Source organism: Pseudomaricurvus sp. ABR4_320, assembly GCF_056159445.1.
In genome coordinates, this window is record NZ_JBSWVF010000007.1 from 57,672 (window position 1) to 263,663 (window position 205,992).

Here is a 205,992-nt window from a genome sequence, read left to right on the forward strand (position 1 = left end):
GCGGTGAGATGGGCGAGGTGGTCCTCAATAATCTGTATGCTCAAACCCAACTGCAAAGTGTCTTCGGTATTAACATCGTTGCTTTGGTGGACGGTGAGCCGCGATTATTAAATCTCAAAGAGCTCTTGGTTTACTTTGTTCGCCACCGGCGTGAGGTGGTGACCCGCCGAACAGTCTACTTGCTGCGCAAGGCTCGTGAGCGCGGTCATATTTTGGAAGGGCAGGCAATCGCCATTGCCAATATCGACGAAGTGATCGAGCTGATTAAAGCCTCTCCAACCCCCGCAGATGCGAAGGATGCATTGATCGCACGCGGCTGGCCCGTTGGCGATGTGCGGGAATTCCTGGAGCGTGCCGGTGCCGAAGCCTGTCGGCCTGATGAGCTAGAAGCTCAATTTGGTCTGCATGGTGAGAGTTATTATTTGTCTCCGGTTCAAGCCCAGGCGATTCTCGATTTACGCCTACATCGCCTTACCGGTATGGAACACGACAAGCTGCTGGCGGAATACCAGGAGCGACTGGAGCAGATCGCAGAATATATGCAAATTCTGGCCAATCCTCAGCGGCTAATGCAGGTAATTCGCGAAGAATTGGAGTTGATTGACGCTACCTACGGCGATGAACGTCGCACAGACATTCAAAGCTCTCAGCAAGATCTGACCATCGAAGATTTGATCAATCCTGAAGATCGTGTGGTTACCATTTCCCATGGCGGCTACGCGAAGTCGCAGCCGGTCGACGCTTATCAGGCGCAGAAACGCGGCGGTATGGGCAAGGCTGCAACGCAGGTTAAAGACGAAGACTTCGTCGAGCATCTATTGGTCGCCAGTACCCACGATACTATTTTGTGTTTTACCAACGCCGGTAAAGTGTATTGGTTGAAGGTTTATCAGATCCCGGTGGCGGGTCGCCAGTCCAGAGGACGGCCGGTCATTAACTTGCTGCCGTTGGAAGAGGGGGAGAGAATTACCTCGATTCTACCGGTTAAAAGTTATGACGATGACCATTACATCTTTATGGCGACCTCGATGGGAACCGTGAAGAAAACCACCTTGTCGCAGTTCTCTCGTCCACGTACCGTGGGACTCAGGGCGATCGATCTTGACGAGGGCGACAGCCTGGTCGGCACCGCGATTACCGACGGGCAGTGCGACGTGATACTCTTTTCCGATACGGGTAAAGCGGCGCGTTTCCGCGAGGCTGATGTTCGCGCCATGGGCCGCACATCCCGTGGTGTTCGTGGTATCCGGTTACAGGAAGGCCAGCGTGTGATCTCCATGGTCATACCGGAAGAAAATGGCAGTGTGCTGACGGTCAGTGAATTCGGTTACGGCAAGCGTACCCGCGTCGATGATTTCCCGGCCAAAGGTCGCGGCAATCAGGGCGTCATCGGCATGCAGACCAATGAGCGTAATGGAGCCCTTGTCGGAGCGGTTCAGGTCTTCGAAGGCAATGAGATCATGATGATCAGCGATCAGGGCACGCTGGTTCGTACCCGTGTGGACGAGGTATCTATCCTAAGCCGTAACACTCAGGGTGTACGTTTAATTAAGTTACGCACCGATGAGCATCTGGTGGGTGTAGCCCGCGTTGAGGAAAGTAGTGAGGACGCGGAGGATGGTGAGGCACCATCTTCCGAAGAGGAATAAACATGGATCAAGATGACGAGCAGAAGGCGTTGTTGGCCCTGCGCGATGAAATTGACGCCATTGATCGCCAAATTGGTGATCTGATTAACGACCGCGCTCGGTGCGCGCAGCGTGTGGCTGAGGTCAAGCAAAAGCAGGGGGGGGAGGTTGTATATTATCGCCCCGAACGCGAAGCCCAAGTGCTGCGCAAAGCGATGGACCGCAACCAAGGCCCTCTTGGTGATGAGGTTATCGGTAAGCTGTTTCGGGAAATTATGTCGGCATGTTTGGCACTCGAAAAGCCCGTGCAGGTGAGTTATCTCGGGCCGGAAGGAACCTTTACCGAGCAAGCTGCGATTAAACATTTCGGCCACGGCGCTGAGACATCTCCCGCCGCAACCATTGACGAGGTGTTTCGGGATGTCGAGGCCGGTGCGGTTCAGTATGGTGTTGTACCGGTAGAAAACTCAACCGAGGGTGTTGTTAATCATACCCTCGACAGTTTTGTAGATTCGAATATCAAAATTTGTGGTGAGGTGGTGTTGCGTATCCATCACAATTTGTTGATTTCAGACGTGACTCGTCAGGACGCCATCTCGCGCATCTATTCCCACTCTCAGTCCCTGGCTCAATGTCGTAAATGGTTGGATGCCAACTACCCGAAAGCTGAGCGTATCGCGGTCAGCAGTAATGCTGAGGCTGCGAAACGACTTAAGGGCGAATGGAATGCTGCCGCGATTGCCGGCGAGATGGCTGCGGAGAAGTACGACCTCAATATTTTAGCGGAAAAGATCGAAGATCGTCCGGACAATTCGACTCGGTTTTTGATCATCGGCACTCAAGATGTCCCTCCCTGCGGAGAAGACAAGTCTTCTGTCGTCATCGCGATGCGCAACGAACCGGGCGCTTTGCACGATCTGCTGGAGCCCTTTCATCGTTATCGGATTGACTTGACTCGGGTTGAGACACGTCCATCCCGCAGCGGTAACTGGAATTACGTCTTCTTTATCGATTTCAATGGCCATGTTGATAACCCTGACGTCAAAGCCGCGTTACAGGAAGTTTCCAGTCGAGCCGCCGATCTCAAAATTTTGGGTTCATACCCGAAAGGTTTGCTGTAGACGTTCACTTAATAACTCGTACCGTTAAATAACGCTTTTTGCGACAGGGCGTGGCAAGCTGCTTTGACTCTTCGGTTCGCGGTATGAACTCTTTTCACAGTCAGTCATTAATCCGCATGTTCTGCGGTTACATACGAATATAAGAGGACCCGGGTGTCTATCCAGATAAACAAACTGGTCGTTATTGGGCTTGGGTTGATTGGTAGCAGTCTGGCCAAGGCGATGAAGAGTCAAAACCATTGCCGCAGTGTCATTGGGGTCGCGCGTCGCGAAGAGACCTGCCGGGCTGCTGAAAAGTTGAATGTGGTTGATCGCGCTGTCACTCAGCTGACCGATCTCGTCTCCGAATTGGGTGCGGGAGACGTGATACTGATTGCCGTGCCAACGTTATCCGTAGAAAACATTCTGCAGGATATTCATGCGGCGGGAATATCGCCGTCGGTGACCATCACTGATGGCGCCAGTGTTAAAGGCTCGGTTATCGATGCGGTCAGGCGTGTTTTTGGTCATTTGCCCGCTCAGTTTGTTGGTGGCCACCCCATTGCCGGTTCAGAGCAGAGTGGGGTAGAGGCGGCCAATGATAAACTGTATGTGGACCATCGCGTTATTCTGACTCCGACTGCAGAAACAGGACCAGAACATCTGGCAAAAGTTAAAAAGCTGTGGGAGCTTGCCGGTGCTGAGGTGTTGACCATGCCGGTCGAGGAGCACGATCAAGTATTGGCAGCCACGAGTCATCTGCCTCATGCGATTGCGTTTTCCCTCGTAGATACACTTGCCCATGATTCGGAGAACGAAAATATTTTTCGCTATGCGGCCGGTGGTTTTCGGGACTTTACCCGCATAGCGTCCAGTGATCCGGTGATGTGGCACGATATTATGCGAGCGAATCGCGCCTCTGTGTTGCAATCACTAGACCTCTTTACAGACAACCTGTCGCGGTTGCGTTCTGCGGTTGAGACAGATGACAGTACCTATCTGCTGGGCGTCTTTACCCGTGCGAAATCCGCCCGGGATCATTTTACCAAAATGCTGGCCAGACAGGCCTACAATTCGGAATCTCAAAAAGTCATGAGTAAGTTTCACGTTCTGCCGGGCGGCAGCATACAAGGCAGTTGTCGTGTGCCTGGTGACAAGTCTATTTCTCATCGTTCCATCATGTTGGGCTCAATTGCTGAAGGTGTTACGGACGTCGAAGGGTTTTTGGAAGGGGAAGATGCGTTGGCGACCTTGCAAGCCTTTCGAGACATGGGGGTCGTCATTGAAGGGCCGGATCAAGGCAAGGTCAAGGTGCACGGTGTCGGGCTAAATGGTTTGGAGCAACCTCCCGGTCAGTTGTATTTAGGCAATTCAGGAACGTCTATGCGGTTGTTGTCGGGCTTGTTGGCCGGGCAGACGTTTACCTCGACGCTGACGGGGGACGAATCCCTCAGCCGACGCCCTATGAAGCGAGTGGCCGATCCCTTGTCATTGATGGGGGCGGATATTGAAACCGGAGTAAACGGGGTGCCGCCATTGGTGATAAATGGCAACGCTCAGTTAACCGGTATCGACTATTCCATGCCGATGGCCAGCGCACAGGTTAAGTCCTGCCTGCTTTTGGCAGGGTTGTATGCCGAGGGCACGACCCGTGTCACAGAACCTGCGCCGACAAGGGATCATACTGAGCGGATGCTTTCTGCGTTTGGCGTAGAGGTCGTCCGAGAGGGGAATTCGGTATCTCTGTCTCCAGGGCAAAGCCTTAAGGCGACGTCTATTGAAGTGCCAGCCGATATCTCTTCAGCAACATTTTTTATGGTGGCTGCAGCCATTGCGCCAGGGTCTGATGTCACTCTGCAACACGTTGGCATCAATCCAACTCGTGATGGAGTGATAACGATATTGAAGCTGATGGGTGCTGATATCACATTGTCTAATGAACGTTTGGTTGGCGGTGAGCCGGTCGCAGATATTCGGGTGCGTTATACTCCATTACAGGGGATCGAAGTTCCTGAGGATCAGGTTCCTCTTGCCATCGACGAGTTTCCCGCATTATTCGTGGCTGCAGCCTGCTCGCAGGGCCGTTTTGTACTTTCTGGCGCAGAAGAACTGCGTGTGAAAGAGAGTGATCGAATTCAGGCGATGGCCGATGGTCTCGCTCTGTTAGGGGTAAAGGCAGAGCCGAAGCCTGATGGGATTATCATTGAGGGCGGTGAAATTGGGGGCGGTGTCGTCGATAGTCTGGGAGATCACCGCATCGCGATGGCTTTTGCCGTGGCAGGACTGCGTGCTACTGCGCCAATTACCATTGACGATTGCGCCAACGTGGCGACTTCTTTTCCAACATTTGTTGGTCTGGCCAAGGAACTCGGCTTGCAGATCGATGTTCTTTCATCCTGAGATATTTGATTAATAAGGACGTAGGATTGTGAAAATACTAGTCACCGGCGGTGCAGGCTTTATCGGCAGCGCGGTTATTCGACACCTGATTGCTGATACCGACCATCACGTGCTGAATGTGGATGCATTGACTTATGCTGGTAATTTAGAATCCATTCCCTGTGCTGACAGTGACCGTTACGAATTTCTGCACGCTGATATTTGCGATCAAGCTGCGATGACGGCAGCGTTTGCGCGCTTTCAGCCAGATGCGGTCATGCATTTGGCGGCGGAAAGTCACGTCGACCGTTCCATCGATGGGCCTTCGGATTTTATTCAAACCAACATCGTGGGCACCTATACCTTGTTGGAGGTCGCTCGGGGCTATTGGTCAGCGTTGGGTGACGCTGCCAAGGAAGCCTTTCGTTTTCATCACATTTCGACGGATGAAGTTTACGGGGATTTGGGCCCGGAAGGATTGTTCACGGAAACGACGGCCTATGAGCCCAGCTCACCGTATTCCGCCAGTAAGGCATCCAGTGATCACTTGGTGCGAGCTTGGAATCGTACCTTTGGGCTGCCGGTATTGGTGACCAATTGTTCGAATAATTATGGTCCCTATCATTTTCCGGAAAAATTGATTCCTCTGATGATCATTAACGCCCTAGCCGGCAAGCCATTGCCCGTCTACGGCGATGGCAAGCAGATTCGTGATTGGTTGTTCGTTGAGGATCATGCGCGGGCGTTGGTGAAGGTGGTTTCTGAAGGTGTTGTTGGTGAAACCTATAACATCGGTGGGCATAACGAGCGACAAAATATCGACGTCGTAAACACCATCTGCGCCGAATTGGATGCGCTGGTTGACGACAAACCAGAGGGTATCGCGAGTTTTTCAGAGCTGATCACCTATGTCACCGATCGACCGGGACATGATCTTCGTTATGCCATTGATGCCTCGAAAATCGGTCAAGAGCTGGGCTGGCATCCTGAAGAAACCTTCGAAACCGGCATTCGCAAAACCGTGGCTTGGTTTTTGGAAAATCGTGAGTGGTGGCAGCGAATCCTTGATGGTAAGTATCGGGGCGAGCGCCTGGGGCTTTCCTAGTAGAACGAAACAGACTTTTCCATTTCGACTTTTTACATTTCGATAGCGGAAGCCCTGACAGCAACCGGAGAGTGACATGAAAGGTATTATTTTGGCAGGCGGCACCGGTAGCCGCTTGCATCCAATTACCATGGGCGTCTGTAAGCAATTGCTGCCCGTGTACGACAAACCCATGATTTATTATCCCTTGTCGACGCTGATGTTGGCGGGGATTCGCGATATTTTGATAATTTCCACGCCCGAAGATACCCCGCGGTTTTCCCAAATGCTTGGGGACGGCAGTGCCTGGGGAATTTCTCTCAACTACGCCATTCAGCCGTCACCAGACGGATTAGCTCAGGCGTTTTTAATCGGTGAAGAATTTATAGATGGGCAAGGCTGTGCCTTGGTGTTGGGTGACAACTTGTTTTTCGGTCAGGGTATGACCAAGGCGCTGTCGCGAGCGGCCGAATCTGAAACGGGCGCAACGGTATTTGCCTACCCGGTGAAAGACCCTGAACGGTTTGGTGTGGTGTCTTTTGATGCGAATGGCAAAGCCCTGGATATTGAAGAAAAGCCATCTAAGCCAAAATCACGTTACGCGGTGACCGGCCTCTACTTTTACGATGATCGGGTGGTTGAATTTGCCAAACAGGTAAAGCCGTCACCCCGTGGCGAGTTGGAAATTACCGATCTGAATCGTATGTACTTAGACCGTGGTGAGCTGCAAGTGGAAATGATGAGCCGTGGTGCGGCTTGGCTTGACACTGGGACTCACGATTCTCTGCTGGATGCCGGTATGTTTGTGCAGACCATTGAGCGGCGCCAAAGTTTGCGGATCGCTTGCCCCGAAGAAATTGCCTGGAGTAAAGGCTGGATCAGTGAAGACGAATTGCGAGTCTTGGCCCAACCACTGATAAAGAGCGGTTACGGTCAGTATTTGCTGGATATTTTGGAGTATTGAGCCATGGATGTTACCAAAACCGTGTTGCCGGGCGTGGTCATCATTGACCCGAAAGTGTTTGGCGATGCCAGAGGCTTTTTCTTGGAGAGCTTTCAGGTTGACCGCTATCGAGAAGAGGCGGGGATAGAATTGCCCTTTGTTCAGGATAACCACTCTCGGTCCTCACAGGGGGTGTTGCGGGGGTTACACTTTCAAATCAATAAGCCCCAAGGCAAATTGGTGCGTGTGGTGTCTGGCGAAGTGTTGGATGTTGCGGTCGATATCAATCCTCAGTCAGCAACCTTCGGGCAGTATGCTTCCGTTCTGTTAAGTGGCGAAAACCATCGTCAGTTTTGGGTTCCACCGGGCTATGCCCACGGTTTTGTGGTCTTGTCGGAATCCGCAGATTTTGAATACAAATGCACCGATTATTACGACCCGGCCGATGAGGGCGGCATCATCTGGAATGACCCGGATGTTGGTATCGATTGGCAGATTGCGGACCCTAAGCTGTCAGAAAAGGACGCCAAGCTCCCCTCATTAAAAGAGTGGAGCGCCAATCAATCGTAATCTCAACAGGTGCTAAGGCTGCTTGAGCGATAACAGGGAATTTATGTCTCAAACAATTTTGTTATTTGGTGGCACAGGTCAGGTTGGCAACGCCTGTCGTGGACGTTTCGAAAAGCGAGCCGATGAATTTACCGTCGTTGCTCCGGGGCGGGCGGACGTGGATTTTACCGATCCGCAATCCGTTCGAGAGTGTGTTCTCACGTCTGGATGCGATTGGGTCATTAATGCCTGCGCTTATACAGCCGTTGATAAAGCGGAAAGCGAAGCCGATATCGCCTATAAAATTAATGCAGACAGTGTGGACGAAATGGCAAAAGCGGCGGCGCAATTGGGTGTCCCACTGGTGCACATTTCCACAGACTATGTGTTTGATGGTACCGCCAACATGCCCTACACGGAAGATCAGCCAACCGGCCCGAATGGTGTGTACGGGGCATCAAAGTTGGCCGGTGAACAGGCGGTACAGAAGGCTTGCCAACAGTATTATCTGCTACGCACCAGCTGGGTATTCAGTGCTGATGGCAACAACTTCGTTAAAACCATGTTGAGATTGGCGAAAGATCGGACGGAATTGGGTGTTGTTGCCGATCAGCTTGGTCGGCCAACGTTTGCTGGTGATATTGCCGATGCAATTTTGCGTTTGATCGATTTACCGAGGAACCAGCAAGCCCAATCCTGGGGTGTTTACCATTGCAGCAGTCAGGGCGAGGCAAGTTGGTTTGATTTTGCCAAGGCAATCTTTGCCCAGGGCGTTGCTGATGGTTTGATAGAAAAAATTCCTAACGCCAACCCTCTAACAACCGACCAATACCCCACACCAGCGAAACGACCGGCCTATTCTGTGTTGGCGACAGATAAATTAGAAGCGTTGATTGGGAAGTTGCCGCATTGGCAAAAAGGATTGGAAACGACCTGTGAAGCACTAAAGGCATCATCAGCAAGCTGACACGTTTCCGAGTGGTGTAGTAGGGAAGGCCGTAAATCCCCATAGATTTTGTGACAGTAATAATAAGTAAGAAACCCAGCTGATTCGCTTCCTTATGAATCAGCTGGATTAGTAACCGCGACTGCGTTCTGCGATTACTTGTTAAGCCTTCCCGAAACAGCTGGTTGGGCTTTTGGGGTAATTCCTTTTCCCCGAGGGGCTGTTCTGTACGAACTTGCCTTATTGTAGGGTGATCAAGTCGCTATTTTTTTCCAATGTTTTCTCTCCGACACCTTTAATTGCGGTGATTTCTTCCAGAGAGTTGAATTTTCCGTTCGTCTCGCGGTATTTGACGATCGCTGCAGCGCGTTTCATGCCAATGCCATTAAGAGCATCAGCAATTTCTTGAGCTGTTGCTTCGTTGATATTGACGATCTGCGGCGCGGTATCTGCTGTTTCAGCGGCAATGCTGATTGATGGAACAGCGGTCAGCAGAAGAGCTGCGGTGAAAAGGCTGGCCAGAGTTTTCTTACCTGAAAGTAATTTCATAACGACATCCTTGCGTGTCTGGTTAAATTGAGTGGTTAGATTAACAAAAGATGTTTTATGCGCCATCGGTAGAAGGCATGAAATGCTCACAGGCAAAATTATTGTCAATTCGTGACGGCGCAGCAGCCAAAAGGTACAATCCGTCGTTTTTACGAAGATCAGACAGGATTTGCTATGACGTTGGGCCCGAGAATTCTGGTGGCATTAGACTATTCGTCGCTGGATGACTGCCTGAAGATGGCAGAGCAACTGGACCCTCATCAGTGTCGTTTGAAGGTCGGCAAAGAGCTGTTTACTGCGGTCGGACCGGTGGTTATTGAGCGATTGCGGGGGCTGGGATTCGATGTGTTTCTCGATCTTAAGTTTCACGATATCCCAAATACTGTCGCTGGCGCAGTTCGAGCAGCCGCAGACGTCGGTGCCTGGATGGTGAATGTTCACGCCAGTGGTGGACGTCGTATGATGGAGGCCGCTCGAGGCGCATTAGAAAATCGCCAGGGAGATACCCCACTGTTGATTGCTGTCACTGTATTAACCAGCATGGATGGCAGTGATTTGCGCGAAGTGGGGATCGAGTCTGCGCCAGAGCAACAGGTTCAACACTTGGCTGTGTTGGCGAAAGACAGTGGTATGGACGGGGTGGTGTGCTCAGCGGTTGAGTCGACGCAACTTAAGGCATCTCTTGGAGACTCGTTTGCATTGGTTACGCCCGGTATTCGCCCGGCCAGCGCTGCCGCGGATGATCAGCGTCGTATCGTCACACCCAGAGAAGCGTTAGTGGGTGGAAGTGATTACTTGGTGATCGGACGACCTATCACTGGGGCTGCTGATCCTGCCAAGGCCTGTGAGAGTATCATTACGTCAGTCAGTGATCTTCTTGTCTGAAAGTTGAAAAAGGTTGTAGTACTTTCATGATTATCACGATCGATGGCCCAAGTGGGTCAGGTAAAGGGACCATTGCCCAGTTGCTGGCGAATCAGCTGGGTTTTCACCTGTTAGACAGTGGTGCGCTCTATCGTCTAACGGCGCTTGCGGCGGATAGCCAAGGTGTATCTTTAGAAGATGAGGTTGCTCTGGCTGAGCTCGCTACGAGTCTCGATATCGAATTTAATGCCTCCAGTGGTGAAATGCGCTACCTAATGGCGGGTTCAGACGTTTCTGAAGCCATTCGACAGGAACATATAGGTATGGGGGCGTCGAAGGTTGGTGCCTCGAAAGCTGTGCGCCAAGCGCTGTTAGAATTGCAGCGCAGTTTTGCCAAACCACCCGGGTTGGTTGCGGATGGTCGAGATATGGGAACGACGGTGTTTCCGCAAGCTGAGCTTAAAGTTTTTCTGACGGCTTCGGCAGAGGTTCGGGCTGAGCGTCGTTGTCGTCAATTAGAAAGTCTGGGGCAAGAAGCTCCTTATGACTGCATCCTTAGCGATATCAAGTTGCGCGACAAGCTCGATGTGGAGAGGCCGGTTTCGCCATTAAAGCCTGCCGATGATGCCGTTTTGTTAGATGCAACGGAATTGAGTATCGATGAGGTACAGGACGCTATCCTCGCTTTGTTCGCCAAATTCTGAAGCAGCAGTTTTCTTGCCCAATGTAATATAAACCTTATGGAGAGCTCTCTATGACCTGGTTGGTCAGAACCCTTGGAATCCTGGTAATTCTTGCAGGTGCCTTTCTCGGAATATGGTTTAGTACGGAAAACAGTGAGCCCATTCAGATTTCCTTGTTGATTTACACTCTGCCGCCCATTTCATCTGGGATTTTGCTGCTTGCTACCCTTTTGGTGGGAGCCGTTGTCGGTTGGTTGGTGAGTTTTGTTGCGGACGCCCGTACCCGGGGCAACAATCTGGCGTTAAAGCGTAAGCTGGGGCAGAGGGATCGCGAACTGGAGCGTTTACGCAAACCACCTGCTAAGGTTTAATGGATTCAATTTCCCAGTGGGCCGCAAGCTTTTTAGCGCTGGCCTTCATTTCAGGTTTTTTTCTCGGGCGTCTAATTCATCGATCTCCTCCCCGTGAAAATCCATCGCCCTGCGTCCAGCCCCACTATCTGACAGGTCTTAATTACCTGTTAAGTGAGCGGCAGGATGCTGCAATAGATGCCTTTATCGACTCGTTAGAAGTCAATAGTGAAACGCTCGAGACGCATTTGGCGCTGGGTAATTTTCTTCGCAAACGAGGTGAGTCAGACCGTGCGATAAAGATCCACCAAAACCTCCTGTCGCGATCAGAATTGGATGACTCCCAGCAGTTGCATGTTCAGCTGGAATTAGCGAGGGATTTTATAGCCGCTGGTTTGCTGGATCGCGCCGAGTTGCTTCTCAAAGAGCTTATCTCCTGTAAAGAGGCGGGAATTCGTTTTGAATGCCTGGAACACCTGGTGGAAATCTATCAGGACGAAAAGGAATGGGCCAATGCGATTGACGTTATTAAACAGGTTGCTGGTCGGCGCTTTATCCGCATGTCAGAGCGCTGGCGATTGTTGCAAAGCCACTTTTACTGCGAGCTGGCAGAAATAGCTCTCGCAGCATCGAACTTCACCGGAGCTCGTAATCAATTAAAGGCGGCGCTTGTGGCAGATCGTCATTCGGCCAGGGCCTTCTGTATTATGGGGCGGCTGGAATTAACCTTAAAGAATTACTCGTCCGCTATTCAGTGCTTTAAGCAGATGGTAGATATGGACGACTCTCTCCTGGGGGAGGTTCTACCGGACATTGAGCGGTGCTATCGAGAAATCGGCGAGCCTGCAGAGTATCGTAACTACCTTGTTGATTTGCTTGAAAAAGGACGTAAGACTCCCGTGGTTTTGGCGATGGCAAAGTTTCTTGCGCTGGAGGAGGGCAGTTCATCCGCTCAGGCCTTTTTACTTTCCCTTGGCGAAGAATCTCACAACGTCAACACGCTTCGAATATTGATGCTGTATCTGTTGGAGCGGCCGGAGGCGGATGATGTCGAATTGGCAGAAATCGCTGGAACCGTCCTTAAAAAGGTTGAAAGGGGTGCCAGTGGTTATCGTTGCGGCCACTGCGGATTTAGTGGCCAGCACATGCATTGGCTTTGCCCGAGTTGCAAGTCCTGGGATAGTGTACGCCCGGTCGTGGATTAGATACCACTTTTGGCTTGTTTGTGGTTTCTTAATTTGCTATCCTCCGCCGCCATTAATTTTAACTGAGAGAAACACCTTATACTCGGCTGGCCAGAGACGCTGAGGGGGTGTTATTTGTAATCTGACCCCATGCTTCTGGCAGTGTGGAAAGCTAATCGGACTGTTGGAATCCAGGCTAGTGCTTAACTGACCGGTCCGCCCTGGCTGTCGAACCTTAAAGGTTGTCTTAATGAGCGAATCCTTCGCAGAACTCTTTGAAGAAAGTTTAAAAACCGTCGATATGGTCCCCGGATCGATCGTGACGGGTGTTGTTATTGATGTTGATAAAGATTGGGTTACCGTTCACGCGGGCCTGAAATCAGAAGGTGTTATTCCCGCTGTTCAGTTTCTGGATGACAGTGGTGAGTTGACTCTCAATATCGGTGACGAAGTCCAGGTAGCCCTGGAAAGTGTTGAAGACGGTTTCGGTGAAACCCGTCTGTCCCGTGAGAAAGCCAAGCGTGCTGAATCCTGGACAATGCTGGAAGCGGCTCATGAAGCCGACGAAATTGTTAAAGGTATCATCAACGGTAAGGTCAAAGGTGGCTTTACTGTGGATATCGGTGGAATCCGTGCCTTCCTGCCTGGCTCTTTGGTCGACGTGCGTCCCGTTCGTGAGACGGCTCACCTTGAAGGTAAAGATCTGGAATTCAAAGTTATCAAGCTGGATCAGAAGCGCAACAACGTGGTTGTTTCACGTCGCGCAGTACTGGAGAAGGCCAATTCTGCAGAGCGCGAGCAATTGCTGGCTAACCTGCAAGAAGGTATGACTGTTAAAGGTATCGTTAAGAACCTTACCGATTACGGTGCCTTCGTTGACTTGGGTGGTGTTGACGGTCTGTTGCACATTACCGATATGGCCTGGAAGCGTATCAAGCATCCGAGTGAAATCGTTAATGTTGGTGACGAAATTGACGTTAAAGTCCTGAAATTCGATCGTGAGCGTAACCGTGTTTCCCTCGGCCTTAAGCAGCTTGGCGAAGATCCATGGGTCGAAATCACCAGCCGCTACCCAGAGGGTACTCGCACCACCGCTCGTGTCACCAATCTTACCGATTACGGCTGTTTTGCTGAAATTGAAGAAGGTGTTGAAGGTCTGGTTCACGTTTCTGAAATGGATTGGACCAACAAGAACATCCATCCTTCCAAGGTTGTTAACGTAGGTGATGAAGTCGAGGTTATGGTTCTCGACATCGATGAAGAGCGTCGTCGTATTTCTCTCGGCATCAAGCAGTGTCAAGAAAACCCATGGGATGCCTTTGGCCGCTTGAATGCGAAAGGCGACAAGGTCTCTGGTAAGATCAAGTCAATCACTGACTTCGGTATCTTTATTGGTCTTGATGGCGGTATTGACGGCCTGGTTCACTTGTCTGATATTTCCTGGCAGGAAGTGGGCGAAGAAGCCGTACGCAAGTACAAGAAAGGCGATGAGCTGGAAACTGTTATCCTGGCAATTGATCCAGAAAGAGAGCGTATTTCTCTGGGTATCAAGCAGTTGGATAGCGATCCATTCTCTGACTATGTCGCTGTCAATGATAAGGGTGCTGTTGTAAACGGTACCATCAAAGAAGTTGACGCCAAGTCTGCGGTTGTTACCTTGGCTGACGATGTTGAAGGTGTTCTGAAAGCCTCTGAAATTAGCCGTGACAAGGTTGAAGACGCCCGCAATGTGCTGAACGTTGGTGACAGCGTCGAAGCGGCGATCCTTAACGTTGACCGCAAGAACCGTACAATCAACCTGTCTGTTAAGTCTAAAGACGCAGCAGAAGAGCGTGCGGCGATTAAAGAGCACTCCAAGAAGTCCGAAGAGCAAGCCGCTCCAGCGACCATTGGTGATCTCATCAAGGCACAAATGGAGAGCCAGGAGCGCTAATAAGCTTACTGGTTATCTGAAAAAAGCGGCGTCACAGCCGCTTTTTTTATGCCTCAAATTTAAGGAAATATTTCCTTTTCATTTCGTTGCGAGATAAGTCGCTCACGTTTGTCAGAGATATCTCACAAAGACGGGTGCTTAAGTCGCCTGTTCCTTATCCGCGAAATACGTGAATATACGCGTCACAGGGATGTTTGAACGGACGCACTATAGGCTAGGACTGGCCCAGGGATGCTCGGAACAACGCCTTGATTGGCGCGGAAAGGAGTCCGCATCGCGATATATCGCGACTTTCTTCAAAAACGGGTTGCACTTCGTCTTGAAGGCAACCTGCTTTTTCGCCAATAACTCTCCTTAACGCGACACCTAGCGAATATAGTGCTTGCTCGCTATTTTCTCCCGTCCTATACTCCTTTTAAAACAATGGGTTATCAATCCTTTTGTTTTCAGGTCAAAGAGTGTGACTAACACAGGCTCTTGGGTATCAGGTGGCAGGAATGACCAAGTCAGAATTGATCGAACGTATCGCCGAGCAGCAGGATCAGCTGTCTATCAAAGATGTTGAGCTCGCTGTGAAACTTATCCTAGATCACATGTCAAAGGTGCTTGCTGACGGCGAGCGCATTGAAATTCGTGGCTTTGGCAGCTTTTCGCTTCACTATAGAGCTCCGAGAGTGGGGCGCAATCCGAAGACCGGTGATTCTGTGGAGTTATCTGGGAAGTATGTACCGCACTTTAAGCCAGGGAAAGAGCTTAGGGATCGGGTGAACGAAAGTTTGTAAGTCGCCTTTTTTTTTGGGGTATGTTCTAGCTTAGCCAAACTTACCTAGTGCCTTAGCAAAACGCTCTCGTGTAAACTTGTACTCAATTTTTTGCCTTCTGCCCTAGTCGCTTCTCTATGAGAAATATTATATTGCATATGCATCTTTTTAAGAATGCAGGCTCTTCGATTGATAAAATTTTACAAGATTCTTTTGGGACTGCTTGGGTCAACTGGGATAAACCTAAAGGGCAGCCAGGAAAAATTTTACCAAATGAAATGGAAAAATTTATAGATGATAATCCCCACCTGAAAGCTATTTCTTCTCATGATTTTAATCCGCCTCTTCCAATCGGAAATTTCAAAGTCTATCCCATTCTATTTTTGCGTCATCCAATACTCCGGGCAAAATCTTCTTATATGTTCGAATGGAAAAAACAGCTAGGCTTGAGTGAGCCTAAAGGATCGTTTGCTGACTACATTAGTGAAAAAATAAGACCCGGTAAGCCTAGCGTAATAGGTAATTTTCAAGCTAATAAATTAGCGCATAGATTTTATTCGCAACAAAAAAGCGCGAAGCTACTTCGCGAGGATGAAATCCTAAATCGGTCAAAGTCCTTTATACAAACATTGCCTTATTTTGGTATCGTAGAAGAATTCCAGCAATCGTTAGTGAGATTGCATTATTTTTTATCTGGAGCCTTTACTGGTGCGAAGATTACGAATCAGCTAGTTAATTCAACCCAGGATATTCACGATTCGATAGACGGGAGATTAGAGCAGATTAAAAATGAACTAGGACAAGATGTTTACAAATATCTTCTAAAAAACAATAAATTGGATTTAGATTTATATGAATTTTCATCCAGTCTTTTTTTCTCAATAGCTAATACAAGGTAAGTAAATGTTACCGGAGGAGTTTTCGTCGAGTAGCCCAGGTGACCTTGAGGCACTTGAAGAAAAAAATCAATATTTATCTGAGACAGTAAACGATACCTATATTAAGTTATATTTATTTGACCGCTCGATTTTAGGCAGGTTGTTTTTTCTTATTGAAATTCTTTATTCGTTGCTTACTTTCAGGCCGCGCGGAGTCAGTCGTTACCGCCAGCTTATAGATGAAGCACGTAATTACGTAAATAATGATGCATATATTTCATATACTGAAAACAAAACAAGAGGGCGACTCGCTCTAGTTGTATCAGTTTTCAAATATTTCTTCTCGCATCCTTACTCGAGCTTACGATTAATTAGTTGGTACCGAGTTAAAAAACTATTTCTCATGTTGTTTGCTAGAGACTCGACTTCGGCAAGTGCATGGGTTGCGGAGAGATTTCCTCTGTCGGGCACTATCACAGAGAAACCAATAATATTTTTAGAAGATCAAGATTTTGACAATCTCGTTATTGATTTTCCCTCATTTCGATCAGTTGAAATTTCTATTGTGGTTCCAGTTTTTAATAATTATCGAACTACAATTTCGTGTTTGCTGGCAATCAAAGAGCATACCCATGGAATACCTTACGAAATAATCATTGCTGACGATGCATCCAATGATAGTACGAAAAACATCGAAGAAAGAGTAAGCCCGATTGTAATTTCTAGGCAAGAGGAAAACGTTGGCTTTCTGAGGAATTGTAATGAAGCAGTCAAGAAAGCGAATGGTAAATATGTCGTTTTGTTAAATAACGACACTAACGTTCAACCTGGCTGGCTAGAACCGTTACTAAAAGTCATTAAATCGGATTTTAATGTAGGCTTAGTGGGGCCAAAGCTTGTTTACCCCGATGGTACCTTGCAAGAGGCTGGTGGTGTAATTTGGGGTGATGGTTCAGGTTGGAATTTCGGGAAAGGTGCGAATCCAACGGATTCTGAGTACAACTATATTAGAGACGTTCATTATATATCGGGAGCTTGTATACTTTTTCCGAAAGATCTTTGGACCATGATAGGGGGGTTCGACGAACGGTATGCACCTGCATATTATGAAGATACTGACTTTGCATTTGCTGTAAAACATACCGGGAGGAGAGTAGTTTATCAACCCGCATCTACCGTTGTTCATATTGAGGGGGTTAGCAATGGAACAAATATCAATGCGGGAATTAAAAAGTTTCAAGATCGTAATCGCAGAAAGTTTAGAGCCAAATGGAAGGCAACACTAAATACGCTTCATTCACACTCCCTTAATACGATTAATACGCGAGACAACGGAGTCTATAGAAGTACAGTTCTGATAATTGATCACTATGTGCCCTTTTATGATAAGGATGCTGGTTCACGTTCAACATACTTATATATTTGTCGAATGATTAAACTAGGTATCCGGGTAAAGTTCATTGGGGCGAATTTTTTCCCTCATCAGCCTTATACCGCAAACTTGCAGCAAATGGGTGTTGAGGTTATCTACGGTGAAAGCAAGGCCCGAAATTGGAAGAGATGGTTGGCAGAAAATGCTAGTGAGATAGATTTTATCTATTTGCATCGTCCCCACATCACCGAAATATTCATTGATCAGATTCTCAAAATAAAAAATCGTCCTAAGATTATTTATTTCGGTCACGACCTTCATTTTTTGAGAATAGAGAGAGAGGCACTGTTAGATAAGAGCTCAGAGAGCCTGAAAAGTGAATCCAAGAGTTGGTTAAAAAGAGAGCTTGCTATATTCGAGAAGGTCGATAGAGTATTTTATCCATCAGCTATCGAAGTTGCGAAAGTACGAGAGCTAAATTCGGAATGCGATGTAGATGTATTGCCCCTGTACTGTATTAATACTAGTCAAATTTCACAATATTCAAATAGTCATCGGTCAGGAATTTTATTTGTAGGGGGGTTCGGACATCCTCCAAATGTTGATGCAGTTCTCTGGTTTATAGAGAAGATTTTCCCAAGTATACTTCGAATTGATCCGGATATTTGTTTCCACGTGGTCGGGTCTGCGGTACCTGATGTACTTAAAAAATTGCAATCGGAAAACATTATTGTGCATGGATACATGTCAGATAATGATCTTGGCGACTTGTATAAAAAAGTAAGGCTCTGTGTAGTGCCATTAAGATACGGCGCGGGCGTCAAAGGAAAGATTCTCGAGGCATTGAAGAATGGAATACCGATCGTTACGACATCAATAGGTGCTGAAGGAATACCTCATGCAGGCGAAGTCATGGCAATCGAAAATGATGAGACCGCCTATGCTGATAGTGTAGTAAGTATTTATCATTCGGAATACCTATCGAAGAATTATGTAGATAAGTACGCTGATTATATTGAAGAGAATTTTAGTGAAAAAATTATCGATGGCATAATTGCTAAAAATTTCATTGTTGATAGATAAACCTAAGATTTTAGATGCGAAACGTTATTCTTCACGGCCATATTTTTAAAAATGCGGGTACGACTTTTGATTATGCATTGAAAAGTTTTTTTAAAAGTTCTTTCTATGATCATAGAGATGATAGTGCCTTAAGAAAAGGTAAAGGAAAATATCTATTGGAATTTTTAGCATCAAAACCGCATATTAAAGCCTTCTCAAGTCATCATCTGTGCAGCCCGCTTCCCATCTGCAATGACATAAACTTTGTTCCTGTATATTTTTTAAGACATCCTATAGAAAGAATTGTTTCTGTCTACGAGTTTGAAAGAAAGCAGCCGCCAATAACTCCAGGCTCGAAAATGGCGAAGAAACTAGATATCTTGGATTATGTAAGGTGGAGAAACAATCCTTCTGTAGGTAGAACAATTCGTAATTTCCAAACTGCGTATTTGTGTGGACAAGAGCGCCTAGATAAACACAAAGAGGTAACTAATATTCAGTTTGAAATAGCGTGTGAGCACTTGTTTTCTGATAGTACACTCTACGGTATTGTGGATTTGTTTGGAGAAAGTGTTGTTTATATCGAAAATAAACTTACTAAAATATATCCCGGTATACAGCTACCCTATAAAAGTAAAAACGTCCAAAATAATAGTTCATTTGATACAAAACTGACTGAAGCGGTTAAGCGGCTTGACCCTGTTTTAGATCAAATATTGGCAAACAACGAATACGACATGAAGTTATATACAGTTGCCAGAGAGCATTTTAAAAATATCTTAACTAATTAGATTTGAGCATATCCGCAGTTTACAAGATGTTTTCCTATTAGGAAGGATTTGGTCACGGTGTAAAACTTGAAAGGTTTGTGTCCCAGAGGAAGTACTTTCCCTAAAGGCTTCGCTACCCAAATGGTATTAATAACTTTTAACGGTTGATGTATCAGATATCTACATACACTTTAAATTTCAGTGATTGAATTGTTATGGTAAAAAAAATTGATAAAGAAGGATTTTTCTGTTCTGTAGAGGCATTTCTTGAGTTAGATATTAATTCAGAAAGATCAAAGATTATAAGTGATCACCTCTTAAACCAGGCAAGAATACAAGTTAAAGAAAAAGTATATGCCTCGAGTGTTAAGGAGCCTTCTATTGAGGCAATAGTAGACATACTATCTGAATTAAAAGTAGAGAATCACCTACTCAAAGCGGCGTGGCTGGAAAGATGCCGTTATGAGAGTCCCCAAAATTTTGAAGAAATCGAAGATATATCACAGAATATCCTATCTAGAAATAATCTACAGGATGGAATTTCGTTTGATATTCGCAGCGAAATTACCGGTAGAAATTGGTATTCTGCGGAACCGCATGGCAGGTGGGCTGGACCAGATAACGAAAGTAGCTTAATGGTTCCGGCATTAGGTTGTGGAAAATATGAAATAATATTCGAAGTCACAGGTCAGATAGAAAAGGACACAATCGATAAGACCTCTATTCATCTTAATAACAACCCCCTAAATTTTGTGAAAAAAGGTATGGGTTCGGCTATAAAGCTGCATGCTAACTGCGAAGTATCTAAGGAACATAAGTTACCTTTCTGGATTTTCGATTTCAAATTTACTAATGTTAAGTCTCCCTTCAGTTTGGGCGGGGCTGATAAGAGATTGCTTTCTATTTGTCTGAAGTCCATTAGTTTAAGAAAGCTATAGAATGTAGTAGATGATTCTACGAATCTATCTTGTTAGAGGCATTTTAAAACAGTTAGGTAAATACGACTATTTGCCTATAAATATGCTAAATATGACCGGACATAAAAGGGGCTTTCTTGAACTCATTATTTAAAAAAAGAAAAAGGCGGCTTTTATTAGTGACTGACGTCCGGTTTTGGAATCCAGGACTAGGGAGCCACACAAGAATATTATCTATTTGTAATAGTATGAATGAATATTTCGAGTTAGAGGTATTTTATTTAGGCGAGATTTCGTCAACTGATAATCAAGAAATAGCTGCGAATGTTTGTGGTATAAAAATATTTAGTTGTAATTCTTATTCTGTTGATAAAATAAAATATAGCCATTCGATTACAAAAATAAAGAAAAATGGGTTCTCCTGTCTGGAGTATTTATTCCAAGAAAAATGGGCTGCTCAGTATTATAACTTTCTTAAAAAGACAAATGAGTACGATATCATACTGTATGAGTACTTATGGACGTCCTATTTGAAGGCTTACACACCCTACGATCCTATTAGTATAATTGACACACACGATGTAATGTCGGTTAGAAATTATAAGTTTGTTAAAAGCGACGTCGATATCAAATTCAAAATCTCATTGAGAGAAGAATTGGCAGTGCTAAGTGAGTTTGACATTATTCTCGCTATTCAGTATCAAGAAGCGGAATATCTAAAGCAGCTACTTCCAAATAAAGTAATCGTATGCTGTCCTGTAGCAATACCTTTAAAACCATTTAGATTTAAAGAGAATAAAGAAGATTCCCACGGAGGTATCTCTGTAGGATTCGTGGGCGGCCAGAATGCAGTTAATGCAGAGTCTATCCAATGGTTTATTAAAAACGTTTTTCCGCTAGTTAATCGAAATATTACATTGGATATTTACGGAAATGTGGTACGGGACTTAATCGGTTTAAACATAGGTCAAAGGGTAAATTTAATTGGTTACTGTAGTTCACTAGATGAAGCATATTTAAATAGCGATATTATCGTGAACCCTATTCTCTTTGGCGGAGGCCTTAAGATAAAGACAGTAGAAGCCATGGCTTATGGAAAGCCTATAGTTTCAACTTTAGAGGGAGTAGAAGGTATTCCCAATCCCGATGAGTTGGGGATATTAGTTTCGAACTGTAGATTTGAGATGGCGCATTCGATTAACTCATTAGCGAGTGATGCTGATTCTCGAAGAACGTCTGCTAAAAAAGCCTACAACGCGTCTAGTACATTATTTTCTTCTAAAAACTGCTATTCGCCACTTATCGAAATGTCGGTGTAAACAGTTTATGAACGAAAATATCAAAAAGATTGTAATAACGGGTGATTTTTTACGGTTAAGGCAATCGGGAGATGGTGTATGCTCTCAAAATGCGAACATTAAATGGCTCTATCAGCTTATAAATCCTGCTTTAAGAATGGTCACCAAGTATCCTGTGCAGATGCTGTTGCACACCGGTAATCAGAATTGTATTGGAACGAGAATATTCAGAGCTTTTCAAAGAGATCCTTCTTTTGAGGCGTGGGTAGAGTTGTATAATAAAAATCCTTGCGACAGATCGCTAGCGGAAATTTATGAGACTTTTCGTAATACGTTGGTAATTTCTTTTGAAATGTCTGAACTGGTGAGGAAGGGATTAGAATATCTTAACATCCCCTATGTAGATTTTACTGTACACCCAGTGCGATTTGCAGACGATCTGATTTTTGGGGTGAGAAGTAATATCTCTGGAAGTTTTTCGAGTTTAGCATCAAATGTTATTACTGATGATGAAATTTCAATTTATGCCGCTTTAGCCCGTGCGAATTTGTCGAGGCTTCCTGCGATCACTACTTTGCGCGGTTCTCGCCAGGTTGCCGTTTTTGCCGGTCAGACTACTGATGATAAAGTTCTAATAAAAAATGGAAAGCTAGTTCAGTTTGAAGATGTATTCGAGAAATTTATACAAATGGCGCAGAGCCACGAGAGAATTTTGGTTAAGCCGCATCCTTATGCAAAAGAAAATAAGATAATAATTGGATTAACTCGATTGTTTCCTAATACAGAAATCACGAACGAAAATTTTTATCATCTCATAAATCAAGACTCGGTTAGTCATGTTTATAGCTTGACGTCCAGTACGTCGATAGAGGCGAGTTATTTCGGAAAAAGGGGGGTTCATTTATTACGATACCCATATATGTTCAGTGAAATGGATTGTGACAAAGGGGCGTACCTTACGATTAAACCGAACATTTACTTGCCTATGTTTTGGGAATCTCTTTTTGAGAATTTAAAACTAAAACGTAAAAAAATACCGAGGCTTAGTATATCTGAGAACCAACCCAATAGACTTAGAAATGCTTTCAGAAATTATTGGGGCGCTGATATTTTTTATAGCTTTTAATTGTTGGCTTAGCTAAAAATTTAAGCGTGAAAAGAATAAGGCTCTTAATCGTTGTTAGTAGGCCGTTAATATAGGTTGCGGTTAACCATTGTTCGAAAGCACTTTTATCGTATTCGATAAGGCTAAAAACATATTAAATGAGGAATTTGATTTGAAAGAGCAAAGCGAGAACAGTTCCAAAGAAAGCTCCTCAACGGAAGCTTGTTTTGATTTAGTCCTACAAAAAAAATATTCCGAATTACTCTCAATCATCAATAGAGAATATCATCCTGATGATGTAGATGAAAATAGAGTATTCAGTTCTGAATATTATCTTAGTATGCACGATACCCCTGCCTATCAGAAAAATAATTGGTTTTCGGATAAATATATTAAATTACTTCAAGCTAAAGGTTTTAAAAGCATATTTGAATTAGGTTCGGGTAATGGAAAGGCAACAAAAAAAATGGCTGATATTTTTGATGTTGTTTATTCGTGTGATTGGAATCCAAATCCGTATTCGTCTTTGCCAAACGTAGAATTTTTTAATGCATCGTTTTTTGACGTACCAAATAATACAGAGGCAGAAGTAACAGTTTCAGCAGATGTTATCGAACATTTTCCTCCGAGAGATGTACCTAGATTAATAAATAAGCTACATCAGATATCTCCTTATGGGCTTCATTTAATCGCGGGATATCCGGATGGCCATTCACATCTTTCAGTGTTTTCTCCTTGGCGCTGGTTAGAGCTCTTTAGAGTTGTTGATAAAGGGTACAATATAATTGAGATAGAATTTAGGAGAGGTCGTTCAGAGGCTCCTATATTTGTTATTTCTAACTTTTAGCCAATATAATTTTCTTTTCATCTTATTTTCGTGAAAATAAATAATATATATCTTGCAAGTCAGTATTCTCCCCTTTCACTGTCCATGATTTTTAGTGATTGTCCCTGTTATTTTATGGATTACGTATAATGTCCACTCACAAAATATTCCATATGGCTAGTTTCTCCAGATCCGGAGAAACTTTGTTGCAAAGGTGTTTAAGCGCACATCCTAAGATTGAAGTCGTTCATCAGATTCTATCAGCAGATGATCCAAACGATTTAGAGTTGTTTAAATATCTTATGAATTCTGAAGAATTAGAAATTTCTTCGAATCATAAGTTACTTCAGCACAGAGCATTAAAGCCAGGCTCGATACTCTTATTGAAGAACGCAGTATGGTGTCATAAATATCCTAGGAATGGATTTATCTTAATAAGAAATCCATTCTCGGTAGTTGCTAGCGCTTATCGAGTATCGCCGCCACCGGACCAGGCTGAACGTCAGAAACTACAGCAGGTTCGATGGGCTAAAACCATTGACCAACTTTTGGTTAAATCGATGAGAAATGACCCAACGAGAGTAGGGTTTTTATCTTTATATTCTAGAAAAATGTTGAATGATTACAACTCAGGATTAGGATTTGTCCGTTACGAAGACTTTGTGAAAGAGCCAGAACATTGGCTTCGAAAAATTATTTCCACGCTCGGGCTAGACTGGGATGAAGGGGTTCTAACGTCACACGAGAATTATCGTACAGGAGAGAAGGGACATGGAGGTATTGATTTGTCGAAGCCAATATCTTGTGAGTCAAACGAGAAATATAAATCCATAGACCCTGAGGTTCTGTCGGAGATTTATGGCTTGACACACGAGGTTTTGAGATTGTACGGATATTCGTGGGATGGAAACAATGTAGAGACAAGTCCTGTAAATAAACTGTTATAAAACGTCGCGTGTTTGAAACGATATCTAAATGTAATTAGCTAAGCTGTAAAGAAATATCGCCTGAAAACATATTATTTTTACCTAAAGGCTATTTTATATTAAATGACATTATTTATGAGGTATTTCATTCTCTCCGGATACGACATTTTCATCAAATTTAATTTTGTTTGTCTTGGATTCAATCGGTCACTGCAACACCCAATACTACAATGAGTAAAGAGGTGCTAAATGCAGGAGTTTGATAGGATGAATGACGTGAAGAAGGCTGCTATCTGGGATCAATGGCAGCAAGGCCAGCCTATGAGCGTGATTGCACGTTCAGTGTGTAAGCCTCCCGCGACGGTATTTTCTTATTTGCGCTATCACGGTGGGATTAGGCCTCGACCCAAAACACAACGATCTTCGGCCCTCAGGCTAGAAGAGCGAGAGGAAATATCCAGAGGCGTGGCCGCTGGTCTCAGCTTGAGAGCAATTGCAAAACAACTTTCTCGAAGCCCCTCGACGATAAGTCGCGAATTGAGTCGCAATGGTGGTGTCAATCGATATCGCGCGACAGAAGCTCAGTCAAATGCGAATAAACGCGCTAGGCGCCGCAAAGTATGCCTGCTAATCCAAAACCGGCGACCGTATCGCATAGTTCGAGGTAAGCTGTTGCTGGATTGGTCGCCTGAACAAATATCTGGGTGGCTAGAGCGTACTTATCCCGATGACAAGAGCTTGCGTGTCTCACACGAAACAATCTACAAGAGCCTCTTTATTCAGACGCGGGGCATATTTCGCAAGGAATTACGCTCGCATTTGCATACCAAACGAAAGTTCAGGCATGCGAAGCCGCATTCTCCAGGGACTCGAGGCCAAATCGTTGATGGAGTATCTATTAGTGAACGCCCTTCAGAAATTGAAGACCGCGCTGTTCCCGGACACTGGGAAGGTGACTTGATACTGGGTTCGAACAACAGTCAAATCGCGACACTAGTCGAGCGACAAACTCGGTACACAGTCTTGATTAAAATAAAGTCCAAAAAAACCGACGACGTAGTGTTGGCACTTTCTAGGCAAATGAAAAAACTGCCGGCTTTGTTACAGCAAAGCCTAACTTGGGATCGAGGAACCGAGATGGCATCTCACGCAAACTTTTCCATTGCTACCGACATCGACGTTTATTTCTGTGACCCGCAGAGCCCTTGGCAGCGCGGCACTAACGAAAACACGAATGGCCTGCTGCGGCAAGCGCAGCACCCTTACCGGTTTCTCTCAGAAGGACTTAAACAAGGTGGCGCACAAACTGAACACAAGGCCAAGGAAAACACTCGATTTTCAAACGCCAGCTGATATGCTGAATCAACTGTTGCAGTGACCGGTTGAATCCAAGGTCATTATTAATTCAGTATTCTTAAATTGATTGACTAAGTATAGTTTAGGAAAAATATGCTTATATTTACTGTATTAATTATGTATAGGTATCAGATTTCTTAAAATTAAAGTGCTTAATGGAGACGTAGATTGTAAATAGTTTCTGCAATTGATTTTGAAATCAAGAACGTACGCCAACGTATGTAAATCAAAGGATATTTAATGATGGTGCTACATGGAACTTTCTCTAAATTTAGCGCGCTAGGTATGGAGTTTTTATTTTTCATTAATAATGCAAATGATGTAATTCAGTCTCAAATTCTGGAGGGGAGATTATTTGAGCAAGATTTACTGAAACTAATCGGCGAAAAAGACATCAAGGGAGTATGTTTAGATATAGGTGCGAATATTGGTAATCATTCTATATATTTTTCGAAATCCGGAAAATTTAATAAGGTTATACCGATAGAGCCCAATCCGGCCGCCATAGAGCTCTTAAATATTAATCTACAAATGAATAATCTAGATAATATAGATAATAGCTACATAGGAATAGGTCTGGGAAATAGATCAGGAAATTATTCTGCTGAAACCCCTGAAAAGAATCTAGGGGCTACTAAATTGAAGCTTAGTGAATTCGGAGAGATTCTCGTAAAAAAAGGAGATGATCTATTTTCGAGCTTTAAGGACATCGGATTTATAAAAATAGACGTTGAAGGGATGGAAATTGAAGTTTTAAAAGGGCTCAAGGACACGATTCAATCTAACAAGCCAATTATTTGGATAGAGGTTTCAGTAAGATACAAAGGTGCGCTTGAAAAATGGCTGCCGGAGGCCGGGTATAAAATAGATGAAGTTCTGGTACAAAGAAAATTTAAATCAGATTATTTGTTGGTTCCTTTATAAATAAATTTCTAGCATGATATCAAAATTTACTCATCTTAATGTGAGCCATTAGCCCGTTGAAGGATTTACCGCGAAGACAGGACGTTGTCAAAGGTCCTTCAGCTCTATTTTAAACCATGAGGTTTTTAGCGCGATCTCCATAACTTTGAGCTCTGCAACTTGTGTATATTGGCAATTTTTAAAGTTGAAATATTGACTAATTAGAAACGATGCCTATCGGAAATTACCTGTTATTTGGTTTATTGCATGAGTATTAATAACTTTTACGATTTATTGCAGAGGACGGCCCATTAAATTCGCGGATTTGCTTTGAGCGATCGGTTAACTGATTTGCTTGTTCGGCGGATGGTTGATCAGAGAATATGTAGTGTTAAAGATTGCTATATCTAATAGAGAGCAGTTATTTGATTAGGTGGGCCTGAGTCTGTTAAATATCAATTAAAGATGTTCTTTGGTTAAGTCACGATAGCCTGTATGTTTATTTTTCTTGACTTTTTATAAAAGGTCGAAGAGCTATAGAAAGCGCTAAGAGATAATGTTTCGCTGGAATAGGTTCGAGGTAATAAATAGATTTTATTGTATTTAGACCTTTATGATTATAGTTTTAGTGCTCAAAAAATAAAATAAGAGCCTAATAGTAAAATATCGTTGACTATAAATCTAAAATAAGATCGGTCAACGAAAGCACAGTGAGTGTTTAAAACAGAATTACATTTTCGTGTTGGATATGAGTCATTTCCAAATATTAGTGATGAAGATGTTAGCGGCACAAATATTATTTTCTGAGAAGTGTAAATGAATTTCCAATATGTAAATTTTGCAAAAGCTTATAACCCATATATTGACTCGGTTCGGGCACTGGCAGTGGGATTGGTTTTTTTACATCACCTTTTTCCATCTTGGCTTCCCGGCGGCTATATAGGAGTGGATGTTTTTTTTGTAATAAGTGGATACGTAATCACACAAAGTTTACTTAATAAGTATTCAAAAAATAAATGTTTCATAGAAGTGTTAAAGCAATTTTATTCTCAAAGAATAAAAAGAATATTCCCTTTAGTCCTGTGTGTATTTGTTTTATCTACAATTATTCTTTCTTTCTTGAGAGATAATGTTTCATTTGATCTGGAGGTAGGTAAGTACGCATTACTGGGGTTAGGTAATATTCCACTGTATTTTAATGAATTGGATTATTGGGGAACGGATGTTTCTCAAAATATATTCATGCATACTTGGTCTTTAGGCATAGAAGAACAATTCTACTTAATATATCCATTTCTTTTACTGATTGCGTTAAAAAACCAGTTATCTGGTATAGCTATAATTCTAGCTGCTTTTATTGTTTCGCTGGCTCTATACCTATTTAACGACCTAAATGATGACCCCAGTGTGTATTTCAATACAGCTTATCGATTTTGGGAAATATCAGCAGGCTGCCTACTATATTTATTAAAAATTAATTTCTTAGCGAAAGCAAAAAATACAAACTATGTTATATCAATTCTTGTTCTAGCTATTTTATGTTTGTCCATTCAGTCTATTTTATCGGCGCAGCTTACAATATTTTTTTCTGTTGTTTTTACTTTTATTTTGTTGGGTGTATTAAGTATTGAAAGAAAAATAAATTACTTTTTTAAATCTGATATTTTGGGATGGATTGGAAAAAGATCGTTTTCCATTTACATGTGGCACTGGCCATTTATAGTTATAGCTCGCATTATTTTACCGGAATCTGTTTATCAGCAGCTTTTTGTTGTTATTATAACTCTCACAGTTGCGCATTTGTCATATAAATATCTGGAAGTTCCTGTGAGATATTCTCATTTTAATTCTCGCGGTGTTGTTTTTTACTTTTGCTCCTCGATTTTAGTGGCAATATTTTTAATATCATCTGTCAAGAATGATAATTATATGTACTCCGGCGACGCTGAAGTTAAAAATTTAAAAATTAGTAATATTCAAAAAGAACTTTCCTGCGATTTTGATTTACAAAATAATAATGTCGTAAGAATTCTAGGTAATTCTCATTCACTCATGTTCAGACCGGCGGTTGATGTCTTAGCCAAAAAGTGTGGATTTGTTGTCAAAACACATAAACAATACCCAAAAAATGTAAACTCTCTACTCCCTTATGGTTACATTCAGAATACTGAAAAGATAAAAAGAGATATTGACAAAATATTCGATGATAAAAATCTTAAAGTTATAGTATTAGCATCTAGGTATAAAGGAATTTATAAGCAACCTTTTTTAGATGGAAAAGGCGAGCGATGGCATACTAGTAATGGGGAAAAATATAACCTCAATAGATTCTTCTCTGAGCTTGATTATATGATAAAGCAAGCAACTAAAAACAATGTGCGTATAATATTCTTGATGCCCTTAATTGAAAGTAATTCTAAACTCGGAATATTTAGCTCTGATAGATGTGCTAAACAATGGTTTCAGTTATCAAAGCCACTAGAGAAGGATTGTTCGGCTATTTTAGATCAGAGATGGATGAGAGAACGTTTTGATGAGTCATTTTATAGCCGTTTAGAAAAATTTGCTCAAGAATACGTATACTTCGATATAATGGATGGGAATCAGACGTTATGTCCAGATCCATCGTCTTGTAGCCGCATACTCGAAGGCTATAATCTTTTGCTAGATACTAATCATATCTCGGAGAATGCTGCCTTATTGCTTTCACGAGATCTGAATACAATTCTCGAAAGAAAAATTATGAATTAATTTGGTTTTTAAAAGATTTAGCGGGCAGTGACGAAAATATAGATGTAATTTCTTTAAATTATTTAGTCAAAATTTTTGGTTTTGATCTGTTTTCAACTGATACAGCATTGCCAGATATTGTTGGCTATCGATATGTGAGTCTATATAGAAGTTTATCGTAAAGGCTACGATCAATTTAGTTTTTAAATCAATTAGTTTTCTGGATCGATTTATTCATTTTCGAAAGAACTTTTCTGAGCTTAAACATGGATCTTATACCTATACCCTTTGATGATTACCTTTCTAGATTTATTGATAAAATCTATTTTCAAAAATCGTTATCAACTTACGAATGGGGTATAAAGAAGAATGTTACAAGTAATTATTTTATAGCTTTAGTAGAAAACGGAGGGGTAAATAATCAGTTTCATTTAATAGATTTAAAAACTAATCATTACGTATATGACCAGCAAAATAAGTTTTTTTCTAAGCCAGACAAGAGGTTAGTCTCGAAAGACCATATTTACGAGATTGAAAATAAATGCATTAAGTACTACGATAAAACAGCGCTAGTTATTGGCGGTCAAAATAACCATTGGCATTTTACAATAAACTTTTTAGTTAGGCTTTTTATTGTTAAGCAATATTCGCCAACAGTCCTTGATAAAGTTGATCACGTTATAATTCATGGTGATCCTTTTCCCGCCCAGTTAGAAGTGTTAAAAAGGTGTTTTCCAGATTTAACATTTAAGTCTGCTCTAAAAGATAAATGGACTGTATATAGGGAGCTTTATTATCCTTCGATGCCAAAAAACACACATTTTTATATCGATACGCTGTGGTATATTCGTGAAACATTGCATTCCGTATTCAATTTGAGCGGTGAGGTTCCAACAAATAGCATATTTATAGATAGAAAGTTCCCACACCCCAGGAGGCGATTATCGAACAAAAAAAATGTAATACCAATATTGGAGGCAAATGATATTCAAGTAGTTGACTTCGACGGATGTTCAGCATTTGAGCAAGCGGAGCTTATGAGTTGTTCAAAATTGGTTCTAGGTTTACACGGAGCGGGATTAGCAAACCTAATTTATTGTAGAGAGGGAACTAAAGTAATAATATTTGATTATAAGTGGCCATCGGAAATGCAGGGCTTAGCTTTAACTATGGGGCTGGAGCCAATTACTCTACTAGTAGAACAGGCTGTTGATAAAGAATTTGAGCTGAAGAATCTTAGTTTCAACCCTCGGCTAAGAGATCTGAAAATTCCGCCTAAGCAATTAGACGCGCTGTTAAACTCAATGTCTTAGAATCAATAATCTGCCGACAGAGTTTATAGAATAGGGAATATGAGAGTGTAGTAAATGTCCAAGGATTTAACAGAGAGCAAAAACACTCTTGTAAATTCTAGATTAAAATTCAATGTGGCAACGTTTAGTGAGCCTGTTAAAAGTCGCCTGCTATTATTCGTGATCTGAACACATGCTATGCTTTAGATCTGTTTGGTTTACATAGCTATTGGTATTATTATTTTTGGCCGTAAGAAATATTGCTGACTTTAAATATTTTAATGGTGTATTTCTAAATCAGTACAAGTACTATCATTAAGTATTTTATTCGCAATAAAAAATACGTCACCTGATCTCACCTCTAAAACTGTTTTTAGTATTACAGTTGCTTTTTTTAAAGCATTAATCTCATGAAGTGTATTATTCATATCGGAACAGAAAAAACTGGCTCTACTACTATTCAAAGATTTTTACGATCCAATCGAAAGCTGTTATTAGACCAAGGGTGCCTATATCCTAAGTCAGTAGGGTTTGAAAATCATCAGTCGTTTGTTTTCTCGTTTTCAGGATATAAACCTGAACATCAATATTTTGCAGAGCGAAAAATATATGATAAAAATCAATACAAAATATGGGAAAAAACTAAAAAAGAGCATTTTTTAAAAGAGCTTAGATCTCAGGATTATAGACTAAAGTCAGTCATAATTTCTTCTGAACATTTTCAATCTCAGCTATGGGAAGAAGAAAACATATTTGCTCTAAAAAGTTTTCTGGAAAACTATTTTTCCGATATTCAAATCATTGTGTACTTACGTCGGCAAGATTTAGTTGCTACTAGTAGATTCAGTACGGCTTTGAAAGCGGGGAGGATCCCCGGCAAAGTTTTTGGAGAAAAAAATTCGGATATAAGCAACAATTTATACAATTATGAGGGGGGGCTGGAACGTTGGTCAAAAGTGTTTGGTGATTCCTCGATTCAGCCTCGGCTTTTTTCTAAAAAAGAGATGCTAAGGGGAAACTTGATCGATGACTTTGCAAGTGTAGCTGATATAAATATCGATGGATCAGTCCGAAGTAAATCTTTAAACAGTAGCTTATCAGCGAAACAGATGTCAGCACTCCTTGAGTTTAACCGCAACTGTACTGCTCGGCTAAGTTTTAAGAGAAGAAAAATAAGAGACCTAATATTGCTATTATTTAAGGTCTCTAGGAATGATTTTAAATATTATCCATCACGCCATAGTGCTGAAGATTTTTATGGGCAATTTGTTGAATCAAATAATAGAGTAGCAAAGAAGTGGTTCGGTCGAGCTAAACTATTTGATTACGATTTCGATCAATATCCAGAGCACGAAATAAAACTTCCAGCTTTATCTTTTTACGAGACCTTACTAATAAAAAATCTTTCTGCCTTATAGATTCTTTTAAATTGTAGAAGTTCAGACCAGATCTGACACATCATCTTGAAAAAGAGAGAGTTACCCGTTTTGATAAAGGTGTCGAATCTTTAACTCAAAACAAAAGGTAACTCTCATGATTCATACTAACAATCCCATCATCAAACACAAAGCCGGTTTGTTGAATTTAGCTGAAGAGCTGGGCAATGTGTCCAAAGCCTGTAAGGTTATGGGCGTATCGCGCGACACCTTCTATCGGTATCAAGAGCTGGTTGAAGATGGCGGTATCGACAACCTGATAAACAAAAGCCGCCGAACACCCAATCCAAAGAACCGGGTCGATGAGGCGATAGAGCGCGCCGTTGTTGAATACGCATTAGAACAGCCTGCTCACGGACAGCACCGCACCAGCAATGAATTGCGTAAAATCGGCATCTTCGTTTCTGGCAGCGGTGTTCGCTCCATCTGGGTTAGGCACAATCTTGAGAACTTCAAAAAACGGCTGGCGGCTTTGGAAGAAAAAGTAGCTAAGGACGGCATTATCCTGAGCGACGCACAGGTAGCCGCGCTAGAGAAAAAGAAGAATGACGATGAGGCCTGCGGCGAGATTGAAACTGCACACCCAGGCTATCTGGGCTCTCAGGACACATTTTACGTCGGCAACCTTAAAGGTGTAGGCAGAATTTACCAGCAGACATTCGTCGATACCTATAGCAAAGTGGCGTTCTGTAAGCTCTATACAACAAAGACACCTATTACTGCTGCTGACACTCTCAATGACAAAGTATTGCCATTCTTTGAGGCCCAGGAGCTTCCTATGCTGCGGATACTGACTGACCGAGGAACTGAATACTGTGGCCGCGTTGATCAACATGATTATCAGCTCTATTTAGCCATCAACGATATTGATCACACCAAAACCAAAGCTATGTCGCCACAGACGAACGGCATCTGCGAACGCTTCCATAAAACGATTCTGAATGAGTTTTATCAGGTGGCGTTTCGTAAGAGGCTGTACAACTCACTGGAAGAACTACAAAAAGATCTGGACGACTGGATAGAATACTATAACAATGAGCGCACCCATCAGGGCAAAATGTGTTGTGGCAGAACTCCAATGGAAACACTGCTTGATGGAAAAACGATTTGGGCTGAGAAAAATTTAGCTCAGATCTAAGCTAACAGGCACCGTATTAAAACGGGTAACTGTCAGATCAAGTCTGAGCTACTACATTTAAATAGTTATTGATCTATTCAACCAATTTTATTGACTCCTGTCTTTCTCTATTCCAAGCAGAGACACAGGGTATCTTGCTTTTATCACATCTGTCTGAAAAGCGCTTTGCGATCTCTGTAACTTCCTCCAACAGTCCCTTTTGAAGGGTGATTGGCTCTAGTCCGTGTGATAAAAATTTATCGTTTCTTACGTGTAGTTCATTTTCGCTAGCTTCATTTCGGGGGTTGGGCAGATAACAAGTATCCGTGTTAGTCATTTCGGCAATCATATTTGCCAGATCTCTAACTCGATGAGTTTCTGTCATTTGATTGTATATCTTGACCCGTTCACCTTTACTCGGGGCATTATCGAGAGCAATTTCTATACAACGAACAGTGTCTTGAATATGGATAAACGCTCTTGTTTGGCCGCCAGTACCATGAATAGTTAATGGATAATTTATGGCGGCCTGCATAAGGAAGCGATTTAATACCGTTCCGTAATCTCCGTCATAGTCGAATCGATTTATTAGTTTTATGTCTTTTTTAGTTTCTTCAGTTTGAGTTCCCCACACAATTCCTTGATGTAGATCCGTTACTCTAATCCCATCATTCTTATTGTAGAAAGCAAATAAAAGCTGATCCTGAGTTTTAGTCATATGATAAATGCTACCGGGATTTACAGGATACAAAATCTCACTTTCGATCATGTTCCCTTCGTCAGACTCAACTTTTACAGTTAAGTAGCCTTCTGGAATCTGCATCCCGGCAGAGCCGTAGCCATACACTCCCATGGTACCAAGATGGACTATATGTATATCCAAGCCTGATTCAACGACAGCTGCTAGTAGGTTATTTGTTGCGCCGACATTATTATCAACGGTGTAGCGCTTGTGGGCTGAGCTTTTCATTGAGTAAGGTGCGGCTCTCTGCTCTGCGAAATGTATTACCGCATCAGGTCTTTCGTCGTTTAGAATTTTGAGTAGGTGGTCGTAATTTTTTGCAATATCAATATTTATATAATCTATATGTTTGCCGGATATATCCTTCCATGCTTTTATTCTAGTTTTAATAGGTGAGATAGGTGTCAAAGACGAGCATTCAATCTCATTATCTATGTTTCTTCGCGAGAGATTATCAATGATAATGACTTCATGTCCAATATTTGAAAGATGGAGAGATGTCGGCCATCCGCAAAATCCATCCCCGCCGAGTATTAGAATCTTCATTGTAAAACCACCTTATAGCTTAAGAAAAATGATGCCGTGCAGTAAATCCGAGAGGATAGTGCGCTACAAAAGGGACCGAGCTAACGTAAGCATTAAATTTAATGCTTTTATTCATTCTACTATGTATTTTTTTTAGTAACTTGTCGACGTGGGTATCAGAATATAAATACTGTGGACCCAGCCCAAGAGCGTATAACATCCAATCTAGATTCCCTGAAATTTTAGTCGCTGATATTAACTCCAGGAGTTTTTCTGCCCCTTGTTTTGAAAGGATATAGCCATCTGCCCCGATGGCTCTTTCGTCTCCGACAAGTAATTTGTGTGATGCCATTATGGGTACGCATTCTAGATTTTCTGGGTGTAAGGTCCAAGATTCATATGCACGATCGTTTATAAAGCATATATCAAAATCTTTATCTAACTTTGAAGTCAGTGTTTCCAGCTGAAAGTCAAAGCATGGCAAGCCATCATCTTCAATAATAATTGCTTTGGTGTCTTTTCCATTGGCGATTGATTCCCAAACGCTTAAATGGGACATGCAACATCCTATAACGTTGGGAGGTGGATCTATGTTAAAGATTGCGCCTTTAGCCAAGCTAGGCACGGACGCTCCATATATGCCCGGATATCTTTTTATTTTACATTGTTTTTCAGTATATAAACTCTCAACAGCTAAGTATCTATGCTTATCTCTATCCAGATTTATGCACAGGACTGGTATATCGCTATTGTCACCCTTATAAGAGGGGCATCGAGCTAGTGCTCGCATACGTTCTAGGTTCTTATCCAGTAAACCATTGTGTCGAATTTGGTCACACTGAGGAATTGCAGCATTGATGAATTCCCAGTGGGTCATAGCCATCGCTAAAGCTATAGATTCTCTTGCTACCCACTTATTCTTTAAGGGTAGCAATTTCAAAAGCTCATCTCTAGAGCGAGTAACCTCACCTTGTCTCAATAAGGCTAGTATAAGCTGGAGCTGCGGCCCGGAGGCTTTTGGATAATATTCTTTCGCTACCTCGACAAGCTGTCTGACCATGTGGATATTCCCCACTTTAGTAAGAGAGTGAGCGAGAGAAAAAAGCGTATTTTCAAGAATTTTTTCATTAATCTCTGCAGAATTTCTTAGGTAGGTTGTTAATATCTCGGGTGATTCCAATTGTTTGGGAAAACTCCGAAACCTCTCTTCGAAAAAAAGTTTACATAATTTCCGGTTTCTTGAAGTTTCTTTTGAGGGGAAAGTGATATTTGCATAAAGCGTCTTGCCGTCATTCGAGAATTCGGCGTTTGGCTTCTGAGTTTCTTCAAATATTCTTTTGCGAAAAAGATGTTTACTTAGCCAAGTTTTATGCATTCTTTCACCATTTCCGATGATATTGCTTTGTGAAATCTTCATAGAAAGTAAAGTAATAGTACAACTAGCGAAGAGTATTTCTTTTGAAGGTGGCCGTTTCCTAAGCTTCAATAGCTTTAACTAAGCTATGGAGTGTAGATACAGCGTCTTCGTATCTTCTTTTTTTGACGAGCTCTTCTAATTGAAAACACTGTGAAGCAAATAGAAGATCTTCAGTTTCAATGTCTTTAAAAAATGATGATCTTAATCTAGCTAATTCGACTATGCGTTGTATCTCATTTATGTTGTCAGGCCAATAGCGTCCAAGAGTATCAATATTCCAGTCTCCCCATTGCATGCTCAACGGAGTTTCATCCTTTGATATTGTTGTTAGTTTAGGGGGAGGCATTGGACTGTTTAGAACTAAAGGCAGCTTTCGTAATGCCTTCCTAGTCGTGTCAATAAAGCTCGATTTATTAAAGGTATTTAAAGAAGGTAGATGAATATTAGCGGCCGCAATATTGCTCAGTAACTCATATGGGATTTCTTCTATTCTTCTTTCTAACGTGGCTTTAGATTTTACAAATTTTTCAACGAGTTTTTTGTCGACACTGAATGACGATTGGTCAATTAGCATAGTTGTTTTCAGATCTAGTGTTGACCCTTTGTATTCTTCTGACTCGCTGATATCAAAGATATGGCATCTGAATTCTGAAACAAAAAAAATATCCATCTCGGGGGCAAGTTTTTTACTATTCTTGCGCTTGAGAAACTCTGCTTCGTTAATAGCTCGGATGTCTTTCGCTTTGTTGTAAACTTTTGCAATAAATAACTTTTTACAGGTTGGTAGGGTGCTGATTAGTTCGACTTGAAAGTAAAGAAAATGCCCTTGGGGAAATTGTTCCCACTTAATATTTAAAGTTGCATCATCAAGTCTATGTTTTTCCTTGAGTTTGAGAAGTAACGTTTGCTCTAATTCCTTACTAAAGTAGATGTCCCATACGCTACGAGGTGTATTTGATATAGACTCCGTCCAAGGGTTCTCTTTAAAGAATAAAGCCGAAAACTTATTTTTTTGTATGATTGTATTGTGAGCGGAAAGAAAGAAGCCATTTGTTTTATTTGATATTAATCTAAGAAGAATCAAGCTAGCTAGTGCTTGAAAAAATACAGGGGGTACAAGAAAAAGGAATTGCACGCCAATAAATATAATGGCTGAAATTAGCGCAGTAGTTGAAGAGATAGAAAGTGGTACGCTAAGCTCTTGCCGAGTTTTTGTTTCCGTGCTTTTGTCAATACAGATGTATCCTGAAAACATAGCAGAAAAAATAAAGGTATATATAAACGCAGCTACTGGAAGCAGAAGGAAAACCAGCGTAATTGCTAGGAAAATAAAGGCCATAGTTGCGAAGGATTTAATGACAGATTGATAGGCCTTTTCTGCTAGTTTCTCTTGATCTTGAAAAAGCGCTACCTTTTCATTTTTTTCAATCGCATGAATTGCACCGCGCTCTAAGTATTTTTCCATAAAGCGATTCATCAGAATCTTTGTTGCGAGGAAAAAGAAATACAGAGCTATAAAAATTAATACAACTTTATTTGGGCTAAGGTGGCTGATTGCAGATGGTAGAAAGTGGGGTGATTTTCCTCCGCCTATAAACATAATCATTTGCAGCGGAAGAAGCGTAATAGCAACCTGCGATATATCTACTGCGATGCTTGCGGCAACGAGCGCAAGCATTCTTTTTGGTGACAATTTATAGATGCAATAGACTAGTTTAAGGTAATACAGTGATGGTTCTATAAATTTGGAAAATACTAAAGACATATAGCTAAAAAATTATAGATTGAATAAGACACCGAGGCCGGCTTTTAAATAGGTGACGAAGCTGTATTGTAAAAGTTTGGCCTGTTTTACGCATTGTGTATACTATCTCTTCATTTCGAGGAAAGCCTCAATAAACTAGTAGATTTTTCTCGGTTTTGATAAGCAAGCTGTATCGTTAGACTTCTCTTTAAATTTACTTTTTACTCATCAGCGCCGTGTCAAAAGATAATAGTAATATTAAGGTTTCTATTTCTGTCGTTGTTTATTTTACGGAGATTGAAACATTGAGGGGCTTGTTAGATTCCCTGTGTTCGAACATTGTATCTAAGGCCTTTTGTTTGCACCTCATCATAATCGACAATAGCTGTGATGTTGAATACCAAAGAAATCTAAAGGCCTTGGTGAAAAAATATACAAGTTGTGATGGCTTTATACTTGAAGTACTTTATAGCCAAAACAATGTTGGGTATGGGCAAGGAAACAATAAGATTCTTTCGAAGTTAGACTCAAACTACCACCTAATTCTAAATCCAGATGTCATTCTAAAACCGGATGTCCTAGATGTTTGTGTTAAAAAAATGGCTTTTGATGATTCTATAGTAATGATTACCCCTAAGATACTAGACCCGCTGGCATCACCGAGCCATGTTGTAAAAGATTACCCTAATTGTTTAGTGTTGTTTTTGCGTTATTTGGGTAATCCCACAATTAATCGTTTATTTCGTCGGAAGCTCGAAAATTATGCTCGGAAAGATCTTGGTGGCTCATCAAATTCTCAAATTCTATTAGCTGGCGGCTGTTTCATGTTTCTGCGTACAGAGGCTTTGACTAAAATTGATGGGTTTGATGCTAATTTCTTCATGTATTTTGAAGACTTTGATCTATGTTTAAGGCTGAGAGAATACGGAAAAATAGTTTACGAGCCGTTTGCTGAAATTGAACATGCAGGTGGGGATGTCGGTCGAAAGAACTACAGGCATCACCTGTTTTTTATTGCCTCTGCGTTTAAATTTTTTAATAAACACGGTTGGAAAATATTTTAAGTAGAATCTAGGTCTTTACTAGAGAAAGCTCCCTGCTCGCTTGTGATTGGCGGCGATTAAAAAGTGAATCATTGATAGCTTTGCTTCCCGAGTAAACCGTTGGAGCGGAAGTGATTAAGCTGAAAAGAGATTCGTAGTCGAAATCTTTACATGCATTATCAATATCTTCGATTAATTTATTCACTACCGTCATAGGGACATCGGCTTCAATCGCTTCGGTAATTCTCGCGTGTCGAGTGCCCACAACATTTTCTGATATTAGCAACTCCTCAAACAATTTTTCGCCAGCTCTCAAGCCAATATATTCAATCGGAATATCCCCTTTGGGGTTGTTTTTGTCTTTCACAGACAATCCAGAAAGAATGATCATTTCTCGAGCAAGGTCTGCAATTTTAACGGGTTCACCCATTTCTAATACGTAAGTCTCGCCACCTTTCGCAAGGGCGCCAGCTTGTATGACAAGTTGGGCGGCTTCAGGAATGGTCATGAAGTAGCGGGTGATTTCCGGGTGGGTGACGGTTACGGCGCGGCCTTCTTTGATCTGCTGTTTGAATTTTGGAACGACGGAGCCAGAGGAGCCTAGTACGTTGCCAAAGCGAACCATGCAGAATTTTGTGTTTGAGTTCTCTTGCTTGCTAACTGTCTTGACGACCAGTTCAGACAGTCGCTTAGTCGCGCCCATGATGTTAGTTGAGCGTACTGCTTTGTCTGTTGAGATAAATACAAAGGTATCTACACCGGTGAGCACTGCGGCTTTTGCACAATTTAATGTACCGAAAACGTTGTTCTGTATGCCTTCGATAATATTGTTTTCAACGAGGGTAACATGCTTATAGGCTGCGGCATGGTATACCGTATCGACCTTAAAGTTTTTCATTACCATCGACAGGCGCTGCTGATCCTGCACTGAGCCGAGTAGGGCGATGATATCGGTGTTACCAATCTGGCCGCTTTCACCAGAGCGCAGTTCATTTTCGATCTGGTAGAGGTTGTATTCGTTTAGTTCAAAAAGGATAAGAACTTTCGGTTTTTGTCCGAGGATTTGTTTGCAAAGTTCTGATCCGATCGATCCTCCAGCACCCGTAACCATAACAACTTTGTTGACGATACTGGTGCTCATAAGTAGCGGGTCGGGCTGAACGGGATCCCTACCCAGAAGATCTTCAATTTGAATGTCTCGAATTTCGTCGATTCCTGCGCGGCCTTTGGTTAGGTCTTCGAGTGGTGGAATCGTCTGAATTTGTACTGGGTAGCGCTCGAGCTCTCGCACGATACGCAGGCGAGTTGTGCGGGATGCTGCGCCGAGTGCCAGGAATATGTGGGTGGCTTCCGTTTCTTTCAGTAAGGATTCAACTTTATTGCCGAGGAAAACCGGAAGTCCTTTTATGCGCGTGTTGTGTAGTTTCAGGTCGTCATCCAGAAATGCAACCGGTTGGTACTCTTTGCTTTGTCTGAGTGAATCTGCCAGTAGCCTGCCAGCACTTCCCGCGCCGTAGATTAGGACTTTTGTGTCGCCGATGGGGAAGAACATTTGCACGACATTGCGAACCATCAGGCGAGGGAGCCCGACCAACAGCACTGCCGTTATCATATAGGTGACAGGAACGGATCTCGGAATCGATGCCTGGAAGAAGAAGCTGCTCGCAGCAAGGGTTAGGCTGGAAATCAATATGCCTAGAATGATGCTGAGGACGGCGTCTGGTGCCATGTAGCGGAGAATTGCCCGGTACAGACCTAGGCGAACAAAGGCCAAGATGGAGACAACGATGGTAATGCTCAGGCAGAGATAATCTACCGCCGTAGGGGAGATGTTCATTGACCCCAGTTTTAGCGTCCAAGCCATGTATAGCGAAAAGCTGAGGGCGCTAATGTCGTAAACAACTGAAATGAAGCGTTTGACGGGGCGGGAAGCATCCAGCAGTTGTCGTAGCATAAGTGTCCGTTACTTAGTAGCTGTGCAAAACAGGATTCATCATACTCCCAGTTACCATGTTCGAGTAACTGTTTCGGCAGCAAACTTCTTGAATCTACGACTATCGGTGTAGCTATCGATCCAGGGTCGTCGCGTGAATCCCTATAAATGGTCTTAATATCTATCTGAGATGCAAAATGCTCCAGATAGTTCGGTAACCCAGTGAAATACGTACGACGAATTATCGCCGATAGATATTATCTTAGACCAAAAATGGAGAATGAGCCGGAAAATTAAAAGTATTGGGTATAAAAAAAGGGCCGCAATTGCGACCCTTTGAAATTGGCTCCGCCTGCTGGGCTCGAACCAGCGACCCAATGATTAACAGTCATTTGCTCTACCAACTGAGCTAAGGCGGAATTACTTAAGAGGCGAGGCCTGCTGAAGTAGGCGCGTATAATATAGACCGATTTTAGGGTCGTCAAGCGTTGATGCGAAACAATTCTAAAAAAATAAACATTTGATTTTGCAGGTAAAAATCTCTGTTCACTGAATGATCATTGTTCTGGTTGGCCGGCTTTGAGAAAAAAGCAGATCGCAATAAGTGGTCCCCACGCGACAAGCAAAAGTGCCGGCCCAAAAACGGGGTAGGTCATGGCCAGGAAGGCGAGGGGCGTCAGCCAAACTAGATTGACCGCGATGATTGCGCCCGTAACACCCATGTGAGATTGCCAGTTTCTGGAGAGAATTTGGTAACTGTGGCTACGGTGGGGTTGATGCCATGGTTGGCGGGTCAGTATTCGCGTGAATAGGGTCCAGCTGGCGTCGACAATAAAAGCTCCTAGCAGAATTAACCAGCACCAGCTATTTAATGCTGTGTTGCTTGCCGTGTAGGCGGCGCACAGTGCTAGAAAAAAGCCAATAAAGCCGCTGGCCCCGTCGCCCATAAAAATTTTGGCAGGGCTTTTGTTCCAGAGCAAAAAGCCAATTAGGCTCGGAGTTAATGCAAGTAGAGCCAAGCTCGTGGTTTTACTGTCACCAGAGAGCAGTATGGCAGCCGCAAGAAGCACAGAAAGCGCTTCGCCGCCTGCTATGCCATCAATACCATCCATAAAGTTGTAGAGATTGATCATCCAGGCAAAAAACAGGACCAGCAAGGGCGTTAAAATGACGACAGGCAATGCTCCGAACACGGCTAAAGGTAAGGACGGCAGCTGGTCGAGGCTCAGTACAGCGATGATCGAGCTGGCTAAATGCACGCAAAAACGGATTTTGCTGGATATGTCTATATGGTCATCAAGAAAGCCGATGGCTGCGGTTGCGAGCCCTCCAGTCATCACCGGAACGAGAAACGTTGCGTCAATGACGTTCGCTGCAAACGCAAAAATACACAGAGCCATCCAGCAAAAGATAATTGAGATTCCGCCGCCTCTGGGGGTCGGTATCTTGTGAGAGCTGCGGCTGTTCGGTGTGTCGATTACGCCGCGCCGCAATGCGTAGGTTCTGTATAAGTTGGTAAGTCCATAGCTCGCGATAAATGACGCGGTGAGGATCACCGAATACTCAAGTGTTGATATCATGGGTGGCGCTTAGTTGGTCTATTGTCGGGCCTTGGATTTCCAGGTTGCCAAATAATTTTTCAGCCATCTCTCTTCGCCCGAGGAGTGCGGCGGTTCGTTTCAAAATGTTCTCAGGTAGAGAGATGATTCGAGGTGATCGTTGAGCCCATTGTCCGATCAGCTTGGTCATTTCCGCCGTCGATAAGGTTGCTGAATACGGTAGGAGGGTTTGATTGCTGCTTGGTGGGGATGCGCAGAGTCGTTGAAAGTAGGTGCAAAGGTCGTCCAGCAGTAAAACACTGCGCCGATTGCGGACGCTGCCAAACGGGAGGGGCAGTCCGCGACGAATGAGCTTTTTCAGCAGGGCAGCATTGCCGCTCGCCTGGGGGCTCAGCACCAAAGGCAGTCGTAAAATCGTCCAGCTAACACCGTGGACGACTGATTCATCTTTGCTCAGTATGTCTGCGAGAGCAATTTCGGCTTCGTGTTTGGATATTCCATAGTCTGTCGTAGGTCTCGCTGGGCTGTCGGCTGTGAATGGGTGGGCATCCGTCGATTCTCCCATCGCTTTGATGCTGCTCAGATAAACAAAGTGTTTTATCGAGGTGTGGCGGCTGACGGTGGCGAGGTTCTTGGTCGTGTCGACGTTGGCTTTTCTAAAGCTGTCAAGTTCGAGGCTTGTCGCAGTCTCGTGAGCGGCGCCGGCGCAATGAATAACAAGGTCGGCGCCCTTCAGGGTATTCTCGAGCTGCGGAATGTTTTGGTAGTCTACGGGAATGAGTCCAGGTATTTCGGGGCCGTTTGTCGATGTTCTGGTGAGACTTTTGGTGTCATATCCCGCGGCTTTTAATGTTTTTGTCAGGGCTTGGGCGATGATACCTCGGCCGCCGGTAATGATGATTTTTCGGGTAGTCACGATGTATTGGCGAAACGTTTGGTCGGTGGTTGTTTTATGTCTGGAGTGGCGGGCATTGTGTTTTAAGTCAGGCCTAAAGGCAAAAACGAATCAAATTAAGAAAAAAGGTTGTCAACTTGAAAGTCTGCTGGTAGATTACGCGCTCTTTTTCGGGAGGGCTAATGCTTTCCGTCGAAGCAGGACTATAGCTCAGTTGGTTAGAGCGCTACCTTGACATGGTAGAGGTCCCCAGTTCGAGTCTGGGTAGTCCTACCAATTTCATGTTACTGCCGTTTATTGGTGGTGATTAAGCAGCAGCACATATGGCGTGCTGTGCCGCAGGACCCGCTCTTATAGCGGGTTTTTTCGTTTCATATGCGGTGATAACGATTTATCGAAGCGGAGGCAAGTGCTGATGCCGGCAAAAGTTGCAATTCTGATGGGTTCCAAAAGTGATTGGCCCACCATGACAGAGGCTGCAGATATCCTCGATAGGCTGGGTGTGGATTATCACGTCGAGGTCGTATCGGCCCATCGAACCCCTGATAAGATGATCGCTTTTGCGCAATCTGCAGCCGAGAATGGATACCAGGTTATTGTTGCTGGTGCTGGGGGCGCTGCCCACTTGCCTGGAATGTTAGCGTCGAAAACACGGTTGCCGGTGTTGGGTGTTCCTGTTCAAAGTAAAGCGCTCAGCGGGCAGGACAGTCTGCTCTCGATTGTACAAATGCCGAGAGGCATCGGTGTTGGCACCTTTGCGATCGGTGGTGCCGGTGCGTTCAATGCCGGTTTAATGGCGGCTCAAATATTGGCCATAACCGATGCTGATTTAGCCGCGAGAATTGACGAATTTCGGACCACGCAAACAGAAGCTGTGTTGAGTAACCCCGACCCTCGGGCGTAAATCGACGAGCTTTCGGGGAGCAGTGCAATGAGCAAGATTTGGGTGTTAGGGCACGGGCAGTTAGGCGCTATGTTAAAGCACGCCTCTATGCCGCTGGCTGTTGATGTGGTGCCTGTGGATATCGAATCTGAGCAGCTGCCGCAGTTGCAGTCTGATGATCAGGTAACCGCTGAGCGTGAGCAGTGGCCAGAGACCCCCGTCACTAAGCGTCTTGCAGCACACCCCAATTTTGTCAATCTTGATGTGTTTGGCCGTCTTGCAGATCGATATACCCAGAAACAGTTACTTGATTCTCTAAATCTAAAAACATCGCCTTGGCTTAATGTGGAAGCGGATACGTCTCTCGACGATATTTTTCGCGCGTTAGGGCCGAAAGCGCTGATGAAGCAGCGTTGTGGTGGTTATGATGGCCGAGGTCAGTGCTGGTTAAAAGAAGGGGAGTCGTCAGAAGTCGGCGAACACTGGAAAGGTCGCGCCATTGTTGAGCAGGCGATTGATTTTGATGAGGAGATGGCCATTGTTGGCGTCCGCTCGCGCCAGGGGCAAATGGTTTTTTACCCTCTGACGTTAACGCTGCAAGTCGATGGGGTCTTAACAGCGTCAATTGCTCCTCTTCAGCGGCTGTCTAAATTGCAGTCTCAAGCCGAAACCATGTTGGGGCGCCTGCTGGAAAGCCTGGACTATGTCGGTGTTATGGCGATGGAGTGTTTTCGGGTTGGCGATGAGTTGATCGTCAATGAGCTTGCCCCGCGAGTTCATAATACGGCTCATTGGACGCAGGCGGGCGCCAGTGTGAGTCAATTCGAAAGCCATATACGCGCAATTGCAGATATCCCTCTGGCGCAACCCCAGGTGAAGGGGTTGAATGTCATGATCAACTTGCTGGGAACGCCGCGGGATGCGCGTTGGTGGGCCATTCCAGGGGCTGAGCCTTATTGGTATGGTAAATCCGTGCGAGAGGGGCGCAAGGTTGGCCATATTACCTTTACCCATAGTGGCAACGCTTATTTGCTGACCGCCTTAGAGCAGTTGCGCGGACAGTTACCTGAGCGCTATGGAAAGGTTATCGATTGGGTCGAGCGTCAATTCAGTGCGGCGACCTAATTTAGGTTGAATTTTAAACCGTTTGCTCTCATTTTTTTGAACAGTCCTAAAGTGCTGGTCAGCGCGTTATTCCTCTATTTATAATTGCCGCCTTTTTTTCTCATGTGGCCCGGCGTAGGGGTCACCACTGAATAAGGAGCATACTATGCCTGTCATCACCCTGCCTGATGGAACTCAGCGTTCCTACGATTCCGCCGTTTCTATTATGGATGTCGCCAAAGACATCGGTCCCGGTCTTGCGGGAGCAACGCTCGGCGGACGCGTAAATGGTCAGCGACGCGATGCGTCAGACCTGATTACTGAAGATTCCGAGTTGGTTATATTCACCGCCCGAGATGAAGACGGACTCGAAATTATCCGACATTCCTGTGCGCATTTGCTTGGTCATGCGATCAAGCAGCTCTGGCCAGATGTCAAAATGGCCATTGGCCCAACCATTGAAAACGGTTTTTATTACGATGTCGATCTGGAGCACAAGCTCACAGAAGAAGACGTGCGTGCGCTTGAAGCCAGGATGTTGGAGTTGGCAAAAACCAACTATGAGGTCGTTAAAAAAACAGTCAGCTGGGACGAGGCCAGAGACGTATTTGCGGAGCGTGATGAAACCTACAAGCTCGAAATTTTAGAGCGAGATATCGCTAGGGACGATCGCCCGGGGCTTTATTTTCACGAAGAATACGTCGATATGTGTCGCGGGCCTCATGTGCCGAACATGAAATTCTGTCATTACTTCAAGTTGATGGCAGTTAATGGCGCTTTCTGGCGGGGTGACTCCAACAATAAGATGTTGCAGCGCATCTACGGTGTCGCATTTGCTGATAAAAAGCAGCTCAAAGCTCACTTGCGATTCCTGGAAGAGGCTGTCAAGCGCGATCATCGCAAGTTGGGTAAAAAGCACGACTTATTTCATTTGCAGGAAGAGGCGCCGGGGATGGTGTTTTGGCATCCCAAGGGGTGGACCATCTACACCGTTGTCGAAGAATATATGCGTCGTGTTCAGCGAGACAATGGCTATCAGGAGATTAACACGCCGCAAGTGGTGGATCGTTCCTTGTGGGAGAAGTCGGGTCACTGGGACAAATTCCGCGATGGCATGTTTACCGTCGAGTCGGAATCCCGGGATTTCGCGGTGAAACCCATGAATTGCCCCTGTCATATCCAAGTCTTTAATCAAGGGTTAAAGAGCTATCGGGATCTGCCATTGAGGCTCGCTGAATTTGGCTCCTGCCACCGCAATGAAGCATCCGGAACTCTCCAGGGATTGATGCGTGTGAGGGCCTTTACCCAGGACGATGCGCATATTTTCTGTGCTGAGTCGGCAATTCGTGATGAAGTCTCGGTTTTTACGGATTTGCTCTATCAGGTTTATGCGGATTTTGGGTTTGAAGAAGTGATTATCCGTTTATCCACGCGCCCAGAGCAGCGGGTGGGAAGTGATGAAATCTGGGATAAGGCTGAAACAGCCCTGGCTGAAGCTCTGGATTACAAGAATTTGGCGTTCGAATATCTCCCTGGGGAAGGGGCGTTCTACGGCCCTAAGATCGAATTCAGTCTGAAAGATTGCCTTGGACGCATTTGGCAATGTGGCACCATTCAGGTGGATTTCTCCATGCCTGGGCGTCTTGGCGCGCAATACGTCGATGAAGATGGGGAGCGCAAAACGCCCGTGATGCTGCATCGTGCTATCCTTGGGTCATTTGAGCGTTTTATCGGCATATTGATCGAGAACTATGAGGGCGCATTTCCCGCATGGTTGGCGCCGGAGCAGGCGGTGGTGATGAATATCACTGATGCACAGGCGGACTTTGTGGCCGAAGTTCGAAAAACCCTGTCTGATAAGGGGTTTCGGGTCATTTCTGACTTGAGAAATGAGAAAATCGGATTTAAAATTCGCGAACATACCATTCAAAAGGTTCCTTATCTGCTCACCGTTGGTGATCGTGAGAAGGAGTCGCAAAGCGTCAGCGTGCGGACTCGCACTGGTGACGATTTAGGTTCGATGAGTGTTGAGGCGTTTGCCGAATTTTTGGCCGCTGACGTATTGCGTCGCGGCCGCTCGTCGTTGTAGGCCCGGCAGAGGCGCCGTGTCAAAGTTTAGGAGATAACTATTAGCAGTTCAGACAATTCGCAGGGCAAGTCCAAAAAACCACCGATTAATGACCAGATTCGCGAGGATAAAGTCAGGTTGATCGGGGCAGATGGAGCACAAGTCGGCATCGTATCTTTGGAAGATGCTCTAGCTCAGGCTCAAGAAGCGGGGTTGGACCTTGTACAGATGGCTGGTGACGCGAGCCCTGCAGTATGCAAGGTCATGGACTATGGAAAGCATTTATTTGATCTGAAAAAAACTCGCGCCGCCGCCCGCAAAAAGCAGCGGCAGCAGCAGATCAAAGAGATGAAATTCCGGCCTGGAACCGATATCGGCGATTACAAAATTAAACTTCGCAATCTTTCGAAGTTCTTGGAAGAGGGCGATAAGGTTAAGATTTCGCTAAGATATCGAGGCCGGGAAATGGCTCACCAGGAGCTCGGGATGGATATGATGAAACGTATCGAAACCGACCTTGCTGAGCTCGGGACTGTTGAGCAGTACCCGAAAATGGAGGGCCGTCAGCTGTTGATGGTGATTGCTCCCAAAAAGAGGAAATGAGCGGGCTTTTAGCTGCCTAGTTGATTTCCGAGAAAGCCGTTTGCCGAGGATCAATGATTCTTCGGTATTTCGGTTCTGTTATTAACATTTACATAGAGAACTTCTCATGCCAAAAGCTAAAGTACACAGTGGCGCGGCCAAGCGCTTCAAAAAAACCGGCTCCGGTTACAAGCACAAGCACGCTTTTAAGAGCCATATCCTGACCAAGATGACCACCAAGCGTAAGCGTCAATTGCGTGGAACGAACCTGCTGAATGCGGCAGATGTTCCAGCAGTCGATCGTATGCTTCGGGCCAAGTAATTAGGCCTTTATCAGTCACCTATTTAGCGAAAGGATATAATCATGGCTCGTGTAAAACGTGGAGTCGAGGCGCGTCGTCGTCACAAGAAAATTCTCAAGCAGGCTAAAGGTTACTACGGAGCGCGTTCACGTGTTTTCCGTGTTGCCAAACAAGCCGTTATCAAAGCTGGTCAGTACGCATATCGCGACCGTCGCGTCAAAAAACGCAACTTTCGCGCGCTATGGATCACTCGTATCAATGCTCAATCTCGTAACGAAGGCATGACATACAGTCGCCTTATTGCGGGCTTGAAAAAAGCGGGTATCGAGTTGGACCGTCGCGTATTGGCGGATCTCGCTGTACACGATAAAGCTGCCTTTGCTGCGGTTGTCGGTCAGGCGAAAGCAGCTCTTGCCTGAGACGGTTCACCGTCTTAGTGCGTGAAATAGAGAGGGAGGAGCTGCAAGGCTCCTCCTTTTTTTTTGGAAAAATCCAGCAAATCAAAGATTCCCGTTGAATATGGAAAACCTAATCAGCCTGCGCGATGAAGCTCTCACCAAAGTCGCTGCTTCCGAAGATCTCTCCACCCTGGACACTGTGCGAGTTGAATATCTGGGTAAGAAAGGCCAGCTCACTGGCTTATTGAAGGGGCTAGGTAAGCTGAGCGCAGAAGAACGACCCGCGGCCGGAGCGAAGATCAACGAAGCCAAGCAGTTGGTTCAAGACGCCCTTAACCAGCGCAAAGAACAACTTGAAACCGCAGCGATCAATGCCTCTTTGGCTGCCGAAGCGGTGGATGTCACTCTGCCGGGACGCTCCCAGTCATCGGGAGGTTTGCACCCGGTTACTCGCACTATCAGACGTATTTCTGAATTCTTTACGAAAGCTGGCTATACGGTCGAAGAAGGCCCTGAAATTGAAGATGATTATCACAATTTTGAAGCCCTGAATATTCCTCCCCATCATCCGGCGAGAGCCATGCATGACACCTTTTATATGGGAGAGGGTATTGGCCATGCAATCAATTATGTGTTGCGAACCCATACGTCCACAGTGCAGGTGCGCAGCATGGAGAACCAAGAGCCGCCTCTGCGTATCATCTGTCCCGGTCGAGTTTATCGCTGTGACAGTGATTTGACTCATACTCCGATGTTTCATCAAATTGAAGGCTTGGTGGTTGATCGAGGTATCAGTTTTGCGCATTTGCGGGGCACGTTAGATCAATTTTTAAAGGCGTTTTTTGAAGCCGATGTGCCAGTACGCTTCCGTCCTTCCTATTTCCCGTTTACAGAGCCTTCTGCGGAAGTCGATATTCAGTGTACCAATTGTGGCGGTGATGGCTGCCGGGTCTGTGGTGGTACCGGCTGGATCGAAATTATGGGTTGCGGCATGGTTCACCCGAAAGTGTTTGAATCTTCCGGGATTGATTCACAAGAGTTTACGGGCTTTGCCTTTGGTCTTGGGGTTGAGAGGATGGCCATGTTGCGTTACGGCGTAAACGATTTGCGTATGTTTTTTGAAAACGACTTGCGCTTCCTCGATCAATTTTAGATTCGCTGCCAATGAGGCGGCGAGTGACGACACAGAATGTAAAAGGCAGATAGTAAGACGATGAAAGTAAGTGACAGCTGGTTGAGGGAGTGGGTCAATCCCTCTCTAACCGCGGCAGAACTGGCCGATCAAATTACCATGGCGGGGCTCGAGGTCGATTCCATAGAGCCGGTTGCGGCGGCGTTCAGTGGTGTCGTTGTTGGTGAAATAATCGCTTGTGAGCAACATCCGGATGCAGACAAATTGCGAGTGTGTCTGGTGGCAGGAAATGGCGCTGAGCCGGCTCAGGTGGTTTGTGGCGCTCCCAATGCCCGAGTCGGCATCAAGGTTCCTTTTGCGACCGTCGGTGCAGAATTGCCTCCAGGTGAAGATGGCAAGCCCTTTAAAATTCGTAAAGCCAAGCTGCGGGGCGTTGAGAGTTTCGGCATGTTGTGCGCCCAGACAGAATTGCAGTTGGGTGACGATGCGAGTGGTTTGTGGGAATTATCTTCGGAGGCAACCGTTGGTCTGGATCTGCGTGAGTTTTTACAGCTCAACGATTGTACGACTGAGGTTGATCTGACGCCCAACCGTGGTGATTGCCTGTCAATAAAAGGCATTGCACGGGAAGTGGGGGTGCTTAATCGACTCGACGTGACTCAGCCAGACATTAAGGCAGTAGCTGGAACAATTGAGACAGTTCGAGAGGTTTCTCTCGAGGCCGGTGACGCCTGTTCTCGATATCTCGGGCGCGTTATCGAAGGCATTGATGTCTCCGCTCCTTCACCTTTATGGTTGCAGGAACGATTGCGGCGGGCGGGTTCTCGCAGTATCGACGCAGTGGTGGACGTTACCAACTATGTGTTGTTGGAGCTGGGGCAGCCGCTTCATGCCTTCGATCAGGATAAACTGCAGGGAAATATCCGCGTGCGGTTAGCCGCGCCGGGCGAATCTCTGGAGCTTCTTGATGCTAGAACCGTAGAGCTCTCCGAAGACACCTTGCTCATCACGGATTCTCAGGGGCCATTGGCGATGGCCGGAATTATGGGTGGAAAACCGAGCTCCGTTACCGACTCAACCCGTAATGTCTTTTTGGAAAGTGCATATTTCAGCCCACTGGCCATTGCTGGGCGCGCACGTAGCTACGGACTGCACACAGATGCGTCCCATCGTTATGAGCGGGGTGTTGATCCGCAGTTGCAACGGGATGCGATAGAGCGTGCTACACAACTGCTTATCGAGATCTGTGGCGGTCAAGCCGGTCCGATTGTGGAGGCAACTAACGATACTTTGCCTGGCGCGGCGACGATCCGCTTACGCCAGTTAAGAATCGAATCCGGGTTGGGCATTTCGCTAGCGGCGGATGAGATCGAAGATATTCTCCAGCGCCTTGGCTTACGTTTGCTGGACGTGGTCGAAGGCGGTTGGGTTTTCGAGATCCCAAGTTGGCGTTTCGATTTGGCCATCGAAGAGGATTTGTTAGAGGAAATAGCTCGGGTCTATGGTTATAACCGCTTACCGACCATTTCTCTGCGAGGCGATTTGGCGATCAGTAAACGCTCTGAAGCTGAGGTGAATCTTGATCAGGTGCGAGATCATTTAGTCAGCGCCGGTTATCAAGAAGCGATAACGTACAGTTTTGTGTCTGAGGGGCTGAATGCCAATTTCAGTGACCCCAAAACAGCAATGCCATTGCAGAATCCTATCAGTGCCGAACTTGGCGTTATGCGAGGCTCTCTCTTGCCGGGGCTGGTGAATACGTTGGTGTATAACCTCAATCGGCAGCAGACGCGCGTCCGCCTGTTTGAATGTGGTCGGCGCTTTGCTGCTGGGGCCGATGGTGTTCGCGACTGTGTGCAGGAGCCAATGCTCGCCGGGTTGATTTACGGTTCACGTCTGGGTGAATCTTGGTCGGTAAAGAGTGTGTCGGTTGATTTCTTCGATCTGAAAGGGGATTTTGAGTGTCTTCTTGCCTCTTTAGGTGTCGAAGAAGCCTTCGAATTTATCCCGGGTGAGCATTCAGCGATGCATCCAGGTCAGTGTGCGCAGATTCTCCGTGAGGGGCAGTCAGTGGGCGTACTGGGAGCATTGCATCCCAAGTTGCAGCAGCGTCTGGATATTCCTGGTCGAGTTTTCGTCTTTGAGGTATCGCAGTCTGCGATGCTGACTCGTGCGGTTCCTAAGTTTTCTCCATTGTCCAAATTTCCGGAGGTACGCCGGGATCTGGCTGTGGTTGTGGATCAGGAAGTCAGTGCAGATGCGCTCCTTAAATCGGTTAAAAATTCAGCAGGAGATAGCCTCACAAACTTAAAGATCTTTGACGTTTATATGGGCAAAGGCATTGATCCACATAGAAAAAGTGTTGCGCTGGGCTTGACGTATCAACATCCTTCACGCACTCTTAAAGAAGAAGAAATCAATGCCTCCATTGATCAAATCGTCGCGACTTTGGAGGGAACGTTCAAAGCATCCCTGCGCTAGGGTGAAAGAGGCGGCTCGATGACGGCATTAACCAAGGCGGATCTCGCAGAAATGCTCTACGAGGAATTAGGCTTTAACAAGCGTGAAGCCAAAGAACTGGTAGAGCTGTTTTTCGAAGAGATCCGTGCCTCCCTGGAAGGCAACGAGAACGTCAAACTTTCTGGCTTTGGTAATTTTGATTTGCGGGACAAAACCCAGCGTCCGGGTAGAAATCCAAAAACCGGTGAGGAAATCCCGATTTCCGCCCGGCGAGTGGTGACGTTTCGACCCGGACAAAAGTTGAAGGCCAAAGTCGAAAACTATGCTGGAACCGAGCAGCAATCATGAATTGCCGGCAATCCCCGGAAAGCGTTACTTCACCATAGGCGAAGTCAGCGTTCTCTGTGCGGTTAAACCCCATGTCCTTCGTTACTGGGAGCAGGAATTCCCTCAGCTAGCCCCCGTCAAGCGCCGCGGCAATCGTCGCTATTATCAACGTCAAGATGTCCTCACGATTCGCCAGATTCGTTCTTTATTGTATGAACAGGGCTTTACGATTGGCGGTGCCCGCCAACAGATGAGCGGTGAATCGGCGCATCAGGACGCCGCACAATGTGCTCAATTGATCTCGCAAACGATTGCGGAATTGGAAGACGTGTTAAAGATGTTGAACGAGCCCTGAGTGGTCGAATTTAAGGCTATTCAATTGTGGTTAGCTTTGTGGTTGCCCTAGGTGTTTCATCTGCTTACAGTTTAAACACGCTAAGACTGACAAACCCGACGCATTCGGTAGGAATCTTGCCAGTTTATGTTTGGAGCGAGAAGAGGTGGTCGGGATAGCAGGATTCGAACCTGCGACCACCGCGCCCCCAGCACGGTGCGCTACCAGACTGCGCTATATCCCGAAGAGGAGCGTATTATAGTTTCTACGTTATATTGTTCAAGAGTTTGATTTAGATTTATTGAAATTCTGGAGCTTCTCTCTGAGTTGTTAAAAATCAACACGTTGGGCGCGTTTAGTCCAAGAAACGTACAAACTTCCTTGGCTCCTGTGCTGGTAGGTACAGTAAAACCCCTTCGCCAGTTAGATTAAAATTACCCCAATATCCCCTTAAGCTTCGCCAATCGGTCAGGTTGCTGTAAGGCGAGCTTAGATTGCCATTCTTATTCGGCGCGTAAATCAGAATCGATATAAAGAACTCCTGCTTCTGTGGATCCTAAAGCAAATAGTGTTTGAGGGCGTATAAATACGAATTCTATTGGAGTTCGATGGTTTCAGCCCAGAAGGGGACCTCCGTATTCCTTAGTCGCATTCCATAAGGATTGTTTTCCTGAGACGCAGACAAGGTTGTCAGGTTAATTCCTACATAAGTATCTTCAGCAGGCCATCTTATCTTTGTGGTCGGCCTAATTCAGTTTTCGTACAGTCACAAGTTATTGATCGACGCAGCATTAATGATGCTCGTTGATGGATGAGAGTTCAAACAGGCGCGCTGAGAAACTACCTGGTCAGGATTTTTCCCTCGGACAATTTGGGGAGGCTCGAGTGCTATAGGTAAGAGTAAATGGAGTGTGCTGTCGAGATAACATGGTTGGTCATTCTAAATCTATCGTGCTTCGGGCGGGATATATCACTATTCGATGAAAAACCTGCATTGTTGGTACAGGAATTTCTCAATGCTTTTTGGCGAGATAGGTAAAGGCTCTTATATATTGTCGTTTAAATTTCTAATCTTATAATCTCGCGGAGTGTTTTTTTCACAATTTCCGGGTGACTTAATTCACTTCGCAAGCGAAGGGGTACGAGCACTATCTTTCTGTCGGGTTGGTTCCGCTACTAACACCATTTGTGAATAAGAAGGAAATTCAGATGAAACTATCGATGATAAAAACCTCTCTGCTTGCCGTCCTAACATTCGCTTCTATCGCATCCTATGCGGAAGACTGGACTATTTCTGCACAAGGTTCTTGCGAAACCGAATTGGGAAGCACGGTGAATTCAGATGCCGGACTTAGAGCAAGTGGCACGGCTATTGTTAAATGTCCACTTACAAAAGAAGTCACTTCATCAGCACTTCTGAGAGTGTATGCTCGTATATATCGCGCAGTATCAGGAGGCGCTGATCCGTTCTGTTCATTGCAGACATCAAACGCCTATGGCGGCCCCAGTTATACGGATAACGGTTATGCGTCTAGTGGATCCGGGGCTAAGAGTGTTTCTATTTCAATCCCGACACAACCATCGACCGGATATGCCGATGTTTATTGCGTACTGAATAATAACGATATTCTATACGGCGTTCGGTATATTCAGGAAAATTAGAGGAGATTTATAAGGTGAAACATATTTTCCTCACGATGGTAACCAGTCTGCTGACAGTATTACTCAGCAGTTGGTTTTTGGTTCACCATTATGTAAATATTCCGGAGATTCAAAGTGGCCATAGGAGCTCGGGCTCACAAGCTGATATTACAGAACTCGATGATGAGAATAACCCAGTCAAGCCTCAGTTTGCGCAAGTCAACGGACGCCTGCAGGATGTGACGCAGGCGCTTAGACAGTCTGATGAGCGAATTTCTATCACGGAAGATAGGCTGCTGGACCTGCAGAGAGTTTTAGAAGATCTGCAAATATCTCTGCGAAAAGCAAATTTTGAATCGCCAGGTGTTGCTCCTATGAGCGAAGAACAGATCTTGGCAAATTCTGAACAAACTCTAATCTTTAATGACATGGAGGAACGTCATTCCACCGAAGATTTCGACACTGCGTGGGAGCAGCAGGTTGCTGCCGATTTGGATCATGCCAAGGAACGTTTCAGTCAATTTGGTATGGATGATTCCAGTATTGTGTATCAAGATTGTCGTACCACCGTCTGTCGTATTAAGTTAGAGGTGAAGGGAGGGAGTGCTTTGGATTTGGGAATATTACCGGTAATTTTAGGATTAAAAAATGTGTCAGGTTTAACGACACAAGTGGATCCTGCAACCGGTAGGACTGTGCTTCTCTATCAACGCTAATTAATTGAAAGCTCCGTCATCGTGACGTGCGTTAACGTGTAGAGGATGATTCCACAAAAGGAGCAAGGTGGTTCATCCAATAGGCTTTGTTGACGGCTTTGGCGGCGTGCAGTGATCATTCATTCCCGCTTTGAGTTCGTGGTATTTTATGGTTTTTGGGCGGTGGTCACACGAGGGTTACCTTAGTTTGTGTGGCCAGAGCTCGTAATATGAACCAGTTATCGGGCGTGTAAAACCAAATGTACAGAGGCAGCTTCTGCTACATTCGTCCTTTCAAAATGCCTTGAAAGGAGAAAGAAGCCGTGCGACCCATAACGGTGATCGGTAGTATCAACGTTGACCATGTCATCCGTGTTCCATATTTCCCTCTGCCTGGGGAAACGCTGACAGGGCAGGGCTATCAGCAGTTTTCCGGGGGGAAGGGGGCAAATCAAGCCGTTGCTGTGGCTCGCAGCGGCGCTCCGTGTCGATTTCTTGCCTGTGCTGGGGATGATGCCGTCGGGTTGCAGTTGTTAGAAGACTATAAGCAGCAGGGCATCGACATCTCGACGATCACTCGAGTGGAGGGCTGTACAACGGGGGTGGCGATGATCCAGGTTAACGACGCTGGTGAAAATACCATTGCGATCGCCAGTGGCGCGAATGCTGCTCTGTCTCAATCGATCGTTGAGGCGCATTTAGAAGAACCACAGGCTGGCGATTGGTTGGTGGTATCTTTGGAAACGCCACTGCCACCCCTACTATTTGCCGTAGAACGCTGGCGGGCGGCGGGTGGCAAGGTGCTGTTAAATCCCGCTCCGGCTCAATCACTCTCGGATTCCTTCTTGCGTCATGTCGACCTCATCACGCCAAATGAGACCGAAGCGAAAATTCTCACAGGAATTACTGTTGCTCAACCTGGAGACGCAAATAAGGCTGCCCAGGCACTTCATGATCGGGGCATTCCATTGGTAATCATTACCTTAGGCAGTCAAGGCGTTTGGCTGAGCTGTGAGGGTGGCGGGGAATTATTGCCAGCGTTCTCGGTAACACCCGTTGATACTACCGCCGCCGGGGACACCTTTAACGGTTATCTGGTGAGCTCTCTGAATCGGGGAAGGTCGTTGGTGGAGGCGGCCCAGCTTGCGCAGCGAGCGGCGGCGGTCTCTGTTACGCGTTCGGGTGCTCAAAGTTCCATTCCTTGGGCAAAAGAATTATAAATACCGCTGGCATGGGGTGCCTACTATGATGGAGCGTCATCGTTAACGTCGTTGATGAATTAATTAACTGTTCTAAAGGGTTGTTATGCAGGTACTGAGCGCGCGGTTGGAGGCTTTGCGAAGCCAATGTCTTCAATCGCTCAATGGGCATGGCAATCGTACGTCTGCAGATTTTCTTGCCGACCTATCTGGGGATATTGAGTTAGATCGCTACGGCGCTGGCGGTGTTGTTGCGGAGCTGGAGGATTTTGTCGCAAAGCTGCTGGGGAAGCCTGCCGCATTATTTTTACCCAGCGGGACGATGGCCCAACAAATTGCCTTGCGTATTCACGCTTCAGATTCAGAGTCATCCATCTGCGCGTTTCATCCCACCTGTCATTTACAAATTCATGAAGAAGATGCTTATCAGTGGTTGCAGGCGTTTACGGGTTTGCCTGTAGGGCAGTCCCATCGTCTTTTGTCTTTGCATGACATTGCCCAAATCCAAAAGCCGTTGGCTGCCATGCTTTTTGAGCTGCCTCAGAGGGAAATCGGTGGGCAATTGCCCTCCTGGTCGGAACTGAACGAGCAAGTCGCCGAGGCTCGGCGACTTGGAGCTAAAATACACCTCGATGGTGCTCGGCTCTGGGAATGCACGCCTTTTTATCAACGCTCCCTGAGTGACATTTGCCAGCTATTCGACTCTGTTTACGTATCGTTTTATAAAGGCTTGGGTGGCTTGGCAGGGTGCTGCCTTGTCGGGGAAAAGGACTTAATCGATACCGCTCGTGTTTGGCGGAGGCGTTATGGCGGTACATTATTTGGCTTGTGGCCAAATGCCGCTTCCGCCTTAAGCGTGTTGCGGCGCCGGTTGCCTTTGATGCCTGCCTACGTTGAGCATGCTCAAGCGATCGCCAGAGCATTGGCAGGGGGCTCTCACATTTCAGTGAGGCCTAACAATCCTCCAACACCGATGATGCATTTCGAGTTTGCGGTGCAAGGATCTCAGTTTTTACAGAACGCGATCAATATCGCAGAAGATCAGGGAATATTTACCTGGTCAAGTGTTATGCCCGGCAGAGATCCTGAGAGCTGCCGGGTTGAGTTCGTCGTCGGTGACGCAACACTCAATCTTAAACCGCAGAAAGTGGCCGAACTTCTTTCTCTGCTGGCTGAAAATAATAGCGCGACATCTTAAGTTTTCTTCTTTTTGGTCGTTAGAATCCCATGGCCATGCCGTCTTTGCGCATATCGGATCCCCCATAATACATACCGGTATCGGGATCACGCATAATCGCCTGATAGCCACCATAGCGTGAGCCGGCGGCAATGCCGACGTCGTGCCCTAAGGCGCGAAGCTTTGATATTTCAGTCGGTTTTATTCCCGGTTCAACATAGACATTTCCGATACCCGAACCTTGCTCGGCAATCGACTGATAAGATCGGCTTGACCCGGTGTGCTGGTAACGTGCGGTATCGCCAGCTTGTTGTACATTCATGCCGAAATCAATCATATTGATCAATACTTGAACCTGCCCCTGAGGTTGCATGGGGCCACCCATTAATCCAAAACTGAGCCAAGGCTGCTGATCTTTCATGACAAAGCCCGGAATGATGGTTTGGAATGGTCGCTTTCCTGGCGCATAGTGGTTGGGGTGCTTCTCATCTAACGAGAAGAGATTGCCACGGTTTTGCAAAACAAATCCAAGTCCATCTGGTACTAGGCCGCTGCCGCCGGAATAGTTACTTTGGATAAACGACACCATCATGCCATCTTTATCCGCAACGGTCAGATAACTGGTATCGCCGTGTTCCAGTGACGGATCTCCAAATTTCGCCTTAGGCATGGTGGATTTTGTATTGATCAGCGCGCGACGTTGTTTTGCGTAGTTCTTGCTTATAAGTTCGTTCACTGGAATGTCTGAAAATTCCGGGTCGGCGTAATATCTCGCTAAATCCTCGTAAACCAGGCGCTTGGCTTCGATCTGTAAATGTAAGAGTTCTGCGCTGCCCGGAACCATATCTGCGATAGGAAATCCTTCCAGAATATTGAGCATCTGTAGTACCGCCAGACCCTGGGTATTGGGTGGCAACTCACAGACGTTGTAGCCACGATAGTCCGTGCAAATGGGGGCTACCCATTCCGCTCGATAGGCCGCCAGATCGTTTTTGCGCAAGGCCCCGCCTATGCGTCGCATGTAGGTGTCGATGGAGTCGGCGATGGTGCCTTCATAGAATGCATCGCGGCCTTCCTTGGCGAGAATATCTAATGTCTTGGCAAGGCCTGGATTTTTGAAGATGTCGCCTTCTTTGGGAGCATTCCCATCGATCAAATAAAGGGAACGGTAGTTCTTGAGGTCTTCGATGTCAGCACGATGAGTCCAGGTATTGTCGATTTCATATTGCCAGTAGTCTGCTGTTTCTTGGCTGACGCCAAAGCCTTCCCTGCCGTAGCCAATGGCAGGTTGGAGGTTTTGCGCCATGGGTAATTTGCCAAAGCGTTCGTGCAGTTGAAACCAGCCATCTACCTCGCCGGGAACGGTGACCGTTGCACTGCCATGAAGAGGTATTTTCCCGTCGGCAAAGCGAGCGTTTAAGCTTTCCAATGTTTGTCCTTGGGGGGCAGGTCCGCTGGCATTGAGGCCTAAGAGACGTTTGTCGTTTGGGTCCCAAACAATCGCATACATATCACCGCCGATGCCGCTGTCCATGGGTTCCACAAGTCCGATAACGGCGCTCGCTGCAATGGCGGCGTCTACGGCGCTGCCTCCCTGGCGCAAAATGTCGATGGCTGTACTGGTTGCCAGCGGGTTGGATGTTGCAGCCATACCGTTGCGGGCGATCACTTGGCTGCGACTGGATTCTAAGCCGCCAAAGCGATGGCTACCAATACCCACATTGGGTTCTGCTGCAAATGCGACTGCCGTCAACAGAGTAGTGGCGAAGCTTATGACGATGGATAGGGCTGAGAGGCGCATGCATGACTCACGTTTATATTACGAACAAGTGTTCGAATAGTATGCTGCCGGTATTCGAGGTGCAAGCAGTGGTGTAGAGATCTTTGGCGAAGTTTAGGCAATTTAGAAACCGTGGAGGAAGCCGTAAGCACATGCATTGCTTTGGTGCTTGCGCTGTATAAATGACCCATTTTGAACCGTGATTTTGCGTGCGGTTGCTTCTAATGCCCGTTGCGATAGGGGTTCTGTTTGTCGCGTCGAGTGGCATAAAGCTTGCGAGTAAAAGTTTTCAATGCGAACTATAGTTCGCTAAACGTTGTTGGTAGGGTCAGATTTATCGCATCGGATTGCGGTGTCTGGCGCTAGTGTTTGACCTTTTTAGGGGAAGTAAATGCGGTACATCGGTAATACCCGTCACGTCCTGACAGCAGGTTTGACGTCTTACGCATTATCATCGTTAGTGCTCGTAGCTGCGGCCTCCGCGCAAACAAGCCCGAAGCTCGAGGAGGTTGTGGTTACGGCGCAGAAGCGCGAACAAGACCTTCAGAAGGTGCCGTTTACCATTCAAGCTTTCAGCGCCGATGAAATTTCTGAAAAGGGCATGATGCGGATTACGGATCTGACCACTCATGTCCCCAACGTCGATTTCTTTTCCTTCTTCAGTGAGGCGCAAACGCCCGCACTGTGTTTTCGTGGCGTGTGTCTTACACAATTGTTTTCTGACAGCTTTGAGCCGCCGGTCGCCATGTATACCGATGAGGTCTATGTCGGATCAGGCTTTGCGCAAGCGCTACAGCTGTTCGATGTCGAGCGGATTGAAGTTCTAAAAGGCCCTCAGGGAACGCTTTACGGGCGCAATACTACCGGTGGCTTGGTGAATGTCATTACACGCAAGCCAACCGACGAATTACAGATGAATTTCAGTGTCGACTACAGCTCCTACAATTCCACCACGGTTGAAGCGGGTATTGGTGGCGCTTTAGCCGATGGTGTTCGGGGGCGCTTGGCATTGCAGACCCGAACGGGCGATGGCTGGGTCGATAGCACCATCAGCGATGCCGAAGCGAATGAAACCGATACCCAGGCGGCCCGTGGCATGCTGGATTTTGATATTGGCGACAACGGCAGTCTGTTGTTGTCGTCCTATTACTTTAAAGTATCCCAGGGGGCTGAAGCCAATACGCTCAATGGTACGGTTGATCCTGCAACCGGTGCTCAGTGTGACTACAGTCAGTTGCAGTCGGGCAGCTGTATTGGAATATACAGTGACTATACCTCCGGGACGGAAAGTGCGAACAGTTTGTACGGTGGACTCGAGCCAGACAAGTGGGCGGGTTATGAAATGCCGGGTGGCCTTGCACCGCGCAATAATCTAGAGGCTTATGGTGTTGAAGGGCGCTTTGAATGGGATTTTGGCCCTGTATATTTCACCTCCATCAGCTCCTTTGCCAATGGCAAAAAAGATTATCTCGAAGACGTGGATGGAAATCTAGGCGCCGAATACGAAGATCGATTATTGGCGGATGCCGATACCATCTCTCAAGAATTTCGTCTCAATGGTGACCTGGGCTCAGCGCAATGGATTGGTGGTGTCTTCTACTACAATGACGACCGCAATACCGGTACTCAGCTGGTTCCGGCAGAAAATTATTCGGATTGGGCCAATAAAGAAACCACATCTTATGCGGTTTTTGCCAATTTGGATATTCCTCTGAGTGACTATTGGAGCACGACCCTCGGGGCACGATATACCTACGAAGATATCTCAGTGGATTTTAGTCGCGAAGGGTATTACGCGTCCACGGTTAGTCATGAGAAACGTTCCGTCGATAACGATAATATCGACTGGAAGGCAGTGCTCCAGTGGGAGCCCAACGACGACACCATGCTGTACGGTTCTATTACGACAGCTTTTCGTAGCGCTAACATCAATAGTCAAAGTATCTACGGTCCGATTATCGAGGGCAGTGATACCGATCCCATGGCGCCGGTCAATCCGGAAGAGTTGGTGAGCTATGAATTGGGATTGAAAACCGGATTTTGGGATGGACGTGCTCAATTGAATGCGTCAACGTTTTATTACACCGTCGACGATATGCAAACATTGATTTGGGTGTTTACAACTTCGACCACTGGGGTTTCACGGCTGCGCAATATTGAAGAAGTGAATGCCTGGGGCGCGGAGATGGATCTGCGGGTGCAAGCGTCAGAAAACCTCATGTTAACCTTCAGTGCCGGAGTGCTGGACAGTGAGATTAGCTCCGACGCAGAAATGCAAATTGATGGCGAGTTAGTCCCTCTGGACGGTCATGAGTTGCCGTTTTCTAACCCGTCGGCCACGCTTGGGGCCAACTACGTCATCCCCCTGCAACAATACGGTACCTTGAGCTTGCAGGCAGACTATAAATGGAAAGACGATCATTATTTTTCCATTCGCAACAATGACAGTAATTACCAAGACGCCTACGGATTGCTCGATGTACGCGCCGTCTGGAAATCACCCAGTGAACAGTATTCCGTCGAGCTTTACGGTAACAACGTACTCGATAAAGAGTATTTTGTTTACGCAGGAAACTTGGCGACCAATACTCAAAATATAGTCTGGGGGAAACCCGCCTGGTACGGCGTTAGGTTCTCATACGACTTCTAGGGAAGCTCTGAATCGTTAACTGTCTACCCGTGTCTGGAGCTATGTCAGACACGGGTTTTTTCTTTTTGTACAGACAAAGCTTCAGAAGTGCGCTGGCTTTCACGCTTGCGTTAGATGGTTCTTTTTTGTTGTTTATTTTTTGCGGTAAAAGGTCTTTATACAATCAACCATAGCCTGACTGGTCGTGGATAGGGTTCGCTTTTGCAGTTGAATGATGCCGATATTCCGTCGAATTCGAGGTTTTAGAGGAATGCATACCGCACCCATTTCCCGCATTTGTCCCGCACTGATTTCTGGCATGATGCTGACGCCTAGCCCCTGAGCCACCATACGGCCGACCACGACGATCTGATGAGCTTCAAAGGTTGGGGTTAGAGTAATGTCTTTGTGATGAAAAGCCTCTTCTACCTGTTGCCGAATCGCAGAGGGTTTCTGCAGTGTGATGTACGACCTGTCATTGAGGTCTGACCAGGAGGCTGTTGTTCGCTTGGCGAGCTTATCATCGGCGCAACAGACCACAACAAAGTCGTCTTTGCACAGCGGGGTGAAAGTGATGTCTGCGATGGGACCAGGATCAAAACTGACGCCGAATTCGATATCACCGGAATAGACCGCATCAACTAAGGTTTCGGCAACGATATCCTGAACCGTGACGTTGATGTCAGGATACTGTTGATGGAAATGTCTGAGGATTTCCGGCAGGACGTTGCCAGCAAAAGTCGGCATAGCGGCGACGGTTAAGCGGCCCTTGCGCAGCGTGAATAAATCCCTCACATCACCAATCGATTGCTCCCATTCCAACAGTAAACGCTCAGCATTGGGTAAAAATTCCCTGCCCTCGGGAGTTAGGGTGGAGGAGCGGGTATTGCGATCAAACAATTGCCCGCCGAGGCTCACTTCGAGATTTTTTATGGCGGTGCTCAGTGCGGGTTGGGTCAGATACAGTTGGTGGCTGGCTTCGGCGAAGTTGCGGCAATGGGCGACGGTAACGAAGCACTTCAGTTGTTTAAAGGTGATGTTCACGGTGTGGCTTTATCTCCGAGGGGGCCCCAATGGGTGCCAAGACGGCGGGCAGCTGGGTTTGATATATAAATTAAATTAAACATAATTAAAATATATTCTAATTGATTTATCTTTTATTGCAGGGAAAATGGTCCCAAAGATGCTTTTGGGCTCGTATTTACCAATACTGATGACCCAGAAACCAGCCAATAACACCGCAGAAGAATACTAAGAGCCGATTATGACCAGTACACCTCTTTGGAGTCCCGCGCCTGAACGAGCAGAACAGACCCTGCTGCATCAATTTATCGCATCCCTCAATTCCTCCAAGCCAAGCATCGACAATTACGATGACTTATGGGCATGGTCATGCCAGTCGCCGGAGGTGTTCTGGACGGCGGTGTGGGACTTTACCGGTCTGGTTGGGGATCCGGGGGAGAGTGTCTTTAACGGCAAACAAGCGCTGATCGAGCAGCGATTTTTTCCGGATGGTAAGGTGAATTATGCGGAAAATCTCCTCCGGCATCGGGGTGAGGCGCCAGCCATTGTTTTCCAAGGGGAAGACGGGCGACGCCAGAGCTTGAGTTTTGACGAGCTACACGGCCTGGTTTCCCGGTTGCAACAGGCGTTGAAAGATCTTGGCGTTGTTGCCGGTGATCGTGTGGCTGGATACGTTCCTCACGCTCCCGGTACGATTGTCGCGATGTTAGCAGCGACATCGCTCGGTGCCATCTGGTCCTCCTGTTCACCGGATTTTGGTCTAAATGGTGTCATGGATCGGTTCGGCCAGATTGAGCCGAAGGTGTTGTTCTGCGCCGATGGCTATCACTACAACGGCAAATCGTTTTCCTCAATTGAAACGGCACTCTCACTGGCGGAGGGAATTGCCTCCATTGAAAAAGTGGTGGTGCTTCCATTTATCGACGACGCTGACGGACGTGAATTGCCGAAGGAAACTGCGGTTCATCTTGAGGATCTACTCAAGCCTTATCGTGAACAGCCGGTAGAATTTGTGCGTGTGAGTTTCAGTGCTCCGTTGTTCATTATGTTCTCATCAGGCACCACAGGACTGCCGAAGTGTATTGTTCATTCGGTGGGGGGCACCATCCTACAGCACCTGAAAGAACATCAATTGCAGTGTGATATCCAGCCGGGAGATCGGCTTTTCTACTTTACGACCTGTGGTTGGATGATGTGGAACTGGCAGGTCAGTGCACTGGCGTCCGGCGCAACGCTGGTGTTGTTTGATGGCTCTCCGTTTTATCCGGGCCCGGCCAGATTGTCCCAATTGGTCGCCCAGGAGCAGGTGACCCATTTCGGCACCTCTGCCAAGTACTTGGACGCCTGCGCCAAAGCGGGTGTTCGCCCAATGGATACGGAAGATTTTTCCTCGTTGCGCTGTATTCTTTCGACAGGCTCGCCGTTATCGGAAGACGGTTTTCACTATGTTTATCGCGACTGGAAGCAGGACGTTTGTCTTTCGTCGATTGCCGGTGGCACCGACATCCTCGGCTGTTTTGTGGGCGGTAATCCTATTGGACCCGTGTATGCAGGCGAATGTCAGAAGCGTCACCTGGGAATGAATGTCGCGGTTTTTAACAGTCAGGGGCAAGCCGTGATCGGTGAGCCAGGAGAACTCGTCTGTCTATCGGCGCATCCATCCATGCCGGTTGGTTTTTGGAATGATGATGGCAGTCGCTACAAGGCGGCGTATTTCGAATCCTACGACAACGTCTGGTGTCACGGTGATTGGGTCGAGCTCACGGAGCGGGGCGGAATGATATTCCATGGCCGTTCTGATGCTACCTTGAACCCCGGCGGGGTGCGTATTGGAACCGCGGAAATCTACCGCCGGGTTGAAGGCTTTAGCGAAGTTGCTGAATCTCTCGCCATCGGGCAGCAGTGGGACAATGACGTGAGAGTGGTTCTGTTTGTGCGTATGCAGCCGGATCAAACGTTGACCGAGGATTTAATCGCAAGGCTGAAAAAAGACATTCGACAACACGCATCCCCGCGCCATGTGCCGGCACGTATTCTCACCGTAACGGATATTCCCCGAACCCGTTCCGGTAAAATCAGTGAGCTGGCCGTGCGCGATGTCGTTCACGGTCGCCAGGTAAAAAATGTTGAAGCTCTGGCCAACCCAGAAGCGCTGGAGCAGTTTAAACACCGTTCGGAATTGGCAGAATAACACGATGAATTTCGCCAGTTTCATCACAAACGTTCGTTGAGAGGATGACGTCCATGAATCAGGATCCTATCGTCGTCGTTGGTATGGCGCGTACGCCTATCGGCAGTTATTTGGGAGCATTGAGTAGCTTGTCTGCTGCAGAGCTGGGCGCATGTGCGATTCGCGCTGCGGTTGAGCGCAGCGGCGTACCGGTTGATGCCATCGATGAAGTTATTATGGGATGTGTGCTGCCAGCAGCGCTGGGGCAGGCGCCAGCGAGACAAGCCGCGCTGGCCGCCGGTTTACCCCAGGGCGTACCGACTACCACGCTGAATAAAGTCTGTGGCTCTTCCATGAAAACCGTAATGGTTGCCTGTGATGCACTGCGGGCAGAGTCGGCGGATATCGTTGTCGCCGGTGGAATGGAAAGTATGAGTAACGCACCGTTTATGTTGCCCGGTGCGCGCAAGGGATTGAAGTTTGGTCACCAGCAGTTTCTGGATCACATGCTGATGGATGGACTTCAGGATGCCTATTCCGGCAAAGCCATGGGAGAGTTCGCAGAGCTATGTGCCGGCCACTATGACTTTAGCCGTGAACAGCAGGACGAGTACGCGCTGGCTTCACTGGAGCGTGCAACGACAGCGACAGCAAACGGTTATTTCGCCGGAGAGATCGTTCCTGTGACGGTTAAAAGTCGTAAAGGCGAGCAGTTTGTCGATCAGGATGAGCAGCCTGGCAAAGCGAATCCAGATAAAATCCCGCAATTGCGTCCGGCATTTTTAGCGGATGGCACCGTTACAGCCGCCAACGCCAGTTCGATTTCTGATGGGGCCGCCGCGTTGGTTCTGATGCGACGGTCGACCGCTGAGGAGCGGGGTTTAAAGAGCCTGGCAACGATTGAGGGCTACGGACAGTCAGCTCAGGCGCCTGAATGGTTTACCACGGCGCCGGTGGCGGCCATGAAAAAAGTACTGAATCGGGTTGGCTGGCAAACCTCAGAGGTGGACTTGTTTGAGGTAAACGAAGCCTTTGCGGTTGTCGCCATGGCAGCAATGCGTGAACTGGGTATTGATCATGGTGTGCTAAATGTTAACGGTGGTGCCTGCGCTTTGGGGCATCCTCTTGGCACTTCCGGTGCTCGTATTCTCGTGACTTTGATCAATGCCATGCAGCGTCTCGACCACCACAAAGGCCTCGCCAGCCTCTGCATTGGTGGCGGTGAAGCCACGGCAGTAGCCGTAAGCCGAAGTTAAAATATAGCCGTAAGCCGAAGTTAAAATATAGCCCTAAGCCTAGTGGTTAAAATATAGCCCTAAGCTTGGTGGTTAAAATATTGCGATAAGCCGGGTTTAAATAGAGACGAAAGCTGCTGTCGAAGGATTTTAAAAAAAACAATAGAGTGTTGGGTAACGTCCGTATTCATTGCAGCCTTCTGTTGTTTTTACTTATTCGTGCAATCGATAGGAGCGCTCCGGACGACCGACCGTACCGTATTTTTGTTCGGCGGCCAGTTTATGAACGCTGGCGAGGTATTCCAGGTAGCGCCGAGCGGTTGATCGGCTAATTCCCAGTTCCTGCCCGACATCGGCGGCCGTTGACTGGCGTTCTCGATTTTCTTCAAACAGCGCTAATATTTTTGCCAGAGTTAGCGGATCAACGCCTTTGGGCAAACGCTCTTTGATGACAGGGATTTCTCGAGAAGGAGATAGGGGATGCCGGTTTTGTGAGAAAACGGCATCGGCAACCCCTTGGGTCAATTCAGCGGCTTCGGTCAGTTGTTGTTGGCGAGTTTCAAATCTCTGTAGTGCCTGATTGAGACGGTCCATCAACACAGGTTTGACCAAAAAGTCGCAGACACCCAGTTGCATGCCTCGCTCTAAAATATTCACTTCGCGGGCTGCGGTTAACAACATGGCTTCGCAGCTTTTGCCCTCGGCACGAACCTTTGCAAGCACATCAAGACTGGTGCCGTCTGGCAGATACACATCCATCAGTAAAAGATCGAATTCCAACATATCGACCATTTTGTTGGCCGACTCACAATCTCTTGCAATGCCGACAACTTGATAGTGACAGCCTCGTTCCGATGCGTCACGAGTGGCGAGATAGCGGCTAAGCATGCGCACCACTTCCGGCTCGTCTTCGACAATCAGTACGTCATAGTTCATCTTATTGCTCATTGCTTACCATAGGCAGGTATATGGTAATACGTGTACCCCCAAGATCGGAAAGTCCAACTTCGATCGAGCCTTTGGCGATGCTTAAATTGGTTTTCACTAAGTATAGCCCGACACCGTGTTCAGAACCGGTTTTGTCGGACACTCCAGGTTCGTAGAGCTGTTCAATGTTCGCGGGCAAACCGGCGCCGCTGTCTTCGACATCGATAACCCAATTATCGCCCAGCTCTTCGATCATCACTTGTACAAAGGGGCGTTCCGGTTGATGACGCTGAGTGGCTTCAAGGGCGTTGTCGATTAGATTTCCAATGATGGTCACAAATCGATCCAACCATTCCGGTGATTTTTGCGCACTCAGTGGCTGTTCGATAATGATCGAAAAGCGTACACCCATTTTCATCGCTTTTTGATATTTACCGAGCAACAATCCTGCGACCACTGGGTCTCGGACTTTTTCCAGCAGGGTGTTTATTCGATGCTGTGCGCCCAGGCTCTCGCGACCAATCAACTCCAAGGCTTCGTCGTAATGCTGCATTTGCAGCATCGCGCCCAGGGTGTTTAATCGATTGGCATAATCGTGGGTTTGTAGTGTCATGGATTCGGCAAAGGCCTGGACCCTGGCCAGTTCACGGCTGAGGTACTCTAATTCATCTGCCGGGCGCATGCTGAAGACATAACCCATAAGATTCTCATGGCCCGTCAGAGGCAGGCGAGAGAAAACGATCCGCTTTCCATGAAGGAAGATTTCCACGCCAAGCATTGGCGTTTCGCTCGGTTGCAACAAGCGCTCGGTTTGCTGTTGAAAAACATCGGTGATAGAGGGCGGAGAGTTGGTTGGCTTTTGTGCGAGTTCAAGTATTTCTATGGCGCGGCGATTGATACGGCGAAGATTGCCGTCGGCATCGGTCGCGATAATACCTGTGCGTACAGAATCGAGGATGGCTTCCTGCTCGGCATAAAGTCGACCGATTTCTTCCGGCTGCAAGCCAAACAGCGCTTTTTTCACTCGATGGCTGATCCAGGCGGCGATCGCGATGCAACAAAAACTTGAAAATACAATCCACAACATAATGGTGTGCATGCGATCGCGGATCATGGAATCGACAGAATCGACAAGAAAGCCGACGGAAACAATACCAATGATGTCTCCGTTGTCATTTCTGATGGGGACCTTGCCGCGAATGGACTCTCCCATAGAGCCCTGAGCTCGGGATACATAGGATTCGCCCAGCCAGGCGCGAGCGTTATCACCACCGACCATTTTGCGGCCGATTTTGGCGGGATCCGGGTGAGCAATGCGAATACTGTTGATATCGCCAATGACGATAAAATCGGCACCGGCAATCTTGGTCAGCCTCAGCATATTCTCTCTGAGAGACGATTTATCAGATAGAGGGGCTTGTAAGGCAGCTAAGACATCCCAGCGTAACGCGACGCTGTGAGCAAGTTGTAAGGCGCGGTCTTCGGTGTGAGAGGTGATGTTGTCGATCACCATTTGCCGCATTAAATAGCCGAAAAAAATCGCCTGGGCGAGTCCAAACAATGTCACCCAGGCGATCAAACGGATTTCAAGAGAGTATTTCCCTCTCATTGTGAAAATATTAGCTCCTGCTGTCGATAACCTCGACGTTTTGCTTATTGGCTTTACGCGTTGCCATAGTATCGCGGATAAACGTCACCAGTGGCACCAGCAGAACAATCACAGCTAAAGCAAGAATCGCTGACGTTATGGGGCGTTCAAAGAAGACGGAATAGTCGCCGCCGGATGTCATAAGTGTACGTCGAAAATTCCGTTCTATCATGTCCCCTAAAATGAACCCTAGCAGGAGAGGAGCCATTGGGAAGTTGAGCACTCGTAACACCAGGGCAAAAAGCGCAACCCCAACCATTAATAAAAGGTCAAAGGTGTTGAAGGACACCAGATAAACGCCAATCAAGCTGAAAAACAAAATCATCATGGTGAGAATGTTCTTCGGTAGATTTAATGCCCGGGCGAAGTAGGGGATAAGGGGTAGATTGAGGATCAACAGTACGACGTTGCCAATATACATACTGACAATGACAGACCAGAAAACGTCCGGGTTGTCTTGCATTAACGTTGGGCCTGGCTGAATGCCATACGCAATCAACGCTCCCAACATAATAGCGGTAGTGCCAGAGCCGGGAATACCCAGGGTAAGCAAGGGTACAAAAGAACCTGTGCAGGCGGCATTGTTGGCGGATTCTGGCGCGGCTAAGCCGCGTAGAGACCCCTTACCAAACATCGCTCTCAACGGTCCTTTCGCCAAATTACGCTCCGCCGCGTAGGCCATAAAGCTGGCAATGGTCGCGCCGGCACCGGGCAAAACACCCACGAAAAAGCCCAGAATCGAAGAGCGACCAACGGCGGGCGCAATGTTTTTGACTTCTTCCCGGTTTAGTTTAATGGATCCTAAATCATGCTTTGCGGTTTCTTCTTGCTCCTTGGAGGGCTTGGCCGCGGGTTTGACAACATTGATCAGCGCTTCCGCCAGAGCGAAGGTCGCCATTGCCACTAACAGAAAGCTGACACCATCGAGTAAATCCTGATTGCCGAAGGTGAAGCGTTCAGTTCCCGAGGTTGGATCGATGCCGATGGTGGAGATCATCAAACCGAGTACGGTCATCATGATGGCTTTCAGGAACTCACCTTTGCTGGAGAAAGCAGCAATAGCCGTCAAACCCAGCAGCATCAAGGCGACATAATCTGGTGATTGAAAGCTGAGAGACACGCTCGCTAGCATCGGTGCTGCAACCATTAAAATGATCGCAGCAATGGTGCCGCCAGTAAATGATGACCAGGCAGCGATTGCCAGCGCTTTACCGGCTTGGCCTTTTTGGGCGAGCGGGTAACCATCAAAGGCTGTTGCAACCGTTCCTGCAATTCCAGGTGCATTAAGCAGAATAGAGGACGTCGAACCGCCAAAAATTGCTCCGTAGTAGACGCCGGCCATGAGAATCATGCCGGAGCTGGCGTCGATGTTGTAGGTGACTGGGATCATCAGAGCAATGGCTGTGATCGGGCCCAGGCCTGGCAACATGCCGATGATCGTCCCAATAAAACAACCAGCGACGACGTATAACAGGTTCTGTAGTTCGGTCGCGGTGCCGAATCCTAATAAGAGTCCTTCAAGCATAACTCACCACCAGCTACCAGGTTCAAGAAACATTCCGAGTAATTGAGTCATTACCAACCAGAAAAACAACACGACGGGGACCGATGCCAGCAGCAAGACTTTGATGCTGCGCTCGCCCAATGCCCACATGCCGATCACCAAAAACAGAACGGTTGCCAGCACGAAACCCAAGGGCGTCATCAGCAGGGCATAACCCAACATCAATAACAGCAAGATGCCACATCTGCCCAGGCTGGCTGAGGAGATGGTGCTGACATCGATTTCTACCTGCTGCTTGATGGCCTTTGCGATCAATGAGAGTAGCGCTGCGGCTAAGCCAATCAGTGAATACACTTTGGGCATGGTCGCCGAGTTAACGGCGTCCATCTCTTCAAATGGCATTAGGGGAATGGACCATGCTGCAATGGCATAGCCCCCAAAGAGGACCAGCATTAATGCCGGTCCAATCATTTCACGGTTGATAAAGTTCATAGTCTACGACTCAGCGAATGAATCCGAGTTTTTGCATCAGAGGTTTGAGTTCGGCTTCCTGTTCTTCCAGAACAGCAACGAAATCTTCCTTAGCCACAAATTGATTCATCCAACCGTTGCGGGCGCGAACGGTTTCCCACTCGTCGGTTTTCATCATGCGACCAAATTTGTCGACAAATTCATCGATTTTCTCGGGCGACACGTCTTTTGACGCGAAAAAGCCACGCCAATTGGAGAACTCCATGTTCACGCCCTGAGACTTCAACGTTGGGATCTCAGGGAATTCAGCAATTGGTTCTGGTGCGGTCATGGCGATGATGCGGCCTTGTCCGCCTTTTTGCAGATCCAGTGCTTCACTGAATCCTGTTGACAGCATTTCTACTTCACCGGAGAGCAAACCTGCTTTGGCTTTACCGCCAGCGTCGTAAGGAATGTAGGCCATGCGGATGCCGTCAACGCCGGATTCGGTCAATGCTTGTACGGGCACCAGATGGTCCATGCTGCCGCGAGCGGATCCGCCGGCAACGGTCAGAGATCTCGGGTTTTCACGAAACATGTCTACCGCGTCCTGCCAGGTTTTGATGGGGCTGTCAGGGCGAACAACAAAGGCTGCGTAGTCTGCAACAACGCCGGCGACGGGTTGTAGGTCACGATAGCTGTTCGGAATCTGTCCCATCAATGCACGTAGAACAATCGGGGTGGAATTAACCATCAGAATGTCACCTTTGCGAGCACCCGCCTCAATGAGATAGGCAATCGCACGGCCACCACCGCCGCCAGATAAATTTTGGAAGGATGTTTTTGGTTCGATTTTTGAGCGCGTTAAGGCTTCACCGACGCCACGCGCCGTCGTATCCCAACCGCCTCCAGGCCCGCCTGGAATCAATATGTGCATATCAGCCATCGTCAGTTGGCTGGCGAGTAGAAGACCACCCAACGTGGACGCCTTGCCTAAACGAGAAAGTTTTTTCACAGTTGTTATCATGATTATGTCCTCAAAAGAGATACTGAAAGCGTGTTGCGAAACCTTTACCACTGTCATGGGTGCCGACCAGAGCATCGGTGCCAGGACCAGAGACTTCACTGTCGGTAGCGGTAAACATGAAACGAATATTTTCGTTCAGGTGATAATTGACTCCGAGGCTCAGGGTCTTGACCTGAGTGCCTTGATTGTCGGATGTTGCATCTGTATCTGAGTAGCGCGCGGCGAACTCCCAGGCGTTAGCAATACCGCTTGGGCTGACAAAAACCGCTGTGCCGGGCTTATAAACTTTGGTTTCGCCGCCGGGAAACCAACTGGCTTGAACGTACCAGGAATCGAAACTTTCACCGTCGAGAGCGGAGGTGCTGTCTTCTGTATCGAGTGTGCGAGTCGCGTATTCTGATTGCAGCAGCAGGCTGTTATTTTGCCAGGCTGCCTCAAATCCATATTGGTCCATACTGTCTAAGGCGACTGTGTCACCGCCTGCGGCATAGTCAACCAGTCTTACGGAAACTTCGCGAACTTCACCACGTGCGAGTTGCGCACCGAGTTCATCGCCGCCCATTTGTCGGTAAGATGCCCAACCACCCAGATGGATCAGGTTGCTGTCAAACTCGGATGACCAGTTAACGCGGCCGCTGGTTGCCCAGCTCATTTGCCCGTCTTCGTCGTCACCGGAAGCGCCGAAAGCGTCGTTTTTATAAACGCCGACAGCGTAGCGAAATCCGGATTCAGGAAATTGACGATAGGTGGAAGCGCCCCAGCGAAAGTAGGGGGAAAACATATCGGCGAGTGATGAACGCTCGAGCAGTGAAACGTGTTTGCTGCTGGTTAATGCTTGCAGCGAAATGTCTTCGCGCAGTTTACCAATTTGAAATTTTTGTCCTGAGTCTGAGCTGTAGCGAACCCGAACCATAACGATTTCGGCGGTGCCTTCCGCAAATTCCAGCAGGAGTTTGTGATCCCACTTATCTTGTTCGCTCTCTACATAGGCACGAATGCGGCGTGCGAAAAGGTCGTTACCGGTTGCGCCATCGTTGTCGGCGTTGTACGCACCGTCGTATTGGTTGTAGTCCACCTGCACCCGTCCACCGATCTCAAGAGAAGAGAAGGCATCGACAGAGTCGTATTTTTCTTCGAGGGCGGAAAGTCTTTCTTCGACAGTTTGTGCGTAAACGGGAAGACACAAAGATGTGGCAGCAATGGCCAGTGAAATACGTGTTGTTTTCATAGTGTTCCTGGTCGTTGATTATTTTTTTAACGATACCGTGTAGGCCAGGTCACACTACATTTCGCCATTAGCCGTATAAAGGTTATGGTCAAATAGAGCGTTAGTGTCATTAACGCGAATATTGTGCATAAAGTTCACGCGCAAATCCGAGTTAAAGATAAGAAAAATGATCTTTTGAGAGGTTGACAGCTCGACAAAAACTAGCGCTGTTGGTTTTTTTGCGCGTAGTTTCTATCGCCGTGTTGGGAGAACCCTTTGGTTATCCCATGTCATTATTCCGATTTAAAGACGATGCAAACCGGACTTCCTGTCGGTTCTTGATGGAGGCAGGTGGCTGTTACGGTTTTGCCCAGTGACAGCTTAAACACGCAGATCGAGTCACTGTCTTCGTTGGCCACACACAAGTGATGGTTTGGATCAAAGGTGAAGAAACGGGGCGTTTGACCGCCTGAGGGGAGGGTGGTGTTGTAGGTGAGGTGTCCGGAATCCTTGTCGATAGAAAATACGCAGATGCTGTCTTCGCCGCGGTTTGAGGTAAATAGATGATTGCCTTCAGGATGTAAGAAAATGCCTGCCGCCCGATTATTGCCGATGTAGGTTTGCGATACGTTGGAGACGATTTGTCGAGCCTTTAAGCGAGCGCCGTCAACCTGGTATACGGTGACCGTTGAATCCAGCTCATTCAGACAGTAGGCCCACGGGCGATGGGGATGAAAATCGATGTGGCGCGGGCCTGCGCCTTCGCGCGCTTGGACTACCTCGGCCTCGGCGCTGATCAAACACCCTTGTGCTGCATCAAAGGGGTACACAAACAGGCAATCGAGCCCTTTATCCGGCACGGCTACGCGTCCATCCGGCATAAAGGGGTTAGCGTGAGGTTTTGGAAACGGCTGCTCAACCCGATGCGGCCCTACTTGGCCAGACAGCTCCACCAGCTGACAACGCGGCAACAGTGCGCCGTCGTCATCCAGCGGGATTACCGCCAACGAGCTTGAGATGTGATTTGAGATCACCAAAAACCGCTCGCTGGGGTCCAGCGCCAAGTGCACCGGGTTCGCACCGCCGGTGCTGACTTGGTTTAAAAACGTCAGTTGGCCGGTGTGATCATCCACCGAAAACGCGCTCACTTCGCTGCGATCACCGTGGATCACGTACAAACGCGTTTGCGCTTGGTTGGTGATCAAGTAGGAGGGGTTATCAAACCCCTCGACCAGTTGGATCGGCTCCCAATGGCAGGCATCCTCGCTGACACGGAAAACTCGGATCCCTTTACCGCGGGCTTTACGACGTTCTGTGGTTCGACATCCAACGTATGCGTACATGCGTGGCCTCTTGTTAGTCGGTTAAAGTCGGGTTGATCTTACTCACGCTGATCGCAGCGCTTTTCGCACCATGGCAGGCAGAATACCGCCTTGCATCAGATAGGTGATCTCCTGTTGCCCATCTAAGCGCAGATTCACGGTGTAAGCGTCGTGCTCGCCCGTGGGGCGCGCAATCGTCACGGTAACCGGGTTTACGCCCACCACCACCAGTTGCGAAGGTACATCAAAGTCGATCACCTCTTGGCCGGTCAGTTGAAACTGATCCGCGCTGATCCCCTTTGGCAGTTGCAGCGGCAACACGCCCATACCGATCAAGTTACTGCGATGGATGCGCTCAAAGCTTTCGGCCACCACCGCGCGTACCCCCATCAACATCTGCGCTTTGGCCGCCCAGTCTCTGCTGGAGCCTGCGCCGTAGTTGATCTCGGCAAACACCAGGGTTGGGACACCCGCCGCTAAGTAACTTTGCGCCGCTGTGTACAAGGGCTGCTCGGCCCCACCGTTTAGCGGGTAGGTCCAGACGCCTTCTTGGTGCTGAATCCCCGGCAATCGGTTGGCTACACGTTTGTTGGTGTAGGCACCGCGCAGCATCACCTCGTGATTACTGCGACGGGTCGAGTATTGATTCAGGTGCTCTGGGGATTCACCTCGCTCAAGCAGATACTCGCCTGCCAAGCTATTAGCCGGAATGGCACCGGCGGGTGAGATATGATCCGTCGTTACATCGCTGCCAAGCCACATCAACACACGCGCCCCTTGAGCACCGAGTCCTGCGCGCGCATCCGCCGAGACCTTCTCAAGGTAGCGTGGTCGGCGCAGATAGGTTGAATCCAAATCCCACGGGAAGCGCGTGCTTTGCTCGGCACTTAACGCCTGCCAATGGTGCGTACCCTCCCACAACTGCTGGTTTCGGGCGTGAAAGAGTTCTGGCTTAACGTACTGATCAATCAGTGCGTTGACCTCGTCATCGCTTGGCATCACGTCTTTAAGATACACCGGTTGGCCTTCTTCGGTGTGCGCTACCGGTTGGCGAGCAAGGTTGATCTGCAGGCTGCCCGCCAAGGCATACGCCACCACCAGCGCCGGTGACATCAAATAGCCGCTTGAGACAATGGGGTTCACACGGCCTTGGAAATTACGGTTACCCGACAGCACCGCCACGCCATCCAGTCCGTTTTGCACGCGTTGCTCCACTTCTGGCAATAAACGCCCCGAGTTGCCGATGCAGGTCATGCAGCCAAAGCCCGCTACGTGGAAATCCAGCGCTTCAAACGCCGTTAACAAACCAGAATGATCCAGATAGTCGGCCACCACCCGAGAGCCCGGCGACAGCGAGGTTTTAACCCAAGGCTTACGTTGTAAACCCAGTCGCGCCGCATTGCGCGCCAAAAGCCCCGCTTGCATCATCTCGAACGGGTTCGCGGTGTTGGTGCAACTGGTGATGGCTGCAATCACTACCGCACCATGTTCCAAAGTGCGGGCCCATTCAGGCAGTGTGTCTAAGTGGGTTTCCACCGCATTTGCTTTGGAAGAGGCGATTCGATTAACCGGCTCGGCCAGCTCTCGGTAGGATTTGGTCGCCCGTGATAACGGATGATGCTCGTGGGGCAGATGCGGGCCTGCAACGCTTGGCTCGATCTCATCCAGCGCGATCTCGATCAAGGTATCAAACTCAGGTTCCGGGTCGCTGTCGGTACGCCACAAGCCTTGATGCTTCATGTACAGATCGATGCGCTCACACTCCTCTTCGGTGCGACCGCTGAGCTGCATAAACTCATACGCTTGATCATCAAACGGAAAGTACATCACCGTAGCACCGTACTCCGGTGCCATATTTGCTACCGTTCCGCGCGCCGCCCAGCCCAAGCTTGAAAGCCCAGGGCCAGTAAACTCGACAAATTTGCCCACCACACCCATCGCACGCAGGGTTTTCGCCAAGACCAACGCAAGATCCATCGCAGTCACACCGGCATTAAGCGGGCCGGTTAAACGAATGCCCACCACATCTGGCAAGGTTAAGGTGACAGGCTCGCCCAACATGGCCGCTTGGCCCTCCAAACCACCCACGCCCCAACCAAGTACGCCAATCGCGTTGATCATCGGGGTATGGCTGTCGGTCGCGACCATGTTGTCTGGGTGCATCCAGTGTTGCCCATCGTCATCGACGGAGGTCCACACCACCTTCGCAAGGGATTCCATGTTCACTTGGTGAATGATGCCCGTGCCAGGCGGTACCACATCAAAGTTATCGAGACTCTTTTGCGCCCATTTGATAAAGCGGTAACGTTCTTCGTTGCGTTTAAAGTCGATATCGAGGTTTTTCTCAAACGCATCGGGCTCGCCAAAGTGCTCCACTATAACGGAGTGATCGATGGCTAAGACGGGGGGAATGGCCGGATTGATCTTGGCAGGGTCGCCTCCCATTTCGCTGACCATATCGCGCATCGCTGCAAAGTCGGCCAACGCCGGTAAGCAGGTGGTATCGTGGAACATCAAGCGGTTTGGGTAGTAGCTGACTTCGCCCTCTTGGGTTTTCCCGCTGACGAAATCCAAAAAGCCCGCCAACGCTTGTGGAGAGCGGCGCGCCACGTTTTCCAACAAAATACGGATGGAGTAGGGGAGAGTCTTGCTTGATCCGTTCGGAAGCAAGGTTTCCAGGTTAATGATCCGATAGGAAAGGCCATTCAGTGACAGTCTGCTGTTATTGCAGTCTTGATGGAGGCTCACGGGTTGATCTGATCCTAAAGCATGTGTAATTCACGGCGTGAGTATAGTCATCAGGACGGGCAGTGAATATTGACGAGTGGCCAAGCCAGCTTTCGCGAAGAGCGAACGCACATTTGCGGCATCTATGCAGAAAAGAGAGTGAGTGATTCCCGTGAGCGCCTGGTTAGAATTTAGTCACGTTCACGGCGAATGTGATCCACAAACGCTTTTACGGTTGGGGACAGGTGTTTGTAGGATTTAAATCCTATTCGAAGTTCCCGGCACGCCCATTCATCGCGCAAGCGCACCAGCTTGATGGGTAAGCTTTTTGAAAAATTCAGAGTCACATACTCGGGGAGGACTGAGATACCTTGCTGGCCAGCGACCAGATGACACATGCAGTCGAAGCTGCTGACTCGGACTCGCACATCGACGCGCCTTTCCAGTTTTTCTGATTCGGCGTCAAGAAGTGCACAGAGCGCACTTTCAAGGTGTGAGCCGACAAATTCATAGTCCAACGCTTCACTGAAATGCACAGCGTCTCGTTCTGCTAATGGGTGGTTGGCAGGAACGGCCAGGCCCAGTTGATCTGATCGATAGGAAAGGTACTCTACGTCCAGCGCCGGGGTGTGGCTGGCGAAGATGCCGATGTCTGCTCGTCCGTCCTGAATGGCTCGGATGATCGCTGTGCCGACGCGCTCTTCAATATCGAATTTTATGCCAGGATAGATTTCAGCAAAGGTCTTGATGTCGTCCGGCAGAAATTGCGATAGGGCTGAGATCGAGGCAAACACCGAAATCCGTCCTTTAACACCGGTTGAGAAACCCACCATATCGGTATCCAGCTGATGAAGGGTGTCAAAAATTTTGCGTGCGTGTGTCAGCATGACTTGCCCTGCGGGGGTGAGGTCCATGCCTCTAGGCTGTCGGTTGAAGAGTGAGGTGCCGGTTCGCTCCTCAAGTTCGCTGATTCTTTTGCTGATTGCAGATACCGCCAAATGGGCCCGCTTTGACGCTCGTGTCAGGCTTTTTTCTTCGGCGACACAGAGAAACGTATAGAGGGAAGTCAGGTCGTGTTGCATAGTGGGGCTCGATCAGTCATTTGCCGCGTTAACTTAACCTATTCCCTGGGGCAATCCTAATTGAGGCAATAACGTGGAAAGGGAGAGGGTTGATCCGGTCCAACCGTTTCTTCTGTTTATGATCAGATGTTGGATTGTTACGGCTTTCGATTTGTGTGTGAAATCGTCAAGTTGGGTGTTGCTGGCTATCCCTAACCGTTCATCAAATATCACCATGCCTGTTTGAGCTGACATTGCAGCGCCTTGCGTCCTTCGATGACAGAGGTCCGCTTGCTAACGGGGGCAGGATGAAAATACTGTTAATGACCTGATGAAAGCCATGACGAAATGCTGCGTCAAAAAAATGGCTGGACGAGGCGAATTTTTAGTCCTTTGGGGCGAGGAAGCCGGTTTTTTGTTGACAACGCTGTCAGCATTTTGAAGAATTGCACGACGATACGCAGGAGCATTAAATGGCACCTGCAATCAAGAAACACTGTTACAGTGTGGATGGTGGATAACAATAAGCACTATGAGTGGGAGAAGAGGGTAATGGCGTCTTTGACACCAGCGGGCCATGGAACGACCGGCGACGACCAGAATTATCGATTTGCGTTAACTGCACTCACCAGTCTTTTCTTTATCTGGGGTTTTATTACCTGTCTCAATGATATTCTGATTCCACATCTCAAGAATGTATTTTCACTAAGTTATACCCAGGCAATGCTGATTCAGTTTTGCTTCTTCGGCGCCTATTTTGTCATGTCCATTCCTGCGGGAAACCTCGTGCACCGAATCGGCTATAAGCGCGGTATTGTCGTCGGGCTTTTGGTGGCGGGGTGTGGTTGCCTTTTATTTTATCCTGCAGCGACTTTACGGGTTTACGCGCTTTTTCTCGGAGCTCTGTTTGTGTTGGCGTCTGGAATTACGATATTGCAGGTGTCCGCCAACCCATACGTCACGGTCCTGGGGCCGTCGCAGACGTCTTCCAGTCGCTTAAATCTTACTCAGGCATTTAACGCTTTAGGAACAACCGTCGCTCCGTTTTTTGGCGCTCTATTGATACTGTCTGTTGCGCCAGATGTCCCTGTAGACGCGAGCCTTCCCGCAACGGATCTGGGCGAGTTTCGCAGTGATGAAGCAGACGCGGTCAAAGGTCCTTATCTGCTGATCGCGGGTGTCTTATTTCTGTTGGCGGTAGTGTTCGCGTTTTTGCGATTGCCCGGATTTCACGATGTTCCTGATGAAAATTCCGCCTCCGCTCAGGCGGCCGCAGATGTTTCGCTTCGGCAATACCCCCATCTGGTGTTGGGGGCTATTGCCATCTTTGTTTATGTTGGTGCAGAAGTCTCTATTGGCAGTCTGCTGGTAAACTTTCTTGGAGAGAGTCATATTGCTGGTCTGCCCGAGTCTGAAGCCGCGCACTATGTTGCTTGGTATTGGGGGGGCGCTATGGTCGGGCGCTTTATCGGATCGGCTGTAATGACCAAGATTGATCCCGGTAAGGTCCTTGGTTTTAATGCTGCTGCGGCGTGTTTGTTGTTGCTTGTCACGGTACTTACAGAAGGTCATCTGGCCATGTATGCAGTGCTGGCTGTTGGTTTGTGCAATTCCATTATGTTCCCGACGATCTTTAGCCTTGCACTGAAAGGATTAGGGGTTCACACCAGTCGTGGTTCTGGACTCTTGTGCCTGGCCATTGTCGGTGGCGCGATTATCCCTCTGTTCCACGGAATGCTGGCAGACGTCGTTGGACTGCAATTGGCGTATATATTGCCGCTAATCTGTTATCTCTACATTGTTTTTTACGGAATTAAAGGATCCCTTCCAAAGGCAGCGGACGCTCTATAAAAAGACTCTTATAATTAGGTATGCTGATTAAGCCTCGTCATCCCAGGTTATTAATCAGAAGTTTCCTAGGAAATAAGCATAAATAATAAAGTACTACCAGGAGAGTACCATGAAAAAACTACCACTAGCGTTGGTTATAACCGCGACTGCGTCGACAGGCGCAATAGCACAACAAAGAATAGAAGAGGTAACTGTAACAGCAAATCGAACTGAGAGTTTACTCTCTGAAACCCCTATCGCAATGACTGCGCTAACTGCCGATGATATGCGCGACGCCGGTGTTACCGATGCTCGTAAATTAAACGATGTAGTACCCAATGTGCGCTTGACCGAAAATGGCGATTCGATGCGTATTGCGGTACGGGGCGTTACCAGTACCGATACGACAGAAAAGGGTGATCCCTCAGTTGCCTTTATGTTGGACGGTATTTATATCGCTCGCTCACAGGATATGATGGGGTCTTTCTTTGATCTGGAGCGGGTGGAGGTCCTACGGGGACCTCAGGGTACATTGTATGGTCGAAACACGACCGCCGGTGTTATTAACGTTTTGTCTGCGCGCCCAAAGCAGGAGTTTGAAGGCTCCGTTGACGTGACCATTGGCAATTACGGTACTCAAAACCTGACGGGTATGGTCAACGTTCCTTTGAACGATAATCTGGCTATGCGTGCCGCTGTTAATAAAGAACGCCGTGATAATGTTCTCGAAACCGTCGGTTCTACGGATCTCGATCCTTATCGCGACAACCTGACGGGACGTTTGTCTCTGGCCGGTGAATACGACAAGTTTGAATTTGTTACCATTGCAGAAGTTGGCCAGGCGAAAGGTGCGGTTTTGAATTATCTGCCGCTGAGTAATTTTTATGAAAACGCCTACAGCTTGACGCCAACCGTCGATCCTACCTACAGCACCGGTAGCACCAAAGACATGTTAACTCTACCGATCGAAATCGATGGGCGTGATCGTCGTGACGATGATCGCTGGAGCTTTATGGGTGAGGCGACTTATCATTTTGATGCGTTTTCTTTGACGTATCTGGGATCTTATCGAGACTCTGATCGTTCAGCTGATCGTCACTACATTGTGGGTGGCGCACTGGCTAACCCGGCGACCTTCCAGGGACAGTTCGAGCAGCAGTCCCATGAGCTGCGGGTTGCCTTTGGTGAAGATCAGCCTCTGCACGGTCAGGCGGGTCTCTATTACTTTAAAGAAGAAATCGATCTTGAACTTAATCTCGGGGCACCGATTTCTCAGTCTGTTGGCGGACCCAACGCTGTCGGTTATGCCTTCCCTCAGGGGCCAGTCGTTGCTGAATCCCAGGCAGCCTTTACGCAAATTACCTATGACCTAACGGATAGGCTCAGCGTTACTGGCGGCCTGCGTTACACCAATGATGAGAAAAGCCGTGACGGTGCAACGGTACTCGATATCGAGGATCCGGTCACCGGCGAGATTACCCGCTCTACCCTGAACGAGAATATCGCGTCGGATGAGTGGACTAAAACCACCTGGAAACTGGGGCTCGACTACGACCTTGAGAATCTGGGGTTGGTCTACATCACTATGGCGACGGGTTACAAAGCGGGTGGATTCAACGATGGCTGTATCGCGGGTACAGGTGTTGGTTGTACCTCGGAAGCAGACCTTCTCTACTATGATCCGGAAGAGCTGACCAGTATCGAAGCTGGCTTTAAGTGGCTATTCCTAGAAGATACGCTGGAATTAAATGCTTCGGTATTCACCTACGACTACACCGACTTGCAGATCGAGCAGCAGATTCCTGATCCCCCAATTCGTTTGACGCGCAATGCCGCAGAGGCGTCAATTCAGGGTATTGAAATTGATGGAAAGTGGCTGCCCATTGAAAACGGGACCGTTGATTTCGCGGTGACCTGGTTGGACGCTGTTTACGACGATTTCTATCCCAATACCACTCTGTATCCGGATTACAACTACAAAGATCGTCACTTGGATCACGCGCCAGAAAATACGGTTCGACTGGGTTATACCCATGTGTTCCCCTTGTCCGCAGGCGGTGATGTTGAAGCGTCTATTCACAGCATGTACAGCAGTGAGTACTTCATGCTGGATTTGAATAACGTCTCGCAATTTAAGCAACCGAGCTACACCAAGACGGATGTTGCTGTCACATACAATTCACCCAATGGCGATTGGTATGTTCAGCTTTACGGTAAAAACCTGGAAGATGAAATTACCTTGGCACAGGCCACATCGGGTGCTTTTGGCAATGCAAACGTCGAAGACCCTCGCACTTACGGAATGCGGGCCGGGCTCAAGTTCTGATACAGAGGGGCTGAAAAATGCCCCTTATTTATTGTAACTGCTGCGCGTTTTGCGCAGCGACCAAGACCATTCAACACTGCTGATGTACTAGCGCAGGCAGAGGAGATATTAGTTTGGCTCAAAAATATTTTGCCGTGGTTCCCTTGGCGTCAGCGATATTGTTGGCAGCTTGTGGTGAGTCGAAAAAAGAATCCATCGTCGAAGACGCTCCCACTATGCCGCATATCAATTTCACCGATTTAAATGGAAATGGCAGTATGGATATTTATGAAGACGCGTCGCAGTCCATCGATGTACGCGTCGACGACATTCTTTCTCGCCTTTCGATCGAACAAAAAACTAAGCTGGTTCAAGGTACCGGCATGAATCCTGAAGATTACACCAATTCCCATACCCGCGTGCCGGGCGCGGCCGGTTATACCTATCCTCTGGAGTCGTTGGGCATTGAGTCGATTGTTCTGGCTGACGGCCCTGCGGGGTTGCGAATTCTTCCGACAAGGGAAGGCACGGATGACACCTTTTATGCAACGGCATTTCCGGTGGCTACGGCGTTGGCATCGTCCTGGGATGTAGACCTACTCACCACAGTTGGCGAAGCAATGGGGCATGAGGTGTTAGAGTATGGTGTCGACATTCTGCTGGCGCCAGGTATGAACATTCATCGCAATCCCCTCGGTGGACGCAATTTTGAATACTATTCCGAAGATCCGTTGTTGAGTGGCAAACTGGCCGCAGCGATGGTAAAGGGGACCGAGTCAAATGGCGTGGGAACCACTCTAAAACACTTTGTTGCCAACAATCAGGAAACCAATCGCTTTTTAGTGGATACCATTGTCAGTGAGCGAGCACTGCGTGAAATCTATTTGCGAGGCTTTGAAATCGCCGTAAAAGACGCCCAGCCCTGGGCGATCATGAGTTCCTATAATCAGCTCAATGGCACCTATACCCCTCAGGATCGCGAATTGCTGACTGATTTGCTGCGGGGGGAGTGGGGGTATGAAGGTCTGGTCATGACAGATTGGTTTGCGGGTGACAACGCTGTCCAACAGATGCAGGCGGGTAACGACTTGATCATGCCGGGTACCGATGAGTTTGCGGATCAATTGACCCAAGCGGTAACTTCTGGCGATTTGGAAGAGTCGGTCCTGGATACGAATTTACGTCGAATTCTTACAGTAATTTTAAAGTCGCGGACCTTTTCCGGTTACGACTACAGTGATACCCCTGACCTTGAGGCCAACGCCAAGGTCGCTCGGCAAGCTGCTGCAGAGGGGGTGGTGTTGCTGAAAAATACAGATACCTTGCCTTTCTCCACCTCCATAAAAAATATCGCGGTTTTAGGGAACACATCCTACGATTTTATTTCCGGTGGCGCCGGTAGTGGTGATGTGCAAGAAGCCTATACGGTTTCATTGATGCAAGCCCTAGAGGAAAACGGATATCAACTGAATGAAACACTGGAATCGTCCTATCTTTCTTATTTGGAAGCGGCGAAAGCGAGTCAACCGGAGCAAGAAAATTTATTCATGCTGGCACCGGTCATTCCAGAAATGGCTCTAGATCAATCGGTATTGGAAGAAGCTGCACAATCTTCTGACATCGGTTTGCTCACCATAGGACGTAATTCCGGTGAGTTTCATGATCGTACTGTCGAAGGGGATTTTGATCTGACAGAGGCCGAATTGTCTTTGATTGCCAACGCTTCCAATGCGTTTCATGGTGCGGGCAAAAAATTGGTTGTCGTTTTGAATATTGGCAACGTGGTAGAGACAGCCAGCTGGCGCGACCAGGTTGATGGCATTGTGCTGCCGTGGCAAGGGGGGCAGGAGGCGGGACATGCTGTCGTTGATGTTTTGACGGGAAAGGTAAATCCCTCCGGAAAATTGGCGACGACCTTTCCTCTTGCGTACAGTGACGTCCCCTCAGCTAAAAATTTCCCTGGTGAGATTCTCTCCGATGACCTCATCTCTGGGATTGGTGGTTTCGCCCAGGGCAATCCATCACGGGTAACCTATGAAGAAGGCATTTATGTTGGCTATCGGTATTATGACGCCTTTAATATGGCGCCTTCCTTCGAGTTTGGCTACGGATTATCGTATACAGATTTTACCTATGAGGCGCTCTCCCTGAGTTCCCAAAATTTCGACAGTGAGCTGACAGCGAGTGTCACAATTAAAAATACTGGGAAAGTCGCAGGCAAAGAGGTTGTTCAACTTTATCTTTCGGCACCGTCAAACGCATTGAATAAACCCGTTAAAGAGCTTAAAGGATTTGCTAAAACAAGAATGTTAGAGCCAGGTGAATCCCAACAGCTGCAATTTACCCTTACGCCAAGAGATCTCGCTTCTTTCGACGAAGCCTCTTCAAGTTGGGTCGCCGAGGCGGGAGAATATATGGTGAGCATTGGCGCTTCTTCCAGGGATATTCGCCAACAAGCCAAATTTAAACTGGCAGAGCCGTTAGAGGTAGAAAAAGGACCTACAGATTTGGAATCTGAAAAAGCGATTGAGGAGTTGGTCGCCCCCTAGTGACACCAAGTTTTCTACGGGAATCGGGTTGCGATGATACGCTCCTATATCTGTAGCCATTTTCATCCTGGGAATCTATACGGGAGGAGTGTATGGATTTCGAGGATGAGCCTATTTGGGGGCCTAGCCTTATTTTCTGTTAAACTGCTATCGGAAAAGCTCGTTGCTTGAGAACGTTCACCAGTAACGGTCGCCAATTATGTTGAATTAAGTTGAAACCATGTTGAAGAATCCACAGATGCTCTGCCATCGAATCCTGATCCCCCTATTTTTATCTCTGCTATGTGAGGTTGCTTGGGCTGACCAAGAAACATCAGGCGCTTTGTACGATTTGAAAGTTGATAACCAAATCACCCCGTTGGGTATCGATCAACAACAACCTGTGTTTAGCTGGAAGATGGTATTAGGTCCATCTGGCGGTGATTTGGAACAGTCCGCCTATCAATTACGAGTACGAGATTCTCAGGGGAGTCTGATGTGGGATTCGGGGCGAGTTAAGGAAGATCGTTCCGTAGCCATCCCATATCAAGGTAAAAAGCTGCAGCCTGAATCCCGTTATCACTGGGATCTGCAGATTTGGGATCAGCTCTCACAGAGATTCTCAAAGCAGTCCTGGTTTGAGACCGCATTAATGGATCCAGATCCCGACTCCGAACGTTGGCAAGGTGCTGAGTGGATTGGCGGTGGTGCGGAGAGCCGTGTTTTTTATTCCGACTACCTGTCGGTTTTCAAAATTGGCTATCAGATACAACTGGATGAGGCGACCAACACGGAGAGAGGGGCATTCTTGCTCGGCGGTAACGATTCGCGGCTGATGGATCCCTCTAAGAATCTTTATCAAATCTCCAGCGGATTGGATCAGAGCTATATCAAGCTGGAGCTGGATACCTCACCCTTATCGAGTGACGCTGAAGCCCCTGCCCAGTTACATATTTACCGCGTTGGTTACCATCCTGCGGATTCTTCCAAGCAACCCCTGCACAGTATTCCCATTCCCCTGGGTATGATAAATCGAGAGAACCGCTTCGCTCTGCATCAAATCTGGGTGTACTGCGATATGTCCAGATTTACTGTGTTTTTCGATGGGACAGATGCCGAGCACCGTATAGCCGAAAACGTGGTGGTTAATCCCGTTGGTAATAATCACGATTACATTAGCTTCCCCATGGTAGCGGACATCGGTTTTAGTGTATTGGCAGGTCAGCAAGCCAGTTTTTCAGATGTTACGGTTAAACATTATCGAGAGCCCTCCAACACCATTTTTCATGAAAACTACGTTGACGGTTACGAGGGTATTTTTAAACAGGCTCTGGAACAGTATCCCCAAGCGGTAACCGTGAAGAATGGACAAATCACCTTGGCGGGGCAGGATACAGATCTCCAATTTTTGGCAGATCCAAGTCGCAATGCCATGCCGTTGCTCCGCAGTGAATTTACCGTTGCGGATAAGAAAGTACAGCGGGCGCGTTTGTATATTACCGCCAGAGGGATTTACAGCGCTGCTTTCAATGGAGCGCCTATCGGTAAAGACGTTCTGACGCCGGGTTTATCGCAATATAATCTCAGTCACTTTTACCAGACCTACGATGTTACGGAACAGATTCAAGCTGGTGAGGACAACACGATATCCGCCGTGCTTGGTCAAGGTTGGTGGAGTGGCAACATTACCTTTCATCCCTCCCTGTGGAATTTTTTTGGCGACCGTCAGTCCTTACGCGCGAAGTTACTGATTGAATTTGCTGATGGAAGTCGGCAGGTCGAAGTCACGTCGCCGCAGCATTGGTCCGTTTACAATAACGGGCCGCTTCGCTATGCCAGTCTATTTCAAGGCGAGGTCTATGATGCAACCCTTGAAGCGGAAATTGCAGGTTGGCAGCAAGCTGGCTTTCAGGATGAGGGCTGGACCCAGGCCGAATCAGTCACGCCAGATCCCATCGCCGATTTTAAAACACCTTTACCTTGGCCGGAGCCGACGTCTACATTTCCTCTCGACGAGATGCAGCTCGTTAGTCAGCAAGATCCAAGTCCACAAATTGTCAAAGAACTGCAAGCCGTCAGTGTCGATGAAATCCGGCCCGGTGTTTATATCTATGATATGGGACAGAATATGGTTGGAGCACCTTCTCTAACTATTCCCGATGGAGTAGAAGGGCAGCGTCTGACATTGCGCTATGCTGAAGTTCTCTATCCTGAGCAATCGGAGAAGCGTGATCTGCGCGGCATGATTATGCTGGAAAATATCCGTGCGGCGCTGGCCCAGGATCTTTACATCCTGAAAGACGGGCCTCAGGTCGTAGCACCCAGTTTTACCTTTCATGGCTATCGCTATGTGGAAATTTCAGGACTCAAAAAGCCGCTCCCTCTCGCTGCAGTCAAGGGGCGGGTATTCAGCTCTATCGCCTCCCTGAATTCAGATTTTGAAACATCGAATCCGCTGGTGAATAAACTGTGGCAAAACATTACCTGGTCGATGCGGGGCAACTTCCTCTCCATTCCTACTGATACTCCGGCCCGCAATGAACGCATGGGATGGAGTGGTGATATTAATGCCTTTGCACCTACCGCCACTTATCTTGCCGACGTTCACCTGTTTTTGCGACGACACCTACAGGCCTTGCGAGATACCCAGCGGGCCGATGGCCGCTTTGCCAATGTAGCCCCTCTGGGAGGCGGTTTTGGCGGAGTGCTCTGGGGCAGTGCCGGTATAACCATTCCCTGGTTGCTCTACACCCGCTATGGGGATGTGGATGCTCTCGCTGAACACTATGCTGCGATGCAGAGGTATGTTGATTATGTGGAAACCCTGGAGGATCCTGAGACGGGGCGGCTGGATGGCGGGCCACTGGGTGATTGGTTAAGTCCGGAAGGTTCACGCAACGACAGTTCACTGTTTTGGGCGGCCTATCAACTATTGGATCTCGATATTCTGGCAAAGTCCGCAGCCGTGTTGGGCAAAACTCAGCAAGCTAACGTTTACCGAGAAAAATACGATACCCGCCGTAAGTGGTTTATCGAAACTTATATCGATGCAGATAGCGGCCTGACCATCGCTGCAGGAGAGACCTCTTCATTATTTTTTGAAACCTTACCTCTGAGAAAAGGCTCCGTCATTGATACTCAGGGCTCCTATGCCGTTCCTCTTAGCTTAGGTCTGGTAGATGGACCTTTAGCTGAAAAAATGGCTGCTCATCTAAACGCCGCCGTACAGAGGAAAAATACCGATGATGCCGGTATCGAGCGTCCAGGTTACTCGCTTTTCACTGGCTTTATCGGTACGGCGTTAATCAGCGATGCGTTATCGGCCAACGGTTATCAGGAGACGGCCTTCAAATTACTGCAAAGTAAAACCTATCCTTCCTGGTTGTATCCCGTAGAAAATGGGGCGACAACCATCTGGGAGCGATTGAACTCCTACACCCATGATGGTGGTTTCGGCGGTAATAACAGTATGAATTCCTTTAACCACTATGCCTTTGGCGCCGTGGGTCGATGGTTTTATGAATGGGTGCTGGGCTTTCAGCCCAACGAGAAATATCCGGCCTGGAAACGTTTCACTCTGCGACCAACGGTGGATCCAACCGGCGAAATGCGCTCAGCCAAGGGTTATTTTGATTCTCCCTACGGCCGTATCGAAAGCGCATGGCAGGTTGAGCAGGATAGCGTTCGTTACCAATGGACTATACCCGCCAATACTCACGCAGATCTAATTTTAACCGGTGCGAGATCGGAAGACCTGATTTGGCAACGTGGAGAGTCTATTCCCAAACAATGCACTGAGGATGAAGGAGATCTCCAGTGCGAGTTGCCATCTGGACAATACGTGGTAGAGAGGACTCTACCTTAGTCTTTCTCAGAAAATTTACCTTGGGAAGGGATCAATGAGAATTCAGCAACGCAAAAGATTGGGTTGTCGGCGCTGTTTTGCTGCCGGTGTAGACTATGATCCCGGAGAGAAAGAGTAGGTTTAGCCCAAAAAAATTGTTTAAATGATTGTAAAAGACAGCTTACTTGCCGTTAGTTTGTTCACTCAAATAAATGTGTTTTTATAGATCGCGTTCTGGACATCTCGGGACGTAGGTATTTTTCGTTATATTACTTCAGAACATCCATATTACCCCGGAAAAATACTGGGGTCTCTATTCTGGTTTGCTAACATCTTTTGAACTCTGTTATTGATGCGTTGCATGGTCTGCTGTAATTTGTTAAGTGGCAGTGCTTTGGAGAACATAAACCCTTGTACAAGGCTGCCGCCTTTTTCATTAATAAATTCCAGCTGGTGATCGTCTTCTACACCTTCAAAAATGAGTTGCAAATCCAACCCTTGCGTTATGGCTATAATAGCGTTAATCACAGCAAGATTTGCTCGTTGTTCAAGCTTCATAAAGCGGCGATCGATTTTAATAATATTGATTGGAAAATGGGCGATCATTCCCAAGTTGGATGTTCCGGTAGCAAAATCGTTTACTGCCAGGTCAATCCCCAGCTGACTGAGCTGTTGCAACTTCTTTTGCGCGATCTCCGATTCCGAGACCAGGATTTGCTCTGACAATTCCAGTTGCAGCATGTGTGCTGCCAAACCTGTCTCCATGAGTACATGTTCAATGTGCTCAACGAAGTGAGGCTGTTCAAACTGTTTGGGGGATATATTTACGGCAACCTGAATATCACTGCGTAATTCGTGGTTCAGGCGTTGGATTTCCTGGCAGGCTTTGGCAAGTACCCACTCGCCAAGCTTAACGATAAAGCCTGTCGCTTCCGCCATGGGGATAAACTGATTGGGTGAGTAGGTTTCATCATCTTGATGCCAGCGAAGTAAGGCTTCAACCGCAACCACCTTTTTCTTCTGTAAGTCAATTCTGGGTTGGTAGTGCAGGTCAAGCTTGTCTTGATTAAAGGCATCGTGGAGTGCCTGCTCTATGGAGATATCCCTCAGCCGGGATACCTCCAAATCGGTATGAAAAACTTTGTAACCGTTTCTGCCGGTATTTTTGGCGTGGTACATGGCGATGTCGGCGTGTTTTAGCAGTTCCACAGAGGTCTGTCCGTCATCGGGGGCGATGCTGAGGCCAATGCTCGGTGTGATGGCAAGGTTTGCCGAACCAATATCCAATGGCGGTTCAAGTTCGGATATGATTTTTTCGCAGACCAGCTCAACATCCTCTTGTCGATTGACCTCGGGCAGGAGCACGACAAACTCGTCACCTCCCAATCGACAGACGGTGTCAGATTCTCGCACAGCGCCTTCAAGGCGTCGGGCTATCTGCTTTAAAACCTGATCGCCTGCAAGGTGGCCCAAGGTGTCGTTAATGTGCTTGAAATGGTCGAGATCGATAACGAGTACACCAATGCGATTGCCGTGGCGTTTGGCTTGTCGCAGCGCATGCTCCAGGCGATCTTCCATAAACATCCGGTTCGGTAAACCTGTGAGGCTGTCGTGGTGCGCCATGTGTTGGATGTATTCCTGAGCGCGTTTCTGTTCGGTGATGTCGTAAGCGACGAACAAATAGCCGGTGAGTTCCTGCTGATCATCAAGCATTCTGGTAATGGTAAGATGCACGGGAAGTGTGCTGCCGTCTTTACGAACGTAGAGGCAATCTTTCTCATCGGTGTCTCCGGAACGACTGCGATAGGACAGCATAAAAAAGTCGGGCTTTAGATCTTCCTGAAACTCGTTGTTGAGTTGTTCTGCTTGTTCCTTCAGCTCGCTCTCATCGTGAAACATCAAAACGTTTTTGCAATTGAGTAATTCTTCACGCGCGTAGCCGAGCAAGGTTTCAATGGCGGGGCTCGCCGCCAATATCAAACCCTCGGAGTCGGTCGCAACAATGCCGAAGGGCGCACTGTTTACAATAGATTCTGTCAACGCATGGGCTTGGTGTATGAGCTTCTCGGCTTTTTTGCGCTGGGTGAGATCGGTAAAGGTTAAAATAAAACTGCTTTGATGACCGGTTTCTACAAGGCCCAGGGACAGTTCGACAGGAAACGAATCGCCTGAGACAGACACCATAGAAAGTTCCAGTGATTGCGCTCTGGGATTTTTGGCGGCAGATTCTGTGATGTATTGAAACAGTGCTCGAAATTTCTGTCGGTCATTTACCGAAATATGTTGAAAAAAACTGCTGTGAATCAATCGGTGTTTACCTGCCAATAACAGCTTTCTGGCGCGGCTATTAACCATTGTGATACGGCCGCTCGCTTCTAGGCCTATGATCGCGACCGGAGTTTGTTCAATGATTTGGTCGAGGCTGTGGATCTGCTCGAAGGCAGAGGTGATATCTACGAAGGTCAGAGCATATTCGGATGTCGCTAGTTGACAGCTGCGAATTTCATAGATGGTTTTGCGACAGCGAATTTCCAAATGAGTGTCTGCATCCAGCAGGCAGTTCAACAGGAGGTTTTCGGCCGTGGCGGGATCGGATTGTCCATTGATGCCACCGTTTGCACAGAGGAGCTGGGAAAGCCAGTGCAATTCTGCACGTTGGGGAATTTGGCTGTGAATGTTGAACAGTGATAAAAACCACTGATTGCAAAACGCGATGTGTTTGAATTCATCGAGTATTACGATTCCCTGATGAAATGCATCAAGAATTCGATAATTTTGATTATCATGCCACTGCATATGATATTGGTTTGCCATCTCCGTCGCCTGCATCCGTGACTGACAGGAAAATATGTACAGCGTGAATATATCCAGCGGAAAAAAACAGTGAAGCAATTGGTGCCGTTATCGTAGAGTTAAAATAGTCATTACAACGACAAGGTGCAGCTTTCTGAAACAGGCGTTACTTTGTGTATCAATCGATAAGGTTATTTAGCTTCATCCAAGGCAATAAATGCAAGTGGACAAGCGAATTATGGCGCGTATTATGTCAATTATCGGGGACTAAAATATAGTGTAAAGAAAAACGTATATTGCCAGACTTCGAATCTGTTTACTATGGCGCATTTAATCGTTTTATGTCTAATTTTTCTACAACACTTTGATTTTCTCGATGTCGCTGGAAATGTAATTTTGAAGAGAAATAAACTATGTTGAACGTCGGTGTCATCGGTTATGGATATGTTGCTAAGACCTTCCACATTCCTCTGATCGATGCGACGCCAGAGATGACTTTGTCCGCTGTCAGCAGCTCTCAAGAGTCTGTGGAGCCGCATCGCGGTCGCGATTTTATTCACTGCAAGGCTCCCGCAGAGCTCATCCAATTACCCTTGGATCTGGTGGTTATTACGTCGCCAAATGACAGCCATTTTACACTTGCAAAAGATTGTTTAGAGGCGGGTAAATCGGTTTTGCTCGAAAAGCCGATGGTTACGACGACGGCAGAGGCTGAGACGCTCGTTCGTCTTGCGAAGCAACATGGCAAGGCTCTGACGATATTTCATAATCGGCGTTTCGATGGAGATTTTTTAACGGTTGTTGAATTAGTTCGATCTGGCCAATTGGGAGAGATCCACAGCTTTGAAAGTCGCTTCGATCGATGGCGACCAAAGGTTCGCGATCGTTGGCGAGAGCAGGCGGGAGTGGGTACAGGTACCTGGTTTGATCTCGGAGCCCATCTTTTAGACCAGGCGTTGGTGTTGTTCGGTTTGCCGGAGGCTATAACAGCACGCTGTCTTAATCAGCGGCCTGGTGCGAAAACCGTCGATTATTTTCACTGCTTACTTCACTACAAAGGCCTGGAAGTGATTCTTCACTCCAGTTCCTTTACTGCTCAAAATCCATCGTTGAGGTTTCGTATCGAGGGAAGTGATGCCAGCTATCTGAAGTCGGGGCTCGATTGTCAGGAAGCGCAATTACAAGCGAATATCCAGCCTGACGCTGAGGCATTTGGTCGTGAGGAGACAGAAGCATGGGGGCAGATCTTTCGTCCTGACGATGTGCAGGTTATTGAAACCCAGAGAGGCGGTTACAGACTTTTCTATCGGCAATTGGCTGATGCCCTGTTGAAGGGGGAGCCTGTGCCCGTCTGTCCATCGACAGTGGTACCTGTCATTCAGTTACTGAATTTGGCAGAGCAGAGCAGCCAGCAGGGTAAAACCCTGCCTTTAGATTAGCAGGCAACAAGGCCCAGTCTAGGTTTTTTCCGTCTCTGCATGTGGCAAGGGTGATTCGCCCTGGTTTTCCCGCTGGTCTGCTTCCAGAACCTGTCGCAAATCGTCCATTCGTTGTCGAACGGCAACACCATAACTTTTTTCGTCTCCCCAGACTTGCGCCAGGATCTCCATAGTCTCCTCATCGTGCGTGGTAAAGACACTGCCTGCGCGAAGAGCATGGCGCTGAGAGACGCCCAGCTGAACCAGCGCTTGTACCCCTAGGTGAATGGCCGAATCAAACGTTTCCCGCCGCAGCCCGGCGATGTTCAGCCGCATGAGCTCGTAGGTGTGTCGCCGGTCAATCGCGCGAGCGAGAATTTTTAAATTTGGGAAGTGCTGTTGCGCAATAGCAATGATTTGTAGCGACTTAACCGGATCGTCAACGGCGACCACCAACAGTTTGGCGGTTGCAGCACCGGCGGAATCCAACAGATCTCTGCGAGATGCATCGCCATAATATACTTTGTGACCAAATTTACGTAGCAGTTCGATCTGACTGGGACTGTGGTCCAGAATGGTCAATCGGTAACCTTGTGCGTTCAACAGACGGCCAACGATTTGTCCAAAGCGTCCGTAACCGGCAATGATGATCTCTCCGTGAAAATCGATGGTGTCAGCATCATCTGTTTTGTTTTTCGGCTGTCGAGCGAACCACCGTTCATGAAGAATAAACAAGAGGGGCGTCATCAGCATCGACAGTGTCACAACGAGCGTCAGTGTATTGCCAAATTCACCGGTGAAGATTCCCAACTGTCCACTCATATTGACCAGTACAAAGGCAAATTCACCTCCCTGGCATAGAGCGGCGGCGAATAAGGTCGACTGGTTAACAGCAAAACCGAAGACGCGGGCGATTCCGAGCAAAACAACCGCTTTTATCGCCATCAGTCCAAGTAATAAGCAGAGTATCTGCGTGGGGTTATCAAAAAGCAGCTGAAAATTAATTCCTGCGCCGACGGTGATAAAAAATAATCCCAAAAGCAGGCCTTTAAACGGCGCGATATCGACGACCAGCTCGTGTCGAAACTGACTGTCAGCAAGGACGACACCCGCCAAAAAGGCACCGAGGGCAGGTGAAAGCCCTATGGCTTCCATTAACACGGTTATAGCGATGACGATTAACAGGGACAGCGCGGTGAATATTTCCCGCAGACGCGATTCAGCGACGAAACGAAACACCGGTGCCGAGACAAAGCGACCGCCAGCTACGATGCTGACGATGGTAATCACACTGACCAGCACTTGACCGTAAGCGGGTAACCCGCTCATCCAAGCGCTGCTGTGGGCAACATCTTCGGCGATTTCAGGTTGGGAAGATAGCAGTGGCAAGAGTGCGAGAATGGGTATTACGGCAATATCTTGGAACAGTAAAACAGAAAAAACGTTTTGGCCGGTTTGGGTAGGGAGCAAGCCTCGCTCTTCAAACGATTGCAGCACGATTGCCGTCGAGGACAGCGCCAGTGCCAGCCCCGCGGCGAGGGCCGTTTGCCACTGAGTGTTGAGGGCATAGGACAGCACAAGGAATATCAGCAGGCTGCTGACGATGACTTGGGCGCCTCCGACGCCCAGGATGGATTTGCGCAGGCTCCACAGTCGGCTGGGCTTTAATTCGAGCCCGATGAGGAAGAGCATCATGATGACGCCGAATTCCGCGAAGTGCATGATCTCTTCTGGATCGCGCACCAACCCCAATAGATAGGGGCCAATCAGCACGCCGGCAATCAGGTAGCCCATCACTGAGCCAAGTCTGAGTTTTTGAGCAATGGGTACGGATATGACAGCCGCAAGTAAAAAGATCAGTGCACTGATCAGCATGGTTCAGAGTCCGGTGGTGTTGTCGATCGTCAGGTGTGCCGCACTTTACCCATCACAGGCGTGATCGGGGCTGGCAGCGAGAGGCGCGTAAGTTCATTGTACTGCAAGTTGTATGTGCTTGCAGACGTCAAAAGGGGTTCCTAAACAAACTTTTGTTAATGACGTACCAGATCTCGCAATTAGGGCTCGGCTGCGGCGCAAGCGGCGGCCAAAACCTGCGCAGGATAGCGTCCGTTCACGCCCTCAAAGGTGGTATTGGTTAGGCACACTAGCGTCAAATCTCTTTGAAAATCCATGGCCCAGCTATGACCGTAGACGCCGCCCCAACAGACAGAGCCCGGCGACAAAGGGGATGTGGGCAACGCTGGATTGCTGGTCTTCCCATTCGGGCGACGGTAACCTCCGAGCCAGGCAAAGCCCCATCCTGGGTACATGCTTTCCATGTCGGCACTCAGGCGGTCCAGCCGCGCGGCAAGTGTCCAGGGGGCGGGCAGCAGTGCGCCTTGTCGATAGCACTCGAGCAGGCGCAGCACGCTGTCGGCGGAGGCAGCCATACCTCCACCGCCGGAGGGAAAGACGAGGAGATGAGCGATTCTCTGAGGATCAAAACTGACGGACAGTGGCGCCAAGTCCGGTAATGGGACTCGCGTTTTACCGGCCATTCGTCGGGGCGCTCCGGCACTATTATAATAGGGGGTAGCCAGGGCCGGCCCTTGCCAGTGAAAGCTGGCATCGAGCTCCAAAGGCGATGTGAGTAATGTGTCGATAGCTGTTTCAAGCGTCGATTGGTTGGCCGCTGCGACCACCGCACCGAGAACGTCCGTGGCGACAGAGTAGCGCCAGGCTTGTCCGGGCAAGAGGTCGAGAGGCACAGTGGCGAGTTTGCTTAGGTTTTCCTTCAAAGACAATTGTGAGTCGTCAATACCGTCGGAAACGCCTGCCGTTTGGTAGAGACCCTGCGGCAACTGCTGGAAACCGTAATCAAGCCCCGCGGTATGTGTCAACAGGTGTGCAACGGTGATATGCGGCTGTGTGCCATCCGCAGCGATGGGGCGAAACCAGGGTAGCCAGGCGGTGACAGGATCTTTCCAGTGCAGCTTGCCCTCTGACATTAAACGGATGGCCGCCAACGCGGTGAAAGCTTTTGTGACGCTGGCCAGGCGAAAGGGGGTTGTCGGCGTCATGGGGTGTTTCTCTTCCCGATCGGCGTCTCCAGCAGCGCGACAGTAAACACGTTTACCGCCCTGTGCCACCATAACAACGGTACCGACAATGCGCTGATCCCGTATCGCTGCGTCGATCACTCGGTCCAAGCCGAGGGTTTTCGAGGTTGGCCAGGTGACATTTGCCAGTGTTACTCCGCGGCTACAGTGTGTTGTCGGTGACACGGTCTCCTCCACAAAATTCATCAAGCTCGGTAGTTAATAGTACAACATGTTGTGCGGAAAATTGGGGAAAGGCTTGGTCCTCTAGCAGGCAAAAATCAGCTCTGCTGGCCGTACACTGTCATTTCAATGACATAAAGCTGTAGAAATTCCGTGTTTCAATTGAGGAAATACCTTTGGGATTCGTTTATGCAATAAGTCCCAGTGAAATAACCATTGAGTATTTGGAATTTCCTCTATGAAGCACCTGCAATACTACTTGCCGTTAACACTATTGACTGTCTCCTGCGGTTCCACCGCTCAGCTTGCCTACGATATGGTGGGCAGTACCAGTGCCAATTTAACCGATTTCACTCAGGACTACGCTGAAGGCTTCAGCAGTGCCGGGGACGGTTTTGGTAAATATCAGCGAGGTGTCGATGATGTACCTTTTGCGCTTCTGGATGACACTCTGGCTGGCTTTCCCACGGATTCACTGGGCATTATTGGTGCTGATAACACCGACATCTTTTTTGGCGTGACGGATACCGTCAACAGCGATACCAATGGCCCGCTGACAGCAACCTGGACGTTTGCCATGCCGGCGACCAGCGCCAGTTGCCTGGCGGTTAGCCTGGACGTCGGTGCGATGGGTGATTTTGAGGCATCCGATTATTTTGAGTGGCGAGCGTCTGTCGATGGCAGCGACTTTCAAACCTTGTTTACCTCTTCTGTTAACGAGGACGGGTCGCAGGTGTACCTGCTCGAAAACGGTGATAGCTACGAGCTGAGTGATCCGATGCTGCTGCAAGAGCAAATTCTGACCAACACCATGGCTCAGTTTGAAGCTCTGACGCCCGCGGGATCCACCTTGACGTTACAGCTCGAGACCAGCACTGATGGGGGCAGTGAAGCCTTTGCTTTCCAGAACCTGATCATTGATGAGTCTCTGGAGACCGATTGTTCTGGGGGAACCTCTGAACCGGGCGTTCTCAGTGTGAAAATACACGAAGTTCAAGGCAGTGGTGAGAGTTCTCTGTTAACTGGAGAGACGGTCTCTGTAGAAGGGGTTGTTGTTGGCGATTTTCAAGCGGGCGACAGTGACGATTTTGATTTGGCTGGTTTTTACGTGCAGGAAGAAGACGCCGACGCGGATGCGAATCCAGCAACATCGGAAGGTGTGTTCGTATACGATGGTAGCGGCGCTGTAGACGTCCAGGTTGGTGACCTTGTTAGAGTGACCGGTGAGGTTTCCGAATACAATGGACTAACGCAAATTTCCGTAACGGGAGATTCCGCGACTGTAGAAGTCGTCGGTCAGGATGCCGCTTTACCCGTGCTCACGGATCTCACCTTACCGGTAAATTCCCTGGACGACCTTGAAGCCTATGAGGGGATGCGTGTCAGATTTCCGCAGCGCCTGGTCATCAGCGAGTTTTTCAATTTTGATCGCTACGGTGAAATCGTCTTGGCGAAGCCTTTGAATAAAGAGCGTCGTCTTATGGTGCCAACAGCGGTAAGAAATCCAGGATCAAATGGTTACGAGATCCGTGCCGCGCGTAATTTACTGAGTAAGATTACCCTCGATGATGGTCGCTCTTCCCAAAACCCGGATCCGGCGATGCACCCCAATGGCGAAGTCTTCTCGTTGGAAAATCGTTTTCGAGGTGGGGATGTCGTCGCCAATGCGACGGGCGTTCTCGATTATCGCTTTGATCTCTATCGCGTCCAGCCAACGGCCGGTGCAGATTATCGAGTGGCCAATCCTCGTCCCAAATGGGCTCCGGCGGTTGGAGGTCAACTTAAGGTTTCCGCGTTTAATGTGCTCAACTACTTTACCAGTCTCGATGATGGCAACGATCTCTGTGGCCCCAGTGGCGGTATGGAATGTCGTGGTGCAGATGCAGATCAACCCCAGGAGTTCGAGCGCCAGCGCGCAAAAGTTGTGACTGCAATTAAAGCGTTAAATGCCGACGTTGTCGGTTTGATCGAGGTTGAAAATAATCCGTCAGCTGCCGTAGCCGATCTGGTCGATGGTTTGAATGAAGCGACGGGCAGTGATGCGTATCGCTATATTGATACGGGCACAATTGGTACTGATGCGATCAAAGTGGCGTTGATCTACAAGCGCTGGAAAGTGAAACCTGTGGGCGACTTTGCCGTGCTCAATAGCGATGTCGATGCGCGATTTATAGACGATAAAAACCGTCCGGCTTTAGCCCAGTCTTTTGCCGATGTAACGGGCGGTATCTTCACGGTCGCCGTCAATCATTTGAAATCCAAAGGCTCAGACTGTGAAGATATCGGCGACGTTGATTTGCAGGATGGCCAAGGCAATTGTAATCACACCCGCACTTTGGCTGCGGAAGCGCTCGCTGAATGGCTGGATAGTGACCCGACAAACTCTGGCTCCAAGCAGTCAATCATCGTTGGGGATTTGAATTCCTATGACCATGAGGATCCCATCTCAACACTTCAAGACGCGGGCTTCGTTGATTTGGTGAAGCGTTATGGTGGCCCCTTCGCGTATTCATATGTGTACGATGGTGAAGTCGGGTATTTGGATCACGCACTCGCCAGTCGTGCCATGGTATCTCGTATCCGTTCTGCGAAGCCCTGGCACATTAACGCCGATGAACCGGATATTCTCGATTATGATACCTCGTTTAAATTAGATGCTCAGGACGCGCTTTTCGAGCCCAACGCGTATCGCAGTTCTGATCACGATCCCATACTGATTGGTCTTGTCGTAGAAGCGAAAAAGCGGGCTCACTGTCGGGGGCAGCTTTGGAAGAAAGTCGGTAAAGCCAATGGCGCGACCTTCAAAAACCGTGGTGCCTGTTTGCGATATGTAAAAACCGGGCGCTAGTGATAACCAACCTTAAATTCGGGCGGTAGCCTGCTACCGCCTGCTGGGAGCCCCCTATGACAGGCCCTGCTCGTGCTGGCATTCTGTTATACGCCAGCGATAGAGATCTTTTAGTATCGTTTTACGCCGATTTGCTGCAAGCAGACATTATTCACTCCACTCGCGAACTGTCGGTCTTACAGGGGGCGGACTTGCAGTTGGTGATTCATGATCTGGCTCAGACTTTCGACTTGCCAGAAACTGCGTTGCGCCGTCGTGACCTACCCATCAAGTTCTTTTTTTCAGTGGCGAGTATCGACGAAACCAGTCAGCAAATTCGTAAACTGGGTGGTGAAGTCGACGAATCCCGCTGGGCGGGAGAAGCCTTTACACTTGCGAATGGATTTGATCCCGAGGGGAATGGTTTCCAGTATCGGGAATGGCGTTGAGGTTAATCAAAACCACCCATCGGGAGCAAGATCCTTTTTGTGGTTTCGGAACTTTGCCGTCTTCTTAAACAACAAAATCTGTGTCCGCACACAAACGTTATAAGCAGGCATTGGCAATCTGTTCGATGTGTTTAATATCGGTACCACAGCAGCCACCGTAAACGGATAACCCTGGCAGTAGTTGTTGTAGTCTTCTGTAATCTTCCCCCAGCTCTATGGGATTCCCAGAATCGAGAGTCTCAGCGCTGTCCAGCTCGGCATGGCTGCATTTCGACGCATTGCTGCGAATGCCACGAAGTCTGTTTCGGCATGATTCATTTCGATGTTGGCTGAGCTGGTCGATAAAGTGAGAAGGGTGAGCGCAGTTGATCATGTAGTAAAGGGCATAGCCTTCCGTTAATTCATCAAGTCGTTTAACGACGTCATCGAGTTCGTCACCACTGGGTAATTTCCCATTGGTTTCCACGGTGAAAGAGATGACGACCGGTATATCAAATGCCTGAGCTGCGAGAACAATTCCGGCCGCTTCCTCAAAGTAATTGATGGTAAATCCACTGACCAAATCTGCACCGCTTGCAGAAAAGCTTGCGACCTGAGCCTGGTGATAGTCTTGTGCTTCAGACACTGACATGATTTCTTCGATCACATAGCCGTCGCCTCTGGGACCAATATTGCCGCTTATGATGACGGGGACGTCACCGATAAATTCTGAGCCAAGGTTCGTCATAAGGGCGACGGCTTTTTGGTTAATGTGGTCCAGTTCTTTACTGGAATAATTGAGTTTTTCACCCCAGTCTCGATTTGCCCGCCAAGTTGGCGTCTCCAGAATAAAACCGGTTTGGTGTGCTTTTGCAAGGTTTAGAAATTCCCGATAGTAGCTTTCCAGAATCTTTAGGCCATCGTCTCGGTTAAGCAGGTCAAAGGATGCAAAGTGGGGCAGCTCCACATGGCGATTGAAGATAAGATCAGTTTCCAAGCCGGCATCGGTGAGGAAAGGGGTTTCGAGTAGGCTCGTAAGGTGTTTATGCCGATGGTTCACGGTAGTCTCCGTTGTGTGTTGGTTGGCGTAAGTCGCTTCTTCTAACGTTTTTGTCTCAGGTGAATGGGCTGTGGTTCGGGATTCTCGAAATCCCCGGCTTGTCCCGAGATGAGGGCTACTTTAAAGTCAACTTTAAAACCAAACTAGTGAACCAGCGGTCGGTTTTTTTGGGGTGAGAAAGCTCTTAAAATCAAAGCGTCAGTAGGCCGTTAGTTTTTATTTTCTAGACAGATTCGCTTGGGAAAAAGCGGCGTAATAAAGGCGTTTGTGTGGGATAAGTGGTTGAATTTAGTGTGTTTTCGACTCGGCAAAGGCAGAGCTTGCGTAGAGTGAAAATCATCAGCCAATTGGTTATCGATACCGGAGTTTTTGAGTGATTGTGAAGCCTCAAGTGTTTGCTGGTGTACCATTGGTACAGTGACTGTGTGAAATATTCACATAATGAGTGACGCGGGTCGCCAGTCTAACAGGTTCAGGCTAAAGTCTTGCGGCATGAAAGGGCTATATGTTTTGACGATCAGAGGGGCGGGCGTAAATGGCAAAGCGAGGAGAAGATCGACGAGAGAAAATTCTTTCCGTTGCAGAAGCCAGCATATTGCAGAAGGGGTTTAATGCCACGTCTATTGACGATATCCTGCAGCAAGCACACATTACCAAAGGCGGTTTTTTCTACCATTTTCCCGATAAGAATCACCTTGCCCGAGCGTTGGTCGAGCGGTATCTGGAAAGTGATGAACTCTTCTTTCAGACTCTGATTGATCGAGCGAAAACATTAACGGAAGATCCGTTGCAACAGATGCTGTTGTTTCTCGCGCTTCTCGCTGAAGCCATGGAGCAGCTTGAAGATGTCCATCCGGGTTGTTTGGTAGCGTCTTTTACCTATGAAAATCAACAGTTTGATGACGAGCTTCGGGCTTTAATGAGGGAGGGCATGTTGCGTTGGCGTCAGCAGTTTTTAACCTTATTGAATCCGGTTTATCGACAGTATCCTCCCCAAATTGACGTTTCGCTGGACGCCGTCGCTGACGCGCTGAGTACCATTCTTGAAGGTGGGATTATTCTCTCTAGAGTTTTGTCCGATAAATTATCTTTGGTCAATCAAATTCATCAATATCGGACGTATATTCGTTTGCTGTTCTCCTCATAGCTTGTATCTCGTTCAAGGGATGGTAGTCGTTATTATCTCCATGGAAGTCGATGTATGTTGTACCACCCGTTTTCTTATGTTCACTTGGCGACCGTGTTACCTGCGCTGGTACTTGGTGGGGCTATCCTGGTAAAAACCAAAGGGACCCATATTCACCGGCAGCTCGGTCGCTGGTATATGGTATTAATGTTGTTTACGGCGCTTATCACTCTCTTCATGTCTGCTGGAGATCGCGCAATCGTCGGCCACTTCGGGGGGCTGCATCTCTTCTGTCTGTTTGTGCTCTATGCAGTACCAACAGCATTCTTAGCGATTCGCCGAGGTGATGTTGGCAAGCACCGACGGGCGATGATTTTATTGTATACCGGTACGGTCATTGCCGGTGTATTCGCCTTTTCGCCAGGAAGGCTGCTCCATCAATGGTTTTTGTCTTAGCTGACAGTTGATTGTCTATCAACGTGACCGGTGCTGTTTATGCGTTGAAGCATCTGCCAAAAAATCTTCAATTAACGGTCTGAAAGGGCTTTTTTGAGCGCCTCTGTGGTCGTATTCGACAATATTTGGAACGGTCCGTTTCTGCGGTGATCGTTGTCAGAGCATTGCCCGCCTGCTAAAAAAATACGTTCATAATAACGACGGGCGAATCCGATGAAGCTCTATCACGCAGAACCTCTGGCAAATTCATTAAAGTGTCTGATTGCGTTGCACGAGAAGGGCATCCCTTTTGAGAGTGTGTTTTTAAATTTGTTGAAATTCGAGCAACACGAACCCTGGTTTTTGGAGATCAATCCCGAAGGCCAGGTGCCTGTGCTGGAACACGATGGGGCACGAATCACCCATACATCGGTGATTAATGAGTACCTAGAGGACATATTTCCCGACCAATCACCACTCAGACCTGCCAGCGCAGTTGCGAAGGCTCGTATGAGATATTGGAATAAATTCATTGACGAACAGCTCATGGAAGCGGTTTCCATGCACGGCTGGAAATGGTTGGTCACGGATATGGCACGAAAAATACCCGATGACGAATTTGATCGACTGGTCGATCGTATACCCTTACATCGTCAACGAAAAAAGTGGCAGACCGCTCGGGCGGGTTTTCCAGAAGCCGCTCTTCAAAATGCCTATGAGCAAGTCGGTGAGGCATCAATGACGTTTGAGCTTGCGCTTCAGAAGACCGCCTGGCTGGCGGGGGAGGACTATACGCTTGCGGATATCAATTTGTTTTCTGTGGGTGGTGGTTCGCTAGGACGGCTTTTTCCGGATTTGGTAAACGCAACACGAACACCAGCGCTTTTGGCCTGGACAGATCGAGTCGCCGCTCGACCCGCGGTTATTGCAGCGCTGGCAACCAAGCCCTGATGAGTCCTTCTGCGGGCTAGCCAATATCCCGAAGAAGGACTTGGTCGTTCTATGCGTTTAGATATTTATCCAGTGTCTTGTGCAAGTGTCGGATTCGACTTTCCTGGTAGGAACCCAAGCTGACGGCACCTTTTTTGGATGCGCGCATACCTTTCTGAACAGCAGGCATATTGGAGTCGTCTTGATCAAATACGACGCCAAGGGCACCTATTTCTTTGGCATCAGCGAAGGGTTGATCCGGTCTCAGTTTGTTACATGCAGCTGCTTCTGGACGACCTTCGCCTTTAGGTACGCGGAATAACAACATGGTGTCGAATATGCAGCTGTTGGGGTCGTCGCCATTGGGAATAAACCGGTAGACAATATTACCGTGATAGCCAATCCATACCTGAAAGTTGGGAAAAGCACTGTAGAGAATGGCGTCTTCCAGCTCTGCCATGGTGGGCTCTTGCAATGGCTCGCCGATAACGTCTTCAAACACTTTGCGATTCATGTCTGCAACATATTTGCGAGCGGTCAATCCATCGGGCAGTAATTGCCCTGAAGAATCGCTGATGGCCATACGTCCTGACAGATCCAAGATATCCTTTAACGTTTCTTCATCGGTGACACCATCAAGATGGGGGCTCGGAACACCCATAGGCGTGACGGAACGGCTAACATTGTCGCCAAAGGTGTCATATTGGGAGTTGGCATCGCCGGTAAAGGTCATGATTTCCCGGTGCGTGGCAACGGTATGGAATGATTCCATAAAGGCCTCGGCACCAACTTTCCAATTGCACTGTACAACCCGCTGTACGTGGGCACCTTTGTAATATTCTTGAAGAGGAAAGCGTTCGAAATGCTCTGGCATCGGTGACAAATAATCTGCCAGAGGTTCGCAGTTTTCATCGAAATTCACAAAAACAAAACCTCCCCAGGTATCGACTTTGACCTGAGGAAGACGCATATCTTTTTCGTCGAGATGTTTGAAATCCCATTTGCACGGAATACCAACAAAGTTGCCGTCAAGGTCCCAGGTAGCACCATGGAATGGGCATTTGAACTGATTGACACAGCCGTTTTCATCGCGAAGGGTACGGCCTCGGTGCAGGCAAGAATTGATGTAGCCCTTAATCGCGTTATCCGGTGTGCGGGTGATAATCACCGATTCATCCAGAATTTCGTAGAGAAACGTATCGCCAACTTCCGGAATATCTTCTTCACGGCAGGCCATTTGCCAAACTTTTGGCCAGAGTTTTTCTTTTTCAAGCTTTTGGTATTCAGGTGAAATCCAGCGATCTACCGGTAGGTCATCATCTCCCATATAGTCACAGGTGTTTTCTCGGAGGTAAGCCGGCACTGCAACTTCTTCCAGATCGAGTAGCTCCTGAAAGCTGATGCCTTCACAGCGAGCATCATCACCTTGTTGTCTTCTGAATTCGTCGTTCATAGTACATCTCCGCACTGGGTGAGGTTATTGTTATTTAGAGTGTTTTAGCGGGTAATTATGTTGACGCCACTGAGTCCAGGGGCTCCGTAAACATGGGTGTAGCCTACTTTGGGGTTGCCAGGAACCTGCCGCGCGCCTGCATCGCCACGCAGTTGCATGCAGATTTCATAGACCTGACGCAACCCGGAAGCACCAACCGGTTCGCCATTGGCGAGACAGCCGCCATCGGTATTCACCGGCAGTCGCCCGTTGATTCGCGTTTCACCGTCGCGCAGCAGTTGCTCTTGCTCACCGTGTTCGCAAAAACCATTTTCTGCCATATGAATGACTTCGGTCGCTGCGTCGGTATCCTGCAGTTGTAAAATGTCAACGTCTTCCGGCCCTATGCCCGCGAGTTCAAAGGCCGCTTTTGATGCGGTAACGGTAGGGGCATCGGCCAAATGCATCGCCTGGGATGGGCTGAAGACTTCGAAGCTTCCGTAGTGGCGGGTTCTTACGGCTGCGGCCCTGAGTAACAGCGGTTTTCGGGTGTAGCGGTGGGCAATGTCGGCGTTACACAAAATCAGTGCTGCGCCACCTTCGGCGGGATTACAGAACATATATTTGCGCAATGGATCACTGACCATCGGCGACTCGGCAATTTCCTCATAACTGAGCGCCTGCTGACGCCAGGCGGTCGGCGTAATGGAGCCGTTGTAAAAAGCTTTTTCGGATACGCGAATCAGGGCGTCTTCAGAAATACCATGATCGTGCATATAGCGCTGGGCTTTCATGGCAAAGAATTGGGTTGTCAACATCAAGCCGGTTTCACCGTACCAGTAATCCAATCCCCAGTCCTTGGGTTTGGCATTAAAGGCACCACGGGCATGCTTGTCAAAACCGACCACGGCGCCAATTTCATATTCGCCGGATTTAATTGCGGTATAGGCCGCGTGGAGTGAGCTACCGCCGGTGGCGCAGCCGTTCCAAATATTGGTGAACTGCAAACCGGTAAGACCGAGTTCATTCACCAGGGCGTCGGCGTTGCCACCATCCTGACTGCCGCCGTAGGCAAACTGCATATCTTTCCAGCTGGTGCCAGCATCGGTGAGTGCAGCACGGACAGCGCTGGCACCCTGTTGTTGGCCACTCAAGTCAGGATGACGGCCAAAGCGGTGGAGGCCAATGCCGATAATTGCGACATCCATGGCTATTCCTCCAATGCTCGAAAGCAGTAGGTCATGAGCTGATTCCCGTCACTGTCGGTGCGAAAGGGGACTATCTCGAGTTTCATTGGCATACCAATGCGCAAATCCTGGCGCTGATTTGGAATCAAGCGCGCCTCTACGCGAACACCGCCAGGCATCTCGACATAACCAACGCCGTAGGGCTGAAAGGTCTCCGGGGTTTCATCGCTGTGATAAGGCTCTTTCGGCATAAAACTTTGGATCGTCCAGGTCCATAGGGTGCCGGTGTCACCCAGTTTGACCAGGTCGGTCTCGCGGCTGCTGCAACTGCGACAGTCTGCTTGTGCTGGAAAGGCGGCTTCACCACAATGTTTGCAGCGACTACCGAGCATTTCTGGGTGTGGATCCGGCCAGCTGAAAATGCCTTCGTGGATGGGAATCTGATGGCTCATAGTGAATAACCTCATTGATGTAGCGCAATGCCCAGGGAGTCCAATACCGATTCATGCATGGCTTCGGAAAGGGTGGGGTGAGCAAATATTGTGTGTGCCAGATCTTCCGCGGTAGCTTCTAATTGCTGGGCGATGCCAAAACCCTGAATCTGTTCGGTCACCTCCGGACCAATCATATGGGCGCCGAGCAATTCACCGGTCTGCTCATCAAGAATGGTTTTAATAAGGCCTCGGCCAGTCCCCATGGCGAGGGCCTTACCGTTCGCTGATAATTGAAAGCGACCCACTTTTACGGCGTGACCTCTAGCCTTTGCGTTTGCTTCACTGAGTCCCACGCTGGCGATTTGTGGCCGACAATAGGTGCATCCAGGCACACGATCTTTTTCAATTGGATGAGGTTTGAGTCCGGCGATCGCTTCGACACAAATCACCCCTTCATGACTGGCTTTGTGTGCCAACCATGGGGGGCCGGCGACGTCGCCAATGGCGTAAAGACCAACCAAGTTTGTGCGACATTGCGAATCAACCTGAATAAATCCGCGGTCCGTGTTTACCCCGAGAGCCTCCAGACCAAGATCTTCAATATTGCCAGTGATACCGACGGCGACAATAACTTTGTCGACGGTCAATTGGGGTTCGGTATCTCCCTGGCGGAAACTAACCTCTACTTGGTCGCCGGTAACTTGGGCAGAGCTTACCTGTGTACTGGTGTGAACTTCGATGCCCCGCTGTCGAAACTCGTGTTGCAGCAGTTCAGAAATTTCTGAGTCTTCCACCGGTACGATGCGATCAACGGCTTCTACCAGGGTGACCTGACTGCCGATGTCATTATAAAAGCTGGCAAATTCAACGCCGATGGCGCCAGCCCCGATAATTAGCAAGCGCTCAGGAACCGAACTGGGTGTCATGGCCTCACGCACGCCCCAGATGTTCGTACCATTGAAGGGAATGTTGGGTAGTGCTCTGGCTCTGGCACCCGTGGCCAGAATAATATGGGGTGCCGATAGAGTGATACGGTCACCATTGCGATCCACTTCCAGTTGGCACTTATCAACCAGGCGAGCGCTGCCTTCGATAACTTCGATGTTATTTTTGCTCATCAAGTAACCGATGCCGCTACTCAATCGATGTGCCACGTTGCGACTGTGATCAACTAATTTGCCGATTTCAAAGTCGACGCTTGGAATGTTAAATCCAAAATGGCTGGCGCCAGCAATGGTGTGTGCCACTTCGGCACCGTGGAGCAGAGCTTTGGTGGGAATGCAGCCCCAATTTAAGCAGACACCACCCAGGTGTTCTTTTTCTATGATAGCGGTTGAGAAACCCAGCTGGGCAGCGCGTATGGCGGCAACGTAACCACCTGGACCGCCGCCAACAACGATCAGATCAAAGTCGCTCATGGTCCTTTACCCTAACAGTGTGACTGGCCGCTCGAGAAAACCTTTCAGCGCCGCGAGAAAGCGAGCCGCTGTAGCGCCGTCAATGACTCGATGGTCGCTGGATAACGTCAGTGTCATCACGGTCGCTATCGTAAGGTTGCCATCCTTAACGACAGGACGCTGTTCTCCTGCGCCAACGGCGAGAATGGCGGCTTGGGGCGGGTTGATAATGGCATCAAATTGGGAAACGCCAAACATGCCCAAATTCGACACACAGAAACTGCCACCTTGGAATTCATCGGGTTGTAATCGATTGAGTTTTGCTCGGGTCGCCAGGTCACGAGTTTCATGAGAAATCGCAATTAAGCCCTTGTTGTTGACGGAATTGACAATCGGTGTGATCAATCCATTATCGATAGCCACTGCCATGGAAATATCCGCGTCTTTGAATTGCTTGATGGTCTCGCCATCAAACTGCACATTGACCTCGGGAACGTTTACCAAGGCGCCACCACAGGCTTTTAAAATAAAGTCATTAACCGAAATTTTTGCTTGGGTAGAGCTGGCGTTAATCTGTTTACGGGCCGCCAGAAGTGCATCGATTTCGACATCGATCTGTACCCGAAAGTGTGGCGCGGTTTGTTTGGATTCTTGCAGTCGGGCGGCGATGGTTTTGCGCATGCCCGTCATGGTTACGGATTCAAACGCCGGCTCATCCGGGGTTGTTACCGGTAGGTCAACGGTCTTCGAAAGTGTACCCTTAGCAAGCGCAACCGCGGCTTCGACATCGGCTTTGCAGACCCGACCGTGAGAACCGCTGGCGCGACAGTCGGCGAGAGATAATCCCGCTTGTTGTGCTAGCCTGCGCGCAACCGGAGTCGCTTTAATTGTGGCGTCATCGACGCTGGGGCGCTGCCCTTTGGCGGGTTTGCGAACAGGTTTTTCGACCTTGCCTCCCGCAGCAGAGACCGCGGCTTCTACATCCCATTTGGAAATTCGGCCGTGGTGTCCTGTCGCTGCGACATTGTGCAGATTTACGCCATAACCCTGCGCAAGCCGCCGAGCGATTGGTGATGCCGCCACCAGACTGTCGTCTTCCCCAGCGGCTAAAGCGCTCATTGCCGTTGCAGACGCTGCGGCTTTGAGTTCGGTGATTTCGGCAACCTTTGGGGCGGCGCGCTCAATGGCTTGTGGTTCAACTTCCGGGGCAGCGACAGTTTCTAACCTGGAACTGCCTGCGTTACTTTGCGCTGCCGCTTGAATGTCATCATCAGAAATTGACGCGTCGGCGATGATTCCCAAGGTTGCTCCCACTGCGTGGGTTTCTCCTGGTTGGGCAGTGATGAGACGCAAAATTCCCGCATGGACCGCGGTGACCGTGTTGACGATTTTACTGGTTTCAACATCCAGTAAATCATCGCCGACGTTGATAGCATCGCCTTCCTTGACATGCCACTGGTTAATGACACCTTCTGACATTTCCATGCCCCATTTGGGCATGGCAATGGATTTAATCTCTGCCATGATCAAGCTCCCAGGACGTCACGCACTGCCGCGATAATTCTCTCGACGCTCGGCACATAAGCGTCTTCCAGTTCAGGCGCAAAGGGGACAGGGGTATGAGGTGCAGTCACTTTACGAATCGGCGCCTGCAAACTGTGGAACCCTTTTTCGGCGACAATACTGGAAATGTCAGCCGCCAAACTGCAACGCTCGTGAGCTTCATCGACGATGACCAAGCGGCCAGTTACTTCGACGGATTCGAGAATCGCTTCATCATCAAGAGGCGATACGGTACGAGGATCTATCACGTCACAGTTGATTCCTTCTTTTGCCAACTGATCGGCGGCGGCGATAGCGCGGGTGACCATATTGGAAATAGCGACTATGGTGACGTCGTTGCCTTGCCGGGGAAATGCTGCCTCACCAAAGGGAATGGTATAAGCGTCATCCGGAACTTCGCACTTGTTGTCGTACATGATCTTGTGTTCAAGGAACAATACCGGGTCATCGTCACGTATAGCCTCGATCATAAGGCCTTTCGCGTCGTAGGCATTGCTGGGCATGATCACTTTAAGACCCGGCATATGGGTGACGACAGGATGCAGCATATTTGAGTGCTGGGCACCAGCGCGCCAGCCTGCACCTACGGTGCCGCGAATCACCATTGGAGTGCGCGCTTTACCGCCAAACATATACCGAAATTTTGCAGCCTGATTAAAGATCTGATCAAAGCAGACGCCAATAAAGTCGAAAAACATTAATTCAACAACGGGGCGCAAGCCGTTGTTAGCGGCACCTGCGGCAGCACCAATAATGGCGGATTCGCTGATGGGGGTATCGATAACACGGCCGCGTCCGAATTCCGGCATTAAGCCTTTGGTGACACCGAAAACGCCGCCATAGGCATCGTCTTGACCATCGCAGCCGGCGCCGCCGGAAACTTCTTCACCCATAACAATCACGTTTGGGTCCCGGCGCATTTCCTGTCTCAGGGCGTCGTTAATGGCTTCGCGATAGGTTTTAATGGAGCTTGTGCCACTGTCTGCGGCAGTCAAAATGGCTTGCTTATTCATGGTTTGTTCCTCAGTAGTTGACGTAGACGTCGGCCAGCAGATCGGTTTGTGGGTTAGGCTTAGGTGCGGCCAAGCCTTCCTCTACGGCCTGCTCAATCAGACTGAGAACTTCAGCGTCTATCGCGTCCATCTGGTCTTCGCTCAACCAATTTTCTGCGACGACCCGAGTGCGAAACTTTTTAAGGCAATCCAGTTCGTTGCGAGCGTTTTTAACTTCGTCTTTGCCTCGATACAACTGCGGATCACCAATAAAGTGTCCGTCGAAGCGCACGGTCACCGCTTCGATGGCGGTGGGGCCGCCGCAGTTGCGAGCACGTTCGATGGCTTCTTCGCAGGCGTCGTACATGGCGAAGAAATCGAGACCATCGACGCAAACAGAGGGCATGCCAAAACTGCCATTTCGATCTGCCAGGCTGTCGCACCCAAGCGCGTACTTGGCACTGGTGCCTTCCCCATAGCCGTTGTTTTCGAACATGAAAATATGGGGGAGCTGTAAAACAACAGCAAAGTTAAGGGCTTCGAGAACTGTGCCTTGGTTGGCGCTACCATCGCCGCTAAACGACAGGGCAATGTCCTTAGTGCCGCGTGTTTTTGCCGCCAAAGCAGCACCATTGCAGAGTGGGGGGCCACCACCGACAATGGCGTTGGCACCGATCATGCCTTTGTCAAAGTCTGCGATGTGCATGGATCCACCTTTGCCTTTACAGAGGCCGGTGGCTCGTCCCATGATTTCTTTCATCATGCCGATGACGTCGCAGCCCTTAGCGATACAATGACCGTGGCCGCGGTGGGTGCTACCGATAATGTCTTTGTCGGTGAGGTTGATGCAGGCGGCGACAGCAACAGCTTCCTGCCCATTGGATGCGTGAACAAATCCGGGAATGTTTCCGGCTTCGAACTCCTTGATGCAGCGTTCCTCGAATTCACGAGTGGTTTTCATGGTTCGATAGGCACGCAACAGGAAGTCTGTCTGATATGGCATTGTTCGCCCCTTGTCTATAGTGATTATTTTTCAGGCTTTGTTGTGCATGAGTCTAAGTGACCCATTAGACAAAAACAATCCTGACGGTTTGATTTATGGTTGTCAAAACGTTTGTCGCTGTCTCGCCCAAAAAGGTGGCATATTGCCTTTAGTCGCTATTGGGGCATACAGGCGCCGGATAGGGTGCAGCGAGCGGTTGTTGCGGCCAGAGTGTAGAGGCAAGGGGTGTCAAAGTGACCCGTCACTTAGGGTAGGCAGGGCGATAAACGCCTGGTCAGGATGTTGCAGTGACTAGAGATTCGCGGTAAACGGGTTTTTGTTTGGTAGGGGGTGTCTACCTGGGTTGACTGCTTTGCCGTAGATTCAGGTGCTAAACTAAAAATGCCTGTTTAATCAATGGGCTGGGCAGCAATCGGTGGTATGATGTCATTTATTCGTAACCAATAGGCATATTGATCGGTATTTTTTATGGCTAAAGCAACGAGCAGGACAAGCAGCGTACGGCGTACGCCCGCTGTCAAGCGAGGTGAGTCAGGATGGCAGGCAGAAAAGAGTGCCATGACGCGCCAAGCAATCATGGAAGCAGCCGTTAAGTGTTTGATTGATCTGGGGTATACCAAGGCGACTACGGCGCTAATTGCCGAGTATGCGAGTGTGTCACGGGGAGCCATGATGCACCATTTTCCATCGCGCATGTCGGTGATTAAGGCGGTGGTTGAGTATCTGCATGATTTACGTCTGCGGGAATACAACGAGTTGATGGTCAATATCGACAATCCCACAGAAAATCTCACCCTGAAAGCGGTACGTAAAAGCGTCGAGGCTGCCTGGAAGTACGTTAACCTGCCGTCCTTTGTTGCCTACCAGGAGCTGCTGTCGGCATCGCGTACCGATCAGGAATTAAATGCCATTATGGAGCCGGTGGAAAAGGACTTTGAAAAACAATTTCTGGAGTCTGTGCGCACCATTTTCCCACACTGGGCGGGCACCGATGCCAAGGTTTTGGAGGCCGCTCACGACATGGTGCAGTTTCTGATGAAAGGCATGGCGTTAAGTCATATGTCCATGCGTCGCAAAGCCCGTTCACAGAACATTATGAATTACCTGTCACTGGTACTGTTCCAAATGTACCAGGATGGACAGCAAGACAAAAAATAGCTTCCATTGAGCTCGGCGTCGTCCGGGTTTCGTTACCGGCGAGGCGTTCCGCCTTGCCGCCTTCAATACTTCACCTCAAAAAATAGGCAGTATACGGTTGATACCTTCCTGGATACTAATAGGAATAAGCCGTCCGCAAACTAATTATAAAACAGGATTGATTGTTTTCATTTGCTGAGTTAACGTATTTCCAGGCTTCGAAATCCGTAAGTCGCGAATAATAAATCGAACAATCGTCACCGGTGCTGGGATCTTCCTTGCGATAGAGCTTCAAGCGGTAGTGCGCAAGCGAATCTCAGGCGGTCGGTGCATGGAGTGCATATGGGCCTATGTCAACAAACCTCTACGTCAGCTTCCGGCTATCGCAACACCACGATGGCCATCCTGGCCGCTCAAAAAGCCCATCAATATCCGGATGAGGTTGCGATCTATCTGGAAGACGGCGAAACCATCACCTATGCCAGTATCTACCGGGAAGCGTTATTGCTGGCTGCCGCTTTGCAGAATATGGGGCTGGTGGCCGGGGATGTGATCAGTTTCCAGCTCCCTAATTGGCGTGAGCCAATCGCTCTGGATATTGCCGCTTCTCTTTTAGGGTTAATTATTAATCCCATTATCCCTATTTATCGGGACAAAGAAGTGACGTTCATCCTTCAAGACACCCAAGCGAAAGTCATACTGATACCCGCTCAATTTCGCGGTTATGATTTTCCCGCCATGATCGAGCGGATACGTCACAAAATCCCTAGTTTGCAACAGGTTGTGGTTGTGGGGGATAGCGAACCACAGTCTGCAGGTTCCATCAGTTACCATGCGCTACTGGATTCGGTTTCCCGTCCTGCCGAGCCGGCGTCTTCCTATGCAGAGGTTAATCCAGACAGCGATAAGATCGTCATGTACACCTCCGGTACTACCGGCAACCCAAAGGCCGTCAGGCACAGTCACAACACTCTGACCCGGGCGTTGGATAATGGCTGTGAGGCGTGGGAAATTGGCGGGGGAGATGTCATGTTGATGCCGTCCCCTGTAACCCACATCACGGGCTTTGCCAATGGTATTGAACTGCCGTTTTATACGAGCGCGAAAGTGGTGTTCATGGAGCAGTGGCAGGTGCAAAGAGCGTTGACGCTCATCAAAAAATTTCAGGTAACCACGTGTATTAGTGCAACACCATTCCTGCAAGAGCTGGTTGAAGCGTGTCAAGCATCGGGTGAAGGCGTGCCGTCCTTGCGGTTATTTGCCTGTGGTGGTGCATCGGTACCACCGAGTTTGATTCATGGTGCTCATAAAACACTCGCCAATTGCCGTGCGTTTCGAGTGTATGGCAGCACAGAGACACCCTTGGTTACCGTGGGTTTTCGACACAAAGACCGTGAAGCCTTGGCGGCGGAAACAGACGGCCAAATTTTTAACTACGACGTTATTATTTGTAACGATGATGGGCAGCAGCTTCCGCAAGGTGAAGACGGAGAAATTCTTGTTAAAGGGCCTGCCATGATGCTGGGCTACGGTAATCAAGAGCAAACCGAGCAATCTCTTTCCAGAGACGGGTATTTCTATACGGGGGATATCGGTCATATCACACCGGAAGGTGCAATCGTCGTTACTGATCGCAAAAAAGACATCATCATACGTGGCGGAGAAAACCTCAGTGCGAGAGAGATAGAGGATACGCTTCACGGCCATCCGTTTTTCAATCAGGTTGCTGTCGTTGCGATGCCGCACGAGCGATTGGGGGAGGGGGTATGTGCCTGTATCGTTCTGGAAGAGTCTCGCTCACTGCCGGATGTCGAGAGTTTGAAAGCCTTTTTGCTGGATACGGGACTTGCCAAGCAAAAGTGGCCCGAGCGCTACGAAATCTACCAGGGTTTTCCCATGACGGCGTCAGGAAAAGTCCGCAAAGACGTCTTGCGCCAGGAGATTAAAGCAAGATATCTGACGTAACGCGTTGCTCCTTAGGAAGCCGATGATGAATGACCTGCGTTGCCACCGCTGGGTTACAAATGATCTAAAAGTGCTTATTTACAGGACGTAAACCTGAGGGGCGGTCAGCGGTCCTTGAACATTTTTGCTTTGCGCTGGCTGCCTCGCTGGCATTATCCAGAGGTTCTTAAGATAAAAAGAAAATAAACGATGGAATAATGGTTGCCAAATAAAAATAAAACAGGCTAGACTGTTTTAACTGGGCGACAAACATAATACATAACAGACCTGATTCTAAAAAGAGCCGCACTATGAGTGACCAACACTTTCGTGAAGATGTTCGAGCCTTTATTGCTGAAAACCTAGCACCAGAATTGAAACGCTCTGGTGAGCTAATGACCAGCGTGTTTGCCGATTTTGATGCGACTATGACCTGGCATAAAATTCTGCACCAACAAGGTTGGGTTGCTCCCGATTGGCCCGAGGAACAGGGAGGCACAGGCTGGACCATCAGCCAGCGTTATATCTTCCAGGAAGAATGCAAACTTGCGAATGCCCCCGCGTTACTGCCGATGGGTCTGCAGATGCTCGGTCCTATGTTGATTCGCTATGGTACACCCGAACAGAAAGCGGAATACCTGCCTAAAATTCTATCCGGTGAAGATGTGTGGTGTCAGGGATATTCAGAGCCCGGAGCAGGTTCGGATCTGGCGTCGTTAAGTACCACGGCGGTACCTGAAGGCGATGATTTTGTTATCAACGGTTCAAAAATATGGACCAGCTACGCTCAGCATTCCAATAAAATATTTTGTCTCGTTAGAACATCAAAAGAAGGTAAGCCCCAGGCCGGTATCAGTTTTATTCTCGTGGATATGAATTCCAAAGGAATAAAAGTGGATCCTATCGTCGGATTAGATGGCCGCGTTGAACAGTGCCAGGTTTTCTTTGATGACGTTCGCGTACCGGCAACCAATCTGGTGGGAGAAATCAATCAGGGCTGGGAGGTCGCAAAATATCTTCTGGAATTTGAACGTGGCGGGCACAATTTTACAATCGATCATAAAAAACAGTTGGCCAAACTGAAAAAGCAAATTAAGGCTCAAAAAAACGCGTATGCCACTGAGTTCTCTGAGGACACAGTATTCATGACAAAGTTAGCCGATGTTGTCGTGGATGCGCTGGCACTTGAGTATACGGAATTACGGATAAAAGGCGCGCTGCTGGCCGGTCAAAATCCGGGTGCACTGTCATCGGTAACAAAAGTGATGGGCACCGAAATCGGCCAAAAATTTAACGAGCTGTCCGTTGAAGCGATGGGAGTGTTTATCGCCCCATTTCAGGACCACGCCCTCACACCAGACTTTGACGGTGAGTTGATTGGCCCTGACTATGGATTAACAACCATGGCGGAATATATCAACAATCGCGCTTCGACAATTTATGGTGGGACCGCGGAAATTCAGCGGGACATCATCGCCAAACACGTTCTCGGGCTCTAAAAAGACATTCGGATAAAGATTATGCATATCGCCTTTACTGACGAGCAAATGATGGTGCGAGATAGCGCCGAGAAGTTTTTAAGAGACAACTACGAGTTTGAAAAACGGCAGTCTGTCGTCAAATCTGGTCGTGGATTTAGTTCTGATATGTGGCAACAGTTCGCTGAGCTTGGTTGGCTCGCCTTACCATTTTCAGAAGAGGTCGGAGGCTTTGGCGGCGGTTCTCTGGAAATCATGCTGCTCAGTGAAGCAATGGGGCGCTATCTCGTGGTTGAACCTTATCTCGAGAGCGTTGTTATGGCGGGTACTTTGCTAGAATTGGGTAGGCGCTCGCCACGGCAAGAAGCTTTGTTGGGGCAACTGATGGAGGGGAGTGCTCAGGTCTCGCTGGCCTATTCAGAGCGCGGTTGCGAATTGCCAACCAGCCAACAGATCACCACAAAGGTCTCTAGAACCGCAGATGGCTTTCAACTCAACGGTACCAAAAGAGTGGTCTACAACGGACCGGCAGCCAACCAATTTATCGTTACCGCAATTGCCGACGACAATCCAGATGAGTTGTTTTTGCTGTTAGTTGCTGAAGATGCAGCGGGCGTTAGGCGCAGTAACTATCCCACCTACGATGATCGTCATGCAAGCGATGTGTCGTTTACGAACGTCGTCGTTGGGGAAGACGCGGTCATTTGTGATTCGAACGATAGTTTGGAGCTTCTTCGAGTCATGACCGCGAGATCCATTGTCGCCCTTGGAGCAGAAGCAATCGGTGCTATGGATGCTCTGGTTGCAGCTACGGTCGATTACACCAAGCAGCGTAAACAATTCGGACAACCCATTTCGAAATTTCAGGTTTTGCGACATCGAATGGCTGATATGTTTATGCAGGTCGAGTTAACACGATCACTGTTGCTGGCTGCCGCGTGGAATTTTGATAACAAGACCGACGACAGTGCCAAGCTGCTCGCTGCATTGAAGGCCAGAATAGGAAAAGCCGGCCGCTACGTCGGTCAGAATGCAATTCAGCTACACGGGGGCATCGGCGTGACCGATGAGCTCAACGTGGGGCATTACTTTAAGCGATTGACGATGATTGAAACTCTATTGGGCAGCCGCGATTATCACCTACAGGCGTTTCAACGCTACTGCGCGTAAGCTGCCAACCTTATAACAACAGGAGAACCCTATGGATCTGCAATTAACAGGTAAGTCGGTATTAGTGACCGGTTCTACCAAAGGTATTGGGCTTGAAATTGCCACGACACTTGCTAAAGAAGGCGCCAATGTCGGCATCTGTGCACGCAATCAAGATGATGTGACGGCAACGGTTGCCAAGCTTGAAGCGCTGGGCGTAAAAGTGTGCGGCGAGGTTGTCGATGTTACCGATAGTGCTTCACTGGAATCGTGGATATCCCATTGTTCCGAAGCGTTTGGCGGCGTTGATGGCTTTGTTTCAAATGTCAGTGCGGGTGGTGCCGACGCAGAAGAATCGGGTTGGCGGAGCAATTTCGAGACGGATTTATTGGCGACCTGGAAAGCGGTTAATGCCGTTGTACCTTATCTGGAAAAATCTTCTTGTGGTTCGATCGTTGCTATTTCATCCACGGCAGCCCTCGAAGCATTTGCCGGCGCAGTGCCCTATGGCGCAATGAAGGCGGCGCTGTTGAATTACACCGGCAATCTGGCGATTGATCTGGCGCCGAAGGGGATTCGTGTCAATGCCGTGAGTCCCGGTCCAGTATTTATTGATGGTGGCGCTTGGGATCAAATTAAGCAGGCCATGCCAGAAGTCTATGACAGTACCGTGGCAGCTATTCCGATGGGGCGGATGGCGACGGCTGCGGAAGTGGCAACGCAGGTCGTATTTTTAATGAGCCCAATTACCGGGTCGACAAGCGGTGCGAACATTGTGATTGACGGTTGTTTTACCAAGCGTATCCAATTCTGACAACAGGGCCGGAGCGATTCGCTCCGGTGCATTCAATACGATAAGAATATAAGGAACCTGTGCAGTGAATAAAAATCGATTTTCTGTGGATGGCAAGGTTATTTTTATCAGCGGGGCGTCCAGTGGTATCGGTGCTCATTTTGCTGAATCTTTGGCTGCGGCTGGTGCGCACGTGGTTTGCGGCGCTCGCCGGGCAGACCGATTACAAGCACTGGTTGATAAAATCGCGAGTGCGGGCGGTAAAAGTGTCGCCGTTGATCTCGATGTTACGGATAGAGCGTCGGTCAAAGCCGCCTTCGAGGCCGCAGAAGAAGTCTTTTCAGTGCCTGAAGTAGTTGTTTGTAACGCAGGCGCGACGGGCGGTCAGCCGTTTCTTGAAATGCCAGAAGAAAACTGGGATCACGTCATGAGTGTCAACATCAAAGGCGTTTGGAACATGGCTCAGGAAGCCGCACAGCGTATGGTTGGCGCGGGTATTAAAGGCAGTATCGTGAGCACCTCTTCAATTTGCGGTGAGCGATCGTTTCCCGGTTTGACACACTACAGTGCGTCCAAGGCTGCAGTAAACATGCTGACGCGCTGCATGGCTCAGGAGCTGGCGCCCCACGGCATTCGTGTTAATGCCATTGCGCCTGGGTATTTTGATACAGAAATGACTGCTGACTACTACGAAACGGAGGCCGGCAAAGCGGACGTTGCCAAATTGCCACTGGCGCGTTTAGGGCAGCTTGAAGAGTTGGATGGGCAGTTGTTTTTATTGGCCAGCGATGCCTCAACGTATATGAGTGGCGGTGTGTACACGGTTGATGCGGGACACTCGATTCGATTGGGCTGACGGCAGTGGACGTTGCAATGAATACACTGTACATCAAGCAGGCCATAAATCGATCTATGCAGTCTCGATGAATCTCGCTTGCTTCATAGGGTTTGCCAGACCGCAGTGTATTCATGAATGTCAAAGGATTAATATTTAAAGCATCCTCGAAGCTCGCGCAGAAGGCGTCGGCAGGCGAACTTGCCAGAGGTTGCTAGGCCTGATTTAAAAAAGCAGTCTGTGGGTGTCGGTTGCGGCAAAAATGCTGATAGGATGACTATGTCAGAATCATGGCAGGCGGAGAAGAGTGCGATTACCCGCAAGAGTATTCTCAGCGCCGCAATTGACTGTATTGTACGCTGGGGTTATTCCCGTACGACGACCAGTTTGATTGCCAACCATGCAAAGGTTTCCAGGGGCGCTATGATGCACCATTTCCCCTGTCGAGCGAGCCTGATAGAAGCGACCATAGCGCTCATCCAGGATAGGCGGTTGGCCGAGTATCGAGAGCTTATGGCGAATGTCGATCTCGCAAGGGCTGACATCAATCGGTCGACGATTGAGGCCTCGATACAAGCAGCGTGGCAATATGTGCAGATGCCATCCGCCATCGCGCTTCAGGAGGTCGTCCTGGCATCGCGAACAGACGCCAGCTTACAGCAGGCATTGGTGCCTTTAGTGGACGTGTATGAATCACAGTTTTCCGCCTTGATGCGCAAGGTTTTTCCCCACTGGCGGAATACTGATATTCTGGAAACCGCGAACGATCTTGTACAGTTTGTGCTCACGGGTATGGTCACGCGATTTGCACAACCGAATTGCAGCATACGAGAGCAGCCGATCCTTGCCTACCTAGCGGATAGTGTAGAGTTACTTTATCAGCAGGCGAAATGGCCGGAGCAGGATGGGAATTTCTCCCCTCTGCAAGCAATCTCTAATATTGAGGAGGTAAATCAAAGCAACAATAAACTAAACACACGATGTGGCAGTACCCTTTATGCCAACGATACAGCAGCAGAATATCAGAATGAATTGGCCCCGGTTGGGGAGTCTCATTCTGAGCAAAGACTATAACAATGTAATCTGCAGGTAACCGATGATGACAACATCCATCTTGAATAACTTTAAAGACTCTCTCGCAGGAAACTCTCTGGCCGAATCTGGAGAAATCCTCGCTCAGGTTGCGGCGCAGCTGGGCTGGTCCCGCGTCGCCTTTAATGCCGATACCACCTCCACTGAGCTCGCTCAGGACGAAAACGGAGATTATCTCGCTGAGACCATGGGCTGGTCGGCAGAATCTCTGGAGGAGTGGGAAGAGCGCCGTATGGCACTGTCCTGCCCGGTGGCGCAAGTCTGTCGATCACGTTCAGCCCCATTCTTCTGGGACACCACAGGTGTCAGCACGTGGTTTCGCGATGTTATGCCGGCTCGTGAACGCAAGACATTGCAATACCTTCGTTCGTTTACGTCTGCCGGAGTTACCGTGCCGATTCATCGTGCAGGTGGCAGGACAGGTTATATTACCTGGATGTCTGACAGTGAAGCCGGTGCAAGGCATTTCTACCAGCGCGATGGCGATCTTTTGTTGTTGATGTCACATCACTTTTTTCAGCGCTACGAGGAGTTGGCGGCAAAACCTCGCTATCTACCACCACAAGATCAAGCGCCGCGCCTCACCGTCAGGGAGCTGGAATGTTTAACTTGGGCTGGCAGGGGAAAAACGGAAGAAGAGATTGCGCTGATTATTGGCCGGTCAAAAAATACCTGTCGCTTTCATTTGCGTAATGCGACGGCGAAACTGGATGCTTCCAACCGCACGCACGCGGTGGCGAAAGCCTGCAGTTTGCGGATGATTTCTGTGTAGTAATCCGGTATCCGGACAGACGCTCTCTACGTACTGCAGAGAGCGTGAAACGATTGCTACCTTAACAAGGTCGAGTATTAAGCGTCCAATAGGACCAAGCTTTTGCCCATATTTTTACCGGCGAGCATATCGCAAAATGCTTGACCGGTGCTTTCAATACCATGACTGCGATTGATGGGGCTGGTTAGCTTCCCTTCGGCGATCCAGGTGGCAAGCTCGGCAGAAGCCTGCTCGTATTCATCGACATAGTCTGAAAACATAAAGCCTTCAGCACGTGCTCGTTTGGTAATGAGTTCCCACATATTTTTAATACCAGGCGTATCATCTGTCTCATACTGAGATATGGCACCGCACAAAACGATTCTGGCGTTCAGAGCCAGGTGTGACATAACCGTGTCGAGCATGGATCCACCAACGTTATCAAAATAGATGTCGACTCCCTCGGGGGCAATCGCTTGGATTTGCTCCGAAAGGCTGGGTTGTTGGCGGTAGTTGATGACGTGGTCATACCCCATTTGAGTTGTTAGCCAGTCACACTTTTCTGTTGAGCTGCTGATACCGATGGTTGTGCAGCCAAATACTTTACCCAACTGGCCAACCAAGCTGCCGACGCCTCCAGCGGCAGCGCTGACCAAGAGCACATCACCGGCCTTTGGCTGACCGATGCGCCGTAAACCAAAGTAGGCTGTCATTCCAGAGGGCCCCAATGCCGACAGATAGTGCTCTGGTGGAACGTCTGCACTGGTATCAATTTTTGTCATCAAGTCAGAGCCATCCGCAATGCTGTGACTTTCCCACGCGGTGCGACCGACAACACAGGTACCTGCTGGGTAGTTGGGATTATTTGATTCAACGACATCGCCGAGAATAATACTTTGTACGGCGCTGCCCAATGGCATTTCTGTAAGGTAGTTGTCTGACGCTCCAGCATTCATCCACTGACGAAAACCCGCATCAAGGGATAGGATTTTATTTTTAATTAAAAATTGATTTTGCTTGAGTGGTGGTAGTTCAACGGATTTTAGCGCGAAATCCGAAGGGTTCATTGGACCTTGTGGGCGCTTTGCAAGAACGACCTGTTGGGCTTTTATCATAGTAATTCCCTGTGGTGCTGGTGAATTGTCAGCAGTGATTTACTACTGACTCAGAGCCTTATAAACATCGAGGGAGAAAGAAGCCACTTGCTATTATGCAGTGCTTCCTTCAGACTCAAACAGACACGATTGTTTTATAAAAATAACGGCGAGAAACATCGCACAATTCAAACCGAGGTGTCAAATGGGTCGTTTAAAAGGCAAGGTGGCTTCCGTTCTTGGCGCTGCCGGTGAAGACAACATGGGCCAAGTGATCGCGCGTCGTTTCGCGGCTGAAGGTGCTACCGTTGTTGTTTCCGGGCGCAATGAATCCTCTCTCAAAAAAATCGCCAGCGAAATTGGTGGCGATTACATTCTCTGCGACATCACCCGCAAGTCTGATATTTCACAGATGGTGGATGGCATTGTCGACAAATACGGTCGTATTGATATCGCGCTAAATGCAACGGGCTGGGGATTGCTGGTTCCGCTGACGGAACACAGCGAAGACGATCTTGATAAAATCATCAACCTTCAATTTAAAGGGCCATTTCTTTGGTCGCAAGCATTGGTCAATGCCATGTCTCGTCACGGCGGTGGTTCCATCATTCAAATTTCGTCTGCAACCGCAACCATCATGCTCGATAACCACGCGTCATATATGGGCACCAAAGCAGGGTTTGATCATGTCATCCGTACGATTGCCAACGAGTATGGGGAGCAGGGGATTCGAGCGAACAGTATTTCTCCGGGGTTGACTCAATCGCCAATGACACAAGATGCCATGCAAAGTGCTGCGCTCGTTGAAGAGTTTCGTCAGTGCTATCCCCTGGGGAGAATCGGAACCAGTGATGACATTGCCGCTGCGGCGGTGTTTTTAGCAAGTGATGAGTGCTTCATGACCGGTGAGAATCTTCAAGTGAATGGTGGGCTTTGTCTGCGCCGCAACCCCCGTGCCCATGAAATGACTGATGCGATACGCAGAGCCGGTGAGATTTCCTAAAAAAAGTAGCGGTTGAGATAACACAATGCGCCTGATGAACAAAGTTGTCGTCATCACTGGAGGCTGTGGTGAACTCGGGTTGGCCGCAGTTGAGCGTTTTTTGCAAGAAGGCGCATACGTCGTCTGCGGAGATCTTAAAAAGCCAGAAAACTGCGCAATATTGGATGACTCCCATTGGCGAGATCGCTTGGTCTATGTGCCGGTGGACGTCACATCGGAAACATCGGTCAATGAATTGGTCCGCGTGACGCTCGCGAAGTTTGGTTCGATCGATATTCTTCTGGCCAACGCCGGTATTGAAGGCCCGATGGGACCAATGGTCAAAATACCGGTTGCTGATTTAAAACAGGTACTGGCCGTTAATGTTGTCGGTGTTTGGAATTGCCTGAGTGCCGTGATATCTGTGATGACCTCCGCAGGTCGCGGAAGTATTGTCATAACCTCGTCGGTGGCAGGCTTACGGGGAGCCGCGGGAATGGTCCCTTACAATACCAGTAAGCATGCGGTTTTAGGCATGATGAAGTCGGCGGCGTTGGAGTGCAGTCGCCACAATATTCGGGTCAATGCCGTGGCTCCAGGCCCTATTGAGTCACGAATGATGAGTGCTATTGGTGAAGGTTTGGCTCCGGGAAGAAGCGACTTTTATCGCAGTCGGGTTGCGGATCAAACGCCGATGAGACGCTATGGAAAAGCGGCCGAAGTCGCCGAAGCGATGCTGTATTTAGCGTCTGATGATAGCAGTTTTTGTACTGGCCATGTGTTGACTGTCGACGGCGGTGCACTGATTTAAGTCCAGTCGACTTTGATTCGTGGCGTTTTCTGACACGAGTCAAACGCGATAAATAATGATAAAAATCGGGAGAAGAAAATGGCAGGTTTAAACAACAAAGTTGCCGTGGTAACCGGCGGCGCCGACGGCATCGGCGCGGGTATTGTTGCCCGTTTTGCTCGTGAAGGGGCTCGAGTTTTTATTGCGGATATCAACACAGAAAAAGGTCAGGCTCTGGCCGAAACTCTGGGAGAATCCGTGTCATTTTTACGTCTAAATGTCACATCAGAGGAGCAGTGGCAACAGGCAATCGCAGAGGTCGAGGAGTGCGCCGGCCCCCTTGATATCCTGGTGCAGTCTGCTGGCATGTCTAGACCGGCGAGTATTGAAGATGCGTCACTCGAAGACTGGCGTGAGCATATGAAGGTTCACGGCGAAGGTGCCTTCTTAGGGTGCCAGGCGGCGATTGCCAGCATGAAGAAAGCCAGTGGTGGTAGCATCGTTAATATCTCATCGGTAGAGAGTATACGCCCAGGGCCATTATTTACCTGTTATGGTGCAGCCAAAGCGGCGCAAGACGCAGTGACCAAAACCGTTGCGCTTCATTGCGGTGAAATGGGGTACCAGATTCGCTGTAACTCTCTTCATCCTGCGGCCACCTATACACCTTTGTTACAACAATATCTTGATAGCGCGGAAGATCCCGCCGCGCTGGAAAAAGTATATGCCGGCATGCAGCCCTTGAATCGTATCGCCACGGTGGATGAAGTTGCGAATGCGGTGTTTTTTCTGGCCACTGACGAATCCAGTTTTATGACAGGCCATCAAATGTATGTGGATGGCGGCGTTTTAGCAAAACCCTATCCATCAGGGCAGGGCGCCTGATCGTCTTTTCTGGCATCTTGTCGGCGTAGATTCTCGTCGGTGTAGGTTCTGGTCGGTGAGCGACGAACCGATTACGTGAAAATAACGATAATGAGGAACGGTTATGGCTCGTTTAGCAAATAAAGTGGCATTAATTACAGGGGCAGCATCGAATCCTGGACTGGGACGCTCTATTGCGCTGCGGTTTGCTTCCGAAGGAGCCCGCTTGGTGTTATCGGATATTGATACCCAGGGCTTAGAAGCTTGCGCTGCAGAAGTGGCAGAGCTTGGAGCAACGGTGGTTACTCTGCGGCAGGATGTTGGTGTTGAAGCCGATTGGCAAGCGGCGGTGGACCTGTGTCGTTCGGAATACGGGCAGTTGGACATTTTGGTGAACAATGCCGGTATCGCGATTCTGCGCACCATCGATGATATGACCTTGTCCGAGTATGAGCGGCAAATGCACATCAATATGACCAGTGTCTTTCTGGGAACAAAATACGCATTGCCATTGTTGCGTGAAGGCGGTGGCGGCTCGATTATCAATATGTCGTCTGTTGCAGGGCTTGTTGGCATTCCCGGCGCAGGCGCTTACGCGGCGAGCAAAGCCGGCGTACGTTTGTTCACGAAAACGACGGCGATGGAAAATGCGCGCTCAAATATCCGCTGCAATTCTGTTCATCCCGGAGTTATTTGGACCAATATTCAGCAAGAAGCCATCAAGTATAATCCGGAACAATACGACATATTAAATGAGTCTATTCCTTTGGGAAGAATGGGCAAGCCCGAAGAAGTCGCATCCTGCGTGCTATTTCTTGCCTCCGAGGATTCCAGCTATGTAACGGGTGCAGAATTGGTTGTTGATGGTGGCTTGGTCGTCCCCTAGTCGGCTTCGAATTATTTTTCTTTTTCGTAACAAGGTCGTTTGGGCATCGTAAAAACGGATGATTTTGGGTTCTGGTAAAAGGTGTCCGTTTACTAAATTCATTAATTTGGAATTGTCGCTATGGGTAGATTACAGGATAAGGTTGTCGTCATTCTGGGAGCTTCAGAAGAGAAGAGTATGGGGGCGGCCACCGCACGACGGTTTGCAAAAGAGGGCGCCAAGTTGGTCCTTGCTGCACGTCGTGAAGATAAACTGAAGGCAATTGCTGAAGAAACCGGTGGTATTGCGGTCGGTTGTGATATCACCTCTGAGGAAGACCTGGAGCGCCTAGCGCAGGTCGCCATTGAGAATTTCGGTAAGCTCGATGCGGCGATTAACTATGCCGGAATGAATGCGGCAGGTGCTATTGCAGATATGACCAAAGCAGATCTGCAGCAGATTTGTGATGTACATTTTGTCGGGACGGCGCTGTTTTTTAAACAGATGGGTAAGGTGATGACCGACGGTGGTGCGATGATGACCACGTCGACATTGACGGGCTTGGTCGCTCCAGAAGGACTAGCGGCCTACGCAGGAACAAAGCGTGGCGTCGACCAAATGGTGCGCATTGCCGCGGTGGAATATGGGGCGCGAGGTATTCGTGTAAATTCGATTGCGCCGGGGTTTACGCGTTCAGCGATGACAGAAGATTATTTTCAATACGATTCGGTCATTAACGCCTTTTTAAAAGAGATTCCCCTCGGTCGTTTGGTGACGGTGGACGATATTGCGAACGCAGCGCTTTGGTTGGCTTCTGACGAAGCCTTTATTACTGGACAGGTGATCGATATCACTGGTGGTCAGTCATTGCGGCGTACGCCCACTAACGACGAGATGATGGGGGCCTAGGCCTGCGGTTCAGTTTAACGTTGAAGCTGTCGTGGTTGTGAATTGACCAAGCGATTGTTTTTTGGAAAAAAGCGGTTATGGGCGAAACGGTTTCTGGAAAATTGCGGGGTAAAACGGCATTGGTTACCGGCGCCGCCTCAGGTTTGGGGTATGCCATCGCCTGCCGTTTTATGAAAGAAGGGGCTAAGGTCCTATGCACAGATATTGAGGCACCAGATGTTGATCTTTACCGAGGGATTCGTGATTCTGATCCAGTGATCACTGCCAAGCTGGATGTGTCTGAGCTGTCAGATTGGTCATCCATGGCGGAATTGGTTGATGAAACTTTCGGTCAACTGGATATCCTCGTTAACAATGCAGGGATAACCCTGATGGGAGATATCGAAGAGATTTCGTTGGAGGCTTGGAAAAAAACTCTGGATGTAGATGTAACCGGCCCTTTTCTGGGGTGTCGCGCCATGTTGCCTTTTATGAAGGTAAACGGTGGCGCGATCATCAATATAGCCTCTGTGTCTTCCTTCAAGCCTCAAGCCGAGCTGGTTGCCTATAACGCGGCAAAGGCGGGTGTAGTTATGATGACGAAGTCTATTGCTCTGCATTGTGCCAAACGCGGGTATAAGATTCGTGCGAACACCATACACCCAGGTGTTATACGTACTGCCATGCTAGAGAAAGTCATCGCTCAGGTCGATGAGGGTGAAGCCTTAATGCAAAGTTACAAAGATATGCGTCCACTGGGGCGAATTGGCGAGCCGGAGGAGATTGCCGCCATGGCGACCTATCTCGCGTCTGATGAGGCAAGTTTTATAACGGGGAGTGAGTTCACGGTGGACGGTGGGTTTGGCATAAATTGATGATGCGTGTCGAACCAAACTCGGACGTTTTATAACAGTAGAATAAGGGTGAAATATACCATGGAACAGAGATTTCAAAGCAAGGTTATTTTGATAACTGGAGCAGGTGCAGGTCTTGGCCGTGCAGTGGCGGTGCGGCTGGCTCAAGAGGGGGCGTCGTTGGCCCTCAGTGATGTCAGCATGAGTAGTCTGGAGCAAACCTTAACCGAAATCAGAGCCTGTGCACCGCAAGCAAAATGCAGTCTGATCGTCGCGAACGTGGCTAAAGAAGACAATGTTAAACACTTTGTCGATACCGCTGTTACGGAATTTGGACGTATTGATGGCCTCTACAATAACGCTGGTGTCGAAGGTAAGCAGAACCCCGTAGCTGACTATGGGTCTGAAGAATTTGACCGAGTGATCGACATTAATTTGAAAGGTGTTTTTTACGGTTTGAAGCACACCTTACCCTATTTAAAACAGCAGGGCTCGGGCTCTATTGTGAATGTATCCTCAGTCGGGGGGATCCGAGCTGTGCCTAATCAGGTCGGTTACGGTGCGAGCAAGCATGCTGTCGCCGGTATGACCAAAGATGCTGCCATTGAATATGGGCAGTTTGGTGTCAGCATCAATGCAGTAGCGCCAGGCGCTGTTATGACTGACATGGTGAAGGGTTCTTTGAAGCAAATTGGTGGCGAAGATGGTTGGGAGGAAGTGGGACGTCAATTCGTCAGTGTAAACCCCACGCGGCGCTTCGGACGCCCTGAAGAGGTTGCCTCGTTAGTATGCTATTTACTGTCGCAAGAAGCGCCCTTTATAAACGGTGCCATTATTCCTATTGATGGTGGTCAGTCTCAAGCTTATTGATAGGAGCGGTTACTACCATTCGACAATAACGATAAGAGACAATATTGGAGGTAGAGATATGCCGAATAGGCCATCACCATCGGACGAATTTCTCGCCCGTCAAACCATTGAATACCTGAGGCGTCATTATGCACGGGCGACGGATCTGATCGGAAAAAATACCGAAGAGAGTATCCATCTTGGTCGGGACATTTATCGGCAGATTTTTACCGACGATGCCAGAATTGCGGCAACGGAAAATGGTAAAACGGTATTTTCAGTCGTAGGTCCGGATGCCTGGGTTGACGTGGCCGCACAGGCGCTATCGGTATTCACGCATACCCAGCATTTGATCGGCACTCAGATTGTTTCAGGCCTCCAACTGCCCGACAGCTCCGGCAGCGGTGGCCATGCGCACATGACCAGTTATCTTCAGGCTTGGCATGACGCGCCTGGTCGAGTATTGGATATTTTTATTGGCACTTATCACGACAGCGTCCGTTTTAGTGAAGAGTGTGGATGGCAGATATACGATATGTCTTTGGAAAAAGTTTCCGGACGTGTGGTAGAGCTGTAAATCACCGACACGCGCCTGTGCCCGTTATCGTCACAACACCGCCAGTTGAGCTTCCCAAAAAAATCTATATTCTTCGGTACGTCCTTGTGCCGAAGGCGTTTGTTTGTCAATCCTTAGACATATAATCGTTCAGAACCTCGTGGAATCTTTGAACGCGTCTTTCCTGGTGCGTTAGATAGTAATTCTGAAAACCTGCTGAAGCGAGACCTTGCTGTTGCATTTTAGCGATGCTTAAATCTTCATCGGCAGTGCGTCCCAGGCTTTTTTCGCCGTACATAATGACATCATGCTCCGCATCCTCTACCGGCAAATCCGGACCTCCGGCTGGGGAGGGCGTTGTGTCTTGGCCGTCGATTTTCTGAACCATCCACCAATGGTCAAACAGACAACGGCCGGGATCTCCGGAAGGGTGGGGACGAGGACGCAGTAATTGCACGCCGTCTGGGCCGACAGTGATCACCGAGTTTGGAAAGATGTTGTAGATCACGTAATCCGTGAATTGATAGTTCGCATAGTCTTTGTAATGGTTAAAGCCCTTGGATTCACCGAGCTCCCTTTTAGCATCCTGAATGGCTTTTCGAATAAGGGGGCGCTTGCTGTCACCCTCGTAGTCGTCGGGATCCAGATCCCACATTTTCATAATCGCCGCCAGGTGGTCTCCGATTTTATCCTCTTTGTGAAGTACCGAAGGGTTGTGTGACGGAAACCAGCCGCGATTGTGCCCTTCTGGTAAAAGGTCGAACTGGCAAGCTTTATAATTCGCTTCAATATAGGGTATGAGTCCTGGGTGCAGTACTTGAACATGATAGGCTTCATTAAAGTTATCTGTAATGATTTTCCAATTACAGGGACTGTCTGCTGTCATGTTCAGTACGCGCAGCATTTTTTCTATTTGATAGGAATTCAATTCCTGAACAATATCTGGACCGAGAAATTCTTCTAGCGAGATACAATTCTCGTCCATATTAATCCAGACAAGACCAAATTTAATTTCGCAGTGAATTTCTTTGAGGTGTGTTTTGCCACAAGGGCTTCCCTGGGGAAAATCTTCTTCATTGGGTACGTGAATGGTCTCGCCGAAGGCATTGAATTGCCAACCGTGGTAGGGGCATGAAAATTTCTCGGCGAATCCTTCTTCCGCTTCTGTAATCCGGGTTCCACGGTGGGGGCAGCTGTTATAAAACGCCCGCACTTCGCCGTCGTCGCCGCACACGCAAATAATGGATTCGTGGGCGAGATCAACGGTAATGTAGTCTCCGGGTTCTTGTACGTGATACGCCATTCCTGCCAAGTTCCAGGTACGCATCCAGACCTTACGCCATTCCTTGCGGGCGTACTCATTGTCGATATAACGATCTGCGGTTACTGCGTCGCCGCGCAGCTCAGGATCTGGGTGCTTTATTGGGTGGTCGAGGTTTCTATCGAGGACAGATTCGGGAATCGCTTGATTCATTTTGAAACTCCTGTCGGTTCCTTTGGTTGTCTATTATTTTTAGGGTTTCTACCGGTATTTAAAGATAGATTTAGGGGGTGGCCGCTACCTGTAATGGGTCCTGCTGATCCATCAGTTCTTGGATCTCAAAGACATTTCCGTCTGGATCTCTCCCGTAGGTGGCTTTACAGCTGCCGAAGTCCTGAGGCTCACTGTGAAAGCTTACGCCTTTCGCGCGCAGAGTTTGGTAGACGCTGTCAATATCGACTACATCAAGACACAAATGTGTATGTCCGTGATTACAGACTGGTCGATGCGGGTCCATTGTCGCGGGTTCTGGAATGGAAAATTCAAACAATTCCAAGCAGAGATTGTTCAGCTTGAGCATTGCTTGTTTTCCTGCGGTTTCGGTCAGCCCTAGAACTTGGTTGATGGCGGCGATGCCGCGCGGCCATTCTGATTGGTTGAGAACACGAAACCCAAAGACATCCCGATAGAACGTCAGTAAGCGGGCGATATCCGGGGTGGAAATGGCCACATGATGTACGCCCCGTATCATTTCGAAGCCTCACGAAGTGTGCGTTTATCGAGATACTTATCGATGGTTTGATGGAGCTGACGGATGCGGATTTCCTGATAGTTGCCCAGAGTTTGTCCCGGCTTAAGGCTCGCCTTAAACCCTCTCTGTTGTGCCATCAGATTACCGGTATCCTGGTCATAGATGGTCGCCAGCCCCGGGTCAAAACCGGGTACGTCGTGGAAGGATTGGGTATAGTCGAGTTCGATGGGTTCCGGTGGGTCTGGGTGTTCTCCATTGTCAGACACAGGTTGTAAATAGAGAAGATCAAAGATGGTGGAGTCTGGATCCATGCCATTTGGCCTGAAGCGATACACCATAGGAAATAACAGCGTTGGAAAAAGACAGGTATTTGGAAAGACGCAGTATTCAATGGCGTCAATGGTTTCGGTAATCGTCAGATGGCTAAAATCTTTTCCGTATGCGGTGCCTAGCGTGTCTTTTAAATAATCGGCAAAGACTTCGCGAGCTTTTTTTCCGTCCGGTACGGTAAGCCCATTGCCTTGAACGCCTTCAACCACTCCCTCAGCCATCAGCGCATTCAGAGTTTCTTGCTCTGATTGTTGGGTTTTTAGATGAGGGCTGGGAAAGCCCACCAAATGCACGAAGCGGGATATGTGATCGCCGTAGATGTCATATTGAGTGTTGGCGTCGCCGACGGTTGGTACGCCCTGCGGGTGGGTTTCTAATACATGATAGGATTCCAAAAAGGCTTCCAGGCAGGCTTTCCAGTTCGCGGGTAGCATTTTGCGAACGTGAAGTGCCGTAAATTTTTCATCAAGCTTCCAGTTTGAAAAATGATCCGGAAGAACGCCGAGAAAATCCATAAGCGGCATGGCATTCTGATCAAAATTGATGAACACAAAGCCTCCCCACAAGTCCACCTGCAGTTGGGGCAAGCAGAAGTCCTCGGTGTTGATGTGGGGAAAATCCCAGTCACAGGGAACGTCTGTCAATTTTCCCTCTAGGGACCAGGTAAAGCCATGGAAAGGGCAGCGCAACTGTTTCGAATTGCCAGCACTGGCAGGGGGTTTTAATTGCGTACCTCGGTGCAGGCATGCGTTCGCATAGGCGTTAATTGAACCTTGTTCGGTTCTGACAATCAGTACGGATTTATCGCAGATGTCGTAGACGAAATAGTCACCCGGTTCAGGGATGTCGTCTTCGCGACATGCCCATTGCCAGGCTTTCATCCAGACAGCGTCAACTTCATGATTAAAGAAGTCTTGAGAGGTGTAGCGGTCAAAGCTGATGTCGCCATCACCGCGAAATTCGTAGGACTCGTCGAGAACATGATTCGGCGCGCCACCCACATCTGACGCGATAATATCTCTGGTGCTGCTACCGGGACAGCGATGCGTGCCCGGCTGAGCGACCTGTTGGTTGCCGTTGGCCATCCGGTCTTCCCCATATAATTATGTTTATCGATGTGAAGCATTGCAGGCAATGACGATAGCATTCGACTTTAGAAAAAACAAACATAAATGTATGTTTGTTGCTTTGCCTATTACGGATCTTTGCCGTGAGTGTTACCTTCACCGTCAAAAATGTTACTTATGGTTTCAGTTGGATATCTGGGGTGCACGAATTTAGAACGATGTTTTAAAAAATGCCGAATCACATTGCTTGTATAAGAACAAACATGTATGTTTTTAAGAAATTCTAAGTGGCGGCTAAACCGTCCTCATTAGTACTGATTTTCTGCAAAGCTACTTTGCACGCCAATGTCATAAAACAATAAAGAAAACATCGGGAGTTCTCATGAGATCGACCAGGATCAGTCTGCAATCAAACATTTGCGCACGCGCAAATATCTATGGATTCACATTGTTGTCAGCACTTATTTCGACAGGGGCGAATGCTCAAACATCACGGATGTCGGGATCTTTAGAGGAGGTGGTTGTTACGGCGCAGAAGCGTGAAGAGAGCCTTCAGGATACGCCCGTCGCTGTAACAGCTATGACGGGCAACATGCTGGAGCGAACCTTCGCTGCCGATTTGCGCGACATCAGCGGCAGTGTGCCCAGTTTAGTTGTCACTAATGTCGTTAATGCGAGCATGACCGCGGCCATTAGCATCCGAGGTATCGGGGTACAGGAAGCGGATGGTTTTATTGATCCCTCTGTCGGTGTGGTCGTCGATGGCGTCTATCAAGGCAGTAACACCACTGCGTTGTTGGATATGTTTGATATCGAGCGGGTGGAGATTCTCAGGGGGCCGCAGGGCACGTTGTTTGGGGCGAATACCATAGGTGGCGTTGTTAACGTCATTACCAAGCAGCCAACAGGAGAGTTTGGCGGAACGTCTAAGGTTACGTTTGGGAATTACGGTCGACGAGATATCGCTGCTGCTGTTGAGATGCCGTTTAGTGAGACACTAACCAGTAAACTGGCGGTTATGTCTAAATCTTTCGATGGCTTTTATGAGGACTATGAAACAGGGGGAGATCTGGGGGGGCAGGATGTTTTGTCGGCCCGCGGATATTTAAAATTTTCACCCAGTGACACTTTTGATGCAACGCTGCAGTGGGAATATGGTCGTGGTCGTAACGATTCGCCCACAGTGATCAACGGCTCTGAACCGGGAATGGCGCTGTATGTTCCTGAGTACTCGACCCCACTTGATGAGGTGAATTTTCATACTTCTAGCCAGTTCAATGATTTTTCAGACTACGATATTGATGGCGGTACTTTGACCATGAATTGGGGGCTGGACAGCATGGAATTGGTATCAATCACTAACGTTCGCGGATTTACGCTCGACGAGTGGACGGATCAAGATGGCACTCCAGAAGACCTCTTCAATACGTTACGGGTGACAGATAACAAGCAGATGTCGCAGGAAATTCGCCTGAATACCAGCCCCACTGAGTCTACTGAATTGACGACCGGTTTTTATTACTTTTACCAGAATTGGAAACTCGACTCCTGGACGGGCGCCAATGGCTTCGCGCCAGAGATGGTTCTCCTCCTGGATACCGATCAGGACGACCACGCCTATTCTGGTTTTGCTCAAGGATATTGGCACGTCACAGAAGATTTCAGGCTGCAGGCGGGCCTCCGTTACACGTGGCAGGAAAAAGAGCTGGATGTTCGCAATGAAACCTTGATCTCTAATCTGTCAATAGGCGTTACGACGGCCAGCGGTGAAGAGCATTGGGAAAATCTAGGCTGGCGCCTGGGTTTCGATTGGAATTTGTCCGAAGACATGATGCTGTATGGCTACCAGGCGAGAGGCTTTAAATCCGGCGGTTTTAACGCCCGTATTACTTTTCCTGATGATATTGGGCCATACGATCCGGAGGAAGTTGATACCTGGGAGCTGGGCATTAAAGCCGATTGGCTGGAGGGAAGCCTCAGAACAAACGTTGCGCTCTTCTATAACGATTATCAAGACTTACAGGTGGATCAACTCGTCTACGTTGGGGCGACACCGGTAACTCGTGTTGAAAACGCCGCGTCTGCCGAGATCTCCGGTGCCGAACTTGAAGTCGTCTACATTCCCGTAGAGGGACTGACCTTAAACGGAACCTTCAGTTATCTGGATGCTTCCTATGAAGATTTCTTGTTCGATTTGGATGCCAATCAGGCGAACGGCCAGGAAGATGCCAGTGGCTTGTCATTACGTAATGCGCCAGAAATACAGTCGTCTCTTGGCGCTTCTTACGAGTTTGATTTGGGACCGGGATTCACGACGCTCAACATGGTCTGGATGCATACCAGTGAGCGAGAAACCGATACCCGTAACGCGCCTGTGGGTCATATTGATACGCTGGACTTACTGGATGCCAGTGTACGATGGACGCAAGCCAATGAAAAATGGTCGATAGCGCTGCGAGGCAAAAACCTTACGGATGAAGAGTATCGCGCATCGGGGTTTTACGCTCCGGGGGTAATGAATTTCATGTCGAATGGGCCGCGGCGTACGGTAGCGGTGGAAGTTGGATTTAATTTTTAGACAGAGAGGCATCTATGGAGACGTTAGACCAAGCGCTGGAAATATTACTGTCAAAGCAAGCTCTGTATGAGTTGAGTGTGAAATACTGTCGCGCGGTAGACCGGCAGGATACGCCATTAATGAAAACGCTTTGGCACGACGATGCCAGCGTTGATGTTGGCTTATTTATCGGCTCAGCCACGGAATATGCCGATGTTATCACTCAGCCAAATCCCGGGATGACCCGCTGTTTTCATAATATCGGGAACACCTTGTATCAGATTGATGGAAATTCTGCCGTGGGAGAGGTGCAGGTCGTTGCTGCGGTTTCCGTGGTGCTGGAGGAAGGCACCAGTGAGCAGTCAGTGGGCGGTCGTTATTTGGATCGCTATGAGCGACGTGCTGGCGAGTGGCGTTTCAGCCACAGATCCTTCGTTATTGACTGGGCGTTGGACCACTCCGCAGAGACACCTTGGAACAGCGCCAGCTATACAGCGTTTAGCTTTCAAGGCTGTCGCGGACGCGAAGATAAAAGCTATCAGTTTTTAGGGTAATCAGTGGCTTAGGTCGTTAAAGCCATCCCTTTGTGTGGGGTAAACCAGGAGCTCTCTGGTTGCTCCAGTCGATGTCTTCATCGATAATTTTAAAACAATAAGACATGTTTAAGGGTATCGCTCAGGTCGCACACAATGATGCTCCTGAGAGAGCATTCCCAGCCGAGGAGAATAAAAACGATGGCATTTACTGGATCCTATGAAGACCGCCTCGCCATTCGCGAACTGGTCGATACTTATTCTGATGGTGTCAACCAAAGAGACGCAGAGATTTGGGGCAGCACCTGGGCTGAGGACGCCGTGTGGAATTTACCTGTGGTTCCTGGAAAAGAGGAAGTTATCGGCAAAGGGGCAATTGTCCAGTCGTGGCTTGAATCTATGGAGCTCTTTCCTTTTGCCTTTATGTCACAGTCCATTGGCGCTATTCACATCGATGGTCATTCTGCAACAGCACGCTGTTATACGTCTGAGGTGGCAAAACTGGGTGACGGTACTGAGTTACGTCCCCGTGGTCAGTACGATGACGTTCTCGAAAAAGTCGATGGTCAGTGGCTGTTTGTAAAACGAAGCTTTCAGGTTTTATACGGAGAATAGATTTCTCCGACTTACGGTCGAGAAAATTGCCGCGCTTGCTCTGGGCAATAACCGCGCCGTATGCGCATTCACGCAAGCTCGATACAGCAGCCGATTGGTAACTGAACGTACAAATTGCTCAGGAGCGGATTAGGCTGACAGTGACTCGCTCGTGTTGTCTGACGAATCCGTCATCGTGTTAAGGAAGTACCATGGAAGTCACTCATAGAAAAAGACGCCTGTTGACTGTTGGAATTGTGTCAAGCCTATCGGCTAGTTTGATGCCGGTAAGCACAGCAATTTCTGCAGAGATGTCGTTAGAGGAGGTCGTCGTTACGGCTCGCAAGCGCGAGGAAGGTGTACAGGATGTCCCTGTTGCCGTTTCTGCGGTTTCTGGTGCCGATGTTGCGAGTGCGTTCACGTTGGATGTCACATCGATTTCGCAGTTTGCACCCAATGTCATTATGGACAACATCGAAGCAGGGTCACCCTCTGGGGGTGGCTTTTCAATTCGTGGAATTAGCTACCAAGATGTTGAAAAAGCCTTCGACCCCACGGTATTGATTGCTGTTGATAGTGTGCCCATCGCAACAGGCGTTGGAAACGTCTTTGATTTGATCGACATTGACCGCATCGAAGTTCTGCGGGGACCACAGGGAACCTTATTCGGTAAAAATGTGGTTGGAGGGCTCGTCAACATCATCCGCAGTAAACCCATACTAGATGAGGCCAGTGGTAAAGTCAGAGCTCGCGTGGGTGATTACGAGAAGGCTGATGTCGATCTATTGGTGAACTACGGTCGTGATGATTGGGCGGTTAAGCTGACGGCGAGTTCCCTTAACCAGGGGGAAGGCTACGATAAGAGTCGCGTTGGCGGCGACATGAATAAGCGCGATACAAATAGCGCCGGAGTACACTTTCTGTGGCAACCCAGTGATATTTTCCGCGGCGAATTCCAATATAACTACAGCAATATGGAGGGCAAGGCGGCTGGCTTGATGCCAACGTCCACCGATGAGCGGGATACTTTTTGTAATCTTTATATCGCCTATGGTTACGAGTGTGGCGGAACCTTAGGTAATCCTATTGGTGGTGATCGACATAAAAATTATGCGGATTATATTGGCGATGTTGGGCTTGAAAAGCACCAGCTGATCACAGAACTGAACGCGGACATTACCGATGACCACACTCTCACCTACATTGGTAGTTGGTTAACGGCCGACGATCTCTACGAAGTTGATATGGATGGTATCGACCAGGTTCTCTATCACGTGCGCCGTTGGGGAGACTACCGTCAGATTACCAACGAATTGCGATTAACTCGCGATGCCGGTGATTCGTTGACCTGGCAGGCGGGCGTTTTCTCGTCCAATGCTGAGGCCACGTCTTATCAATTGTCTCAGGTTTTTACGGATACTTGGACGCCTTACGAGGATACCACCACCAGTAGTGAATCCCATTCTGTGTTTGCGGAAGGTGATTATCGAATGCTTGATGAAAAGCTGGTGTGGACCCTGGGAGCGAGATACATCTATGAAACCAAACGCATGGATCGTGACGTTACCGATGTGCCCAGCAACACGTTGATCGCTGGTCCTAATGCCGGTGGTGAAAGATCCGACAATGATTTGATCTATCGCTGGGGTGCACGCTATCACTTTTCGGAAGATTTGATGGTTTATTTCACCAACTCGAAGGGGTTTCGCAGTGGTGGCTTTTCGCCCCGGGCATCGACGGCAGACATTTTAGCCGAAGGGTTCGGCCCAGAGACGCTCATCAATTGGGAGTTAGGCATGAAGTCGACGCTTTGGGACGGTCGTCTGCGTCTAAATGCCACTGTATTTCATATGACTTATGAAGATATGCAGATTGAGGTCTCTCTGCCGGCCGAAAATGTCGCGAACGGCAATCAGCTGGCGATTCAAAACGTGGGGGAGGCGGAATTTAATGGGGCAGAATTGGAGATGCAGCTGCTGTTGGCCGATTTTTGGCGAATTAATGGCAACATGGGCTATCTGGACGCGGAGTATATCGATTTTGTTGCGGATATCTACGGTGACGGTATCGTCGCTGACGAAACCAATTTGCAGCTCCGTCGAGCACCAGAATTAACCTATTCGTTACAATCGATCATGGATTTTCAAGTTGGCGAAGGGACATTGATGTGGCGATTAGGCTACAGCTGGCGCGATGATTACGAATCGACATTGACCAACCATCCCGGTACGGCCATTGAAGCTTTCGGCCTGCTGGATTCTTCTCTGAGTTACGATCTTGAAAACTGGACCTTTGCTCTTTTTGGCCGCAATTTAACCGACGAAGACGCTTATTCCCATGATTATGTGGTTACGCCGAATCGTCCGACAGTCGGCAGTGCTAACAATGGTTCTCTGTGGAAGTTCGCAACGACCAGGCCGCCGCGGGAATTCGGCGCAGAGGTAACCTATCGTTTTTAACGCTTGGCATTAAACCCACCCCATTATGGGGTGGGCCTTTTTTAGACATGTTCGAACTTAGGTCTGTATGTTGGTTGCGATAAAGATAATGATAACCCCGAAAAATCGCACTTCTTGTATTTCTTACGCGTTAAAGAGCGCTACGCGTTGCTCCAAAAAAATGGCATTTTTTTCCAAATGGTTTAGCGTACTGTTGGTCGTTTTAGCCAGTTGGCAAAGTCAGGCGACTCCGAGCGCGTCTGCTGCAAATTCTCGTGTGGCGAACGGCGCACGCATCTATCAAACCGTTTGTGCGAATTGCCATGAGACTGGCGTACCGAAAGCGCCGACACGCAGTATGCTGGGTTTCATGTCGCCCTCGGCAATCTATCATGCGTTGACGGAAGGTGTGATGGCGCCACGAGTTCCCCATCTGTCATTGGGTGATAAGAAGGATGTCGCAGAGTTTCTGACCGGCGCGACATTAACCCTTAAAGATGAAGAAACATTATTTCCTCGCTGCGCGGTGAGCAAGCAAGTATTCGATTGGCAGGATTTTCCCACGGCTAGCGGTTGGGGTGTCGATCTTGATAATCGCCGTAAATTTACACCACAGGCCACAGACTTAACGCCGGTCAATGTCGCGAATTTAAAGCTTGCCTGGGCGTTTGGATTCCCTGATGCGGTAAGAGCCAGATCGCACCCGGCAAGCGGTGGGGGTGCCGTTTTTGTAGGAAGTCAGGACGGGCGAGTGTTCGCTCTGGATAAAGAGTCTGGCTGTGTACGCTGGATTTTCCGCGCCCGTGCAGAAGTCCGTACGGCGATTGTTCTATCCGCGTGGGAAGCGCCGTCACCCGAGCATCATCCGTCTCTGTACTTTGGCGATTATTTAGGCAATGTGTATCGGATAGATGCCGTAACCGGTGAGCTGCATTGGCAATTGCGGCCGGACACGCACCCCAATGCCACCATTACTGGCTCGCCGACCTTATACAATGACGTTCTCTACGTGCCCATCTCTTCTCTGGAAGTTTTATCGGCGGTCGACCCGAATTACGCCTGTTGTACTTTTCAAGGCGCAGTGGTTGCCTTGGAGGCTGAGACGGGCGAGCTGCTCTGGCGCACCTCAACTATTCCCCAGAAACCACAACCCCAGGCCGTCAATAGTGCTGGGGCTCAGCAGATGGGGCCTTCGGGGGCGCCAATCTGGAACAGTCCTGCCATTGATCCAAAAAGGAATCAATTACTGATCGGCACGGGTGAAAATTATTCTGCACCGGCAACCTCAACCAGCGATGCGATCATGGCGATGGATCTGGACAGTGGAGCGATCAATTGGGTGTTCCAAGCCACAACAGATGATATTTGGAATGCCGCTTGTGAGTCGGCAACGACAGCCAACTGTCCGGAGGTACCAGGGCCGGATTACGATTTTGGTGCTCCGCCGTTGTTGGTGACGAATTCCCAAGGCGATGACTTGGTCGTTGCCGGACAGAAATCCGGTATTGTTTGGGCGCTCGATGCAGCGACGGGTGAAATGGTTTGGAAACGGCAAGTCAGTCAAGGGGGCATTGTTGGAGGCATTCACTTTGGTATGGCGGCGAATGATCAATCGGTATTTGTTCCTATTTCCGATGCACAGGCAGCCCGTCATCATAAAGCGAGGACGCCGAATCCAGGAGTTTTTGCGCTCGATATAGATACCGGCGAGTACCAATGGCAGTGGCAAGCGGAGACTGGAGTTTGTGGGCAAAAAGAATACTGCATGCCGGGTAACGGTGCGGCTATCGTGGCAACGGATGAATTAGTACTGGCCGGTAGCCTGGATGGCTTTCTGCGCTTACATGATGCAGCGACTGGCAAGGTCATTTGGAAGTTTGATACGGCTCAGCGCTTTGAAAGCGTTAATGGTGTAACCGTAAAAGGTGGCGCATTGGAAGGTGGAGCATCAGCATTGTTAACTGGCAGTATGATGTTTGTGAACTCGGGATATTTCTTTAATCCTTATATGCCAGGCAATGCGTTTCTCGCCTTCAAGTTAGAACATTAATCAGAGGATAAAAGGGTGCTCAATCGTCAGTTACTGCTAAAAGAGCGACCTCATAAGCAGGTCACGCGCGATCATTTTACGTTAGTGGAATCGGAGCTTACCCCACTTAAGGATGGTGATGTTCGTGTCAAAGTTAATTACCTCTCCTTTGAGCCCGCGCAACGGGGCTGGCTCAATGATGTGCCCAGTTATATTCCGGCTGTGGAAATCGGTGAGGTCATGCGGGCAGTCGGCGTTGGTGAAATCATCGAGTCGAAACATCCCCAGTGGACGAGCGGAATGCGGGTTCAGGGAGGCTTCGGTTGGCAAGAATATTATCAAGGCAATGGCAGCGAGCTGATTTTTCCGATCAAAGAGATTGCTGATGGTGTCCCTGAAACCTATCCGTTGGATATTTTTGGTTTAACCGGTCTGACCGCTTACTTTGGGATGTTGGATATTGGCCAGCCGAAGGAAGGAGATACCGTTGTCATTAGTGGTGCGGCTGGAGCGACCGGATCCGTCGCCGGACAGATTGCAAAACTGAAAGGCTGTCGTGTGATTGGGATTGCCGGAGGTGAAGCCAAGTGTCGCTGGATTAAAGATGAGCTGGGTTTCGATGAAGCGATTGACTATCGTGACGGTGATGTCTCAAAAGCTCTAAAAGCACTTTGTAGAAATTCGGTCAATGTCTTTTTCGACAATGTCGGTGGTGACATTCTCGACGCTGTTTTAGGAAATCTGGCTCTTAAAGCAAGAGTGGTTCTCTGCGGCGGGATATCCAGCGGTTACACGGGTACCGATTTGCCTCCTGGGCCCGAGCAATACATGCAGCTCGTTATTAGACGCTCTCGCATGGAAGGGTTTCTGGTGCTGGATTATGTTGATCGGTACGAGTCAGCGCTAGAAGAACTGCAAGCCTGGGTTGAAGATAAAAAAATCAGCGTTAAGGAAGATATCGTTGAAGGCCTGGAGTCTTGTCCGGACGTTTTGGCCGGGCTGTTTTCCGGTAAGAATTTCGGCAAGCAATTGGTGAAACTCACTCGCTAACCAGCTCTGGGGAATTCATTAATGTTCAAAATGGTTGGTTTACTCAAGCGTAAGTCGGGTTTAACCAGTGAGGCGTTTCGCGAGTATTACGAGACTTACCATCGGGTCATCGGGGAAAAATATCTTCGAGGACGTGCGCTTAAATACATGCGTCGTTACACCACCGGTTTTCCAGATGCGATTACTGGGCTTATCGCAGAACCGGTATGCGATGTCATTCTCGAAATATGGTATCCGGATCGTGCAACCTTCGAGGCGACGATGCAGTCCCTTTCAGCGCCAGCCATTGCCGCGGAAATCGCGGAAGACGAAGAGAAGTTGTTTGATCGCAAAAAAAATACGTTTTATTGGCTCGACGAAGTCGAGTCAGTAATGGACGGCGGTTCTCAGGCTTAATCAATTTGAGCGCTATAGAGCGGGGGTAGATCAGGATGAATTCTCTCACAATCGAAAAATTTTCCAGCGTCAGTCATTTTGCTGATAGCGCGGACGTCGTGGTGGTCGGCTATGGAATTGCCGGAGCTTGTGCTGCGTTGGAAGCTCGTCGAGCTGGCGGCGACGTTTTGGTTATTGAGCGGGCCAGTGCCGGCGGTGGTGCCAGTGCACTGTCATCAGGCATCTTTTATCTCGGCGGCGGAACCGACGTTCAAAACGCCTGTGGCTATGAAGACGATGCTCAGAATATGTATCGGTTTATGGTGGCGTCCATGGGAACGGAAAACGCCTCCATGATCAAATCTTACTGTGACAATAATGTCGATCATTTCAACTGGCTCGAAGCGCAGGGGGTTCCCTTTGAGCGCAGTTGCTATAAAGATAAGGCGGTGTTTCTGCTGTCTACGGAAGGCTTGCTGAGTACCGGCAACGAAAAGGTCTGGCCCTATCGCGAGCTGGCCAAGCCCGCCCCGCGAGGTCACCAGGTGACTGGTGAAGGGGAAAGTACCGGTTTAGCCGCGATGCAACCACTGTTGGCCCGCTGTGAAGAGGAGGGCGTACGGGCCAGTTACGATGCCAAGATGACCGGCCTATTGCTGGATGACCATGGCCGTGTGACCGGCGTTAAATTTCAGCAAGACGGCGAAACTCGCTATGTTGAAGCCAAGCGGGGCGTGATGCTGGCGACGGGTGGTTTCGCCATGAATACAGAAATGGTGGAAGAAAAACTGACCACCTTGAGCCCGACGGCCGAGCCATTGGGGACGTCTTACACGGATGGTGCGGGCATTGTCGTCGGTGAGATGGCCGGCGGCTCTACAGCGGCAATGAATGAGTTTATCGCGACCGCTTCGATCTATCCGCCGGGACAGTTAATCAAGGGGATCATCGTCAATGGGAATGGTCGTCGCTTCGTTGCTGAGGACAGCTACCATGGACGAACCGCGTCCTTTATCAGCGAACAGCCCGGACAGCGGGCATTTTTAATTGTCGACGAGGAAATATTCGCTTATCCGGAAATAGAAACCGCGCGTCACGAATTGATCGATGGATTTGAAAGTATCGCTGAGATGGAGCGGGCGCTGGAAATGCCGGAGGGCGCTTTGGTCGCCACCATGACTTCTTATAATGACGCGGCGAATAAAGGCGAAGATCCGGAGTTTTATAAACATCCAGATTGGGTTAAGCCGCTGGATAAAGGGCCTTATGCTGTTTTTGATATTTCCTTTTCTCGATCAATTTATCTGTTTATGACCCTCGGAGGTCTAAAAACTAATGAGCGTGCACAAGTGGTGGATATTCACGGCGTGCCCGTGCAAGGGCTCTTTGCTGCGGGCGCCTGTGCGGCTCACATTCCCCAATCGGGAAAAGCCTATGCCAGTGGTATGAGCTTGGGCCCAGGCTCCTTTTTTGGTCGGGTCGCAGGGCGTTCTTTGATGGCCGAAAATAGCTTTAAAGACTCGTAAGTGCAAAAGTACCTACGAGTATTTTGAATCCCTAAACAGAGAGGAATAATTCATGGCTCAATCTCCGAAGATCGCAGGTCGAATCAATTGCGTTTTGGTCGCCGGTGGTATGTGGCATGACATCGATTTTGCACGCTTAGAATTATTAAAATTGTTGGCGGAAGAAGATCGTATACGGGTGCGGGTTTTTGAAGATTACGAAAATCTGGAAGCCCTGGCCGAAGCAGATATCCTGATCAGTTATACCTGCAATGTGGTGCCTTCGTTACCGGCACAGGAAGCGCTGCGCAGTTGGGTGGCGGAGGGCGGACGTTGGTATGCCTTGCATGGCACCAATTCGATTATCCGACTGATGTCTAGCGGCCTCTACGGTACGCCCGATTGGGCCCCCCATTTTGTGGAAACTCTGGGCTCCATGTTTCGATCCCATCCGCCGATTGCTCCCTATAAAGTCTCTGTGGCAGCGCCGGATCACCCTTTGGTAGAAGGCATTGAGCCATTCGAGAGCACCGATGAATTATATCTGATGAAAACCTACGGAGACCTGGAGGTTTTGCTCGACACCGAATTCGCTGGCGATGCACCTGGGTTTGAAGAAGACCAATGGGAGCATCAACGTCATCCGGTTTTTTATATTCACAAGGTTGGTGAAGGAGCAGTGCTCTATCTGACGTTAGGTCACTGCCGTCATCATTATGATATGCAGCCTCTGATGGATTATTGGCCAACTCTGGATCGCTGCGCTTGGGATCTTCCGGTTTTTTACACGTTATTGCGCAGAGGTATTCAGTGGGCATTGGAGCCCTTAGACGCTGCCAGCCGCGCTGCGCGGGCTGAGGCTGCTGAAAATGCGCCTGAGCTCTGAAAGGGTTTTTCCAAACACACAGTGGACCCTATGGCCGGCGTGCGTTAAAACGGCATCTTTTGTCGAGCAAATCCAAGCAGCTCAGCGTGCAGGCTATGATAGGTTGCCCATCGGTTATCTTACCTTGAAAGAGCTGATGCGGCAGGGCATGTCTTGCAAGGACATACGCCAGCTGGCTGCGGAAGAGGGTATCGCTCTCGGGCATTTCGACGGTTTTACCGACTGGGCGCCACAGCGCTTTGCGGAAGACCTTGCGCCTGCCGCAAAAGCGGTTTTTGATGTGTCGACAGAAGATTGTCTCGGTTATTGTGCCGAATTGGGTTTGACGGAAATTTGCGCAACGGGCGCTTTCAATCCGGGTCAATTTCCAGTAAGTCAGCTGGCGGATTGTTTCGCTGTGTTCTGTGAACAGGCAAAGTCTTTGGGGATTCGCGTTGATTTGGAGTTTATTCCCATGTGGGGCATCCCCTCGCTATCCCTCGCGACCGACATTGTTAAACGCGGTGGTGCTTGTAATTCCGGTGTTTTGTTTGATAGCTGGCATCATTTTCGTAGCGGCGGCACGTTAACCGACGTTGAGGTATTGGATACGGAGGTGATCACCTGTGTCCAGCTGGCCGACGCTTCATTAGATGTGCAAGGTGATTTACTGAACGATTGCCTGCACTTTCGGCGTTTGCCAGGGCAGGGGGAGCTACCGCTTGTCGAGCTATGCCACGTGTTGGCAAATCAGACACGCCTTGCCAGTGTTGGTCCTGAGATCTTCTCCGATGCTCTCGACAAGCTGCCCACTGATGAAGCCGCGACTCAGGCTGGACAGGCGACGAATCGTGTACTTTCCGCAGCTGGGTGGAGCAACTGTCGCCGATAGAGAATTCTGCCTGTCCTATGTGACAGGTAGCGAGTCTAGCGACCATCGTTATAATTTCCCTACAGAAAATAAGTATAAAAGGTGCATTTATGTTAGCAATCAGTGGGCGAATCGAGTTAGCGACAATAGAACAGGCAGACATCTTTGTTGAACACGCCTTAAAAGTCATGGGGCCAACACACGCGGAGCCTGGTTGCCTTCTGTACGCTATGGCCCGGGACATTACCGATTCCAAGGTGATTTGGATCAGTGAAGAGTGGGAGTCTGAAGCCGCACTCAAAGGCCATCTCACATCAGAACATATCTCTGCATTCCTTCAGGCGATCAGCACTCTGGAAATGACCGGTATGGATGCCCGCCAGTATGAGGTGGCATCTGTAGGGCCAGTGTCTCTACCTGAATAAACCTGTCGCTGATCTCAGGAGTTGTCCGAATGGGTATCGAACAAAGTTACAATCGTATTGTCGCTCGCATGATCGAGCATGTGGATGAAGGGACCACCGATCAGGCGGCGTCGACGATGGAGGTACCGGCGAGCGATTATACGGATCCCGAACGCTGGCAGCAGGAAATGGACGCGATTTTTCGGAAAGTCCCTATTTTTGTTGCGCTAAGCCATGAACTGCCGGAAGCGGGTGATTATAAAGCCATTAAAATGCTGGATTTGCCCTTGCTGATCACGCGGCAGCGTGGTGGCAGTGTAAGGGTGATGTTAAATGTTTGTACCCATCGCGCGATGCTGTTGGTCGAGGAAAACTCGACCGGTAAAAAAGGGGTTTTTTCTTGTCCTTATCATGGCTGGACATTCAGCTGCGATGGCTCTCTAAGAGGCGTTGCGGATGCCGGGAAATTTGGCGATGTGGATAAGTCGACTCGGGGCCTGACGCAATTAGCCTGCTATGAAAGAGGCGGATTTATCTTCGCCGTACTAACGCCGGGTCTGGAGGTGGATTTCGAGGCGTTTCTAGGTGGTATGATTGACGATGTCGAGCGTTTGAATTTCAACGAGTTTACGTTTTGCGGCACTCGCGAAATGCAAGGCGCGAATTGGAAAGTTGCCTTTGACGGCTATCTGGAGGGTTATCATTTTCAGGCGGCTCACCCGGATACGATTTATCCGCGGACGTTTTCTAATATCATGGAGTTTGACAGTTACGGGCCTCATATCGTTATTGGTTTTCCCCAGAGAAAAATCGCTCAGCTCAAAGAAGTTTCAGCGGACGATTATTACCAATACGAGAACGACGGTTACGACTTCATTCGCATGTTTTTCCCCAATGTCGCCATTTTTCTCGCACCTGAACTGACCCAAATTGCGATGATTATCCCCGGCACAAAGCCGTCTGAAAATCGCACGGTCATGCATTACCTGCATCGTGAAAATTTACAGGGAGAAGCCCGCCAAGACCTGGAAAAAATGATTGACTGGATCTGGAAGGTCGTGGAAGAGGAGGATTATGGCCTTGGGCTTAAAGTTCAGAAAGGCTTGGATTCAGGTACTCTAAAATCGGTTGTGTTTGGACGCAACGAGCGGGCAAACCAGTTTTTCCATAAATTGGTGGATCACTATTTATCTGGTCGACCTAGTTCTGAAATGCCGTCTCTGTAATGAAAATAGGAGCCGAGCGGTTGTCCACCGCTCGGTCAAATAAGAGGATCATTTAAACTCGGCGTGTGCCGCTTTTACAAACTCATTGGCTTCTTGTTGCGGGAGGTTGGTCGATAGAATATCGATCGCTTCACGCAGGGACGTTGCTTTTTCAAACGCCTCATCGCAGAGGATGGAGGCGATAGGGCCCAGATAATGGAGTGCAATGTTTTCGACTTTTTCCCTAAGCGCTGGGTCCAGAGACGTTTTGCTGCCTCCGGTATCGCTCGCCGGAGGGGCAGCGACACCTGTGTTTCCACTCGACAGTTGCCTTTCAAATCCGCCCAATAACCACTGCTTGCTGTCATTGCTGATGGGCGCACTTTTGCTGACCGGGTTAGGCCGGCCCGGCTCAAATCGCGCTCGCGCTTGGGTGACCATGGCTAAGCGTTCGACAGCAGCATCATTGTTGTGCAGGCGAAAGTTTATCTTTTCAATATCGCCATTATTGAGTCGTATGATACAGGAATGATTTTCTTCGGTTGTAATGAAGAAGAAGCCTGAAGCGTTACTTTTCAGCTGTGCGCGCAGATCGCGCAGCACGTCGATGAGTGGCATGAAATTACTTGTCATCTACGAATACCCTGGTTGCGCTTAGCGATTAACATAGACACTTGCACATCCTGCCGCTAGCGCTTCAAGCGTTCCATTGCCAATCGTACACTGTTGGACAGCCGATTGACGGCACGGGCCAGAGCACCGATTTCATCTTTCAATTCGACCTCGGTGATTTGCTGTTCCCAGCGACCGACACTTTGCTCTTCAGCAATCTTGGTCAGGCTTTGAATGGGTTTTAAGACCCGCGACCAGATTAGGAACGACTGTGAACCGATCAGCGCGATACTGACAATAACACCGATCACAATAATCCACAGAGATTGCTCACGAATGACACTGTCAACATCTTCAAGAGGGTAGGCAGAGACTAATGTAAAACCCCAGTTAGGGATTTCCTTACGAATGATCTTCCAGTCGGCCGGATTATCCTCAACGATTTTCTCGATGTCGGCAGCGGTGAGATTTTCCTGCTCTGAATGGAAGCGAAGCTTGTTGTTCGTATCATCATAGAGAGCGAGAAACCCATTGGTCATGACTGTGCTCGTGCCAATGACATCCTCAAGAGGCTTTAGATCCGTTTTATAGCCAACATACCATGCGCCAATGGTAATGTTCGCGCTAGTGGTGATAGGCTCATAACCGGTCACATAGGGATTGCCAAGGATATCAACGACGCCGTAAAAGCTGCTGCTGTTTTCAAGCTTTTTGATCACTGGGCCTTCTGGGTCCAGGATGGTGCCAATCGCTCTGGTGCCATCGTCTTTCTGAACATTGGTGGTGATGCGAACGAATTCTTCGTTGTATCGTGAGAAGATGGTCGCCGTACCACCCATTAGCGAGGTGACATGATCCACCAGTTCAAAATTGTTGGCCAACGTTTGATCGCCCAACGTTAAATCGTTGACCGGACGATCGGCCACTTCGGTTTCGGATCCCACCGCTGCCGCACCAATTTGATTCCCCTCATATTTGAGGAGATTCATCGTGTCCTTTACTCGCTCCAACATAATGGCTCGAGTCACAAGCATCATGCTTTGAATGGCATTAGCCTGACGCTCAATGGTTTCGTCTGCGTTGGCGTGCACTCTGTCAGCGGATTTACTCGCTGTTAACCAAGTTGCCACGACCACCACGGTTACCATGATTACAAACGTTGGTAACAAGAGTCGAAATCGTAAAGAGTGTCTTCCCATCCTGAAATCTCCGGTTTTAGCCTGCTACAGATAATTGTAGGGTTATAAAAAAGAATTTTTATATAACATGAACGTCTGCCGATTGGTTTTATTCGCCATTGTCATTGTTCTCGCGACGTCGAAACCTGCTTGAAATCGATACGCAGAGTTATCATTAGTCTTGTTGACAAGGATGTTGACGAGAGCCAGAAAAGGGCGGTCAGTCTCATCTTTTGCAATTACGACTTCTTATAGCTTAGTAGAATTTCTGACTCTGCTTGAAAATTTGAATTTCTTTTGAATTGCCCCTTGCAGGTGTGTAACGGTATCGCTTGGAGCCTGAGACACCAGGGTGATAAATGTTGTTTAAGGTGCCAGAGTTGATTCTACTTTTGCGGCCTCATCTCTATCTGGGGGAGGGCACTATCGTGGCGTTTTCAATGCGAGAGGGATGGGGGCGGTATCACAACATAGGCTTGTCAATTGCCGTCCGAGATGCATTGAGGAATGCTGGGTAGCTCTGATTAACCTGTTTTCGTTCGTTTATGACGTTGACTTTAAGCACTCACTTGTCAGAAAATAAAATCAAACCTGTCTGTTTATAATGATCGGGTGGGTCGGCAATCTGCTGCATGCACCGTCACAGCCAACGTTTGCCGATGAATAGCCCTAAGACTCGTGCGAACATAGGGTTAAAGGCGACCACAATAAATGATAACAAAGACAAAACGTCTACGAGGTTTCAACCGATGAGTGACACTTTTCAACGTCTGTTTTCTACCGAAGAGCTGGCTCCTGGTCAGTCAAAAGCCGTTCTGGTGGATGAGAAAGACATTTTAATTTGCAATGCCAAGGGTGATTTTTACGCAGTTCAAAATATGTGCACTCATCAGCGCGCTGAATTGGAGGGAGGCCGTATTCGCAACTGCTTTATTTCCTGCCCTCTGCACGGTGTGATGTTTAATTTACAGACCGGGGTACCCAAAGGAGAGATGACAAAAATACCTCTGCAAACCTTCCCTATTCGCATTGTGGATGGCTTTGTTGAGGTTGACCCGTCATAGATAAGAATCGGATGGGCCGCGGATATCCAAAGGATAGGCCGCGCTCTCTTGAGATAGCTTATTTAGGCTCCCGAAAAAACAGTGATGTTGAGATTCGGGTAGGCGGGATTGCGCGAGAGCAGTCCTGGCATCTTCAATGTTCAAACGGAGCGTTTTGATACATCCCAGCATAAAAAAAGCCCGCATAACGCGGGCAACAGTGACGATCGGTTTTCCAATGTTCTCATTGGAAACGGTAAGTCAGTTGCACGGCAACTGTTCTCGGAAGTGATGTAAAGCCCATCTGGTCGGCAAATTCACCACCGGGGGCTGGGGTGCTCGGACCATCAACCACACCGGACACAATGTGCTCATCGGTCAGGTTTTTACCGAGCAGTTTCGCCTCCCAGACATCGTTTTGCCCGGCCAGATAAACGCTGGCATTGAGTGTCGCATAGGCATCTCTCGCTGCATGGGGGTTGGCAAATCCTGAGGCGTTGTAATCATCGCTGAAAATACTGTCTACACCCAGGCCATACGTCCAGCCGTTCCCAAGCGTTCCGTCGTAGTTTATGCCGACAGAGGCTGACCATTCTGGAGCCATGGCGGTTGGCTGCCCACTGATGTCTTGACCTGGCGTACCGTTGGTGCCTGGAACGGTCGTGCTGCACCCCTGAGCGGCAGTTTGTCCTGCCCAACAGGGGGCGATAAAGTTCTCGTATTCCGCCTTGTTGTACGACAGTGAGCCTCGCAGGGTTAAGCCGGGGGCCGCGTAAGGCGCGAATTCTCCGTCGAGTTCAAAGCCGCGGGTTTTGGCTTCACCAGCATTCAGGGTGATGAAGGCAAAGGTGGGTGAATTGAAAAAATCGACCTGTAGGTCTTCGTAGTCGTAGTTGTAAACGGTAAAATTCAATCGCATCTGATTGTCGAGCAAGGTCGTTTTCAGGCCGGCTTCGTAACCGGCGGCAGTTTCCGGGTCAAAGGTGAAATCCGATTCAGAGCCGCCCATGGCGTCGGTTGAGTAGATTCCGCTGTTGGAAAAGCCTCCCGATTTATAGGCTGTTTTATAGGCGATATACCCCATAATATCGTCGGACATCTGCCAGCTCAGAGTCGCTTCCGGTGACCATTCGGTAAATTCCTGATCGCCGACGGCAACTTCATTCGTACGCCAGAGGCTGGTTAGCGCCGGGTTGTTGTAGGGGTGAACAAACTCTGATTCTTTGGTTTCATCGGTGTAACGAGCGCCGACACTTAACTGAACATCTTCAGTCATGTCGTACATGACCTGAAAGAAGGGTGAAATGGTCTTCCCGTCCGTGTAACTGTCTTTGACTGAGGCAACATAGATCAGGGATGGATCCGGCGCCGCCGTGTTCGCGACGCCTCCTGTTGATACCCATTGATCAAATTGGCGTTCGGTTTCCTGATACAGAAGGCCGAGCATAACGTTAACGCTGCCATCAAAGTCGCTGGTGAGGCGTACTTCTTCCGAAAAGGCTTCCCAACTGTTTTTTTCTGTTGCAAAGGTTGCTGTCGGTATGGATTGGAAGTCTCCAGAGAGACCAAAGGTGTTTTCATTTTCTTGATAGTTGGTGACCGATGCCAGCGTGAAGTAATCGCCAATGGCATAATCGATACTGGCTGTCAGCGAATAAGATTCGTACTTGTTGAACAGGTCACCATTGCTTTTTGCGTAGGGAAGCGAGTTTGCCAGAATTGAGGGCATGCGATTTTGGGTAATCACAAAGTTGTCGCCACACTGTAGGTTTGGGTTGATACCGCCAACGCCACCCGGACAGTTAAACGCGGTGTAATTCCATGACGATTGCTGGACTTCAGATTCTGTCATGGACGCGGTAAAGGTCATGTCCAGGTCATCGTTGGGGGTGACCGTAAACGTCAGGCGTGCCAACGTCTCTTCTTCTCCGGGAGCGTCACGGTTATCGGCTGGAGAGATATCGGAAATGGTATTTCCCGTCGCTAGATCCAGAACGCTGTATGGTTGCTCTGTGGATTTGTTCTCGAAATAACCGCCGCTCATATCGCTGTAGCGAACGGCCAGCCGGGCGCCAACCGTGTCTGAGAGGGGGCCGGAAACCACGCCTTCCACTTGGGTTTGCTCTGATTCCATTTCATAGCCGATGCGGCTTTTGGCTTCGAATTCCTCAGTGGGTTTCGCCGTTGTAATCGAAATAACACCTGCTGTCGCATTTTTACCAAAAAACAGTGATTGTGGACCTTTCAGCAATTCGATCTGAGCGAGATCAAACATCCCTTCGTTCAAAACCCGTCCCTGGCCAAAGTAGACACCGTCCATGATTACGGCGACGGACTGTTCGATACCGATACTGGTAGAGTTTGATCCTATTCCTCGCAGCGTCATCTGTGCGCCTGAGCCATTCGAAGACCGGCCTACGAAAAACTGCGGGGACAGGGCGCCAATTTTTTCGAGACTGGTCACATCGAACTTTTCAATACGTTCCTGAGACATGGCGCTGACCGTGAGCGGAGCATCTTGCAGGCTTTCTTCACGTTTACGGGCAGTAACAACAACCTCCTCTAAGCCGCCGGAATTCGCATTTTCCTGTTGTGCAAAGGCGGGAATAGAGACAGGCAAAGAAGACGTCACGATCAGAGCAATATGAGCAGCAAGCTTATTTTTCAGCATTTAGTAATACCCCAAACTATTAAATTTATTATCGGGTGTCGAGAGAGCACAGGCAGAATGGCATCCTTAACTGAGCTCAAAAATCGTTCGCTAAATGTAGCATTTGACCTTTTAAAAAACCAACACATATGTTTTAAATAAACCTGAACAAAAGTGTGGTTTCCATATTGGTCAGTACTGCTATTGAGGTCTGGATTTAAGGGGGCTATAGCAAAAAAGTGGTTAATAAGTTTCCAGTGGCCTGGCTTTCTCGCTTGCACCAGCTTCTGAATGCAACAATCGATGGATTTGGGAGGTCGGGCATTGGCAGGTCGATAGCTTAAATACCAGCAGATGTGCTGGTGCTATCGATAGAGACTTTTATGGGCGAGTCCGCATTACAATGGCCGCTTTATTTAAAAACATCATTCGTTGTATTCAATTATTTAGCGCGATATTTGGGCAAATATTTCCGCTTACTGGTGGCCTGTTAATGATGAAGATTGGTTCTTGTGAGCCCTACGTCTCAAACCGCGCCTTTTTGGACTCAGGGATCGCAAAGGGCGAGAACCTTTCCTCATGCTATCGGTAGCAAAATGTGAATTGCGGGATAGAGTTTCATATTTTGTTGTCATAGCAAATTCCAGGTCCAAGGATGGAGATGCAGTGGCGCGAGAATATTCCCCTTCTTCGGTAGGATAGCTCGACGTCTTTAGGGAGTAGTTGGTATGGCTTTGGCGCCAAAAGAATTGCTTTTGTTGCTTGGTTCTTTATCATCAAATTTTGCTCTTGGCCCATCCTTTGGAAAGGCTTTTGGCATTTTGTAACAGATGATAATTAACGCTGATGATTTCTATTGATAATGACACACCTCAAAGGGGGCGCCGGACACGTCGGATCTGGCAGGAACAGCGTAGTGCTGATACTCGTAAAGCCGTTATGGAAGCGGCAACAAAATGTCTGATAGAGCATGGGTATTCGAAGACTTCGGTGCCTTTAATCGCTGAAATTGCAGGCATGTCGCGAGGCGCTATTTTACATCATTTTCCCACTCGCCAAGATTTGCTGGTCACTTTGGTTGAAGAGTTACACCTGATCCGTATTCGGGAATTTCGCGAACTGTTTGAGTCTCTTGATCGGCCTAACGAGCCCTCGGAATCCCTCGCGGTACACCGTCGTGGCGTTCATGCGGCTTGGGTTCATGTTAATAGGCCTTGGTATATTTCGTATCAAGAGCTCTTATCCGCCGCGCGGACTGAACAGGGTCTATGGGCGGTGATGGCGCCACTGGAAAAAGCCTACAACAAAGAATTTGATCAGTTACTGCGAGAGCTCTTTCCCAACTGGCGAGATCTTGAAGATTTTCGACTCGCGAATGATCTGACCCAGTTTCTATTGCGGGGGATGATGATGACGCCAATCGAAGAGGATCGAGAACAGCGCCACGAGAAAATTCTGAGTAAGCTGGCTGAAGTCATCGACAGTTTGTATCTGTCAGAACGGTAATTTTCACGTTATTTTATTTCGCTCAGGGAGGTGAACTAACATCCTCCCGGAGCCATTCCTCTCTCTGTCAGTACCACACTTCATTCCCGTCTTTTTCAACAGTAGCGGCAACCTTCAAGTTCTGCGATAAATGCCGGTTGAGTTGTACAATCAACACAGCTTTTCGTCCGTCCGATGACGATTCGCCGCTGGTTTTGCGGCGGTAATCCCTCGTTGTAACGGACACGGCGATGGTCCGGTCAGTGAATATTTTCAAATAATAAATTGGTGGCTCTTGTATGAAAGATTCAGAAAAGGTTGTTTTAATCACCGGTGGTGCGAACGGGATTGGTTTGGCGGCGGCGAGAGCGTTTTTACAACAGGGGGCTAAGGTGATGATCGCCGATCTCGATCAAGACGCCTTGGAATCCGCCCGCGAATCTTTGCACAGCGATCAATTGAAGAGCTGTCGGGTGGATGTTACTGACGCCGCCAGCAATGACGCCATGGTACGAGCCTGCGTCGATGCTTTAGGGCGTATTGATGTTTTTATCGCCAACGCGGGAATTGAAGGTCGCATCGGTTCCATCGAAGATTCTTCAGTCGAAAATTTTGATGCAGTCATGGCAGTAAATGTTCGTGGGGCCTGGCTCGGGCTACACTATGTCATTCCTGTTATGAAGTCGAACGGTGGCGGCAGTATCATCATTACGTCATCGGGCGCCGGGGTCCAGGGTTCCCCCATGTTGGCTCCCTACAACACGAGTAAGCATGCTGTCATCGGTTTGATGCGTTGTGCGGCTAAAGAAGTGGCTCCACACGGCATCCGTGTTAATACGGTCAATCCAGGCATGATCGAAACGCGTATGGCAAAGTCCATCGAAGTCGGCTTTGGGGGCACTGAGGAGGCCAATCCCATGAAGGAGGCGGTGCTCGGTACTACGCCCATGGGGCGCTATGGTTCGCCGGAAGAAGTGGCCAATATCATGCTGTTTCTCGCCAGTGAACAAGCCAGTTATTGTACCGGTGGGGTATATATGGTGGATGGCGGTCAATCGAGCTAGGGAACCCAGATATTGTTACCCGTGCTATTTCCGCCAATATAAATAAGAATCGGTTGAACGTTATACGCCTGATTTAAATTCGCTATTATGGCTAAAACGACGTTGGTGGAGGTCAGAAAATGGTGGGGCAGGTGGATAGCCGAACAGCAATATTGCTTGATGAATTGGCCAGAGTGGATGGTGCTACCCCAGCTTCCGCAGTTAAACACCGCCGCATGGCGGAGCGGCCTTTTCTGTTTTTTCGTGGATCCGCGTCATTATATTATCGAGACATCGCCGCTGATCATCCGTTGATTTCATCGTCACTCCTGGCGCTGCCGCTCACTGGTGTGATGGGAGATTGCCACGTTTCCAACTTTGGTTTCTTAACCGAGGCAGGATCTTTTGGTGATCGAGTGATTTTTTCACCCAATGATTTTGATGATGCTTGTGTCGGTCACGCGGTGTGGGATCTGCTGAGGTTTTGTATCAGTGTTGTTCTGACGGGCGAGGAGTGTCGAGCTCTTGCTGACGAGTCCCATGGTGATTCACTTCTCTCGAGCGTCACCATAGAAGACGATTGTGCGGCAATGCGAGTTTTTTTGTCCGCCTATACCGACCAGTGTCGAGCGGTCATTGATGATCAAGATGTGCAGGATTCTGCGTTGGAGTCCTTTCCTGAGTCCCATATGTTGTACAAGCCCTGGCGCAAAGCGAAGCGCCGAGCTTATGGTGGAAAACACTTTGACAGCAAAAGTGCGCTGGCGAAGGCGGTCGATCTCCAGGCGTTTCCGCTGCAGTTTCGTCCTCGAGAATCCCGCTTTCGCCGCCTCTGTGCAGATCGGGTGGGGCAACTGGAAACGGCATTCGCGCCTTATCTGGATGATCGAATTGTCGATGTTGTCGAACGTTTAAACGCGGGGACAGGGTCTATCAATATGAGCCGTTTTTACTTTCTGGTTGGCCCTAATGCGAGGCCATCGGCAGATAGCCTGGGATGGTTTCATATTGTGGAGGTAAAACAGCAGCGCCAGGCGGCACCTCTGGCATTCTTTTCAGATTTGAGTCCCAATAACCGGTTGAATCCTGCCCATCTGACCGCGGTTTGTCAGCGGCGTATGCAGCGGCGTCCTGATTTGGTGCTTGATGAAGCGGAATGGGAGGGGGCACATTGGTTGATTCGCTCTCGTCATCATGCCCGGGTGAGTCTTGACCCGGAAGACATCGGTCTTCATGAAGAGGATGCGGCAAAGGCGTTTCGTGACTATGCGAGTGCCTGTGGTGCAGCTTTGGCGTTAGCACACAGTCGTGGAGACCGGCGCTCGGTGGCTTTCGAGCAGGGGGTGGTTGATTGTCTGCCAGATCAGTTTGATGCAATCATTGCGTCTGCAAAACACTATGCGCGTGTCGTTGCTGAGGATTGTGAGCGCCTGCGGGCATCCCTGCCAAGCTGAGGCGTCCTGTTAACCGTTAAACCGATACGGCGTTGGCGAAAGCCGGATCTGACCAGTGGTTGTCCGCTTCTGCGATGGCCAGATTTTCGATGCAGTGTGTTAAGGATTCGCAGGCAATGGTATCCAGCTCATTTTTGGCTGCGGTTTGAACGCCGCGGGCGACCGAGTGGGCCAGGCGTTCACCGATGACAGCATAGGCTTTCCAATGTACCGCGAGATCTTTGGTCGCAACCAGAGCATGGCAGATGTAGATAGCTGGCGTGTCCAGGAAGGCTTTGCGCAAGGTCTGTGGCTCTGCCCAGAGAACCCGACGGCGAAAGTCTTCGATAAGTTCGTGAAGGTTTGCTTCTGGGGCTGATTCTAACGCTACCCGCTCAGGTAGTGTTGGGGTTGCCGCCGGATCTGCGACGGGGGTTCGCGGAGTCGCTGTAGCAGCGACCTCTTCGTAGCGGGTCAGCAGTTCCTGTAATTTGATCATGGCGACGTTTTCCTGATTCCAAACTCTTTGAAAGCGACCTCCGGATGCCAAAGCGTGTGCCCTGAAACCCGCTTGATGCGCTATTTCCCACAGCATAGAGATCTTGATCGTCGGTTGCTGGAACCAGTTCACGCTTAGCCACAGAAGTCAGTGTTGCGGAAATGGAAAAAGGCGTTGCGAAAATCGCTATCCCCAAAAGCCGGTCATCGCGTTAGTCTGCGCGGGTTTACGGTGATTTTTCGCGCGATGGGATTGGCCCGTTGGCCGAGCTCGATTGAACACTTCGAAAATAAAAAACTGTTACAAATCAATTGGGTATGGTCATATTTAGGCGTTATGCCTGATGTTTGCCGAAATGGGATAGTCGTCACCAATACGAGCCCCTGCAAAAGCCTGAATACCAATAAAAATCAAAGGAGCGAGAGTCATGCATGAACCTGTTTCATCCCTGTTGAGCAAACCACGGGCGCCCGCAGAAGCTGCCACCGTCGGGGGAGCGGCTCCGCAAGAAGAGGTGAGTTTCAGTGGCCAGCCGGTGGGTGGCTATTTTAGTCCGCTCGGGGCGGAAGTTTCCGTCACGGATTGCGAGGTCGAAGGAAACATACCCGAAGATCTGCAGGGTGGTTTTTATGCCACAGGCCCTGATCCTCAGTATCCACTGGCGCCTGGTAACATTCCGTTCGATGGCGAGGGGCATGTTCGCCTGTTTCGAATTCACAATGGGCGGGTCGATTATCGTACCCGATTCGCTCGCACAGAAAGGTACAACGCCCAGGATGAAGCGCGTCGGCCGCTGATGCCCATGTATCGTAATCCAGAACTGGATGACCCTAGTGTCAAAGGCCTCAGTCGCAGCACCGCCAACACCCACGTGCTCAATCACAAGCATATGATTCTGGCGCTCAAGGAAGACAGCCCTGCGACAGCACTGGATATGAATACCTTGGAAACCATCGATCCAGTGTATACATTTGAGGATCAGCTACCACGGACACAGCCGTTTACAGCACACCCAAAAATATGTTCAACCACGGGCAATATTGTCGGATTTGGCTATGAAGCCAAAGGATTTGGCAGCGATGTGGTGGCTTTGTTTGAAATCGACACCCAAGGAAAAAAAGTTTGGGGGGTGGATATACAGGTTCCCTATGTGGGATTGCTGCACGACTTTGCCATTACTGAACACCATATCTTGCTGTTTGTTATTCCTATTGGAATTGATCACGAACAGATGGCTCGAGGGGGGATTCATTGGTCCTGGCAAAGCGACAAAAAGACCTACCTGGGAATCTTGCGGCGCTATGGGGATGGTAAAGACGTTCGCTGGGTTGAAGGGCCAACCCGCAGTGGCACCCATACTATGGGCGCTTTTGAAGATGGCAATAAGGTTTATGTGGATATGGAAATCAGCGAAAAGAATCCATTTCCGTTTATTCCCAATCAGGATGGCAGTCCTTGGGATCCCATTGCAGGTTCCAGTTACATCCATCGACTGAGCTTGAACATCAGCGGGACAAATAAAGGGTACGGGATTGAGAAGCTCTATCCGTTGCGGATGCCCTTGCCGCGCCAGGATGATCGCTATAATTCGATGCCGTATCGCTATGGGTTTGGCGCCTGCCCCGATCCGGACGTACCCAACCCGATGGTTGCTGGAAATTGCTACAGTCGCGTAGATCATCAAACGCAGACTTATACGTTATGGAATGCGGGCAATCGAGTTTCTCTCGCAGAGCCGGTCTTTGCGCCGAAACATGCTGACGCACCAGAAGGCGCTGGCTACTTGCTAGGAACCGCCTACTATCGCGACGAAAATCTGCGGTCCGACCTGTTAATTTTTGATGCTGAGTGTATCAATGAAGGTCCCATTGCCAAGGTGAAACTGCCGGTGCAGGCGTCTCCTCAAGTGCATGGATGGTGGGTAAGGGAAGATCAGTATCCTGTCGCTTGATCTATTCTCCTCAAGCCTGGCTGCGGCTTGAAAGGCTGCGGTGCAGGCTTATCGTCAGAGGGGCGCTCTATTCTTGCCGAAATCTTGCCGGTATGGTTTTCGTCGAAATCTGCTGGATATTGCGTGTTTTGTAGTATTTTTCATGTTATAAAAATTTTGACGCGGAGCTTGAATGTGTCGCCCATGTCATAACCTTTGACCATCATCGACGACCTTCAGGTTTAAAGCGATACCAACCGCCATGACGTCTCTGGGTGAATACGACTATATAATTGCCGGCGCAGGAGCGGCCGGATGTGTACTGGCGAATCGCCTTTCTGCAGACCCGCGTAATTCTGTTCTTCTGGTCGAAGCCGGAGAAAAAATCCGAAGTCGCCGGACTCAAATGCCGGCCGGTTACCTCTATGGCATAAACCATCCGAAAACCGATTGGTGTTTTCACACTCAGCCCGAACCTGGACTCAATGGCCGTTCGATACGTTATGCCAGAGGTAAAGGATTAGGTGGCAGCACTCTGATCAATACCATGCTTTATGTCCGCGGTCAGCAGCGTGACTATGATGAGTGGGCGACATTAATCCGAGATTCGGGTTGGAGTTGGGCGTCCGTGCTGCCGCATTTTCGTGCTGTAGAAAATCATCATGGTGGTCGCAACGATTACCACGGTGTGGATGGCGAATGGCGGGTTGAGCGACAGCGGTTGCGGTGGGAGGTGCTCGATCGTTTTGCGGCTGCCGCCGTCGAGGCAGGCATCCCGAGTGTGCAGGATTTTAACTGTGGCGATAATCTCGGGGTCGGCCAGTTCGAAGTCAATCAACGGCGAGGGCATCGCTGGAGTGCGGAGCAAGCCTTCCTTGATCCGATTCGTAAGCGTTCCAATTTAACCATTGTAACCGGCATGCTGATTCGCAAGATTCTCTTTGAAGGACGGCGTGCTCGCGGTCTTTTGTTAGATCCTGTGGGCAAAGGACATGCCGTGACGGCCTCCTGCCGTGGCGAGGTCATCGTAGCGGCCGGTGCGCTGGGATCCCCCGGCATTTTGCAGCGCTCGGGCATTGGTGATCCAGAATCGCTACGGTCGCTTGGCATCGAGGTGGTTGCACCTTTGCCTGGCGTGGGGCAAAACCTGCAAGACCACTTGCAGCTGCGCAGTGTGTTTCGTGTACAGGGGGTGCCCACGCTGAATCAGCAGGTCCATAGCGTCTTAGGCAAAACTCGAATGGGCTTGGAATACCTTTTACTGAGGCGTGGGCCTTTGACTATGGCTCCTGGGCTGCTGGGTCTCTTTGCCTGTTCTTCGCCTACGGAAACCAGTCCGGATCTCGAGTTCCAAGTTCAGCCTTTGTCGATGGATACCCTTGGCGATCCCCTACATCGTTTTCCGGCGTTTACCGCGAGCGTTTACAATTTGCGACCAAAATCGCGGGGCAGTGTGATGATTTCTGATCTTGAATCCGATACGCCACCCCACATTGCGCCCGCGTATTTGTCGCATCCTGAAGATCGTCGCAAAGCGATACAGGCGCTAAGGCTTACGCGGAAAATCGTGCGCCAGCCAGCGCTGGCGAAATGTCAGCCTCTAGAATTTCTGCCAGGGGGCGATGTGCGCTCAGACGATGATTTGTTGGCGGCCGCTGGCGACATAGGCACCACCATTTTTCATCCTGTGGGTACCTGCAAAATGGGACGGCTAGAAGACTTCACGTCGGTAACGGACAATTGCCTACGGGTTAAGGGCGTTGCCAATTGCCGTGTTATCGATGCTTCTGTAATGCCGACGATCACCTCTGGCAACACCTGTTCCCCGACGATTGTGATCGCTGCACGCGGCGCAGATTTAGTTCTGCGAGATCGTTTTTTACTCGGTTGACCGTGTTGTAAGCCCAGTTTCTAAGGTTTGGGTAAGGCTATGAACTGTGTCTGTCATTAATTACGAGTCCACCAAGCAGGTTTTGGTGACGGTCAAGGGACATCCCTATCAGCGGGATGACTTTGCGAAACTCTTAGAGAGTTTATCGGGGGTGGCGTATTCCGTTGTTGAGCAGCCTGCGTGTCAGGCACTGTTTCAGTCGCACAACATCCAGCAGTACGATGCCCTTGTCGCTTACGACATGCCGGGCATCAATTTTGCGACACAGCCTCCGCAACTGGTGGCGCCCTCCGAAGCCTACAAAAACGATTTTCTTAGGATGTTGGATAACGGCAAGGGCGTGGTTTTTTTGCATCACAGCATTGCTGCCTGGCCACTCTGGCCGGAATACGCTGACATCGTTGGTGGACGCTTTTGGTATTTGCCTCAGATTCATAAAGGGCGTCACTACGCCGATGGAGGGTATCGCCATGATACCGAGCATCGCGTATCGGTATTAGCGGACCATCCTCTTACCGCAGGTATTCCTGAGCAGTTTGCACTTACCGATGAACTTTACCTGTATGACGTTTTTGATGATGGCAAGCTGGCATTGCTTGAATCCGATTTTCCATTTGCCCCCAATCAATTTTATTCGGCGACAGAAGCGGTGTCGGGCCGCATGTACAGTCGTGAAAACTGGCAGCGAGAAGGGGGTTCTTCTCTGGTTGGGTGGGTTAAACACTATCGTAACAGCCCCATTGTTTATCTGCAGATGGGGGATGGTCCGACCGCTTATCAGCACCCCACGTTCCGCAAGCTTTTAAGCAACGCTCTGCACTGGGTCATGAGTCCTGAAGCCCATGCTTGGGCACGCCAACGTCACCAGTTATCAGACCCTGGCAGGTGACGTCTGGCTCTTGTTAAGAAGACGTTAAAAGGTTTCGTTTTCACACGATGAAATGATACTCTCGCGCGCCTGAGTCGGTCACTGAGGTTGCTTAGTCGCCGTTGTCGATTTTGCTGACGACTCATCTCGATTTTCTCCCCGAAACGACTATGTTTGAAAGAGCGGTTGCAACCGCTCAGAGAATGTCTTTGTCCTCATCTGGTGACCACTCACGGGCATACCCAGTTTGCCCTGCCGGATACATCATTTAAATTAACGCGATTCAAGGAAATATTGTGCAAGCTGCACTACGTTCTATTGCAGCCCTTTTGTTGGGGGTTGCGATTTTGGTGGCCGGCAACGGGTTGTTGGGTATGCTGGTACCGGTCCGGGCCGGGCTGGAAGATTTCGCCACCACGGCAATTGGCCTTCTGTCGAGCGCATTTTCGCTCGGTTATGTGTTCAGCTGTTATTGCACTCCGGTGATGGTTCAGCGAGTCGGCCACATTAGAACCTTTGCCGTGTTGGCTGCCTTGGGTTCATCAATGGTGCTGTTGATGGGCTTGTTTGTGCATCCGGTCACCTGGATAGTGATTCGAGTCATCGGCGGCTTCTGTATGGCCGGGCTCTACATGGTGATCGAGAGCTGGCTGAGCGAGCGTTCCTCAAATGAGAATCGTGGCCAAATATTTGCCGTCTACATGATGATCAATCTTTTTGCAGCGATGGCGGGGCAGCTGTCTTTGCCTTTGGGCGATCCTTCCAGCCACGTGCTGTTTGTGGTGACCGGCATTGCGATTCTGCTGGCGTTGGTGCCGGTAAGTCTGACCACGTCCGCGGCACCCGCGCCAATTGTCAACGTCAAATTACGTCTTATGCGGCTATATCGCATGTCCCCGGTTGGGATTGTCGGTTGTTTCTTTGTCGGTATGGCGAATGGTGCATATTCTGGATTAGGAGCGGTCTATGCTCACCAGGCTGGCTTCACCATGTTTCAAGTTGCCTTATTTATGAGCGCGAGTCTGGTGGGCGGGGTGCTCGCCCAAGTGCCTATCGGGCGTGTATCTGACCGAGTGGATCGGCGCGGTGTCATTGTGGCCGTTTGTGCGTGTGCGATTCTGGTGGCACTGCCTCTGGCGATGGCGGGTGGTATAAACGGAGGCGTGTCTCTGGAGTTTTCCCCCATGTCGCTGATTATTTTGAGCGGTGTTATTGGTTGTTTTATTTACACCATGTACGCACTCTGTGTTGCCAACACCAATGACCAAATTTCTCCAGAAGATTTTGTCGAGGCGAGCAGTGCGCTGCTCTTGATGTACGGTCTCGGTGCCACTCTCGGCCCCTTTCTGGCGGCAATGCTTATGCAGACGGTCGGTGCTGGAGCTCTGTTTGTATTTACGACGGCTGTACATCTTTTGCTGATGATTTTTGTTTTGCATCGGATGAGTGTGCGGGAAACCGTGCCGCCGGAAGAAAGAGAGCTTTTTATTCAAACGGCCGCGCAACGCTCTACGCCTGCGGCAATTGCTATGGATCCCCGCGCTTCGCACGAGGATGAACCCGAGCATATGGAGCTGATGGAAGAGCGGGTCTGAATCCATTTCCGCCGGTTATGGAGGCGTAACACAACCTCCATTCCGGCAGTGCCGCCAACAGATGTTTTGAACATACGTCGGTGTTGCAGGTCGGACAAATGTTCGTCGCTGTTTCCTGCTTAAGCCGTGTAGAATGCGTCACCGCACTGTCGTTGACAGTCCATCAATAACAGGTTGTTCTTTTTGTGTTTGGCAAAACCTTTCTCTGCTATCTCTTTGCGCGCGTCTGTTTGAGTCTCGCCTCTACCGTTCTTTCGGTGACGATCGGCTGGCATCTATATCAGGCTACGGGCGATCCTTTCGATTTGGCGTTGGTCGGTCTGATGCAGATTCTGCCGATCATTGGCCTGTTTATTGTCACTGGCTGGGTGGTTGATAACGTCTCTCGCAAGAAGGTGCTGGTGATTTGTGCCGCCGCTCAGATGGCCGTGTTTGCCGGTTTGGCACTGGTTATGATGGATGGCACGGTTGAGCCGGTCTGGGTGTATGGGCTGCTCTTCGTCAACGGTTGTGCCCGCGCATTTAATGGGCCGGCTCTGCAAGCGGTGTTACCCAATATTGTTGCGCGCGATCAGTTGTCCAGTGCGGTTGCATTCACCAGTACCGCCTGGACGGCGGCGATGACAGCTGGGCCATTTGTCGCAGGACTTTTAATCAAGGTTTTGGATTTCCATACCTACGGGTTGTTAGCCCTTCTCGCGTTTGCCTGCATGCTGTCTTTGCTGGGATTGCCAACGTTGAGGGTTGCAGAGAAGTCACAGCGTGGCGGCCAGGAACTCCTGCAGGGGATCCGATTTGTACTGGCTAATCCCATCGTCATGCCAAGCATTACTTTGGATCTGTTCATTGTGTTGTGCGGCAGCGTTGTGGCATTGCTGCCAGTATTTGCCGTTGATGTTCTTAATGGCGGGCCTGAGGTATTGGGCTTGTTACGCGCCATGCCGGCGCTGGGGGCTGTGGTGGCTGGTGCAATATTGACCCGGTTGCCTGATCTGCGCGCTTCTGGGCAGCGGCTTTTTGTTGCCCTGATGATTTTCTGTGGTTCGATATTACTGTTCGCCCTGTCGCACACCCTTTGGCTGAGTTTGTTGGCCCTGTTTATTTATGGGGCCTCTGATATGGTCAGCGTCAATATTCGTTCAACTCTGATTCAAATCGCGACGCCCGATGACTTGCGGGGCAGGGTGAGCGCGGTCAACTCCCTGTTCATCGCCTCATCGAACGATCTTGGGGACTTCCGAGCGGGTGCGCTTGCTGCGGCAATAGGGGCTGTGCCGGCGGTGCTTACCGGTGCAGGCTTAGCGTTTGTGGTGACCATTGCCGGGTGGTGGCGCTATCCGACCCTAAGGCGATTGGATCGTCTCCAGGACGCTGAATATATGGAAGTGGCAAATCGAGACTGACCTGGCATTCCGTTTAGGAATGCCAATCATAAAATTAATTCCTTTTACATATGGGAAAGATGGGCGCATCCTTCGCATCCTTGTGATGTATGGGAAGGTCGTTTTATGTGGGTTGTTATTACACTTTTTGCTGCAGCCTGTCAGTCTGCGCGGACGGCTTACCAAAATTCTCTGGCCCGTGAGAGCGGTTTTCTACACGCCACGATGGCCAGATCTCTATACGGTTTACCGTTGGTCAGCCTCTATTTGCTGATCTGCTTTCTGTGTCTGGGGCCGGTGTCTTTGGCCGATTCAAAAAGATTCTTTATTACCGCCAGTGTCTGCGCCATTGCCCAGGTAATGGCGACCTATCTGATGTTGCGGGTGTTTGAGTCGGGGAGTTTCGCGCTGGGCGTTTTACTCGCTAAGACGGAAGCGGTACTGGCGGCATTGGTGGGGCTGGTCATTGCCGGGTATTTGCTGTCGTTTACTGCCTGGTTGGGGGTCGCCGTAGGAATGGCCGGAGCTTTGGTGATGAGTGTGGATTTTAATAATCTGCGTGGTATGCACAAAGATAAATCGCTCATTTTCGGCCTGGGCAGCGGTTTGTGCTTTGCGGTGACGTCCGTTACCGCATCTATGGCCAGTCATTCACTGGAGGGATCCATCTTCGTCTGCGCTGGTGTGACTTTGTGCTACGTCTTGACATTGCAGTCGTTGATTTTGTGCGGTCTACAGGTGATTAAAAGCGGTGATCCTCTGGTCTTTTTAAAGGGATCCCGGTCGTTGAACATCAAAGTTGGCGTGCTAAGTTCTCTGGGGTCTATTGGCTGGTTTACCGGGTTTGCGCTGGTGAATCCGGCCTTGGTGAAAACCCTGGGCCAGGTCGAAATTCTGGGGACCTTATATTACTCTCGTGTTCGCTTTGCCGAACGAATGACCGCCCAGCAATGGGTGGGCGGTGCGCTGATTCTGTTGAGCGTCATTCTTGTCACGGTGGCGACCGTTTAGCGAGCCATGGCGCGCAATCCCTGAAGGATACTGCCTGTTACCAAGCCTGAGTCGACGTTTAGGCGCCAGGAATCGACCATTGTCGTCATGGAATGCGATGTAGGTTTGGGCGATGAGGTGAGCTTGCCTTGGTCGGCATTCTTACGTTGAGCGAGCGCCTGCCAGTCGCGCATGTGTGTCAAGAGTTTCACCGGTCCGCGAGCATCAGTGACGGTAATCCCTTCTGAAAATCCGCGATGTCCATCCAATCCCAGTTTACGAGCTTTTAATTTGGAAATGAGTGGATCGCCAGGGCGGTGTACTTTCAGATTGCCAAAGGGGTCTGCCATATAAAGAGGAAGCTGCCACTGCTTAACCAGGCGAGTGTCGCCTGTTGAAAAGTACTTGCGTGACCAGTGCTCCGCCCCATGGGTATGCCAAAACGCCCGCAAGTGATAACCCTTTAGGCCAATCAGCCGCGTACTGGCCTGGCCGCTAAAGCGTTCTCCGGGCGTCACTGTATAAATAAAGTAGCCTTCCTCTGCATGTTGCAAAATGGTGCCAATAAATTCCCTGTCTTCAGAAATTGAAATCGGATTGAAAAAGTTCCCTGCGGCAATCGCCGCCGCGTCAGCGGTTGGGTGGGGCGTTGGTACGATCAATTGTGCCTGCACATTCATGGCGATTAGCCAGATGAATGCAACCCAAGCAATCGGTAAGCGGTATCGGCTAGGGCGATAAAAATGACTCGGGTTTGTCCATTGTTGGAGCAGCGATTGGAGCGGGATGTTCAACATGAGACTTCCTCCTTGACCTGTGTCCTGTGGCGGTGTGAGGAGTCTCGTTTTTCGGGGTCAGCGGCGCCTGATGGAAGTCGGTGGTATAGTCACGATAAACTTAAAGATCATAAACAAAGCTTCGGAAACCTTCGGAAAACCTTCGCGACAAAACAATAACACCCTATAAATCATGCATTTATGATAAATTGGTGGCTGTTTTGACATTGTGTGGATTTCTGTGACCTGGTGGCGGCAAATGGAACAGTCGGAACTTGAATCAGGCTTTTATCTTGGGGATTGGTTGGTCGAACCACTGGCTGGCGCTTTCTCTCGGGGTGAAGCTCGCTATCATGTTGAGCCCAAATTGATGGACGTTCTGCTCTGTCTGGCGTTAAAACCTGGTGAAACGGTGTCTCGTGAAGCTCTTCTGGCGGACGCCTGGCCTGGGGTTGTGGTCAGTGAAGAGGTGCTGACCCGAGCCATTTCCGAATTGCGCAGTCTGTTGCAAGATACGGCCAGAGAGAAGCGGTATATCCGCACGCTACCCAAGCGGGGATATGCGCTAATTATGCCGGTTCGTCCCCTGGAGGTTGCCGGCGCTGACTCGGTATCACTAGCGCAAACCGCCCAGAGTACGTCCAGTAACATGGCCGGTGAGCATTCGGCGACGCAAGCTCAAGCTGCGATATCCAGCACCAAAGCCTCGGAACCAGAACCGGTTGATCACAGCAATAAAACGGCCTCAGGTACGCCTTTTCCTAAAGTGGTTTTAGCCGGTTCAACCAAAGTCGCCCTCGGCGGCGTGAACTTTGTATCACGGACCTTGAGAACGCTGTGGCGCTTTGTTTTCTTCTTTGTCATGGCTATTGGCGCATTGGTGACTTTCGGTATCACTGCGGCGATTTTATTTCAGGGTGATGATGGCATTCGTGTTATGCACGAGGATGGAACGGAAGAGTCCTTGTCGGAGGCTTTGCGGCGCTTGCAAAAGGCCAGCGGAGCAGAGGCCATGCCAGAACAATCTAAGACCCTTGCGGTACTGCCCTTTGCCAACTTGAGTGGCGATGATCAACAGGATTATGTCGTCGATGGGGTTGCAGAGGATATTCGCAATGCGTTGATCCAGATTCCCAATCTGAAGGTAGTCGCCAGAACATCATCTTTGGTCTTTAAAGATAAAGCGATAGATGTTCGAGAAATCGGGCGCCAACTAGGCGCTGATGTACTACTCGAAGGGACCGTTCGTACCCAGGGGCGTCAGGTGCGGGTAACCGTCCAGCTCACCGACGCTGAAACTGGACACCCTCTGTGGGCTGACAGCTTTAACCGCGATATGTCCGATGTATTTATGATCCAAGAGGATATCGCCGAGGAGGTCAGCAAAAATTTGGAGTTACAGTTAAGCGCTGATTTTAGTGAGCCTGCCCCTATGAATCCGGAGGCCTATCGCCATTATGTGCAGGGGCGCCATTTGTGGCATCAACGTACCGAACGGTCACTCAATGCGGCCGAGCAACAGTTTCAGGAGGCCATTGTCATTCAGCCAGATCTTGCTCTGGCATGGTCAGGTTTGGCTGACACCTATAGCCTTTCTTATCAATATGCGCATCTGCCACTACAAGATTCTGTTCGTAAGGCCATGGACGCGTCTAATCGGGCGTTGGAGTTAGGCCCCCAATTGGCAGAGGCGCATGCCTCCAAGGGGTTGGTATATTCCATTTCTATGGATATACCATCGGCGCGTCAATCTTTTGAGCGCGCTGTTCAATTAAAGCCCTCGTATTCCATGGCGCGTATGTGGTTGGGAACAACATTTCTCGAAGAGAGAAAGTTAAACGACGCCTTTAACCAATACAGTCGCGCTCTGGATAATGATCCCCTACATCCATCGATTCAGACGAATTTTCTTACCGCATTAAAATTACAAGGACGCTATAACGAAGCCAATCAATTGGGCAATCAGTTTTTTGAGCAATCCCGTGATGAAAGGCTGATTCAGCAAATACTCGACAGCTATTTTACAACTGGGCAGTACGATAAAGCGTTTGATTTCTTGCTGTTGCATAACTTCTCGGGAGAAGACAAAAAGAACTTTGCCGCATACAGCGTCAGTATGGCGCTGCTACGTTTGGGGAATTTGTCCCAAGCGGAAAGGCTCATTGAGCACCAGGTGGCGGTGTTTTCAGATTTGGAGTCTGTGCAGATTGATATGACCCGAGCGCTGGTTCAGAAGCGCTACGATCTGGTCGATGATATCGCCAAGCGTCTCGCGACTATTTCTATAACGGACATCCACGATAAACAAGTTGCCTGTGAAAATTACAATAAATCGAACAGGGCGAGGAGCTTGTATTGGCAAGGGCTTGGAGCTTATGGGCGGTCTGATTTTGAGTTAGCAGGCCGCCTTATGGAAGAGGCAAAAAAACTGGGTGGGCTGTGCTGGGGAGATCCAGATATAGAGTTATCACTGGATTTGTATCGTGCTGATATTGCTGGAAGGTTGGGGCAAGAAGCGGACAAGCAAGCTATTTTGAGTGAGGTTGATAGCAGTATCCGTGACCTTCACAGCGCTGGATGGGGCCACGTAGCTCTGCAGCTTTCTGAAGTCATGCTCCATATTATTAAAGGGGATGCGGAGCAGGCTCGGAGCCTGGTTGATGACTTGGAAGGCGATGACATTCAGATAATGGTTACCGGTGCCGTCGACCCAATGTTTCAGCGGTATTTGGAGGATCCTGGTATCAGCGAGATCTTTGACGATTCCAACCAAGACTATATTGAGCTGCAGCATCGAACAAAACAGAGAATGCTCGCCAAAATTGGCATTTAAAACACTGTTTTGCGGGTGTGGGCATTGGCTGGAAGCCAAAGTGTAGACTGCGTCACAAAACGCAGATGTCCTCGCGATCTCCCTGCAGTCTGCTTGGTTTTGTCTATACTCGTGTAAACAGCACGCTGTGAGTTGGTGCGACGTAAATCATGCAGGTCGCGCCAGACAGAGGTCCATTGGGGGATAGCGAGAGATATCTATAACTGAGAGGGATTCACTCTAAGTTATAAGGAATAACATTCTAACGATAGGGATCAGATTCTCGAGTTTTACAGTGACATTGGTGACGATAGATTTAACCCTAGGGTCGATCGGCATAGGTGTTCTTGTCTTCCGCCTTATGACGTCGCTCTGTCTCAGTGGTGCTAACGAGTAACTAACGGAACGGAATTTGGCCGCTTCTATGGCGTTTTGGCGTCTTGTTGATCCTTCTGACTTTTCACAGTCAGCCCTGCCAGCACATCACGATCACTGGTTGTGTGCCGCTGCGTTCCTTATCGCCATTATTACGGCATCGGTTTTCTATCCTCTGGCCAGACGCTTTCATCAATCCAGCGGATCTGAGCGGTATGTTTGGCTGCTGTCTGGCAGTTTTGCCGCCGGTATCGGCGTGTGGGCGATGCACTTTACCGGCATGCTGGCATTTCGAACGGTCGTCGCGGTGTCTTATGATCCACTGATCACAGCGATGAGTGTTGTACCGGCGATTGTGGCAACCGCAGGCTGTATTTTGTTATTGCGGAAGGATCAGCGGACTCTGAAGGGGCTGGCTTTGCCTGCGTTAATCCTCGCGGCGGGCATAGGATCCATGCATTACCTAGGCATGGAGGCGATGCAAGTCTCTGCCGATATGTACTATGTCCCATCGCTGTTTTTCTTTTCTCTGATTGCTGCCGCGATTTTTGCCTACGGCGGTCTTTTGGCAAAATTTTACTTGGGGCGTGATACGACCTCTGCGAGCATGGTGGCTTCCATAGGCGGATCTGTGCTTATGGGATGTGCAATTGCTGCGATGCACTTTACTGCCATGGCGGCCACGTATTTTCAGCCCAACGCCGATACGGTTCTTACCGGCGTCCACAGTTCGTCTCCCTGGATGGTCGTTGCGGTCAGTGTCGCGGCACTGATTGTTCTGTCGTCGTTTTTTCTGGCAATGGTGGTCGATGGCCGCTTTGTCGCACTGGGGCGCAACTTACAGCACAGTGAAGTTCGCTTTCAGCGCCTGGCAGACACGACACGTACTGCCATTTTTACCTTTAATGAGCAATTTATTACCTACGCCAACCCAGCACTCAGTCAGATAACCGGATATTCCCCCAAACAACTGCTGCGTATTCCTGTGGGTACCTTGCTGGGCGATGAATTTCTGTTTTATGCGCGGCAAATCCTCGATGAAAACGCGCCTAAGAAACAGCAAACCTATTACCCTCAGTTGGAAGTCGTATCTGCGTCCGGTGAAAAGCACTGGCTCTACCTGAGCATGACTCGGGGTGAAACGGGGGAGAGTATTTGCGGCTTGGCGAGTGCTCTGGACATCACGGATCAAAAAGAGGCAGAGCTGCAACTTCAGGATCTCGCCTACGGTGACGCATTGACCCGCCTGCCAAATCGCTTTCGGTTTATGGAGTACCTGAAGTCCAAATTAGGCAGGCCAGGGCATTATCATGTCGCTATTTTCGATCTCGACAATTTTCGCTTGATCAATGACTGCTATGGGCATGATCGCGCGGATCAAATTCTCGTGTACATTGGCAATAAACTGAACGAACAAGCCCGTGATGGCGACATGATTGCGCGACTGAGCGGTGATGAATTTGCTGTCATTCGACCTGTTGAGTCGGAAGAGGCCCCTCTCGATGAGTTCGCAGACGTTCTCTGCGATGTCCTTAAGGAATCCCTGCGCCCTTATCGCGTCGTCCTGGAAGTCGGGGCGAGTATCGGTTTGATGGCGCTGTGTGCAGAAAGTTACGAGCGCGCAGATGACGTCGTGCGGGACCTGGGGCTGGCCAGGGTAAGAGCCAAGGCCGCAGAAGGGGTTACTTGGGCGGTTTATGATTCAAAACTGGACGAAGCCGCTAAGCGGGGGCGTGAACTTGAAGGGGAGTTGAAGCTTGCCGTGGCCAATGGCGGCCTGGAGCTTTACTACCAGCCGATTGTTGACGCCAATGATCTATCTGCCAAGGGGTTCGAGGCGCTGGCCCGTTGGCGTCGTGCCAATGGCGAAATGGTTTCGCCCGCTGAATTTATTCCCATTGCTGAGAAGAGTGGAATTATAGCCAGTATCGGTTTGTGGGCGTTGGAATCGGCAGCCCTGCAAATCAGCGAATGGAACCGACGGGGCTTCGATCCGACGCTCTACATCAGTGTCAACATGGCGCCCGTCTCAGTCAGTGATCTGCGGTTTCAACGGAAGCTCGCAGAAGTGATCGAAAATTACGGGATTCATCGTGGGCAGCTCAAACTCGAATTAACAGAGCGCGTGTTGATGCGGGATACCGAGTTGGTTCAAAAACGGTTACAAGCTTTCCGGGATCTTGGATGTGACTTAATGCTCGACGATTTTGGCACCGGGTATTCCTCTCTGTCTTATTTACAAAAACTGCCGATTAACGTCATAAAGATTGATCGCAGCTTTGTTTCGGCATTGAGTAACCGCGGTGCCTCTGGCGTCATCATTAAGTCTATTATTGCGATCTCTCAACATTTGGGGATGACGACGGTATCGGAAGGTGTGGAAACCGCGCCACAAGCCGCAATTCTCGCCGAACTTGGCAGTCAATACCTGCAAGGGTATTTATTCGCACAGCCGATGCCCGCCAATCAGGCGACCACCTGGCTGGCTGGTCACTATGAAAATGATGCGCGGGTTGGCGCCTGACAAAGGCGTCTTGTAGCTCTTTCGCATCACGTCGTTTCGGGAACCTCTGATTAATTACCTACGTTGCCTTCGCCACGTTAATAATGATATCAAAATGCCCATTTACGCCACGTAAACCCGAGGGGGCGGTCCCAGCGTTTTTCGGCCATGACTGCCTTGTACTGGCTGCCTCGCCAACACGAATCAGACGTTCCTTAGATATGTGGTTCGACGGTCATTCCGTTAGCGACGACGCTACCCGCGCGAGGCGGTCACTTAGCTGAATCACTCTCCTTTTTTGATCGGAAGTATCGGGTCATCTTCGCAATTGGCGAATGCTTTCACCCTTGAATATTCTCTCAAAGCGGCTTGAACACCGGGCGTATACTTGAGCAGGAGGGAGCTTTAGCAAAGGATAGTAGGGAATTTCCGAAATGGTTTCCTTCACGGTAATGAAATATCGACTGCCAATCTGTCATGACTTTCAATAAAACGACTACAGGTTGAAAGAGTGCAATTTTGACTTGTGGTGTGGGGCAAATGTTTGCGCTCTTGTCAAAATTGGCACCTCATATTCTTTTTTCTATTTACATCCTGGCGGTGTTGGCAGCATATTGTTCTTTACGGAGATTGTCATAAATTGGTTATGATGACTTGCTAATAATGCGTCCTAGAGAGTCGTCGGAAAAGTCCAAGAAAGAATCTTTGCATCGAGCGAGGTTCTGTGAATTTGAGAGATCACGACTCTAAAGGAAATTGTGTACATCAACAAAAAAACAAGGATTGGTTTTTATGGTGTTAACACGGATGTTGCCCCGCGCCTTTGGCCGAGGATTTCAGCGATATACCGCGATGGGATTAACGGTTATGGCGCTCGGTGGCTGCGCGGTTACCGAGCAGCTGGCCAATACCCCAGCAAACAGTCAACGTTCTCTAGAATCATTTTCTAAGCCGAGTGTTGAGCAGGCTTGTTATGATCGAGCAACGGAACCTTATACTGCCGTTGTCGATGCTCATTTTCATCCTCGCCCCTTTGGTGGGGCAGCCATTCCTCCTGATGAAATGATTGATATTTTTGATCAAACCAGTGTTAGGTTTGTCAATTATTTTGGTATTGGACAGGTCTTGGAATTGAATTCCGGTTGCACCTATTATCTGGATTGCCCCGGTGTGGCTGCGCAGCCCAGTATTAAAAATGATTTCGTGAATGGTATGAATTATGGGGCTTACCCCCATGAGAACCTGCACATCACCTTATCCATGACGTTTATGGACTTGGCGCATCCAGAAAATATTGTGGAACTGATTGAGCTCTACGATCGAGAATATCCGGGCATGTTTTCCTGGTCGGGAGAACTCAATGTGATGAAACAGGCGTTGTTGCCGAATTTGGCTGAGCCTTCAACGGAAGCGTCGATTGAACAGTGGGCGCCATTTATGGCGGTGCTGCGGGACAGGGATATTCCTGTCACCTTACACTCCGATTTAGGGAATGACGACAATCCCACTGAGTTTCTGCCCTTGATGAAAAGTGTTCTAAAACACTATCCCGATAATAAAATTGTTTGGGCGCATATGGGGTTATCAAAAGAACTCACAACGATGGATCCACAGAAGCACGTGGCTCTGATGAAAGAGTTTCTCGATACCTATCCCAATTTGATGCTCGATATTTCCTGGGATGTTCTTTTTAATGCCTACCACCAGTGGGGCGACGTGTTTATCGACTTCTTTAATGCGTATCCAACACGGATTTTACCGGGCACAGATTTTGTCGCGGCGGATACCAAACCCAGAGATCAATACGCCAAAGAACTTGATGTAACCAGTCGAGCGTTGAAGTTTCTCGATAACAATGCGTTTCGTCAAATTGCCCTAGGAGAGAACTACTTCACGCTAATGAACTTGGATTTCGAAGCGCCCAGCGTGTGTCCTTATGAGGTTCCGGAAATTCCCTCGGCGAATTAACCATGGGATATCGTTTACGCGTCTGGAATCTGGTTTGTATAGGACCGGCGTTATTGGTATCCGGTTCGGTTTTGAGTCAGTCGACTGACGTGATCGAACCGGAAAGTTCCGACGAATATCACGTTGAGGGCTTTGCCTCGGAACCCAATCAGCACAGTGAGTTTTTGCCTTTGTTGCAGCGTCTTGAAAGCATGCCCGTGTTTTCCGACAGTCAGCTGCAAGTAAAGCCAAGGACCTACTATCTCAATCGAAACCGTGATGAGAATCCTGATAACTTGGGTTGGGCATTGGGAGGCTCACTTGCCTATCAGTCGGGTTGGTGGCAGGAGCGACTGCAGGTGGCTGCCACGCTGTTCACATCGCAGAAGCTCCATGGCCCTTCAGATAAAGACGGCACACTGTTGTTCGAGCCAGGACCAGAAGGGTTTACGGTATTGGGGGAGGCGAACGTCACTCTGCGGTTGACGGATACCCTGGGTCTCAGAGCCGGTCGCCAGAGTCTGGATCTCCCTTACCTGGGAAAACACGATATCCGTATGGTTCCCAATACGTTTGAAGGGGTGGTTATAGGCTCGGCAGTTGATCAGGGATTTTCGTATATTGGCGGTTATATCACCGACATTAAACGCAAGAACGATGATCAATTTATCAGCATGGCGGAGGCGGCTGGAGCGGATGATGACGGGGGAACCGCTCTGCTGGGAGCCAGATACACACTTTCTGATCAACTTCTGGTTGGCGGAATCTATCAGCATACCGATGATGTTTTCGATACCTGGTTCTTTAAGACAGAGCAGGGGCTGACGCTCACGTCGGCAACGTCCGCAAAAGCGAGTTTGCAATACACCAATCAGTACAGCGTCGGTGACCAGGCCATTGGTGATTTCGCAACCGATCTTTGGTCTGCAAAGCTGGAGTATTCCATCGATGAGTTTACCTGGCGTCTGGGCGCCAGTGTGACAGACAGCGATCACCCCTTGCAAAAACCCTTCGGTAATCCAGCAAATTATCTCTCCGTCATTGTCGATGATTTTGACCGGGCAGGTGAGCAGGCGATGATGTTTGGTGTGTCTATGGATTTAGGTCAATTTGCCAATGCAGATTTGAGTGCATTTGGTAATGTTGTACGAGGGGATACCCCCGATAAAGGCGTTCATGCGACGCCCGATGAAACGGAATATGACTTAACTTTCGATGCACACTTTCTGGGCGGATCTGCGGAATCTTTGTGGATCAGAATTCGTGCAGCCTGGATTGATCAGGAAGAAGGTGTCGCTGACGGTGATGATTTTTTCGATTTTCGTATCATCGTTAATTACGATCTGGATTTGATATAAGGGCACCTTTCATAAAATAGGGGTTTCGATTTCTGGCAAGCAAGTAATGAGCGATCACAGCCATCACGTTGCCAGAACTCAAAAAACCCTTCTTAGAGATACCCATAACTCTACTATCGCAGTTCGCGAGTGCAGGATGCGCTTATGGCTTCGCTTAAAAAGAATAGCCCTCTAAAAACGTCAAGGGTGATGTCGTTTTGTTTACTCACATGTATGTCTTTCAACTCCGTTGCGGCAGATCTTACGACGGAAGAGGAGCTTAAAGAGTTACAAAAAATGCGCGAGCGTTTGCTGGAGGACATTCATTCTTTCGATACACGGATTAAAGCATTGGAAAATAAGTTGCAGCTGGACGTGGCCGAAGAAGAATTACCTTTAACGCCGAAAACAAAACCACTGGAATCGATAGCAAATTCGGCAGATGCAGACAACGCCTGGGGACGTTTTGAACCCGGCAAGGGCTTTGTGCTTGCACGAACAGAACTAGGAGAACTAGATTTTAGTGTATTTACCTATGCTCGTTATTTGAATCAGCGTGGGTTGGATGAGACTTACACGGACAGTTTTGGGCGGACCTCTGAGATTGACTATCGCAATGACATTCAATTTCAAAAGCTGACCATGAACTTCAAGGGTTGGTTGTTCGATCCTCGTTTTCGATTCCTGTTTTACACCTGGACGTCCAATACCAGTCAGGGCGATCCGGCTCAGGTTGTTGTTGCGGGCAATCTCGGCTATCAGTTTAACGACGCTTTTAATCTCTATGCCGGTATCGGAGCCCTGCCCAGCACTCGCTCGACCAATTACACCTTTCCCAATTGGTTGAAGAATGATCATCGGACGATTGCCGATGAATTTTTCCGTGGTTCCTACACATCTGGTATCTGGGCTTCTGGCAGTTTACTGCCGGGGCTCGAATATCGGGCTATGTTGGGCAACAATTTAAGCCAATTAGGAGTGAATGCCTCACAGTTGGATGATGGTTTAAATACCCTATCCACAGCGCTCTGGTGGATGCCGACAACCGGTGAGTACGGGCCAGGTGCCGGCCTTGGCGATTATGAAATGCATGAGAATTTCTCGACACTGTTTGGCGTTCACTTTACGCGCAGCCGAGAGGATGCCCAGGGGCAACCGGGCACGGAAGGGTTTGAGAATGCTCAGATTCGCCTGTCGGATGGAACGTTAATTTTTAGCGATGATCCATTTGGCACCGATACCGATATTCGTAAGGCAACCTATCAGATGATGGCGCTAAACGGTGGATTTAAATATCAGGGCCTGTCTGTCGAAGCCGAATATTATCAACGTTGGGTCGATGATTTCTCTACCACAGGTGGCGGCAATTTACCGATTTCAGAGCTGAATGACGAAGGTTTTCAAATACAGGGGTCCGCGATGCTTAAACCGCGCTCCCTACAGGGTTACATTGCATACTCAAAGATTCTGGGAGAGTACGGTAACCCATGGGATTTTAGTGCCGGCATCAATTGGTTTCCATTCCAGCGCAAAGAGGTGCGGTTGAATCTGCAAGGCTTGTATCTCGAGGATTCTCCAGTGGGTTATAGCAGCGTTCCTTTCGCGGTCGGCGGTAATGGTTGGGTGGTGAGTTCAGACCTGATATTGGCATTTTGAGACGATACTCTAGTCCCAGCTCTGGTGCATAAAATGGAACGGCTTGTATCACCGGCATGAATTGACCCAGAAATGCGCCAGTTCTACTCTTTTCGCTCCCATGCCGGTGATTCCCTGTTTTCTCTAATGAATCGCCGGCTCAAATAACAATAATTTCAAGGAGCGATTACCACATGACAGCGATCACGCATAAAACGGCGTTTGTTACCGGAGGTGGGTCCGGGGTTGGTTATGGACAAGCTTATCGGTTGCTTGAAGCTGGCTGCAAGGTTGCCATTGCGGATATCCGCGAGGACCACCTGCAGGAAGCCGTTGACAAACTGTCTCCTCTCGGAGGCAGTCTGCTGCCGGTTGTGCTCGATATTACAGATCCGTATGCATATCTGGAAGCGGCAGATCGCGTGGAGGATGAATTGGGACCAGTGCAACTGCTGTTTAATACCGCAGGTGTGTCTCATTTCGGCCCCTTGCGAGATGCAACCCTCGAAGATTGGCAGTGGCAATTGAATGTCAATCTGATCGGCGTTATCAACGGTGTGCAAACCTTTTTGCCTCGTATGATGGAGCGTTCCGAAGATGAATGCCATATCACCACAACGGCTTCGATGTCGGCCTTTATGGCGCTGCCGACCACAGGGATTTACTGTGCGACGAAAATGGCGGTGCGTGGTTATGTTGAAACTCTGGCGTTAGAGTTGAAGGAATCTCATATTGGCGTATCCATGTTGTGTCCTGGCGCCGTCAATACCAATATCCACGAAGCCGTGTTAACGCGCCCCAAACATCTAAGTAATACCGGTTATTACGGCAAGGATGAAACGGTATTTGAGCATCTTAAAAAGGTGATTCAGATCGGAATGGAGCCGGAGACGCTGGCGGCATTCACGTTAGAAGGTATCGAAAGGGATCAGTTGTATATTCTTCCGTATCCAGAGTTCAAACAGGCTCTAGAGGACGGGCATCGCAAAGTTATGGCATCGCTGGCGCTTCCAGAAGACGACCCGGAATACGAGAAGCGTGTGGCTTATGGTGTGCCTGGTGGAAAATAACCGTTGAGTTCTTTAACCTGGTGACACGTCTTTGACGATCTGAATATCTTCGATGTGCGACAGTTTTCGACAGATACTCACAAAAATTGACCTTGTTTTTCGCAACTGTCTGGTACGCCTGCGTACTAAAGAGTAGGCCGATCCACGCGCGAATCGACGTAAGTGGTGGCTTGCTTAATGAGAGGAAAGGTTAATGAACAACGTCAATCGTCAACGTTTTTGTTTGCCAGAGAGGAAGAATTTGCTCTTGGCATTTTCCGTAAGTGTGATTCTAGGATTATCAGGTTGTGCCTCACCGTCTCTGCAGACCGGGCCGAATGCAGAGGTCAGTTTTGATGGCTTGACCAAAGTTGATCACACGACCATGGATGAGGTTTGGGTTCGAGCGGATGCGAGCATCGGTCGCTATGACAAGATTATGTTGGCAGAGCCAGAATTCAGTTATAAGCCCGTCAAAGAGAGTGTTGCGAGTCGTTTTTCGGCAACCTATGGAGGCGAAACAGAATTTCCACTCAGTGATGAGCAAAAACAAAAGCTGGCCGATACCTTTCGGCAGGTGTTTACAACGGAGTTGAGTCACAGCGAGCATTTTACGTTAACAGACCAGCCAGGACCCGGTGTGTTGGTTATTAATGCCCGTCTGCAGGACATTGTTTCAAATGTACCTCCAGAGCCGGTAGGGCGATCGGATATTTTTATCGATGAAGTGGGCAGTGCGACATTAATTCTGGAAATTCACGATTCTCAGACCGACACTATCCTGGCCAGAGCAAAGGATGAGGGAACGGCAGAGAGTGATTTACCACATCTGCAGCGATCAAATGCGGTGACCAATTGGCGGGAGGTGAGACTGGAAGCCCAAAAATGGGCGTCTACCTTACGACGTAATCTGGATGAGCTGGCTCAGTCGCCAGCAGCTCAGTGATTTTCTTTCAGCAAAGATTGTCGCACCGTTCATGGTTTCTGATTTTTGGCTTCTAGAGAGTGTATAACTGTCGCGAAGCCTATCATTTTTTGCGAATGGACAATAGAAATTTCCGCATTGCTGTGTACACTTTCTAGTAGCAGCAGGCTGGCCAACTGTTGGGGTTGGCGCCAGCAGCCTGTTAATGGAGGTGTCCCTTATGAGAGAGTACATTCGTCATCCCTCTGATATTCCGATTGAAATTCGCACTGCTCAGGATCAGGCGGTCGCCATGGAAGAAGCTCAGGACATCAGCTATGGTGGCTTGGCGTTTTACTCGGATACGGCAATGCGGCCGCGGTCACTGATAAGTCTACATATTCCCCATGTCATGACAGCAGAAGAATCCACATTGGCCCGGGTTGCCTGGTGTCGTCGTATCAATGGTAAGTACACGGTAGGGGTGGAGTTTCAGGATTCGACAGAAGCCTATCGTGTTCGAATGGTAGAGCAGGTATGTCATATTGAAAGTTATCGACGTGACATTGAGACTAAAGAGGGGCGTAGCCTGAGCTCGGAAGAGGCAGCCGCCGAGTGGATTGGGCGCTACGCTGGAGATTTTCCGGATCCTTAATTACGTACGTGGGCGATGGCACAAGACGATTACACCTATATGAATATGGCCATTGGCCAAGCCCGCGTTGGGCGTACACCCTTTGGCGCGCTCCTTGTCCAGGACGGGCGCATACTGGCAGAAGGCTACAATACCGTTGCTCGGAGTAACGACCCAACCGCCCATGGTGAAATTGTGGTTATTCGAAAAGCCTGTGAGACAATGCAGAAAAGCCAGTTGCACGGTGCGACGTTATATACCACGGGTGAACCTTGTCCGATGTGCATGTCGGCAGCGATCTTTAGCGGGATAGGGCGCTTGGTTTACGGCGTAGCGATCGACAAGATTGCACGGTTCATGCCCCAGATTCGCTTGTCGAGTCGGCAGTTGTGCGATTGTGTAGAAAATGCCCCCGAGGTCGAAGGTCCGGTGATGGGGCCTGCCTGCGAGCTGTTGTTTCAAGAATTTACCCGCTCTTGAAGCAAGTGAAAAATTGCACGATCACTGACTTCTAAATCTGTATTTGGTGCTTTGCCTCCTGGCTGCTATGCTGGGGCCTGTTGCTATTTTTTGCCGATCCCCCCTGCAATGTTGTATAGCCATGCCAATGCATCCTTCCTGCGATTTTTTAGCCCCTGAGCACAAATTTCAGCTCCATGATCTGTTAAAGGTCAAGGCGCCGCCCACACCGAATGATTTTGAATCTTTCTGGCAGGAGGCTTATCAAACCGTTTTGATCCGACGACCACGACTTCGGCTTGCTGGAGAGCGTGGGCAAGGGCCTTGGCGAGTTTTTGATATGCACTACCAGTCGACGGATGGGGTCACCATTGGCGGCTGGTTGTTGCTGCCCAAGCTGGCGCCGCCGCGTCGGGGGTTTATCATCGGTCACGGCTACGGGGGGCGAGATGCGCCGGATTTGGATTTGCCCTTTCACGATGCCGCGCTGTTATTTCCCTGCTTTCGAGGTATTTCCCGCAGCCGTACTGAGGGGATTTCGGACGATCCCTATTGGCATGTATTGCATCATATAGATGACCCTAAACGCTATGTTTTGCGAGGGTGTGTTGAAGATCTTTGGTTAGGCGTCTCGGCCTTATTGTCACACTTCCCTCAGTTGGAAGGCAAACTTGGCTATTTGGGAATCAGTTTCGGTGGTGGCATTGGAGCGCTGGCGCTGGCCTGTGAGAAACGCATCGCGAGTGCACATTTTAATGTCCCTACCTTTGGGCAGCGCCGGTTGCGCTTACGTCTGCCAACGCACGGCAGCGGTCGAGCGGTGCAGAGCCACTGTCGGGCGCATTCTCGAACAGTACTCAAGACGCTGAGTTATTTCGATGCCGCCTGTGCCGCTCCACGGTTAACCATGCCAATTCACTGTGCTTTAGCGTTACAAGATCCGGTGGTGACGCCGCCTGGCCAGTTCGCCATTTACAATATGGCGCCGAGCGATAAGCAGTTATTTGTGCTGGACGCGGGACATATGGAATATCCCCGTCAGGAGGCTCAGCGACGGGAACTGGTGGCGGAGCTAGAACAGTTCTTCGCACCTCTGGTCGGCGAGGCGGAGGCGCTATGATCGGTATTGTGGCTATCGGGCAGGACGCTGGGGTTTACGGTGAACAGGTCTTATCATAAGTGGTGGAGCCCTCACCTTAGACGTGAAATGGAGCTGTTGGTGTTTGGGCACGGTGGTGCCAGAGTTCTGGTGTTCCCCACTCGCGGTGGTCGATTCTACGAATATGAGAATCTACGTTTAGTGGAACGACTCGCCCCCAAATTAGATGCGGGCACGATGCAGCTGTTTTGTATTGATGAGCTGCACTATGAGAGTTTTTATTGTTTCTGGGCTCACCCTTCTGGCAGGGTTAAACGTTATCTGGAATTTGAACACTATGTCCTACAGGAAGTCTTTCCGTTCATGGACAGCATCAACACTCATCCCTGTACGATCAGCCACGGTTGTAGCCTAGGCGCCTTTCACGCCGCTAATCTTGCATTTCGCCATCCTCATCTTTTTCAAAAACTCTGCGCGTTTAGCGGACGTTATGATTTAACGCTAGCGGTCGAGAGTTTTAATGATTTGTTCGATGGCTTCTATAACGACGATGTTTACTTTAATACGCCCAGCCATTTTTTGCCCAACTTACAACGAGAAGATTCATTATCACAATTGCGGTCAATGGACATTGTTCTCGTGGTGGGGAAGTCCGATCCTTTTCTCTACAACAATCTACAATTGAGCCGCATATTGAGCAGTAAAGGCGTCAACCACAGTCTTCATCTGTGGGATGGTCGCGCTCACTCGGGATACTACTGGCGAAGAATGGTTGAAGTTTATTTGTAGGGCTAGGGTTGGATCGCCCAATTTGCGATAGCAAACTGATTACGATTAAGCGTAGACGACGCTTAACGCTGATTGGGGAAGGAGGCTAAAGACGGATTTACCGCTGAGCAGCAGACGGCAAATCCAAGGGGGGAAACAATCAACAGCCGATCAGGCTAGAGCTGTGGTCAGTGCTTGGTTGCGAGATATCCACTGTTGAACCATAAAGGTCTGACTGGGACGACTGCGAATGATCTTCTGATAGAAGGCATTTCTCTCTTCAAACAATGCGCAAATGAAATCCTTGCCTAATTTTTTGGCTGCCCAGTTGGCCGCATCACGGGTTTTTACACCGACGATACCATCGGCAATCAACTGTGCTTGATAGCCCGCTTGATTGCAGACGTTTTGAAGCAGCTTAATGGCCCGAGAACCACCGTGTGAGGCAGAGCAATCGACCAAATAAGGCTGGATATCCCCAGGCAGAGACTCGATGCCGGTTTTGACCAGATGGTTGTACTCGAACACCTGACGAGCGGTGCTTTGAGTCAGTGACTCGAATTCTTCTTTCGTGGCAATTCGGCCGAGATAGTTTGACAAGGCCTGTTGGCTGATACCGAAGCGCAATGGGCCACCTTCATCCAGGGGGCGATTTTCAAACGCTTTTTCACGGGTGATGATATCGCTGATCATGTCGCTTATGTTTTTCACGTTCACCTCAATGTCCATCTGATGTTTTTTGCTTGGACGGACAAGGCCGTCCCGCTGATTTCCGTAACACATTTTGTGTTATTGCCAAGTTATAGGCAGAATTATAACTAAAGGGTTCACACGCCAAAGAGGCTTGTCACTTGCGGACAAGAAATTGGCAGCGCTGGCCAAATAAATTTTCCTTTCGATCGAGATTGATGGCGAAATTGGTGAAATTTTAACCCTTGGTGAAGGCGAACGAGTTCCGTGACTTGTTTAAAACTGATCGGTAAACACGACAATAGACGGGGTCAATATGTCTGCTTGGATACCTTTAGTGGGATGCGTGGCTGGGTTGGCGATCGCAATCTCTGCAGGCCTTTGTCATGGGCAGAAAAAAACGCCGCCAGCGCAGGAAATCGATCATCATCAGTCTGACAGGTTTCGTAATCCCTATATAGAGCCCCTGCGCGGCACAATTTTTACCTTCATGAAAATGCGAGTGTTTGGCGATGAACCCTGGGCGGATCAAGAGGCGCAAAAGGGTAGAATACCCGTAGCGACAACATTTCGAGATTTAAAGCTCGATAGTGATGGGCCGAGAGTGACTTGGATTGGACATTCTACGTTTTTGGTCTCTCTGCATGGCTTGAACCTGCTTACTGATCCCGTATTCTCGCGTCGAGTCTCTCCGTATTCCTTTGTCGGTCCCAAGCGGCTGGCGCCTCTGCCTTATCAACTGGAAGATCTGCCTGACATCGATTATGTGGTTATCTCTCACAACCACTACGATCACCTGGACAAAGCGACCATACGTCAGTTAGGCGATCACCCTATGTACCTGGTGCCGCTGGGGTTAAAAGACTGGTTTGTGAAGGTCGGCATTGATTCAACGCGAGTGGTCGAGCTGGATTGGGGGGAGTCCTGGCAGGGTGAAGGCATTCAACTCACAGCGACACCGTCGCAACATTGGTCTGGGCGCGGCCTCTGGGATCGCAACAAAAGTCTGTGGGCGTCCTGGTTGGTCAATTTCAATGACTTTACCTTGTGGTTTGGCGGCGACACTGGCTATAACCCCGTTCAATTCCGAGATATCGGCAACCGCTATCCCGGTATCGATTTGGCTTTCATTCCTATTGGCGCCTATGAGCCGCGATGGTTTATGCAGGCTCAACACATAGATCCGGCGGAAGCCATCACGATACATAAAGAGATTGGCGCCGCTCAGAGTATTGGTATGCACTGGGGAACCTTTCAACTCACCGCGGAAAATCTCGACGATCCGGTAAAAACCTTGCGTCGCTTGCGGGAAGAAGAAAACATCCGTGAGCAGGAGTTTTTCACACTGTCCATCGGTGAAACCTGGTTCCCACAATCGGATCAGGCGTTACCGGGCAATTCTTTTGAGGGCGTCAGCGCCGGTCCGCCACCAGCAGAGTAGCCAGATAAAACACGGTGCCAAGGGCAGGTCGATTGGGCAAGCGATGGGCTATGGCCGTCATGACAGAGCCAATAAAGTGAATGTTCTTGGGAAATATCAGGGCGGCCTGCGCGCGAAAAAATACGGTAGCACTGAGGTGATTTTCCGCATCGAGATAGCAGTGGATCTCCCGCAAACATTTTGCTCGAGTGTCATCATTATGAGGCGGGCAGGGATCGTTGGCGATCGTAATCACCGCTCGCTTGGATTGAGGGTAGTGGGTGAGGCAATCGACAACATTGTCGATTTTCGCCTGCATGCCGTCTCGGTAATCACCTTGACCGCCGCCTCGCTCAGGGGAGAAAAGGGCGCGTTGGGCGTCGCTAACCTCCATCTCGAGATTCCAAGCGCTGTAGGCTTCTAGAGTGGCACGGTCGAACAGTTCCGTTTCTACGGTGAAGTCCATCATGTGCAAGTGTTGCACATAGTTGCGTACATCTCCCTGGCACGCTAGCTGGGTCATTTTTTCGAAGGCCTGTTGGCAGCTGACTATTTCCATGGATCTGTCCCAAGGCAGATGGTTTTTTGATAGACAAACTCTTCAAGACAGCGGATGCCCTGTTCGCGTCCAAACCCGGATTGTTTGATACCGCCGAAGGGGGTGTCGGCGGCGAAGAGCTGTGTGCTGTTTGCGCCAACCACGCCCGCTTCCAGTCGTTGAGCACAGCGCCACAGGCGAGGAAAGTCGCGAGTAAACACATAGGCGGCCAAGCCTGCCTGGGTTTGATTGGCTCTCTTTAATACTTCGTCTTCGGCGTGAAAGGGCAGTAGGCATGCGATGGGTCCAAACACTTCCTGTTCGACGATACTCATGGTGTCTTTGACGTCCGTGAGGACTTGAGGATAAAAAAGTGCGGCGTTTTGCTCGTCACAGCAGGGGCGCCGCGTTGCCTTTGAGGCACCTTCAGCGAGGGCGCTCTCAACCAGTGCTTGCAAACGAGAGTTAGCGGCGGTGTGAATTTGCGGGCCAATTTGTGTCTGTGGTTGAAAAGGGTCGCCACACACCAGAGCGTCGGTATGGACCGCCAATTGACTGGCCAGCTCATGGTATCGACTGGCGTGAACAAAAATACGATTTGCGCCGACACAAATTTGCCCACCATTGTAGTAGCGCGCAGCGGCAATGCGTTTTACGGCAACATCGATGTCTGCGTCTTCAAAGACGATAAAGGGCGCATTACCACCGAGTTCAAATTGAGTCGGTAAGAGTTGTTCACTGCACTGGCGATAGAGTTGCTTGCCGGTGGCGACAGAGCCGGTAAAAGACAGTTTACGTATCCGGTTGTCGCCGCACAGAAGGTTGCCGATGGCAGTCGGGTCGCTGCAGGGCAACACATTGAACACTCCATTCGGTAGGCCAGATTCGGTGGCGAGCCGCGCCAGCGCCAGGGCAATCAAAGGAGTTTGCTCAGCCGGCTTAAGAACACAGGTGTTTCCCGCCGCAATGGCTGCGCCACATTTTACGAGGACGGAGGCGACCGGAAAATTCCAAGGTGTAATGGCGGCTACAACGCCCAATGGTGTAACCAGCGTCAGATTTTGCTGGCTTTCGCTGTGCGACGGCAGCGTCTCTCCGTGCAGCCGCAACAGATTTTCCGCGTACCAGAACAGCATACTGGCACCATGACTCACTTCATCTATCGCTTCGTGAATGGGCTTACCGGACTCCTGTGTCACAAGCTTGGCAAGCTGCTGTCGCTCGTCCAGCAGTCGTTCTCCCCATCGGCGTAGTTGGGCAGATCGTTGATTGGGTGCCGTTGCAGCCCACTCGGGGAAGGCGGCAGCCGCGTTACCGATGGCGAGTGACGCCAGCTTTGCGCTGGTTTCTCCAACCTGCGCCAGTATTGTGTCTGCCCAGGGATTGGTTACTGTAAAAAAGCTCTCAGCGTCACTCGCTTGTCCGTCGATCCAGGCAGATGTTACCAACCCGTCGTGGGTGTATTCGGCAGTCACAGGGGGGCGTTACCTCAAGTTAACAGGGAGCGGGGATGGCAAGTTGTAGAATCAAAAATAATGGCTGTAGTCGGAACGCAGTAGAGGCCATTCATCGGCCATAAATTGCGTCAATCGATGTTTGCAATCGATGTTTGGATTAACCCAGCCCTCGGCGGTTTGTTGATAACCGCTGCCGAGGAACTGAGTCTCGTTGGCGGCATAGTGATAGGGCTGAAAATCAAAGCTTCTTAAGCCGATCGTGGTGCGCGGTGCAGCCAGCAGCGGGACGCGATGGCGCAAGCGAATGTTATCGAACAGAACCAGATCCCCTCCGTGAAGCGTCGGAGCATAGGTGACGTTAGCGCTTTTATCGAGCAACTCTATGCCTGCGCCGTCGTTGTGATTTTCCGTGACAAGTACCGCAACGTATCGGGGGAGTATCCCTTCCAGCAGTGTAAATTCGCCATCGTCGAGGCGTTTCGTTTTCAGGTATTCGCCGTCAAAGTGCTCGGCAACCGGTTTGCTGCCGGTTAAATACTTTTGAAAGTTCAGCATACAGCGATCACTTGGAGCTGGGGCGCTGCCGTTGAGAGCGGTGAGTTGCTGGTTGTGGTCTCGTAAAAAACGGCTGATGGTAGGCAGGTGGGAATGATCCACGGTGGGAAGCGGGCCGTCTGCTTCGGCGATCATAAAGGCGTGACTGGTACGTGTCTCACTGGAATCGGAGGGGTAGACACTGTGCCGCATAAGTTCATCGCGATTGTAGTAATTGACGATCATCTCACCGGTTTCCGCTTCAAGAGCCATACAGTCACTGGCGCTGTAGATGTGTGGAAAGATGACGAATCCCTGCTCGGTCATTGTATTAGTGAGCGAATCCGGTGTCATTGTTGCCTCCTGTCGGCTAGGTCCTACTGCAGACTACAAGTCTCTGTGTTGTCACGCAATGGTGGTGGATGTACGGTTACTCTCCGAATTGCGTATACTTAGTGATAAGACATAATCACAAACGGCCAGCCTGGCCAAGATTGGGAATTCATGCCTCAGACAAGTCAGTCCGAGACCAGTCGGTCCGAGACCAGCCGAGCGCTTGCCGACGCAGACCGTATTGCCGAACTGGAACGACGTTTGGCTTCGGCAGAGGCGGAACTGGCAGAAGCTCGTCGACAGGTTGATGATGTGCCAAAGCGCGCCAGCGAATCTTTGCTCATAAAAGATGATCTCGTGCGTTATGCCTTAGAAGAGGTCAACGACGGCTGGTGGGATTGGCATATCAAAAAGAATTTCGAGTATATGTCGCCTAATTTTTGGAAAACCCTGGGGGTTGATCCTGCGACCAAGCGCCATTCACCCGAGGAGTGGCAGGATCTGATACATCCTGATGATCTGCGGGTAGCCATGGGCAACTTCGAGCGCCACTGTGCCACTCACGGCCAACATCCCTATCAGCAGAACGTCCGTTATCGCCATGCCGAAGGGCATTGGGTCACGGTGTATTGTCAGGGAAAAGTGATCGAGTGGGATGCGCAGGGCGATGCCGAACGCATGGTCGGAATTCACGTCGATATCACCGAAGAAATTCGCCTTTCCAATGCGCTGCAGGATAAGAATGCGGCCTTGGAAGGTCTCAACCGTGAAATTGACGCGTCGCGCAAAAGGTTTCATCTGCTCTGGAATACGTCTCCGGACATGTTTCTCTCGGTCGACCCGGTCAGTTTCTGTGTGCTGGATTGCAATGCTCGCGTGCAAGAGCGTCTGGGTTATGGCAAAGGAGAGTTTATAGGTCGTCCGGTCATGGATTTTTATCATCCTGAAAGCCTTGGGAGCATTCGCGCGGCGATAGATGAGTTTCAAGCGACAGGCCGCTTGCGCAACATTCGAGTCGATGTTGTGGCGCGTTCGGGTGAACGTGTTCCCGTGCTGTTGAATACCAATGCCATTCGCGGTGCCGGCGGAGAGGTTTTGTTCAGTTCTTCGTCGTGGACCGATGTCAGTGATATGATGCGCTATACCGAAGAATTACAGCGTTCAAATTCAGAATTAAAAGATTTCGCCTACGTCGCCAGCCACGATTTGAAATCGCCACTGCGTGCTATCAACTGCCTTGCGCAATGGGTGCTGGAAGATGAGGAGAGCCAACTGTCGAACACCTCCCGCGAGGATCTGCAAAAGCTGCGCGCGCGCAGTCGTATAATGCATGAGCTTCTCGATGGGCTGTTGGCTTATGCCCGAGTCAATGACACGCCCTCTCAGGCAGAGTTTTGTGATGCTAACAAACTTGTTGAGCGAATTATTGAAACTCTGGATCAGCCCCGTAACCTGGATATCCAAATCGATACCATGCCGCAGTTCGTTACTGAAACGGCTCCCTTGGCAACGGTATTGCGCAATTTAATCGATAATGCTATTCGCCACGGTGCTGCCATTGATCCCCAGGTTTTTGTGCGCTGTGAAGATCAGGGAGACAACTATAATTTCCTGGTGTTGGATAATGGTCCTGGTATTCCAGAAGGGCAGGAAGAAAAAGTCATTGGTCTCTTCCGAACAGTAAAGCCCCGGGGCGATACCGGCACGACAGGGATTGGCTTGGCGATTGTCGAAAAAATATTGCATCGTCAAGGGGGGCAGCTCAAACTGTCGAATCGAGCCGAAAACAGCGGCGCTTGTGCGTCGTTTCTTTGGCCCAAACACCCGCGGAACACCTAGTGTTTACCTTTATGGCTCTACCAGACACAAAAATCCTGATCGTCGATGACGATGAGGTCGATCGTCGTGCTGTGCGGCGGTACCTTAAGAAAAATGGCGTTGAAAACCCCGTTGAAGAGGCGACCGATGGTCAGCAGGCGCTGGCTATTCTCAATGAGAATTTGGGACTGGGTGACGCTGCCGTCCCTTATATTGTATTGCTCGATCTCAATATGCCCGTGATGAACGGGCATGAATTTCTTGAACAGCTGCGGCAGGTGCCCGCGCTTTCAGGAACGGTGGTGTTTGTACTCACCACCTCTGGGGCGCCTGAAGATATCGATAAAGCCTACCAGCGATTCGTTGCTGGCTACATGGTGAAGAACAGTTTTGACGACAAATACAGCAACATTTTTCAAATGTTATCTCTGTATTTGAAGACGGTTTCTATGAGGCGAGCGCCGATAAAAGAAAGTCGTAAGCCATCGTAACGTATAGACAGCTGTCTGCCGACCAAAATCAGCCCCTGCTTGGCAGCTCCCCGGACTTTGCCATCCTGAGACAGGTGTATATGATGAGCTATCTGTCGTCAGTTTCATTACCTACAGGGAAGTCGAATGCCGGGATCGATTGTGTGTTTTTTGGGGGCCTTGATTTTTTTGGCCATCGCTGTTGGCCTGTCGGAAAACCGAACGGCAATTAACTGGCGAACGGTTGGGGTCGCGCTTTTTTTACAAGTCTTTCTGGGGGCTATCGCCTTATTTATTCCTCAAGGCAAAGCGCTTTTTGCGGTGCTTTCCAGCGGTGTTGGCAGTGTCATCAGTTATGGCACTTCCGGCATTGAATTTCTGTTCGGTGATATCGGCAGCCAAAAGCTTGGCTTTATTTTCGCGTTTCATGTCTTGCCGGCGATTATTTTTTTCTCTTCGCTGATGGCGGTCCTCTATTACGTCGGGGTTATGGGCTGGGTTGTAGCTACCCTCGGTGGCTTATTGCAACGCTTGCTAAAAACCAGCCGAGCCGAATCGATATCGGCGACAGCGAACATTTTCGTCAGCCAGACCGAGGCTCCCGTTGTGGTGCGGCCTTTTGTTGCCGGCATGACGCGCTCAGAGCTCTTCGCCGTTATGGTGGGGGGCATGGCAACGATAGCTGGATCCTTGTTGGCGGGGTATGTGGGCCTGGGGATTGATTTGAGCTATCTGCTGGCGGCCAGTTTTATGGCGGCGCCCGGAGGTTTATTGATGGCGAAATTGATATTGCCGGAAACTGCGTCAGCACAAGAGCAGGGGCATCTGGTCACCAATAATCGCGATCAATACACCAACCTTTTTGATGCTGCGGCTGGTGGCGCGACAACTGGACTGGCGTTGGCGGTCAATATAGGCGCCATGTTGCTGGCCTTTATCTCATTGATTGCGTTGTTTAATGGATTTGTCGGCTGGGTAGGGCAGTACCTGGGTTACCCCGATGCCAGCTTACAAAGTATGTTAGGTGTTGCGTTTCGGCCCATCGCAGTGCTGTTGGGAGTTCCCTGGTCCGAATCCGCCCTGGCTGGCAGTTTGATTGGACAGAAGTTGGTGCTCAACGAGTTTGTCGCTTATGTCGAGTTGTCACGGGTTCACGAGCAATTGTCTCCCTATTCGCAGGCGGTTGTGACCATCGCGTTATGTGGTTTCGCGAACTTTGCCTCAATTGCGATACAGTTGGGAGGTTTGGGGACTATGGCACCGGAAAGGCGTTCAGACCTTGCACAGCTCGGTTTGCGCGCTGTTATTGCCGCATTCCTCGCCAATCTGATGAGTGCGGCAATTGCAGGTTTTTTCCTGGCGTTGTAGATTGCGGGTGTTCAAACCAGCTTAACGAAGCCCTTCATGATGCCGATGTGGCCGGGAAACGAACAGAAAAACAGGTAGCTGTCATCTTTTGTCAGCGTTGCGACCTTGAAGGTAACGCTGGTGGATTCTCCGCCGCCGATCAATTTGGTAGCGGCGATCACGCGTTCGTCGTCAGCCTTTAGGTAATCGCCTTCGAGACCTGCGGCGAGCCCGTCTCGGGCAATGGCTTGAGCGTCATCGGCTTTGGATAGTACCCAGTTGTGGCCCATGACGCGTTTATCCAATTGTCCGCTGTGGGCCAAGTTCAGGGTAAATTCCGTGCAGCTTTCTGGGATATCCAGCTCCGATTTATCATACTGCATCATGTCGTTGCTGGTGATGGTGGCTTCGCAGTCGCCTGCAAATGCCTGTCCAGAAATCAGTAGTGCACCACAGACCAGCAGTAACGTTTTCATCATTCTCTCTTACTCCAATTGCGTTTTTGACCATAAATCGATCTCAAGAGAGGATCATGACAAATTATTCAAATGATAACAATTATCAGTTGCGCTTTTTTGTGAGTCAGCCTGATTTGGGGACTGGCGTTGGAAGGGTGCTTTAAAAACCGTTTTCCCTCAGGCGCTGTTGTAAAAAATCGCCAGCGGTAATGGGGCTAAATTGAGCGCCTTGCTCTGCGACAAAGGGAGGCAGGCATTCCAGCAGTGCGTCGTTGTGGGGATGCACGAAAAACGGCATGGAATAACGGGGCCGCCGGGTATCCACGGGGTTAATCACTCGATGCAAGGTTGCTGGCAGATGATTGTTGGTAATCAAGGCCATCATATCGCCAGTGTCGACGATAATATCATCGGGTTCACCATCGATTGCGAGCCAGCTGCCATCGCGATCTTTCAACTCCAGGCCGCTGTCTGTAGCGCCAACCAAAAGTGTCATCAAGTTAATGTCGGCGTGGGGCGCGGCCCTTAGCGAATTTTCGGTGGCTAGATGTTCAGTGGCAGGGTAATGCAGGAGTCTATGAACAGAATTGCCATTGCTGATCAGTTTCTGCATAAAGCCTTGGGGCAGTGTCAATGCGTCACCGATGGCCCCTAGCAATTGTGATGCGACGGCAAGCAGCTGAAGATACAGATCCCGAAAAAAGGGTTTAAATGCGGGAATCTCGCTGGGCCAATAGTTGCTCGGATAGACGGAATGGTAAGGGCTGTGTAGTGGAACTTCCGGCCCAATGTGCCAGTACTCTTTTAAATCGGGATGGGGGTTTCCTGCAGCGTGCTCCCGCCCAAAAGGGGTATAGCCGCGTTGCCCGCTGCCGTCACCATATTGGTTTTTGATCTCGAAGGGCAGGTTAAACAATTGTTCGCACAAATGATAAGCCCGCCCTATATCAGCGCTGCTTATACCGTGATCAGCAATAACCACAAATCCGAATTCATTGAGTGCGCTGTAGAGATCGTCGATAAACGTCTGACGAGTCGCGGCGCTGTGGAACGTCTCAAGAGAAAGCCTGGGAACTTTGCGCTGGGTGGGGGAGTGTGCAATTTGATTCACGGCGATATCCTATCTCTCTTGTGACAATCAAGCGTACTGGTGACATTCAGGCCGTTTTTCTGCCGAGGTCTGACTTGGGGCAGGGTATTGCGACGCAATTGCGATACTGGACGAGTTTGCAGAGTTTGACAAGAATCGAGTTAAACGGTTAAGTTCAGTCTGGCGCGGTTTTCTATAATGGAAGGAAGGCGGTCAAACCGTCTGGCCGGGTGTCTATGCTGCGTCCAAGGTTTAAGTGGCAAGATTCCCAATAAACCTCACGGAGGAGTTGGTTATCAGGGAGTTTCGTTATGGGTGAGCAGTCTCATACGGGCGTCGAGCACATTTGCCTTACGTCCCATACCATTGACCAGCCATCGGTGGTCCCAAAGATTCACTGGGGGGCTGCGCATCCCCATGAGCGTGGTCCGGTTATCGGTACCGTTTCGCAACGTCAGCATCGCAATTGTATTGGCAGCCACAGCGGCAGTTACACCATCTATCGGGCGCTGTCGATCGCATCTGGCAAATTTCCTCCCAGGCATCGGCCGGACCTTCACAACACCGAGCCTACCGACAGACTGGCGCCGCAACCGGCCTGGTCCGAGCCCGGCAAAATTATTTCGCTCGATCCTTGGGGTGCGCATACCGTCGAGGCGTTTGGCGAATATCTTCAGCAAGGTTTTAACATTCAGCCCACGATTGCAGTGACCCAGGCGCGCTTACAACTCCCAGAGGTTCGCGAGGCGTTAAAGGAAGGGCGGTTGCACGCCGACGGCAAATTTGTCACAGCCAGTGGTGACGCCAAAGTCACCAAAGTGGCAATCGACCCGGTTTGGTATTTGCCGGGACTGGCCGCGAGATTCGGTTTGTCCGAACCGGACCTGCGAAAAATTTTGTTTCGTGAAACCGGCGGTATGTTTCCTGAATTGGTTACCCGCTCTGATCTCAAAGTTCTGTTGCCTCCCATTGGGAGTACTACCGCGTACATTTTTGGTGCCATGGAAGATCTGGCGAAACCGAGTGTTGAGCTTACCTGTCGTGTTCATGACGAGTGTAACGGATCGGATGTCTTTGGATCAGATATCTGCACGTGTCGCCCCTACTTGACCCACGGGATAGAGGAAGCGATTAAAACCGCTCAAGAAGGGGGGGTGGGCTTAATTGTGTATTTTCGAAAAGAAGGCCGTGCACTCGGCGAAGTGACGAAGTTTTTAGTTTATAACGCCCGCAAACGGCAGAAGGGCGGGGACAGTGCCGCAACTTATTTCGAACGAACCGAATGTGTCGCGGGTGTTCAAGATGCACGCTTTCAGGAATTGATGCCCGATGTGCTGCATTATTTTGGGATTCGTAAGATTCATAACTTGCACTCGATGAGTAACATGAAATACGACGCTATTGTCAACAGCGGTATTGACGTGGTCAATCGAGTCGGCATTCCCAGCGGTTTAATCCCGGAAGACGCTCACGTCGAGATCGAGGCTAAAAAGGCCGCGGGTTATTTCACCGATGGGGATATAAAGCAGGGCGGAGAATTGGAATCGGTGAAAGGCCGAAATTTGGACGGCGGGCGCGGCGATGTCTGATCACTCTCTCTTGTCTAAGGTGTCGGTCGCCGATGCCGAGCGCTTGTTATTACCGCAGACGATCCGATCGCAAGCGGAACGCATGCTGTCTCTGTGTGAGAGCGGCGGAACACAGTTTCGCTATCACAGTGAAAACCTGTCTGTGGTCGCTGATCAGGTGCTCGCAGTCATGAAGAAAAACTATCCGGATTTAAAGGTTCCCTATCATTCTCGGTGGCGACACTTTGAAGTCGGCAATCGGCGGCAATTGGAACGCTTTGATCAGATTGTTCGTTCGCAATCACCACTCGAGCAGCTGCAAACGTCCCTTGATATGGTTATTCCGTCGGTGTTACTTGACGCCGGCGCCGGCGCCACGTGGCGTTATCTTAGTGAGGGGAATGCCGCCATCGGGCGCTCTGAAGGTCTCGCTCTGGCGAGTCTCGACAGTTTTCTCTCAGGCGCCTTCGGGCAGACCTCGGCGGAGGTTCCGATCGCATCCATTGATGGATTGCGATCGGTAACTGAAACAGACTTCTGTCGTTTATTTCAAGTCCGCGAGGATAACCCGCTAACGGGGGTACCAGGGCGGGTTGGGCTCCTGCATGCGCTGGCCGAAACTATGGCGTCTCAACCTGAGGCGTTTCCTCTTGGCCGTTTATCCGATTTCGGGGTCGGAATAATTCGGCAGTCTGCTGGCAAACCAATTGCCGCACAATCGATACTTCTGGCGCTCTTGCGACAGTTTGGTCATATTTGGCCGTCCCGCCTGAACGTAGAGAATATCAATTTGGGAGATACCTGGGTGTATTCTGGGCTAGGCGACGGAGTGGATTCCCTCGTTCCCTTTCACAAGTTATCTCAATGGCTGTGCTACTCCATATGCGAGACCTTTGAACGCTGTGGTTTCCCGGTGGTTGGCATCGAGCAGTTGACTGGACTGGCGGAATACCGCAATGGTGGCCTGTTGCTAGATTCTGGCTTATTGCAACTGCGAAAGCCGGAATTGGCTGCTCAGCCCTGGCGACCGGAAGAGCCGATTATCGTAGAGTGGCGAGCGCTCACCGTTGCACTTTTGGATCGAATTGGCCAAAGGATTCGAGAAAATTTGGGTGTCGATGAGGCGAGTTTTCCCCTGGCAAGGGTCTTGGAGGGGGGGACCTGGGCTGCTGGTCGGGAAATCGCCAAGCAGCTGCGTGCAGATATGTCACCGCCACTGACGATCGTCAGTGATGGAACAGTTTTTTAATTGATAGGTTGGAGTTTGTTTTTATGTCTGAGAAGTTGTTGGACAACCCGATTCTCCAGCATAAGCTCGCTGATCTGCGTTCTGCCAGCACGCCACCGGAACGTTTTCGTAAGCTGATCGGGGAATTGGCCATCGAGTTGTTTATGGCCGCGGCGCAGGATTTACCGCTGCTCGATGTCAGTCTGGAAACTCCTCTGGCGCCAGCCAGTGGACGCAAGGTGGCAAAGCCTATCGCATTGATTCCAATCATGCGGGCGGGCAACGGCATGTCTGACAGCATACAGGCGTTTTGGCCTAAGGCGTCGGTAGGGCATGTGGGTATTTACAGGGATAAATTCCTTCAGACCACCGTTGAGTATTATTTTAAAATGCCAAAAGGTGTGGCCGCGGCGGCGGTGTTCGTGCTCGATCCGATCATCGCGACGGGAGATACCGCTATTGCGACAGTCAGTCGTTTGAAAGAAAACGGCTGCCAGGATATTCGGTTCTTAACCATTTTAACGTCGGCTCAAGGCCGTCAAGCGTTGTTGTCGGCACATCCAGATATCGATCTGTACGCATTGGTTAATGATGAGTCCTTGGATCCAGATGGCTACCTGTTGCCGGGTGTCGGGGATGTCGGTGGCCGCTATTACAATACGCAATAAAAATGCGTTAAATGATTTACCAAAATAATACGATTGATCGAGTGTGAATCAAGGCGTATCGATCGACAAAATAATGATTAGCCAAAGATGTTTAAGGATATAAGTTGATTAATGCTCACGTAATTGCCGTCGCCGGCGGCAGTTGTTCTGGCAAAACGACGGTTGTGCAAACGGTTGCCGATGAAATTGGAGATGAGCTGTGTGCGGTGATTTCCCAAGACAGTTATTATCGAGGGGACGCCGGGATTAAAAATTTTGATGAGCCGGAATCTCTCGAATTCGAATTACTGGCCAATCACTGTAATGCTTTGCGTAACGGCGATGTCATCGACGTACCTTGTTACGACTTTACCACTCACCAGCGCCTTTCGCAGACGCGGCGGTTGGCTCCAAAACCCTTGATACTGGTTGAGGGCATCTTGCTCTTGCACGCGTCGGAAATGCGGAATAGTTTCGATTATCGGGTATTTATTGAGTGTCCTGTGGAGATCCGGCGGAAACGGCGCTTGGCGAGAGATCTCTTGGAGCGAGGACGTACCCTACAGGCAACTTTGCAACAATTCGAACAACAGGTGGTGCCACTGCATGATCAATTGGTGGAACCTTCTAAGGTCTCTGCCGATAAAATCTATGGATATGATGCTGGTATGACAGCCGAGGATCAGGCTCAACCTTTGTTGCACTATTGCCTGGAGTATCTCAGTCGTCATTGCAATCAGCCGTGATTAAACGACGTGCAGCAGGCTGTTCCTTTGTACGATACTGACATCCAAGACTTTTTCCTGCCGATCAATGCCGGGATCTTTAAGACGCTGCAAAAGCAGATTTAGTGCAGTTTTGCCGATATCCGGAATGGGTAAACCAATGGTCGTCAGGGGCGGGTAGACCAAATCAGACAGATCGATTGCATCAAACCCCACAATAGAAACCTGTTCCGGTACCTGAATCCCCGCACGCTGAAAGACTCGCAGTAGACCGATGGCAAGGGTATCGTTTGCCGTAACAACACAGCTAACATCCTGAGCGCAAATATCTGTGGCCACATCGGAAGGGATTTTTGAGCCGTATTCCAAGGCAATATCCCAAACCACCTGAATATCGTTGGTGAGTGCATCGTAAAAACCCTGGCGGCGCATTGCTGCGACCGGGGAGCGATCTGGTCCAGACAGCACACCAAGTTTGCGATGACCGGCTTGCATGACGAGTTCAGCCTGCAGACGACCGCCTTTGTAGGAGTCTGCGTAGACGCAATCGAAATTGGGTAAGGGCCGTTCGATCGTAATGATGGGGCAGGAGAGTTCCAGATTATCAAAGGACCGCTCTGTCAATGGACACCAGATAAGACCGTCGATGGCGTATTCGAGCAGACGCCGGATGCCGCGGCTTTCTTCAGACAGTGAGTTGCGTGCATCCACCAGTAAGATGGAATAACCCGCTTCGCTGGCGGCGCCCACGACGGCTTGCGCGAGTTCTGGAAAAAAAGGATTTCGCAGATCTGGAACAATTAAGCCAAGGCTTTGCGAGCGTCCAGTTCGAGTTGCTTTTGCCAGCCGGTTTTCCTGATAGCCCATTTCCTTGGCGAGCTGCAGGATTCTCTCCGCTGTTTCCGTGGCTACTGAACCTGTCCCATTAAGCGCATAGGAGACAGTTGCCTTGGATACGCCCGCGCGTTCGGCGATGTCCTGGGTGGTAACGCGTCGTTTGTTACTGCTGAAGCTCATAAATACACAGGGTTTACATTTGAGAAGCGACTACTGAGCTGCCGATTGTAAAATAAGGCTCTATTAACATCATTCGTTTTTTACCGCGCCTTGATCCCTTGACTGACATTTTTCCATTTCTTGTGTGAAAAGACTCACGGCATTCTTTTCTATGGCGCAGACCTGTAGACTGCCACTTGTCTTACCGTTCAGTTCAGGAGAAAGCCACATGTCCCGTTCCACAGTTTTTATTACCGGCGCTACGTCAGGGTTTGGTCGTTCGGCAGCTGTCCGTTTTGCAAAAGAGGGATGGAATCTGGTGTTGGTTGGACGCCGAGATGATCGCCTCAAAGAATTGAAAGCAGAACTTGCGGCTCAAGCATCGGTGTACACACTGGCATTGGATGTGACGGATACTGAAGCGGTCAAAGCCGCCCTTACTGAATTGCCGGCACCCTTTAATGATGTGCATACGTTGATCAACAATGCGGGACTCGCTCTGGGGACGGGTCCGGCACAAGCAGCCGATCTGTCTCAATGGCATCAGATGATTGATACCAATATAAAAGGCCTTACGACCGTAACTCATCAATTGTTGCCGACATTAATTGCCAATGGTGACGGCGCCAGCATTATCAACATCGGTTCAGTGGCCGGCGCCTGGCCCTATCCAGGTGGAAACGTGTATTGCGGCACCAAAGCGTTTGTCGAGCAGTTTAGTTTGGCGTTACGCAGTGACTTACTGGGGACGGGTGTTCGTGTGACCAACATTGCACCGGGCATGGCCGAGAGTGGGTTTACTCTGGTGCGAACCGGGGGAAATCAACAGGCCCACGACGATCTCTATCGAGGCGTCAATCCGATACAGCCGGAGGATATTGCGGAAACTCTGTATTGGTTGGCGACCTTGCCGAATCATTTGAACATCAATCGCCTGGAGGTCATGCCGGTGCGTCAGGCATGGAATCCGCTTAATGTATGTCGGGAAGATTAATCCCCGGCGCTATCTGGTGTTAATCCCGATTGCGCCAGGCGAGGTGAGCTAGCGTTGCTGTTAGGCCGAGTAACAGTGAGACAACAATAAAAAAGCCGAGGTGATTGTTGGCCAGGGGCATGCCTCCGACGTTCATTCCAAACAGGCCGGCGACCAGATTGATGGGCAGCGCCAGCACGGTTACCAGCGTCAGTACATAAAGCGTTCGGTTGGTCTGTTCGTTGAGCAGTGCCAACAGTTCTTCCTGCAGTAATTTGGCCCGCTCGATCAGAGCAACGGAATCGCCGACAGCGACGGAGAACTCCTCAGCCGCTTGCTGCATTTCCTTTAAATCGTCGTCGGTTATCCAGGAGGGAGGTCGATTGAGCAAGCGAAAGAAGGCGGCAGGTTCTGGGGCGAGCAGTCGTTGGAGCCGTACCAGAGTTCGGCGTAAATTGCCCAGCTCACTACGACTGAAAGAAATTCGATTGGCGAGCAACTGATCTTCAATATGATCCAGCCGCCAGGTGGATTTGCGCAGCACTTCGGTCAGTACAGCAGCTTGCTGCTGTAATAGTTCGGCCAATAAGGCTGTCGGTGAGCGAAGTTCTCTGCCCTTGCGAATTTGGTTGCGTAAGGCATCCAGAGAGCGGAGGGGGCGCAGACGAGCACTGATCGCGAGATTGGCATCAATATACAAGCTGCCCAGGGATATCCCTGACGTATCGTACGTAAAATCAAACTGCACATCGTGTATCACTGCGACAAGTGACTCGTTCTCCTGTTCTATGCGGGTAGACCCAGGTTCCCCGGTGACTGATTCAAAAAACGTTTCTGGTAGGTTGAGATGGCGTTTGAGCCAGAACTTTGAGGCCGAGTTTGATAGCGAGAAATGTAACCATAAAAAGCCATCTTGATTGCCGTCGGTGATGTTTTTCAGGCAGGAAAGAATGTTTTGTGAAGAGACTTCTTCAGCGGGTTTATCCGGATGAAACACGTAAGCCCATACCAGGCCATTGCGATCCGAGCCGTACAGAGAGTCTACATGTCCAATCATAGCGGTCTGGCAATAGAGGTCGGCCAACGCTGGTGGTCGGCAGTCTGAAGAGGTGCGAAACCTCTACGCTAGCGGAAGGGTATGACAGTTTTGTGTCGATTAAACCCGATCTAGAGGCTTGACCTGGTCCGTCAAGCGCTCTGACCTGATCGTTTGGCGTGCTTTACATCTTTTGAGGCGGCGTGGCTGATCTGGAGTTAAACCTGGATTCAGCCTGATTGTGCAAACTTGCCCGCCAGTACCTTGTCATTGTGGGTGTTTCTCCTTTAAACGTTTATTTTGAAAGCAAATTTTCGGTAGATGGCTGGCAAAATAATGGGAAACTAACTATTCTTCCAGGGTATACAACTTCAGGTTTTTATAAGAAAAAGCTGGCGGGTCAAGTGGAGGCCTTATGAAATTGCAGCAACTGAGATACATATGGGAAGTAGCTCATCATGATCTGAATGTTTCTGCGACGGCACAAAGCCTTTATACCTCCCAACCGGGAATCAGTAAGCAGATTCGTTTATTGGAAGATGAGCTGGGCGTGGAGATCTTCTCTCGCAGCGGTAAACATTTGACACGAATTACCCCAGCGGGCGAAGCCATTCTCAAAACAGCAGGGGAGATACTGCGTAAAGTCGACAGTATCAAACAGGTCGCGCAGGAGTTCAGTAACGAAAAGAAGGGCAGTCTGTCACTGGCGACGACTCATACCCAGGCTCGCTACGCGCTACCCCCTGTGATCGAAACCTTTATCAACCGCTATCCGGAAGTGTCCTTGCATATGCATCAGGGCACACCCATGCAGATTTCAGAGATGGCAGCCGACGGCACTGTGGACTTTGCCATTGCCACTGAGGCTTTGGAATTGTTCAGTGACCTGATTATGATGCCTTGTTATCGCTGGAATCGCTGCATCGTTGTCCCGAAAAATCATCCTCTTTGCCAGGTGTCAAAACTGACGCTTGAAGACGTCGCACGACACCCGATAGTGACTTATGTGTTCGGTTTTACGGGCCGTTCAAAGCTGGATGAAGCATTTATTGAAAAGGGGCTGGCGCCGAAAGTCGTATTCACCGCAGCGGATGCCGACGTTATCAAAACCTATGTAAGACTGGGCCTGGGAATCGGCATTATTGCCAAGATGGCCCATAACGAAGAGTTGGACAGTGATTTGGTCGCCCTGGATGCGAGTCATTTGTTCCGCACCAGTGTAACCAAGCTGGGTTTCCGGCGAGGCACCTTTATCCGCGGGTATATGTACGAATTTATCGAGTTGTTTGCACCGCACCTCACCAAAGATATTGTCGAGGAGGCCTATAATAAAACCTCTCGCATGGAGGTTGAGGAGCTGTTCACCAATATGGAAATTCCCTGCTACTGATACGGCGAATTGCTGCAGGATTTCAAACGAAAAAAAACCGGCTAAGGCCGGTTTTTTTTAAGACTCACTGTTGGTGAGATTCGTCGCATGCAAACCGCATTCTTTCTTGGTCGCTTCTTCCCACCACCAGCGTCCTTCTCGCTCGTGCTGACCTGGTCCTACCGGGCGGGTGCAAGGTTCGCAACCGATAGAGATAAAGCCGCAATCGTGCAACGGATTGTAGGGGACTTCCATCGCACGGATATAGTCCCAGACTTGTTGTGATGTCCAGTTTGCCAAAGGGTTGAATTTCGCCAGGCTACCGCTGTGACCCGCAAAGGCGCCGTCCTCTTGAAATACTGGAATCTCTGCGCGAGTGTTCGGGCTCTGGTCTTTGCGTTGCCCGGTGATCCAGGCGTCCAGTCCCGACAGCTTACGCTTTAGTGGCTCAATTTTACGGATGCCACAGCATTCACCGTGATTGTCCTGGTAGAAGCTGAACAACCCTTTCTCGCTGACCAGTTTATTGACCGCTTCTGCATTTGGACTGACGATATCAATTTTGATGTTGTAGTGGTTGCGGACATCTTCGATAAACCGATAGGTTTCTGGATGCAAGCGGCCTGTGTCCAGGCAAAACACGCCGACGTCGGGACGAATCCGGGTAGCCATTTCGATCAACACAACATCTTCGGCGCCGCTGAAAGACACGGCTATGTTGTCGTATTGCTCTAATGCAAACTTCAAAATCTGCTTCGGGGATTTTCCCTGCAGCTGCTGATCGATATCCACGGCATCAATTAATTCTGACATTGGTCATCTCGAAACTAGTTGACGAAAAGTCATTTGTAAAATGGTTTCTGCAAAACCGGCGCCAAGGTTAACAAATGCATCAACGAATAAAAAATAATATAACAGTATATTCATATGCCTTAAAGGAATAAAACGGGGTAGGCCGACGATGTTGATCCTGGGAAAGGGGGAAGCGGTTCGATAGTAAGTTAGGAGTTAAACTTAAAGTAATTTGTTAAGTTTAAATTCCTTTTTGAAACAGTAGGTTAGCGTTAAAATTGCCAAAAGTTATGAGTAGTTTCACGTGGAAACCACACCGGCTATTGTCATGCCCAGACGGTCGCGTAGGCTTTGCAACGAAATTGTCTCTCGATTAAGTATAGAATGGCGTCGTTGATAACGAGGAAAATTTCACAGTGATTGTCTGTTTAGACTTGGAGGGGGTGCTGTATCCAGAGATGTGGCACGCGTTCGCGGCGGCGACCGGAAATGATCGCTTTACTCTAACCACTCGTGACATTGCCGATTACAGTGAGCTGATGGATATTCGCATCTCTGCACTAAACCAGGGGGGGTGGTCACTGCCAGATGTACTTGCTGTGACAGAAAAGCTGCATCCATTGGAAGGCGCTGTAGAATTTTTACAGGCCCTGCGAAATCGGCAAATACAAATTGTTATTTTGTCAGATACCTTTTATGAGTTCACTCGCGTACTCTCCGCTCAGTTGGGTTACCCGACTCTCTTTTGTCACCGTTTAGTTGTTGATGATGACGCCAAAATCATCGGTGTAAAACTGCGCCAAAAATCCGCAAAGAAGGCGTCCGTCGAAGCATTGCAAAGCTTGAATTATCCGGTGACCGCTGTTGGTGATTCCTATAATGATCTTGAAATGCTTAATATCGCGAACCGGGGTTTTTTATTTCGAGCTCCAGAAACCATACGCTTGGCAAATCCACAATTTTCGGCTTTCGACGATTACGAGACGTTGCTGAGTTACATCCTTTCAGAGAAGTAACAGATCGCCAAAGGTTTATGTCATGACTCTGCACAGACTTGAAAAGTTGCATCGCCTATATGATGGCTATTGCCAGTCTTTTCTAATTGGCGGGCAGAGTGTTTTACTGATGCAAGTGGAAGGGCGGCATTTTATTCTGGAAAATCGCTGCCCCCATATGGATGCGCCTCTCTATGGCGGCAGTATTCACGCAGGAGCAATACGCTGCCCCTTGCATGGACTCTGCTTTCAATTGGAGGATGGCCTGCCTGCGCCACCGACCCCTTCCGCGGTGGGTAGGGTAAAAACCTTCGCGCCTCAGTACGATGGGACGGACATCTGCATCGAAATTTGAGCGTCACGGTTGCGCCTGTTAGGCGAAAATTCGATATTCGATGACTCATTGACAGGAGGTAAACGTCGATAATGTGGATTCAAAAAGAGCTGCAACTGGGTGCAAAGCCCCGAGGCTTTCACCTGATAACCCGGGAAATTCTCTCGGCCGTACCAGAGTTGGTTGATTTCTCTATCGGAATTCTACATGTCTTCATCAAGCACACCTCGGCGTCGCTAACGATAAATGAAAATGCCGATCCCACGGTACGAGACGACTTCGAGCAGTTTTTTAACCACTGGGTGCCAGAGAACGAGCCCTATTATCGCCATACCGATGAAGGCAGCGATGATATGCCTGCCCATCTGAAGGCAAGCATCCTGGGTTCCGATTTAAGAATCCCCGTGTCTGCAGGACGCTTAAACATGGGTATCTGGCAGGGTATTTATCTCTGCGAGCATCGCAATCACGGTGGCCGGCGCTCGCTGGTTGTTACCTTAAATGGCGAATGAGTGGCTAGGATCAGCGCCAGGTAAAGGGTTGCCGCTCGCAGCAGAGTTCAACAAATTCTTGAGTAGAAAGCGGCTCCACGGCGTCTTCATCGGGTATAGGTGTGAGTACGGGATTTGCCTCAGAGCTTTGACCTTGCCCAATGACCCGGTAGCAGGTGATCGTTTGCGGTATTTTATAAGCGAGACCGCAAGCGTTTAATCCCTCTCCCAGAAAGACGATAACATCACCTGGCTCCAACAGCTGTAATAAGCCGTCGAGAGAGTCACTATCGATGGGGTTGCTGACTAATGCCAATCGGGCACCCTCGCTTTTGGTCACAGTACAAAGTTCCGAGGGTAAGAGCGGAAAAACGATTTCAAATCCTTTTTGGGTAATAGAATCGCCTCCGTAGTCGTAAAGATCGTGTCCAGTTGTATCGATAACGCGGTATCTGAGCAGCAGTAAACCGATGCCAGGCCATAGTTGTCGACGTCTTCCACACAGGTAAGTCCCGATGACAAAGACAGGAACTCAATGCCTTTATCGATAAAGAGAATGTCCATTGGTTGGGCGAAGGCGAAATAGGTCATGGCGGTATGCCAGACACTTATGGCCGTCTGCCGAGGTACTTGTGAAGGTGCTGATTTGAGTACGAATAACGTCGACATATCAAAACTGAATTAAGCGATTACTGCTTAAGCTGGCGTCCACCAATTGAGCGTAACCACCGATTGAAAAGCCGGGAAGACGCGAGGATCCGAGTAAGTCATTTTGAGCTTCAATCCGCTCAACGCTGGCTGAGCAAAGCACCAGATCGATGTTTGCCTGTGCCAATTCCTGCCAGAGGTGAGCGAGTCGCTTGCCGTGTGATTCGTCGCCGTTCAGAACTGCATCACCCTGCAAAAAGATGCGGGTGATGTGATGCCCGTTATCGATAGTCGTTCGGACAAATTCCAGGGCGATCTGCGTTGTTGCCGAGTCAGGAGGGCTGGATAGTGTGATAGCAAAATTCATAGGGCAGACACAAAAAAGGCTTCCTCGGAGAGGAAGCCTTTAACGAAGCTACTAACAACTGTCGATTAGTCGTCGCCGCTGACTGCACCGATGATGTGCAACAGGCTGACAAACAAGTTGTAGATGTTCAGGTACAGAGAGACTGTTGCCATAATATAGTTGGTCTCTCCGCCATTCACGATGCGGCTGGTGTCATACAAGATGAAGCCTGACATCAGAAACACAATCGCCGCACTCAGTGCCAAGTGCATGCCTGCGATTTGTACTCCAAACAGGCCTGCGACCATCAGCGCTACGGCACACAAGAGAACCACGATAAGGCCGGTTACCAGGAAGCCGCGCATAAAGCTGAAGTCTTTCTTAGTCGTCAGCACATAGCCAGACAAACCGAAAAAGACCAGTGCCGTACCAGCAAGGGCCTGGAAGACGATTTGCGAACCGCCGCTCATGTTCAAATAGTAGCTAATGGTAGGCCCAAGTGAGGCGCCCAGCAAAGCTGTGAAACCAAAGACGACGTAGATGCCGCTTTGTGAATTAGCAGTACGTGGCAGAACAAACCACACTAGGGCCAGTGCCACCAAGTTCATGATTAGCGCCATGCCCTGTCCGAGACCGACTACCATGGATATGCCACAGGCGACGGCACTCACTGCCATTGTCATAGCCAGCAACGTATAGGTATTTTTTAATACCTTGTTGCTGGACGGTGCTACGACTCCAGCGGTATTAGTTCTCGAATAAACTTCTTGCATTTAGGTTTTCTCCCTTAGGAAGCGTTGTTCAACAATTATCGACCAACTAACTTAATTATTTCTTAATCATACAAGGCATCAAGACAAAATCAAATCAGTCTGATTTGTCACTAAATGCATTGTAATACAGGGACTTAGATAAGCGTATAGCGCTAAAGTTTGTTAGGCCCCGCGAAGCTGAGTGAGAAAACGTAGCAAAAATGTTAAGAATTGCTTGGCTCTGGGAGAGCAAGGGCTTCAGAAAAATGGTGGGTTCGTGAATTAACTATTTGATTTTAAGGATAAAAAATATGATTTCTTATTACGGTATGGGTAAGTATGGATCCGCCCGCCAATTTAGCCTTCAACGTGATTTTTCTGATGGAAACCTTACGTCAACAGCTATAGATTCCATCTGATGATCCTAAATCGTAAGCCGGGATCTGATTTTTCTGCAAAAATATGCCAGCCATGGGCTAGGGCGATTTCTTTGCAAATTGCTAGACCTAACCCCGCCCCGAGGTCCCGACGATGTGGCGCTCGCCAAAATCGCTCAAAGAGCAGCATTAAATTGTCGGCATCGACCCCAACGCCTTGATCCTGAACGGTCAAGGTATCCTCCGATATTTTTATCCGAACAACGGTATTCGGTGGGGAATGCTGGATGGCGTTTTCGAGAAGGTTTTTTAATAGGGTGAATATTGCGCCACGATCCGCCGTCCAATGGATTTCATTTCTTACGGAAACTTCCACACGAACGTTCTCTGACTCGCTAAACCTTTGCAGATAATGGACAACGTCATTGACGATGTCCTCAACTCGTACATCCACAAAGTGATAGTTTTGTGATTCGCTGACCTCTGCAAGAAGCAAGATTTGTTGAACTTGGCGGCTCATGTATTTGACGTCCGCGAGCATATCTTTGATCTGACTGTCGTTGTTTTCCCCATTCAGCTCAATTTGTGCTCGAATCAAGGCGAGTGGGGTCTTCAATTCGTGCGCTGCATTGGCGAGAAATTCTTGCTGTATTAGGTATCCCTGCTCAAGGCGATCCAGAACCTGGTTAAAGCTGGTTATTAACGGTGCGATTTCTGACGGGATGCATTTGGTCGGCAGTCGTGCTTGTAATGATCGGGGGGATATGGCCGTCGCCTTGGCCGAGACATTCTCCAAGGGTTTAAACGTGTACCTGAAGATAACAAAAGCAAAAACAGTGAATGCAACAAGTGATACCAAGGCAAATAGAACGATTCCGTCTCTGACAAGCGGTAGCGCAACACGGTGCAAAAACGCCATAAAGCGTTTACTGACAACCACCTGGAGGTACCAGGTTCTGTCGTTATGTGTGAAGGGTTCGGTCGCTGCGTAAAACTGTTCTCCTTGATGACCGAATTCAAAACGTCGTCGCTCCAAATGGATTAATTCACTTTTTTCGGGCCAAAATAGCGGTTTATTGCTGGTTGTCAAAATGACTTCACCAGAGTCATCTAAAATGCGTTAAGCACCTTCTAGCTCAATGTCGTAAATCCATCCGACGAACTCAATTTCACTCAGTTCAAATCCAACGGGATAACCTTCCTGGTTATAGCGAAGGTGCTTGGTCATTTCATTGGGTAGGTCGGCAAAGTCCCATTTCTGCAGATAGCCTCCTTGAATCAGCCACGTCGCGGCCACGACAAGTATCAGCAAGCTGACGAACATCCCAGCAAAATACGCCTGGAGGATCTTTAGTCTCAAACTAATGGTCTGAAACTTCTTCACGCAATGCATAACCATGTCCCCTGATGTTGACGATCCTCTGGTTCGAATCGATCGAGATGAGCTTGCGACGGATTCGGTGCAGCGCGACATCTAAAGCGTTTGGTGTGACAGCGTCGCTAAGGCCCCACGCGGCAGCTTCTAAAATACTGCGCCGTAAGACCTCGCGATGCTTGTACATTAACTGCAGTATGATTTGCAGTTCCGCCGGCGCTAAATTGACCGTGTTTTATCCACAACGGATTACGCCATCCTCGGGGCATATGGTCAGATCGCCACAGCTCAAATTGAGCGTTCGGAACTCTATTGGTCTACGTAAGAGGGCATTGACACGAGCGATCATCTCATCCATTGCAAAAGGTTTTGGCAAATAGTCATCGGCACCTGCATTGAGTCCCTGTATACGATCATGCAACGCATCCCTTGCTGTTAGAACCAGGCAGGGAAGACCATGACCGGATGTGCGCAATCTTGGTAGTAAGGAGAGACCGTCTCCATCCGGTAACCCACGATCATTAATCAACGCTTGATAGGTCACTTGTTGAATCGCAGACCAGGCTTCGTCAATACGGCCCACGACATCTACGCCAATGCCTGCCTTGGATAATCCCTGACCTATCAATTTGGCGAGTCGTTCATGATCTTCAATTAGGAGAATTCGTCTCATAGACATCAGTTTAAGGTCGGCCAGTGAATTGGCCGAATGTATGTGAACCTCATTGGTCGGTGCAGGTGGCGAGATTTTGAGTGGAAGTTTACGAAAGTCGTGCTGGCCAAACATTAAGCGATTGTCGATCAATGACTATCGCGTAGGTTGCAGTGAATATACTGCCTATTAAGCGTCCTTCAGATATATCCATTTCAGCATGATGCGACACCTCTGCTGCATAGGGATTATCTCACAACGCATTTCTTCAATTCAG

At 49.1% G+C, this 205,992-nt stretch carries 171 protein-coding genes, 3 tRNA genes and 2 pseudogenes (1 of these 176 cut by a window edge); 119 read left to right on the forward strand and 57 right to left on the reverse strand.

Translation table 11 applies throughout. The annotated features are described in order from the left end of the window. The 7 genes from gyrA to rfbD all read left to right on the forward strand — a co-directional run. Window positions 1-1,649: the 3' portion of a DNA gyrase subunit A gene (gene gyrA, locus ACXAFR_RS15465; protein ID WP_475178498.1), read on the forward strand. It extends 925 nt beyond the left edge of the window; 1,649 of the gene's 2,574 nt are visible here — the last part of the coding sequence; the start codon falls outside the window, past its left edge; the stop codon is at window positions 1,647-1,649. Window positions 1,650-1,651: 2 nt separating this feature from the next. After that, a complete protein-coding gene (gene pheA, locus ACXAFR_RS15470) occupies window positions 1,652-2,749 on the forward strand; it encodes a prephenate dehydratase (RefSeq protein WP_475178499.1) in 1,098 nt (365 codons plus the stop codon). Window positions 2,750-2,902: 153 nt separating this feature from the next. Continuing rightward, window positions 2,903-5,128 (forward strand): bifunctional prephenate dehydrogenase/3-phosphoshikimate 1-carboxyvinyltransferase, encoded by a 2,226-nt coding sequence (locus ACXAFR_RS15475; RefSeq protein ID WP_475178501.1) that lies wholly within the window; start codon window positions 2,903-2,905, stop codon window positions 5,126-5,128. Window positions 5,129-5,156: 28 nt separating this feature from the next. Continuing rightward, window positions 5,157-6,212 carry a dTDP-glucose 4,6-dehydratase gene (rfbB, locus tag ACXAFR_RS15480; RefSeq protein ID WP_475178502.1) on the forward strand — a complete coding sequence of 352 codons (1,056 nt, stop codon included), beginning with the start codon at window positions 5,157-5,159 and terminating at the stop codon, window positions 6,210-6,212. Between the two features lie 76 nt (window positions 6,213-6,288). Then, a complete protein-coding gene (rfbA, locus tag ACXAFR_RS15485; RefSeq protein ID WP_475178503.1) occupies window positions 6,289-7,155 on the forward strand; it encodes a glucose-1-phosphate thymidylyltransferase RfbA in 867 nt (288 codons plus the stop codon). Between the two features lie 3 nt (window positions 7,156-7,158). After that, window positions 7,159-7,704: a dTDP-4-dehydrorhamnose 3,5-epimerase gene (rfbC, locus tag ACXAFR_RS15490; protein WP_475178505.1), complete on the forward strand. Its 546-nt coding sequence runs from the start codon at window positions 7,159-7,161 to the stop codon at window positions 7,702-7,704. Between the two features lie 43 nt (window positions 7,705-7,747). After that, complete coding sequence (gene rfbD / locus ACXAFR_RS15495) at window positions 7,748-8,650, forward strand: dTDP-4-dehydrorhamnose reductase (protein ID WP_475178507.1); 903 nt, start codon at window positions 7,748-7,750, stop codon at window positions 8,648-8,650. Window positions 8,651-8,869: 219 nt separating this feature from the next. On the opposite strand, the gene ACXAFR_RS15500 is transcribed toward rfbD, so the two are convergent. Beyond that, complete coding sequence (locus ACXAFR_RS15500; protein ID WP_475178508.1) at window positions 8,870-9,178, reverse strand: ComEA family DNA-binding protein; 309 nt, start codon at window positions 9,176-9,178, stop codon at window positions 8,870-8,872. 174 nt (window positions 9,179-9,352) lie between these two features. Between ACXAFR_RS15500 and pyrF the strand changes: the two genes are divergently transcribed. The 20 genes and pseudogenes from pyrF (at window position 9,353) to ACXAFR_RS15600 (ending at window position 32,962) form a co-directional block, all read left to right on the forward strand. Beyond that, complete coding sequence (gene pyrF / locus ACXAFR_RS15505) at window positions 9,353-10,063, forward strand: orotidine-5'-phosphate decarboxylase (protein WP_475178510.1); 711 nt, start codon at window positions 9,353-9,355, stop codon at window positions 10,061-10,063. 26 nt (window positions 10,064-10,089) lie between these two features. Then, window positions 10,090-10,746 (forward strand): (d)CMP kinase, encoded by a 657-nt coding sequence (gene cmk / locus ACXAFR_RS15510; RefSeq protein ID WP_475178512.1) that lies wholly within the window; start codon window positions 10,090-10,092, stop codon window positions 10,744-10,746. A gap of 50 nt (window positions 10,747-10,796) precedes the next feature. Then, window positions 10,797-11,096, forward strand: a complete 300-nt coding sequence (locus ACXAFR_RS15515; protein ID WP_475178513.1) for a LapA family protein — start codon at window positions 10,797-10,799, stop codon at window positions 11,094-11,096. Beyond that, window positions 11,096-12,280, forward strand: coding sequence for a lipopolysaccharide assembly protein LapB (gene lapB / locus ACXAFR_RS15520; RefSeq protein ID WP_475178515.1), 1,185 nt, complete (start codon window positions 11,096-11,098; stop codon window positions 12,278-12,280). The genes ACXAFR_RS15515 and lapB overlap by 1 nt, the downstream gene beginning before the upstream one ends. 229 nt (window positions 12,281-12,509) lie before the next feature. Beyond that, window positions 12,510-14,192, forward strand: a complete 1,683-nt coding sequence (rpsA, locus tag ACXAFR_RS15525) for a 30S ribosomal protein S1 (protein ID WP_475178516.1) — start codon at window positions 12,510-12,512, stop codon at window positions 14,190-14,192. Window positions 14,193-14,689: 497 nt separating this feature from the next. Beyond that, on the forward strand, window positions 14,690-14,974 hold the full coding sequence (gene ihfB / locus ACXAFR_RS15530; protein ID WP_475178518.1) for an integration host factor subunit beta: 285 nt from the start codon (window positions 14,690-14,692) through the stop codon (window positions 14,972-14,974). 116 nt (window positions 14,975-15,090) lie between these two features. Next, window positions 15,091-15,852, forward strand: a complete 762-nt coding sequence (locus tag ACXAFR_RS15535; protein ID WP_475178519.1) for a hypothetical protein — start codon at window positions 15,091-15,093, stop codon at window positions 15,850-15,852. A gap of 4 nt (window positions 15,853-15,856) precedes the next feature. Beyond that, on the forward strand, window positions 15,857-18,286 hold the full coding sequence (locus ACXAFR_RS15540) for a glycosyltransferase (protein WP_475178520.1): 2,430 nt from the start codon (window positions 15,857-15,859) through the stop codon (window positions 18,284-18,286). Between the two features lie 14 nt (window positions 18,287-18,300). After that, complete coding sequence (locus tag ACXAFR_RS15545) at window positions 18,301-19,056, forward strand: sulfotransferase family 2 domain-containing protein (protein WP_475178522.1); 756 nt, start codon at window positions 18,301-18,303, stop codon at window positions 19,054-19,056. 194 nt (window positions 19,057-19,250) lie between these two features. Next, window positions 19,251-19,973 (forward strand): hypothetical protein, encoded by a 723-nt coding sequence (locus ACXAFR_RS15550; protein ID WP_475178523.1) that lies wholly within the window; start codon window positions 19,251-19,253, stop codon window positions 19,971-19,973. Window positions 19,974-20,200: 227 nt separating this feature from the next. Then, complete coding sequence (locus ACXAFR_RS15555; protein ID WP_475178525.1) at window positions 20,201-21,271, forward strand: glycosyltransferase family 4 protein; 1,071 nt, start codon at window positions 20,201-20,203, stop codon at window positions 21,269-21,271. Between the two features lie 7 nt (window positions 21,272-21,278). Then, window positions 21,279-22,376, forward strand: coding sequence for a hypothetical protein (locus ACXAFR_RS15560; protein ID WP_475178526.1), 1,098 nt, complete (start codon window positions 21,279-21,281; stop codon window positions 22,374-22,376). A gap of 151 nt (window positions 22,377-22,527) precedes the next feature. Beyond that, window positions 22,528-23,202 carry a class I SAM-dependent methyltransferase gene (locus ACXAFR_RS15565; protein ID WP_475178527.1) on the forward strand — a complete coding sequence of 225 codons (675 nt, stop codon included), beginning with the start codon at window positions 22,528-22,530 and terminating at the stop codon, window positions 23,200-23,202. A 128-nt stretch (window positions 23,203-23,330) separates the two neighbouring features. Beyond that, complete coding sequence (locus ACXAFR_RS15570) at window positions 23,331-24,128, forward strand: sulfotransferase family protein (protein ID WP_475178529.1); 798 nt, start codon at window positions 23,331-23,333, stop codon at window positions 24,126-24,128. Window positions 24,129-24,356: 228 nt separating this feature from the next. Then, window positions 24,357-25,485 (forward strand): annotated as a pseudogene (locus ACXAFR_RS15575) (IS30 family transposase). A 218-nt stretch (window positions 25,486-25,703) separates the two neighbouring features. Next, window positions 25,704-26,387 carry an FkbM family methyltransferase gene (locus ACXAFR_RS15580; RefSeq protein WP_475178530.1) on the forward strand — a complete coding sequence of 228 codons (684 nt, stop codon included), beginning with the start codon at window positions 25,704-25,706 and terminating at the stop codon, window positions 26,385-26,387. Between the two features lie 795 nt (window positions 26,388-27,182). Further along, entirely contained in the window at window positions 27,183-29,117 is a 1,935-nt protein-coding gene (locus ACXAFR_RS15585; protein ID WP_475178532.1) for an acyltransferase family protein, read from the forward strand. 245 nt (window positions 29,118-29,362) lie between these two features. Then, window positions 29,363-30,409, forward strand: coding sequence for a glycosyltransferase family 61 protein (locus tag ACXAFR_RS15590; RefSeq protein ID WP_475178533.1), 1,047 nt, complete (start codon window positions 29,363-29,365; stop codon window positions 30,407-30,409). Between the two features lie 389 nt (window positions 30,410-30,798). After that, entirely contained in the window at window positions 30,799-31,806 is a 1,008-nt protein-coding gene (locus tag ACXAFR_RS15595) for a hypothetical protein (RefSeq protein ID WP_475178534.1), read from the forward strand. Between the two features lie 115 nt (window positions 31,807-31,921). Beyond that, window positions 31,922-32,962, forward strand: a complete 1,041-nt coding sequence (locus ACXAFR_RS15600; protein ID WP_475178536.1) for an IS481 family transposase — start codon at window positions 31,922-31,924, stop codon at window positions 32,960-32,962. Between the two features lie 73 nt (window positions 32,963-33,035). Here ACXAFR_RS15600 and ACXAFR_RS15605 read toward each other — a convergent pair whose 3' ends face one another. The 3 genes from ACXAFR_RS15605 to ACXAFR_RS15615 form a co-directional block, all read right to left on the reverse strand. Continuing rightward, a complete protein-coding gene (locus tag ACXAFR_RS15605) occupies window positions 33,036-34,229 on the reverse strand; it encodes an NAD-dependent epimerase/dehydratase family protein (protein WP_475178538.1) in 1,194 nt (397 codons plus the stop codon). A 19-nt stretch (window positions 34,230-34,248) separates the two neighbouring features. After that, complete coding sequence (locus ACXAFR_RS15610; protein WP_475178539.1) at window positions 34,249-35,583, reverse strand: glycosyltransferase family 25 protein; 1,335 nt, start codon at window positions 35,581-35,583, stop codon at window positions 34,249-34,251. A gap of 100 nt (window positions 35,584-35,683) precedes the next feature. Beyond that, a complete protein-coding gene (locus ACXAFR_RS15615) occupies window positions 35,684-37,303 on the reverse strand; it encodes a hypothetical protein (RefSeq protein ID WP_475178540.1) in 1,620 nt (539 codons plus the stop codon). Window positions 37,304-37,605: 302 nt separating this feature from the next. Here ACXAFR_RS15615 and ACXAFR_RS15620 point away from each other — a divergent pair, with 302 nt between their 5' ends. Then, window positions 37,606-38,433, forward strand: a complete 828-nt coding sequence (locus ACXAFR_RS15620) for a glycosyltransferase (protein WP_475178541.1) — start codon at window positions 37,606-37,608, stop codon at window positions 38,431-38,433. A 7-nt stretch (window positions 38,434-38,440) separates the two neighbouring features. On the opposite strand, the gene ACXAFR_RS15625 is transcribed toward ACXAFR_RS15620, so the two are convergent. The 4 genes from ACXAFR_RS15625 to ACXAFR_RS15640 form a co-directional block, all read right to left on the reverse strand. Continuing rightward, complete coding sequence (locus tag ACXAFR_RS15625; RefSeq protein ID WP_475178543.1) at window positions 38,441-40,366, reverse strand: polysaccharide biosynthesis protein; 1,926 nt, start codon at window positions 40,364-40,366, stop codon at window positions 38,441-38,443. A 322-nt stretch (window positions 40,367-40,688) separates the two neighbouring features. Then, window positions 40,689-40,764 (reverse strand) — tRNA-Asn (locus ACXAFR_RS15630). 138 nt (window positions 40,765-40,902) lie between these two features. Continuing rightward, window positions 40,903-41,925 (reverse strand): MraY family glycosyltransferase, encoded by a 1,023-nt coding sequence (locus ACXAFR_RS15635; RefSeq protein ID WP_475178544.1) that lies wholly within the window; start codon window positions 41,923-41,925, stop codon window positions 40,903-40,905. Continuing rightward, entirely contained in the window at window positions 41,909-42,820 is a 912-nt protein-coding gene (locus ACXAFR_RS15640) for an NAD-dependent epimerase/dehydratase family protein (protein WP_475178545.1), read from the reverse strand. Before ACXAFR_RS15640 ends, ACXAFR_RS15635 begins: the two co-directional genes overlap by 17 nt. A gap of 178 nt (window positions 42,821-42,998) precedes the next feature. Between ACXAFR_RS15640 and ACXAFR_RS15645 the strand changes: the two genes are divergently transcribed. From ACXAFR_RS15645 to ACXAFR_RS15695, 11 genes are all read left to right on the forward strand, one after another. Continuing rightward, a tRNA-Val gene (locus tag ACXAFR_RS15645) sits at window positions 42,999-43,075 on the forward strand. Between the two features lie 139 nt (window positions 43,076-43,214). After that, on the forward strand, window positions 43,215-43,703 hold the full coding sequence (gene purE, locus ACXAFR_RS15650) for a 5-(carboxyamino)imidazole ribonucleotide mutase (protein ID WP_475178547.1): 489 nt from the start codon (window positions 43,215-43,217) through the stop codon (window positions 43,701-43,703). Between the two features lie 27 nt (window positions 43,704-43,730). After that, window positions 43,731-44,807 (forward strand): 5-(carboxyamino)imidazole ribonucleotide synthase, encoded by a 1,077-nt coding sequence (gene purK / locus ACXAFR_RS15655; RefSeq protein ID WP_475178548.1) that lies wholly within the window; start codon window positions 43,731-43,733, stop codon window positions 44,805-44,807. Window positions 44,808-44,952: 145 nt separating this feature from the next. Next, window positions 44,953-46,875 (forward strand): threonine--tRNA ligase, encoded by a 1,923-nt coding sequence (thrS, locus tag ACXAFR_RS15660; RefSeq protein ID WP_475178549.1) that lies wholly within the window; start codon window positions 44,953-44,955, stop codon window positions 46,873-46,875. A 39-nt stretch (window positions 46,876-46,914) separates the two neighbouring features. Continuing rightward, window positions 46,915-47,457 carry a translation initiation factor IF-3 gene (gene infC / locus ACXAFR_RS15665; RefSeq protein ID WP_475178737.1) on the forward strand — a complete coding sequence of 181 codons (543 nt, stop codon included), beginning with the start codon at window positions 46,915-46,917 and terminating at the stop codon, window positions 47,455-47,457. 106 nt (window positions 47,458-47,563) lie between these two features. Next, window positions 47,564-47,758, forward strand: coding sequence for a 50S ribosomal protein L35 (rpmI, locus tag ACXAFR_RS15670; RefSeq protein WP_475178551.1), 195 nt, complete (start codon window positions 47,564-47,566; stop codon window positions 47,756-47,758). A 42-nt stretch (window positions 47,759-47,800) separates the two neighbouring features. Then, window positions 47,801-48,157, forward strand: coding sequence for a 50S ribosomal protein L20 (gene rplT / locus ACXAFR_RS15675; protein WP_475178552.1), 357 nt, complete (start codon window positions 47,801-47,803; stop codon window positions 48,155-48,157). A 100-nt stretch (window positions 48,158-48,257) separates the two neighbouring features. Then, complete coding sequence (pheS, locus tag ACXAFR_RS15680) at window positions 48,258-49,289, forward strand: phenylalanine--tRNA ligase subunit alpha (RefSeq protein ID WP_475178554.1); 1,032 nt, start codon at window positions 48,258-48,260, stop codon at window positions 49,287-49,289. 60 nt (window positions 49,290-49,349) lie between these two features. Then, a complete protein-coding gene (pheT, locus tag ACXAFR_RS15685; RefSeq protein WP_475178555.1) occupies window positions 49,350-51,749 on the forward strand; it encodes a phenylalanine--tRNA ligase subunit beta in 2,400 nt (799 codons plus the stop codon). An 18-nt stretch (window positions 51,750-51,767) separates the two neighbouring features. Next, entirely contained in the window at window positions 51,768-52,076 is a 309-nt protein-coding gene (gene ihfA, locus ACXAFR_RS15690) for an integration host factor subunit alpha (protein ID WP_475178557.1), read from the forward strand. Further along, window positions 52,051-52,410, forward strand: a complete 360-nt coding sequence (locus tag ACXAFR_RS15695) for a MerR family transcriptional regulator (RefSeq protein ID WP_475178558.1) — start codon at window positions 52,051-52,053, stop codon at window positions 52,408-52,410. Before ihfA ends, ACXAFR_RS15695 begins: the two co-directional genes overlap by 26 nt. 146 nt (window positions 52,411-52,556) lie before the next feature. Here ACXAFR_RS15695 and ACXAFR_RS15700 read toward each other — a convergent pair. Continuing rightward, a tRNA-Pro gene (locus ACXAFR_RS15700) sits at window positions 52,557-52,633 on the reverse strand. A 965-nt stretch (window positions 52,634-53,598) separates the two neighbouring features. Between ACXAFR_RS15700 and ACXAFR_RS15705 the strand changes: the two genes are divergently transcribed. The 4 genes from ACXAFR_RS15705 (at window position 53,599) to ACXAFR_RS15720 (ending at window position 57,122) form a co-directional block, all read left to right on the forward strand. Next, complete coding sequence (locus tag ACXAFR_RS15705) at window positions 53,599-54,051, forward strand: hypothetical protein (RefSeq protein WP_475178559.1); 453 nt, start codon at window positions 53,599-53,601, stop codon at window positions 54,049-54,051. A gap of 14 nt (window positions 54,052-54,065) precedes the next feature. Then, entirely contained in the window at window positions 54,066-54,746 is a 681-nt protein-coding gene (locus tag ACXAFR_RS15710; protein WP_475178560.1) for a hypothetical protein, read from the forward strand. 302 nt (window positions 54,747-55,048) lie between these two features. After that, the gene (gene rbsK / locus ACXAFR_RS15715; protein WP_475178562.1) at window positions 55,049-55,945 is read left to right on the forward strand and encodes a ribokinase; all 897 of its coding nucleotides are present in this window, start codon (window positions 55,049-55,051) and stop codon (window positions 55,943-55,945) included. 85 nt (window positions 55,946-56,030) lie between these two features. Further along, window positions 56,031-57,122 carry a threonine aldolase family protein gene (locus ACXAFR_RS15720; RefSeq protein WP_475178563.1) on the forward strand — a complete coding sequence of 364 codons (1,092 nt, stop codon included), beginning with the start codon at window positions 56,031-56,033 and terminating at the stop codon, window positions 57,120-57,122. A gap of 19 nt (window positions 57,123-57,141) precedes the next feature. On the opposite strand, the gene ggt is transcribed toward ACXAFR_RS15720, so the two are convergent. Then, the gene (gene ggt, locus ACXAFR_RS15725) at window positions 57,142-58,902 is read right to left on the reverse strand and encodes a gamma-glutamyltransferase (RefSeq protein ID WP_475178565.1); all 1,761 of its coding nucleotides are present in this window, start codon (window positions 58,900-58,902) and stop codon (window positions 57,142-57,144) included. A 370-nt stretch (window positions 58,903-59,272) separates the two neighbouring features. Between ggt and ACXAFR_RS15730 the strand changes: the two genes are divergently transcribed. Beyond that, window positions 59,273-61,531, forward strand: a complete 2,259-nt coding sequence (locus tag ACXAFR_RS15730; protein ID WP_475178566.1) for a TonB-dependent receptor — start codon at window positions 59,273-59,275, stop codon at window positions 61,529-61,531. Window positions 61,532-61,663: 132 nt separating this feature from the next. Here the strand turns inward: ACXAFR_RS15730 and ACXAFR_RS15735 are convergent, their stop codons facing one another. Then, window positions 61,664-62,554, reverse strand: coding sequence for a LysR family transcriptional regulator (locus ACXAFR_RS15735; RefSeq protein ID WP_475178568.1), 891 nt, complete (start codon window positions 62,552-62,554; stop codon window positions 61,664-61,666). Between the two features lie 220 nt (window positions 62,555-62,774). On the opposite strand from ACXAFR_RS15735, the gene ACXAFR_RS15740 reads away from it, so the two are divergent. Beyond that, the gene (locus ACXAFR_RS15740) at window positions 62,775-64,724 is read left to right on the forward strand and encodes an acetoacetate--CoA ligase (protein WP_475178570.1); all 1,950 of its coding nucleotides are present in this window, start codon (window positions 62,775-62,777) and stop codon (window positions 64,722-64,724) included. 53 nt (window positions 64,725-64,777) lie between these two features. Next, the gene (locus ACXAFR_RS15745) at window positions 64,778-65,959 is read left to right on the forward strand and encodes a thiolase family protein (protein WP_475178571.1); all 1,182 of its coding nucleotides are present in this window, start codon (window positions 64,778-64,780) and stop codon (window positions 65,957-65,959) included. A gap of 192 nt (window positions 65,960-66,151) precedes the next feature. Here ACXAFR_RS15745 and ACXAFR_RS15750 read toward each other — a convergent pair whose 3' ends face one another. The 9 genes from ACXAFR_RS15750 to ACXAFR_RS15790 form a co-directional block, all read right to left on the reverse strand. Beyond that, window positions 66,152-66,874 carry a response regulator gene (locus ACXAFR_RS15750; protein ID WP_475178573.1) on the reverse strand — a complete coding sequence of 241 codons (723 nt, stop codon included), beginning with the start codon at window positions 66,872-66,874 and terminating at the stop codon, window positions 66,152-66,154. Between the two features lies 1 nt (window position 66,875). Next, a complete protein-coding gene (locus ACXAFR_RS15755; protein ID WP_475178574.1) occupies window positions 66,876-68,474 on the reverse strand; it encodes an ATP-binding protein in 1,599 nt (532 codons plus the stop codon). A gap of 10 nt (window positions 68,475-68,484) precedes the next feature. Beyond that, a complete protein-coding gene (locus ACXAFR_RS15760) occupies window positions 68,485-70,038 on the reverse strand; it encodes a tripartite tricarboxylate transporter permease (protein WP_475178575.1) in 1,554 nt (517 codons plus the stop codon). Between the two features lie 3 nt (window positions 70,039-70,041). Further along, entirely contained in the window at window positions 70,042-70,509 is a 468-nt protein-coding gene (locus tag ACXAFR_RS15765; RefSeq protein WP_475178576.1) for a tripartite tricarboxylate transporter TctB family protein, read from the reverse strand. Window positions 70,510-70,519: 10 nt separating this feature from the next. Next, window positions 70,520-71,494 (reverse strand): tripartite tricarboxylate transporter substrate binding protein, encoded by a 975-nt coding sequence (locus ACXAFR_RS15770; protein WP_475178578.1) that lies wholly within the window; start codon window positions 71,492-71,494, stop codon window positions 70,520-70,522. 10 nt (window positions 71,495-71,504) lie between these two features. Then, complete coding sequence (locus ACXAFR_RS15775; protein ID WP_475178580.1) at window positions 71,505-72,722, reverse strand: OprO/OprP family phosphate-selective porin; 1,218 nt, start codon at window positions 72,720-72,722, stop codon at window positions 71,505-71,507. 272 nt (window positions 72,723-72,994) lie between these two features. After that, entirely contained in the window at window positions 72,995-74,044 is a 1,050-nt protein-coding gene (locus ACXAFR_RS15780) for a lactonase family protein (protein ID WP_475178581.1), read from the reverse strand. A 42-nt stretch (window positions 74,045-74,086) separates the two neighbouring features. After that, window positions 74,087-76,771 (reverse strand): aconitate hydratase AcnA, encoded by a 2,685-nt coding sequence (acnA, locus tag ACXAFR_RS15785; protein ID WP_475178582.1) that lies wholly within the window; start codon window positions 76,769-76,771, stop codon window positions 74,087-74,089. Window positions 76,772-76,941: 170 nt separating this feature from the next. After that, window positions 76,942-77,832 (reverse strand): LysR substrate-binding domain-containing protein, encoded by an 891-nt coding sequence (locus ACXAFR_RS15790; RefSeq protein ID WP_475178584.1) that lies wholly within the window; start codon window positions 77,830-77,832, stop codon window positions 76,942-76,944. 531 nt (window positions 77,833-78,363) lie between these two features. Between ACXAFR_RS15790 and fucP the strand changes: the two genes are divergently transcribed. The 4 genes from fucP (at window position 78,364) to ACXAFR_RS15810 (ending at window position 88,339) form a co-directional block, all read left to right on the forward strand. Continuing rightward, window positions 78,364-79,662: an L-fucose:H+ symporter permease gene (gene fucP, locus ACXAFR_RS15795; protein ID WP_475178586.1), complete on the forward strand. Its 1,299-nt coding sequence runs from the start codon at window positions 78,364-78,366 to the stop codon at window positions 79,660-79,662. Window positions 79,663-79,771: 109 nt separating this feature from the next. Continuing rightward, window positions 79,772-81,967 carry a TonB-dependent receptor gene (locus tag ACXAFR_RS15800; protein ID WP_475178587.1) on the forward strand — a complete coding sequence of 732 codons (2,196 nt, stop codon included), beginning with the start codon at window positions 79,772-79,774 and terminating at the stop codon, window positions 81,965-81,967. A 113-nt stretch (window positions 81,968-82,080) separates the two neighbouring features. Beyond that, window positions 82,081-84,495, forward strand: coding sequence for a beta-glucosidase (locus tag ACXAFR_RS15805; RefSeq protein WP_475178588.1), 2,415 nt, complete (start codon window positions 82,081-82,083; stop codon window positions 84,493-84,495). A 220-nt stretch (window positions 84,496-84,715) separates the two neighbouring features. Continuing rightward, complete coding sequence (locus ACXAFR_RS15810; RefSeq protein ID WP_475178589.1) at window positions 84,716-88,339, forward strand: alpha-L-rhamnosidase; 3,624 nt, start codon at window positions 84,716-84,718, stop codon at window positions 88,337-88,339. A 267-nt stretch (window positions 88,340-88,606) separates the two neighbouring features. Here the strand turns inward: ACXAFR_RS15810 and ACXAFR_RS15815 are convergent, their stop codons facing one another. Beyond that, on the reverse strand, window positions 88,607-91,132 hold the full coding sequence (locus ACXAFR_RS15815; RefSeq protein ID WP_475178591.1) for a putative bifunctional diguanylate cyclase/phosphodiesterase: 2,526 nt from the start codon (window positions 91,130-91,132) through the stop codon (window positions 88,607-88,609). Between the two features lie 392 nt (window positions 91,133-91,524). On the opposite strand from ACXAFR_RS15815, the gene ACXAFR_RS15820 reads away from it, so the two are divergent. Next, entirely contained in the window at window positions 91,525-92,550 is a 1,026-nt protein-coding gene (locus ACXAFR_RS15820) for an oxidoreductase (protein WP_475178592.1), read from the forward strand. 18 nt (window positions 92,551-92,568) lie between these two features. Here ACXAFR_RS15820 and ACXAFR_RS15825 read toward each other — a convergent pair whose 3' ends face one another. Both ACXAFR_RS15825 and ACXAFR_RS15830 read right to left on the reverse strand, forming a co-directional pair. Further along, on the reverse strand, window positions 92,569-94,404 hold the full coding sequence (locus ACXAFR_RS15825; protein WP_475178593.1) for a monovalent cation:proton antiporter-2 (CPA2) family protein: 1,836 nt from the start codon (window positions 94,402-94,404) through the stop codon (window positions 92,569-92,571). 179 nt (window positions 94,405-94,583) lie between these two features. Further along, a complete protein-coding gene (locus tag ACXAFR_RS15830; RefSeq protein WP_475178595.1) occupies window positions 94,584-95,792 on the reverse strand; it encodes a serine hydrolase domain-containing protein in 1,209 nt (402 codons plus the stop codon). A 235-nt stretch (window positions 95,793-96,027) separates the two neighbouring features. Here ACXAFR_RS15830 and ACXAFR_RS15835 point away from each other — a divergent pair, with 235 nt between their 5' ends. Further along, a complete protein-coding gene (locus tag ACXAFR_RS15835) occupies window positions 96,028-98,637 on the forward strand; it encodes an ExeM/NucH family extracellular endonuclease (protein ID WP_475178596.1) in 2,610 nt (869 codons plus the stop codon). Between the two features lie 56 nt (window positions 98,638-98,693). Continuing rightward, a complete protein-coding gene (locus tag ACXAFR_RS15840; RefSeq protein ID WP_475178597.1) occupies window positions 98,694-99,065 on the forward strand; it encodes a VOC family protein in 372 nt (123 codons plus the stop codon). Window positions 99,066-99,162: 97 nt separating this feature from the next. Here ACXAFR_RS15840 and ACXAFR_RS15845 read toward each other — a convergent pair whose 3' ends face one another. Beyond that, window positions 99,163-100,104, reverse strand: coding sequence for a homocysteine S-methyltransferase family protein (locus tag ACXAFR_RS15845; protein ID WP_475178599.1), 942 nt, complete (start codon window positions 100,102-100,104; stop codon window positions 99,163-99,165). 535 nt (window positions 100,105-100,639) lie between these two features. Between ACXAFR_RS15845 and ACXAFR_RS15850 the strand changes: the two genes are divergently transcribed. From ACXAFR_RS15850 to ACXAFR_RS15860, 3 genes are all read left to right on the forward strand, one after another. Then, window positions 100,640-101,251 (forward strand): TetR/AcrR family transcriptional regulator, encoded by a 612-nt coding sequence (locus tag ACXAFR_RS15850; protein ID WP_475178600.1) that lies wholly within the window; start codon window positions 100,640-100,642, stop codon window positions 101,249-101,251. Window positions 101,252-101,305: 54 nt separating this feature from the next. After that, window positions 101,306-101,686, forward strand: a complete 381-nt coding sequence (locus ACXAFR_RS15855; RefSeq protein ID WP_475178601.1) for a DUF2306 domain-containing protein — start codon at window positions 101,306-101,308, stop codon at window positions 101,684-101,686. A gap of 213 nt (window positions 101,687-101,899) precedes the next feature. Next, a complete protein-coding gene (locus tag ACXAFR_RS15860) occupies window positions 101,900-102,616 on the forward strand; it encodes a glutathione S-transferase family protein (RefSeq protein ID WP_475178603.1) in 717 nt (238 codons plus the stop codon). Between the two features lie 49 nt (window positions 102,617-102,665). On the opposite strand, the gene ACXAFR_RS15865 is transcribed toward ACXAFR_RS15860, so the two are convergent. Genes ACXAFR_RS15865 through ACXAFR_RS15895 form a run of 7 tightly spaced genes read right to left on the reverse strand, consistent with a single transcriptional unit; the run spans window position 102,666 to window position 110,603 of the window. Beyond that, on the reverse strand, window positions 102,666-104,048 hold the full coding sequence (locus ACXAFR_RS15865) for an aromatic ring-hydroxylating oxygenase subunit alpha (RefSeq protein ID WP_475178604.1): 1,383 nt from the start codon (window positions 104,046-104,048) through the stop codon (window positions 102,666-102,668). Window positions 104,049-104,092: 44 nt separating this feature from the next. Further along, window positions 104,093-105,235, reverse strand: a complete 1,143-nt coding sequence (locus ACXAFR_RS15870) for a thiolase family protein (RefSeq protein WP_475178605.1) — start codon at window positions 105,233-105,235, stop codon at window positions 104,093-104,095. Between the two features lie 2 nt (window positions 105,236-105,237). After that, window positions 105,238-105,666 (reverse strand): Zn-ribbon domain-containing OB-fold protein, encoded by a 429-nt coding sequence (locus ACXAFR_RS15875; RefSeq protein ID WP_475178606.1) that lies wholly within the window; start codon window positions 105,664-105,666, stop codon window positions 105,238-105,240. An 11-nt stretch (window positions 105,667-105,677) separates the two neighbouring features. Then, the gene (lpdA, locus tag ACXAFR_RS15880; RefSeq protein WP_475178608.1) at window positions 105,678-107,066 is read right to left on the reverse strand and encodes a dihydrolipoyl dehydrogenase; all 1,389 of its coding nucleotides are present in this window, start codon (window positions 107,064-107,066) and stop codon (window positions 105,678-105,680) included. 6 nt (window positions 107,067-107,072) lie between these two features. Further along, window positions 107,073-108,569, reverse strand: coding sequence for a 2-oxo acid dehydrogenase subunit E2 (locus ACXAFR_RS15885; protein ID WP_475178609.1), 1,497 nt, complete (start codon window positions 108,567-108,569; stop codon window positions 107,073-107,075). A gap of 2 nt (window positions 108,570-108,571) precedes the next feature. Continuing rightward, entirely contained in the window at window positions 108,572-109,621 is a 1,050-nt protein-coding gene (locus ACXAFR_RS15890) for an alpha-ketoacid dehydrogenase subunit beta (RefSeq protein WP_475178611.1), read from the reverse strand. A 10-nt stretch (window positions 109,622-109,631) separates the two neighbouring features. Beyond that, window positions 109,632-110,603: a thiamine pyrophosphate-dependent dehydrogenase E1 component subunit alpha gene (locus ACXAFR_RS15895; RefSeq protein ID WP_475178612.1), complete on the reverse strand. Its 972-nt coding sequence runs from the start codon at window positions 110,601-110,603 to the stop codon at window positions 109,632-109,634. A 468-nt stretch (window positions 110,604-111,071) separates the two neighbouring features. Between ACXAFR_RS15895 and ACXAFR_RS15900 the strand changes: the two genes are divergently transcribed. The 8 genes from ACXAFR_RS15900 to ACXAFR_RS15935 all read left to right on the forward strand — a co-directional run bounded on the left by ACXAFR_RS15900 (window position 111,072) and on the right by ACXAFR_RS15935 (window position 119,803). Next, window positions 111,072-111,761, forward strand: coding sequence for a TetR/AcrR family transcriptional regulator (locus tag ACXAFR_RS15900; RefSeq protein ID WP_475178613.1), 690 nt, complete (start codon window positions 111,072-111,074; stop codon window positions 111,759-111,761). Between the two features lie 321 nt (window positions 111,762-112,082). Continuing rightward, complete coding sequence (locus tag ACXAFR_RS15905) at window positions 112,083-113,705, forward strand: AMP-binding protein (protein WP_475178614.1); 1,623 nt, start codon at window positions 112,083-112,085, stop codon at window positions 113,703-113,705. Window positions 113,706-113,995: 290 nt separating this feature from the next. After that, window positions 113,996-115,183 carry an acyl-CoA dehydrogenase family protein gene (locus ACXAFR_RS15910; protein ID WP_475178616.1) on the forward strand — a complete coding sequence of 396 codons (1,188 nt, stop codon included), beginning with the start codon at window positions 113,996-113,998 and terminating at the stop codon, window positions 115,181-115,183. 21 nt (window positions 115,184-115,204) lie between these two features. Then, complete coding sequence (locus ACXAFR_RS15915; protein ID WP_475178617.1) at window positions 115,205-116,332, forward strand: acyl-CoA dehydrogenase family protein; 1,128 nt, start codon at window positions 115,205-115,207, stop codon at window positions 116,330-116,332. Between the two features lie 31 nt (window positions 116,333-116,363). Then, window positions 116,364-117,125 (forward strand): SDR family NAD(P)-dependent oxidoreductase, encoded by a 762-nt coding sequence (locus ACXAFR_RS15920; RefSeq protein WP_475178618.1) that lies wholly within the window; start codon window positions 116,364-116,366, stop codon window positions 117,123-117,125. A 64-nt stretch (window positions 117,126-117,189) separates the two neighbouring features. Next, a complete protein-coding gene (locus ACXAFR_RS15925; protein WP_475178620.1) occupies window positions 117,190-117,960 on the forward strand; it encodes an SDR family NAD(P)-dependent oxidoreductase in 771 nt (256 codons plus the stop codon). Window positions 117,961-118,218: 258 nt separating this feature from the next. Further along, window positions 118,219-119,013 (forward strand): TetR/AcrR family transcriptional regulator, encoded by a 795-nt coding sequence (locus ACXAFR_RS15930; RefSeq protein ID WP_475178621.1) that lies wholly within the window; start codon window positions 118,219-118,221, stop codon window positions 119,011-119,013. A gap of 25 nt (window positions 119,014-119,038) precedes the next feature. After that, window positions 119,039-119,803 (forward strand): LuxR family transcriptional regulator, encoded by a 765-nt coding sequence (locus tag ACXAFR_RS15935; RefSeq protein ID WP_475178622.1) that lies wholly within the window; start codon window positions 119,039-119,041, stop codon window positions 119,801-119,803. A gap of 77 nt (window positions 119,804-119,880) precedes the next feature. Here ACXAFR_RS15935 and ACXAFR_RS15940 read toward each other — a convergent pair whose 3' ends face one another. Beyond that, on the reverse strand, window positions 119,881-120,897 hold the full coding sequence (locus ACXAFR_RS15940; protein WP_475178623.1) for an NADP-dependent oxidoreductase: 1,017 nt from the start codon (window positions 120,895-120,897) through the stop codon (window positions 119,881-119,883). A gap of 184 nt (window positions 120,898-121,081) precedes the next feature. Between ACXAFR_RS15940 and ACXAFR_RS15945 the strand changes: the two genes are divergently transcribed. From ACXAFR_RS15945 to ACXAFR_RS15980, 8 genes are all read left to right on the forward strand, one after another. Beyond that, the gene (locus ACXAFR_RS15945; RefSeq protein WP_475178625.1) at window positions 121,082-121,879 is read left to right on the forward strand and encodes an SDR family NAD(P)-dependent oxidoreductase; all 798 of its coding nucleotides are present in this window, start codon (window positions 121,082-121,084) and stop codon (window positions 121,877-121,879) included. A gap of 25 nt (window positions 121,880-121,904) precedes the next feature. Then, window positions 121,905-122,669: an SDR family NAD(P)-dependent oxidoreductase gene (locus ACXAFR_RS15950; protein ID WP_475178626.1), complete on the forward strand. Its 765-nt coding sequence runs from the start codon at window positions 121,905-121,907 to the stop codon at window positions 122,667-122,669. 78 nt (window positions 122,670-122,747) lie between these two features. After that, a complete protein-coding gene (locus ACXAFR_RS15955; protein ID WP_475178627.1) occupies window positions 122,748-123,533 on the forward strand; it encodes an SDR family oxidoreductase in 786 nt (261 codons plus the stop codon). Window positions 123,534-123,636: 103 nt separating this feature from the next. Further along, window positions 123,637-124,398, forward strand: coding sequence for an SDR family NAD(P)-dependent oxidoreductase (locus ACXAFR_RS15960; RefSeq protein WP_475178629.1), 762 nt, complete (start codon window positions 123,637-123,639; stop codon window positions 124,396-124,398). Window positions 124,399-124,518: 120 nt separating this feature from the next. Beyond that, entirely contained in the window at window positions 124,519-125,286 is a 768-nt protein-coding gene (locus ACXAFR_RS15965; RefSeq protein WP_475178631.1) for an SDR family NAD(P)-dependent oxidoreductase, read from the forward strand. 77 nt (window positions 125,287-125,363) lie between these two features. Then, entirely contained in the window at window positions 125,364-126,140 is a 777-nt protein-coding gene (locus ACXAFR_RS15970) for an SDR family NAD(P)-dependent oxidoreductase (RefSeq protein ID WP_475178632.1), read from the forward strand. 60 nt (window positions 126,141-126,200) lie between these two features. Then, window positions 126,201-126,989 carry a glucose 1-dehydrogenase gene (locus ACXAFR_RS15975; RefSeq protein WP_475178634.1) on the forward strand — a complete coding sequence of 263 codons (789 nt, stop codon included), beginning with the start codon at window positions 126,201-126,203 and terminating at the stop codon, window positions 126,987-126,989. Window positions 126,990-127,047: 58 nt separating this feature from the next. Next, complete coding sequence (locus ACXAFR_RS15980; protein WP_475178636.1) at window positions 127,048-127,545, forward strand: nuclear transport factor 2 family protein; 498 nt, start codon at window positions 127,048-127,050, stop codon at window positions 127,543-127,545. 106 nt (window positions 127,546-127,651) lie between these two features. Here the strand turns inward: ACXAFR_RS15980 and ACXAFR_RS15985 are convergent, their stop codons facing one another. From ACXAFR_RS15985 to ACXAFR_RS15995, 3 genes are all read right to left on the reverse strand, one after another. Continuing rightward, window positions 127,652-128,998, reverse strand: a complete 1,347-nt coding sequence (locus tag ACXAFR_RS15985; RefSeq protein WP_475178637.1) for an aromatic ring-hydroxylating oxygenase subunit alpha — start codon at window positions 128,996-128,998, stop codon at window positions 127,652-127,654. Between the two features lie 70 nt (window positions 128,999-129,068). Then, entirely contained in the window at window positions 129,069-129,536 is a 468-nt protein-coding gene (locus ACXAFR_RS15990; RefSeq protein WP_475178638.1) for a VOC family protein, read from the reverse strand. Next, on the reverse strand, window positions 129,533-130,951 hold the full coding sequence (locus tag ACXAFR_RS15995) for an aromatic ring-hydroxylating oxygenase subunit alpha (protein WP_475178639.1): 1,419 nt from the start codon (window positions 130,949-130,951) through the stop codon (window positions 129,533-129,535). Before ACXAFR_RS15995 ends, ACXAFR_RS15990 begins: the two co-directional genes overlap by 4 nt. Before the next feature lie 364 nt (window positions 130,952-131,315). Between ACXAFR_RS15995 and ACXAFR_RS16000 the strand changes: the two genes are divergently transcribed. The 12 genes from ACXAFR_RS16000 to ACXAFR_RS16055 all read left to right on the forward strand — a co-directional run bounded on the left by ACXAFR_RS16000 (window position 131,316) and on the right by ACXAFR_RS16055 (window position 145,380). Continuing rightward, window positions 131,316-133,511, forward strand: coding sequence for a TonB-dependent receptor (locus ACXAFR_RS16000; protein WP_475178641.1), 2,196 nt, complete (start codon window positions 131,316-131,318; stop codon window positions 133,509-133,511). Between the two features lie 14 nt (window positions 133,512-133,525). Next, window positions 133,526-134,044: a nuclear transport factor 2 family protein gene (locus tag ACXAFR_RS16005; protein ID WP_475178643.1), complete on the forward strand. Its 519-nt coding sequence runs from the start codon at window positions 133,526-133,528 to the stop codon at window positions 134,042-134,044. A 180-nt stretch (window positions 134,045-134,224) separates the two neighbouring features. After that, window positions 134,225-134,638, forward strand: a complete 414-nt coding sequence (locus ACXAFR_RS16010) for a nuclear transport factor 2 family protein (RefSeq protein ID WP_475178645.1) — start codon at window positions 134,225-134,227, stop codon at window positions 134,636-134,638. Window positions 134,639-134,829: 191 nt separating this feature from the next. Next, entirely contained in the window at window positions 134,830-137,076 is a 2,247-nt protein-coding gene (locus ACXAFR_RS16015; RefSeq protein ID WP_475178647.1) for a TonB-dependent receptor, read from the forward strand. Between the two features lie 160 nt (window positions 137,077-137,236). Continuing rightward, window positions 137,237-139,105, forward strand: a complete 1,869-nt coding sequence (locus ACXAFR_RS16020; RefSeq protein ID WP_475178648.1) for an outer membrane protein assembly factor BamB family protein — start codon at window positions 137,237-137,239, stop codon at window positions 139,103-139,105. 15 nt (window positions 139,106-139,120) lie between these two features. Next, window positions 139,121-140,134 (forward strand): NADP-dependent oxidoreductase, encoded by a 1,014-nt coding sequence (locus tag ACXAFR_RS16025; protein WP_475178650.1) that lies wholly within the window; start codon window positions 139,121-139,123, stop codon window positions 140,132-140,134. Between the two features lie 21 nt (window positions 140,135-140,155). Beyond that, window positions 140,156-140,530 (forward strand): EthD domain-containing protein, encoded by a 375-nt coding sequence (locus tag ACXAFR_RS16030; protein ID WP_475178651.1) that lies wholly within the window; start codon window positions 140,156-140,158, stop codon window positions 140,528-140,530. Window positions 140,531-140,565: 35 nt separating this feature from the next. Continuing rightward, window positions 140,566-142,035, forward strand: a complete 1,470-nt coding sequence (locus ACXAFR_RS16035) for an FAD-dependent oxidoreductase (protein WP_475178652.1) — start codon at window positions 140,566-140,568, stop codon at window positions 142,033-142,035. Between the two features lie 52 nt (window positions 142,036-142,087). Beyond that, the gene (locus tag ACXAFR_RS16040; protein ID WP_475178654.1) at window positions 142,088-142,900 is read left to right on the forward strand and encodes a ThuA domain-containing protein; all 813 of its coding nucleotides are present in this window, start codon (window positions 142,088-142,090) and stop codon (window positions 142,898-142,900) included. Continuing rightward, window positions 142,884-143,771 carry a sugar phosphate isomerase/epimerase family protein gene (locus ACXAFR_RS16045; RefSeq protein WP_475178655.1) on the forward strand — a complete coding sequence of 296 codons (888 nt, stop codon included), beginning with the start codon at window positions 142,884-142,886 and terminating at the stop codon, window positions 143,769-143,771. Before ACXAFR_RS16040 ends, ACXAFR_RS16045 begins: the two co-directional genes overlap by 17 nt. A gap of 89 nt (window positions 143,772-143,860) precedes the next feature. Further along, window positions 143,861-144,175, forward strand: coding sequence for a putative quinol monooxygenase (locus tag ACXAFR_RS16050; RefSeq protein WP_475178656.1), 315 nt, complete (start codon window positions 143,861-143,863; stop codon window positions 144,173-144,175). A 29-nt stretch (window positions 144,176-144,204) separates the two neighbouring features. Beyond that, complete coding sequence (locus tag ACXAFR_RS16055; protein WP_475178658.1) at window positions 144,205-145,380, forward strand: aromatic ring-hydroxylating oxygenase subunit alpha; 1,176 nt, start codon at window positions 144,205-144,207, stop codon at window positions 145,378-145,380. 48 nt (window positions 145,381-145,428) lie between these two features. Here the strand turns inward: ACXAFR_RS16055 and ACXAFR_RS16060 are convergent, their stop codons facing one another. Both ACXAFR_RS16060 and ACXAFR_RS16065 read right to left on the reverse strand, forming a co-directional pair. Further along, complete coding sequence (locus ACXAFR_RS16060) at window positions 145,429-145,992, reverse strand: DUF8082 domain-containing protein (RefSeq protein WP_475178659.1); 564 nt, start codon at window positions 145,990-145,992, stop codon at window positions 145,429-145,431. Between the two features lie 56 nt (window positions 145,993-146,048). After that, window positions 146,049-147,170, reverse strand: a complete 1,122-nt coding sequence (locus ACXAFR_RS16065) for a Cache 3/Cache 2 fusion domain-containing protein (protein ID WP_475178660.1) — start codon at window positions 147,168-147,170, stop codon at window positions 146,049-146,051. Window positions 147,171-147,898: 728 nt separating this feature from the next. On the opposite strand from ACXAFR_RS16065, the gene ACXAFR_RS16070 reads away from it, so the two are divergent. Further along, the gene (locus ACXAFR_RS16070) at window positions 147,899-148,213 is read left to right on the forward strand and encodes a Rieske (2Fe-2S) protein (protein ID WP_475178661.1); all 315 of its coding nucleotides are present in this window, start codon (window positions 147,899-147,901) and stop codon (window positions 148,211-148,213) included. Between the two features lie 223 nt (window positions 148,214-148,436). Here ACXAFR_RS16070 and ACXAFR_RS16075 read toward each other — a convergent pair whose 3' ends face one another. Beyond that, window positions 148,437-150,863, reverse strand: a complete 2,427-nt coding sequence (locus ACXAFR_RS16075) for a TonB-dependent receptor (RefSeq protein ID WP_475178663.1) — start codon at window positions 150,861-150,863, stop codon at window positions 148,437-148,439. 825 nt (window positions 150,864-151,688) lie between these two features. Between ACXAFR_RS16075 and ACXAFR_RS16080 the strand changes: the two genes are divergently transcribed. From ACXAFR_RS16080 to ACXAFR_RS16090, 3 genes are all read left to right on the forward strand, one after another. Next, the gene (locus ACXAFR_RS16080) at window positions 151,689-152,348 is read left to right on the forward strand and encodes a TetR/AcrR family transcriptional regulator (protein WP_475178664.1); all 660 of its coding nucleotides are present in this window, start codon (window positions 151,689-151,691) and stop codon (window positions 152,346-152,348) included. A 278-nt stretch (window positions 152,349-152,626) separates the two neighbouring features. Continuing rightward, window positions 152,627-153,391: an SDR family NAD(P)-dependent oxidoreductase gene (locus ACXAFR_RS16085; protein WP_475178665.1), complete on the forward strand. Its 765-nt coding sequence runs from the start codon at window positions 152,627-152,629 to the stop codon at window positions 153,389-153,391. Window positions 153,392-153,522: 131 nt separating this feature from the next. Further along, window positions 153,523-154,824 (forward strand): DUF2252 family protein, encoded by a 1,302-nt coding sequence (locus ACXAFR_RS16090; protein ID WP_475178667.1) that lies wholly within the window; start codon window positions 153,523-153,525, stop codon window positions 154,822-154,824. A 16-nt stretch (window positions 154,825-154,840) separates the two neighbouring features. Here the strand turns inward: ACXAFR_RS16090 and ACXAFR_RS16095 are convergent, their stop codons facing one another. Next, window positions 154,841-155,302: a hypothetical protein gene (locus ACXAFR_RS16095; protein WP_475178668.1), complete on the reverse strand. Its 462-nt coding sequence runs from the start codon at window positions 155,300-155,302 to the stop codon at window positions 154,841-154,843. A 427-nt stretch (window positions 155,303-155,729) separates the two neighbouring features. Between ACXAFR_RS16095 and ACXAFR_RS16100 the strand changes: the two genes are divergently transcribed. From ACXAFR_RS16100 to ACXAFR_RS16125, 6 genes are all read left to right on the forward strand, one after another. Beyond that, a complete protein-coding gene (locus ACXAFR_RS16100; protein ID WP_475178669.1) occupies window positions 155,730-157,253 on the forward strand; it encodes a carotenoid oxygenase family protein in 1,524 nt (507 codons plus the stop codon). 241 nt (window positions 157,254-157,494) lie between these two features. Next, window positions 157,495-159,123 (forward strand): GMC family oxidoreductase, encoded by a 1,629-nt coding sequence (locus tag ACXAFR_RS16105; protein WP_475178671.1) that lies wholly within the window; start codon window positions 157,495-157,497, stop codon window positions 159,121-159,123. Between the two features lie 46 nt (window positions 159,124-159,169). After that, on the forward strand, window positions 159,170-160,012 hold the full coding sequence (locus ACXAFR_RS16110) for a ThuA domain-containing protein (protein WP_475178672.1): 843 nt from the start codon (window positions 159,170-159,172) through the stop codon (window positions 160,010-160,012). Window positions 160,013-160,287: 275 nt separating this feature from the next. Next, window positions 160,288-161,586 carry an MFS transporter gene (locus tag ACXAFR_RS16115; protein WP_475178673.1) on the forward strand — a complete coding sequence of 433 codons (1,299 nt, stop codon included), beginning with the start codon at window positions 160,288-160,290 and terminating at the stop codon, window positions 161,584-161,586. A gap of 185 nt (window positions 161,587-161,771) precedes the next feature. Further along, window positions 161,772-162,989, forward strand: a complete 1,218-nt coding sequence (locus tag ACXAFR_RS16120) for an MFS transporter (RefSeq protein ID WP_475178675.1) — start codon at window positions 161,772-161,774, stop codon at window positions 162,987-162,989. A gap of 105 nt (window positions 162,990-163,094) precedes the next feature. Continuing rightward, entirely contained in the window at window positions 163,095-163,979 is an 885-nt protein-coding gene (locus ACXAFR_RS16125) for an EamA family transporter (RefSeq protein WP_475178677.1), read from the forward strand. Here the strand turns inward: ACXAFR_RS16125 and ACXAFR_RS16130 are convergent. Next, complete coding sequence (locus ACXAFR_RS16130; RefSeq protein ID WP_475178678.1) at window positions 163,976-164,755, reverse strand: DUF4329 domain-containing protein; 780 nt, start codon at window positions 164,753-164,755, stop codon at window positions 163,976-163,978. The two genes, ACXAFR_RS16125 and ACXAFR_RS16130, sit on opposite strands and share 4 nt — an antisense overlap. A gap of 238 nt (window positions 164,756-164,993) precedes the next feature. On the opposite strand from ACXAFR_RS16130, the gene ACXAFR_RS16135 reads away from it, so the two are divergent. From ACXAFR_RS16135 to ACXAFR_RS16185, 11 genes are all read left to right on the forward strand, one after another. Continuing rightward, window positions 164,994-167,567 (forward strand): winged helix-turn-helix domain-containing protein, encoded by a 2,574-nt coding sequence (locus ACXAFR_RS16135; protein WP_475178679.1) that lies wholly within the window; start codon window positions 164,994-164,996, stop codon window positions 167,565-167,567. 403 nt (window positions 167,568-167,970) lie between these two features. Further along, window positions 167,971-170,445: a bifunctional diguanylate cyclase/phosphodiesterase gene (locus ACXAFR_RS16140; RefSeq protein WP_475178680.1), complete on the forward strand. Its 2,475-nt coding sequence runs from the start codon at window positions 167,971-167,973 to the stop codon at window positions 170,443-170,445. Between the two features lie 771 nt (window positions 170,446-171,216). Next, entirely contained in the window at window positions 171,217-172,392 is a 1,176-nt protein-coding gene (locus ACXAFR_RS16145) for an amidohydrolase family protein (protein WP_475178682.1), read from the forward strand. A gap of 2 nt (window positions 172,393-172,394) precedes the next feature. Next, the gene (locus ACXAFR_RS16150) at window positions 172,395-173,729 is read left to right on the forward strand and encodes an OprD family outer membrane porin (RefSeq protein WP_475178684.1); all 1,335 of its coding nucleotides are present in this window, start codon (window positions 172,395-172,397) and stop codon (window positions 173,727-173,729) included. Window positions 173,730-173,873: 144 nt separating this feature from the next. Further along, complete coding sequence (locus ACXAFR_RS16155; RefSeq protein ID WP_475178685.1) at window positions 173,874-175,364, forward strand: hypothetical protein; 1,491 nt, start codon at window positions 173,874-173,876, stop codon at window positions 175,362-175,364. Window positions 175,365-175,537: 173 nt separating this feature from the next. Next, window positions 175,538-176,413, forward strand: a complete 876-nt coding sequence (locus ACXAFR_RS16160; protein ID WP_475178686.1) for an SDR family oxidoreductase — start codon at window positions 175,538-175,540, stop codon at window positions 176,411-176,413. A 193-nt stretch (window positions 176,414-176,606) separates the two neighbouring features. Continuing rightward, window positions 176,607-177,338 (forward strand): DUF3313 family protein, encoded by a 732-nt coding sequence (locus ACXAFR_RS16165; protein ID WP_475178688.1) that lies wholly within the window; start codon window positions 176,607-176,609, stop codon window positions 177,336-177,338. A 199-nt stretch (window positions 177,339-177,537) separates the two neighbouring features. Continuing rightward, window positions 177,538-177,951 (forward strand): PilZ domain-containing protein, encoded by a 414-nt coding sequence (locus ACXAFR_RS16170; RefSeq protein WP_475178689.1) that lies wholly within the window; start codon window positions 177,538-177,540, stop codon window positions 177,949-177,951. Window positions 177,952-177,966: 15 nt separating this feature from the next. Beyond that, complete coding sequence (locus ACXAFR_RS16175) at window positions 177,967-178,410, forward strand: nucleoside deaminase (protein ID WP_475178690.1); 444 nt, start codon at window positions 177,967-177,969, stop codon at window positions 178,408-178,410. 121 nt (window positions 178,411-178,531) lie between these two features. Beyond that, a complete protein-coding gene (locus tag ACXAFR_RS16180; RefSeq protein WP_475178692.1) occupies window positions 178,532-179,509 on the forward strand; it encodes an acetylxylan esterase in 978 nt (325 codons plus the stop codon). Window positions 179,510-179,548: 39 nt separating this feature from the next. Next, entirely contained in the window at window positions 179,549-180,277 is a 729-nt protein-coding gene (locus tag ACXAFR_RS16185) for an esterase family protein (protein ID WP_475178693.1), read from the forward strand. A 150-nt stretch (window positions 180,278-180,427) separates the two neighbouring features. Here ACXAFR_RS16185 and ACXAFR_RS16190 read toward each other — a convergent pair whose 3' ends face one another. After that, a complete protein-coding gene (locus ACXAFR_RS16190) occupies window positions 180,428-180,967 on the reverse strand; it encodes a putative peptidoglycan-binding domain-containing protein (RefSeq protein ID WP_475178694.1) in 540 nt (179 codons plus the stop codon). Between the two features lie 295 nt (window positions 180,968-181,262). Between ACXAFR_RS16190 and ACXAFR_RS16195 the strand changes: the two genes are divergently transcribed. Beyond that, window positions 181,263-182,387, forward strand: a complete 1,125-nt coding sequence (locus tag ACXAFR_RS16195; protein WP_475178695.1) for an MBL fold metallo-hydrolase — start codon at window positions 181,263-181,265, stop codon at window positions 182,385-182,387. On the opposite strand, the gene ACXAFR_RS16200 is transcribed toward ACXAFR_RS16195, so the two are convergent. From ACXAFR_RS16200 to ACXAFR_RS16210, 3 genes are read right to left on the reverse strand one after another with little or no spacing between them, the layout of a single operon-like run. After that, a complete protein-coding gene (locus tag ACXAFR_RS16200; RefSeq protein WP_475178697.1) occupies window positions 182,359-182,925 on the reverse strand; it encodes a hypothetical protein in 567 nt (188 codons plus the stop codon). The two genes, ACXAFR_RS16195 and ACXAFR_RS16200, sit on opposite strands and share 29 nt — an antisense overlap. Next, a complete protein-coding gene (locus ACXAFR_RS16205; RefSeq protein ID WP_475178698.1) occupies window positions 182,916-184,379 on the reverse strand; it encodes an aldehyde dehydrogenase family protein in 1,464 nt (487 codons plus the stop codon). Before ACXAFR_RS16205 ends, ACXAFR_RS16200 begins: the two co-directional genes overlap by 10 nt. A 51-nt stretch (window positions 184,380-184,430) precedes the next feature. After that, window positions 184,431-185,249, reverse strand: a complete 819-nt coding sequence (locus ACXAFR_RS16210) for a hypothetical protein (protein ID WP_475178699.1) — start codon at window positions 185,247-185,249, stop codon at window positions 184,431-184,433. Window positions 185,250-185,399: 150 nt separating this feature from the next. Between ACXAFR_RS16210 and ACXAFR_RS16215 the strand changes: the two genes are divergently transcribed. The 3 genes from ACXAFR_RS16215 (at window position 185,400) to ACXAFR_RS16225 (ending at window position 188,884) form a co-directional block, all read left to right on the forward strand. After that, window positions 185,400-187,067, forward strand: a complete 1,668-nt coding sequence (locus ACXAFR_RS16215; protein WP_475178700.1) for a sensor histidine kinase — start codon at window positions 185,400-185,402, stop codon at window positions 187,065-187,067. Window positions 187,068-187,078: 11 nt separating this feature from the next. Continuing rightward, window positions 187,079-187,537: a response regulator gene (locus ACXAFR_RS16220; protein ID WP_475178702.1), complete on the forward strand. Its 459-nt coding sequence runs from the start codon at window positions 187,079-187,081 to the stop codon at window positions 187,535-187,537. Window positions 187,538-187,663: 126 nt separating this feature from the next. Next, the gene (locus tag ACXAFR_RS16225; RefSeq protein ID WP_475178703.1) at window positions 187,664-188,884 is read left to right on the forward strand and encodes a NupC/NupG family nucleoside CNT transporter; all 1,221 of its coding nucleotides are present in this window, start codon (window positions 187,664-187,666) and stop codon (window positions 188,882-188,884) included. An 11-nt stretch (window positions 188,885-188,895) separates the two neighbouring features. On the opposite strand, the gene azu is transcribed toward ACXAFR_RS16225, so the two are convergent. Both azu and ACXAFR_RS16235 read right to left on the reverse strand, forming a co-directional pair. Further along, window positions 188,896-189,342 (reverse strand): azurin, encoded by a 447-nt coding sequence (gene azu, locus ACXAFR_RS16230; protein WP_475178705.1) that lies wholly within the window; start codon window positions 189,340-189,342, stop codon window positions 188,896-188,898. 139 nt (window positions 189,343-189,481) lie between these two features. Then, on the reverse strand, window positions 189,482-190,432 hold the full coding sequence (locus ACXAFR_RS16235; protein ID WP_475178707.1) for an isopenicillin N synthase family dioxygenase: 951 nt from the start codon (window positions 190,430-190,432) through the stop codon (window positions 189,482-189,484). 290 nt (window positions 190,433-190,722) lie between these two features. Here ACXAFR_RS16235 and ACXAFR_RS16240 point away from each other — a divergent pair, with 290 nt between their 5' ends. From ACXAFR_RS16240 to udk, 4 genes are all read left to right on the forward strand, one after another. Next, window positions 190,723-192,000 carry a GTP cyclohydrolase II gene (locus ACXAFR_RS16240; RefSeq protein ID WP_475178708.1) on the forward strand — a complete coding sequence of 426 codons (1,278 nt, stop codon included), beginning with the start codon at window positions 190,723-190,725 and terminating at the stop codon, window positions 191,998-192,000. Beyond that, a complete protein-coding gene (locus tag ACXAFR_RS16245) occupies window positions 191,993-193,228 on the forward strand; it encodes a DUF1688 family protein (RefSeq protein WP_475178709.1) in 1,236 nt (411 codons plus the stop codon). The genes ACXAFR_RS16240 and ACXAFR_RS16245 overlap by 8 nt, the downstream gene beginning before the upstream one ends. A gap of 23 nt (window positions 193,229-193,251) precedes the next feature. Next, window positions 193,252-193,875, forward strand: a complete 624-nt coding sequence (gene upp, locus ACXAFR_RS16250) for a uracil phosphoribosyltransferase (RefSeq protein WP_475178710.1) — start codon at window positions 193,252-193,254, stop codon at window positions 193,873-193,875. A gap of 104 nt (window positions 193,876-193,979) precedes the next feature. Continuing rightward, window positions 193,980-194,600, forward strand: coding sequence for a uridine kinase (gene udk / locus ACXAFR_RS16255; protein WP_475178712.1), 621 nt, complete (start codon window positions 193,980-193,982; stop codon window positions 194,598-194,600). Here the strand turns inward: udk and ACXAFR_RS16260 are convergent, their stop codons facing one another. Continuing rightward, window positions 194,601-195,596 (reverse strand): LacI family DNA-binding transcriptional regulator, encoded by a 996-nt coding sequence (locus tag ACXAFR_RS16260; protein ID WP_475178713.1) that lies wholly within the window; start codon window positions 195,594-195,596, stop codon window positions 194,601-194,603. Window positions 195,597-195,804: 208 nt separating this feature from the next. On the opposite strand from ACXAFR_RS16260, the gene ACXAFR_RS16265 reads away from it, so the two are divergent. After that, on the forward strand, window positions 195,805-196,569 hold the full coding sequence (locus ACXAFR_RS16265; RefSeq protein ID WP_475178714.1) for an SDR family NAD(P)-dependent oxidoreductase: 765 nt from the start codon (window positions 195,805-195,807) through the stop codon (window positions 196,567-196,569). Between the two features lie 19 nt (window positions 196,570-196,588). On the opposite strand, the gene ACXAFR_RS16270 is transcribed toward ACXAFR_RS16265, so the two are convergent. Then, window positions 196,589-197,605, reverse strand: coding sequence for a CorA family divalent cation transporter (locus ACXAFR_RS16270; protein ID WP_475178716.1), 1,017 nt, complete (start codon window positions 197,603-197,605; stop codon window positions 196,589-196,591). Window positions 197,606-197,823: 218 nt separating this feature from the next. On the opposite strand from ACXAFR_RS16270, the gene ACXAFR_RS16275 reads away from it, so the two are divergent. Both ACXAFR_RS16275 and cysB read left to right on the forward strand, forming a co-directional pair. Next, window positions 197,824-198,003, forward strand: coding sequence for a hypothetical protein (locus ACXAFR_RS16275; protein ID WP_475178717.1), 180 nt, complete (start codon window positions 197,824-197,826; stop codon window positions 198,001-198,003). Then, complete coding sequence (gene cysB / locus ACXAFR_RS16280; protein ID WP_475178719.1) at window positions 198,000-198,974, forward strand: HTH-type transcriptional regulator CysB; 975 nt, start codon at window positions 198,000-198,002, stop codon at window positions 198,972-198,974. The genes ACXAFR_RS16275 and cysB overlap by 4 nt, the downstream gene beginning before the upstream one ends. 57 nt (window positions 198,975-199,031) lie before the next feature. On the opposite strand, the gene ACXAFR_RS16285 is transcribed toward cysB, so the two are convergent. Then, a complete protein-coding gene (locus ACXAFR_RS16285; protein ID WP_475178720.1) occupies window positions 199,032-199,766 on the reverse strand; it encodes a phosphoadenylyl-sulfate reductase in 735 nt (244 codons plus the stop codon). Between the two features lie 395 nt (window positions 199,767-200,161). Between ACXAFR_RS16285 and thrH the strand changes: the two genes are divergently transcribed. From thrH to ACXAFR_RS16300, 3 genes are all read left to right on the forward strand, one after another. After that, a complete protein-coding gene (gene thrH, locus ACXAFR_RS16290) occupies window positions 200,162-200,761 on the forward strand; it encodes a bifunctional phosphoserine phosphatase/homoserine phosphotransferase ThrH (protein ID WP_475178721.1) in 600 nt (199 codons plus the stop codon). A gap of 22 nt (window positions 200,762-200,783) precedes the next feature. Next, on the forward strand, window positions 200,784-201,095 hold the full coding sequence (locus tag ACXAFR_RS16295; protein WP_475178723.1) for a Rieske (2Fe-2S) protein: 312 nt from the start codon (window positions 200,784-200,786) through the stop codon (window positions 201,093-201,095). A 71-nt stretch (window positions 201,096-201,166) separates the two neighbouring features. After that, window positions 201,167-201,586: a secondary thiamine-phosphate synthase enzyme YjbQ gene (locus ACXAFR_RS16300; protein ID WP_475178724.1), complete on the forward strand. Its 420-nt coding sequence runs from the start codon at window positions 201,167-201,169 to the stop codon at window positions 201,584-201,586. Between the two features lie 10 nt (window positions 201,587-201,596). Here ACXAFR_RS16300 and ACXAFR_RS16305 read toward each other — a convergent pair whose 3' ends face one another. The 8 genes and pseudogenes from ACXAFR_RS16305 to ACXAFR_RS16340 form a co-directional block, all read right to left on the reverse strand. Continuing rightward, window positions 201,597-201,905 (reverse strand): hypothetical protein, encoded by a 309-nt coding sequence (locus ACXAFR_RS16305; protein WP_475178725.1) that lies wholly within the window; start codon window positions 201,903-201,905, stop codon window positions 201,597-201,599. Then, entirely contained in the window at window positions 201,902-202,234 is a 333-nt protein-coding gene (locus ACXAFR_RS16310) for a hypothetical protein (RefSeq protein WP_475178727.1), read from the reverse strand. The genes ACXAFR_RS16305 and ACXAFR_RS16310 overlap by 4 nt, the downstream gene beginning before the upstream one ends. A 1-nt stretch (window position 202,235) precedes the next feature. Further along, window positions 202,236-202,580, reverse strand: coding sequence for a DsrE/DsrF/TusD sulfur relay family protein (locus ACXAFR_RS16315; protein ID WP_475178729.1), 345 nt, complete (start codon window positions 202,578-202,580; stop codon window positions 202,236-202,238). A 65-nt stretch (window positions 202,581-202,645) separates the two neighbouring features. Next, a complete protein-coding gene (locus tag ACXAFR_RS16320) occupies window positions 202,646-203,332 on the reverse strand; it encodes a Bax inhibitor-1/YccA family protein (RefSeq protein WP_475178731.1) in 687 nt (228 codons plus the stop codon). A 381-nt stretch (window positions 203,333-203,713) separates the two neighbouring features. Next, complete coding sequence (locus ACXAFR_RS16325; protein ID WP_475178733.1) at window positions 203,714-204,778, reverse strand: HAMP domain-containing sensor histidine kinase; 1,065 nt, start codon at window positions 204,776-204,778, stop codon at window positions 203,714-203,716. Window positions 204,779-204,808: 30 nt separating this feature from the next. Beyond that, on the reverse strand, window positions 204,809-205,072 hold the full coding sequence (locus ACXAFR_RS16330) for a hypothetical protein (protein WP_475178734.1): 264 nt from the start codon (window positions 205,070-205,072) through the stop codon (window positions 204,809-204,811). After that, window positions 205,050-205,283 (reverse strand): annotated as a pseudogene (locus tag ACXAFR_RS16335) (helix-turn-helix domain-containing protein); the annotation flags it as partial. The pseudogene ACXAFR_RS16335 and the gene ACXAFR_RS16330, both read right to left, overlap by 23 nt. A 15-nt stretch (window positions 205,284-205,298) precedes the next feature. Continuing rightward, window positions 205,299-205,736, reverse strand: coding sequence for a response regulator (locus ACXAFR_RS16340; RefSeq protein ID WP_475178735.1), 438 nt, complete (start codon window positions 205,734-205,736; stop codon window positions 205,299-205,301). Between the last annotated feature and the right edge of the window lie 256 nt (window positions 205,737-205,992).

What these genes read in the sequence shown, in the direction of transcription:
- pheA (WP_475178499.1), top strand. Translation starts at nt 1,652, where the DNA reads ATGGATCAAGATGACGAGCAGAAGGCGTTGTTGGCCCTGCGCGATGAA.
- rfbA (WP_475178503.1), top strand. Translation starts at nt 6,289, where the DNA reads ATGAAAGGTATTATTTTGGCAGGCGGCACCGGTAGCCGCTTGCATCCA.
- rfbC (WP_475178505.1), top strand. Translation starts at nt 7,159, where the DNA reads ATGGATGTTACCAAAACCGTGTTGCCGGGCGTGGTCATCATTGACCCG.
- rfbD (WP_475178507.1), top strand. Translation starts at nt 7,748, where the DNA reads ATGTCTCAAACAATTTTGTTATTTGGTGGCACAGGTCAGGTTGGCAAC.
- ACXAFR_RS15500 (WP_475178508.1), bottom strand. Translation starts at nt 9,178, where the DNA reads ATGAAATTACTTTCAGGTAAGAAAACTCTGGCCAGCCTTTTCACCGCA.
- pyrF (WP_475178510.1), top strand. Translation starts at nt 9,353, where the DNA reads ATGACGTTGGGCCCGAGAATTCTGGTGGCATTAGACTATTCGTCGCTG.
- cmk (WP_475178512.1), top strand. Translation starts at nt 10,090, where the DNA reads ATGATTATCACGATCGATGGCCCAAGTGGGTCAGGTAAAGGGACCATT.
- ACXAFR_RS15515 (WP_475178513.1), top strand. Translation starts at nt 10,797, where the DNA reads ATGACCTGGTTGGTCAGAACCCTTGGAATCCTGGTAATTCTTGCAGGT.
- lapB (WP_475178515.1), top strand. Translation starts at nt 11,096, where the DNA reads ATGGATTCAATTTCCCAGTGGGCCGCAAGCTTTTTAGCGCTGGCCTTC.
- rpsA (WP_475178516.1), top strand. Translation starts at nt 12,510, where the DNA reads ATGAGCGAATCCTTCGCAGAACTCTTTGAAGAAAGTTTAAAAACCGTC.
- ihfB (WP_475178518.1), top strand. Translation starts at nt 14,690, where the DNA reads ATGACCAAGTCAGAATTGATCGAACGTATCGCCGAGCAGCAGGATCAG.
- ACXAFR_RS15535 (WP_475178519.1), top strand. Translation starts at nt 15,091, where the DNA reads ATGAGAAATATTATATTGCATATGCATCTTTTTAAGAATGCAGGCTCT.
- ACXAFR_RS15540 (WP_475178520.1), top strand. Translation starts at nt 15,857, where the DNA reads ATGTTACCGGAGGAGTTTTCGTCGAGTAGCCCAGGTGACCTTGAGGCA.
- ACXAFR_RS15545 (WP_475178522.1), top strand. Translation starts at nt 18,301, where the DNA reads ATGCGAAACGTTATTCTTCACGGCCATATTTTTAAAAATGCGGGTACG.
- ACXAFR_RS15550 (WP_475178523.1), top strand. Translation starts at nt 19,251, where the DNA reads ATGGTAAAAAAAATTGATAAAGAAGGATTTTTCTGTTCTGTAGAGGCA.
- ACXAFR_RS15555 (WP_475178525.1), top strand. Translation starts at nt 20,201, where the DNA reads ATGAATGAATATTTCGAGTTAGAGGTATTTTATTTAGGCGAGATTTCG.
- ACXAFR_RS15560 (WP_475178526.1), top strand. Translation starts at nt 21,279, where the DNA reads ATGAACGAAAATATCAAAAAGATTGTAATAACGGGTGATTTTTTACGG.
- ACXAFR_RS15570 (WP_475178529.1), top strand. Translation starts at nt 23,331, where the DNA reads ATGTCCACTCACAAAATATTCCATATGGCTAGTTTCTCCAGATCCGGA.
- ACXAFR_RS15580 (WP_475178530.1), top strand. Translation starts at nt 25,704, where the DNA reads ATGATGGTGCTACATGGAACTTTCTCTAAATTTAGCGCGCTAGGTATG.
- ACXAFR_RS15585 (WP_475178532.1), top strand. Translation starts at nt 27,183, where the DNA reads ATGAATTTCCAATATGTAAATTTTGCAAAAGCTTATAACCCATATATT.
- ACXAFR_RS15590 (WP_475178533.1), top strand. Translation starts at nt 29,363, where the DNA reads ATGGATCTTATACCTATACCCTTTGATGATTACCTTTCTAGATTTATT.
- ACXAFR_RS15595 (WP_475178534.1), top strand. Translation starts at nt 30,799, where the DNA reads ATGAAGTGTATTATTCATATCGGAACAGAAAAAACTGGCTCTACTACT.
- ACXAFR_RS15600 (WP_475178536.1), top strand. Translation starts at nt 31,922, where the DNA reads ATGATTCATACTAACAATCCCATCATCAAACACAAAGCCGGTTTGTTG.
- ACXAFR_RS15605 (WP_475178538.1), bottom strand. Translation starts at nt 34,229, where the DNA reads ATGAAGATTCTAATACTCGGCGGGGATGGATTTTGCGGATGGCCGACA.
- ACXAFR_RS15610 (WP_475178539.1), bottom strand. Translation starts at nt 35,583, where the DNA reads ATGCATAAAACTTGGCTAAGTAAACATCTTTTTCGCAAAAGAATATTT.
- ACXAFR_RS15615 (WP_475178540.1), bottom strand. Translation starts at nt 37,303, where the DNA reads ATGCTTGCGCTCGTTGCCGCAAGCATCGCAGTAGATATATCGCAGGTT.
- ACXAFR_RS15625 (WP_475178543.1), bottom strand. Translation starts at nt 40,366, where the DNA reads ATGCTACGACAACTGCTGGATGCTTCCCGCCCCGTCAAACGCTTCATT.
- ACXAFR_RS15635 (WP_475178544.1), bottom strand. Translation starts at nt 41,925, where the DNA reads ATGATATCAACACTTGAGTATTCGGTGATCCTCACCGCGTCATTTATC.
- purE (WP_475178547.1), top strand. Translation starts at nt 43,215, where the DNA reads ATGCCGGCAAAAGTTGCAATTCTGATGGGTTCCAAAAGTGATTGGCCC.
- purK (WP_475178548.1), top strand. Translation starts at nt 43,731, where the DNA reads ATGAGCAAGATTTGGGTGTTAGGGCACGGGCAGTTAGGCGCTATGTTA.
- thrS (WP_475178549.1), top strand. Translation starts at nt 44,953, where the DNA reads ATGCCTGTCATCACCCTGCCTGATGGAACTCAGCGTTCCTACGATTCC.
- rpmI (WP_475178551.1), top strand. Translation starts at nt 47,564, where the DNA reads ATGCCAAAAGCTAAAGTACACAGTGGCGCGGCCAAGCGCTTCAAAAAA.
- rplT (WP_475178552.1), top strand. Translation starts at nt 47,801, where the DNA reads ATGGCTCGTGTAAAACGTGGAGTCGAGGCGCGTCGTCGTCACAAGAAA.
- pheS (WP_475178554.1), top strand. Translation starts at nt 48,258, where the DNA reads ATGGAAAACCTAATCAGCCTGCGCGATGAAGCTCTCACCAAAGTCGCT.
- pheT (WP_475178555.1), top strand. Translation starts at nt 49,350, where the DNA reads ATGAAAGTAAGTGACAGCTGGTTGAGGGAGTGGGTCAATCCCTCTCTA.
- ihfA (WP_475178557.1), top strand. Translation starts at nt 51,768, where the DNA reads ATGACGGCATTAACCAAGGCGGATCTCGCAGAAATGCTCTACGAGGAA.
- ACXAFR_RS15695 (WP_475178558.1), top strand. Translation starts at nt 52,051, where the DNA reads ATGCTGGAACCGAGCAGCAATCATGAATTGCCGGCAATCCCCGGAAAG.
- ACXAFR_RS15705 (WP_475178559.1), top strand. Translation starts at nt 53,599, where the DNA reads ATGAAACTATCGATGATAAAAACCTCTCTGCTTGCCGTCCTAACATTC.
- ACXAFR_RS15720 (WP_475178563.1), top strand. Translation starts at nt 56,031, where the DNA reads ATGCAGGTACTGAGCGCGCGGTTGGAGGCTTTGCGAAGCCAATGTCTT.
- ggt (WP_475178565.1), bottom strand. Translation starts at nt 58,902, where the DNA reads ATGCGCCTCTCAGCCCTATCCATCGTCATAAGCTTCGCCACTACTCTG.
- ACXAFR_RS15730 (WP_475178566.1), top strand. Translation starts at nt 59,273, where the DNA reads ATGCGGTACATCGGTAATACCCGTCACGTCCTGACAGCAGGTTTGACG.
- ACXAFR_RS15740 (WP_475178570.1), top strand. Translation starts at nt 62,775, where the DNA reads ATGACCAGTACACCTCTTTGGAGTCCCGCGCCTGAACGAGCAGAACAG.
- ACXAFR_RS15745 (WP_475178571.1), top strand. Translation starts at nt 64,778, where the DNA reads ATGAATCAGGATCCTATCGTCGTCGTTGGTATGGCGCGTACGCCTATC.
- ACXAFR_RS15750 (WP_475178573.1), bottom strand. Translation starts at nt 66,874, where the DNA reads ATGAACTATGACGTACTGATTGTCGAAGACGAGCCGGAAGTGGTGCGC.
- ACXAFR_RS15755 (WP_475178574.1), bottom strand. Translation starts at nt 68,474, where the DNA reads ATGAGAGGGAAATACTCTCTTGAAATCCGTTTGATCGCCTGGGTGACA.
- ACXAFR_RS15760 (WP_475178575.1), bottom strand. Translation starts at nt 70,038, where the DNA reads ATGCTTGAAGGACTCTTATTAGGATTCGGCACCGCGACCGAACTACAG.
- ACXAFR_RS15765 (WP_475178576.1), bottom strand. Translation starts at nt 70,509, where the DNA reads ATGAACTTTATCAACCGTGAAATGATTGGACCGGCATTAATGCTGGTC.
- ACXAFR_RS15770 (WP_475178578.1), bottom strand. Translation starts at nt 71,494, where the DNA reads ATGATAACAACTGTGAAAAAACTTTCTCGTTTAGGCAAGGCGTCCACG.
- ACXAFR_RS15775 (WP_475178580.1), bottom strand. Translation starts at nt 72,722, where the DNA reads ATGAAAACAACACGTATTTCACTGGCCATTGCTGCCACATCTTTGTGT.
- ACXAFR_RS15780 (WP_475178581.1), bottom strand. Translation starts at nt 74,044, where the DNA reads ATGTACGCATACGTTGGATGTCGAACCACAGAACGTCGTAAAGCCCGC.
- ACXAFR_RS15790 (WP_475178584.1), bottom strand. Translation starts at nt 77,832, where the DNA reads ATGCAACACGACCTGACTTCCCTCTATACGTTTCTCTGTGTCGCCGAA.
- fucP (WP_475178586.1), top strand. Translation starts at nt 78,364, where the DNA reads ATGGCGTCTTTGACACCAGCGGGCCATGGAACGACCGGCGACGACCAG.
- ACXAFR_RS15800 (WP_475178587.1), top strand. Translation starts at nt 79,772, where the DNA reads ATGAAAAAACTACCACTAGCGTTGGTTATAACCGCGACTGCGTCGACA.
- ACXAFR_RS15810 (WP_475178589.1), top strand. Translation starts at nt 84,716, where the DNA reads ATGTTGAAGAATCCACAGATGCTCTGCCATCGAATCCTGATCCCCCTA.
- ACXAFR_RS15815 (WP_475178591.1), bottom strand. Translation starts at nt 91,132, where the DNA reads ATGGCAAACCAATATCATATGCAGTGGCATGATAATCAAAATTATCGA.
- ACXAFR_RS15820 (WP_475178592.1), top strand. Translation starts at nt 91,525, where the DNA reads ATGTTGAACGTCGGTGTCATCGGTTATGGATATGTTGCTAAGACCTTC.
- ACXAFR_RS15825 (WP_475178593.1), bottom strand. Translation starts at nt 94,404, where the DNA reads ATGCTGATCAGTGCACTGATCTTTTTACTTGCGGCTGTCATATCCGTA.
- ACXAFR_RS15835 (WP_475178596.1), top strand. Translation starts at nt 96,028, where the DNA reads ATGAAGCACCTGCAATACTACTTGCCGTTAACACTATTGACTGTCTCC.
- ACXAFR_RS15840 (WP_475178597.1), top strand. Translation starts at nt 98,694, where the DNA reads ATGACAGGCCCTGCTCGTGCTGGCATTCTGTTATACGCCAGCGATAGA.
- ACXAFR_RS15850 (WP_475178600.1), top strand. Translation starts at nt 100,640, where the DNA reads ATGGCAAAGCGAGGAGAAGATCGACGAGAGAAAATTCTTTCCGTTGCA.
- ACXAFR_RS15855 (WP_475178601.1), top strand. Translation starts at nt 101,306, where the DNA reads ATGTTGTACCACCCGTTTTCTTATGTTCACTTGGCGACCGTGTTACCT.
- ACXAFR_RS15860 (WP_475178603.1), top strand. Translation starts at nt 101,900, where the DNA reads ATGAAGCTCTATCACGCAGAACCTCTGGCAAATTCATTAAAGTGTCTG.
- ACXAFR_RS15865 (WP_475178604.1), bottom strand. Translation starts at nt 104,048, where the DNA reads ATGAACGACGAATTCAGAAGACAACAAGGTGATGATGCTCGCTGTGAA.
- ACXAFR_RS15870 (WP_475178605.1), bottom strand. Translation starts at nt 105,235, where the DNA reads ATGGATGTCGCAATTATCGGCATTGGCCTCCACCGCTTTGGCCGTCAT.
- ACXAFR_RS15875 (WP_475178606.1), bottom strand. Translation starts at nt 105,666, where the DNA reads ATGAGCCATCAGATTCCCATCCACGAAGGCATTTTCAGCTGGCCGGAT.
- lpdA (WP_475178608.1), bottom strand. Translation starts at nt 107,066, where the DNA reads ATGAGCGACTTTGATCTGATCGTTGTTGGCGGCGGTCCAGGTGGTTAC.
- ACXAFR_RS15885 (WP_475178609.1), bottom strand. Translation starts at nt 108,569, where the DNA reads ATGGCAGAGATTAAATCCATTGCCATGCCCAAATGGGGCATGGAAATG.
- ACXAFR_RS15890 (WP_475178611.1), bottom strand. Translation starts at nt 109,621, where the DNA reads ATGAATAAGCAAGCCATTTTGACTGCCGCAGACAGTGGCACAAGCTCC.
- ACXAFR_RS15895 (WP_475178612.1), bottom strand. Translation starts at nt 110,603, where the DNA reads ATGCCATATCAGACAGACTTCCTGTTGCGTGCCTATCGAACCATGAAA.
- ACXAFR_RS15900 (WP_475178613.1), top strand. Translation starts at nt 111,072, where the DNA reads ATGGCTAAAGCAACGAGCAGGACAAGCAGCGTACGGCGTACGCCCGCT.
- ACXAFR_RS15905 (WP_475178614.1), top strand. Translation starts at nt 112,083, where the DNA reads ATGGGCCTATGTCAACAAACCTCTACGTCAGCTTCCGGCTATCGCAAC.
- ACXAFR_RS15910 (WP_475178616.1), top strand. Translation starts at nt 113,996, where the DNA reads ATGAGTGACCAACACTTTCGTGAAGATGTTCGAGCCTTTATTGCTGAA.
- ACXAFR_RS15915 (WP_475178617.1), top strand. Translation starts at nt 115,205, where the DNA reads ATGCATATCGCCTTTACTGACGAGCAAATGATGGTGCGAGATAGCGCC.
- ACXAFR_RS15920 (WP_475178618.1), top strand. Translation starts at nt 116,364, where the DNA reads ATGGATCTGCAATTAACAGGTAAGTCGGTATTAGTGACCGGTTCTACC.
- ACXAFR_RS15930 (WP_475178621.1), top strand. Translation starts at nt 118,219, where the DNA reads ATGTCAGAATCATGGCAGGCGGAGAAGAGTGCGATTACCCGCAAGAGT.
- ACXAFR_RS15935 (WP_475178622.1), top strand. Translation starts at nt 119,039, where the DNA reads ATGACAACATCCATCTTGAATAACTTTAAAGACTCTCTCGCAGGAAAC.
- ACXAFR_RS15940 (WP_475178623.1), bottom strand. Translation starts at nt 120,897, where the DNA reads ATGATAAAAGCCCAACAGGTCGTTCTTGCAAAGCGCCCACAAGGTCCA.
- ACXAFR_RS15945 (WP_475178625.1), top strand. Translation starts at nt 121,082, where the DNA reads ATGGGTCGTTTAAAAGGCAAGGTGGCTTCCGTTCTTGGCGCTGCCGGT.
- ACXAFR_RS15950 (WP_475178626.1), top strand. Translation starts at nt 121,905, where the DNA reads ATGCGCCTGATGAACAAAGTTGTCGTCATCACTGGAGGCTGTGGTGAA.
- ACXAFR_RS15955 (WP_475178627.1), top strand. Translation starts at nt 122,748, where the DNA reads ATGGCAGGTTTAAACAACAAAGTTGCCGTGGTAACCGGCGGCGCCGAC.
- ACXAFR_RS15960 (WP_475178629.1), top strand. Translation starts at nt 123,637, where the DNA reads ATGGCTCGTTTAGCAAATAAAGTGGCATTAATTACAGGGGCAGCATCG.
- ACXAFR_RS15965 (WP_475178631.1), top strand. Translation starts at nt 124,519, where the DNA reads ATGGGTAGATTACAGGATAAGGTTGTCGTCATTCTGGGAGCTTCAGAA.
- ACXAFR_RS15970 (WP_475178632.1), top strand. Translation starts at nt 125,364, where the DNA reads ATGGGCGAAACGGTTTCTGGAAAATTGCGGGGTAAAACGGCATTGGTT.
- ACXAFR_RS15975 (WP_475178634.1), top strand. Translation starts at nt 126,201, where the DNA reads ATGGAACAGAGATTTCAAAGCAAGGTTATTTTGATAACTGGAGCAGGT.
- ACXAFR_RS15980 (WP_475178636.1), top strand. Translation starts at nt 127,048, where the DNA reads ATGCCGAATAGGCCATCACCATCGGACGAATTTCTCGCCCGTCAAACC.
- ACXAFR_RS15985 (WP_475178637.1), bottom strand. Translation starts at nt 128,998, where the DNA reads ATGAATCAAGCGATTCCCGAATCTGTCCTCGATAGAAACCTCGACCAC.
- ACXAFR_RS15990 (WP_475178638.1), bottom strand. Translation starts at nt 129,536, where the DNA reads ATGATACGGGGCGTACATCATGTGGCCATTTCCACCCCGGATATCGCC.
- ACXAFR_RS15995 (WP_475178639.1), bottom strand. Translation starts at nt 130,951, where the DNA reads ATGGCCAACGGCAACCAACAGGTCGCTCAGCCGGGCACGCATCGCTGT.
- ACXAFR_RS16000 (WP_475178641.1), top strand. Translation starts at nt 131,316, where the DNA reads ATGAGATCGACCAGGATCAGTCTGCAATCAAACATTTGCGCACGCGCA.
- ACXAFR_RS16005 (WP_475178643.1), top strand. Translation starts at nt 133,526, where the DNA reads ATGGAGACGTTAGACCAAGCGCTGGAAATATTACTGTCAAAGCAAGCT.
- ACXAFR_RS16010 (WP_475178645.1), top strand. Translation starts at nt 134,225, where the DNA reads ATGGCATTTACTGGATCCTATGAAGACCGCCTCGCCATTCGCGAACTG.
- ACXAFR_RS16015 (WP_475178647.1), top strand. Translation starts at nt 134,830, where the DNA reads ATGGAAGTCACTCATAGAAAAAGACGCCTGTTGACTGTTGGAATTGTG.
- ACXAFR_RS16020 (WP_475178648.1), top strand. Translation starts at nt 137,237, where the DNA reads ATGGCATTTTTTTCCAAATGGTTTAGCGTACTGTTGGTCGTTTTAGCC.
- ACXAFR_RS16030 (WP_475178651.1), top strand. Translation starts at nt 140,156, where the DNA reads ATGTTCAAAATGGTTGGTTTACTCAAGCGTAAGTCGGGTTTAACCAGT.
- ACXAFR_RS16035 (WP_475178652.1), top strand. Translation starts at nt 140,566, where the DNA reads ATGAATTCTCTCACAATCGAAAAATTTTCCAGCGTCAGTCATTTTGCT.
- ACXAFR_RS16040 (WP_475178654.1), top strand. Translation starts at nt 142,088, where the DNA reads ATGGCTCAATCTCCGAAGATCGCAGGTCGAATCAATTGCGTTTTGGTC.
- ACXAFR_RS16045 (WP_475178655.1), top strand. Translation starts at nt 142,884, where the DNA reads ATGCGCCTGAGCTCTGAAAGGGTTTTTCCAAACACACAGTGGACCCTA.
- ACXAFR_RS16050 (WP_475178656.1), top strand. Translation starts at nt 143,861, where the DNA reads ATGTTAGCAATCAGTGGGCGAATCGAGTTAGCGACAATAGAACAGGCA.
- ACXAFR_RS16055 (WP_475178658.1), top strand. Translation starts at nt 144,205, where the DNA reads ATGGGTATCGAACAAAGTTACAATCGTATTGTCGCTCGCATGATCGAG.
- ACXAFR_RS16060 (WP_475178659.1), bottom strand. Translation starts at nt 145,992, where the DNA reads ATGACAAGTAATTTCATGCCACTCATCGACGTGCTGCGCGATCTGCGC.
- ACXAFR_RS16065 (WP_475178660.1), bottom strand. Translation starts at nt 147,170, where the DNA reads ATGGGAAGACACTCTTTACGATTTCGACTCTTGTTACCAACGTTTGTA.
- ACXAFR_RS16070 (WP_475178661.1), top strand. Translation starts at nt 147,899, where the DNA reads ATGAGTGACACTTTTCAACGTCTGTTTTCTACCGAAGAGCTGGCTCCT.
- ACXAFR_RS16075 (WP_475178663.1), bottom strand. Translation starts at nt 150,863, where the DNA reads ATGCTGAAAAATAAGCTTGCTGCTCATATTGCTCTGATCGTGACGTCT.
- ACXAFR_RS16080 (WP_475178664.1), top strand. Translation starts at nt 151,689, where the DNA reads ATGATTTCTATTGATAATGACACACCTCAAAGGGGGCGCCGGACACGT.
- ACXAFR_RS16085 (WP_475178665.1), top strand. Translation starts at nt 152,627, where the DNA reads ATGAAAGATTCAGAAAAGGTTGTTTTAATCACCGGTGGTGCGAACGGG.
- ACXAFR_RS16095 (WP_475178668.1), bottom strand. Translation starts at nt 155,302, where the DNA reads ATGATCAAATTACAGGAACTGCTGACCCGCTACGAAGAGGTCGCTGCT.
- ACXAFR_RS16100 (WP_475178669.1), top strand. Translation starts at nt 155,730, where the DNA reads ATGCATGAACCTGTTTCATCCCTGTTGAGCAAACCACGGGCGCCCGCA.
- ACXAFR_RS16105 (WP_475178671.1), top strand. Translation starts at nt 157,495, where the DNA reads ATGACGTCTCTGGGTGAATACGACTATATAATTGCCGGCGCAGGAGCG.
- ACXAFR_RS16125 (WP_475178677.1), top strand. Translation starts at nt 163,095, where the DNA reads ATGTGGGTTGTTATTACACTTTTTGCTGCAGCCTGTCAGTCTGCGCGG.
- ACXAFR_RS16130 (WP_475178678.1), bottom strand. Translation starts at nt 164,755, where the DNA reads ATGTTGAACATCCCGCTCCAATCGCTGCTCCAACAATGGACAAACCCG.
- ACXAFR_RS16135 (WP_475178679.1), top strand. Translation starts at nt 164,994, where the DNA reads ATGGAACAGTCGGAACTTGAATCAGGCTTTTATCTTGGGGATTGGTTG.
- ACXAFR_RS16140 (WP_475178680.1), top strand. Translation starts at nt 167,971, where the DNA reads ATGGCGTTTTGGCGTCTTGTTGATCCTTCTGACTTTTCACAGTCAGCC.
- ACXAFR_RS16145 (WP_475178682.1), top strand. Translation starts at nt 171,217, where the DNA reads ATGGTGTTAACACGGATGTTGCCCCGCGCCTTTGGCCGAGGATTTCAG.
- ACXAFR_RS16150 (WP_475178684.1), top strand. Translation starts at nt 172,395, where the DNA reads ATGGGATATCGTTTACGCGTCTGGAATCTGGTTTGTATAGGACCGGCG.
- ACXAFR_RS16155 (WP_475178685.1), top strand. Translation starts at nt 173,874, where the DNA reads ATGGCTTCGCTTAAAAAGAATAGCCCTCTAAAAACGTCAAGGGTGATG.
- ACXAFR_RS16160 (WP_475178686.1), top strand. Translation starts at nt 175,538, where the DNA reads ATGACAGCGATCACGCATAAAACGGCGTTTGTTACCGGAGGTGGGTCC.
- ACXAFR_RS16165 (WP_475178688.1), top strand. Translation starts at nt 176,607, where the DNA reads ATGAACAACGTCAATCGTCAACGTTTTTGTTTGCCAGAGAGGAAGAAT.
- ACXAFR_RS16170 (WP_475178689.1), top strand. Translation starts at nt 177,538, where the DNA reads ATGAGAGAGTACATTCGTCATCCCTCTGATATTCCGATTGAAATTCGC.
- ACXAFR_RS16175 (WP_475178690.1), top strand. Translation starts at nt 177,967, where the DNA reads ATGGCACAAGACGATTACACCTATATGAATATGGCCATTGGCCAAGCC.
- ACXAFR_RS16180 (WP_475178692.1), top strand. Translation starts at nt 178,532, where the DNA reads ATGCCAATGCATCCTTCCTGCGATTTTTTAGCCCCTGAGCACAAATTT.
- ACXAFR_RS16195 (WP_475178695.1), top strand. Translation starts at nt 181,263, where the DNA reads ATGTCTGCTTGGATACCTTTAGTGGGATGCGTGGCTGGGTTGGCGATC.
- ACXAFR_RS16200 (WP_475178697.1), bottom strand. Translation starts at nt 182,925, where the DNA reads ATGGAAATAGTCAGCTGCCAACAGGCCTTCGAAAAAATGACCCAGCTA.
- ACXAFR_RS16210 (WP_475178699.1), bottom strand. Translation starts at nt 185,249, where the DNA reads ATGACACCGGATTCGCTCACTAATACAATGACCGAGCAGGGATTCGTC.
- ACXAFR_RS16215 (WP_475178700.1), top strand. Translation starts at nt 185,400, where the DNA reads ATGCCTCAGACAAGTCAGTCCGAGACCAGTCGGTCCGAGACCAGCCGA.
- ACXAFR_RS16220 (WP_475178702.1), top strand. Translation starts at nt 187,079, where the DNA reads ATGGCTCTACCAGACACAAAAATCCTGATCGTCGATGACGATGAGGTC.
- ACXAFR_RS16225 (WP_475178703.1), top strand. Translation starts at nt 187,664, where the DNA reads ATGCCGGGATCGATTGTGTGTTTTTTGGGGGCCTTGATTTTTTTGGCC.
- azu (WP_475178705.1), bottom strand. Translation starts at nt 189,342, where the DNA reads ATGATGAAAACGTTACTGCTGGTCTGTGGTGCACTACTGATTTCTGGA.
- ACXAFR_RS16240 (WP_475178708.1), top strand. Translation starts at nt 190,723, where the DNA reads ATGGGTGAGCAGTCTCATACGGGCGTCGAGCACATTTGCCTTACGTCC.
- ACXAFR_RS16245 (WP_475178709.1), top strand. Translation starts at nt 191,993, where the DNA reads ATGTCTGATCACTCTCTCTTGTCTAAGGTGTCGGTCGCCGATGCCGAG.
- upp (WP_475178710.1), top strand. Translation starts at nt 193,252, where the DNA reads ATGTCTGAGAAGTTGTTGGACAACCCGATTCTCCAGCATAAGCTCGCT.
- ACXAFR_RS16260 (WP_475178713.1), bottom strand. Translation starts at nt 195,596, where the DNA reads ATGAGCTTCAGCAGTAACAAACGACGCGTTACCACCCAGGACATCGCC.
- ACXAFR_RS16265 (WP_475178714.1), top strand. Translation starts at nt 195,805, where the DNA reads ATGTCCCGTTCCACAGTTTTTATTACCGGCGCTACGTCAGGGTTTGGT.
- ACXAFR_RS16270 (WP_475178716.1), bottom strand. Translation starts at nt 197,605, where the DNA reads ATGATTGGACATGTAGACTCTCTGTACGGCTCGGATCGCAATGGCCTG.
- cysB (WP_475178719.1), top strand. Translation starts at nt 198,000, where the DNA reads ATGAAATTGCAGCAACTGAGATACATATGGGAAGTAGCTCATCATGAT.
- ACXAFR_RS16285 (WP_475178720.1), bottom strand. Translation starts at nt 199,766, where the DNA reads ATGTCAGAATTAATTGATGCCGTGGATATCGATCAGCAGCTGCAGGGA.
- ACXAFR_RS16295 (WP_475178723.1), top strand. Translation starts at nt 200,784, where the DNA reads ATGACTCTGCACAGACTTGAAAAGTTGCATCGCCTATATGATGGCTAT.
- ACXAFR_RS16300 (WP_475178724.1), top strand. Translation starts at nt 201,167, where the DNA reads ATGTGGATTCAAAAAGAGCTGCAACTGGGTGCAAAGCCCCGAGGCTTT.
- ACXAFR_RS16310 (WP_475178727.1), bottom strand. Translation starts at nt 202,234, where the DNA reads ATGTCGACGTTATTCGTACTCAAATCAGCACCTTCACAAGTACCTCGG.
- ACXAFR_RS16315 (WP_475178729.1), bottom strand. Translation starts at nt 202,580, where the DNA reads ATGAATTTTGCTATCACACTATCCAGCCCTCCTGACTCGGCAACAACG.
- ACXAFR_RS16320 (WP_475178731.1), bottom strand. Translation starts at nt 203,332, where the DNA reads ATGCAAGAAGTTTATTCGAGAACTAATACCGCTGGAGTCGTAGCACCG.
- ACXAFR_RS16340 (WP_475178735.1), bottom strand. Translation starts at nt 205,736, where the DNA reads ATGAGACGAATTCTCCTAATTGAAGATCATGAACGACTCGCCAAATTG.